We start from the raw sequence: 229,478 nt of genomic DNA, 5'->3' as shown, positions 1-229,478 counted from the left end.
CCGGGCCTTCTTGTGCTGTAGGGGTTGGGGACAACGTGCGGTGTGGAGGCTGCAGTGAATCACAAGATCTCACGGCTTCCTCCACAGAGTGGTTTTGTGGCGCTACCTTGTAGTCCACAGAGTTTTCCACAGGTGTGGGAAAACATGTTATCCACAGGCCTTCACTGCACTGTGGATAACCCCGGTTAACGAAATAAGTCCGTATGACCTGCGGGAATAACAGGAGTCTCTACGTCCGGTTGAGGGTTATCCACATCGGCGGTGCGGTTGTGGATAGCGCATTCTCTATTGATACCGCGATTCAGCCGGGGGTGTCTAACAGGACAACCGGCACGTTTTCTCTCCCGGCGGTCGCGGCCAACAGGGGGGGGCGGCAGCCGCGCAGCATGTGCGGCTAAATAGCGTGTCACCTGCGCGTAATTACCTGTGTGTTATTTCGGGGACACCCGTGTGTCGATTTGTTCCCCGCCCGGAAAATCGCGTACTCTAGCAGAGTCTGTCGCAACGAGACGTTGCGTAAAGTGCGCGCATTCCACACACGCGCCGGCTTTCTCGGAGAACGCTTTTTCGAGGTGTAGCGCTGGCGCCGCCGAGCGAATGTCCACCTTTGGTATCCATCCGCGGGCACGCACCAGCTGCGGCCCGGCAACATAATAAGGAGTTTTGAAGTGGCTAAGGGCAAGATGACGTTCCAGCCGAACAACCGCCGTCGCGCCAAGAAGCACGGCTTCCGTACCCGCATGCGCACCCGTGCCGGCCGCGCCATCGTCGCAGCACGCCGCAAGAAGGGTCGCGCAAAGCTGACCGCGTAAAGCCGAAAAGGTAGCGCACGACCGTGCTCCCTGCCCATCACAAGCTGACTTCCCCTGCGGAATTTCACCGCACCATCAAGAAGGGCAGCAAGGCAGGATCCCGCACGGTCGTCGTGCACGTGCTTGACCGCACTGCCACCTGTCCCGACGCACCAGTCGCAACGACTGGGCCGCGTTTCGGGCTGGTGGTGTCCAAAGCCGTCGGGAACGCAGTGGTTCGCCACCGCACCTCCCGGCGGCTTCGGCATGTCTGCATGTCCTTGATGGACTCGCCCGACGTTTTGCCGCGGGGTGCCGACGTGGTGGTCCGGGCGCTCCCGCGCAGCGGATCGGCGACGAGTGAGGAGCTGCGGGCGGACATCGTCAAGGCACTGCGCAAAGCCGCGCGCCGGAAGCGCAATGATTGACTACAACACGGCCGGCGAGCCCATTCCCGCAGCGCGCGGGCTCGCCCGGCCCCTGGTGGCGGCGGTTCGCTTTTACCAGCGCCACCTCTCACCCCTTAAGATGGGGTCGACCTGCCGGTTCGAACCGACCTGCAGCGCATACGCGCTCGAGGCCATCTCGACGCACGGTGCGGTAAAAGGTCTGGGATTAAGTGCCGTGCGCCTTTTCAAATGCGGCCCGTGGCACCCCGGCGGCTATGACCCGGTACGTACAACGACCTAGGAACAACACAACATGGGTTTTATTTACTGGCCGATTTCGGCCGTGATGTGGGCGTGGCACTGGCTGCTTAGCCTCGTCATGAACCCCGATTGGGGCATTACCTGGATCCTGTCCATCGTCCTGTTGACGTGGACGCTGAAGGCCGTGATGGTGAAGCCCACCATCAACCAGATGCGGTCCTCGCGCCGCATGCAGGAGGCCCAGCCGAAGCTGCAAGAGGTGCGCGCGAAGTACGCGAATGACCGCACCAAGCAGGCCGAGGAGATGCAGAAGGTCTATCAGGAGATGGACTTCAAGCCGGCGGCTGGCTGCTTGCCGATGTTGGCGCAGATCCCGATGTTCATTGGCCTGTTCCACGTCCTGCGCTCCTTCGACCGGACCGTGCAGGGCTCCGGCGGGTTCGGCAACACCGCGGGCGACCCGATGACCGTGGAGCAAAACCGCCAGACGGCGAACTACATCTTCTCGCCCGAGCACGTGCAGTCCTACGTGGACGCCCGGCTTTTCGATATCCCGCTCATCGCCAACCTGCGCATGAACTCGCAGATCCTCGACGCGATGCCGGACATCACCCGCGGCAAGGTGGCGATCCTCATCGTGCCGCTCATTGCGATCATTGCCGTGACCACCCACTTCAACGCGCGCATGTCCCTGGCCCGCCAGGAACGCCGGCGCGCTGAGGGCAAGGTCTCCCAGCCGCAGGGCCAGAACGCCGAGATGATGCAGTCCCAGATGAAGATCATGAACAAGGTCATGCTCTGGTTCGCGCCGGCCATGCTGGTGTTCTCCGGCTTCATCTGGCCTGTCGGCCTGCTGTTCTACATGCTGTCCAACACCGTCTGGACCTTCGTGCAGACCCGCTGGGTCCAGCGCAAGATGGACGAGGAAGAAGCAGAAGAAGAGGAGCGCAAGAAGGAAGCCAAGCGCACCTCGGCGCCGAAGCCGGGCGCGCGCAAGCGCGACAACCGCTCCAAGAAGCAGCGCAAGAAGGGCAACAACTAGATGACCTCGCTCGATCCCGCAGAAGTCTTTGGCGACCGCCTGCCTGTGGCGGAGCACTACCACACCTCTCTGGCCGAGGTCGCGTCCGCGCGCGGTTTCATCGGCCCGCGGGAGGTGCCGCGCCTGTGGGATAGGCACATCCTGAACTGTGCGGTCATCGAAAAGCTCATGCCCGAAGGCGCCACGCTTATCGATGTCGGCTCCGGCGCCGGCCTCCCCGGCGTGGCGCTCGCCATCGCCCGCCCAGACCTCACCGTGACCCTGCTGGAGCCGCTTTTGAAGCGCTCCACCTACTTGGGCGAGGTCGTCTCCGAGCTGGGGCTCGACAACGTCACCGTGGTCCGCGGGCGCGCCGAGGAGGGCCACATCAAGCGCCAGGTGGCCGGGGTAGACATCGTTACCTCTCGCGCCGTCGCCCCGCTGGGCAAGCTGGCGCAGTGGTCGCTGCCGCTGGTGAAAAAGGGCGGCGAAATGATCGCCATGAAGGGCGATTCCGTGGACGAGGAGCTCGCCCGCGACAGGGACATCATCGCCCGCGCGGGCGGTGGAAAGGCCGAGGTCACCGAGGTGAAAGGAACCACGGTTATTCGTGTCCCCCGCATAAACTAAAGTGGTGGCCATGACTCAACCACGGCTCATCACCATCGCGAACCAGAAGGGCGGCGTAGGAAAGACCACGAGTGCGGTCAACCTCGCCGCCGGTTTAGCGAATATGGGGAAAAAGGTCCTGCTCATCGACCTCGATCCGCAGGGCAACGCCTCCACCGCCGTGGGCGCCGAGCACAGCTCCGGCACCGTTTCCAGCTACGAAGTCCTTTTGGGAGACCGCACCGCCGAAGAGGCCATGCAGGATTCCTCCGAGCTGGAGAACCTTTACTGCATCCCGGCAACGATTGATCTTGCCGGCTCCGAGATCGAAATGGTCTCCCTCGTGCGCCGCGAGTTCCGGCTTTACGATGCATTGTTTAACGGCTTCTTGGAAGAGCAGGGCTTCGACTACGTCTTTATTGACTGCCCGCCCTCGCTGGGCCTGTTGACCATCAACGCGATGGCGTGCGCCGAGGAAGTCATTATCCCCATCCAGTGCGAGTACTACGCGCTGGAGGGCGTGGGCCAGCTGCTGGGCAACATCTCCATGATCCGCGAGCACCTCAACCACAACCTGCACATCTCGGGCGTGCTGCTCACCATGTACGACGCGCGCACCAAGCTGGCCGAGCAGGTGGCCGACGAGGTGCGCGAGCAGTTCGGCGCCGTGGTGTTGGGCAATGTCATCCCGCGCTCCATCCGCGTCTCAGAAGCGCCCGGGTATGGCAAGACCGTGATTGAGTACGACCCGAGCTCTTCCGGCGCCCGCGCGTACGTCGCCGCGGCCCGCGAGCTTGATGAGCGCGGCGACTACCCGCCGCACGAGACCACCGGCGCCATCGGCGTCAGCCCGGAAATCTACGCGCAACTGGAAGGACAGGACTAGATGGCGGACAAGAAGCAAGGCGGCTTAGGCAAAGGACTCGCGGCGCTCATCCCGTCTGGACCGGACGTCCCGCAGCGCAAGCCGCGCCTGGGCGATAGCGCCGCCGACGTCATCCTGGGCAACGCCACCTCCCGCCGGCCCGAGCCCAAGTCCGGCGAGGGTCAGGGCAAGGGCGCAGAGTCGGCCTCGGGCTCCCGCGAGCGTGGCGATGGCGGCGGCAAGAAGCTCAAGGGCGCGCCGACCATCAACGCGGGCACGTCGAAGAAGAAGCAGCCGAAGCCGGCGGCTATCGGCGCGACCTACCGCGAGGTGCCCATCGGCGAGATCTCGCCGAACCCGCAGCAGCCGCGCACCGTCTTCGACGAGGACGATCTGGCGGAGCTCATCCACTCCATCAAGGAGTTTGGGCTCCTGCAGCCGATCGTGGTGCGCCCGGAGGCCGGCGGCGGCTTCGAGCTCATCATGGGCGAGCGCCGCTGGCGCGCCGCCGCGAAGGCCGGGTTGGCCACCATTCCGGCCATCGTCCGCGACACTGCGGACGACACGATGCTGCGCGACGCGCTGTTGGAGAACATCCATCGCGTGCAGCTCAACCCGCTGGAAGAGGCGAACGCCTACCAGCAGTTGCTCGAGGAATTCGGCGTGACCCAGAACGAGCTCGCCGATCGCCTGGGCCGCTCGCGCCCCCAGGTGACCAACACGCTGCGCCTGTTGCGCCTGCCGGTGTCGGTGCAGCGCCGCGTAGCCGCCGGCGTGCTGTCCAACGGGCACGCCCGCGCTCTGCTCAGCTTGGACGGTGACGAGGAGGCGATGGATCACATCGCGCAGCGCGTCATCGCTGAGGGCTTGTCCGTGCGCGCTACCGAGGAAGCCGTGACGCTATACAAGCGCGAGGGCAAGAAGGATGCCGCCCCGCAGCGCCAGAAGGCTCCGCAGCCGCAGTACTTCACCGATACCGCGGAGAAACTCTCGGACCGTTTCGACACCAAGGTCACGGTCACGATGGGCAAAAAGAAGGGCAAGATGGTCGTCGAGTTCGGCGATCAGGACGACCTCGAGCGCATCATGGGCCTCATCGGCGGTGACGGCGAGCAGTAGTCCCACGAAAGAACGAAGGCTCCCAGGAAAGTGAATTCCTGGGAGCCTTTCGGTGTCTTAAGAGCCGCGCGCTACATTCCCTCTGCCGCGAGCAGCTCGGAGAACTTGTACGTTCCGGTCGGGGCGGTGTCCTCGTCCATGAGGTACAGGCGCTTGACGGCCACCACGATGGCTTCGGCGATGATGTCGCGCTTGTCCGGGTCGGTGAGCACGCTGACGTCATGGGCGTTGGTGAGGTAGCCCAACACCACCTGCGCGACCGGCATGCGGGTCAGGCGCAGGATGTGCCAGCTCCGCCCGTGGTTGCGGCAGTCCTGCAGGTCGGTACGGGCGACAATCTCGCGCTGGATGAACCCGGAGAGCGTCTCGCCGATGAGCGAGGAGTTGTTGTGCTCCGTGCCGAAGTAGAACGTGGCCACGCCGTTGGCTTTGTCGTTCTGGTACTCGTCGCAGGCCAATGAGATAACCAGGTCGGCGTCGAAGGCGTTGGCTAGGTCGGCGCGGTCCTGCGGCGACGGGTTGTCGCGGTTCGGCCGGGAGAAGATGGTCTCCATGCCGGCGGCGATCATGCGGCCCTCGAGGCGCTCGGCCAGATCCCACAGGATCTCGCCCTCGGTGATGTCGCCGTAGGGCCCGCGGACGGTGCGCCCCATGTCGTCGCCGCCGAGCGACGGGTCGATGACGATGCGCTTGCCGGAGAGCTTCGGCCCGGCGTTGCGCACGCGCTCGCGCTCGCGGATGTCGTGGGCGGAACCGCCGGTGATCCGGCGGCCCAGGAGGCTGAGCGCCCGGATGGTCTTCGGGCCGCAGGTGCCGTCTTCGGCGAGCCCGTAGTTGAACTGGTACTCGCGCAGCGACGTGTAAGTGCCCTGGCCGAAGTGACCGTCGATGCGGTGCGGGTAGAAGCCGAGCTCCTGCAGCTGGCGCTGGAGCTGCGCGACGTCGTCGCCTACCAGCTCGTTGTTCGGCTGGAACTGCAGCACGCGTGAGCCCAGCCGGTAGGAGGCGTGGCGGAGCTCGCGCAAGGTGGCATCGTCAATCGTGCCAGCGGGAATAACGCCGCGGGACTGCTGGAAGGCTTTGAGCGCGTTCGCCAGTTCGGGATCGAAGTAGCGGTCTTCTTCCGAGAATTTCTGTTCTTTCCACTCGGAGAGTTCACCGGTAAAGCCCGGCAACCGGCCGAGGCGCGCGAGCGCCGCGCGGGCTTCTGCCACGCGCGCGCTGCGATCGCCTACCCGTAGAACGCGTTCCACAGCTATCGCTTCCCTACTTATGTCTGTCTACCTACCACGCACTTTTTACAGGTGCTTGTTCACCAGCGCGATGATGTCGTCCTTGGAGCGCAGGCCGACGAACTCGTCGACCTTCTCACCATCTTTGAAGATCATGACCGCCGGAATGGACATGATCTGGAACATGGCGCCGAGGTTACGCTCCTCATCGACGTTGACCTTGGCCACCTTCACGGCATCGCCAAGCTCGGCGGCCACGTCATCGAGGATGGGGCCGAGCTTCTTGCACGGACCGCACCATTCTGCCCAGAAGTCGACGACCACGGGGGTCGATGCCTCGACGACCTCGGACTTGAACGTGTCAGCGGTGACTTTCACTGGAGTGCTCATGGTCAAAGATCCTAACTGCGAGCTGCCAAATAGTCTTGTGCGTCGAGGGCTGCGCGGCAGCCGGAGCCGGCCGCGGTGATCGCCTGCTGGTAGTGGCTGTCCACTAGGTCGCCGCACGCGAAGACGCCCTCTAGGTTAGTGCGGGTGGACGGCTCGTCGACCACGATGTAGCCCTTCTCGTCGGTCGTGACCTGGCCGTTCAAGAACCCGGAGCGCGGGTCGTGGCCGATGGCGACGAACATCGCGGTGACATCCAGCGTGGAGGTCTCGCCGGTCTGGGTGTCCTCCAGGACCAGGCCGGAGACCTTGCCGTCTTCCTCCTCGACGCGCTGGACCGTCTTGTTGAGCTGCCAGTTGATCTTCTCGTTCGACTGCGCGCGGTCCAGCATGATGGCGGAGGCGCGGAAGTTCTCGGAGCGGTGCACGATGGTGACCGACTCGGCGAACTTGGTGAGGAAGGTGGCATCCTCCATCGCGGAGTCGCCGCCGCCGATGACGGCGAGGTGCTGGTCTTTAAAGAAGAACCCGTCGCAGGTCGCGCACGTGGACACGCCGCGGCCGATGAGCTCCTGCTCGCCCGGGACGCCCAAGTGGCGCGGTGCCGCGCCGGTGGCCAGGATGACCGCGCGGGCCTCGTAGACGTCCTCGCCCACGTGAATCTTTTTCACGTCGCCGTCGAGCTCGACCGAGTCAACGACTTCCATGCGCAGGTCCGCGCCGAAGCGGCTGGCCTGCGAGCGCATTTCTTCCATGAGCTCCGGGCCCATGATGCCCTTCTGGAAACCGGGGTAGTTTTCCACCTCGGTGGTGTTCATTAGCTCGCCGCCGTATTCAAAACCCTCGAAGACGATGGGGTTCAGCTCCGCACGGGCGGCGTAGAGGGCGGCAGTATAACCGGCAGGTCCAGAACCAACGATGGCGACATCGTGGATGGTCAATTCAGTACTCCCTACTTAGCTATGCGCGTGTAACGCCATGATTCTACCCATCGAAGGGTCCACTTCCGTTAACGCAATCGCCGCGCCGCGTCTTCCCGCGCGAGTTGTTATCTCCCCGTAACCGCACTCGCTGGCTCCGCCTCCATGGCGCCGCCCATTTCCTCCCGCAGCGTCGCCCGCGCCCGCGCGCGCCGCGACTTAATCGTCCCCTCGGCCACCCCGGCGTGCCGCGCGACCTCCGCCACCGGGTAGCCCACAATATCCGTCATATAAATAGCGAACCGTTGGTCTTCCCGCAGCTTCAACATGGCGTTGGTCACCGCAATGCGCTTGTCGATGCCCCGGAAAGGATCACTCGCGCAGTAAACGTTGCGGTCGGCCTCCACGACCTCTGCGTCTAGCGATGCGTGCTCCCGGTTGGCGCGGTGGTTCAAAAAGTCGTACCCGGAGTTCATCACCAGCCGGTGCAACCACGTCGATAGCGCCGACTCCCGCCGGTAGCGGTGCAGGTTGCAGCTGGCGCGGAAGAACGCTTCCTGCACCACGTCTTGCGCATCGGTGTCGTTGTTGGTGTAGCGCCGCGCGACAAAGGTCAGCCGCGCGCGGTGGCGCTCCACGATGGTCGAAAACGCCTTTGCATCCCCCGCGATGAAGCGGTCGACCAGTTCGTTATCCGCCAGCTCCGCGCCATCAGGCGCACTGCTTCCAGCCATGCTGGTCCTTTCCCCCGAAAGTTACACATATAGTCTCCCCGCGATTACGATGCCTTAGACCCGTGCTCGCGCGGCCTCGCCACACCACTCCCCCAAGCGTGTGTGAGAGGCCTGCCCTATCTATAAGACCCCATGCGCGCCGGTTTCGCGACTTGAGGGTCGATCAACAGAAAGTTTCGTGTGCGAGATTTCCTGTCGTGTGTGGAATCTGAGTTGGAAAGGGGCTATCCGGGAGGTGCTGCGCGGGTGCGCAGCGAACTCAAGGAGTGGTTCCTATCCAGCGGATCTGATTGCGAGTCGCGTCCGCCTAATGGCGGTTAACTATTCGCATCCCGTACCCGCAGCGCACGCTTCGCGGTGTTCTGGCACTCGAGCAGCACGCGGCGCAGGGCGCCTGGCAACTCACCCTCGGGCTGCTCGCTCGCGAGTAGCCCCTCCGTGCGCGAGACGGCCTCCTCGGTTTCCGGATAGAGCCCGCGGATAAGCCGGTTGGCCATCTCGATGGGATGCTCGTCCCAGATCTTTGGCACGCGGTCGAAGAATTCGCCGGTGAATGTCTCGCGGACCTCCGCGGCACGCGGGGCGTTGAAGGCGGCGAGGAGAGAGTCCATCTCGGCGTTGGACCAGCGGCCTGGTTCCACAGCGAGGTCGAAAGCCGCGCGCTTAGCGGCCGGCGTGGGGAAGCTGTGGCGCGCGCCCAGCAGCTCCGCCTGGCCGGTCAGGGTGTCGTCGCGCGTGCCCTCCGCGGCGAGTTCCTCTTCCTCCACCGCGCCGTGAGCAGCGAGCCCCCGCAACACAGACCAGCGGATATCCGGGTCAAGGCGCAGGCCCTCTACCCCGCCGCCCAGGATCGCGCGCAGGTGCTCCGCACCCGCCGGTGCGGCCGCGAGCGCGCGGATGGCAGAGCGCGCCACGGTCAGCTGCGCGTCGCTGCCCGGCTCCTGGGCGTGCAGCAGATCCCACAAGCGCTCCGCCAGCCCCGCCAGCACCTCGTCCTGCGCGCCCTTGGGCAGGTAGTGCCGCGCGGCAAACACCGCGTTGCCCAGCGCCTGCGCCATCACCGTCGGGTTGGTTTCCCGCGGGCCATGGGTGAGCGCCGCCTCGACGTAGTCGCGCACGGGAAGCTCCCCGTCGCGGGTCATGTCCCACAGGGCGGTCCAGATGACGGCGCGCGAGAGCTCATTGCTCAGCTCGCTGAGCCGTTCCAGTACTGTGCGCAGGCTGGTGTCATCGAAACGCACCTTCGCGTAGGTGTGGTCGCCATCGTTCAGCAGCACCAACGCCGGCTGCGGCAGGCCCGCAGCCTCCGCGATCACCGTCTCCTCCCCCGGGCGCACGTCCACGTCGAAGGTGCGGGAGGGGGCCAGCTGGGCATCGTAAAGCGTGGCATCGATGCGGTGCGGGCGCTTGATGGACCCCGCGATGCGTAGGTTGTCGATGCGCCCGTCGGTCACCGCGATTTCCGGGCGCAGCGTGTCCGGCCCGGACGTCTTCAGCCACGCGTCGGACCAGGCATCGACGTCGCGGTCGGTGTGGTGGCGCAGGGCGTCGAGCAGATCGTCGAAGGTCGCGGTGGCGAACGCGTGCGCCTGGAAGTAGTCGCGCGCGCCGGCGTAGAAGTTGTCGCGGCCCACGAAGTGCACCAGCTGCTTGAGCACCGCCGCGCCCTTGGCGTAGGTGATGCCGTCGAAGTTTTGGCGGGCGGCGTCCACGTCGGGGATCTCTGCCTTGATGGGGTGCGTCGTAGGCAGCTGGTCCTGCAGGTAGGCCCAGTTTTTGCGCTGCGCGGCGAAGTTGGTCCACGCCTCCGTGTAGGCGGTGGCATGGGCGGAGGAATCCGCGCCCATGAACTCCGCGAAGGACTCCTTGAGCCACAGGTCGTCCCACCAGTGTGGGGTGACCAGGTCGCCGAACCACATGTGCGACATCTCGTGGAGGATGGTGTTCGTGCGCCCCGCGTGCTGCGCGCGAGTGGCCTGCGAGCGGAACAGGTAGTTCTCCGTGAAGGTCACCAGCCCAGGGTTTTCCATCGCGCCGAGGTTGTATTCCGGCACGAAGATGGAGTCGTACTTGCCCCACGGGTACGGGTAGCCGAAGTGCTCGTCGAAGTAGTCGAGGCCCTGCGCGGTGATCTCCAGGATCTCGTCGTCGAGGTAGTCCGCCATGGACGTTCGCGCCAGGGCGGTCAGCTCGATGGTGCGCTCCGGGTCGTTCGGGGCGTGCCAGGTGCGGTGCTTTGCGATGTACGGGCCCGCCGCCACCGCCGTCAGGTACGTCGGCAGCAGCGGGGTGGGTTGGAAGCGCACGGTCTGGGTATCGGCGGCGGAGTCGTGTGCGACGGCTGGCTGCTCCGCCGGCGGCTGGTTCGACAGCACCGTCCACTCCCCCGGTGCGGTGACGGTGAATTCGAAAGGCGCCTTCAGATCGGGCTGGTCGAAGCACGGGAAGATGCGGCGCGCGTCCGACGGCTCCAGGTGGGAATACAGGTAGGTGTTGCCGTCGGCGGTATCGGTAAAGCGGTGCAGGCCTTGGCCGGTGCGCGAGTAGAGAGAGCGGCCTTCGACGCTGACGGTGATGCGTGTGTCCGTGGGGAGGCCAGTCAGGTGCACGCGGGAGCCGTCGAAGTCCACGGGCTGTTCCTCGCCGTCGATGCTGACGGCGGTGACGTCTTCGCCCAAGTAGTCGAGGAAGGTCTCCGCCTCGCGGGTGGTGAGATCCACCTCGGTGCGTGCGATAAACGTCGCGGCGTCGCTCGGCGCGTGAGTGACGTCGAGGTGGACGCGGTACGCGTGCAGCGTGAGCGCGGCGGTGCGGGCGGTTGCTTCCTGGAAAGTCAGAGTGTCGGCCATGCCGAGAACCTTACTTGGCGCAGCCGGCGCCGGAGGCGAGATTCGTGAGCTTCTGCGCGCCCGGGGCGTCGGCCATAAACACCGGCCGGCGTTTCGAACCACCGTTGCGCCTCTTAGGAGAACTCCCCCGCGCGTTTTGTCGCATTTCCGGGGCAGATCCGCAAAAATCCGGGTGAAAATGGTGCATTTCTTGCGCGGGTGGCGGGGACGCGCTATCCCGCTGGAGTGGCTTGTTGAGTGGACATGTCTACAACCGCACGAGTTTGGATCATAAGACGCGAAACCGCGCCTGGTTTGGGCCTTAATTACCAAAAACAGGCGCGGGTGACGCGAACGCGCGGGTGACGCGAACGTGCGGGCGGTGGGCGCGGCGGCGGGGAGCGATTTCGCTCCCCGCGCTACTCGTCCTCGTTGACGCCGACGACCTTGACCTCCGCGAGGTCTGCCTTGCCGGCCTGCGCGTCGGGCAGGCCGCTGAATTCGACGACCACCGCGTCGTAGTAGGTGCCCTTCTTGTCCAGCTTCACATCCGAGCTGGAGCCGGTGAGCTTGCCTTCCGCCAGCTTGTCCTTGGTCTGCGGCTGCGGGTCGTCCGGGTTGAATGCCTCGGAGTGCACGCCGTAGACCTTGTACTCCACGCCGCGGATGCCGGTGCCCTCGAATAGCAGGTTGCGCAGCTGCGCCGGGTGGTTCAGCGCCACCATGATGCCGTCGTCGTTGCGGCTGAGGGTGTGGGAGCTGGCCGCGTTGGCATCGACAAGCTCCGGCGCTTCCTGGTCCCCGGGCAGGACGGACGCGTTCTTCGCGCCCAGCAGGATGGGAGGTGCGGTGGCGATGGTCGGCTGCTGCTCGTTGTGGCCCACCGATTCCGGGTTGATGGGCGACTGATCCGAACCCTGGCTGAGCAGGGAGACCACCCAGGCGGTCAGGCCGGCGACGATGACCACGAAGATGGTCGCCGTCACGCCGATGAGCGCGGCGCCGGAACCGGAGTACCCGCGAGAGCCGAAGCCGGCGGTTGCCTCCGGCTCGTCATCGGACTGCACCTGGTCGGCCTCCACCTTGAGCGCCTGCGGCTCCGCGGCATCCGGATCATCCTCGTCGGCCGGGGTCGGCGCGAAGGCGCTCAGGCGCTCGGCAATGGATTCCAGGGTGACCGCCAGTGACCGCTCGCCGGGATCCTCGGCGTCCGGATCGTCGTCGACGCCGTCGCGCAGCTTGGCGCGGGCGGCCGCCGCGATGCCGGTCGCGTTCGCGGTGGAACCGGACGCATGGTTGTCCGCCTCCGGGTCCGCGCCGGCGCCGGTGGTGGTGGTCTCCTCGGCGTCGTCGGCGATCTCCTCGAGCACCTGCGGTGTCGGGTCGGTGGACTTCACCAGCTGGGTGATGGCGGCCGACAGGCCCTCGCGGTCCTCGTTGGCGCTCGCGCCCGGCAGCACGGCCGGGAACGCGAGGATGGCCACGCCCTCGGTGGAGATGCGGATGCGGTTGCGGTTGTCCAGGCCCATCAGGTGGCCGGCCGCGTGGGCGGCGGCGGTGTCGTGCGCCAGCGGTGCGAGCGCGTGGGCCACGGCCTTCGGGTCGAGGTTGTCGGCCTCGGCGACCGTCTTCAGCGGGGTGCCGTCCACCCAGTCGGAGACGACGAGGCAGCCGGCGCGGTAGGACAGGATCTCCACTCCCGTGGCCACGGAGTCGAGGCCGAGCTCCGAGAGCTTACGGGTGCGGCGCGAGACCTCCGCGGAGCTGCGCGCGGATTGCGCCGGGGTGGCCGCCGCCATCGGCGCCTGGCCCGTGGTGTCCACGAAGGTGAGCGCCACGCGGCGCCCGGTCTCTTGCTCGCGGGCCTCCCAGAAGCGCGCGCCGGTCACAGACCCGTGGTCGCGCAGGAGGCGGAAGCGGCCGTCGGAGACTGGGGCGCCCGGCACGAGGCGCGGGCCACGGACGATGCCGGCGGACATCGGCGGCGGCACCGGCGAGGAGTTGAACGCGTCCTGGCCGAACATCGGCTGGATCTCCGCCATCTCCGGGGCCTCGACCTCGATGGCCTCGCCCGGCTCGCGGATGATCCGGGACATGCCCGGGATGCGGCGCAGCGCCTGCGCCAGGTTCTGCACCTCCGGCAGGCTGGAGCGGCTGAGCACCAGGCCGGTGGCGATGACGAAGACCACGCCCACGATGACGAGGTGGAGGACCATGAGCAGCGGGCCCATCGGGTCCGGCAGGATGAGGTCGAGTAGGAAGTTGAGCGCGCCCGCCACCACGAGGCCGGCCAGGCCGGCGCCGGTGGCCCACAGGGTGGTCTCGGTGACCGCGCTGCCGCCCAGGCTGCCCAGCTTCCGCTTGAGCAGGAACGCGCCGATGACCGCGCCGGCGACGAAGCCGAAGCCGTTCGCCGCGCCCAGGATGATCACGACGTGCGAGGTGCTGCTGGCCACCATCGGCGCGAGCAGCGAGAGCACGACCTTGGTGAAAGTGATGCCGGCGATGATGAAGGTCGGCGTCCACGCCTCCTCACGCGCGTAGAACACGCGCAGGTGCAGCAGCACCAGCGCGTACGGGATGAGCGTGAAGGCGGAAAAACTCAGCGTCAGGCCGAGGATGCCGGCGGACTCGGTGCCGAACTCGCCGAACTGGAACAGCGTGCGCGCGATGGGCACGCCGAAGCCGGTCATGAAGATGACGATCGGGATGAGCGCGATGAACGTCAGCTTGGTCGCCAGCGTCAGGTCGCGCACCACGCCCTTGACGTCGCCGCCGGCGGCGTTGCGCGACAGGCGCGGCATGATGGCCGTCAAAAGCGTCACGCCGATGACGCCGTAGGGCACCTGCAACAGCAGCCACGAGTTCTGGTAAATGGCTATGGCGCCCTTGTCGGCCTGGGAGGCGACGCGGTTCGCAATCGCGTAGCCGGCCTGGGAGATGCCCACGTAGGCGATGATCGCCAGCGCCATCCCGCCGAACTGCTTGAGGCGCGCGTCCAGGCCCCACAGCGGCTTCAAGTTGATGTTCGCGCGGCGCAGGTACGGCGCCATGATGAGGCACTGCACCACCACGCCGAGCGTGGTGCCGGCGCTGACCAAGAGGATGTGCGGGTCGGTTACCGGTGACGGCGACTCCGGGGTCAGCGAGCCCGGCACGAAGTGGTAGAGCAAGAACACCGCGATGGTGATGATGTTGTTGATCACCGGCGCCCAGGCGCCGGGCGCGAAGATGCCCTTCGTGTTGAGCACCGCCTGGAACAGCGCGAATAGGCCGTAGAAGAAGATCTGCGGCAAGAGCAGATACGCCATCGACGTGGCCTGGGTGATGGAGACCTCGCCGTTGCTGTCCAAGAAGATGCGCGTCAGCAGTGGCGCGCCCACCACGGAGACGAGAGTGACCACCGCCAAAAGTGAAAAGGCGAGGGTGAAAAGTCTTCGGATGAACTCCTCGCCGCGGTCGGGGTCCTCGCGCTCGGCGCGCACCAGCACGGGCACGACCAGGGAGGTCAGCACCGCGCCGAGGACGATCTCGGTGACCAGGTTGGGCAGCTGGTTGGCCGCGAGGTAGGCGTCCGAGACACCGAGCGCGAGCGTCGCGGTGACCAAGACCGAACGCACGAAACCGGTGATGCGGGACAGCAGCGTGGCCACCGCCATGGAGCCGGTGGCGCGCACCACGTCGGAATCGGAATCCGAGTTCCCTTTTCCTTCCGCCTCCTCCTGGGCGGCGTTCGCGCCCTTGAGGTTGGACTTGTCCTCAACCGGTTCTTGTTCCACCGGTTCGGGAATGTCCCGCGGCTCCGGGACCGGGGCCGGGGGCGTGGAGGCGACGAAACGCCCGCGCGTTCCTGACTGCGGAGATGTCATACAACAACTATCTATGTCGACCAAACTTTTTTCTGCGACCGACCCGGAAAAGGAGGGCCAGAAGAACGATAAGCGCGGCCACAAGGCCCACGCCGTACACACTTACGATACCGGCGCGGGTCCGCACGGTAATATCGATAGGTTCCGAAATGGCGTCCAACTCCGGCGTGGCGAGCCATAACGACAACCGCGTGCGATCCATTTCACTGGGCAGGTCCGCCGTCATCGTCACCGTGATCGATCCGCGTGCCGGGATATAGACCTGGTCCGGGGTGTGGAGGCTGGCGCCGTCGGCGGCATCGTAAAGCATGCGGGCATCGACAGGCAGCGGCAGCCCGTTTTCGGTCACGATGAGCAGCGGCGACGAGTCCGACACGCGGGTGTAGACGTTGCCCGGCGGGATGAGCGCGACGGACGCGCGCAGCTCGCGTAGCACCCCGGCGTGCTCGTCCATCCGGCGGCGGAACTTGTCCACCGCGCGCACGTGGGAGCGGAAACTTGACCGCTCGGTCACCGACAGCGCCTGCAACAGGCCGCGGCGCAGCGGCAGCGTGTAGCCGTAGCGCGACAGCGCGATGTTCGGATCGTCGACCAGGATGTGCATCAGGTCGTCGGTGTAGCCGGCCTGTTGGCCCACCTGCTGCACGTCCGCCGCGCTGAAGGCCGCCGGGTCGATGAACGGGCTGCCGGCCGGCACCCCCTCCTCGTCGTTGGCGGTGCCGTCCTCGAGGCGGGCCTCGGCCAGCGGCTTCGGGTGCGCGCCGGTATTCAGCGCCTGTTCCGCGGCGGTCAAGGTTTCCTCCGCCGTGACGGGGTCCAGGAGGTTCGCCAGCTTGGCGATGACCGCAGGCCCCTCCTTCTCCGCGTCCGGGTCGTCGGCTGTGTCCGCTGGGGCGGGATGCGTTTCCGTCGCCGCGAGCGAGAGCGCCGCCGCGGAGGTCAGCGCACGGGAGTATTCGGAATTGTCCGCATAGTCGGAGCGCAGTTCCGGGTTGGAGTACCCCGGCGTCTGCGGCTCCGGGCCCGCTTGGGCTAAGAGGGATCCGAGGGAGGCATCGAACGTCGCCGCCTTGCCGTGCCACGTGCTGTTGTTGGCCACCAGCACCGGGTGCGGCATCGGCTCGGAGACATACCCCGGGCCTGGCACGAGCAGATCCGTCGCCACCGGCCGGCCAGTCACCCGCTCGATGGTCTCTGGACCGCGGTCGAGCGCCTCGTGGGTGAGGAAGTCGTTTCCTGCCTGCGCTACGGCCGACGGATCCGCGTTGGCCCACGGCATGGACACGGTGCAGTCCACGCGGCGGAGCTTGTCCAGCCAGGCGCGGGCGTCCGCCGCGCCGGTTCCCTCGTGGCCGCGCTCCTTATTGGTATTGCTGAACCACGAGTCGCGCAGGCGTTGCGGTTTGGCCACGTCCTTCGGGCGCGTCGTGGAGACCCGGTAGCCGTCCGCCATGCGATCGACGGTGTCCACCAGCGCCGGGTCGAGCGCGACGCAGCCCGCGCCGTGCAGATCGTGGGAGAGGTAGCTGTCCAGCAGCTGGTCCAGCCGGCCGCCCGCTGCGAGCTCGTGCGCCAAGTTGTCGCTGGCCAGCATAAGCGGCTGCTCACCGGTCTCCCCCGGCAGGATGTCCAGCTTCGCCGTCAGCGGGTAGACCACCGTCAGATCCGGGTACTCCTCCCCCGCCGCATTCGGGTTCTGCCCCCCCGCCCGGCCCGCGGAACCCGCGGGGATGTCGAGTAGCGTTCGCTCCGTCGCGAGCGTCGTCGCATTGTCCGCCCCGGCCTCGGAGCCTTCCGGCGACGCCGATCCCGTCAGCGTGAATTGGAGGGGGAAGACGGCCGGGTGCACCGCGGCGTGGTCACCGGAGTCCTCGGAGGCGGCGTTCGCGGCAGCCTCGTGCTGCGCGGCCACGGCCTCCCCCAGCCCGAGCCCGCTGCCCGCTGGGACGGTCATGGTGACCTCGGTGCTGCTGCCGGCGGCGACATCCCCCACGGACGTGTGCCCGCCGTAGTAGCCGTAGTCCCCGCCCGCGAGGTGCATGCGGGCGGTGGCAGGGTTGTCTACCCTCTCGCCGCGCCACGCGTTGATATCCACGCCGGTGATGGTCGAATCCGTGGTGTTTTCAATGCGCAGGCTCGCCGTCAGCTCGCCGGTCTCCTCGTCGAGCTCGAGCGACTGCAGTTGGAGCCGCGGCTGCGTGCTGGCGGCGATGCTGTCGCCCGCCGGATCCCACAGTTCGCGGCGTGCCGGATCCATCCCGCCGGCTCCGCTGCCGGCCCCACTGCCAGCCTCGGTGCCTTCCGCCTGCGCGACCGTCTCGGCGGCGTCAGCCGTAGCACCATCGGCCTCGGTGGCCCCAGCCTCAGCAATGTTTCCCGTGAAACATTGCGCGCCCATCCCGGCACCCGTAAACCCGACGAGCCCCACCAGGCTCGTCGCCGCTGCCGCGGCGGCGGCAGTATGCAGAGCGGCGGCCGGCCGCTTCCGGCGACGCCCGCCGCCGACACCGTTGCGATGCAGATTCGTGCTCACCGCGGCGTGGTCCTTCCCGCGGCGGCCTCCTTTACCGCCAGCTCAGGGAGGATGTCGTGCGCGGTGCGCGCGAGCTTGCGCTCGTCGGCGTAGGCCAGGTGCTCGATGAGCGTAGACACCGGGATCCAGGACACCTCGGTGACCTCGGGGTCTTCGTCGTTGAGCACGCCATCGACAAAGCGCAGTAAGTGGTGGTGGACGGTCTTGTGGATGCGGACGCCGTCGGACACGAACCAGTAGTCAATGGTGCCCAGTTCGGCGAAGACCTGGCCGTGCACGCCGGTCTCCTCCCACACCTCGCGCTCGGCGGTGGCGGACTTGTCCTCGCCGTCTTCTACGTGTCCCTTGGGCATCGACCACAGCAGGCGGCCGCGTCGATCGAGGCGCCCGATGAGGGCGACGTAGATCTGCGACATGTCCACATCGTCTGGGCCCGGGTTGGGCACCGCCGCGACGGCCTCCGCGAGCCCGGAGACCACGAGGCCGCCTGCCGATGTCTCGTCCCGCGTCGGCATGTGGTGATCATTGCTGCTGTGGCGCGGGCGGGTCGGACGAGTATTCCGGGCGTCCTTCGGCGTGCGGGAGTTCCGGGGATTGCTGCGGTTGGGGCGGGCTGATCCATGGCCCGTGTTCCGGCCGCTGCTGCGCCGGCTATCGCCACGCCTGCTCTCGCTGCGCCTGCTCTCGCCCCGGCGGGCATCGCCACGCTTGCCGGCCCGGCCGGCCCCGTTGCCTGAACCACGCTTGCGGCGCCGACGCCAAGACCCCTGGTGGGGATCGGTGCGCTTGTCTCCGGTGTCGTTGCCGTTGCCGGCGCTCGGGTGCGCCTTATCGCCGGACTTTTCGTGGTTAGTCATCTTAAGTAATCGTAGTAGACTCTTCCGCGTGAATTTTGGAGACACTCAGCTCATCGGAGCGCTAGCACGCGCTGACGCCACGATCTCATCGCTCAGTCGCCTCCTTTCCGGCCTCGTGAAACGCTTCGCCGACCGCGGCTACAGCCTCTATCTCGTGGGCGGGCCCGTCCGCGACGCGTTGCTCGGCCGCCTGGGCAACGATCTCGACTTCACCACGGACGCCCGCCCCGACGTCGTCCATGCGATTTTGGACGAGTGGGCCGAGACCGTCTGGGACACCGGCATCGAGTACGGCACCGTGTCCGCGGCCTACCGCGGCAACCAGATCGAGATCACGACGTTCCGCGCGGACTCCTACGACGGCGACTCCCGCAACCCCGAGGTGGTCTACGGCGACAGTCTCAAAGGCGATCTCGTGCGCCGCGACTTTAAGGTCAATGCCATGGCCGTGGAGCTCCTACCCGACGGCACGACCACCTTCCACGATCCGATGGAGGGCCTGAAGGATCTGCAGGCGAAGATCATCGATACGCCGGACTCGCCGGAGATCTCCTTCCACGACGATCCGCTGCGCATGCTCCGCGCCGCCCGCTTCGTCTCCCAGCTGGGCTTCGGGGTCTCCGAGCGCGTGCGCTTGGCGATGTCCGACATGGCCGCCGAGATCGACCGCATCACCGTCGAACGCATTCAGGTGGAGCTGGACAAGCTCATCTGCGGCGACGCCCCGTGGGACGGCATCGATCTCCTGTGTGAGACCGGCATCGCCCAGCGCGTCATCCCGGAGGTGCCCGCCTTGTCGATGGCGCCGGACGAGCACGCCCAGCACAAGGACGTCTACGCGCACTCGCTGCAGGTGCTGCGCCAGGCGATGGACCAAGAGGAGGACGGCCCAGACCTGGTGTTGCGCTGGGCGGCGCTGTTGCACGACATCGGCAAGCCGGACACGCGCGATACCACCGGCGGCAAGGTGTCCTTCCACCAGCACGAGGTGGTCGGCGCGAAGCTCGCGCGCAAGCGCATGCGCAAGCTGAAGTACCCGAAGGCGGTCATCCAAGACGTCGGCCAGCTGGTGTACCTGCACATGCGTTTCCACGGCTTCGGCGAGAACCAGTGGACTGACTCGGCGGTGCGGCGCTACGTCACCGACGCCGGGGAGCTCCTTCCCCGCCTGCACAAGCTGGTGCGCGCGGATTGCACGACGCGCAACGCGCGCAAGGCACGCCGCCTGCAGCGCACCTACGACCAACTCGAGGAGCGCATCGCGGAGATCCAGGAGAAGGAGGACCTCGCGCGCGTGCGCCCGGATCTGGACGGCAACGAGATCATGCAGATCCTCGATCTCAAGCCCGGGCCCGAGGTGGGCCAGGCGTGGAAGTACCTCAAGGATCTGCGCCTCGAGCACGGCCCTCTCGAGCGCGAGGAGGCCATTGCGAAGCTGCGCGAGTGGTGGGATTCTAAGAAGTGATGTACGCAGATCGCCTGTTTAACGCCCTGGAGCGCAACGAACCCGCCCCCGGCATGCTGCTGGTGGCCGCACCCGGGATGCTCTCCCCCGAGTTCGCGCGCTCCGTCATCCTGCTCGTGGAGTGCTCCGACGCGCTGACTCTTGGCGTCGACCTGACGAAGCGCTCCGAGGTCGCCGTGTTCAACGTCCTGCCGGACTGGATGCCCGTGGTGGCTAAGCCGCAGGCGCTCTACATCGGTGGCCCGCTTAACCAGCAGGCGGTCATCGGCGTGGGGCGCACACAGCAGGGAGTGGACATCGACAAGCATCCGCACCTCAACCGCCTGGCGCCGCGCATGGCGCATGTGGATATGCATGCCGATCCGGAGGACATGCGTGCGGTTATCGATGGCATGCGTTTCTTCGCCGGGTACGCCGAGTGGGCCCCGGGGCAGCTGGATGAGGAAATTGAGCGCGGGGATTGGTTCATCGCGCCGGCCCTCCCCCAGGACGTCATCACCCCGGGCGCGGTGGATCTCTGGGGCAACGTGATGCGGCGGCAGGAGTCCCCTCTGCCGATGTTTTCCACCTTCCCCGCCGACGTTGCAAATAATTAGCGGCCAGCCTCCCCTTTACCGCGACTAGACCGTATGGTCTGGTTATGCGTAGTGAGGACACGACCCGCAGTAGCGACATCCGGCGCGGACTCCGCGACACCTCCGCCGCCGCCCTGGGGCTTATCCCCTTGGGTCTCGCCTTCGGCCTGTTGGTCGCGCAGGCCGGGTTTGCGTGGTGGTGGGCGCCCAGGCCCCGTTTCGGCGGCGGTCACAGGGTTCATGTTGAACTTCCGCCACGCCCGATCCGGCGGCGCTGAGCGGTACGCGTCTGCTGACCATCCAGGTCTTCGCCCAGGCGCTTTGGGTGGGCAGCGGGATCGCGGGCGCCCTGGTGGGTCTCGCGGTCCCGCCGCACGTGCAGGGCATGGACTTTGCACTGACCGCCCTCTTCGTCGTGCTTACTTACGATGCGTCCTGCGCCGGCCCCGACTGGTCCCTCCTCGCTGCGGCGGGGGTCTGCTTGGCCGCCGCTCTCTTGTTTCCGGACCAGCTCCTCATGGTTGCGCTCACCGTGTATTTCGTCTTCGTGCTTGCGCGGCACTTTTCGCCGCAGCTGGATAGCGCGTTGCGGCGGGACAAGGGCCCACGGTCGCAGGCTGCGCGTGCCGATGTTTCACGTGAAACCACGTCCGTGGCGTCAGCTGGAATCGACGGGAAGTAGCGCGCGCTGTTTCAGTACGAACTTTTGGCTAGCGGCGACCCCGGGCAGTACGGCCTTCCCGAAGGCACCAGCTTGTCGATGGTCGCCGCCGTCCTCATCCCCGTCGGCATCGTGCCCCTGCTTTTGCGCCAGCTGCCGTTCTCGCTCATGCGGTTTACGCGCAGCAACGAGCTGGTGGAGAACCTCGCCCGCATGATGCCGGTCGGCGTCATGGCCGTACTGGTCACCTACGCGGTCTGGGGGCAGGGTCGGGCCGGGCTGTTCGGCGGTCTCGGGGCGGTTCTAGCCGCGGTTGCGTTCACCGTGGTACTGCACGCATGGCGGCGCAGTTCCGGCCTATCTATCTTCGGCGGGACGGCCTTCTACATGCTGCTGGTGAACGTGATCCTCTAAAGGCTGGGGAACTTCGCCTGCGCTTCGGCCCACAGGGCCTCGAAGTCGCCCTCGCTGACGTATTCTGCTTCGATGTTCTCGAAGTTGTCGTAGCTATCCGGGTGCGGCACCCGGCGGTTCGGCTTGTCGATGTTCCCCTCTACCGCGTTCTCGCTCGCCGCCCCGGCGATGGCGTGATCAGGGGTGAGGGCGATGAGCCGATCCATACGGCATGTGGACGCGTCGATCTCGCTCAGCTGGGCGACGTGGATGGCGGTGCCGGCGCCGGGGATGGTGAGCGTGGTCCGCACGTAGAGCCTGTTTGTCATGGGGGCAATGCTACCGCGCGGGATTAGTGGCCCGCGTCCGCCCCGGTTGCAGAGCAGGTCGCATACCGCGAGGCCAGTGCCGAGCACATCATCAGCTGGACCTGGTGGTAAATCATCAGCGGCAGGATGATGAGACCCAGCGTTCCACCAGTGCCGAAGATGACGGACGCCATGGGCACACCGGTTGCCAACGACTTTTTCGAACCGCAGAACTGCGTGGCGATGACGTCCCCGCGGGAGAACCCGAGGTTCGTGGAAATCATCCGCGTCAACCACAGCATGACGGCGACGAGGGTGATGGCGAAGACGACGAGGAAGGCGAGCTCCCCTACCCCGATCTCGGACCAGATGCCCGCGGCCACGCCGGAGGAGAACGCCGAGTAGACCACCATGGTGATGGAACCGCGGTCGACGATCTTGGTGCCCTTGTTCGCCGCGAAGTCCTTCACCCACCGTCGGGTGAGCTGCCCCAACGCGAACGGCAGGAGCAGGAGCAGGGCGATCTCGCCAATAACCGAGGCGTCAATGTGGATGCCGCCATCCGCCGTTTCTTCACCTCCCATACACACGGCGATGAGTAACGGGGTGAGTACGACCCCGACCAAGTTCGACATCGACGCCGCCACGATGGCACCCGCGACGTTGCCCTTGGCGATGGACGTGAACGTCACCGACGAGTTCACCGTCGAGGGCACCAGGGTGAGGAACAAGATGCCGAGATACAGCTCGTGCGGGATGAGCGTGCTTACCGGGCGGAGCAGCAATCCGATGAACGGATAAGCGACAAAGGTGAACGCCGCGATGGTGAGGTGGAGTCGCCAGTTTTTCAACCCGGCGAGCGCCTCGTGCGGTGACAGCCGGGCGCCGTAGAGGTAGAAAAGAAGCGCGATGGCAAGGTTGGTGAGAACTTTGAAGACGCGCGCGAACTCCCCCTGAGCCGGCGCTATAATCGCGACCACCACCGCCGCAATGATGAGCAGTATGAGCGGGTCTATTTTCTTGAGGAATGCGGGCATGCCGCAGAGTCTAGTAAGGTAGCAACCCACGGCGCTGGGATGAATGATCCCGCCGGCCGCGGGACTTTAGACGCCGAGCTTCAGACGCGGCGCGGTCGTGCGGAAGATCCGCGAGCTCAATCGCGTTCCGTCTCGGAGAGCCCAAGCAGAGCGGATCCATAAAGGCAGCGCTCCACGGTAGCGGCAACGCACCACGGGAGTGTAAATAGTTGACTGTCCCCATGAGTGGCAGCATCAATAGTTCTGCGTCTGCCAATAGTTCTGTAGCTTCAGATGGCCCCGGGGATTCCCTGGTTCGCTCCTCTCCCCCACGCAACTCGCTCCCGCCCTCTACTCATTCCGGAGCTTTTGTATTCGTTTCGGAGCGCCGGCGCGACAGTGGTTTAGGAACGGTGGTAATGGGTGACGCCCACAGAAGCGGTAAATTCCACGTGTCCGTTTTGCGTTAGATCCCCACCGATCACAATCGAAATTTCCCACCCTCACCCTCGTGGTTATTTAGTCACTGTGACGGTGAAATAACGTCCCACCGATACACTCGACACGGGAAGGCGCCTATCGCTGATCGGCGCTCCGGGCAGCGTTGCGGAGAGCATCGAGATCCACGCTCCGGGAGTCGGAATCCGTGGAGCAGCATCCGCCTGCCCCACCGTCGCCGCAATCGCATCCGCCGTCGGAGTTATCGCCGGACGCTTCGGCGTGGAGGTACGCCGCGCGGGCACCCAGGATGCCACCGATCGAGAGCGTGGCGATGGCAATGAGTACGGCGGCGACCGGGATGAGCCACATCCACCCGTGCGCGGACAGGGCGGTGATCCCGCCGAAGACGAGCGCTACCCCGCCGAGCATCCAGACTGGGCCGGCGACCGCGTGGGTGGCGTCCCACGCCTCACGGGATCGGCGCGCTTCGGTCACGCGCACGCCGAAGATGCTGTTGCCGGGCAGCTTCTTCGTGGCAGCCATGCCACCAACGATGAGGAAGAGCGCGGCGAAAATGAGCAGGACGATCCCGATAACGAACATGCGTCTGAGTGTATCGCGTGTGGCGCGTGGGGCGAACTCGTCCTCATACGCCGGATACCTGTGCCTTTCATGTAAAGTCTCTCCAAAGGTCTACCCAGTATGAATTTCGGCGCGGCCCCTCGTATCGGCCACGCCACTGAGGCGTTTTCCCGAGACCTTTGCGCCGCTGAATGGACTGAGCACCATGAAACTGAATAAGCTCGGTGGCTCGCTTTTGTTCCGGATTGCCGTAGCGATCGTGCTCGGCGTCCTTACGAGTTTTGTTGCCCCTGTGTGGCTTGGCCGAATATTCGCCACGTTTAACGGCCTGTTCGGTAACTTCTTGAACTTCTTCATCCCGGTGCTGATCTTCGCACTGGTGGCGCCGGCTATCGCCGGGCTTGGCCGGGGCGCCGGGAAGTGGCTCGGCATCACTGTCGGCATCGCGTGGGGCTCGACGATCATCGCGGGACTTTTGGCTTATGCGGTGGCCCACTTCTCCTACCCCGGCCTGCTTGGCGATCAAGTGCTTAACACCAACGTCGCCGACATCGATGAAGGCGCCCTCGATCCGTATTTCACGGTTGATATGGCGCCGCCTTTCGAGGTCATGACCGCGCTCTTGCTGTCGTTCTGCTTGGGCGTGGCAATGACCCAGGTAAAGTCCGACAATCTCTACCAGGTGACCAAGGAGCTGGAGGGCGTGGTCACCAAGGTGATTTGGGGCTTCATCATCCCGCTGCTGCCGATTTACATTTTCGGCATGTTCCTCGACCTGGGCATGAACGGCAACCTGACGGGGGTTCTCGTCGCGTTCGCCAAGGTTCTCCTCCTGGCCGTGGTCATGACGATTCTGTACCTGATCCTGCAGTACGTGGTGGCGGGCGCGGTCGCCGGCCGTAACCCGTTTACGTCGTTGAAGACGATGATGCCGGCGTACTTCACAGCGCTAGGCACCTCGTCGTCCGCCGCCGCCATCCCGGTGACGCTCGAGTCGGCGAAGAAGAACGGCATCTCGGGCCCCGTCGCCGGGTTCGTCGTCCCGCTCTGTTCGGTGATTCACCTGTCCGGTTCGATGATCAAGCTGACGCTCTACGCGTTCGCCATCATTCACCTCACGGGCATGGACGTGTCCTTCGGGAAAGCGATGGGCTTCATGTTCATGCTCACCATCATGATGATCGCCGCACCGGGCGTGCCGGGCGGCGCGGTCATGGTGGCTGCGGGTCTGCTGTCGGACATGATGGGCTTCGACGATTCGATGGTCGCACTCATGATCGCCGCCTACATCGCCATCGACTCCGTCGGTACCGCGGCGAACGTGACGGGGGATGGGGCCATTGCCCTTGTGGTCAATCGGTTTAATCGCGGCGATGCTTGATTGACGTCGTACGTCCTTTAGTAGGGTATGTACTGGTATTCCAAGGGTGTGAGAGAGGTTCAGAAAAGCCCGGAGTCGGAACAGTCCGACCCCGGGCTTTCATCTAGTCGAGGTTTCACGTGAAACCTCGAGCCTTATCCGAAGATAAAATAACTTCGCTTCACTGCAAGTTCTTCGTCAGCTGAGAGCGGTGTCCCCTTGGTTTCGCGGAGGAGTAGTGTACACGCGAAACCTATGAGGCAAGCAACGACGAGATATACGGTTACGGCCAGAGTCGTGCCGGTCTTATTGACTAGGAACGCCGCAATCATAGGAGCAAAAGCTCCGCCCAAAAGCGATCCGATCGCGTAGGTGATTGATACGCCTGACGTCCGGATAGAGGCGGGGAATAGTTCAGCGTACATCGCAGATTGCTGGCCGTAAGTAAGGCCGAGGCCTAGTGTCAGGAAGATTAGCGCACCATACAGGGCCCCAATCCGTCCGGTGTTAACCAATGGGAAAAGGGTCGCTGCACCGATGCCCTGGGTTACGAATCCAAGGAGGTAGGTTCCCCGTCGACCAAGGCGGTCGGATAGCCACCCGGAAAAAACCGTGAAGACCATCCAGGTGGCGGCAGATGCCGCGACAGCGTTCAGAACGTCACCCTTTCTGAGCGCTAATCCGGTTGGATCGGTGGCGTAATTTTGGATGTAACCGCCCGCAGTCATGTAACCGACGGTGCCGTTTGCCGCGAATATCAGGGCTGCAACAAGGACGAGGGGTGCAAATCTACGGAAAAGAACCGCGACAGGGTTCGTCGATTCTGACTCCGAGCGATCGGCCAGCTCGGAAAACACCGGCGACTCCTCGACTCCCATCCGAACCCAGTAGCCAATGGCGACGAGAACGGCAGAGAGCAGGAATGGCACACGCCACCCCCAGTTGTAGAATGCGTCACCTGGGGCCAGGGTGTTCATGATCGAGAGCACGCCAGAGGAAAGTAAAAGGCCAGTAGGAACGCCGACTTGGGGAGCGGCACCAAAGAGACCTCGCTTATTCCGCGGAGCATGCTCCACCGCCATAAGGACTGCGGAACCCCACTCTCCACCCGCTGAAATGCCTTGAATGATACGGAGGAAAATCAAGAGAATCGGAGCCACGATTCCCATGGTTTCGTACGTCGGAAGCAGGCCGATGAGCGTGGTCGCGCCGCCCATTGAAAAGAGGGTGACCATGAGGACAATTCGCCGACCGTATTTATCGCCGAAATACCCGGCGAGAATGGCACCCAACGGACGGAAGAGAAAGGACAGGCCAACCGTCAGAAACGAGATGACGGTAGCGAGGCTGCCTTCAAGGGGGCCGAACATTGAATGGTTGAAGACGAGGCCTGCGACGGCGGCATACAGAAAGTAGTCATACCATTCGATGGCGGTTCCAATAGTTGTAGCGGCTACGACCCGTTGCCGCTCGGCCATTGAAATTCCTGCCGAAGATGTGGAGGCTGTCAAGAGCATAACTTTCTGGGTGGAAGATGGACAACGACGAAAGCGAGTCTAGACAACCACGTTGCACAAAGGGGACGGGGCGCGACTGGGGAAGCGAAGCTTGCCTCTCCGAGCGAAATCTTGACTAAATCAATCTCGCTAAAGTCTCACCCACTCGTTTGCCGGAGTGGATGCAGCCGCCGAGGAACGTGCCTTCGAGAGCGTTCTTTCCGTGCATCCCGCCGCCGCCGAAACCGGACGCCTCGCCACAGGCGTACAGTCCCTGGATCGGCCGGCCGTCCGCCGAAAGGCACGCGCCGTCGAGGTTCGTCTCCAGCCCACCCAGCGTCTTGCGGGTGAGCACCTTGAGCCGCACAGCGATGAGCGGACCCTTCGCGGGATCCAAGATCCGGTGCGGCGGTGCGACGCGGACGATCTTGTCGCCGAGGAACTTTCGCGCATTGTGGATGTAGTTGACCTGGGCGTCCTTGCTAAACGGATTGTCCAGCTGCGAGTCGCGGTCTTCGATAACGCGTCGCAGGGCCTCTTCGTCGACCTCCGGGGCGGAATCATCGGTGAGTTGGTTCATGCCATCGACAAGCGCGTGCAGTGAGTCCGCAACGACCCAGTCCACGCCGTGATCCATGAAGGCCTGTACGGCCACGTGCGTGCCCGGGCCGAGCTTGCCGGCCAGCTTCTTGAACGACTTGTCGGTGAGATCCGGGTTCTGTTCGGATCCAGAGAAGATGAACTCCTTGTCGGCGATGGCCTGGTTGAGCACGAACCACGAGTACCCGTGCCCGGTCCGGCCGATGTGGCTGAGCGCCGCAAGGTTATCGGAGCCGGGAAAGAGGTTCGTTGGCAGTCGCTTGCCTTCCGCGTCGAGCCAGAGGCTGGACGGGCCAGGAATAATCCGGATGCCGTGGTCGGGCCAAATGGGATCCCAGTTGGTCATGCCCTCCGGGTAGTGCCACATCCGGTCGGTATTGACGGTGTTGGCGCCCGCTTTCTTGGCGATGTCTATCCCGCGGCCATCCACGTGCGCCGGCACGCCCGCGACCAGATCGTCCGGGCACTCGCCCCAGCGTTCGTCCGGCCACATCTCGCGGACCTTTTCCAAGTTGCCGCCAATGCCGCCGGTGGCGATGACGACTGCCTTGCCCTCCACGGAAAAGTGGTCGACCACGTCGCGGTTCGAAGCGGCGCCGCGCGGGGCATCGTCAGGCGCGAGCACCGAGCCCGTCACGCCCGTTACCTTCCCGTCGCGGACGATGATGTCGTCGACGCGGTGACGGAAGGCGAAACGGACGCGGTCGTGAGCGGCGGCCTCTAAAAGCGGCTCGCGGAACACGCGCACGACCTCCGGGCCGGTGCCCCACGTGAGGTGGAAACGCGGGACGGAGTTGCCGTGCCCGGAGGCGTCGCCGCTCCCCCGCTCCGCCCAGCCGATCGTGGGCAAGACGTTGAGTCCGAGCGACTTCAAATAGTCGCGCTTTTCCTGCGCGGCAAAACGCACGTATTCCCGGCCCCACTTCCGCGGCCAGTGGTCGTATTCTGCGTCGTCGTAGTCGGCGGAGTTCTCCCAATCGCGCCACGCCAGCTCTTCAGAGTCGGATACCTGCATCCACTTCTGCTCCGGCGAGTCCACGTAGAACAACCCGCCCAGGGACCAGAAAGCCTGTCCGCCTAAATTCTGCTGACTCTCCTGCTCCAAGTAGAGAACGTGGTGCCCGCCCTTGAGCGCTTCGTACCCTGCCACCAGACCCGCGAGCCCGGTTCCCACAATGATGACTGATTTCATGACAGAAAGTATATGGTCCGAAAGGGGTCGGTAGTCTGTGGGTCGTCTGGGTTCCCGCATTCAAGGAGTTGTCATGTTCGCGCCTGCCCGCTTTCGTGCCGTCCGTTCTCTAGCCGCCGCAACGATCGCGGCAACGCTCCTCGGCCCCGTTTCGGCCACCGCCGGGGCTGTGCCTTCATCGCTGTCATCGCTGCCGGCCTTGTCTTCGGATCTTCTCGGCCAGCAGCTTCAGACGAGCGAGCAGGATCATCGCGCCGAGTATCTCGGCCGGTTCGACTTCGGCGCGCAGAACACCGACCCCTCCATCGGCGGTCTCAGCGGCATCGACCAGTCCGGTGACGGGTACATCGCCATCTCCGACGATAAAAACGAGCACGGACCGATCCGCGCCTACCGTTTCCAGGCAGATGACGAACGCGAATTCGAGGCGACGGAAACCGTCCCCCTCACCCAGTCCGATGGTGAGGATTACACGGAATACATCGATGCCGAAGAGATTCGCAAATTGCCTAACGGGAACCTTCTGTGGACCACCGAGGGCAAGGCGAAGGACGGGGATGCCGTTCCTCCGCAGCTGATTGAATCCACCGCCGACGGCCACGAGGTGCGGCGTATCGATGTTCCCAGCTACCACCAGCCGGACGGCCACGAGCACACCGGTGTGTACGACAACAACGGGCCGGAGGCGATGACTCTCCTCCCCGGTGGGCAGTATGCGCTCACCGTCAACGAAAACGCCCTGGCGCAGGACGGTTCGAAAAACAGCGACACTGAGCCGTCGTTGAATCGGGTGACCATCTACGACCTCGAAAAAGGTCAGCCCGCGGCCGAGTACGTGCTTCCCGTAGAAGCGCAACGCGGGGTGACATCGGCGCTTACCGACGAGGACGGCAATCTGTACATCCTCCAGCGCGGCTACCTCAAAGACATCGGTGAGAACCGGGCTGAGATCTACAAGGTCGATCTGTCGGGGGCGGACGACGTCTTGGGCAAGGAGTCGCTCGACGGCACCGAGGCGACCGCGCAGAAGGACTTGGTCTTCGACTTCGCTACCGTCGAGCCGCACCCAGACAACGTCGAAGGCATGGCGTGGGGCCCGCATAACGAAGATGGGAGCCGCACCCTCTTCGTCGTAAGCGACGACAACTTCAACGACAGTCAGTCGACGCTCTTCCACACCCTGAAACTGAATTAACCATTCGCCAGCAAGCGCGAAATCAAAGTTTCACGTGAAACTATCGCGGTCGGCCGGCCGGGGCGCTAGTTCGAACGTACTTGCAGGAACCAGCGCCAACCGGCCCAATATTGTCTCCGCACGCTGACTTCGAGGGTGACATCGCCAAGCTGCAGGCGCTGGCCGATGAGCAGGTCGGCAACGTTAACCCCGGTCGTGGTGAGGTTCTCACCAAAGTAGCCGTTGCGCAGGCTGCGCCCCAGTTCACGCTCCCAGTAATCCAGCTCCTCGCGGGCGTACATGTATACGGCCTTATCCGCGCCGCCGTGGTGCTGTGAGTCCCCGATGATGTCGCCGGCGACTCCGGAACCGTCGCCGTAGCTCGGTCCCGGGGCGGCGACGTCGATGAAGGGTGCCGGCTGCTTGTCGATGCCCGTGACGTCGTACCTTCCGCTCGGGTCCGCGTGCTGTACCGCGACGTTCGTGCTCAAGACTTTCATGGTGAGTCAGTATTACAGGCCCCGGTGGCTAGGTTTCACGTGAAACCTCCGTGGTGCGCCTCGCTAGTCGTCTTCCGTGTCGGCCGTTGCGTCGTAGCCGTAGTTGTTCTCGATGTCGAGCACGACGTCGAGGCCCGTGTTGTCCATCATGCGGAACGGGGCGGTCTCGGTGTGGAAGGTCGCCTTGAACAGCTCGTCGACTTCCTGCCCTGGTCATTGAGCGTAGTCATGCCGCCAGGCTACTGATCGCGTCTAGGGTGGCGGGCAGCGAAAGGAGCGAAAAATATGGAACTACTCGCACTGTTGCACATGGAAGAAAAGATCATCGCGGTCGATGAGGACAGCGGTGAGACCCGCACCATCGTCGAGGAGACTGGCGGCGGGCCGGACGGCATCGCGGTGCACGGCGGTTACATCTACTACTCCACGATGGGTACTGCGCAGCCCGCCGAGGGCGAACCGGACGGGGTGTATACCTCCCCCGACGGCGGCGTCCACCGCGTTCCGTTCAACGGTACGGAGGCCACCGGCCCGGTCGAGCATTTGCTTGCGGTTGACGATGCCCACTTCACCACCGGCAAGCAGCTCGTCTTCGCCGACGGTGCGTTGTACGTCGCCGACCGCGAGGGGCACAAGGTCGTCCGGATTAATCACCCAGACGGCGATCTGGACGACGTCGAGGTGGACACGCTCGTGGCCACCGATCCGGACGGCGGCCCGGAGACCACCCCAGTGGGCGTGTGCGTGCACGACGGCACGCTCTACTGGACGCAGAAGGGCCCGCGCAAGGGCGGCAAGGGCCGCATCTTCGCGGTCAAGCTGGACAAGCTCGACCCGGCCAACCCCACCGACTGGCTGCCGGCGATAGACAACCTGCCGGAGCCGATCGATCTCGCCGTCGTGGGTGAGCACCTCTACTGGACCGACCGCGGCGCGGAGCCGGACGGCAATTCGCTCAATCGCGCGCCGCTGGACAACCTGAAGGCCGTGGAGATCATCCACCGCGGTTTCAAGGAAGCCATCGGGCTTGTCGAGGACGAAGGCGCCATCTTCGTCTCCGATTTGAACGGCGAGATCCGCGTCGTCTTCCCCGAGACCGGCGAGTACGAGACCATCGTCAGCCTGGGCACGCCGGTGACGGGGCTGGCGATCATTTAGTTATAAGAGGCCATCGGCAAGCCGGTTCCGCGCGACGTTAGCGCCAGCGGCATGAACGAGGAGGACTCGTCGCACTTCGAGGTGGAAGGCCTCTAGCCTCCACTACCCTGGCGGGCATGTCGAAGACCACGCGCTCGTTTTGCAACGATCCACACGACTTCCTCGCTGAGGCCGCCGGCGGCACCGTCGCTGCCCATCCGGACGCGCAGTGGGATGCGTCCGGATTTATCCACCAGGAATCCCCCGTGGTGACGGATGCCGGTGTGCCCGCCGTGGCGGTCATCTCCGGCGGCGGGTCCGGGCATGAACCAATGCACAGCGGCTTCGTTGGCCGCGGTATGCTCGCCGCCGCGTGCCCGGGCCACCTATTCACTTCCCCGAACGCGGTGCAGATCTCCGAGGCGACAGCGTGGGCGGATCAGGGCCGCGGCGTGTTGCACGTGGTGAAGAACTACACGGGCGACGTCATGAACTTCACGGTCGCGCGCCGGATGAACCCACACATCGAGACCGATGCTGTGGTGGTTCAAGAAGACATCGCCACCGATACTGCTAGCGAGACGGGGCCGGGCCGGCGCGGCACGGTGGCGACGATTCTGGTGGAAAAGGTCGCGGGCGCCGCGGCTGCGCGCGGCGATGATCTGCCGCAGGTCAAAAACATCGCCCAATGGGTCGCCAACAACTCCCGCAGCATGGCGGTGGCCGTGGAACCGGGCCACCTCCCCACCACCGGCCGGGACACCTTCGACTTAGCCGACGGCGAGATGGAAGTCGGCGTGGGTATCCACGGTGAGCGCGGCGTTGCCCGTGAGCAGACCAAGCCGGCGCGGGACATGGTCGCCGGCATGCTTCCCGGCATCGTGCAGGGACTTTCCCTTGGCGCGGGCGATGAGGTGATCTGCCTGGTCAACGGCCTGGGCGGTACGACGCTGCTGGAGACCCACCTGGTCTTCGGCGAGGTCCTCCAGTGGCTCGCGGACCGCGGTATTACCGTGCGGCGCAGCCTGACCGGCCCGTTTGTCACGGCGGTGAACATGCATGGCGTGTCCGTCACCCTGACCAAGGCCACCGACGAGGTCACCGCGCTTCTCGATGCCCCGACCAACGAACCCGCTTGGCCCCGCGTGCTGGGCACGAAGTCGGCGTTCCAGCCGGCGACGATGGAGTTCGCAGACAAGCTTCCGCAGGCAGGCGAGCCCAACGAGTGGCTCAGTGGCTTCGTTGAGCGCGTTCAGGCGGGTGTCGATGCCCTCACGGAGCTCGACCGCATTGCCGGCGACGGCGACTTTGGGCACAACTTGGACGCCGCTTTCGGCGACATCGAGCTGCCCCTGCGCGGGACCGACTGCGACGTTCTAGAGGGACTAGCCCACCGCTGTCTCGTGCTCTCGGGCGGCACGTCCGGCGCGGTGTTTGGCACGCTGTTTAGCCAGCTGCACCAGGCGGTCAAGGATTCGGCCGGCGGCTCCGACGACGGCTCTAGCGGACGGTTGACCAGGGCAAGCCTGGCGGCTGGGTTAGAGAGCGCCAATGACGCGATCTTCGAATTGGGTGGCGCCACGTATGGCGATAAGACGATGGTCGATGCCCTCTTCCCGGCGATGCGGGCCGTGGCGGAGCTCGATGCAGAAGCGTCTGTCGCGGAGGCGCTGGAGGTGGCGCGGGTAGCCGCGATCGACGGCGTGCGCGAGACCCGCGCGCAGGCCGCGAAGAAGGGCCGGGCGTCCTACCTCGGCGAATCCACCAAGGACGTGCCCGACCCGGGTGCCATCGTGGTGTGCTGGCTGTTCGGCGACACCACGGACGTCAGCAACTTTTAGTGCAGGTCCCAGGACGCCACCGGGTCGCCGGCGTCGTTGTGGAGGACGACGGCGTTGTTGGCGGCATCGTCAAGCTCGGTGTCGCCTCCGGGGACGTGGAACTGGGCGCGGACGGTCTCGCCGGCCTTGATGGTGTGCGGCTCGGTGAGATCGCCGGTGCGCTGGCCGGAGTCGGCATCGCGAAGCACGGCGGAATCGGAGACGCCGGCGTCTTTGCCCTCGGTCACGGAGGTGATGTGGAGGGCGTCCTTGGTGAGGGTGAACTCGCCCTTCTCGACGGAGATGGTGACGCTGACGGTGACATCGCCGGACTCGTCCTCGGCCGGGATGACGTCGGAAGACTTCGCCTCGGCGGAAAGCCCCTCCCCTGCCAGCGGCTGGGTCTCACCGGCGCGCGGGAGGTGGAAGAAGCCGGTGTCAGTGCCGGACGGCTGCACCACGGCGTCGTCGTGGGCGGTGGCGTCGGTGTTCGGCGTGGCGGCGGCTGCGTCGGTGGCGGCGAAGGCGAGGGCCGGGGTGGCGGCCGCGGCGACGAGCGCGGTGGTGGCTACCAAGTTGCGGATACCGGTCATTGATATGTCACCTTTCAGTGCTGTAGACGAAAGTTATTGACTCGAGCGTTATGAAAATAACTAATCGGTAACGTGAGCGCAATGAGGATCGCGGCGGGTTGCGGAGATTGGTTGCGGTGAAACGGCATAAGCGAGTGGTGTCTGGGGTGGCTACTACACTGTGGAGCCATGACGAATCCGAGTGACTCCACAGCGCACCGTTACACCCCGGAGCTGGCGAATCAGCTAGAGGACAAGTGGCAGAACTACTGGGCGGACCACGGCACGTTTAACGCGCCGAACCCGGTCGGCGAGCTGGCCGCGGACGGCTCGCTGCCGGACGACAAGCTGTTCGTCCAGGACATGTTCCCCTACCCCTCCGGCGCAGGCCTGCACGTGGGGCACCCGCTCGGTTATATCGCCACGGACGTCTACGCCCGCTACAACCGAATGCTGGGCAAGAACGTCCTGCATACCCTGGGTTATGACGCGTTCGGCCTGCCGGCGGAGCAGTACGCCATCCAGACCGGTACGCACCCGCGCACGACCACGATGAAAAACATCGCCAACATGCGCCGCCAGCTTGGCCAGCTGGGCTTAGGCCACGATTCGCGCCGCTCCGTGGCTACCACGGACCGCGACTTTTACAAGTGGACCCAGTGGATCTTTTTGCAGATCTACAACTCCTGGTTCGACGAGGAGCAGCAGAAGGCCCGGCCGATCAGCGAGCTTTATCGTGAGTTCGAGGCCAACAAGCGCAAGACCAAGGACGGGCGTTTTTACAACGACCTGACCGAGGAGGAGAAGGCCGCGGCGGTCGACGAATACCGGCTGGTCTACCTGTCCGATTCCACCGTCAACTGGTGCCCGGGCCTGGGCACCGTGCTGGCCAACGAGGAGGTCACCGCGGAGGGCAAGTCCGAGCGCGGTAACTTCCCGGTGTTCCGCAAGAACCTAAAGCAGTGGATGATGCGCATTACCGCGTACTCGGATCGCCTGCTGGAGGATCTGGATCTGCTCGACTGGCCCGACGAGGTCAAGTCCATGCAGCGCAATTGGATCGGCCGCTCCCGTGGCGCGGAGGTCGACTTCCGCTCCGAGGGACGCGACATCACCGTGTTCACCACTCGCCCGGACACCCTTTTCGGTGCGTCGTATGTCGTGCTCGCCCCCGAGCACGAGCTTGTCGATGCCCTCCTCTCCCCCGTCCCTTACGAATCGGACGTCGACCCGCGGTGGACCTACGGCGAGGACGATCCGAAGGAGGCCGTCGAGTCCTACCGCGAGGACATCGCCGCGAAATCCGACTTGGAGCGCCAGGAGAACAAGGAAAAGACCGGCGTCTTTTTGGGCACTTATGCCACCAACCCGGTCACCGGCGAGAAGGTGCCGATCTTCACCGCCGACTACGTGCTTTCCGGCTACGGCACGGGCGCGGTCATGGCGGTCCCGGCGCACGACACCCGTGACTACGAGTTCGCCCAGGTCTTGGGCCTGCCCATTCGCGAGGTCGTCTCTGGCGGCAACATCGATAAGGAGGCCTACACCGGCGACGGGAAGCTGGTGAACTCCTCGAACAACCACGGCCTGAACCTCAACGGCAAGGGCAAGAACGAGGCGATTGAGCAGACCATCGCCTGGCTTGAGGAGACCGGTGCCGGCCGCGAGAAGGTGCAGTACAAGCTGCGCGACTGGTTGTTCGCCCGCCAGCGCTACTGGGGCGAGCCGTTCCCCATCGTCTACGACGCCGACGGCCACCCGCACGCGCTGCCGGAGTCGATGCTGCCCATCGAGCTGCCCGAGGTGGAGGACTACCAGCCGGTGTCCTTCGACCCGAACGACGCGGATTCCGAGCCGCAGCCACCGCTGGCGAAGGTGCGCGACTGGGTCGAGGTCGAGCTGGACCTGGGCGATGGTCCCAAGACCTACTACCGCGACACCAACGTCATGCCGCAGTGGGCGGGCTCGTCCTGGTACCAGATGCGCTACATCGACCCGACCAACGATGAGGCGTTCTGCGATATCGAGAACGAGCGCTACTGGACCGGCCCGCGCGGCGAGAACGACCCGGGCGGCGTTGACCTCTACGTCGGCGGCGTGGAGCACGCCGTGTTGCACCTGCTCTACTCGCGCTTTTGGCACAAGGTGCTCTTTGATTTGGGGCATGTGAGCTCCAAGGAGCCGTACCGTCGTCTGTACAACCAGGGCTACATCCAGGCCTACGCCTACACCGACTCGCGTGGCGTGTACGTCCCGGCCGCGGAGGTCGAGGAGAAGGACGGCAAGTTCTTCTACAACGGCGAGGAGGTCAACCGCGAGTACGGCAAGATGGGCAAGTCGCTCAAGAACGCCGTCGCCCCGGATGACATCTGCCGCGACTTCGGCGCGGATACCCTGCGCGTCTACGAGATGTCCATGGGCCCGCTGGATACCTCGCGCCCGTGGGCGACCAAGGACGTGGTGGGCTCCCAACGCTTCCTGCAGCGCCTGTGGCGCCTGGTTGTCGACGAGCAGACCGGGGAGCTCGCAGTTGCCGATGCCGATTTGGGCGACGACGACAACAAGGCCCTGCACCGCACCATCGCCGGCGTGCGCGACGACTACGAGCACCTGCGCGACAACACCGTGGTGGCCAAGCTCATCGAGTACGTCAACTACCTGACTAAGACGTTCTCCGGGTCGTCGGTGCCGCGCGCGGCGGTCGAGCCGCTGGTCATCATGGTCGCGCCGATTGCCCCGCACATCGCGGAAGAGCTGTGGTCGCGCCTCGGCCATGAGGGCACCATCACGTTCGTGGACTTCCCCACCTTCGAGGACAAGTGGCTCGTCGACGACGAGATCGAACTGCCGGTCCAGGTCAACGGCAAGGTCAAGGCGCGCGTGAACGTGCCGGCTGATGCCGACCAGGACGGCGTCTTCGACGTCGTGCTCGCCGATGAGAAGGTCGCCTCGCTCACCGACGGCAAGAACGTGGTGAAGAAGATCTACGTCCCCGGCCGGATGGTCAACCTCGTGGTCAAGTAGGGGCGGAAATTCCCACGACAGGGTTCTTAGCTCCTTGAGGCGCGGGAGAGAGGCGGTTTGCAGACCGCTCCTGCACGCTTAGCCGAGGAGTGCCAGCGGCACCACCGCCACCCCGTCGGGCCGGCGGTAAGCAAAAGGCCCGGCGGTAATGACGATCTTGTCAACGAGACGCTCCCCGAGCTTCTCCCCGAGCCAGTGCAGGTGCCGCACATCTCGGTCGTTGGGCGTTGGCTTCACTTTCACCTCGAAGGCGAGGACGGCGCCGTCGTAACGCTCCAGGATGAGGTCAATTTCCTGCCGTCCCTGTTGCGTGCGCAGGTGGGACGTCTGCGCCTCTTCTGCCTGGCCCGCGGTGCGGACGGTCAGCGTTGCGAGCGACTCGAAGAGCTGGCCAAACAGCTCCCAACTGCCGGGCGCTTGGGACACCAGCTTTTGCGGGGTCGCGTTGAGCAACGCGGCGGCGATTCCTGGGTCGAACACTTGGTGCTTGGGCGCGGTAGTTAGACGCTTGAATGGCGACTGGTTCGGGAACCACGCGGGAACCGGGTCCAGAAGCCAGAGCTGCGACAAGACGTCCCGGTACCCCAATGCGGCGTCTTTGGAGATTTTCTCGCTCTCGCCGGGAGTGGCCGCATCGAGGAGTTTCGAATATTGCGTCGTGGTCGACGACGCAGCCGCGTAGGCGGCCCACCACCGCCGGAGAGCGTCTGGTTTGCGGACCAACAGGCCCTGCTCGGGGACGTCGCGATCAATAACTCGCCGGATATAGGACGAGATCTGCTCGCGTCGCAGACGATCGCTGCGGTTAAACACCCCCGGTAAGCCCGTTGAGCAGATGGCCTCGGCGTAGTCCTCCACACGCCACTCGGTCTGACCGGAAACGTCGGCGGTCCCACCGAAAAGCGCTCCGATAGGGACCGCGGGGTGGGCACCCAGCCGTTCGGCCACGGAAAGTGGCCGCATTTTCAGCGACAGAATACGACCCGCTCCCGAGTGGGTATCCGTACCCGCGATGGGTGTGGCGCTGCCGGTGAGGAAATACTTGGTGGGAACATCGGCGTCGACATTGCGTCGTACTGCGTCCCACACGTGGGGCAGGTGCTGCCACTCATCGAGGCAGACTGCGTTCTTGCCCACGAGAAGTGAATCCATATCCGCATCGAGAAGAGCGCGTTCGTTGGGGCGGTCCAGCCGGAAAGTCTGTTCGACGCGCCGCATTGCTGTCTCCGATTTTCCGACGCCTTTGGCTCCTTCAACCGCGATTGCGGGCGCTTCGTTGAGCTGATCTAGCTCCGTGTCAATGTACCGTTCGAGGTAGTTTTCAGCGGCCGATTCGTTACCCATCATAAACTGCAGTGTAGCAACGAAAACGTCGTTTCCCACACCTTCTAACCGTCTTCTTACACACTCACTAACCGTCGTTTCCCGCACGTCTTAACCGTCTTCTCACACAGTGCGAGCGGCTGACTGTTGAGGACCTGGGCAACTGGGTTAGCGGCGATGAGCCGATGACTGAGGCTCAGAAGTCTTACCTGGACTCCCTGGCCAAGGAGGCCGGCGAAGAGCTTCCCGCCGACCTCACCAAGGCGCAGGCCTCTGAGCACATCGATCGCCTGCAGGGCAAGAAGAACTAAAAAGCTCGCGCGGCGGCGAGGCTGCTTTCGATGGCGCCGTGGATGGAGCCGGTTGCGCGGTAGTCGCCGGCGAGCAGGATGTGGTCGCCTACCCGGGCGGGTTCGGTCTTGTGCGAGGGCGCGGGCTGTGCCGGCAGGGCGTGCTCGATGTCGTCGCGGGCGAGGAGATCCCACTTCGCGGTATCGGCGCCCGACAGGTATGCCGCGTGGCGGCGGGCCTCGTCGTCTGAGACCGTCTCGCCCGGTTTGATGAGCGCCGACGCCGAGACCAGCGGGGTCCCGTCCGGCGAATACGACGGCACCGAGTTGGTCACGATGGTGGAGTTCACCAACGGCCCGCGCTTCGTGCCGTCCACCGCGATGAATGGCTCCGAGCTTGGCGCTTCATCCGCGCGGAACCACCACGTGGTTAGCCCGCGGGTTCCGTAGGGAAGGTTCTCGGGGGCATCGTCAAGCGAGGCGATCAACGATCTGGCAACCTCCGGGCCGACCGCAACAATGACCTCGCGGGCGTCGATAGAATCGCCGCCGGCGGTTCGTACGGTGGCGCCAGAATTGGTCTCTTCAATTTTTTCAACTGGGGTTTCCAGCGAAATCCGCGCGCCGACCTTCTTGGCCTTCGCCGCAAGCTGCTCCGGGAGGGCCTGGACCCCGCGGGCGGGAAGGCCCGGTTTGCCGTAGACGAAGAGTGCGGCGAGGAACTGTACGACCTGGTTTGAGGTCTCGAGCTCGTCCTCCGCGACCACGCCGGGCAGGAACGTCTCGAGGACCTCACGGCGCAGCGGGCCATCGATGCCGAGTTCATCCCAGGCCTTGCCCACCGCCTTGTCGCCCGGCTTACCCAGCACCTTCGTCGGGCCGAGCAGCGCTGGGGTGAGCCAGCGCGCGATGTTGATTAGCTCCTTCGGCTGCAGCAGCCCGCTGGTTAGGCCCCGCGGTGCCTGTAGCGGCTGGAAGAAGGGGTGGGCGAGGAGCTTCAGACCATCCTCGCGCCGGACCTTCACACCGGAGCCGAAAGAGTGGATGTCCAGGGCGTCGAGATCCGCCACCTCGCACAGCGCCGGGTACGCGGGGTTGAGCAGCTGGAAACCGCGGTCGAGGATGAATCCGTCAACCGTGCGGGAGCGCTGGCGGCCGCCCACGGAGTCCTCGCGCTCCAAAACAACGACCTCGCGGCCGCGGTCCGCCAAGGTCTTCGCAGCGGTGAGCCCGGCCAGGCCCGCGCCGATGACAACGACGTCTGTGTTCGCCATGTCGGGTGCTCCTTCCGCGTGGCGGTTCTTTCGTCGCACACGCTGTTGGTTCTGTGCGCGCGATGGTACCGTGTTGCGCACCTCGCCGTTGATCGCTAAAAGCCGGCGGGCAATATCCGCGGATTCGAGGCCAGAAATGAGTAAAGAACGCAGCGCGTATCTATACCGGTTCATTCCTGCTGTGTGGACCGCGTTCCTTATCTTCCCCTCTTCTGCAGCGGAGAAGCTCGGCGGCTGGCGGGCGCTCTATGCGGACCAGGCGTGGTACGTATGGGTGACCATTGGCTGTGGTCTGCTTGCTGCTGCGTTTTCGCTGGCGGTGGCTGGGAAAACGGCAGCGCCGCGCGCACATCTGGCCCGCACTGTTTTTATCTTCGCGGCGGCGGTGCTTATCGCTTTAGCCCTCGTGTCCAACGTCGGCCGCGTGCTACTCGTCGTCCTTGCACTCGCGTGGTTTTTCTCCCTGGGCCGCGCGAACCGGTAGCTGAGGACGGGTCAGCGCGCGTTTCAGGCCATTTTCACCCGAAAACCTCGCCGTTCGGGCCGAAAATTCCTGTTTTCTAGCACGGGCCCTAGCGTTGGGCGGTTAGTCGGCGTCGATCTCGACCACGGCGCGGCCGTGCCACGTGCCGGCGAGCAATTGCTTGCCGATGCCCGGCGCATCGTCCATCCCCACCGTCTGCGTGAAGGTCCTCAGCTTCTCCACGTCGAGGGTTTCGGCCAAAAGCTCCCATGCGGCATCGCGCAGGTGCGCCGGGGCGTCAACGGAGTTCACGCCGGCGAGGTGGACGCCGCGCAGGATGAACGGGAGGACGGAGGCGGGTAGGTCGTTGCCGGCGGCCATGCCGCAGGCGGTGACCACGCCGCCCCAGCGCACCTGCGCGATCGCGTTGGCCAGGATGGTGGAGCCGACCGTGTCCACTACCCCGCCGAAACGGGTCTTTTGCAGCGGCTTTCCGGCCTCGGAAAGCTCGGCTCGGTCGATGACCTCGCTCGCGTCCAGGTCGCGGAGGTAGTCGCCCATCTCGTCGGCGCGCCCGGTGGCGGCGACGGTCTCGTAGCCACGGGCGGACAGCAGCTGCAGGGCGATGGAGCCGACGCCGCCGGTGGGGCCGGTGACGAGGATCGGACCATCGGCAGGCGTGTCCATTGCCTTCTGGGTGCGCTCCAAAGCGTCGACGCTGAGCGCCGCGGTGTAGCCGGCGGTGCCGATGGCGGCGGCGGTCCAGGCATCGAAACGCGCGGGCACGCGGGTGACCTGGGAGGCATCGATACGCATCCGCGGGGTAAACCCGCCGTGGCGGCGCTCGCCGATGCCGTGACCGTTGACCGTGACCAGGGTGCCTTCCTCCAGCGAGGGGGACTCGAGGACGGTGCCCACGGCATCGATGCCGGGCACGAGCGGCAGGGTGCGCACCACGCCCCTGTTGCCGTCGAGGGCCATGGCGTCCTTGTAGTTCATGGACGAGTGGCTCACTGCGATGAGCGTGTCGCCCGCGCCGGCGTGCTCGTCGGGGGTCTCCACGGTCTCGAGGCCGGATTCAGTTACCAGCAGCGTGTTAGTCATACGTGTGAGTGTAGGACGCGCCGGAGGCTGACGGCAGGGGTTTAGGTGCACCGAAAGTAACAGTGAAACTTTTAAAGTGTGAAAGTTTCACGCAAACTTTAAGAGTTATGCAGCTTCGCGCGCTGCAGCGCCATGTCCCAGTAGCCGGCGGCGACGGTGAGGAAGACGGGGCCATCGACAATCGCGCCGGGTGTAGGTTCCAATTCCGGCGGGAAGACCAAGGTGATGAGCCCGGCGGGCGTTGCGACCGTGGAGACGGCGAAACTCTGCCCGGTCAGGGCGTTGCGGCGCGTGTCCACCTCGCGGAGCTCGGCCGTCAGGAGGCCGTACGGTCCCACTGCGGCGGCGTCGCCCTCGGAGTAATAGGTCTCCAGCGACGGGGAGAACAAAAACGCCGGCTCGTCGAGCGTGGAGTCGCTGTCCGCCCGCCAGGTATCCGCGTCCGGGTAGAGCTGGGCTTGCGTGACGATGCCCACCAGTTGCCCCGCTGCCCGCAGTCGCTCATTGGGAAGCGCGAAAGCCTCGTCGCTGGCCGCTGCGACCTGGTTGAATACCGGCCCGTTGGGGTCGACGGCGCGGCGCAGTTCCACCGCGGTGACGTGCGGGCTGACCCGGAACACGGAGCTTTCCACCGTGGTATCGGCGGCAAAGCCGGGGCAGGCGAGGAACTGATTGCCGGTGCGAAACAGCGTGACGCGCGGGCCGGACGGATCTTGGTAGACGTGCGCGGCGTCGAAGCCGGCGGCGGGAAACGCCTGCATGCCTGTCTCGCCGAGTACGGCCTTGCGGAGAGCCTCGTCGTCGGGGAAATCGAAACCTAAGGTGGCCAATTCGCGGGAAACCATGTGGTCAGCTTAACCGCGCGTCCAGTTGCGGGACGTACGTTGCAGGGAATGACATCTGCAGCAGCAAAGCCGTCCCGCTGGAGCGCCTTCCCGATTCTGCTCTTGGTGGGGCTTGCCACCTTGGGCAAACCGTGGCTGGACATCCCCGGTTTTCTCTCCGGGGCGGCGCACCGTCAGCGCAGCCTGGACCTGCAGCTTTTCGATGCCTTCCAGTACCCCACCGTGTGGTACCTGCCGTGGCTCAACACCGTGGGCAACGTCGCGTTGTTCCTTCCCCTAGGCGCGCTCATCGCGGCGCGATACCGGCGGCCGGTGCGGGCCGTGGGGATAGCGACGGTGGTCAGCGCCGCAGTGAGTCTTGTCATCGAGACGGCGCAGTTCGTGTTCGCCATCGGCTACACGGACGTCGATGACCTGCTGGCGAACACGGTGGGCGGCATGCTCGGTGCGGTGCTGCTGGTGGCGCTCCCCCGCCGGTTTGCGCGCCGTGGCCTGTGGGTGGCCGGCGCCGGTGCGGCGGTGGCGAGCGCGGCCGTCATCGCGGTGATGGCCGCCGAGCACCTTTAACTTTTAGGCCGTCGCCGGCTGCGTCGCGCCAGCCGTGGACTCGTGGCGGCCTTGGCCGCGGTCCTTCAGTGCGGCGAGCCCGTAGAGAACCAACCCGAAGATGAGCCAGCCGACAAGCGTCCACCAGTGGCTGGCGGTGGAGGCCTCCGGGAAGTAGTTCACGCTGCGGATGAGCCAGGCGCCCGCGCCGTTCGGGATGTGCTGACCCAGCGCGCCGGACCAGCCCGGCAGGAACTGCGGCGGGAAGGCCGGGGCGGCCAGCGGCGTGCCGATGAGCATGACCAGCACCACGCCGAGCGCGAAACCGGGCGCGCCCAAAAGTGACTTCAATCCGGAAATAGTCGTGGTCAGGGCGGCGAACACCATGGTGAATACGCCCCAGGTGGCCCAGAAGTGGCCATCGACAAGGCCCAGCACTGGGTCGATGACGGTGGTGGCAAGAAGGCCGGCCAGCGGGCAGTAGATGGCCAGGGACAACAGGCGGAATGCCTTGCGGTGCTGGATGAACGAGTTCATCGCGGCGCCGATCATCGAGCCGATGGCCAGCGGGGCGACGACCATGGTCATGGCCATGCCGTTCGGGTCCGAGTCACTTAGCGGGACCACGTCGGCGACGGGGACCTCGACGTCCGGGACTTTGTCGGCAGGCACGCCCTTCGCCTCGGCGGCGGCATGCGCCTTCTGGTTGGCCGCCTGCTGCACGCCGTCGGCCACGCCGGTCATGATGCCGTGGGTGGCGGAGCTGGCGGCCGAGGCGGTCATGACCTCAGGTTTTTCGCCCAAGACGATGGCGCCGTAGGCGTCGCGGGACTTGATGGCCTGCTCGGCATCGTCACGCGAGTCCATCTCGTGGAACTCGAACAGTCCCGGCTTCTTCTCGTTGAGTTGGTCTTCCATCTGGTGGACTGCCTGGTCCTCGCCCACGACGGCGATGTCGACGTCGCGCGGTTCCATTTTGGCGTACGGCCAGAGGAAGGACATGACAAAAAGCGCCACGATAAAGGGCGCACCCAGGCCGATGGCCAGGGCTTTCTTCCAGCTGCTCATGCGATGCTCCTGACTGTGTAGGGCCCAGCGCGGGGCCGCGGTCATTTCAACGGACGTTGACATTAGACCGTTGCGCGTGCTTGAGTCAACAGGTGTTGATAAAAATTCTGTATCGCCTCGCAGGCTGGTTAGAGTGAGGGTTATGGCAGATCGGGAGATGACGCGAGCGCAGCGGACGCGGCAGCTGATTTTCGATGCTGCGTGTGAGCGGTTCGCGGAAGTGGGCTACGAGGCCACGACGATTCGCAGCGTGGCCAAGACGGCCGGGGTGGACCCGGCCCTGGTCATCCGGTACTTCGGGAGCAAGCAGGGGCTTTTCGATGAAGTCGCCGCCGGCATCGACATCGTCGGCAGCGCTCTATTTCGGGCGGGCGATGCGCGCGAGCTGGTGCGCACCTACCTAGAGATGTGGCAAGACGATCAGCACGGCCCGCGCCTGCGGGCGCTCGTCCGCGCGGGGCTCGGGTCGGCCCACGCGTCGGACCGGCTGCGGCAGTTCATCTTCGCCAAGTTCGAAGGGTTCGAGGCACTGCCCCACTTCTCTAAGGATCGCTTCCCGTTCGCCGGTGCCGCGCTTTTGGGTATTGCCTCCGGTTACTTCCTGGTGGGCAGTGCCCTGCTGGAGAAGTACACGATCGACGAGGTGGTCGACATCGTCGCGCCGGGCATTGAGAAAATTCTCGACATGGACTAGTAAATGAAAACGGTTTTCAGTAAGGTGTCTGGGGTACCACCCGTACCCCAATCCGAAAGGACCTGACATGAAAAACCGTATCGCCGGCGTACTCGTCGCCGCAGGCATCACCGCCTTCGGCGCCGCGACCGCAAGCGCCGCCGTGGACTACCCCGACACCACCGAGCTCACCAAAGGTGAGCCTGTGACCGTCTCCCAGACTGGGGACAACCCGGCCGGCACCGAATACCAGCTGTTCGACTGGTCCTTCCAGAAGTGGGCGGCCGAGCAGGGCTGGACCGTCACCATCAACCCGGAGACCGGCGATGTCACCATCACCGCCGGCGATGGCGCCCAGACTGGGGACCGGCACATCGTGCGCGTCAAGGCCATCGAGCCGAACGGCCAGGTCAACACCGCCGAGGTCTACACGGTGGTCAAGTAGTCCCGAATTTCTTGGGCCGTGCGCTTGGCAAAGGGCGCGACTCCCGTGATGGTCGCCGAACCCGGACCGGTCCACGTGCCGTACCCCACGAGGTAGAGGCGTGGGGTATCGCGCACGTGACGGAACGGCCCGAGCGTGGGCCGAAACCCGGTGCACCAGATGAGGTGGTCGGTCTGCACCTCATCGAGGGAGTCAAACATTGGCGTGCTCTCCAAAAGGCCCGCGTCGCGGGCCTTTTTCACTGCCGGCACCACGACGATGTCGCCGAGTTCGCTTTCCGAGCCCGGGTCCTCCTCCCCGCGCAGCATGGCGTTCAGGCGTTCCCGGTTGCGCCGGAAGAGGACCCGGCCATCCACGTCGTCGGGCATCCACCGCGGCGCGCCGCGGGTGTACCAGGTGACGTCGCCCACGGCATCGTCAAGCAGCAAATCCGCGGCGATCTGGGCGCCGGAGTTGGCTCCCCCGACCACGGACACGCTCGCGCCATGGAACGGCGACGAGCCCGGATACGTCTTCGTGTGCCACTGCCGGCCGGGAAACGACCCCGGGTACGCCGGGATGAACGGCGTCGACCACGTCCCCGTCGCGCCGACTACCGCCCGCGCGGTGTAGCCGCCGACCGAATACAGCCCGGTATCCTCCGCATAGTCCACCCGATCCACGCGCACCCCGTGACGCACGGGCAGGTCGTAGTGCCTTTCGTACTGCGTGAGGTAGTCGATGACGTGGCTGGCGGGTGGGAAGCCGTCGACGCGGGGCATCGGCAAGCCTGGCAGGTTGGACGCCGACGCAGGCGAAAACAGCGTCAGCGTGTCCCACGCGTGGCGCCAGCTGCCGCCGGGGGCCTCGGCGTCGTCGAGGATGACAAAGTCCACGCCGAATTTCTTCAGGTAATACCCCGTGGCCAGGCCCGCCTGTCCCCCACCGACAACAACGCAGTCGAGAGCTGTCACACCAGCTTCCTTTCCCGCGCCACGTTCACCGCCGCCGTCCGGTTGTCCACGCCCAGCTTCTGATAGATGTGAATCAAATGCGTTTTCACGGTCGCCTCCGAGATGAAAAGCCCCTGCGCCAGCTGCTTATTGCTCGCGCCGGTGGCCAGGGCCTTCAAGATCTCAATCTCCCGCCCAGACAGCGCCTCGCGCGGGCGGACAACCCGCTCGGCCAGCTGCGCCGCGACGTCGGGCGCGAGGGTGCGCTTGCCGCTCGCCGTGGCCACGATGGCCGCGTGGAGGTCGTCTTCCGGCGCGTCTTTGAGCAGGTAGCCCAAAGCGCCGGCCTCCACCGCGGCGACGATGTCGGCCTCCGTGTCGTACGTGGTGAGGATGAGCACCGGCGGGCCGCCACGCTCCACCACGCGCCGGGTGGCCGCGATGCCGTCCACCTGGGGCATCTGGATGTCGCAAACCACGACGTCGACCTCGGCGGGCATATCGTCGACCGCCGCGCCCGTGGAGCCTTCGGCCACGACCTCTAAGTCTGGGAAACTATCGACGATGGCGCGCAGCCCCGCCCGGACCACTGGGTGGTCATCCAGCAACATCACGCGAATCAAGCGTCCTCCTTCCCAGCGGCACCCGGGCGCTCAGGGCCGTGCCTGAGCCCGGGCCGGGTGACAGTTCTAGACTCCCGCCCAGCGTAGCGACGCGCTTGCGCAGCCCCGTCAACCCGTAGCCGGCAGGGTTATCGCCCACTCCCCTGCCGTCGTCCACGACGTCGACTGCCACCTCGTCTGAGAACGCCTCGACCGTGACCACGGTGCGCCGGGCGGCGGCGTGTTTGACCACGTTGTTCAAGCCCTCTTGCACGACCCGCACGACCGCGTCGTGCACGTCCGTGGGAACGCGCAGACCGTCGGCGACGCGCAGCTCGAACTGGGTGTGCTCCCCCAGCGCGCGGCCGCGGCGGCGAAACGCCTCCACGATGCGGCCCAGTTCGTCCGCCAGTCCGGCGCGGCGGTCGTTGAGGTCGCGCACAAAGCGCCGCGCCTCCTGCAGATTCTCCTGCGCGACGTCGTGAATCGTGTCCAGCTGCTCGGACACGCGCTCCCTATCGTCCAGCGAATTCTTCGCCGCCCGGGACACCAACACGAGCGAGCTAAAACCCTGCGCGAGGGTGTCATGAATCTCCCGCGCGAGCCGCTCCCGCTCCTCGAGGCGCCCCGCCTGGTGCTCCGCGGCGACGAGCTGTTCCTGCGTGGCCCGCAAGCGCTTGGCGATGTCCCGGTACCGCCGCGCCTCCCCGTGCAGCGCCGAATACGCCGCCGCGACCCCGACCGCGAACAGCGTGCCCACCGCCGGACCGACCACCGAGGCGGTCGTCATCTCCCCGGGGAGCAACACCGCCAGTCCCCACAATGAGATAGGGCCGACAAACCGCGTCTGCCGCGGAGACAGGTAAAAGTGCAAAAACACCAGCGGGAACTCGAGCCATACGAAGTCGGGCGATAGGCTCGCCAGCCCGATCCACAACCCCGTGATAGCTCCTAGCCACACAGCCGCCCACCGCCGCGAGGTCGGCCGGTCCGCGAGCACCTGGCGGCGCTCCACCACCGTCCCGGCGAGGTACACGGCGCCCAAGACGGCGGCCAAGACTAAGGTCAGGGCGACGGGGGCATCGTCAAGCGCACGCACCGTGCCGAAGACCAGCAGGAACGCGAACATGACGTGGAGGCCCACGCGCACGCCGGCGAGGATGCGGGGCAAAGTGTCGGAGGTATCCACCCGCTTCAACCTACAAGCGGACCGGTGGAGGCGGCATCAACCAGTCGGTTGATTGGGAAATAAGCCAGCGACCCGATTATTTACCTGGCCTGCTCGAACAGGATTAGAGACATGTTTCTAAGCCTGAGAGATATCGCCTACGCCCGCGGCCGGTTCGCGCTCATGACCGGCGTCGTCGGGCTCATCACGTTGTTGCTCGTCATGCTGTCCGGCCTGACTGGTGGTCTGGGCAAGCAAAACACCTCCGGTCTGGAGGCGCTCAGCCCGGACCGGTACATCTTCACCTCCGAAAAACCGTCGTTTACGGAATCTGCCGTGACTGCCGATGACCTCCAGTCCTGGAACGACGTCGACGTCACTCCCCTGGGCGTGGGTCAGACGCGCCTGGAGGGAGACACGGCCACGAGTGTCGGCGTCTTCGGACTGCCGGCCCAGACCGCTATCCCCGACTCCGACGCGACGGTCCCAGACCAAGGTCTGGTCGTGTCTCAGGCGGTGGCCGACGACGCGGGTGCCGATGTCGGCTCCACCGTCGAACTCGGCGGCACCCAGCAAAAGGTCGTCGGCGTAGTCCCAGACTTGGAGTACTCGCACTCCCCACTCGTCTGGGCGTCGACCGCCACCTGGCAGGCCGCGACCCACGCACCCGACGGGACGGTGGGCACCGTCATGCTGGCCAACGGCGACGCGGACTGGGACGCGCTGGCGGACCAACGCGGCGACGTTGCCGCCACCACCTCCAAGGCCTTCGATGGGCTGGAGGCCTACAAGTCTGAGCAAGGCTCGCTGCTGACCATGCAGGGGTTCCTTTACGCCATCTCCGCGCTGGTCACCGTCGCCTTTTTGACGGTGTGGACCATCCAGCGCACCCGGGACTTGTCTATTTTGCGCGCGCTCGGGGCATCGGGAAGCTACCTGCGCCGCGATGCGCTGGGCCAGGCCGCCATCGTGGTCGGCGTCGGGGCGCTCGGGGGCGCGCTCGCCGGCTGGGGTCTGGGCGCGCTGGCCGCCGGCACCGTGCCTTTCGACCTGTCCGTTGTCACCGTCGTGGCGCCCGCTGTGGGCATCTGGGCCCTCGGCATGGCCGGCGCCTGGCTGGCCACCCGCCACGTCGCACAGACCGATCCGCTTCTCGCATTGGGAGGAAACGCTTAACATGACCGCTTTACTGCTTGACGATGTCTCCGTCGTCTTCCCCGACGGCACCACCACCGTTACCGCTCTAGACCACGCGCGCCTGACCGCCCAGCCGGGTGAGATGACCGCCATTGTCGGCGCCTCCGGCTCCGGTAAATCCACTCTCCTGTCCGTGGCAGCGGGGCTTATCGTCCCCAGCTCCGGAACCGTCGAGGTCGGCGGGATCGAGCTGGGCAGCGACGAAGCAACCCGGTCGCGGGTGCGGCGGGAAAACATCGGCATTGTCTTCCAACAGCCGAACCTCATCGCCTCACTGAAGGTCAGGGAGCAGCTGCTGCTCATGGATCACATCCGCGGCCGGCGGATGCGAAAGGACCGCGCTGATGAATTGCTTGGATTGGTAGGTCTGGACGGGTTCGGTGACCGCCGTATGAACCAGCTGTCCGGTGGTCAGCGGCAGCGCGTCAACATTGCCCGGGCGTTGATGAACGACCCGCGCTTGCTGCTTGCCGATGAACCCACCTCCGCCCTCGACAGCGAGCTGTCCCGGGAGATCGTCGAGCTTTTGCAGCGCCTGACCCGCGATCTGGACGTGGCCACCGTTATGGTCACTCACGACCGCGAACAGGCAGACGCCGCCGACCAGGTCGTGGAAGTCGCGGACGGACAAACACGCCTGGCGGTACCGGCGTAGAAGCCGATACCGCTGCCTGTTAAGACTGCTGCGCCCACACTCTTCCTGATTTTTGGGTGTGGATCCCATCGTTGTATTGCGGTGGGCCACCATCCGGTGGGTGCCAGCATGGGTGGCCGTCGGGGTCTTTTCCTATCCGGCCGTTTCTGGGCGGGCTGTTGGGGTTGTCGTCGTTCCTGGCGTTGTGCGGCCCGCACAGTGCCACGAGGTTGTTGAGGTTGGTTTTCCCGCCGTTTTTCCAGGCGGTGATGTGGTGGGCTTTGGCGTAGATGGCTTTTCTGCGGCAGCCGGGCCAAGCACATTCGCCTTGGTCGATAGCCAGCATCATCCGCTGCTTGGTGTTGGCGAAGCGTTCGAGGCGGTGGAGGTTGACTGGTTGGGCGTTGTGGTCGTAGATCATCGCCCACCCGAACCGGCCGAGCTGGCTATTTAGGTAGGACTGGGTGTCGATGATCGTGCCGTCGGTGGCGACGAGTTCGCCGTTGCCGTTGCCGACTAGGTCTTCGGCTTTGACCAGAAACGTCGGCTCCGGGGTCTTTTCTTCGCCGCGGCTTGTGTGTGCGGTGCCTTTCAGTAGTGTCCAGATGGCGTTGCCCATGGCGATGTCTTCTGGCACGGTACCGCGTTTGGCGGTCATGCGGCGGATCTTCTTTTCTAGTAGTGCCATTTCGGCGGCCGGTAGTTTCAGTAGGGCGGTTCGTCTGCCGGTGGCGTCGATGTCGCGGCCGATGATGAGGCTGCGTGCGGGTGTGGTTCCGGTTTTGCGGTTGAGTTCGCGCACGCGGTTGCGGGCGTATTCGCGCAGCTGGTCGATGGTCAGTTCGTGGCGTTGGGCGAGTTCTAGCCATAGTTGCCAGCGGGTGATGTTGGCGTCGCGGTGGAGTTGGCGGGCGGCTTTGTGGATCACCTGCAAACGCGTAATCGGAAACTCGGCGGCGTGCTCCAACACCTGGGCGCGTACTTTCGGTTCGGAGCACGGGCCGAACAGACTGCGGCCTATCGCGGTGTAGGACCGGGTGGTGGCAGCATCAAGACCCGCGGAGGCGGAAAGGCCGTGGCGGTAGGCCAGTTCGGCGACGGCTATTCCGAGCCGTGCCAGGCGGGACAGTAGGTCTGCTGCGTCATTCACGCCTGTGAAGCTAAGGCCCGCCCCAGCCGGTGGCAAGCCCACGCACCTCAGGCCTGTGGATAACCCCGCCACACGAGGAGAATTCCACAGAAACCGCCCTTTTCCCGCGCCACAACGCCGGACAAGTAGCGCCACACCACAAAACGCGGTATAGCGCCCCAGACTAGCGCCGCAGACGCCCCACCAGACCGCCGACGATAAGAACGGCCACGATGATGATGATCCACCGAACGATCATCGGCAGGTCGAAGTGAGTCTGCAGGTAGCCAGACAAGAAGTAAGACACGGCCAGGGTCGCCACGATGGAGATGATGGACCAGAGAAGATTGCTGCCGCCGCCGGACGGCTGGTTATCAGGAGTGCTCATGCCGCCGCAGTGTACCGATTATTCTCCCTGACAGTCTGGGCACCAGAACAGATTCCGCCCCTCCACCACGGCAGACGCAATGGGCGTGCCGCACACGTAGCAGGGGTCGCCGGCGCGGCGGTAGACGTAGACTTCCCCGCCGTGGTCGTCCTTGCGCGGCGGCCGGTCCATGGCCTCGGGGGAATGCTCGTCGCGCACCGTATCGATCCGCCCGCGGGAAACGCCGATGCGCATAAGCTCCACCAGGTCGTCCCAGACCGCGCGCAACTCGCCCAGACTGCAGTCTCGCCCCGCCCGAAACGGACTAATGCCCTGCCGAAACAGCGTCTCCGCCCGGTAAATATTTCCCACCCCGGCATAAAGCTGCTGGTCCATCAGCAGCGAGCCAATGGTCCGCCGCGAACGCCTTACGCGGGCGAAGACTGCGTCCGGGGAGGCATCGTCACGCAGCGGGTCCTCCCCGGCCTTCTCACAGACCCGTGCGTAGTCATCGTCAGTGATAAGCCGGCACCACTGCGGCCCGCGCAGATTGGCCGCCTGCTCCCTATTGGCCACCCGCAGGCGAATCTGCCCGCGGAAATTGTCTAGGTCCTCGAACGTGAAGTGCCCGATGAGCCCCAGGTGGATGTGGATGATGTGCCCGTTGGAAAAGTGCAGGAACAAATGCTTGCCGATGGCATCTGCTTGCTCCAGCACGGTGGCATCGACAAGCGCGGCTTCCGGAAACCTTCCCTGCGGGCTGGTCACACTGAGCGGCTGGCCGCGGAATTCGGCGTTGAATCGGTGCGCAAGACGGTGGAGAACGTGACCTTCAGGCATGTATTGAGACGGTATACCGGCGTGTAAACTCAACGGGCGTACATTATGGCGCACGCGTGTGGGGAAGGTTTGATGACGCGGAAAATCGGCTTTGACCGGGAAAAATACATCGAACTCCAATCCGAGCACATCAATGCCCGGCGCCGCGAGATGGGCGGCAAGCTCTACCTGGAAATGGGTGGCAAGCTCTTCGACGACATGCACGCCTCCCGCGTGCTGCCCGGGTTTACCCCCGACAACAAGATCGCGATGCTCGAGCGCATTCGCGACGACGTGGAAATCCTCGTCTGCATCAACGCGAAGGACGTGCAGCGCCAGAAGACGCGCGCGGACCTGGGGCTGCTGTACGAGGATGAGGTGCTGCGGCTTGTCGATGTCTTCCGGGACCGCGGCTTCTTAGTCAAAAACGTCGTGATGACCCAGCTGGAAGACGGCGACGAGCTGGCTGAGGTCTTCATTGAGCGCCTGGAGCGGCTGGGGATCACGGTCGCCCGGCACCGGATCATCCCCGGCTACCCGACGAACATCGACCGGATCGTCTCTGAGGAAGGTCTGGGGCAAAACGACTTCGTGGAGACCGAGCGCGACTTGGTCGTGGTCACGGCCCCGGGGCCGGGGTCAGGCAAGCTGGCGACCGCGCTGTCGCAGATTTACCACGAGCACCAGCGCGGCAATAACGCGAGCTACGCCAAGTTCGAGACGTTCCCCATCTGGAACCTGCCGCTGGAGCACCCGGTCAACCTCGCCTACGAGGCGGCGACGGTGGATCTCAACGATTCCAACGTCATCGACCACTTCCACCTGTCCGCGCACGGCGAGTCTGCGGTGAATTACAACCGCGACGTCGAGGCGTTCCCGCTGCTGCGCTCCCTGCTCGAGCGCGTGACGGGCGGGGTGCCGTATGCCTCCCCGACCGACATGGGCGTGAACATGGTGGGCTACTGCATTGTCGATGACGCCGTGTGCCGCCAGGCCGCCGGCCAGGAGATCGTGCGCCGCTACTTCAAGGCGTTGGTGGAAGAAGCGCGCCACGGGTGGGACAGCACCCAGTCGGACCGTGCCGCCGTGGTGATGACCAAGGCGGGCATTACTGTCGATGATCGCGCCGTCGTCGCCCCCGCCCGCGCCAAGGCCGAGGCGACCGGCGAGCCCGGCTGCGCCATTCAGCTGCACGACGGGACGATCATCACCGGCCGCACCTCGCCGCTTCTGGGCTGCTCGGCGGCGATGCTGCTCAATGCCCTCAAGCACCTCGCCGGCATTGACGATGACCGCCACCTCCTCTCCCCCGAATCCATCGAGCCGATCCAGACGCTGAAAACCCGGCACCTAGGGTCGCAGAACCCGCGCCTGCACACCGACGAGGTGCTCATTGCCCTGTCGGTGTCTGCGGCGAAGGACGACAACGCGCGGCGCGCGCTCCACGTTATCCGGGAGCTGGAAGGCTGCGACGCGCACACCACGACGATTCTGGGATCGGTGGATGAGGGCATCTTCCGCAACCTGGGCGTGCTGGTCACCTCGGACCCGGTCTTTGCGCGCAAGCGCCGACTGTTCCAGAAACGCTAAGCGGTAGGGTCACAACGCATGAGCGTCGGCAAGATTCTCCTGTACTACTGCTTCACCCCGCTCTCCGATCCCACGGCCATCAAGCTGTGGCAGCGTGACCTGTGCGAGTCACTGGGCCTCACCGGTCGCATCCTGGTGTCCAAGCACGGCATCAACGGCACCGTGGGCGGCGACATCGACGCGTGTAAGCGGTACGTGAAAAAGACGCGCGAGTACCCGGCCTTTAAAAAGATGGAGTTCAAGTGGTCGGAGGGCAGCGCGGACGACTTCCCGCGCCTGTCGGTGAAAGACCGCGAAGAGATCGTGGCCTTCGGCGCCCCAGACGAGCTGGAGGTTGACCAAGACGGCGTGGTCGGCGGCGGCACCCACCTCAAACCGGAACAGGTCAACGAGTTGGTCGCCGAGCGTGGCGATGACGTCGTCTTCTTCGACGGGCGCAACGCCATGGAGGCGGAGATTGGCAAGTTCAAAAACGCCGTGGTGCCCGACGTAAAGACCACCCACGACTTCATCGCGGAGTTGGAGTCCGGCAAGTACGACTGGATGAAGGATCGCCCGGTGGTCTCGTACTGCACGGGAGGCATCCGCTGCGAGGTGTTGTCCGCGCTGATGAAAAACCGCGGGTTCAACGAGGTCTACCAGATTGACGGCGGGATTGTCCGCTACGGCGAAAAATACGGCAACGACGGCCTGTGGGAAGGCTCGCTCTACGTCTTTGACAAGCGCATGCACACCGAATTCGGCATGGGCGTAGAAGACCCCGGGTTTATCCAGCTCGGCCACTGCGTGCACTGCGGCACGCCGACGAATACCTTCCGCAACTGCATCAACGAAGACACCTGCCGGCAACAGGTGCTGATTTGCGATGACTGCGCCCAGCACATAGAAACCTCCCACTGCGGGAGGGAGGGCTGCGCCGCGAGCCTGACCTAACGGGCGGTCGCCTCGCGGACGAACTCGGCGATGCGGCTGGCCGGCGCGGGGGCGTCGCCGTAGGGGGTCTGGGCGGCCCGCTTAGCCGCGACCGCGTGAACGGAGACTGCCTCGACCCTAGTCTGGGCGGCCTCAGAGCCCGGCAGCGCGAGCCGCGCGCCCGCAATCCCAGACAACACGTCGCCCGAGCCCGGCGTCGCCGCCCAGGAGTGACCGGCATCGACGACGAAAGCTTCGCGCGAGACTATGATGGTGGACCGGCCCTTGCGCAGGATGGTGGCGCCGAGTTCCCGCGCCAGCTCCATCGTCTCCGTCAACCGGTCTGCGTGCGGAACACCCACCGCCTCCTGCAGCCGAGCGAACTCGCCGTCGTGCGGGGTCAGCACGGTCTCTTTCTCACGGTCGCGGAGAAGTCGGCGCAGGTCGGGGGACTGGGCGAGGAGGGTGAGCCCGTCGGCATCGACAAGCACCGGCACGTCCTGGCGCAGGATCCACTCCAGCTCGGCGGTGTCCTCCGTGCCCGCGCCGGGGCCGAAGACCCAGGCTTGGACGCGGCCGGCGTCCTCCAACTTTTCGGTGACGACGACTTCCGGGTGGCGGCGCACGACCTCGAGCGCCTGCGGGCCGACGTAGCGCACCATGGCCGGGGTGGCGTTGACCGCGCCCGCCACGGACAAAAGCGCCGCGCCGGGGTACTGACCGCTGCCTGCCCGGATGCCCACGACGCCGCCGGAGTACTTGTCGTCGGTGGGCGAGGGCTCCACCGACCGCGCGCTGACTTTCGGGAGGGTCACAATGCCCTCGGGGAGCTCGAGGTCGGCGGGGAGCACGGCCCGGTTAGCCAGGACGGACGGTGGACCGTCGTCGGCCCGGACCGGGAGTCCCTCAACAAGGCGGGCGCCAAGCTCTGAGATGTCCGCCAGCAGCTGCAGCCCACACTCCGGCGCGAGCGCGTGGGCGCGGCGCCAGCCGCCGAAGGTGAGGGTGGCGTCGGCAGTCACGTGCAGCTCGCCGGCCTCGCCGGTATCTGCCGCGACGCCGGACGGGACATCGACACTCAGCACACGGGCCTGACTCCGCTGCGTGTAGCCGACCACGGCGCGCAGGTTGTCCCGCAGCCCCGCCGAACCGCCGATGCCCGTGATGCCGTCGATGATGAGGTCAGGTTCCGGAAGGTCGTCGGGGAGCGTGCCTCCCGCGTTGGTGAAAGCGGCCAGCGCCCGGTCGTGGGCCTTACCGGCGGTGAGGTGGGCGGCCACGCGTATGCCCGCCAAAGCCAGCTCGGCGCCGGCATAGAGGGCGTCGCCGCCGTTGCCTCCCGGGCCCGCGAGAATGAGAACTTCGCGGGGGTCATACAGGCTGCGGGCGACCTCCGCCACGGCGTGCGCAGCCTTTTGCATGAGCTCGTCGGGCCGTTCGGTGCCTTCAATGAGAGGGGCCTCGGCGGCGCGGATCTGGTCGACGGTATAGGTAAGGGCATACATGCCGCCCCACCGTAGACCGTTACGCGGTGGCCAGTTGCTGCAGGATGGCCAGGCCCCAGGTCATGGCCACCGGCACCAGCAGCCAAAACACGCCCATCCACGGCCGCCAGCGCAGGTAGCCGTTGATCTTTTTCACCATGATGACCCCGCAGCCAATAAGCCCACCGAACGGGACGAGTGCGGCGACGACGGCCCAGACGTAGAGTTGCGTCTTCGTGCACAGCCAGGTGGCCTCGCCGGCCTCACACAGCGGCCCGTCCAGAGCGCGGGTGATGCACAAGGTTCCCAGCCCGACGACGAGGGAGCCGACCAGTACGGTTACCAGGTAGATCCAGGCTTGGCGTGACGATGCCCGGTTGGCCGCCGCCACCTTCACCGGGTCGGGGGAGTCGGCGAGCTCTTCCACCGTCTGCGGCTCGGGGCGCCGCCGGTTGGCAAAGTCGGCGTCGGCGGTCAAATCGTTTTCCGGGTGCTGGTTCATGCCTTCCTATTCTCCCCGGGCCGCACGAGCACCGGAACCCCCATGTGGGGAATGAGCTCGGTGGCGGTGGAGCCGATGAACACGCGCGCGAACGGCCCGAGCGGGTTGGAGCCTAAGACCATGAGGTCGCCCTTCTTCCACTTCAGCGAGTCAACCGCGCCGCCCCAGCCCGAGCCGGAGCCGATGGCGGTGGACACGGTGAGGTCGGGGAAGTTTTCCACGACGTTGTCGCGCGCGCAGTCGAGGAGCGCCAGGGAGTGCTCGCGCCACTGGTGGGCGAACTCGGCGGAGACGTCCACCTTGCTGTTCATCGGGGTGTCCATGAAACCGGACGGGGAGAAGGCGACGATGCGGAGGGGCACGCCCCAGGCATCGGCAAGCGCGGCGGCGGAACCCAAGGCGGGGTCCTCGTTGGAGCCGTGGTTGTCTGTGAAGGCAAAGTTCACGCGGGTCACACCGTGCTTGGACAGCTTCGGCTTGCGCGGGGTCAGCCCCAGCGGCACGGGGGAGTAGTGGAGCAGGGCATCGGCAGTCGAGCCCGCCAGAAAACGGCCCTTCGGGGCGGCCTGGTTGGGGCCGAGCAGGATGACGTCGGCGCCGAAGTCGGAGGCGGCGTCGGTCAGTAGGTGCGGCTTGGAGGGGCCGTCGATGAGGACGGAGTAGTCGTCGTCCCAGTAGTCTTCGGGAATTTCCGCCTCCGTGAGCGCCTTGGCCACGGTCTTGCGGCAGCGGTCGGCCTCCTTGGTGAACCACTTGCCGTACTTCCCGCCCAGCTTGTGCAGTGACGCCGCCGGCCACGGTTCGACGAAGGTACTCAAAACCCGCACGGTGATGCGTGCGGTGCGGCCTAGCCAGGCCGCGAAGTCAATGGCGTCCGCGCGTGTCGATGAAGGGTTCCACGCAATGAGGACGCGAATCGCCCGTTCGGAATCGAGGAGGGGAGTAGGGCGATGATGGGGGTGAGAGGCAGGGATAGACATTTTCTATTCATTATCGCCGGTGTCGGGGCAGGGAACCAAACCCGGAACCGTTCTCTGGCTCGTAGATCTCCGCCAGCTTGTTGATGATGTGCTCGACCTGGGTGGCCGCCTCCAGACCCTCCGGGCCGAGCCACCGCATGATCTCCGCTAGCGCGCGGGCGCGTTCGTGGGAGACGGCGTGCAGCTCCTTTTCGCCCTCCTCCGTCAAGGCGACGAGGACGCCGCGGCGGTCCTTGGTGTCGCGGGTGCGCTGGACAAGGCCACGCTGCTCCAATTGGTAGAGAGCGTTTGAGGCGGTGGGCATACGGATAAGCTCCGCGGCGGCGATGGTGCTGATGCGCGACGGACCGTGCTCTCGCAGCTGGTTCATGATGGACACCTGCGAGGTAGTCAGAGCGGATTCTTCGGACAGGCGCTGGAACAAGACGGTGAGCTTGTTGAAGGCCGGCTGCAGCTTTTCGGCGACGGCCAGCGCGTCCTCGAGGGGGACAGGGGTCTGCTGGCTAGAGTCTTGCGACATTGGGGGTGCCGGCTCCTTCCGGGAAATAGTTTGTTGAATGAAGAAAATAGTAGCGGAGCGAGTGGCGGGGGTGGTCAATTCTTCCCCCGCCGGCCTAGGATCGCCGCGTGTGACAGGCTACAAAGACTTTGCCTACAAGCACGTCGTTTCTCACGAGTGGGAGCGTGCCCAGCACGTCCGTGAGCTGCGGGATGGGCTGGCACGCCGCGAGGAGCTGTGCGATGCCGACTTCCTGCTGCGGGCCGCCGCGCGCCACCACGGCGTGGACAGTCAGCGGCAGTGCCCAGTCTGCGAGGAGACCCTGCGGCTAACGCGTTGGGTCTACGGCGAGCAGCTCGGACGCCGGGCCGGCAGCGCGCGCAGTACGGCGGAGATCTCCGAGTTCCTCGACGAGGTACCGGAATTTACCGTCCATCTCGTTGAGGTGTGCCCGCACTGTCGGTGGAACCACCTTTTGACCACGGCGACGGCCTATCGGCCGACGGGGTGAGGGGCGTGTCGTTTCCAGCGCGCCCGCAACCCAAGTAGGCTGCGACTATTGAGAAAAACTTCCTAGCAAGATTGAAGTAAAGGCGTTTTATCGGTGACCGAGAACAATAAGAAAGACGCTGCCGCTGCGGTTCCCACCCGCCGCGAAAAGGACAAGGACGGCGGGAAGAAGCGGCGTTGGCCGTGGATCGTCGGCCTCGTGCTGCTGGCGCTCATCGCGATCCCGCTCATCATGTTCGGCATCGCGTACGCGCGCTACGACGTGCCCGAACCGGAAGAGGTGGCCAGCAAGCAGATTTCCACCATCTACGCATCCGACGGTGAGACCCAGCTGGCGCGCATCGTGCCGCCGGAGGGCAACCGCTCGCACGTGGATCTGGACAAAATCCCCGACGAGGTGGAAGACGCCACGCTCGCCGCGGAGGACCGCGAGTTCTGGACCAACTCCGGCTTTTCCTTCACGGGCTTCGCACGCGCGGCCATCGGTCAGCTGACCGGCAATGACACCGCCGGCGGCGGCTCGACGATTACCCAGCAGTACGTGAAAAACACCCTGGTGGGCAACGCACACACGTACTCCCGCAAGATGCGTGAGCTGGTCTACTCGGTGAAGATGACCAACGAGTGGTCCAAGGAAGAGATCCTCAACGCCTACCTCAACACCGTCTACTACGGGCGCAACGCCTATGGCATCCAGGCGGCGGCGAAGGCCTACTTTGACAAGCCGGCCGAGGAGCTCACCCCGGAGGAAGGCGCGATGCTCGCCGGCATGATTCAGGCGCCGAGCGCCCTGGACCCGGAAAACGACCGGCAGGCCTCCGAGGACCGCTGGAATTACGTCCTCGACGGCCTGGTTGAGATGGGCGATCTCACGCCGGAGCAGCGCGCCGGGATGAAGTTCCCGGACACCCAGAACCCGGAGGACTACTCGCCGTACGTCGAAGCGACCGGCGCGAACGGCCACATCAAGGCCCACGTGATGGAGGAGCTGGAGCGCATCGGCCTCACTGAGGAGGATGTGACCACCCGCGGGTTGAACATCAAGACCACCATCGACATGAACGTCCAGCAGGCGTCTATCGATGCCGTGGATCAGAACCTCGCCCCGCTGCAGGAGGACGCGCGCTCGGCAGCGGTGACCATTGACCCGAAGACGGGCGCGGTCCGCGGCTACTTCGGTGGCCACGACCCGTCCGGCTGGGACTACGCCAACGCGCCGCTGCAGACCGGCTCCACGTTCAAGATCATGGCGCTGGCGGCCGCGCTGCAGCAGGGCATCGGCCTGGACACTCAGTACTCCTCGGCGCCGTACCAGCTGCCGGGCTCGCAGATCGTGGAGAACGCCGACGGCAACACGTGCGGCACCTGCTCGATTGCGGAGGCGACGAAGAAGTCGCTCAACACGTCCTTCCTGCGTCTGCAGGACGACCTGCGCAACAAGATGCAGGACACCGCGGACATGGCCCACGCCCTCGGCGTGGCGGAGACGGTGCCGGGCATCGAGCACACGCTGACCGAGAACGGCAAGCCGCCGTACGAGGGCATCGTGCTGGGCCAGTACCAGTCGCGTCCGATGGACATGGCCACCGCGATGGCCACCCTGGCCGACCGCGGCTCCTGGCACGAGACCCACTTCGTGGAGAAGGTCGAGGCCGCGAACGGCGACGTACTTTACGAGAACCCGAACGACGCCGAGCGCCGCGTGTCCTCCCAGGTGGCCGACAATGTCATCCAGGCCATGAAGCCGGTCGCCGCCTACTCCAATGGCGCGCTGGCTGGTGGGCGCGAGTCCGCCTCGAAGACCGGTACCTCTCAGATGGGCGACACGGGTCAGAACAAGGACGCGTGGATGGTCGGCGCGACGCCGCAGCTGGCCACCGCGGTGTGGGTCGGCACGGCCGACGGCGCCGGCCCGATCTTCAGCGCCTCGGGCGGCAACATGTACGGCTCCCGCGAGCCCACCCAGATCTGGAAGCAGATCCTGGACACCTCCCTGGCGGACGCGGACTTCGAGTCCTTCCCTGACGCGTACCCGGTCCGCTACGGCACCGTGGGCACCGGCTCTGGTCTGGGCACCGGCCCGATCGCCCCGGCGCCGGAGCAGGAGACCACCGAGGAGGACCCGGAGGATCAGACCGGCACCGGCAACCAGGCGCCGGAGCAGCCGGGTCGTCCGGAAGATAGCGAAGGCGGGGCGAACAAGCCGCCGGAGCAGAAGCCGGAGGACCAGCAGCAGCAACCGCCGCAGCCGAAGCCGGACCGTCAGCCGCAGGGTGGCGGCGGCCAGCAAAACGGCGGTCAACAAAACGGCGGCGGTGGCGGCCAGCACGGCGGCGGTGGCGGCCAGCAAGGCGGCGGCCAGCCCGACATCGACGACGCGATTGGCGATGCCCGGGAGGCCATCGAGGACCTCCTGCCGTAAGATCTGCCGGGTGATTTCACCACAGTGCACAGACCGCGTACCGCTAGGCAATGAGCCGGCGGCACGCGGTCTTGTTCGTTTTCTCGGCGGCGAGCGCGGCCGGCACGTGCGCACGGACCGCTCGCTGCTGGCCCGCCCGCTGCCGTTTGTCGTGTGCGTGGCCTACATCTTTGTGGCCCTGGGGTACTTGTCCAAGGCGGCGTGCCTGACCGGGACGCGGAAAGACGGCGGCTCGGTAGCGCTCAACTGGGACGGCAACCGCCAGTACGCCGCGGCGTGCTACTCCGACATCGTGCCGCTGTACTCGGGCCGCGGCATGGACACCGGCGGGTTCCCGTACGCGTACTCCTGGACGGATGGCGGCGCGACGCGCTACATGGAGTACCCGGTCTTGTCCGGCCTGTTCCAGGGGTTGATGGGGTTCATATCCCGGGCGACGTACGGCTTGGTCGAGTGGGCGACCGTGCCCGCGGCCGGGTGGTACTTCGCGGTCACGGCCCTGTGTATGTCCGTCATGTGGGTGGGCACCATCGTGCTGGCTTGCCGGCTTGCCGGCGCGCGGGTGTGGGACATCCTGCTGGTCGCCGCGAGCCCCCTGGTCATCGTCCACGCGTTTACTAACTGGGACATCCCCGCGATTTTCCTCGCCGTGGCGGGCTTGTACGCGGCGGCGCGGCATCGCAACGCATGGGCGGGCGTTCTTTTCGGACTGGGCGCGGCCTTCAAGCTGTGGCCGGTGTTCCTCCTCGGCGCCTTCTTCGTGCTCGCGGTGCGGGCCCGCGCCACCCGGTCGTTCATGACGATGCTGCTCGGCGCTGTTGGCGCGTGGCTCGTGGTCAACGTGCCCATCGCGCGGGCTTACCCGGAGGCGTGGGGAGAGTTCTTCCGCTTAAACAGCGAACGCTCCTGGGAGTGGACCACCATTTACGCCGTGCTGGATCGCACGTTCGGTCTCCACCCGCCCATCACGGCGGTCAACGCGTTTTCCTTCGGCGCTTTCCTGGCCTGCTGTGCCGGTATCTTCGCGCTCGGCGTGACCGCGCGTCGTGTGCCGCGCGTGGCGGAGCTGGTCTTGCTTATCCTCGTGGCGTTCTTGCTGTTCAACAAGGTGTGGTCGCCGCAGTACTCGCTGTGGCTGGTGGTCCCGGCCGTGCTGGCCCTGCCGCGGTGGCGGTTGTTGCTGTGCTGGATGCTTGCCGATGCCCTCGTCTGGCCCATCCTCATGTGGCACATGCTGGGTGCGGAAAACAAGGGCCTACCGCAGGAGTTTCTGGACATTGCGGTGCTGGTGCGTGACGGTTTCCTCGTCGCGATTGCGGTGTTAGTCCTCCGGCAGATGCTGAGCCGTAGCCAGGATAAGGTGTACGCAGCGCATCATGGTCGCGACGTAATGGCGGGAGATTTCGCACAATGGTCATCACACTCATTGGGATCGCATCCATCGCCTGCGTCCTCGCCGCGTACTACTCCTTCCAGCGCGGGCGCGATCGACGCGTCCCCGCGGCCTTAGCGGTCGCCGCCTTCGTCTTCCTCACGGTCATCCCGGTCATCGGCGCTGTGTTTTTCGCCGCACGCGGGTAGCAGACGATTTCTTTTGTCCTGTCACCTGCGCTAGTCTGATCAGGTTGCTTGACGCAACGAACCCTCCTGCCACATCCGCAAAGGTGATGTGGCCGAAACGTAAATCTAGACCATAGGAGGTGATGAGGTCCGTGCGTCGCTACGAAGTAATGATCATTCTGGATCCTTCTCAGGATGAGCGCACTGTTGCCCCGTCCCTGGATAAGTTCCTCGAGGGCGTCCGCAATGACGGCGGCAAGGTGGAAGAAGTCGATGTGTGGGGCAAGCGCCGTCTGGCTTACCCGATCGACAAGAAGGAAGAGGGCATTTACGTCGTCGTCAACCTGGAGTGCGAGTCTGACTCGGTCCAGGAGCTCGACCGCCGCCTGAACCTGAACGACAACGTTCTCCGCACCAAGGTTCTGCGCACCGACGCTAAATAACGGATACTGGGTTCATCTACCCAACCACTAGGTCACGCATCCACCTGAAGCGAAGGAGTCCACGAACATGGCACAGGGCGATACTCCCATCACCGTCACCGGCAACCTCGTTGCCGATCCCGAACTGCGGTTCACCCCCTCTGGGGCGCCCGTAGCTAACTTCCGCGTGGCGTCTACGCCGCGCCGCTTCGACGCTCAGTCGCAGCAGTGGGTCGACGGTGAAGCGATGTTCTTGACCTGCAACGTCTGGCGCAACGCCGCCGAAAACGTTGCGGAATCGCTCCAGAAGGGTATGCGGATCATCGTCAATGGCCGGCTTAAGCAGCGTTCTTTCCAGACCCGGGAGGGTGAAAACCGCACCGTCTTCGAAATCGACGTCGACGAGGTGGGCCCGTCGCTGAAGTACGCCACCGCCAAGGTGAGCCGGAACCCGCGTGAGGGCGGTTCCGGTTCCAACTTCTCCGGTGGCGGCAACGGCAACGCTGGCCAGAGCAACCAGGGTGGGTTTGGTAACTCCAACTCTGGTAACCAGGGTGGCTTCGGAAACGGCGGCGGGAATCAGCAGTCCGCTCCTTCCGACGATCCGTGGAACTCTGCGCCGCCGGCCGGTGGCTTCAGTGATGCAGATGATGAACCTCCGTTCTAAGCAGCGCGTCGTTTGTTAGACACCGATAAACAAACTCACGAAAGGCAGGGATCATGAAGCTGATCCTCACCGCTGCCGTTGAGAACCTCGGCGCTCCTGGCGAGATCGTTGAGGTCAAGGACGGCTACGCACGTAACTACCTGCTTCCCCGCGACATGGCCATCGTTGCTACCCGCGGTGCTGAAAAGCAGATCGAAGGCATCCGCCGTGCCCAGGAGGCTCGCGAGATCCGCGGCCTCGAGCACGCGAAGGAAATCCGCAACCAGCTCGAGCAGCTGAACAACGTCACCGTTCCGGTCCGCACCGCGGAATCCGGCAAGCTCTTCGGTTCCGTCACCGCGGCGGACATCGTCGATGCTGTGCGTAAGGCTGGCGGCCCGAACCTGGACAAGCGCATCGTGAATGTGCCGAAGGGTCTGGTCAAGAAGACTGGTAACTACCAAGTTCAGCTGGACCTCCACAAGGATGTCATCGGCAAGGTGAACTTCTCGGTCGTAGCTGAGTAACTCACTCACTACGGCGGTCACTAACTAGACCACACGACAACAGCAACACTTTTAGGCTCCAGTGTCTCCCATGTGAGGTGGGAAGGCTGGGGCCTTTAGTGCGTTTTGGGCACCGAGTGTGGATAACTGTCAGATCCTGTGGATAAACCGCGGCCGGGCGGGGGTAGAAGGCCGGCGGAAAGGTTGATCGATTCCCCGCAGGTGACGCGGGTTCTCGCAAGTTGTGCACACTTTGGAAACGCCGCCTGAGCTGGGGATTCTAAACGCGCAGGTCACAGGTGTCTAGCTTAATCCACATAGTTGTCCACAGACTGTGGCGGCCCGCATTCTCCCAACCTGCAGGTTTGCCCATAGTTGTGGATAACTGTGTGTAAAGTAGCCGAATTATCCACCGGGGGTGGGGTTCCGTGGCGGGATTTGGTGCCCGCGGCAACCGGTGCGGTATAGGGAAAAAGAGCGATGTGTCGTAGGTCAGTGGTGTAATGACTGCAGCGCTGCGATGAACGAGGGAGAAAGCGGTAATGACATCGGGTATGGACGCCAGCTTTGACGATGATTACGTGTTGCCGGAACGGCCGGACGACACCCAACCGCCGGAGGAGGACTACGTCCCGCGGGGGAAGTCGAACTCGGCGCCGCGCCGGTTTAGTGAGTACCGGCAGCCGCCGGCGGATAGGGAAGCCGAGCAGGGCGTGCTTGGCGCCATGCTGATCTCGCCGAACACCGTGGTCGAGGTCATCGAAGAGCTCGACGCCGACGACTTCTACTACCCGGCGCACGCCCTCATCTTCCAGGCGATGCTGGATTTGTACTCCGCCGGCAAGGAGATCGACCCGGTCATCGTCTCGGGGCGGCTGGACCGCTACAACCAGCTGGAGCGCGCCGGCGGTGGCCCGTACCTGCACACCCTGTATGCGACCGTGCCCACGGCGGCGAACGCGCGGTACTACGCGGAAATCGTGGCGGAGAAATCGGTGCTGCGCCGGCTTGTCGATGCCGGAACGCGCGTCGTCCAGCTCGGCTACGACGGCGCGGAGGACGCCGAGATCGAAAACGTCCTGGATCGCGCCCAGCAAGAAGTCTTCGCGGTCGCGCAGAAGCAGCAGACCGAGGACTACCACGCGCTCGGCGATCTGCTGTCGGACACCATCGATGAGCTCACCGCCCTCCAGCAGGAAGAGGGCATTGAGTCCGGCGTGCCCACCGGCTTTATCGACCTAGACCGCCTTACCAATGGCCTGCACGCGGGCCAGATGATCATCATCGCGGCCCGTCCGGGCGTGGGTAAGTCGACCCTGGCCATGGACATGATGCGCTCCTGCTCGCTGGAGCACGGCAAGACCTCGGTCATCTTCTCGCTCGAGATGTCCGCCTCGGAGATCGTCACCCGTCTGCTCGCGGCGGAGGCCGAGGTAAAACTCGCGGACATGCGCGGCGGTCGTGTATCCAGCGAGGACTGGGCGAAGCTCACGGACACGCTCAACAAGGTCCAGGACGCGCCGCTTTATATTGACGACTCGCCCAACCTGACGCTGATGGAAATCCGGGCCAAGGCCCGGCGCCTGAAGCAGCAGCACGGGCTCGACCTCATCGTGCTCGACTACCTGCAGCTGATGTCGTCGGGCAAGAAGGTTGAGTCCCGTCAGCAGGAGGTCTCGGAGTTCTCGCGCTCACTGAAGCTTCTGGCCAAGGAGCTCGAGGTGCCGCTCATCGCCATCTCGCAGCTCAACCGTGGCCCGGAGGCCCGTAATGACAAGAAGCCGCAGCTGGCGGATCTGCGTGAGTCGGGCTCCCTGGAGCAGGACGCCGACATGGTCATGCTGCTCTACCGCCCGGATTCGCAGGACCGCGACAACGAGCGCGCCGGCGAGGCGGACATCATCCTGGCCAAGCACCGCGGCGGCCCGATCGACACGGTGCAGGTGGCCCACCAGCTGCACTACTCCAAGTTCGTCAACATGGCGCACGGCTAGTGACCACCCTGGAGGACGGCCACTAGCGCGGGGCTAGGAAGCGTTGGGCTGGAACGAGCGCAGCCGCAGCGAGTTGGTGACCACGAAAACGGAACTTAGCGCCATCGCCAAGCCGGCGAACAGCGGGTTGAGCAGACCGCACGCGGCGACCGGGATGAGCAACGCGTTGTAGGCAAACGCCCACCACAGGTTGCCCCTGATGATCTTCAGCGTCCGCCGCGACAGGCGCACCGCATCGGCGGCTTGGTGCAGGTCGTTGCCCATGAGCGTGATGTCGGCGGCGGCGATGGCGACGTCGGCGCCGGAACTCATCGCCACACCTAAATCGGCCTGCGCGAGCGCCGGGGCGTCGTTGACCCCGTCGCCCACCATCGCCACCGTGCGCCCGGCCGCCTGCAGCTTTTCGATGACCGCCGCCTTATCCCCGGGCCGCACTCCGGCGGTCACGCGGTCGATGCCCACGGCATCGGCCACCGCCCGCGCCGCGCGTTCGTTGTCCCCGGTGAGAAGGTGCGGCTCCAGCCCCAGCCCGCGCAGACTCTCGACGGCCTTGAGCGACGACGCTTTGACGCGGTCCCGAACGTCGATGACCCCGCGCGCCGCTCCGTCCACGGCGACCACGACGGCCGTACCGCCGGCCGCCTCGGCGGCGTCGTAAGCGGCGCGCAGCTCGGCCGGGAGCGCCTCTCCGGCGGGCGGGCGCCCCACCCGCACTACTTGACCGTCTACCTGGCCGCTAATCCCCACGCCCGGCTCGGCGGTGACGTCGGTGGCGGGGGTGACGGCGCCGCCAGTGGCATCGATAATCGCCCGCGCAATCGGGTGCTCGGAACCCGCCTCGACCGCGGCCGCGAGCCGGAGACACTCGGCGCTTGTCACAGCGTGGACGGACATCGCCCCCTCGGTGATGGTGCCGGTCTTGTCCAAAACAACCGTGTCCACGGTCCGAGTCGATTCCAGCACGTCTGCGCCACTGATGAGCAGCCCGAGCTGCGCGCCCCGGCCGGTGCCGACCAGGATGGCGGTCGGGGTGGCTAACCCCATCGCGCACGGGCACGCGATGATGAGTACCGCCACCGCCGCGATGAAAGCGGTGCCCACGCTGTGGCCGGCAATGAGATGGGCGAAAAGAGTCACCGCGGCGATAGCCACGACGGCGGGCACGAAGATCTGGGCCACGCGGTCCACCAGGCGTTGGACGGGGGCCTGTTTCGACTGGGCATCGGCAACCAGCTGCGCCATCTGCGCCAGGGTCGTCTCCGCGCCCACCCGGGTCGCCCGCACCTCGAGTCGGCCCGTGGTGTTCATGGTCGCGCCGGTCACGGCCGCTCCTTCGCTTACCTCCACGGGCACGGCCTCGCCGCTGATGAGGGACTCGTCGACCGCGGAATGCCCGGCGGTCACGACGCCGTCCGTGGCAATCTTCTCGCCCGGGCGCACCACGAAAACGTCGCCACGCCGCAGCTCGCTGGCAGGAATCCGCTCCTCCGTACCGTTGCGGAGCACCGACGCTTGTTGTGGCCGCATGGACACCAATTCGCGCAGCGCGGCCGAGGACTGGCCCTTCGCGCGGTTCTCGCACCAGCGCCCCACCAAGATGAAGGTGATGACCATGCCGACGGCTTCGAAGTAAATGTGGGGCGTGCCGTGCGCAGTGTGCCCCAGCGCGGACAGGGACATGACCATGTGCGCGCCGGGATCGCCGGCCGGGGTGAAAAAGAGCGCGCCCAGCGACCAGAAGTAGGCCGCGGTCGTGCCCAGCGTGACCAGGGTGTCCATGGTGAACGAGCCGTGTTTAAGATTCGTCCACGTCGCGCGGTGGAAGGGCGCGCCGCCGAACACGTACACCAGGGTGGTCAGAAGCGCGCAGGCCCACTGCCAATGGGTGAACTGCAGCGCCGGGACCATGGACAGGATCATCACCGGCACGGACAACGCCGCCGACCAGCCGACGCGGCGCAGCAGGTCGCGGGATTCCTCCGCGCGGGCGGTATCCAGCGCGCCCCAGGCATCGGGCGTCTCGGTCTCCGCGCCGGGCTGCGTGGCCTGGTCCTGGAAATCGAACGCGTCGTACCCGGCGTTGCGCACCACCTCGATGAGGCGCGGGACGTCCACGGCGTGTGGGTCGTAGTCCACGGCGGCGGATTCGGTGGCGAAGTTGACCGCCGCTTCAACGCCGTCGAGCTTGTTCAGCTTGCGCTGGACGCGCGACGAACACGACGTGCACGTCATGCCGGTCACGCCGAGGTCGACGTGTGCGGTGGTAGCGGTATCGGCCACGGGTTAGCCCTCCAGGGTGTAGCCCGCCTCGTGGATAGCGTCGGCGACCTGCTCGTCGGTGAATCCGGAGCCCTCCACGGCGACATCGCCAGTCGTGTGATCGGCGTGAACGTGTTCCACGCCGGGGATTTCCAGGACTTCTTCGGTGACGGACATCTCGCAGTGCTCGCAGGTCATTCCTCCCACGATGTAGTGCTCTACGGCCATGGTGTGACTCCTTGTAGTCGGGGTTTTACTGGGAACTTTATACCCCCAGGGGGTATCTCACAAGAGGCCTCCCCGCGAGGGAATAGGGCGTTGTTGGGTACCGTTGTAAGCGATCGAGTACATGAACGCTGACTCAAGAGGAGTTTTACCCACAATGGCAACGATCGACGTCACGGAAGACACCTTCGAAGAGACTGTTTCGGGCGAGGGCATCGTGCTTGTCGATGCCTGGGCGGACTGGTGCGGCCCCTGCAAGCGTTTTGCCCCGGTATTTGAAAAGGAATCCGAGGAGCACTCGGACGTGACCTTCGCCAAGCTGGACACCGAGGCCAACCAGGGGCTGGCAGCTGCGCTGCAGATCCAGTCCATTCCGACGCTCATGGTTTTCCGCGACTCCATCATGGTCTTCCGCGAGGCGGGCGCCCTCCCGCCGGCCGCACTGGACGACCTCATCAAGCAGGTCAAGGACCTCGACATGAACGAGGTGCGCCGCCAGGTCGAGGAGCAGAACGCGCAGGCCGACGCCGAGGCCGCCAAGGGCGATCAGGCCTAAACCACATCCACTAGGAGTTAGATCATGGCTAACCCGTTTTCCAAGGGCTGGAAGCACTTGATGGCTTCCCTCGACCACAAGATCGATGAGAACGCGGACCCGAAGGTCCAGATCGAGCAGGCGGTCGAGGCGGCAAAGAAGCAGCACCAGGCCATCTCGCAGCAGGCTGCCGAGGTGATTGGTAATAAGAAGCAGCTGGAAATGCAGCTCAACCGCCTGCTGGGCAAGCAGGAGGAGTACCAGTCCCAGGCGCGCCAGGCCGTCCAGCTGGCTGACAAGGCCACCGCCGAGGGCGACAGCCAGAAGGCGAGCGAGTACAACCAGGCCGCCGAGGTCGTGGCGTCGCAGCTGGTCTCGGTTGAAGAGGAAATCGAGTCCATCAAGGGCCAGTACCGCGCGGCGGAGCAGGCTGCCGAGCAGGCGCAGCAGCAGCAAAAGCAGTCTGAGGCGCGCCTGAAGGAGCAGCTCAATGAGGTGAACAAGCTGCGCGCCCAGGCCGATCAGGCAGCGATGCAGGAAAAGAGCGCCGAGGCCATGGACTCGATGCGCCAGTTCAACACCGATGACAGCGTGCCCACCCTGGACTCGGTGCGCGAAAAGATCGAGAAGCGCTACTCCACGGCGCTCGGCGCGCAGGAGTTGTCGCAGGCGGGCGGCGCTGATCGCATGCAGGAGATCACCTCGGCGGGCCGCGACATGAAGGCGTCCGCGCGCCTCGACGAGATTCGTTCCTCCATGGGCTCCACCGGTTCCGGGGAGAACCAGCTGGAATCGGGGGCATCGGCAAGCGCAGGCTCCGCAGACGGCGCGGCCAACAAGGCGCTTACCGAAGGTGCGGGGTCGGATTCTGCGGCCGGCGGGAACGCGGCCACCGGCGACGCGGAGACCGACGACACCGACCGCGCGTAACGGCCGGCCTTTACCCAGGCTCGGCCCCGAAAAGGCCGGCGCGGCCCCTAGCCGCCGCGGCGGATATTAATGAGCACGCCGCGGATTCCGGAGTGGAACCCGTCGCGCAGGTTGACGCGCTGCGACTCGCTGAGCGTGTATTCGTGCAGCGTCTCGCACGCGAACTGCAGCAGCGGGCGGTCGACCTCCGGGGGAAGCCCGCCGCCCGATAGAAGGTGCGCCTGGTCGCGCTGCTCCGCGGTGGCGGCGTTATCGAACCACCAGGACGCGTACTGCTGCCCGACGTCGAAGGGGGTCTGGAATCCGGCGGAGGCCCACACCTCCTCGGGCAGCGGGACGTAGCGGGATCGCAGCTTGCGGCGCGGCGCCATCATCGACGGCTTCGGCCGGCCCGCCGGGCGCCCCTTCGACGGCATGGAGCTTGGGGTGGTCGGGGACTGCGACGGCGCGGGCTTGGCCGGCTCGTCGGACCCATTCCCGGGGCTTTCCGCTTTCTTGTCTTCGCTCGCGTCCTTGTTCTGCGCAGGCTCGGCCCCTGACTCGGAGTCGGTTCCGCCGTCATTCGTCGGGCCGCAGTGTTTCGCCACGTCGGCTGGGGTGGGCGCGGAGGTGCGCGCCCCATCCCGGGACAGCGAGTTCTCCACGGTCGACGACTGCGCCGGATCCGCGCTGACCTCGGCGGCCTCCGCGCTGTTCGCGCCGGCCTTGGCGGAATCGTGCGCGTGGTCACCTTCGGGCGTCGTGTTGGAGTACGGCTCGGTGGCCCCGGACGCCTCGGCGCGCTCGGCGTGGTCGCCGGCGTTCTGTCCGGCGTCCTGGCCGGTGTCGCCCGGCTCGCTGGTGTCGGCATCGTCACGCTCGTCCTCGCCGCGTGGTTCGCGGATGGTGGGCGGCAGCGGCCCTTCGAGGATCTGCAGTTTCATGGCGTCGGCGAAGTCCTCGCGCGGGTCGAGGATCGTCGTCGTGTCGCAGGCGTGACGCAGGGCGGAGGACATGGAGTCCCACCCGAACCCGTACAGATGCACGCGGATGCCGTTGTTGGCAGCTTCCTCGACGCCGGGAATCATGTCGGCATCGCCGGAGACCAGTACGAAGTCGGTGACCTGCTGGTTGAGGCCGGCGATGACCATGTCCGCCACGAGGCGTGTGTCCACACCCTTTTGCGCGCGGCGTTCGCCCCACTCGATGAGCTGCCCGGTCCGCAGCTGTACGCCATTGCACGTGCGCAGCGCACGCTGGTAGCGGTGCGGGCCGGTGTCCGGAATGCCGTCGTACCAGTTCTGGCGATGGACAGGATGGCCGAGCTGATTCTCAATCATCGACCCGAGGGTGGCCACCACCTCTGGGAGATCGATTTCCAGTTGCGCGCGAGCGCCGATTTCTAGCGAGTTGTAAAAGCTTGCAAGCAGGTAAGACGTGTCGACAAAGACAGTTGTGCGTTCAAGCATGGCTCCTAAGTTCCGTTTCTTATTGTGCTAACTAAAATCTACTTCTCCCAGTGTGCATGATTGCGCTCCAAACGTCGATCACCTTCGGCGAAAGAGCAGGTAAAAGCCAGTAAAATGCCGGGCGGCCCGGGATCTGGTAAACCGGTGGCCGTTCGAGGTTAGTTACTCGACTAACTAACCTGCAGCTACGACTCCGCGAGTGACTATGGATGCAACGGTTCAGCCCCTTTTCCAGCAGATAGCCAAGCTGCTGGAGGATTCCATCGTGGACGGCATCCTCAAGGAGGGTGACCGAGTCCCATCCACGAACCAGCTCGCCGCGTTTCATGAGATCAATCCTGCGACTGCCCGGAAGGGGCTAGCCGTGCTTGTCGATGCCCACGTGATCACCAAACAACGCGGCATCGGCATGTTCGTCGCCCCGGGGGCGGGTGAGATCATCCGCGAGCGCCGGCGTGGCGAGTTTGCCGGCGAGTATCTCGCCCCGCTTGTCGATGAAGCGGTACGCATCGATTACACCCGCGACGAGTTGCATGACCTCGTGGACCGGGTTGCCGAGAGCCGAGGGCTCTACCGCTAGCTAGAGCTCATTGATGTTGAAGGTCGCTGCTGGGGCTCTCTTTGCGGAACACAGGCCGCCTGCCCGCCCTGCCGTCTCGCAGTCCCGCCCGGTAAGCCGCGTCGGCGCGAGGTCGCTAACCGGTGCCATCTCAAGGGCTTTAAGCACGTTAAAAAGAGCGCAGAAAAAGCGCGCCTGACCAGGCGATTTGTGAAGTGCAAAAACGGTGTGTAACTTATTCCAAGTCAGCGCGAACGACGCACTGAGTCAGACTCCACAGAGTCTAACAAAAGGTGCGGTTTCGGGAGCGACTGGCAGACAAAATTTAATCCTCATCGCGGGACAGGCAATCGCTTGTCTGAGCCGCATGAGTGGTTGTGATGTGTGAGAACTCAATAGTGTGCCAATGTTTGTTTTGGCCAGCCCCTGGTTTTTCCTCGTTGATTGTGGGGGTTGGTTTGTTTGGTAATTTTTTTGCTGGGTGTCAGGCTCTTTTGGGCTTTGATGTCTCACAATTTTTTGTGGAGAGTTTGATCCTGGCTCAGGACGAACGCTGGCGGCGTGCTTAACACATGCAAGTCGAACGGAAAGGCTCCAGCTTGCTGGAGTACTCGAGTGGCGAACGGGTGAGTAACACGTGGGTGATCTGCCCTGCACTTCGGGATAAGCCTGGGAAACTGGGTCTAATACCGGATAGGACCGCACTTTGGTGTGTGTGGTGGAAAGGTTTTTTCTGGTGTGGGATGAGCTCGCGGCCTATCAGTTTGTTGGTGGGGTAATGGCCTACCAAGACGGCGACGGGTAGCCGGCCTGAGAGGGTGGACGGTCACATTGGGACTGAGATACGGCCCAGACTCCTACGGGAGGCAGCAGTGGGGAATATTGCACAATGGGGGAAACCCTGATGCAGCGACGCCGCGTGGGGGATGAAGGCCTTCGGGTTGTAAACTCCTTTCGCTAGGGACGAAGCTTTTTGTGACGGTACCTGGAGAAGAAGCACCGGCTAACTACGTGCCAGCAGCCGCGGTAATACGTAGGGTGCGAGCGTTGTCCGGAATTACTGGGCGTAAAGGGCTCGTAGGTGGTGTGTCGCGTCGTCTGTGAAATTCCGGGGCTTAACTCCGGGCGTGCAGGCGATACGGGCATGCTTGAGTGCTGTAGGGGTAGCTGGAATGCCTGGTGTAGCGGTGAAATGCGCAGATATCAGGCAGAACGCCGATGGCGAAGGCAGGTTACTGGGCAGTTACTGACGCTGAGGAGCGAAAGCATGGGTAGCGAACAGGATTAGATACCCTGGTAGTCCATGCCGTAAACGGTGGGCGCTAGGTGTGAGGCCCTTCCACGGGTTTCGTGCCGTAGCTAACGTGTTAAGCGCCCCGCCTGGGGAGTACGGCCGCAAGGCTAAAACTCAAAGGAATTGACGGGGGCCCGCACAAGCGGCGGAGCATGTGGATTAATTCGATGCAACGCGAAGAACCTTACCTGGGCTTGACATGCACCAGACAGGCGTAGAGATACGTTTTCCCTTTGTGGTTGGTGTACAGGTGGTGCATGGTTGTCGTCAGCTCGTGTCGTGAGATGTTGGGTTAAGTCCCGCAACGAGCGCAACCCTTGTCTTATGTTGCCAGCATTTGGTTGGGGACTCATGAGAGACTGCCGGGGTTAACTCGGAGGAAGGTGGGGATGACGTCAAATCATCATGCCCCTTATGTCCAGGGCTTCACACATGCTACAATGGTCGGTACAACGCGTGGCGATACTGTGAGGTGGAGCTAATCGCTTGAAAGCCGGTCGTAGTTCGGATTGGGGTCTGCAACTCGACCCCATGAAGTCGGAGTCGCTAGTAATCGCAGATCAGCAATGCTGCGGTGAATACGTTCCCGGGCCTTGTACACACCGCCCGTCACGTCATGAAAGTTGGTAACACCCGAAGCCGGTGGCCCAAACTTGTTAGGGAGCCGTCGAAGGTGGGATCGGCGATTGGGACGAAGTCGTAACAAGGTAGCCGTACCGGAAGGTGCGGCTGGATCACCTCCTTTCTAAGGAGCTTTATTTTTGTGGTCTGCAGTTGCAGGCTGTGTTGGTGGTTTGTGGATCCGGTTGTGGTTCCGCCACCTTTTGTGGACGCCTGCATCACGCCGTGAATGAGTGTGTGGTTGTGGGTGCGTGGCCAGCCTGGTCAGGCCAATGGGCTGTGGTTGGTAATGAGGACACGGTTAATTTTTTTCTTTTGGCAAATGTTGGTGCATTGTTGGGTGTCTGGGGCATCATGTCCCTTTATTGTGTGCCCATTCTGGTGGTGCCGCCACGTTGTTTGTGTGTGGTGGTTGCTTCTGGGGTGGGGTGGTGTGTGAGAACTGTATAGTGGACGCGAGCATCTGAATACGTGCAACATGCTGCATGTGACTGGTCATACGTGTGTGTGGCTGGTTGTGTGTGGGTGTGTTGTTTGTGTGTGTGATGTGATTATTTTTTGTGTGTTGTTGGGTCATCTTGGTGTGTTGTCGTTGAGGCGCATGGTGGATGCCTTGGCATGCTGAGCCGATGAAGGACGTGCTAGGCCGCGATAGGCCTCGGGGAGTTGTCAAAGGAGCGTTGATCCGAGGGTGTCCGAATGGGGAAACCTACTGCCTGTTATTGGGTGGTACCAGCTCGTGAATGTATAGCGGGTGTGGGGGTTACGCGGGGAAGTGAAACATCTCAGTACCCGTAGGAGAAGGAAATAATATTTTATGATTCTGCTAGTAGCGGCGAGCGAACGTGGATGTGGCTAAACCGTGTGTGTGTGATACGTGGCAGTGGTTGCGCATGCGGTGTTGTTGGGATTGATGTGTCTGGGTCTGCCAGCCTGGAGCATGGCTGCGACAGTTAGGTGAACTGGCCTGGGATGGTCGACCGGAGCAGGTGAGAGTCCTGTAGCTGAAGGCTGTGTGTGGTTGTGTTGTGTCTTTTCCCGAGTAGCAACGGGCTCGTGGAATCTGTTGTGAATCTGCCGGGACCACCCGGTAAGCCGAAATACTCAGTGTGACCGATAGTGGATAGTACCGTGAGGGAATGGTGAAAAGTACCCCGGGAGGGGAGTGAAATAGTTCCTGAAACTGTGTGCTGACAATCCGTCAGAGCACCTTTGTGTGTGTGATGGCGTGCCTTTTGAAGAATGAGCCTGCGAGTTTGCGGCATGTCGCGAGGTTAACCCGTGTGTGGGGTAGCCGTAGGGAAACCGAATCCTAATGGGGTGTTTTTAGTGGTGTGTCCAAGACCCGAAGCGGGGTGATCTACCCATGGCCAGTGTGAAGCAATTGTAAGAGGTTGTGGAGGCGCGAACCCACGTAGGTTGAAAACTGCGGGGATGAGTTGTGGGTAGGGGTGAAAGGCTAATCAAACTCCGTGATAGCTGGTTCTCCCCGAAATGCATTTAGGTGCAGCGTCGCACGTTAGGCCTTGTGGAGGTAGAGCTACTGGTTGGTTGAGCGGGACTATCATCTTAGCAACATCAGCCAAACTCCGAATGCCATAAGTGTTGGTGCGGCAGTGAGTCTGTGGGGGATAAGCTCCATGGTCGCGAGGGATACAGCCCAGATCGCCGGTTAAGGCCCCTAAGGGTGTGCTAAGTGGGAAAGGATGTGGGATCGCGAAGACAGCCAGGAGGTTGGCTTAGAAGCAGCCATCCTTGAAAGAGTGCGTAATAGCTCACTGGTCGAGTGGTTCTGCGCCGATAATGTAGTGGGGCTCAAGCACACCGCCGAAGCCGCGGCAAGCAACTTTTTGTTGTTTGGGTAGGGGAGCGTCGTGCATGTGGTGAAGCCATACTGTAAGGAGTGGTGGAATGTGTGCGAGTGAGAATGCAGGCATGAGTAACGAATTGTAAGGTGAGAATCCTTACCGCCGGATGACTAAGGGTTCCTGGGTCAAGTTCGTCTTCCCAGGGTGAGTCGGGACCTAAGGCGAGGCCGACAGGCGTAGTCGATGGATAACCAGTTGATATTCTGGTACCCGTAAACACGCGCCCCTGGTAAAGCAGTGATACTAACCACCAAACACATACTGACTTTCGCTGCACCTTTCGGGGTGTGGTTGTTGGTGTGTGTGCGGTGGGGCCTTATCTGTGGTCCACGTGATGGGGTGACGCATCAGGGCAGCCACGCCGCTTAGTGGATTGTTGGTGTAAGCGCATCGAGCGTGCAGGCTAGGCAAATCCGGTCTGTGTTATGCGTGAGGCGTGATGCATAGACCCTTTTTTGGGTTGAATGTGGTGTGCTTGTGGTGTCGAGAAAAGCCTCTAGCGATGTGTGTTTATGGCCCGTACCCGAAACCGACACAGGTAGTCAGGTTGAGCATACTAAGGCGTTCGGGTGAACTGTGGTTAAGGAATTCGGCAAAATGCCCCCGTAACTTCGGGAGATGGGGGGCCCACCTGGTGGTGGGTCGCAGAGAATAGAGGGGTCCGACTGTTTATCAAAAACACAGGTCTATGCGAAGACGGTAAGTTGATGTATATGGACTGACGCCTGCCCGGTGCTGGAAGGTTACGAGGACCTGTTAGACCCTTGTGGGTCGAAGCGGAGAATTTAAGCCCCAGTAAACGGCGGTGGTAACTATAACCATCCTAAGGTAGCGAAATTCCTTGTCGGGTAAGTTCCGACCTGCACGAATGGCGTAACGAGACCTCTGCTGTCTCAACCACAGGCCCGGTGAAATTGCATTACGAGTGAAGATGCTCGTTACGCGCGGCAGGACGAAAAGACCCCGGGACCTTCACTATAGCTTGGTATTGCCAGTCGGTTCGGTTTGTGTAGGATAGGTGGGAGACTATGAAGCTATCACGCTAGTGGTGGTGGAGTCGTTGGTGAAATACCACTCTGGCCGGATTGGCTGTCTAACCTTGGCCCATGATCTGGGTTGGGGACAGTGCCTGGTGGGTAGTTTAACTGGGGCGGTTGCCTCCTAAATGGTAACGGAGGCGCCCAAAGGTTCCCTCAGCCTGGTTGGCAATCAGGTGTTGAGTGTAAGTGCACAAGGGAGCTTGACTGTGAGACAGACATGTCGAGCAGGGACGAAAGTCGGGACTAGTGATCCGGCACCTACTTGTGGATGTGGTGTCGCTCATCGGATAAAAGGTACCCCGGGGATAACAGGCTGATCTTCCCCAAGAGTTCATATCGACGGGATGGTTTGGCACCTCGATGTCGGCTCGTCGCATCCTGGGGCTGGAGTAGGTCCCAAGGGTTGGGCTGTTCGCCCATTAAAGCGGCACGCGAGCTGGGTTCAGAACGTCGTGAGACAGTTCGGTCTCTATCCGCCGCGCGCGTGGAAACTTGAAGAAATCTGTCCCTAGTACGAGAGGACCGGGACGGACGTACCTCTAGTGTGCCAGTTATCCCGCCAGGGGTATGGCTGGTTGGCTACGTACGGGAAGGATAACCGCTGAAAGCATCTAAGCGGGAAGCCTGTTCTAAGATGAGGTTTCATACTTGAGGCGCCCTATAGACTATGGGGTTGATAGGCCAGATCTGGACGCGTGGTAACACGTGAAGGTGACTGGTACTAATCCGCCGAACAAACACAACCAAAACAAAAAAGACCCACACAACACAGTCGGGTCACAATCACACCATTTTGGTTTCGCGTCCACTATGCAGTATCTGACACACCACCCAAAGGTGTGCACACAAACAAAATAATGACATGGACAAGCCCTTATAGGTTTGTCGGTGGTGATAGTGGCAGGGCAACGCCCGGTACCCATTCCGAACCCGGAAGCTAAGCCTGCCCACGCTGATGGTACTGCACCCGCCAGGGTGTGGGAGAGTAAGTAACCGCCGACACTATTTTTCACACAACTCAATACAACCCCAAAAAGAAAAGGGAGAGGTACAAACACCACACCAAGGGTGTTTGTGCCCCTCCCTTCTTTTTACGTTTTACACACCCACCTTTCACCCACCGCAGGTGGGCTTCCCTTCCTGCCGTCAGTGTTCGCCCCCTCGGGGTGCGGTGGCCCTTTTCACGGACGTAAGCTCGCTGGCTTTGCCTGCCGTGGCGCACGAAACGAGATCGCGAGCCACCGATACCGGCGCCACAGACAGCCTTGCGATCACACAACGTGCACTACCCGCCTGATTCTGGATCGTAAGGGCCCACACCGCCCACCAAATAAGGCCTTTCGATCCAAATACAGGCACCGAGGTTTGTAGGAAGCAGGCGAGGGTGCAAATACTCTGTCAACAGCGCCCAGGTTACGGTCTACGCCTGCCGCAGCGCACAAAACGAGATCACAAGCCACCCATACAAGCGCCACACACGACCTTACGATCACAAAACGTGCACCCCACACCGCCGCGGACACGACGTACCCCGCCACAACCGTGGGCCTTCGGGGGAATATCGATATAAGCAGCTGCTTTATAGACGGTCGGACCCCTGCGCAGCGCCTGATTCTGGATCGTAAGAACCCAATCCACACACGAAACAGGTGCTTACGATCCAAAAACAGGCACAACGGGGCTTGTAGGAAGCGGGCGACACGCAGCCATCAGCGGCGGGAACTGACTCAACTAGCCAGTCGCCCTCTCCGACCGGCCGCGGTACGCGAGGAGTAGCCAAAGCGAGAAGGGCGGGAGGCTAGCAGACGGCCACACACGCCTAGATGCCGCAGCTACGCCGCCTAACGGCCGCTATCCGATAAGCTTTTTGCCCAAACGCCATTCGCCGCGCAGCTGAACGCGCGCCGGCGCGAATCTACCTGCCTTCAAGGAGGCTTCCAATGAGCGTTCTCGGTTATTGCATCATCCCCTTCATCGCGCTTTTCGTCATCACGCTCCTCATTAACTCGCGCGAAAGCCTCGCCCGCGAACGCGGCTGGGTCGGCCCGGTGCTCGTTGGGTTGGTCGGCATCGGCCTGTCCTACGCCCTTTCGTTCGCGGTCGGCGGCGACGACCTCGCAGCGCTGAGCCCCATCATCGTGCCCGCCATCATCGCCGGCGTTATCGGCGAGGTGATGGCACCGAAGTACTGGACGGGAAGCTTTGTGCTGGCGACATCGGCAAGCGTGGCGTCGCTCGCCATCTGCGCCCTACTTGCCATGACCGGCGAGCAGCCCGACGGTGCCTTCGCGACCGTCAACCCGTCCGACCTGCTCATCCTCGGCGTCATCCCGATGTTCGCCGCCGCCCTTATCAGCGGCATCTTCCGTGCCTACCGCAACCGGAGCTACACCACCGCGGACTAAACAACACCGCCGCTGCGGAACTCCCGGTCGGCGCCGGTCAGCGGGTCCCGAAAGCGAAGGCGCACGGCCTTTAACCGCAGCGGCACCCCGAAATCCTCCGCGCCGCGCACAACGTCGGGGTAGAGCGGATCCCCCAGAATCGGCACCCCGGCCTGCCACATGTGCAACCGCAGTTGATGCGTCTTACCCGTCAGCGGCTGCAGGGTATACAAGCCCAACGGGCCGTCCCCGCCGTGCACGGCCCGCAGCTTATCCGTTTCACTACGCCCCAACGCGCGCACCCCGACGACATCGGTAAACGCATTCGGCTCCCCGGTTTCAATCCGCCCCTGCAGCTCGCCCGGCGTCTTGGACATCCGCGACGCCCACCGCGTAGGCGCCGCCACATTGCGCAGACCAGCCACCGCCTCGTAGGTCTTTTCCACCTCCCGTCGGGCGAACAACGTCTGATACGCCCCGCGAATCGCGCGCCGCTTCGTAAACAGCAAAAGCCCCGCGGTCATCCGGTCGAGCCGGTGCGCCGGCGATAGCTCATCAATACCCGTCGCACGCCGCAGCCGCACCGTCGCCGTTTCCGTAATATGCTGCGCCCGGGGCATCGTGGCCATAAACGGCGGTTTGTCCGCCACCAGAATGTCGTCGTCCTCGTAGACCACCGGCACCTCGAAAGGCACGCGCCGCTCCGGCGCCGGCATGCGATAAAACCACACGTCCTGTCCCGCACGCACCGGCGAATCGGGGCGCAGCACCGTCTGGTCCCGCAGAACCACCTCCCCAGCCGTGAACCGGGCCACCAGGGCGGCCTCACCGTCGTCTGGGTGACGGTGCCGTTGCTTGCCGATGACCTCCCGCAAGAAGTCCCCAGCGCGCATCACCGGGGCATCGTCAGGCACCCGCACGCGAGTGGGGTTCAACCCATCTTTCACAGGGAGGGGTACGAATCCTTTACGGTGGTGTAATCTCTTGGCCATGAACTTTGACGCTCTCCTTGCCCCGGTTATCGATTTCTTCTCGACCGGCATCGGCCAAGTCATCCGCAACATCGCAGAATTCCTCTACGGAATCTTCTCCCCGTCCAACGCAGAGGCGGCCCACCCCATCGAGATCCCGAAATAAGGCTCTGTATTTCTGCTGGCAGGCGGATATAATAGAGGTACCAAGGTAGCTCGTGCGAAAGGACGGAACTGATGGCTAAAGAAGATATCATCGTCGTTGCGGTCGACGGTTCAGACGCATCCAACCAGGCGGTTCGTTGGGCGGCGAACGCTGCTGCCAAGCGGGGCACCGCGCTGCGACTCGCGTCCAGCTACACGATGCCGCAGTTCCTCTACGCCGAGGGCATGGTTCCGCCGCAGGAGCTTTTCGATGAGCTCCAGACCGAGACCTCCGAAAAGATCGACGCCGCGCGCAAGATTGCGCTCGAGGTCGCGCCGGACATCAAGATCGGGCACACCATTGCTGAAGGCTCGCCCATCGACATGCTGCTGGAAATGTCGAACGACGTGACCACGATTGTCATGGGGTCCCGCGGCATGGGCGGGCTGACCGGCATGGTCATGGGCTCGGTGTCCGCGTCCGTCGTGTCCCACGCGAACTGCTCCGTCGTGGTGGTGCGCGAGGACACCGCGGTGACCGAGGAGACCAAGTACGGGCCGGTTGTTATCGGCGTCGACGGTTCTGAGGTTTCGCACAAGGCGACGGAGGCGGCGTTCGCGGAGGCGTCCGCGCGTGGTGCTGACCTCATCGCCGTGCACACCTGGATGGACATGCAGCTGCAGTCTTCGCTGGCGGGGCTGTCCGCCGCGCAGGCCGATTGGCCGGAGGTGGAGCGCGAGCAGAAGGACTTGCTCGATGAGAACCTCGCGGAGCTGGAAAAGCAGTACCCGGACGTGCAGGTGAAGAAGGTCATCACCCGTGACCGTCCGGTGCGTGCGCTTTCCGATGCCGCGGCGGGCGCCCAGCTGCTCGTCGTCGGTTCCCACGGTCGCGGCGGCTTCAAGGGCATGCTTTTGGGTTCGACGTCGCGTGCTTTGTTGCAGTCCGCGCCGTGCCCGCTGATGGTCGTCCGCCCGGTCGACTAGAAGCGCTGGCGCGCTAGCCCTCAGCTGGTCTTTATGGCCCGCTGAGGGCCTTTTTCGTGTATATCAAGGAGGTTTCGAAAAAGTCGAGATCTTATAACGAACCTATACGGGTGTGGCAGGTGTGGTGAAGTTCTGGCACGATGGGCGGCGCACGTTAACAGGGCGTAAACGCCCCAAAAATCCCTAAGGAGTTTTTGACATGGATATCATCACTCTGGCAGCTGACAACGGCGCGTCCTTCTCCAACCTTGGTTGGATCGGTTGGATCATTATCGGCGGTATCGCTGGTTGGATCGCTGAGAAGATCATGAAGACCGACGAGAGCCTGCTTATGAACATCATCACCGGCATCATCGGCGGTGTCGTCGGTGGCTGGATCCTGCAGGCAATCCTGGGCACCACCGGTGCTGGCTGGTTCGTTACCCTGCTGACCGCAGTTGTCGGTGCTTGCATCCTTATCTGGATCGTTAACGCCATCAAGCGCTCCGCTGCAGGCGGCCCGCGCGCGTAAGTTAGCGGTCGCCGCTTAGGCGCTTGGCCTAAGCGTGGCGTTCGTGCCCGTGAGCTGGTGCTCGCGGGCATTTTCGCGTTTTGGGGGTGCTCCTCCGGTTGGGTGCTTCTGGCGAGTTGCTGGCCGCTGATCCTTTCGGCCGAGGCTTCTTGGCGCGGTAACCCGCGTTATGCGCCGCGGCATTCGTTTACTATGCTTGCGCAGCCGGTGAATGTAATTCGCGTACATACCGGTTTGTCTATATTGTGTATAACCGACACCGTCGAGTTGGCCGTGGAAAGGACCAGACCTGTGCCCGCAAAGAAATCGCGTCGCAACCGTCCGAGCCCGCGTACCCGCCTGCTCAAGTCGGCGACGAACCTCTTTACCACGGAGGGCATCCGGGTCATCGGCATCGACCGCATTCTTCGCGAGGCCGATGTGGCCAAGGCGTCGTTGTACTCCCTGTTTGGCTCGAAGGACGCGCTCGTCATCGCCTACATCGAGCAGCTGGACGAGCAGTACCGCGCGGAGTGGGAAGAGCGCGTGGCGGATCTCAAGGAGCCGCAGGATAAGATTCTCGCCTTCTTCGATAAGGCAATGGAGGATGAGCCGCAAAAGGACTTCCGCGGTGACCACTTCCTCAACGCGGCAGGTGAGTACCCGCGTCCGGAGACCGAGTCGGAGCGCGGCATCGTCGCGGCGTGTATTAAGCACCGGGAGTGGGTCCATTCCACGCTGACGGCGCTGCTGAATGGCAAGAATGGGTACCCGTCCGGTCACCAGGCCTCGCAGTTGCTCGTGTTCCTTGATGGCGGGCTTGCCGGCGCGCGCATCGAGAAGTCGATCGAGCCCATCTCCACTGCCCGCGAGCTCGCGCAGCAGATGCTGTCGGCCCCGCCGGCGGACTACTCGATTTAGCCTTCACCCGCGCGCAGCCGCAGCCTTCTTGAATTAACCCATGCCGAATTGCCCGCTCCGCGATTCCGCGGTCGGGTAATGCGCGGCCGGATTTGCCCTGCCGCCCGGCAGTGGCGTTCCACGCTTAAGGCCCGACGCCCAAGCCCGGCGCCGAAAACCCCCTTTTAAACTCCGCGCGAGAATTCCTCGTTTTCAATTCAGGCTGCTCACCCGGGCGGTCCTACAACCCCTCCCGATCGTTTTCTTCTTACGGGCACCATTCTGTCTGCCTTCTTTCTGTTGCGGGGGCCCGTTCGGCGGTGTACGCAGTCTGGCTGTTTATGCCGGCTGGCTACTTATGCAGTCTGGCTGCTTCTGCGGGCTGGTTGTTTATCCAGGCTGGTTGTTGGTGCAGGCTGGCTGTTTATGTGGGCTGGTTGGTTATGAGGGTTGGTAGGTGGTGGCCCAGGGTGGGATGCGGCGGATTTTGCCGTTGACGCGCTCCAGTCGGCCGCGGCGGGGTTTTGATGGGTCGTCGTCGTTGACGCCGTTGTGGTACGGGCAGGCCACTGTCAGGTTCTTCGGGTTGGTATTTCCGCCGTGTGTCCACGCTTTGAGGTGGTGGATTTGGGCGGTGTCTGCGGGGTGGTGGCATCCGTCCCAGGGGCAGGTGGGGTTTTCAGCCATTGCCATGAGGCGTTGCTTGTAGTTGGCGAAGCGGCTGAGTCGGTAGAGGTTGATCGGCCCTTCGACTGGGTGGACGAGGGTGACAAGGCCGATGTCAGCAAGCATCCGGGTAACCAACTCGGCGCCGGTGATGGTCGCCCCGTTGGTCATTTTCAGCAGCACGTCGTCACCGTCGTCGTTGAGGATGTCGGTCAGTTGGTCGAGGGTGATGATCACGTTGGTGCGCAACCCAGAAACGACTTGGGTGGCTTTGGTGACCGCGCCGCAGTCGTGGCAGGTGACGTGTTGGGTCGCTACCTCCGGAGCAGCGTAGTCGTCGGTGGTGTGGGAGCTATCCGCTGCTGTGTTGGTGGGGTTGTCAGTGGGGTGTGTGGTGGTGTGTTCGTGGTGGCGGATAAGGCCGAGGAGGTCTTCTGGGCGGGTGATGTGTTGGGCCATTTCGGCGATTTGGTCGCTGGTGGCGTGGAGTTTCAGTGTCCAGGTGTCGCCGTCTTTGCGGCGGATGATGTCCAGGCCTGGTTCTGGTGGCCTGGGTGGGTCTTTCAGGCGTCGGGAGTAGGCCCTGGCGGCGGTGCATACAGCGCTGGTGGCGCCGTGGTGTCCGGCGGCGTGGTGGCGTAGTTTCCACTTGTCGCGGGCGTGTTTGAGTTGGTTGGTGAGCTTTTCTACCGCCAGCAGGGTGACAAGGCTGTGGTGGTTGTCAGCGATAGCTTGCAAAGTTTGTTCCCGCAGGCGGGTATAGGCAGTCTGGCCGAAGTAGGTCTCTGCAAGCTTGGTTAAATCCCGGGCGGTGGTATCCGGCACACCGAGGGCTATCAGCTCGTCGCGGGTGTGGCCGCGGCAGGCGGTGAGGAGGCTGAGGCCGTCGGCAAGCAACCCGGCGAACGCCTTGAGAACAGACGCGGGGTCAGTGGAGTGTGCGGAGCCCGCAGCGGAGGCGTGGCCGGAAGCTGGCCCGGAAGCAGAGGCGGTGACCGGAGAGGACGTCGGGTTCGTGAGAGTCATGAGCCTGAACCTAAAGCGCCCGGCAACCCACGTCTAGAGGTAGGGAAGGCGCCTGTGGATAACTAGGCCCCGTAAGACCGAGGCTGGGCCGAAAAGTCGGAAAATTGGGAGTTATCCACAGGATTGGCTGGCAAAAGATGCGGCGCAAGGCCGCATGCTGTACGCTTCGCGCGCCGCCTCGAGGGAATCAGTTCTTGCCAAACGGGCGCGTCAAGGGCGGCTAGTCGTCGCGCAAGTGATGGCGACCGGTCTGCTCGCTGGAATTCGCGCTGGGGTCCGCAGAGTTGAATTGGGGGGGATCGGTTGGAGTGGTGTCGGCCGCATCGGCGTTGGCTGCGGCGGGGCTGGACGGGGCGGGATCGGTTGGAGCGGTGTCGGCCGCATCGGGGCCGGTTGCGGTGGGATCGGTTGGAATGGAATCGGCTGAAGCGGTGTCGGTCGATTCTGGCGCGGGGGTGGAGCCGGTGGCGGAGCCAGACTCAGCGGCTGCCTTCTGGGCGCGCTTTTCGGCCATGAGCTCCTTGCGCGCCTCGCCCTGCAGCTTTGCCTGGGTGCGCTTACGGTCACGCTCGGCGTCTTTCTCCGCCTTGCTCGGCTTCGCCTGCCGCTTGTTTTCCTTAAACGCGGCGCGGGAGCGGCGGCGGAGGTCGTGCACGGCATCGGTAAGCGGGTAGCGCTTGCGCAGAATGAACTCGAAAACAATCGTCTGCAACAGCGTGAACAAGTTACTGCAGAACCAATACAGGATGACCGCCACCGGCACCGGGCCGGTCATGGCGGCGCTCCACAACATGAACGGGATAAGCGCCGTCATGACAATCATGAAGTAGAACATTCGGCGCGTGACGCCCTGGTCGTACTGCAGGGTCGAGTACGTGCGCGCCTGCGAGATGATCATGTTGAGCACCGTGCACACGAGCGCGGCGATGAGGAGGGGGGTGATGAAAGAGCGCACGTCATCGCCAGTCACGCCCAGGTAGTTGGCGGTGTCGGCGGGCATCGATACGTACGCGGGAAGCGGGATGTTGGACAACTCGGTGGCGCGGAACGCCTCGACGTCGTGATGGTTAAGCAGGCCGATGTGATCCTTCGCCTGCGGCTGCGCCATCCCGAGAATCACGCGGTAAAGGCCCAAAAACGCCGGAATCATGATGAGTGACGGAAGGCAGCCCACGAGCGGGTTGTAGTTGTACTTCTTCGTCAGCGCCTGCTCTTCTTTGAGCAGTTCCTTCATCTCGGCCACACTGGACGCCTGCTTCTTCCGCTCGTCGAGCTCCAGTTTTTCCGGACGCATCAACGCGGCGCGGCGCCCGGCGAGGACGGACATCCAGTTCAGCGGGGCAATCAGACCGCGCACGGTCAGCACCAGCAGCACGAGGGAAATAAGCCAGGCGGCATTCTCCGGCACGACGCTGTGCACCAGCGAATGCCACAGCTTAAGGATGCCCGAAACCGGGTACATGAACAGTGCTAGCACGAGTTCTTCCTCCGACATCGAAAAAGGGGCACTATTACACTACAGCGCCCGCGAAGTAGGCTGTGAAACCATGTCCACCAGCATCGATAATGCCGCCAAGAACTGGACCCTCGAAGCGGAGGTCCTGCGCAACGGGGTGCACGTTCTCACCACGGTCCTGCTGGTGGTGTGCATCGCCTCCTCGCTGGAAATGCCGCTGACTCAGGCCGCGCTCAACCTGGGCCTGCTGAGCTCTTTCGCCGTCATCTACCTCGTCGGCTCGCGCTACCTGGAACACGCGCCCAAGGTGGCCACGTGGGGCTGGATCACTCTGTTGACCATCGTGTGGGTAGGCGATCTGTTCGTCTCGCGTGCGGCGGTCTACCTCATCTTCACGCTTTTCTTCGTCTACCTGCGCGTCCTCGAGTTTGGCGTCGGCGTCGTGGCGGTGTTGCTGGCGACGGGGGTGGCCATCGGCAAGCAGATCCCCGACGGGCTCACCTTCGGCGGCGTCATGGGCCCGGCGGTGTCCGCGCTGGTGACCATCGCCATCACCTACGCCTTGGGTGCCATGGCGAAAATCAGTGCCGACCGCGAGGACCTTATCCAAGAGCTGGTGGAGACCCGCTCGCAGCTGGCGGAATCCGAACACACCGCGGGCGTCAACGCCGAGCGCCAGCGCATCGCGCACGAAATCCACGACACCATCGCCCAAGGCTTGTCGTCCATCCAGATGCTGCTCCACGCGGCGGACCGCGATCTCAACGCCGGGGACACTGCGCGCGGACGGGAACGCATCGAGCTGGCCCGCCGAACCGCGGCGGACAACCTGCTCGAAGCGCGGGCGATGATCGCCGCCCTCCAGCCGGCGGGACTCGCCACCACCTCGCTCGCCAGCGCGCTCGAGCGCATGGCCGACGGTTTCGCGGGCGCGGGTGAGATGACCATCGACGTCGACGTGGAGGGGACGCAGCAGCAGCTGCCCATGTGCATTGAGGCGACTTTGCTGCGGGTGGCGCAGGGGGCGGTGGGCAACATTGTCAAACACAGCGGGGCGTCGAAGGCCCGGGTCACCCTGACCTACAACCCAGACGAAGTGCGTGTCGATGTCGTGGATAACGGCCGCGGTTTCATTCCGGATACGCAGCCCAACGAACCGGGGCACGTTGGGCTCGCGGCGATGCGGCGGCGCGCGGCCGAGGTCGGCGGGGAGCTGACCATCGAATCCACCCCGGGGGACGGGACGGCCGTGTCGGTCTGCCTACCTTTAGTTGGGGACGTCGACTAAACTTTCGGACTAACCTTCCGAGACATCGAGATGAAGGATGGGAGAGCGCGAGTGATTAGGGTCCTTTTGGCCGACGATCACGAAATCGTCCGTCTTGGCTTGCGGGCGGTCCTCGAAGAGGCCGAGGACATCGAAGTGGTAGGCGAAGTCGCCACCGCGGAGGCGGCCGTGTCCGCCGCGCAGGCCGGTGGCATCGACGTCATCCTGATGGACCTGCGCTTCGGCGCGGGCATCGAGGGCACTCGGGTGATGAACGGCGCGCAGGCCACCGCCGAGCTGCGGCGGACGATGGACCACCCGCCGAAGATTCTCGTGGTGACGAACTACGACACCGACGCCGACATCCTCGGCGCGGTGGAGGCGGGCGCCGTGGGCTACATGCTGAAAGACGCCCCGCCGGAAGAGCTCACCGCCGCCGTTCGGTCGACCGCGCAGGGCGATTCGGCGCTCTCACCGGGGGTGGCGGACCGGCTGATGACCAGGGTCCGCACTCCGCGCTCGTCACTGACCCCGCGCGAGCTCGAGGTGCTCAGCCTCGTGGCGGAGGGCTCGTCGAACCGGCAGATCGGCCACGACCTTATGCTGTCCGAGGCGACGGTGAAGTCGCACCTCGTGCACATTTACGACAAGCTCGGGGCGCGTTCGCGCACGTCGGCTGTCGCCGCGGCGCGGGAGCAGGGCGTGCTTTAGCGCAGGCCGTGGGCGTCCTTGTACTGCTGGATGATCTCGGACGGGATCTTGCCGCGGCGGGCCACCTCGATGCCGCGCTGCTGTGCCCAGTCACGGACCTCGCGCGGATTGACGCGGTTGGCGTTGTTGTTCTTCTTTGACGTCTCCGGCGCGCGGCGGGCTGCCTCGATGAAGGGGGCCAGCGCCTCGTGGAACTTCTCGGCGTTCTCCTTGGAAACATCGAGAATGTAGTTCTTGTTTCCGACTCCGAAGCGGATGATTTCCACTTCGTCCTCAGAAAGCTGGGTGTTATCCAGATCGTCGTAGTATTGCGTTACTTCGCGGCGTGCCATAAGAGAGCTCCTTACACATTGGGGACTTTATGTTCAGCGTTCTTTCCGGTCGCTGAAACTCATTGTGCCAAATGTGTGGAGTTTAAACCAGTTTATTCCGTGGCAATTAGGTGGGAATTAATCTGGGAAAGGGAAGCATTGCCTAACAAGCCGAGGGGCGGGGTGGACGCGGAACACGCAGCTTAAATACGCGAAACGGCCGCGTGCAGGAACACACGCGGCCGTGACGGGGGAAAGCTACTGGTGGGACGTAATGCGGCGCTGAATTTCCTCAGTCACGCCGTCGATATCGCCTTGGATGGACGCGTGCGCGCGGCGGCGCTGCTGAGCGGTCATGTATTCCGCATTATCGATGGCCGCGTCCAGCTCATCGAGACGCGATTCCGCATCCTTCTGGAAACCCGCCGGCAGCGCGCTGGCCGCCAAGTTCTTCCGGATGCCGTTGGTCCGCGCCTTCAGGGACGCACCGTGGCCGCTAAAAGCCGACAGCTCATCGCTGGTCAGGCCCATGCTGTGGGCGCGCCGGTCCTCGCCGCGCTGGCGCAGGGCGACCAGGCCGCGGTAGATAAGCGGCAGCGCCAGCGGCGCGATGGCACGTGCGGTGCCCGCGTAGCGCTTCACGGTGCCGGAATTCACCCGCCCCTCGCGCAGCTTCTGCAGCTCCAGCTTCGCCTGCTTGTGCTCGTGCTTGCGGCGGCGCTTTAGGTCCTTTTCCTCGGACTTAACCAGCTGGCGCTCCGCCTTGGTCAGCAGCTTCTCGCGGCGCGCGGTGGCCTTATCGGCGTGCTTGACCTCCGCGCGGGCGCGGGCCTGTGCGGCCTTAATCTGGGCACGCGCGGCAGATCGAGATTTGCGGAAACGCTTCAGGATGTTCATCGAGATAGGTCCCTAACTAGTCGGTTATCCAAGTGCTTATCCACGCTGCGTTCAACATTACCTTGTCTGCTGCGTTAAGCTCACGCGGTGTGAATGACAAGGTGCGAGCGTCTGATCTCGTCGGCTGCCGCTACCGGCTCCGGCAAAAGCGAGCGCATCCGGACATCCCGCCCACCGCGCACTCGCTCGAACGCGCCGCCCGCCAGGACGTCGGCCGCGCCGCCGCGTGGGAGAAGTTTCCGCACAAGTCCGACTCCCGCCGCGTGCCCTTCCGCCGAGTCGACCTCGGCGAGCTGCCCGCCGCGGACCCGTGGGAGCGGGAACTGGCTACCCTCGAGGCGATCGCCGCCGGGGACACGCACATCGTGGGCGCCTGCCTGAGTTCTGCGGAAGGTGCCGAGCACCCCTGGCGCGTGGAGATCGACCTGCTGCTGCGCACCCCGGAGGGCACGTATATCCCCGTCATCGTGTCCAACCACCGCGTCGCCCGCCCGCACCCGGAGGCCACCACACCGGGCGTCCCCACGCACCGCCTCGGGCTCTCGCAGCCGCTCGAGCTGAACTACAAGCCGCGCCATCACACCGTCGACGGCTACCGGCTGGGCCTGGCCGCCCGCGCGCTGGAGGCGCTGGGCGTCGACTCGGGCCGCGGCGCGGCCATCGGCCAGGACCGTGGGACAGCGTTTTTCACCGACACCGCCCGCTACCAGCCCGCGCTCCAGCGCGCCCTCGACGCGCCGCTGCCCACTGCCCCGCGGCGGGTCAAGGAGTGCGACACCTGCCGTTTCTGGCCGCTGTGCGAGAAAGAGCTGCGCGCCGCGGACGACTTGAGCCTCTACCTCCCCGGCGACCGCGGCGATAAGTTGCGGGACGAGGGCATCGACACGGTGCAAGCGCTTATCGATGCCCACCTGTCACCCCACTCCGAACTCGCCGCCGCCTGGCGCGCCGGGGTGCCGCTGCTCAAGCGGCCGGGCGCGGCGGTGCGCGTCCCACGCGCCGACGTAGAGGTGGACATCGACATGGAGGCGTACCTGGACGAAGGCGCGTATTTGTGGGGCGCGCTGGACGACGCCGGGCGCTACCACCCCTTCGTCACCTGGGAACCGCTGGGCGGCAAGGCGGAGGCCGCCAACTTCGCCGAGTTCTGGGACTGGCTCATGGCCACGCGCGCGCAGGCGCATGCAGCCGGCCAGACGTTCGCCGCCTACTGCTTTGCCGCCGGCGGGGAAAACCACTGGATGCGACAGTCATCCGCGCGCTTCGAGCACCTCGGCCCGGGCCAGCCGAGCCGTACCGCGGTGGAGGAGTTCATCGCCTCCGACGAGTGGGTCGACGTCTTCCGCTACGTGCGGCGCGAGTTCGCCGGGCCGCGCGGGATCGGGCTCAAGGTGGTCGCGCCCGAGGCCGGGTTCACCTGGGCGCAGGGCGACTTCGACGGTGAGGAATCGGTGCGCGCACGCCGGATCGCGGTGCGCGGCGACGACGCGATGCGGCGGGCGCTTTTGCAGTACAACGCCGACGACGCCCGGGCGACCCGGGCGATCCGCGAGTGGATGGACCGCGGCGCGCCGGGGATTAGAACGCTCGGAACACCAGAGCCATAAGCGCGAGGGTGCCCACGCCGACGCCCACCTGCCACCACGGCGTCTGGGTCTGGGCCGCCGGCCCGGTGGTCTTGCGCATCAGCACGGGTTTCTGCGCTTTCACAGCCCGGGCCTGCAGGATGGGGTAGACCGCCAGCGGCGCGATGCATACGACCGCCGCGGCGACCGCGAACCACGACGTCGTGGCGGTCATCCACAGCACCAGCCCGCCATTGAGCAGCGTGGAGCGCAGCAGGCCGAGCCGCCAATTTTCGTACAGCCCCGCGCGCACCGCGCCGGGCCCGCCGCCCATCGTGGTGGGCAGAAGATAACTCATCACGCCAATGAGCAGCTGGGCGGCGAAACCGATGACCAGCGGTAGGGTGGGCAGCTGGGCAGCCTCCCCGACGAGCGCGAGCTGCACCGCGAAGTAGACCACGGTGAGCGAAAGCCACGCCACCGCCGCGAGCACCGAGACGGACGAGAAGTTCACCCGGTCGCGCGGGTCGCGCAGGACGTCGCCAACGTGGCCGACCCACTGCTGCGCGCTCCACAGCCAGCCCGCCGCATAGACGGCCAGGCCCGCGGCCGAAAGGGCGTACCACCCGCTCAGCGCACCTACCGCGGCGACGACCACGCCGACGCCCAGAAGCGCCAGGGTGGCGTGCATGCGGTGGAAAGAACCCCGGGTGCGCCAAATTCCCGGGAACAAAACGGTGAGGCTCGCGGCCGCCGCCAGCCCCACAAAGCCCGCGACGTTGGCCGCAATGTGGGCGAACAGTAAGCGGGTGTAGAGGGGGTCGCGGGGGAGCATCGCCAAGCACCCGCCCAAAAACGCCCCCACGGGCAGGCACGCCGCGGAACCGACGTAGCCCAACACGATGACGCGAAAGCGTTTTGCTGCTGCAACCGTGCGCCAGTGCTGCCACAGCGACACCCCGTGCCAGGCCACCATGGCCGCCACGATGAGCGCGCCGAGTTGGGTAAGCGGCGCAAACCCCAGCAACTGCCCGCATACCGTCACCACGATGCCGCCGTTGAGAATATAAATCCGCCGCAACTGGACCGGCCGGGCGGAATCCGGCGCTCGCGTCTGGGTGAATTTCTCCGCCAAATGCTGCGACCACAGCACCACGCTGTTGGTCACCACGCCGAGGGTGAACAGGTGGACCAGTACCCACCGCGAGTTGGGGATGAAGACGTGGAGCAGGCCCGCGACGAGGAAGACCAGCATCCACACGCTGACCGGCTTGCTGGCGCGGCGGTGCCACACCCGCGGGGAGAATTCGCGCAGCTTATTCACGCCTACTCAGTTTAATAAGGCGGGGCATATAAAAAGACCGGCCTCCCCTTAAAAAGGGAAAGCCGGTCGAACCGTGGGGAGCGAGTCATCCTCGCCGCGGCTTTTTAGTGAGCGGAAGCCTTGGCGAAGCGCTCTGCAACGTCGTCCCAGTTCACGACGTTCCAGAAGGCCTTGACGTAGTCGCCCTTCACGTTCTTGTACTGCAGGTAGTAAGCGTGCTCCCACATATCGAGCATGAGGACCGGGGTCAGGTCGATGGAGGTGTTACCGGCCTGGTCGGTGAGCTGCTCGATAATGAGGCGGCCCGCGATGTGGTCCCAGCCGAGGACGGCCCAGCCGGAGCCCTGCAGGGAGGTGGCAACGCCCGCGAAGTGAGCCTGGAACTTCTCGAAGGAACCGAAGTCGCGCTCGATGGCCTCGGCGAGCTCGCCGGTCGGCTGGCCGCCACCGTTCGGGGACATGTTCTTCCAGAAGATGGAGTGGTTGGTGTGGCCACCCAGGTTGAAGGACAGGTTCTTCGACAGTGCGCGCAGCTTGTCCGGGTTAGCCTCGCCGTTGCGCTCCTCCTCGAGAGCCTCGAGAGCCGCGTTCGCACCCTTCACGTAGGTGTTGTGGTGCTTGTCGTGGTGCAGCTCCATGATCTCCGCGGAGATGTGCGGCTCCAGAGCGTCGTATGAGTACGGCAGGTCAGGAAGTTCGTATACAGCCATGTCTATCTATCCTTTCGTTGAGGTACGCCGCCCATAGTAAACACGTCTGGCAATTCCGCAACGGGGACGTTGGAAAAATTCGTTGCCACGTCGACTGTCCTCGTCGTATTCTTCCCGTATCGACTAGACAGCTTTGTTCAAAGGAGGATCATGGGTTTCCTTTTCGGCACCGCCCCCGCGCTGGTTTCGGCCGACGACGCGCTGCCGGGCCGGGCGACACCGGTCATCGATCCCCGCCCGCACGCGGTGCTGGGCACCCCCATCACCGGGCCGTGGAAGGACGGGCAGAAGTCCCTCATCGTGGGTATCGGCTGCTTCTGGGGCGTGGAAAAGATGTACTGGAACACCGCGGGCGTCGAGGCCACCTCGGCGGGCTATGCCGGCGGGGTTACGCCCAACCCGACGTACTACGAAGTGTGCTCGGGAAAGACCAACCACGCCGAGGTGGTCGAGGTGGTCTACGACCCGCAGCGCGTGGGCCTGCGCGAGCTCGTGGTCAAGGCGCTGGAGGCGCACGACCCGACCCAGGGCTACCGCCAGGGCAACGACGTGGGCACCCAGTACCGCTCCGCGTTCTATCCGCGGACGGGGGAGGATAAGGAGGTCATCGACAAGCTGGTGGCTGCCTACGCTGACCGGCTTGGCGATGCCGGCTTTGGCAAGACCACCACCGAAGTCAAGCTCTTATCGGATACCGATGCGGGCGAGTACTACCTCGCCGAGGACGAGCACCAGCAGTACCTGTACAAGAACCCGTTCGGGTACTGCCCGCACCACTCGACCGGGGTGAAGTGCGGATAGGCTAAATCTTCCGCCCGCCGCGGCGGCTCCACGGCACGGCGAGCCCTTCTGCAGGGCAGATGGACCGCGTCATCGCGTGCGCGAGCTCCGGGGACATGTCGCGCACCGCCTGCGAGCCCAAGACCTCCGCCCAGTAGGTGAACATCTCGGTGAAGTAATTGTGCCCGTGGCCGCCGGGCACGTCCTGGGTGTTGATTTGGTCGAGGCCGATCTGCCAGAAGCTGATGAACGGCACCCAGTACAGGCTGGTCAGCGTGTCGTTGTGGAGCGCTTTTGGCGTGGGCTCGTGGACCCAGTCGGGGCGGCGATACAAAAGGTGCGAATCCCACCACACGATCGCGTCCGACGGGTGCTGTGCGATGACCACGCGCGGGCGCTCCCACTTATGCGCGAAGTCGCGGCCGAACGCGTCGTGGCGGACGTGATCGGGGTGGGAGGCGAAACGTAGGTGGCGGCCGCCATCGACAATAGGCACGCGCTCCAGGGACCCCGGATCGCGGCGCAGCCTTTTGGTAAACGTGGACATGCGCGGCGGCCCAGAAAGCACCGCGCCGTCACAGGCGGCTAGCAGATCGTCGACGTCGTCGAAGTTGTCCAGGATGGCGTACGCCCCCAAGGACTCGCCGGCGAGGTAGAGCTGCGGGCGTTCATCGGCAGGCATGGCATCGAGGCGCTCCCGCACCGCGCGGATGAGCTCCGCGGCCGCCTCGACGGGCGACTGCGGGTCCACCACGTACGCAAACACCGACTGCAGGTAGGAATACTGCAGCGTCACCGTGGCGCAGTCGCCGCCGGTGAGAAACTCGTAGCTGGCCACGCTGTACTCGTTGAGCCAGCCCGTCCCGGACGGCATCTGAATGACCACGGCGCGCCGGGAGAAGGCGTCGGTGCGGTCCATTTCCGCCAGCACCTGCTCGGCGGCCTCACGGTAGGTCTCGTAGGCCAAGAAACCCGCGTAGAGACGGATGGGCTCGCGGGCCTCATCCAGCCCCATGACCTTCTTGATCTCCGCCGCCCGCGGCCCGCGCGAGAGGTAGTCGCGGCCCTTCGCGCCCACCGTGTCCCAGTCCTCGTGAGAGTCTGGGCTGCCGGAACGCTCCGGCTCGTGTGGCTGCGGCGAGCCGGGCACGAACGCGCGGTTGAGCTTTTCCGCCTTCGCCGAGGTGGTGTGGATGATGCGGCGCAGCAGGACCTTATCGGAAAGCAGCACGCCTGTCCCAGCGATGGCGGCAGACGCCAGCGGCCAGGCCAAAAGCGGCGGCATCCAGCGACGCAAGCGCTCGGAGAGTTGATCCACGCTCGCCTGCAGGCCCTCGCCCACGAGCAGCAGCACGCCGTAGCCGACCACGCCCAGGCCGGTTGCGGCGACGGCCTGGCGCGGGCCACGGTCGTGACTTTTGCCCACCAGCTCGGCCTGGGTGCGCTGATTCGAAATGGAGCGCACCGTCGCCGCGACCGTGATCGCGCCCAGCACGAAGTGCGCGCGGCGCCGGTTCCGGGCGGTCAAGTGGCCGGGCAGCTGCCGGTCCACGTTCGCGGCGACCTCCCGGGTCAAAAACGCCGCCGTGCTCCCGACCAGGTGGCCGAAACCCTGGCCGATGGCCACGTTCGCGGCCGTCACCCACCACGGGCGGGGCAAAAGCGACGGGGAGACCGCCGCCCACGTGGCCACCTCCGCGCCCAAAAGGCCGGCCGACATATTGCGCGGGAGGCGGCGCCGCCCGGTCATCCGGACGACCGGGGTGACATCGCTCAGCACCTCCAGCCCGAATTTCGCTGCGTGAAGGGCGCCGGAAGCCGCCCGCAGTGCCGCGCGCCGGGGTAAATGAGCCATAGGCCACATCTTTGCAGAACGAGCCGTTGCACGCAGGCCCCCGCAGGCGCACAATAAGCACACGGTTGGTACACCGCACGCAGAGGAAAGGGGCGCCCGTCGCCGTGGACATCATCGCGCACCGCGGATACTCGGGGAAGTATCCGGAAAACTCAGCGCTGGCTTTTGAAAAGGCCCTCGCGCTCCCCATCGAAGGCGTCGAGTGCGACGTGCGGCTCACCCGCGACGGGAAGGTCGTGGTCAACCACGATGCGCGCATCGACCGCACCTCGAACGCGTCGGGCAAGCTGTCCCGGATGGACTGGGACGAGGTCCGCCAGGCCGACATCGGCGGCGGGCAGCGCATGCTGCTTCTCGATGAACTCCTTGAGATGGTCCGCGGCACCGGCAAGCACCTCTACATTGAGCTCAAACACCTCCTTTTCCACGACGGCGGCGTCCTAGAAGAGCAGGTCAAACTCCGCCTGCGCTACGCCGGAATGCTCGATGACCCGCACATCCACGTCATCTCCTTCCACCACACCGCCATCCGCAAGATGGAGCGCATCGCGCCGCAGATCGACCGCTACTACCTGCGCCGCGACTGGGAGCGGATGGTCAACAAGGCCGACGTGATGTTTTCCAACCCGACGGGCCTGGGCATGTCAGTGCTGCGGGCGAAGCTGCAGACCTCCGCCATCGGCTCGCGCAACCGGCCGACCTACCTGTGGACCGTCGACGACGAAGACGACGTGAAGTGGGCGTTCGTCAACGGCGTGGACGTGCTGGCCACGAACCAGCCGGAGGTCGCCCTGCGTGCGGTGAACTTTTAAGCACCGGGCGCCGCTACATTAGTGGGCATGGCTAAAAAGAACTGGAAGAAAAAGCAAGACCTGCCCAAGGGCATGAGCCGCCGCCAGGCCAAGCTCGCCGCCCGCGCCGCCGAGCGTGCCGCGCTGGAAAAGGACGCCCGCCCCTACCAGGGGGTCGCCGCCGAAGCCCAGCTCGTGGCCCTGCAGGAATTTGTGCCGTCCGCGGTGGCGAAGCTGCCGACCAAGGGGATTGACCGCGACGTCTACGTCGCCACCGTCCTGCCGGGCGCGTCCGCGGCGTTCATCCGCGATAACGGCGACGCGTTTGTGGGCCTGCAGGTCCAGCAGCACACCCACAACCCGGGCCGCGACTTGGCGTACGCGCTCAACTGGGTGAAGGACCACCAGCCGGGCGACACGTTGGAGTCCACCGCGGCCGACGGCTCCCAGCCGGAGCTTTCCGAGCTTGTCGATGCCGACCAGCCCCTCGACATCACCGTCCACCAGGACTTCGGTTGGTGGACCCCGGAAGGCGGTGCCGCCGACCCGCAGGTCGCGCAGGCCATCCAGGCCGCGAACAACACCGTGATGGAAACCCGCCCGGCCGGGGGCGAGGATCTGACCGGCGCGGCCTTCTGGTCCGAGGGCCACGGCGACAAGGCCTACATCCGCTGGGTGCGCCCGGCCGATGACGAGAACGCCTTCCTCAACGCCATCGCGCGCCTGGCCGCCCGCGGGGACATGAACGTCGGCGAGGACACCAAATTCGCCGGCGTCTTCCGCACTCACGGGCTCATCGCCCCAGTCTTCGACCTGCGCCCGGACGTCGCCCACGATTCCTATGCCGCCGAGCTCGCGCGTGTCGATGCCGCGCTTGCCGATGAGCTCACCAACGACGCGCAGCTCAACGCCGACGAGCGCAAACAGCTGCAGAACCTGAAGTCCCGCCAGGTCACGCTGCGGTAGCGGGATAAGCCCGCTACCGCAGCGGGAGGTCGGACAAGCCCGCCACCGCAACGGGAGGTGGAACGAGCCCGCTACCGCAGCGGTTACTTCATCGAATCGAACAGCTGCTGGGACGCCTCGTCGTCCCACAGCACGACACTGCCAACCTCGGTGTCCATGAACCCGCCGAGCGGGACCGTCTTGGTCTCCACGCCGCCGGCCATCGCCAAGGCCACGTGCGCCAGGTGCCAGACGTGATCGCCCTTGTTGACCGTGAAGTAACCGGTCGTCTTATCCACCAGGGAAATCATCCGCACCGGGTTGAGGATGGTCGCCGGCGAGGTGATCTTGTGCAGCAGCGCGGAGAAGAAATCGCGCTGACGCTGCACGCGGTCCAAGTCACCCTGGGCCGTCGCGCGGGTGCGCACGTAGCCCAGCGAGGTCGGGCCGTCGAAGTTTTGGCACCCCGGCTGCAGGGAGATGCCCGCAAGTGGATCGTCAATCGGCTCCTCGGGGCACATGTCCACGCCGCCGACCGAGTCGACCAAATTGGCCAGACCGCCCATGCCGATCTCGGCGTAGTGGTCCATGTGCAGGCCGGTGGATCCCTCGATCGTCTCGGCGAGGAGCTCTGGCCCGCCGTAGGTGAATGCGGCGTTGATCTTGTCCTCGCCGAAGCCGGGCACGTTGACGTAGCTATCGCGCGGGATGGACACCAGCTGCGCCTTCCCGGAACGCGGGATGTGCAGCACCATGATGGTGTCGGTGCGGCCGACGCCGACATCGCCGCCGGTACCCAGGCGCTCGATGTCTTCATCAGAGAGCCCCTCACGGGAATCGCTACCCACCAAAAGCCAGTTCGTGCCCGCGCCGGACTCGCCGCCCGGCGGTAGCGCTTCCGTGCGGGTCAGGCGCGAATCGGCCCACAGGCCGAGCACCAGCGTGCAGACCAGCACGATAGCCACGAGCCAGCCGAAGCAGCCGAAGATCCGCTTGAGCGGGTTCACCGGCTTGCGGCGGCTATGCGCCTTGCGCTGGCGTGCGGGATCCGGGTTGGCCTCCTCCCAGTAGCTGCGCGCCAGGCGAGGTTGCTGCGATGGCTGAGCCTGCGGCTGCACCTGCTGTGGCTGGGATTGCCGCGGCTGGGATTGCTGCAGTGGGGTGAACTCCTGCCGCGGGCGACGAGTAGAAGTGTCGCGCGGTGGGGTGTCACGCGGTGGAGTGTCACGGGGCGGCAGCGCCCGCGTCTCGTTGGACTGCGGCGCGGCCGCCGGGCGGGCCGACGATACCGGCCGCGACTGGCCCAGGCGACGCGCCTGCCGCGAGCGCCCTTCCGCGGGGCGGGGGCGCTGCTGGCGATCACGGGCGGGCTCACGCATCGGCTCACGCTTTGGGCGCGCCACCCGGCGCTCGGCGCCCTGGCCTGCGCGCGGGGGTTGCACGCGAGAGGCGTCGGGGCGCCGCCCCGCGTCCGCGCGACGACCGGAGGGCCGGCGGCGGACCGGCCGCCCATACCTGTCACGCAGGGGTTTTCCGTCGGCGCCAAGGACAAAGCCGCCGTCGTCGCCCGCCCTGCGGACTTCGCGGCGGGGGTCGCGTCCGGAATAAGTCATGCGCTACAGCCTACAGTCCCCGGGGTGTTAGAAAACGAGGGCGTAGCCAAGGAACGCCACGGCATCGATGACAAAGTGCGCCGCCACAAGCGGCCAGATCCGCCCGGTGCGGTGGTAGAAGTAGCCGAAGATAAGGCCCATCGCCACGTTGCCGAACCCGGCCGACACGCCCTGGTACAAGTGGTAACTCCCGCGCAACACTGCGCTGGCACACAGCGCCCCCACGGGCGATACCCCGAGTTGCTGCAGGCGCGTCAGCAAGTAGCGCACCACCACGAGCTCTTCCGCCCACGCCGTCACCGCGGCGGCGACCAGCAGAACCGGGACCTGCCAGAAGGCATCGTCGAACTGCGCGGGCACGACCTCCTTCGACCACCCGAAGTGCACCGCGGCGACATACAGCGCCAAGCCCGGAAGCCCAATGAGCGCGGCCAGGCCCACGCCCCACAGCCCGTCGCCGCGCCGCCAGCGCGGCACCCGCCCCAACAGGTAGAGCGCCAGTGCCCCGTACGCCACCAGCGTCGCGCTGGATACCAGCTGTAGCGCGATGTCCAGCAGCGGGTTATCGGCCGCCTGCTGGTGCAGGGTGACCGACTGCTCACTCAGACGCGCCGGGGCCATCAGCGCTCGGATGAGCTCCAGCACTGACCGCAGGCCCCGCGCCCCGAACGTCAGGGTGATAACGATGGCGACCTCTACCGCGAGCCGCTTCTTTTCTGCCGCCGCGGTCACCGGTGCACCACCTGGGCGAGGCCTAGCAGCTGGGCATCGGCAAGCGAAATGCCCGCCAGCTGCACGCCGACCGGTTCCGTGCGGCCGCGCACCGGCCACGGAATGCACGCCGCCGGTAGCCGGCCGACGTTGCACAGCGAACCCCACGGCGTCCACTCGGTTTGCTGAGCAAACGAGGTCGGTGGATCCGGGCGCGTGAACGTGCCTTTCGGCGGCGGATCGAAAGCGAGCATGGGCGTGACGATGGCGTCGACTCCCCACGCCGCCGCCAGCCGCGCCGGGAGCGTGTCGGCGTGCGTGTGGGCGGCCGCGAGCTCCGCCGCGCTGATCCCGCGGCCCATATCGCGGATGAAGTCGCTGTACGCAGAGCCGTCGTCGATATCTTTTAGACGCGAAGAAAATAGGGCGGTAAAGGCGGCGAAGGTGTCCGCGGCCTGCGGGTACGGCGCCACGTCCACGACGGTGTAGCCGGCGCGGCCGAGCGCGGCGGCCACCTCCCGGGCAGCAGTGACCATGTGGTCGGCCACCCGCACTGGGGCAAACAGCGGATCTGTCACCAGCCCGATCCGCGCCCGCGGCCGGGTGGGGGAGAGGTCGTGGAGGAAGGCGGAGTCCGCGAGCGACCGGGTGATAAACCCCTCGACGGACAGGTCGGCGCCCGCCGGCTTGAACGCCACGACCCCGCAGGCCGCGGCCGGCACGCGGAGCGAACCGCCGCCGTCGGAGCCGTGCGCCGCCCGCACCAGACCGCGCGCGACCTGCACCGCTGCCCCGCCCGAGGAACCGCCCGGCGTGCACCCCGGCCACAGCGGGTTATCCGGGTGCGGCAGCCCCACCGGTTCCGTGTCCACCCGCAGACCCAGCTCCGGGGCGGCGGACTTGCCGATGAACCGCGCACCCTCCGCCTCCAGCGCGGCGATGAACTCGTCGCTGCGATCCGGGGTGTACGTGCGGTGCACCGAGCCCATCGAGGTGGGCATGCCGGCGACGTCGTGAAGATCCTTGGCGGACAGCACCCAGCCAGACAGGCGGCCCGTGGGGTTCTGGCTCGGCGTCGGCTCGGAAAGTAGATAGGTAAAGGCGTGCTCTTCGGGCGCACGCGTGGCGATGTCAAGCAGCAACGTCGACCTCCACTTAGCCCCAGCCGAGGCGGTGCAGCTGTTCTTCGGGCATGCCAAAGTAGTGGCCGAGCTCGTGGAACAAGGTGACCTCGACTTCTGCCGCGAGCTGCTCTTCGCTGTCGCACCAGTCCTCCAGTGCGCCGCGGTAGATCGTGATGGCGTCCGGCAGGTAACCGGTGTGGTCGAACGTGCGGCGGGTCAGCGAGACGCCCTCGTAGAGGCCGAGGAGCCCCGGGTCGTCCGGGTGGTAGTCCTCGACCAACACGACCACGTTGCGCATCCGGCGGGCGAACTCGTCCGGGATTTTGTCCAGGGCGTCGTTCACCATCTCCTCAAAGCGCTCTTCGCTAACTTTGTACATCCGGTTGGCCTGCGCCCTGCTGACCTGCGTTCTGCTGGTTCGTGCCCTGCTGGTCGGCGTTCTGCTGCTGCGTGTTTTGTCCAGCGGCGGGGGACTGGTTGGCCTCGTTCGGCTTCGGGTCCTCGCCGTCGATGGTGACGTGATCCTTTGCGCTGCCGTTGAGCTCCGCGAAACCGTCACCGCCGGTGCGCGCGTGCATGAGCGAGCAGTTCACTGAGTGGGTGCCGCCATTCCACGAGGTTTCTGCCACCGTGCCCCAGTAGGGCTGCAGCGTGGTCTGCGCGAGCTGATCCTTGCCGCCGGCGAAGTTCTCGGCCTCTTCGGTACACCGCTCGGCCAAGAACTTGTCTTGGTCCTCGATGCTCGGGTAGTCGTCGCCGAACTTCTCGGTCAGGTCGATGACGGCGGTGGTCTCCAGCTGGTGCGGCTGGTCACACGGGACATCGTGAAGCACCTGCTTGTCGTCGATGGCGCGGCAGGTCCCCGGCTGGGCGATGTTCGCCTGGTCCTGGGTGGCCACCTTGCCCTTGGTGGGCAGCGGGGTGCCGTCCTCACCGGTGGTCTGCAGGCCGCACAGCATGGTGCGATCACCTTTCTCCCACGCGTCCGCGGGCGGGAGGATGGGGGCGACGGAGAAACGGCCGTTCGGGTCGTAGCGGCCGTTGAGGTAGTTCGTCGTCGCGCCCTTGCACAGCTCCTCGCGCAGCTGCGCCTGGCGCTCAACGTCCGGGCGCGGGGCATCGGGGCCGAACTCCGCGGTGGGGTAGGTGGCTAAATCGGTGCGGGAGGAGACCTCGAAGCGGTGTTCGTCGTCGCAGGATGCCTGCTGGAAATTGGAGACCTTGCCGTCCTTGGTGTCCCACATCAGGCACGAGCCGGTGTCGGCCGTGGTGAAAGACTCGGGCGGGGCGGCGTGCGTGGCGGATGTGGACTGCTGCGTCCCCTCCGCTTCATTTTCCGGCTCGTCCGCGCTGAAGTGCTCGTAAGATCCGGTAAAAACCGCCGCGGCAAGAGCCCCGACGAGCATGGACCGGACACCGGTCGCCGACCGCCACGTGTTCTTGTCACCCATAGGACAGACAATACTACCGAGAACCGGATGCGCTCGGGCAGTGCCGGGGTAAGATTGACCGCGTGATTGATCTGAAGCTACTCCGAGAAAACCCTGACGTTGTCCGCGCCTCACAGGTCAACCGTGGCGAAGATCCCGCCCTGGTCGATGCCCTGTTGGAAGCCGACGAGAAGCGCCGCTCTGCCGTCCAGACTGCCGATGAACTGCGCAGCGAGCAGAAGGCGTTTGGTAAGAAGATCGGCCAGGCTTCCCCGGAGGAGCGCCCGCAGCTGCTCGAGGGCTCCAACGAGCTCAAGGCCAAGGTCAAGGAGGCCGAGGCCGCGCAGCGCGAGGCCGAGGAACGCGTCGGCGAGCTGCAGTTCAAGATCTCCAACGTCGTGGAGGGTGCCCCGGCCGGCGGCGAGGACGACTTCGTCGAGCTGGAGTACCACGGCGAGAAGACTGAGTTCGACTTCGAGCCGAAGGACCACCTGGACCTGGGTGAATCGCTGGGGCTTATCGATGTCAAGCGTGGCACCAAGGTCGGCGGCGCCCGCTTCTACTACCTCACCGGCGACGGCGCCTTCCTGCAGCTGGGCATGATGATGCTGGCGGCGCAGAAGGCCCGCGAGGCTGGGTTCCAGCTGATGGTCCCGCCGGTGCTGGTCCGCCCGGAGATCATGGCGGGCACCGGCTTTTTGGGCGAGCACTCCGATGAGATCTACTACCTCGAGCGCGATGACCAGTACCTGGTCGGCACCTCCGAGGTGGCGCTGGCCGGCTACCACAAGGACGAGATCATCGACCTGGCTGACGGCCCGCTGCGCTACGCCGGCTGGTCCTCCTGTTTCCGCCGCGAGGCCGGTTCCTACGGCAAGGACACCCGCGGCATTCTGCGCGTGCACCAGTTCGACAAGCTGGAGATGTTCGTCTTCTGCCGCCCCGAGGAGGCGGAGGAGCAGCACCAGGCGCTTTTGGACATAGAACGTTCCATGCTGTCCGCCATCGAGGTGCCCTACCGCGTCATCGACATCGCCGGCGGCGACCTGGGCCAGTCCGCGGCCCGCAAGTTCGACACGGAGGCGTGGATCCCCACGCAGAACACCTACCGTGAGCTCACCTCCACCTCGAACTGCACCACCTTCCAGGCGCGCCGTCTGTCCACCCGCTACCGCGACGAGAACGGCAAGACCCAGATCGCCGCGACCCTGAACGGCACCCTGGCTACCACCCGCTGGCTCGTCGCCATCCTGGAAAACCACCAGCGCGCCGACGGCAGCGTCGTCGTGCCGGAGGCCCTGCGCCCGTTCGTGGGCAAGGACGTCCTGGAGCCGCGCTAGCCCATGGCCGACTGGGACATTCGCGACGGGATCTTTCGGGTCCCGAAAGATCTCGCGCGCGTGCCGCGCCACCCCGAGACGGCAGAGAAGCTCTTCCAGGGCGTAAACGCGGCCATCAAGCGCGTGCTGCGCCTGCAGGGCATCACCATCACCGTCGAAGGCGCCGAGCACATCCCGGCCACCGGCGGCGCGTTGGTGGCCATGAACCACACCGGCTACTACGACTTCGCATTCATGCAGGTCCCGCCCCACATCCGGGGCAAGCGGTTGGTGCGTTTCATGGCCAAGCGCGAGGTCTTCGACATCCCCGTCGTCGGGCGGGTCATGCGAATGATGGACCACGTCAGCGTGGACCGTTCCGCCGGTGCCGCCTCCGTGGGCGAGGCCGTGCGCGAGCTGGAGCGCGGGCGCATCGTGGGCATCTTCCCCGAGGCGACCATTTCCCGCTCGTTTGAGCTGAAGAGTTTCAAAAACGGCGCGGTGCGCATCGCCCGCCAGGCCGGGGTGCCGCTGGTGCCGATGGTCTGCTGGGGTTCCCAACGCATCTGGACCAAGGGCGGCGACAAGCACCTCGGTCGGATCAAGACTCCAGTGTGGATTCGCGTGGGCGAGCCGCTGGAGCTTACCGGTGAGGTGGACCGAGACATCGCCACGCTGCGGGAGACGATGCAGGCCATGATTGACGATGTCCGCGCCGCCTACGCACGCGAGTACGGCCCGTTTGAAAAGCACGCGGACTGGCTGCCCGCGGCCCTGGGCGGCGCGGCGCCGACGCTGGCGGAGGCCGACGCCATGGACGCCGCCGACAAGGCGGAAAAGCAGCGGGCGAAGCAGCAACAGACAAAGAAAAAGTAGGTGGAACCAGCTATGGCCGACGCGCCACGGTTCATCTTCAGCGACATCGACGGCACGTTCATCGATCCGGACGCGCGCGTTACACCCCGCACCCAAGAGGTGGTGGCCCGTGCGCTGCGCTCCGGGGCGCACTTCGCGCTGGCGACGGGGCGGCCGCACCGCTGGCTCGCCCCCGTGCTCGAGCAGCTGTCCGTGCGCCCGCTGTGCGTGACCGCCAACGGAGCGATCCTCTACGACTCGGAGTCTGACCACGTCGTCGCCTCCCACCAGCTGCAGCCGGAGACCATGGCGCGGATCGTGGGCAACGTCATGGAAGTCATGGCCCGCTACGGCGGGGTGTCGCTCGCCGCGGAGCGCGCCGGCGTTTCGTCCGGCGCCGATGCCCTCGAGACCCTGTTCGCCGTGGATCCGACCTACTCCCCGGACCCGGTGGCCAACGGTTTCGGCGTCGCGGATCCGACGGACCTGGTCGCGGCGCCGGCGGTCAAACTCCTGCTGCGCAACCCTGGGTTTTCCTCGGCGGAGCTCTACGAACTCATCGCCCCGCACGTGGATCCGGAGGATGCCCACGTCACCTACTCCATGGACGATGGCCTCTTGGAGCTCGCCGCCCCCGGGGTGACCAAGGCCGCCGGCGTGGCCGAGCTCGCCCGCCGCTTCGGCGTCGCACAGGAGGACACCATCGCGTTCGGTGACATGCCCAACGACATCGAGATGCTGCGCTGGGCCGGCACTGGGGTGGCGATGGGCAATGCGGCGGACATCGTCAAGCGCAGCGCCGACCGGGTTACCGCAACGAACCGGCAGGACGGGCTGGCCCAGGTGTTGGAGGAGTGGTTCTAGCGGCCGCGCGAGCGTGACCGCGGGGCGCAGACCCCGCGGCTGCGTGAAAACGGGATTTTTCGCCCCGAAAACTCGAAAATCCGGCCGAAAATGGCCAGGAACGCGCGATTTCGTCGGCGCGTGGCGCCGCGGCGGAGCGGGTGTGCGAGACTCGTGGGGTGACTTATATCGCCGCCATCGACCAGGGCACCACATCCACGCGGTGCGTCATTGTCGACGAGTCCGGGACCACAAAAGCCTCCGCTCAGATCGAGCATAAGCAGCGCCTGCCGCGCCAGGGCTGGGTCGAGCACAACCCGATGGAGATCTGGCACAACACCCGCCGGGCCGCCTCGGCGGCGATGGTGGACCTAGACGCCGACCCGGGCGACATCAAAGCGCTGGGGATCACCAACCAGCGCGAGACCGCCGTGGTGTGGGACAAAGAGACCGGGCGGCCGATCTACAACGCGATCGTTTGGCAGGACACCCGCACCTCCGGTGTGCACGAGCCGGCGAACAGGTGGCAGGACAAGACCGGGCTGTTGGCCAACTCCTACCCGGCCGGGCCGAAGATCGCGTGGATTCTCGACCACGTCGACGGCGCCCGCGAGCGGGCAGAGCGCGGCGAACTGCTCGCCGGGACCATCGACACCTGGCTGCTGTGGAACCTCACCGGCGGCGCGCGGGGCGATGACGGCCGCCCCGCCCTGCACCTGACCGACGTCACGAACGCCTCGCGCACCCTGCTCATGGACCTCGACACTCTGGACTGGGACGACGAGCTGTGCGAGAAGGTCGGCGTGCCGCGGAAAATCCTGCCGGAGATCCGCCCGTCCATCGGCGACTTCGGCCGGGTGCGCTCCCGCGGCACGCTCGCGCGCGTGCCTATCGTCGGGGTGCTGGGCGACCAGCAGGCAGCGCTCTTCGGCCAGGCCGGCTTTCACGAGGGCGCGGCGAAAAACACCTACGGCACCGGCCTTTTCATGCTGGTCAACACAGGCAAAGAGAAGAAGGGTTCGCAGCACGGGCTGCTCATCACGATCGCCTATCAGCGCGCCGGGGAAGAGCCCGTCTTCGCGCTGGAGGGATCCGTCGCGGTGGGTGGCTCGCTCATCCAGTGGCTGCGCGACCAGATGGGCATCATCCCCAGTGCCGCGGCGAGCGAGGACGTAGCCGCCGACGACAACGGCGGGGTCTACATCGTGCCGGCCTTCTCGGGGCTTTTCGCCCCGCGGTGGCGGCCGGATGCACGCGGGGTCATCGTCGGGCTCACCCGTTTCGCCGATCGCAGCCACATCACCCGCGCCGCTTTGGAGGCGACGTGCTTCCAGACCCGCGAGGTGGTCGAGGCCATCGAAAGCGACGCGGACACCCAGATCACCTCGCTGCGGGTCGACGGCGGCATGGTGGAAAACAACCTGCTGATGCAGCTGCAGGCGGACATCCTGGGCGTGGAGGTGTTGCGCCCGCAGGACATTGAGACCACCGTGCTGGGCGCGGCGTTCGCGGCCGGCCTCGGCAGCGGGGTGTGGGAGTCCATGGACGATCTCGCAGCGCTTGTCGATGTCGACCGCACCTGGAGCCCCGACATGTCCGCCGCCGAGCGCAACCGGTTATACGCGGAGTGGAATCGCGCCGTGGAGCGCTCCTTCGATTGGGCCGGTGCAGAGCACGAAAATGCGGAGCACGAGGGCGCTACCAGCCAGCGAAGTAACGCTCCAGACGGATCGGATGGCGCAGAATCTCCCCGTCGACGTAAAGCCCTGGGCCGGAGGAAGTGGCTGCGCCGCTGGTTTTCCTAACCTCCCCGACCACGCGGCCGGTGGCATCCCGCAGGGGCCCGGGCGCGAGATCGTCCCAGGCAAGTGGCTCGCTGGGGGCGAAGGCCTCGGTGAGGACGACCTGCCACCGCGCGCCGTCGCGGTGATCGGGGTGCACCCGCGGGTCAGCGGAGAAGAGATCGGCGGATTCACCGGCATCCGCGATGACGTGGAGGTTGCCGGACCCGGCATTTAACCACGAGATGATGAGCGCCTCCCGCACGCCGGAATGGAAGAGTCCGGGGGTTTCTTCTACCCCGCGGAGGTCTGTCTCCTCCGGGAGACAGACCTCCACGTCTGCGGTGCGGAAGATAACCCCGTCCGGGCGGGCCGAGGGGTGCGCGACGCGGTGGGCGAGAGCGACCGACTCGGCGTTCTTTTCCGCGACGTCGATGCCGGTGCGCTCTTCCCAATCGGGCTCGCGATGATCGGCGATGGCGCCCGGGGCGTGGACCAGCCGGGCGCCGTGCAGCTGAGCACGGTAGGCGAATTCCCAGTCCTCGCCGCCGTAGCCGACCATGGAGGCATCGAAAAGCACCTGCTCAAAAAGCTCCCGCGAGCAGGTCAGCACCGCGGAGATGACGAAGCGGTAGGCGGAGTCGTCCGCGGCGGTGAGGTTGTCGGTGCGGCGGTAGGCGTCCGCGAGCCACTGCGCCTGCGCGCCGTCGTGGTAGCGGGCACCAACGACGAGGGCGTGCGCGTCCGCCAGCACCGGGGCGATGGCGTGGCGCACGTACTCCGGCCGGGGGACGGTATCGCCGTCGAGGAAGCAGAAGATGTCCCCGTCTGCGTGGGCGGCGCCCAGGTTGCGCGCGGCGGCGGCACGGAAGCCCTGGTCCTCCTGTGCGACGACGGTCAGCGGCAGCCGCGTGGTGGGGGAGGGCAGGGTCGCAGAGCCGTCGTCGGCGACCACGACCTCGAGGTGCCCCGGGTAATCCTGCGCCTCCAGGCCGGCGATGACCTCCGCCAGCTGTGCGGGCGCGTTGTAGTGCGGGATGATCGCCGAAACCCGCGGCCACAGCCCCTTTTCCCAGGCGCGGCGCCAGGCGGCGGCGACGTCGGACCAGGCCCAGCGCGGCGCGGGCTGTGGGGTGGAAAACTCGGGGTCGGCGGCCGCGCGGCGGAGCGCCTGCGGCCACTCGTCGTCGCCCACCAAGGTGATAAGGCCGGGGAACTCGCGGTCCATTTCGCGCGCGTAGGCCGAGTCCGCGACGAGTACTCGGCGCCCGGCGGCTAGCCAGCGCATCAGTGAGCCCGATGCGGAGAAATGGTGGTGCGCGCACACCGGCACCGCGACTTGGGCCATGCGGCGCCACATGTCCGAGTCACTCAAAAACCCGGTGAGCTCAAACTCGATACCGCGGCGGGCGGCTTCCTCTTGCAGCTCGTCGGCCATGTACTCGTGCCCGGCCGAGCACTTGCCTAGCGCAACGACGGTGCCCGCGCCGCGCTCCAGCGACTCGATGACTCGCTGGTGGCCCTTGCCGGGGTAGACGAACCCGATGAGCCCGAAGGTGTTCGGCGCGGGGGAGAGGCCGGCCGTCACATCCGGCGCCGGGTGGGGCAACGGCAGCCGGATGACCCGGACGTCGATGTTCTCCGAGTCAGTGTCGTCGGCCGCGAAGAACGCCGCCTCGTGCTCGGAGTTGACCACGGCAACGTGGGCGCGCCGGGCGAGCCGGCGGTAGGCGCCGGCGCGGCGGGCGAAACGGTCGGCGCCCTCCTCCGGCTGGGGGATGTCGTGGAAGGAGACGGACAGCGGCCGCTCACCCGCCAGCCGCAGCACGGTGTCGACCGCCTCGTTGGGGCTGGAGCCGAAGAGGTGGTCGGTGAACGTGACGTGCAGCGCGGTGGCGGCGGCGAGCGTCGACCCCGATCCCGACCCCGGTGCCGCGTCGAGCTCGGCCACGGACTCGGCGGTGACGCAGGGGGCGCTGGCGCCGAGGGCATCGTAAAGCGCGCGGGCGTATTCGGTGACCCCGTGTTCGGCGGGTCCGACGATGACGTGGGTGAGCTCCATCTACTCCACCCCCAGCACGCGGAGGCGGTCGGCGTGGCGCTGGAGCCCGGCGGGGACCACGTCCGGGTACTCGCGGTAGAACTCCAGCTGGGCGGCGGCGATGTCCCGGTCAATCGGCGCGCCGTCGCGCAGCCACTCGGCGGTGGGCTCCAGCCGCCCGGCCTGATCCAGCGCGTCCGCCACCCCGAGCGCCTCCGCGGCGGGGCGGTAGACCGGCGAGTCCAGACCGCGCAACAGCTCCCGGTCCGGCAGCGCCACCTGGCCCAGCCCGCACTCATCGGCAACCAACTGGCCCAAGTGCCGCAGCGAGTCGTTGTCCGGGTGGTTGATGGTGTGCCACCGTGGCGCGGACTCCAAGTACGGCGAAAAACGCACCGCCCCGTGCGCGTTTTCACGCCGGGCCATCTGCTCGACGGACATCGCCGCAAGCTGGCGCAACGTCGCGGCCGACGGCTCCGGCACCTCCTTGCCGGCGGCCCGGGCCAACACCCGCAAGTCGTGGTACGGCACCACCGGCGGGTTGAGCGACGGATCGAACGGCGGGCGGATGATGGCGTCGAAGGGGTGCAGCCCGTCGAAGCGAAGGACGGGGACGATAACCCGCTGGGCGTCCTCCCGTACGAGCTCCCAGGTTTTCTCCCCGCCTATTGGCAGGCCGCGGTAGCCGGCGTGGATGGGCTGAGTGATCACGATGTCCGCGGCGCCCAGCGCACGGGCCGCGTACGGCATGTCTTCGCCCGTCCACTCGTGGACCGGCGGGATGCGCAGCGATTCCACCCCGGTCGCAGACAACACGATGCGCAGGCTCTCGGCCTGACAGTTGCCGATGACGACGACCACTGGGGCATCGGCAAGCGGGCGGTGGCCGGGGAAGTAGAAGTCGGCGTAGTGCCGGTGCCGGCCGCTCGCCGCGGCGAATTCGGACGGGGGTAGATTCTGCGCGCTGTTCACCTGGCCATATTAACGAAAACGGCGGGGTGCGACCCGGGGGCCTACAATCGGGGCCCGCCCCGCCCCCGCTATCCCTGGACTAGGAGGAACGCCCGTGCCCATCCGCGTCGTCGAAGTCCCCGCCGCGCACCCGTACACGCGGGCGGTCACCGACGCGGGGTGGACGGACGTGCGCGTCCTCGCAGACCCCGTGGAGGATCCGGCCAAGTGGTGGCCGCACCCGGCGGTCGAGGCGGACTGGTGGGCCGCGCAGGCAGACCCGGCCGAGGTCTGCCACATCCACTTCGGCTTCGAGCACCGCACCCCGCAGCAGATGCGCGAACTGACAGAAACGTTAAATGAGCTGAGGGTAAAGCTCGTGGTGACCGTCCACGATCTGGACAACCCACACCTGGAGGACCAAACAGACCACCACGCGCGGCTGCAGATCCTGCTCGACCACGCCGCGGCGACCATCACCCTCACTGACGCCGCCGCGCGGCGCATCGCCCGCGACTTCGGCGCCCGGGCCGTGGTCCTGCCGCACCCGCCCATCGTCCCGCCCGCCCAGTGGCAGGCGTCCACGGGCGCCGGGGCCTGCGTGTTTATCAAGTCCATCCGCTCCAACACGGTGCAGGACCCGGACTTCTACCGCGGAATGAAGGTCTACGCCCACGCCGATGTGGCGGACCACCCGCTGGTCCAGGCCCTCGACGATGTCACCCTGCATGCCCCGCTTGACGATGCCGCCCTCTACCGCACCCTGTCCCAGCACCGCGCGTGCGTCCTGCCGTATACCCGCGGGACCCATTCCGGCTGGCTGGAGATGTGTCGCGACTTGGGCCTCAACGTCGTGGTCCCAGACTGCGGCTGCTACGCCGACCAGGCCGACCAGGCCGGGGTCGTGTTCGAGTACCCGACGGGGAAGAACCCGGCCGCGGCGGTAGAGCGCGCGCTCGCCGCCCCGACTCAGGCGCGCGTCGAGTCATGGACGCGGGTGACCGATGAGGTCCGCGCGGCGCACCACCGCATCTACCGCGAGGTGGTTGCCTAAGTGAAGATCGCTGTCATCGCACCCTCGCGTTTCCCCATTGCCGAGCCCTATGCCGGCGGGCTTGAGGCTTTCTGTGCCATGCTCACCCGCGGCCTGCGCCGCCGCGGCCACCACGTGGATCTCTACGCCACCCGCGGATCGGCCGGGCACGTGCGCGAGTGGGAGTTTCCCGGCGTGGACTGGACCGGCTACGAGGACCAGGAGACCGACCACACGTACCCGCCGGGCCAGCGGGAGCTCGAGGACGCCGCGTTCGCCCGGCTGCGCGAGCACCTTCTGGACTGCGATTACGACGTGGTGCACAACAACAGCCTGCACCCTGGCCTGTTTCCCACGGCGGCCGATCCGCGGCGCTTGCCGATGCTCACCACCTTCCACTGCCCCGGCTTCGTGGAGGTGCAGTCCGCGCTCGACGCGGGGCCGTACACGGCCGTCTCCGACATCACGGCGCGGTCGTGGGATCTGCCCACGCCGGCGCGGATCATCCCCAACGGCGTGGACACCGAGCGCTTCCGCCCCGGCCCGGGCGGAAAGGGTGCTATCTGGTTCGGCCGGCTGACCCGGGATAAGGCCCCGCACTTAGGCATCGACGCCGCCCGGCGGGTCGGGCTGCCTCTCACGCTTATTGGGCGGGTGGGCGACGCCGCCTACTACCGCGCGGAGATCGCGCCGCGCTTGGGCGGCGACATCACCCACCGTGAGCACGTGCCGCAGGAAGAGTTGGCGGAAGAGATAGGACAACACGACGTCGCGCTGGTCACTCCGGTGTGGGAGGAGCCGTTCGGCATGGTGACCATTGAGGCGATGGCCTGCGGCACCCCGGTGGCGGCGACCCCGCGGGGCGCGCTGCCGGGGCTGGTGGGCCCCGCGCCGAGCGCCGTCGCGGCGGACTGCACGCCGGAGGCGCTGGCAGCGGCGGTGCGCGAAGCGCTCTCCTTCCCGCGCGCCGAGGTCGCGGACTATGCCCGCGCACACCACAGCATCGACGCGATGCTCGCCGCCTACGAAGAGGAATACCGGAAGGTGGCGAGCCGCTAATGCGCATCGGTTTCTACACCCATCACCACGGCAGCGGGCACCTGCGCCGCGCGCTGACCATTGCTGAAGAGCTCGCCAGCCGCGGGCACGCCACGTCCATCGCCTCCTCCCGCGCAAGTGCCGGAGTGGACGTCGCACTCCCGTTGGACAACGAGCCGGGGCCGGGGGATACCGGTTTCCCGGATCCGGACGCGCACAGCGCCTTCCACTGGGCGCCCGCCCACAACCCGGGGCTGAGCGCCCGCATGGCGCGGCTGGCGCAGTGGGTGACGGAGTTTCGCCCCGACGTCGTCCACGTCGATGTCTCCGTCGAGGTCGCCGTGTTTCTGCGCCTGCTCGGCGTGCCGGTCACGGTGCAGGCGATGCCGGGCGTGCGTGACGATGCCCCGCACCAGCTCGCCTACCGCCTCGCCGCCGGCATCATCGCCGCGTGGCCTGACTGGGTCCCGCTCAACGCGGGCCTTGCGCCCCACGCCGATCGCGTTCACCGCGTCGGCGGCATCTCGCGGTTTCCGTCCACAGGGCGGGAAACGAATGCGGCCTTCCGCGAGGCGGGCACGCGGCACATTGTCGTGCTGCGCGGCGCCGGTGGCCACGCGCACGGCGATCAGTTTTGGGAAGAGACAGCCGCGCAGGTGCCCGACACCGCCTGGCGGATTTTGGGCGGTAAGGACACCGTCGCCGATCCGTCGCCGCTTTTGCGCGCGGCGGACCTGGTCATCTCCGCGGCGGGCCAGAACTCGGTGGCGGACATCGCCGCGTGTGGCGCGCCGGCCATCGTCACGGCGGAGGAGCGCCCCTTCGGCGAGCAGGAGGCCACCGCGCGGGTGCTCCGGGAGGCGGGGCTGACAGCCCCCGCCCCCGCACACGACGCCGGCTGGCCGGAGGCCGTCGCCCGCGCGCTGGCCCGGCCCAAAGACCGGGCGGACTGGGAGAAATGGCAGACCCGTGGCGCGGCCAGCCGCGCCGCCGACGCACTGGAAAGGGCAGGCACGTAATGGGGAAGACGGCACGGCACACAACCATCGTCACGCTGGGCGATGCCGGACGCACCGAGCACCTGGTCAACCAGCAGGAGTTCGTGCAGCGTTACTGCCCAGGCGTGCGCCACATCCTAGTCGCGCTCGCGGATCACGCCGAGCTGTCCCGCGCCCTGCCGGACGTGGAGGTTGTGGCCGGCGACGCCGCACACGCGCGTTCGCTGGCCGCGGCCCGCAACCAGGCCGGCGACCTGGCGGCCCGTGACGCCGATACAGACGATGCCATCATCTTCCTCGACGCCGATTGCCTGCCCGGCCCGGGGATGGCCGACGCCTACCGCGCGGCGCTGGATCGTTTCCCAGACGCCGTCGTCTCCGGACCGGTGACGTACCTGGAAAAGGGTGGGGTGTGCGCGGACATCGCCAAGCGCCGCAACCCCCACCCGCTGCGGCCGGATCCGGAGAAAACCCATCTGGCCACGGACGATGAGTACAAATTTTTCTGGTCTTTGTCGTTCGCGGTGCGTGTCGAAACCTGGCGGCGCATCCGCTCGCTGCTAGGGGGCTTCGATCAGGGGTATACAGGGTACGGAGGCGAGGACACCGACTTCGCGTTCGGGTTGCGCAGCCACTCCGTGGCGTTTGCGTGGGCCGCGCGTGCCGATGCCTACCACCAGTGGCACCCGGTGTCCTCCCCGCCGGTGGAGCATCTCCGCGACATCGCCGCCAACGCCACCCGGTTCCACTCCCGCTGGGGAGTGTGGCCGATGGACGGTTGGCTCAAAGAATTTGCCCGACGGGGTCTCATCCGCTGGCATGACGACAGGATTGAGGTGACAGATGATTAAGCACTGCGTGGCGGTCATCCCCGCGCACAACGAGGAGCAGTCGATCACGACGTGCGCCGCGGCGGTTATCGATGCCGCTTGCGCGACGCACGTGCCCGTCGACATCGTGGTCGCCCTCGACGCGTGCACCGACGCGACCGCCGACGTCATCCGTCGCTTTGGGCCGCGCGTGCGCGGCGTAGAGATGGACTACCGCAACGTTGGCTACACCCGCCGCGCCGGGGTAGCGGCGGCGCTGGCCGGGGTGCCGGCGCATGTCGATGCGTCCGAGACCTGGATCTTGAGTACCGACGCCGATTCGATCGTGCCGCCGGACTGGATCACGCGGCAGCTGGATCTGGCCGCGCGCGGCGCGGACGCGGTGGTGGGAACCGTCGAGCCGAACTGGCAGGACGCGGTCCGGCCGGCGGAGATTCACCGGCTCTACGAGCGGCGCTACAACGCCGTGGCCGGCCACGAGCATGTCCACGGTGCGAACTTGGGCGTGCGGGCCAGCGCGTACCTCGCGGCGGGCGGCTTTGACACGCTCGCGTGTTCGGAGGACGTCGCGCTGGTGGAGGCGCTGCGTGCCACCGGTTTCTGCGTACAGGCCGTCGCGGACATCCCGGTGCTCACCTCGACCCGCGTCTCGCACCGCGCCCCGGGCGGGTTTTCTACCTACCTGACCAAGCTGGAGGCGCTCACGGGCGAGGTCGCCGGTGTGACGCCAGCGGCCCCGGACGTCGCCGGGGCCGCGCACTAGCAGGCGCTAGTTGGTGAAGACGTCGACCTGCTTCGTCTTCGCGTTGTAGTTGATGTAGCCGCCCTGGAAGTCGACGCGGATGTCCTTGCCCACGCTGTACTGGTCGGTGATGGGCAGGCCCAGGGATGCGGCGTTCTCGCCGTCGGCCCAGGCCTTCGCAATCTCGCCAACCAGCGCGTGCGCGCCGGTGTCTTCGGAGGACATGACCACGCCGTTGTCGAAGAGCTGGTAGGCGATCTTCTGATTATCGGCGGTGATCATGTCCGGGCCGCCCTGGGCGACGCCGAGCAGCGGGCCGAAGGCGTTGAGGATGTCACCCCACTGGCTCTGCAGCTCCTGGTCGCCGGTGACGCGCAGGACCTTGCCGATGACATCGGCAATCTGCGTCGCCGTCATCCCGCCGGCAATCTCCTGGTCCTTCTCCGGTGCCTGCAGCACCCCGGCGGCGAGCGCCAGCGTGCCCACGGCGGAGGCCAGCTTTAAGAAGGCCTCCTTCTGCTTCGGGGTGAACTGGGAGCTTAAACCGTTGGCATTCAGCGACTTGCTGATGTTGCTGCTCGGCCCACCCGACTGCTGGGACGCGTTCGACTGCTCGTCCACACTCGGCGCAGGCTTCGGCTGCGGCGCCGGATTGTTCGAATGCGACGGAGTGGTGGATGGAGTGGTCGACGGGTTAGTCGACGGAGAGGTGCTTGGGCGGGCAGAGGTGCCGCCGGAACGGACCTGGTCGTACTTCTGCTTGGTCAGCTTCCGGATGGTCGGCCACTGCGCGACGGTGTAGTCGCTCGGGCAGGTGGTGTAGTGGAAGTCGCGGTGGCCCTGGAACGCCGGGACCGTGGCGACGCTGCCCGCCGGGTATTTCGAGCCGTTGAAGCCCTGGGACGTAAGCGAGACCTGGCCGGTCGGATCGAAGCCGGAGATCGCCGCCTTCCAGCCGGCGATGTTGGCCACGGACTGCAGCTGCTCCTGGGTCGGCTGGGCGGTCTGGTAGTTGCCCATCATCGAAATGCCCCAGGTGTTCTGGTTGAAGCCGCCGACGTGGGCGCCCTGGACGGCCTTGTCCAGCCCGCCGTAGCGGCCCTCGTAGATGGTGCCGTACTTATCTACCAGCGCGTTGTATCCGATGTCGCACCAGCCCAGGTTCTGCGCGTGGTACGCGTAGATTCCGCGCACGACGGCAGCCGCCTCCGCCTTGGAGTAGTTGTTGCTACCCGCGGTGTGGTGCAGGGTCAGCGCCTTGACGCCGTCGTCGTAGTCCGGATCCATGCAGCGGATGCCTTCGTCGGCGCCCCAGCCGGCGCGGCTGACTACGGGCGGCATGCCATCGGCAACCGTCTCCGCGGCCGGCTCGATGCCGGACTGGGTCTTGCCGTCGATGAACACGGCCTCGAGATCGGAGGCGCTGATCGAATCGGAGTCAGCGCCGGTGTCGCCGTCCTTCGCCGTGTCTTGGATGTCGGCCACCGGCTTGATGTCGCCGTAGTTGGACGGCAGGGGACCCGCGCCTTGGTTGTCCCCATCGTCCTTCTTGTCCGCCTTGGGTTCCTCCGATTTTTGCGCGGAATCGCCCTGCTCAGCGGGTTCTGGCTGCGCATCCTTATCCGACTCGGCAGACTCCGGCGCGGACTTCGGCTGCGTCTCGCCGCCCTGCTCGGCGACCTCTTCTTCGGACGGGGTGCCCAGATCCACGTTGCCCACGGAGACCTGAACGTCGTGGGTCTCGCCCACCCAGATCGGATCGGTGCCGTTGGTGCCGTCCGTGGTGACGTCAGTCGGCTCGGCGCTGAACCACTCGCTCCACGTGCCGTCTTCCTGCTTCGCGCGCACGAAGACCGCGACGTCCTTGTGGCCCTGCCAGGTCACGCCGAAGGTGCTGAATGGCTCGTCCTGGTGGAACTGCTTGACGGCGCGGGGGCCGTCGCCGGCGCCCTGGGAGGCGATGGCCGGGTCATCGACGACGACGGTTTCACCGTCGCCGAAGCTGGCGGTGTTCGTCGTCGCCTGGATGGGGCCACCCTCCGACTGGGTGCGCAGGATGTGGTTGCCGCCGAAGGTTGCAGCCGCGACGAGAGCCACGGAGGTCAAAACAGCCGTGGCTGGGGTTGCGATTTTTGACTGTCGCGAAACGAGTCTACGTCGTAAATGCACTGGTCAAAGCTCCTAAATCGAACGGGGTGAGCAACTCCCCGGGATGGGCAGCCGAGTTACCACAGTAGATAGTAGTTAATTGCTGGTGAAAATGATAGCGCTGTGGTGCGTGTGATTGAAGGTACGGGGGAGTTGTGGGCGTGTTATCGGCGTTCTCAATGTGTGCCTAGACCGCGCACGGCGCGTTAGTCCGTGTGCGGGGCGGCGGTGCAATAGGGTTGGCCCCATGACTACAGCTGCTGGTAATTCCTATGACCTCATCGTCGTCGGCACCGGGTTCTTCGGCCTCACCATCGCGGAGCGCGCCGCTCGCGAGTTGGACAAGAAAGTCCTCATGATTGAGCGCCGTTCCCACCTGGGTGGCAATGCGTATTCCGAAATCGAGCCGGAGACCGGTATCGAGGTGCACAAGTACGGCGCGCACCTGTTCCACACCTCGAACAAGCGCGTGTGGGATTACGTCAACCGCTTTACTGACTTCACCGATTACCAGCACCGCGTCTTCGCCATGCACGACGGCACGGCCTATCAGTTCCCGATGGGGCTGGGGCTTATCAACCAGTTCTTCGGTAAGTACTACTCGCCGGATGAGGCGAAGGAGCTCATCGAAAAGCAGCGCGAAGGCAAGGACCCGGCCGAGGCGGAAAACCTCGAGGAGAAGGGCATCGCGCTCATCGGCAAGCCTTTGTACGAGGCCTTTGTCAAGCACTACACCGCCAAGCAGTGGCAGACCGATCCGAAGGACCTGCCGGCGTCCATCATCTCCCGCCTGCCGGTGCGCTACACCTTTAACAACCGCTACTTCAACGACACCTACGAGGGCCTGCCGGTCGACGGCTACGCCGCGTGGCTGGAAAACATGGCTGCCGATGACCGCATCGAGGTACGCCTGGACACCGACTGGTTCGACGTACGCGACGAGCTGCGTGCGCAAAGCCCCGACGCGCCGGTGGTCTACACCGGCCCGCTGGACCGCTACTTCGACTTCGCCGAGGGCGACCTGGGCTGGCGCACCCTCGACTTCGACCTCGAGGTCAAGGACACCGGTGACTTCCAGGGCACCCCGGTGATGAACTACAACGACCCGGACGTGGACTACACCCGCATCCACGAGTTCCGCCACTTCCACCCGGAGCGCGACTACCAGACGGACAAGACCGTCATTATGAAGGAGTACTCGCGCTTCGCGGAGAAGGGCGACGAACCGTACTACCCGATCAACACCCCGGAGGACCGCGACCGCCTCAAGGCCTACCGCGAGCGCGCCGCGAAGGAGGCCCGTGAGAACAAGGTATTGTTCGGCGGCCGCCTGGGTACCTACCAGTACCTAGACATGCACATGGCCATCGGCGCTGCTCTGTCCATGTTCGACAACAAGATCGCGCCATATTTCACCGAGGGTAAGGCCATCGAGCAGGAGCGCGGCCACTAATTCGCCCGCGCCGAGTGGTGCGTTCGGCGCTGCACTGACGTTTCGTCGATAACGCCGTCTGCTACGTGCCGGAATGAGTGTTGCCCGACCAGCTGGATTATGAACGGGTATCCGCCAGTGGCAGACGCTGCGGCGTCGAGCGCCCTCTTTACTATTTCTTACTATCTTTATGATCTTTACTATTTCGAGTGAGCGCATGCCGTGCCCTCGTCATACGGGGAGGGGCTAGCAAAACGGTTTTCGGGACACCGGTTTCGGGGATAACGGGTTCCGGTCGGGGGTGCACACCGGAAGGTTACGGATAAGTTAACTCGACGTTTCGCTACGCGCGCCTGAAAGTTAACTAAAGATGTCCGTCCGGTTATGTGTCGGTCGTGGCGCGACGGGGGAGATGGGCGTACACTCAGGGTTGGCTACATTAATTTTACCGCGGAAAACACGCTATACGGCCAGGTAAACGCCTGTTTGTGACATGTGAGACACCCGCAGAAAATTGATTGGTCTGACTCAACGGTTTGACGTAACCCAGTGTCCGTGTAAAGTTAACTACAGGTTAACAACGAGTTGGGGTGAGCGTCCCCGTTTCTCGACGCTCGCTACAGACGGCGAGCGCGCGGGAGTCGTAGCGCGATAGTCGCGCTCCCTCAATCTCGTTCCTCTTCACCGATGAGAGAAAGTAGGTAGGTGAATCGCAATGAAGAGCAATGATCGTCGATTCGACACCATCCGTGAGGATCTGCACCGTGGCTACGGCCACCGTTTCACGGCCGAGCAGATTGACCACAAGCTGGACGAGGTTATCGAGCGCCACTCCACCCGTGCAGTCCTGGACGAGTTCGTCCCCGTGCTCGTCGAGCGCGACGTCACCGAGTTCTTCGGTGAGCACCGTCTCCACGTCCGCTTCGCTGCGGGCGACGACCCTGCGCTGGCCAAGGCCGCAGTTGCCCTGACCAAGCAGTACGCGGGTGATGCCCTCGTGGTTGACTCCGCGGTGGAGCCGGCCGAAGACCTGGGTGACTCCCACGTCGCGCACGTCCTGCAGGAGCGCGGTCTGTACTCCGCCTCCCGTCACCTGGACAATGTCCGCACCGTGGCCATGCCGGACTTCATAGTCTTCTTGGGCGCCGACGTCCCGCGCGACGAGGCCGGTAAGGACGTGAAGATCTGGGACATTTCCCGCGCCAACACCGTGGAGGAGACCCGCGAGCTCCTCGACGACCTCGAGGCCCGCGTACTCTACATGCTGAACAAGCTCGGCATCGAGCCGGTGGAAGCCCACGAGCCGGTCTCCGCGTAAAGTACGCGAAAGCCAATTGAAAAGCTCCGGGCCTAGGACCGGTTAATTTCTAGGAACAGCTAGTGATAATGCGCCGGCGTGCTTGGAAACCGCGCCAGCGCACACATAAAAGGCGCCGTGTGCACCACCCCATTCAACTTGCTGGGTGGCTGCATGCGGCGCTTTTCGATGTTGGGCGAAGCTACATGGCCTCGCCGGTGGCCATCCTGTCGCACACCTTCCACTGACCATCTTCCTTCTTCATGTCCAGGCGCTCGAGCGGCAGTTTGATCTTGCCGGTGTCTTCGCTGTCCTTTTCAAAGTCCAGCTGCATATCCGGAATTACCTCCAGGGACTTCTCGGTGCGCGCCCGGGCGTTGCCGAGGGTCGAATCCACCTCATCCCAGTCGATGCGTGCCGGGTCCAGCTCGCCCGCGTCAGTCGCGCGGGTTTCATCAACCATGTCCGAGCACACCGAATCGTTGATGAGGGTATTGATTCCCGCCATCGCGCTGGTCATCTTTTCGCCCGTGGCGTCATCGTCGGCCTTGTGCATATCCAGCGCATCGAGCATGTCACGGGTGAGCTCGTTCGATGCGATGAGGAACCGGCGGCCCTCTTCCACCGCCTGCTTTTCGTCCGGGGACTTTTCGTCGGCGTCCGTAGATTCCGGGGCCGCCGAGGCACCGGCATCAGCGTCGTCTCCCGCTGGCTGCGAGCACGCCGCGACACCGAGAAGCGCCCCGGTGCACAGGGAGGTGGCTGTCATGCGGGCGAGGCGGGGCAGGTGCATAAAGCGCGAGGAGTCCTTTCTTAGTAAGGGAAATCATGGGGTATACAGCAGGCCTTAGGGTAGGGCATGAGCCGGCCCACGGCAGGCTGGGACTAGAAGCTCGACGAACCACCCGCGCCCGCAAACCCGCCGGCGGAGTAACCGGTGGTCACGCCGCTGCTGCTGTTGCTGCTGGAGGCGGCGGCGACATCGGACGAATGCCAGTTGTTGACCACGGAGAACGGCACGTAGTAAATGCCCATGCCCGGGTGCCACGACGACGAACCCAGGGTCGGGGCGGTGTGATCGCCGCGTTCGACCGTTTTGTCCGAGTACATCGATTCCCGCACCGCCTCGATGACGGCGTGGTAGTCGGTGAGGATGCCGGTGTAGGTGTCCATGAAGTCGGGGGAGGTGAGGCTGTCGGTGCCGTCACCGTGGCCATCGCGAAGCGCGAGCACCCGCTTGTCGATGTCCACCAGGCGCTCCTCCTCCCGCGGCTGTGCCTCGGCCCGCGCGTCGGCGATGTCGCGGTGCAGGTCAGTCAGCGCCCGGCGGCGCGCGGTGGCATCGCCGTGCTCCAAGCTGGCGAGTTCTTCCACGTTGGCCTCCGCGTTGACGGCCTCTTCGACGGCGGCGCGGGCATCGGCAAGCGCGCTAGCGTGGGCGCGAAACTCCTTGTCAGTGGACGATCGGTCCAGCTCACCGGTCTTGTCCAGCGCGGACTGCGCTTTCAGAAACGCGGCCTTGATGTCGTCCCACTGGCGGCGGAACTCGTCATCGGCCAGCGGCGAGGACAAAGAATGCGCGCGGACGTCAATGGCGTCGAGGCGGGTGGCGATGTCGCCGTGGTGCGCCAGGATGTAGTCGTAGTCCTCGCGCGCCTGCGCCGCCTTCTTTTTGCGGCGGGAACGCAGCCCGATTCCGCAGGCAATACCGCCGCCGGCGAGGACTCCTCCGGTGGCAAGAATCCCGGGCCATTCCGAGGACTCACTGCGCACCTCTGTGTCCGCTGCGCCCTGGGCGCCGCGAAGAAGCCCCAGCGCCCAATTTTTCTCCCGCAAGGGATCGCGCATCTCATCCGTGATGCCGGCCAGTCGGGCATCGTCTTGCAAGTCCAGGTCCGCCGCCACGTCATCGCCGGCGTAGACACCCATCTTCTTTGGGTCGAGTCCCACGGCGACGATGACCGTGCCGGGCGCGAATTTCTTCTGATCGGCATCCAAAAGATCCCGCCGCTCGTCTTCGCCGAAGTAGCGGACCGTGTCATTGAGGTTCTCATCGTTGTCCGCGAACGTCAGGTAGACGACCCGCTGCACCGAATCCGGGAAGTCGATGCCCGTGGTGCGCTCGTCCAGCATCTTCTTATCCGAGTCGGAGAGAATGTGGGCGCCGTCGACGACTTCCACGTCGGAGGTGTGTGCGTCGATGTTCTCGCTGGCGCCGGCCGCTGTATCAAGAGGCGCGGTTGCGTGTGCATATGTGGTCAGGCCAGGCGCGGTCACGACCAGCGTCGCGGTGAGCAGCGAAATAGCAGTGAGGGACAACGGTAATAAGCGGGATGCCGGACGATTCATACGGTGAAGTTAACACGCGCACCGGACATTGCGGGGTGGAGCGTCTTGTCCAAGCATTCAGGTGGCTTCCAGGCACTTGCCGCGTGTATAGCGCGGACATGTCGGGCCGCGGCATTACTGTTAGGTAACGAATGTCTTGGCCAAGCGTCGTCTCCCACACACGAGTAATGGAGTAAAACACCATCGTGACTAATGAGAACCAGATTGCGTATGAACCGCTGCAGCGCATCCTGCTGCCGCGGCGGGGCGAGCCGAACAACGTTCGGTTGCTCTACCTCATCGAATCCGAGCACAACCGCGAGCGCCTGAAGTGGCACGACCGCGCCACGCTGGCCATCCCGGCGGGCGAGGAAGTCTCATTCGAGACCTACTTCAACGCGTTCCCCGCCTCCTACTGGCGGCGCTGGTCCCAGCTGCGGACCGTGGTGCTCAGCCTGGATGTCACCGGGCAGGCGAACGTCTCGCTCTACCGCTCCAAGCAGGACGGGCAGCGCGTGGCGGTGGCCAACCACCTGGTGGAAGACGGCCACCACGAGTTCGAGCTGGAGCTGAAGAACTTCGAGGACGGCGGCTGGCTGTGGTTCGACGTCACCGCGGAGACCGACACCGTGCTGGCCGATGCCGCGTGGTGCTCTCCGCAGGCCCCGGCCGAGCAGGAGCTTCCCGATGGCACGACTGTGCCCGCCGCGGACAAGCGCGTGGCGGTGGGCATCCCGACGTTTAACCGGCCGACCGACGCGGTGGCGGCGCTTAAGGCGCTGGCCGAGGACCCGGTGGTCGACGGCATCATCGACTTCGTGCTCATGCCCGACCAGGGTGACAAGCACCCGGCGGACGAGGACGGTTACGCCGCGGCCACCGCGCACTTTGGCGAGCGCTACCGCGAATACCGCCAGGGCAACCTCGGCGGCTCCGGCGGCTACTCCCGCATCATGCTCGAGGCGGTAGAAAACACCGACTCGCCGTTCATCCTGTTCATGGACGATGACATCGCCATCGAGCCGGATTCCATCCTGCGCGCGGTCCAGGCGGCGCGCTACGCGGCCCGCCCGATCATCGTCGGCGGCCAGATGCTCAACCTGCAGGAGCGCTCACAGCTGCGCACCACCGGCGAGCGCGTGGATCGTGCGACGTTCATGTGGGGCCCGGCGCCGCACGCGGTCTACGACCACGACTTCGCCGACTACCCGATGTCCAAGATCGGCACCCCGGAAACGCACCGCGACCCGCGCAAGTACGATTCCCGCGCCATCCACCGCCGTGTGGATGTGGAGTACAACGGCTGGTGGATGTGCCTGTTCCCGCGCGTGGTGGCCGAGAAGGTCGGCCAGCCGCTGCCGCTGTTCATCAAGTGGGACGACACGGAGTACTCGCTGCGCGCGCAGGAATTCGGCTTCCCCACCGTCACCTGGCCGGGCGCGGCCATCTGGCACATGGCGTGGGCAGACAAGGACGACGCGATCGACTGGCAGGCCTACTTCCACCTGCGAAATAGGCTCATCGTCGCCGCGATGTACCACGACGGCGAAGCCCGCGGGCTCACCCGAAACATCTTCAAGTCCACCCTGAAGCACGCAGCGTGCATGGAGTACTCGACCATCGCGATCCAGATCGAGGCGATGCGCGACTTCCTGCGGGGCCCGGACCGCCTCTTCGACATCCTGGAAACCTCCCTGCCGCGTATCAACGGCGTGCGCAAGGAGTACTCCGATGCTCAGGTCATCGAGTCCGCCGACCAACTGCCCAACCCGTCCGGCGCGCCGGGCGTGCCCACCCGGGACATCGGCGGGCGCCTGGCCAAGCTGAAGAAGATCCCGTGGGCACTCAAAGGCCTCAAGCACCTGGTGTCCAAGGAGGACCGCGCCCACCACGAGGTGCCGCAGCTCAACCTGACCCCGGACGAGGCGCGCTGGTTTTCACTGTCGCGCGTGGACTCCGCCACGGTCACCACCGCCGGCGGCACGGGCGTGATGTTCCGCAAGCGCGACCGCGACCTGGCCAAGGACTTGGTCCAGGAAAGCCGCGAGCTGTTGAAGACCATCGAGAGCAACTTTGACGAGCTGCGCCGCGTTTACCGCGACGCCCGTCCGGAACTGACCGATCGCCGCGTGTGGAGGGATTTCTTTGACAACGAGCGCTAGCTCCATGGACCGGTTGAACCACGCCGAATCCCGCATTCTGGAGTCCATTCAGTCCGTTGCCTTCGACGCGCCGGGGGTCGTGCCTACCGCACGCGGCTTGAGCCACTTCGGTGAGCACGCACTGGGGTGGATGGGGCTTGCGGCGGCGGGGGCGGTCATCGACAAGCGCCGGCGCCGCGGCTGGGTGACCACGGGCGCGGCGGCCTTTACCGCGCACGCCGCCTCGGTGGTGTTAAAGCGCATCGTGCGACGCCGCCGCCCCGACTTCCCGCACGTCAAGGTGGGCGTGGGCACCCCGTCGCGGCTGTCTTTCCCCTCCTCGCATGCCACCTCGACCACGGCCTTTTTGGTCTCCGCGGCCCGCGTGACGGGGCAGCCGGCTTTGCTTTCCGGTATCCCCGTGATGATGCTGTCGCGTATGGTGCTCGGGGTGCATTACCCGTCCGATACCGCTCTCGGTGCTGCCCTAGGTGCGGCCACCGCGGAGGCCGCTTACCGCCTGGAAAGGAAGATCGCATGACGGAAGCCAAGGACCACGCCGCCCGCGAGACGGGCTATACCGACGAGGTCAGCCGCCCCGGCGAGGCTGCTGCCACGGGCCAGCGGGAGACCGAGCGCAGCGTCTTCCAGTCGGAGCCGCACACCGAGGGCATCGACAACAACCGCAAGCGGAAGCCGCCGAAGAACTTGCTGGACGGCATGGTGAAGGCCCTGCGCCCGAAGCAGTGGGTCAAAAACGTGCTCGTGTTGGCGGCGCCTGCCGCCGCGGGTGCCGATCAGCTCTTCCACGGGCGAGTGCTTGCCGATGTCGCCTTGGCCTTCGTCGTTTTCTGCCTCGGCGCGTCCTCTATCTACCTCATCAACGACGCCCGCGACGTGGAGGCCGACCGCCAGCACCCGACTAAGCGCTTCCGCCCCATCGCGGCGGGCGTTCTGCCGGTCTCGCTGGCGTATGTCATGTCGGTGGTGCTCATCGTCGCCGCGATCGGGCTGTCCTTCTTGGCCACCGACGGCGCCCAGCTGGCGCTCGTCATCGCGGTCTACATCGCGCTGCAGTTGGGCTACTGCTTCGGCTGGAAGCACATGCCGGTGATCGATATTGCCCTGGTGTCTTCCGGCTTCATGCTGCGCACCATGGCCGGCGGCGTGGCCGCGGGCATCGAGCTGTCCCAGTGGTTCCTCTTGGTCGCGGCCTTCGGCTCGCTGTTCATGGCCTCCGGCAAGCGCTACTCAGAAATCCTTTTGGTGGAGCGCACCGGCGCGAAGATCCGCAAGTCCCTGGAGGGGTACACGCCGACCTACCTGCGTTTCGTGTGGACTCTCGCGGCGACCGCGGTGGTTATCGCGTACTCCCTGTGGGGCTTTGAGCTGGCCACGGACGCGCCCAACAACGGCGGTGTGTGGTACCAGGTCTCGATGGTGCCGTTCACCATCGCCATCTTGCGTTACGCCGCCGACGTGGACCGCGGCGAGGGCGGTGCGCCCGAGGACATCGCGCTGTCCGACCGCGTGCTCCAGGTCCTCGCGCTGTTGTGGCTGCTATGCGTGGCGATGGCGGTCTACATCGTTCCGGCGTTGTAGTACCCCAGAGGGGCAGGGTAGGATGTGCCCTCATGACTGACCTCGATTCCGGCAGGAAGAACCGCGTTGCTTTCGGCAGCGCGGTCGTATCTGCAGTGGTAATCGGGGTCTTTTCTCTATGGGGCGGGTGGGCCCGCCGCTGGATTTCCGATGACGGGCTCATCGTCCTGCGCACCGTGCGCAACCTGGCCGCGGGCAACGGCCCGGTGTTCAACGTGGGCGAGCGCGTGGAGGCCAACACCTCGGTGCTGTGGCAGTATCTAATCTTCGTCGTTCACGCCGTCACCGGCGCGGAGCTCGAGGGCATCGCCACCGTGCTGGCGCTGGTGCTGTCGGTGGCCGCGTTAGTGATCGGCGTGTGGGCGACCGCGGAGATCTACCGCCGCGACGAGCTGAAGTGGTGCGTCTTCCCGGCCGGTGCCCTGGTGTACCTGGCGCTGCCGCCGGCCCGCGACTTCTTTACCTCCGGGCTGGAGTGGGGCCTTTCCATCTTCTACCTCGCGGTGCTGTGGTGGGTGCTGGTGCGCTGGGCGCGCGGGGCCGCCGCGCCCACGCTGTGGCTCGCGTTTACCGCCGGCCTGTCCTGGCTGGTGCGCCCGGAGCTCGCGCTCTACGGCGGGGTCATCGGCATCGTCTTGCTGGTGGCCCACCGCCAGTGGTCGCAGCGCGGCCTCATCCTCGCCGCGGCCTTGCCGGTCCCGGCGGGCTACCAGCTGTTCCGCATGGGATTTTATGGCCTGCTCACCCCGCACACCGCCGTGGCGAAGTCGGCGGCGGACTCCGAGTGGGGCAAGGGCATGGACTACTTGGGCGATTTCGTCGGGCCGTACTGGCTGTGGCTGCCGCTCATTCTCTTCGCGGGGCTCGGTGCGGTCGCGGTCTACTCGCACCGCCACCGCGCGGTGACGTTGCGCTCCGTGCCGGTCGCGGCGGCGATCTTCGTCGGCTGCGCGCTGCTGCACGTGCTCTACGTCCTGCGCGTCGGCGGCGATTTCATGCACGGGCGCATGCTGTTGTTGCCGCTGTTCGCGCTGCTTTTGCCGGTCTTTGTCATCCCGGTCCGCGGGCTGTGGACTGGGCTGGTGGCGCTCGTGGCCGCCGCGTGGGCGCTGACCATCGTGCTGCGCGGGCACCCGGTGGATACTGCGGATTACGAAAAGGACTTCAACGTCGTCGACGAGCGCGAGTTCTGGACGTACGCCACTCGTCGCCCGTCCGGCGACCCGCCGAAGCGCGCCGCCGACTTTTTGCGCAGCCGCCACATGCGGGGATTCCCGCCCGCCGCGCGGGATCTGGCCGACGGCGACGCGTTCGCCTCGCAGTACCTCGAAGACGGCGAAAACGATCTAATCAGCTGGATGACCTTCCCGCGCGAGACGGGCCGCACTGACCCGCCCACCCTGTACTTCCTCAACCTCGGGATGACGGGCATGAACACCTCGCTGGATGTCAGGGTGCTCGACAACATGGGCCTTGCCACCCCGCTGGCGGCGCGTCAGCCGCGCACCGAGAACGGGCGCGTGGGCCACGACAAGTACCTCGCCGCGCAGTGGCAGCTCGCGGACTCTGCCGTGGATCTCACCGAGGTGCCGGACTGGCTGGACCCGGAGGGCGCCGTACAGGCGCGGCGGGCGTTGCAGGATCCGGACGTGAAGGAGCTATTCGCCTCGTACCGCGATCCGCTCACCTGGGACCGGTTTTGGGACAACGTGGCGTTTTCGCTGGGTAAAGGCCGCACCTTGGAGCTGCCGTCGGACCCGGATGACTACTCCGGGGTGCGGTAGCGCACCGCTTCCGGTGGGACTTTATAGCCGCTGTGGTTTAAGGTAGTGGCTACGATCGTTACGTTCGCGTAATAATCCTATTCCCACCAGTTAACATCCCGGGCGGAGCCTGCGATACGGATGTAGAGCCCCTGAAGAAAAACTCAAGGAGAGACCTGACGTGATGTCTTCGACTTTGCTGCGCAGTCGCCAGCGCATTCTCGCGCTGGTTACTGCTCTCGTTATCGCGGCCACGATGGTGTCGTTCGCCGGCACCGGCAAGGCACAGGCCGCCAACCGCGACTGGCTGCGCCCGGACGCCACCGGCACCTGTGAGTGGGACGGCGTGGGCTTCTGGGTCCAGCGCTGCGACGTGTGGTCGCCGTCGATGGGCCGCAACATTCCGGTGCAGATCCAGCCGGCGAAAAACGGCGGCAACGCGGGCCTCTACCTGCTCGACGGTCTGCGCGCGACCGACCAGACCAACGCGTGGTTGAACGACGTCAACGCGGCCGAGACCTACGTCAACGACAACATCACCCTGGCTATGCCGGTCGGTGGCGCTAGCTCTTTCTACGCGGACTGGGAAGGCCCGGCGACTTATGACTTTGTCAACCCGGTCAACTACCAGTGGGAGACCTTCCTGACGCAGGAGCTCAAGGGCTACCTGGCCGATAACTTCGGCGTTGCGCCGGACAACAACGCCATCGCCGGCCTGTCCATGGGCGGCACCGCCGCCATCACCCTGGCCGGCAAGCACCGCGACCAGTTCCGCCAGGTCCTGTCCTACTCGGGCTTTTTGACCACCTCCATTCCGGGCGCGCAGACCTTCATGCGCTTGGCGATGTTGGACGCCGGTAACTTCAACATCAACGCGATGTACGGCTCCATGTTCAACCCGCGCCGCTTTGAAAACGACCCGTTCAACCAGGTGCAGAACCTGCAGGGCGCGGACGTTTACGTCTCCGCTGCCAGCGGCATCCCGGGTCCGCAGGACGACCGTTACCTGCCGGAGCACAAGGCAGCCGGCGCGGCCCTCGAGGCGGCGTCCAACCTGACCACCCGCGCGTGGGAGGCCAAGGCCCGCGCCGCCGGCCTCAACCCGGGTGTGGACTACCCGGCCCTCGGCCTGCACAACTGGGAGGAGTTCGGCGCGCAGCTGGATAAGACCCGCCCGCGCGTGTTGGACGTCATGAACGCCTGGTAGGGCTCGTCGGGTCTCTCCTTACTTCTACCTTCGCTTAAAACCTGTTCAGCTCCTCTCCCCGCCTTAGGGGAAAGGAGCTTTACTGGTTTTATGCCCTTCACAGTTGCGCCACAGCCGCGGCGTGTCGGATTTCTGAAAGTCTCAAGTTGAACTTAAACTTGACCGCACAGACGACAGTAGAGCCGCCGTGACAGGCACGCCGCTCCGGAGGAGGGGAACCTTCGGATCGTGCAGCCGGCCCGCGGGGCGAGAAGACCCCTAGATCTTGCAAGGATGTTTATTCATGCGTTCTTCCGCGTTTAGCACCCGCCTGCGTTCCCCACGCGCCGTGGTGGTTCCGACTGCCCTCGCGCTCGGTATCGCGCTGGCTCCCATCGCCGGCCCGCACACCGCCCTGCCGCAGGCGAAGGCGGATCCGTCCCCGGCTGACCTGAGTTCCAACTTCAACCCGGGCATCTCGGACTACATCGCGCCGTCCGCGCCGCCGCAGCGCACCCCGACCAAGACCGAGCACCCGGACGTGCCGGGCTTGCCGGATGGAGTGGACATCGACCGCGTGGAGTATTTGAGCCCGCGCCACCTCATGGTCTACATCAAGTCGCAGGCTATGCCGGACAAGCTGCAGAAGGTGCAGGTGCTGCTCGCCCGCGATTACTACGAGAACCCGGACAAGACCTTCCCGGAAGTCTGGGCCCTCGACGGCCTGCGCGCGCGTGACGATGAGTCCGGCTGGACCATCGAGACCAACATCGAGTCCTTCTACGCGGACAAGAACGTCAACGTGGTCATGCCGGTCGGCGGCGAGTCTTCCTTCTACTCCGACTGGAAGGAAGAAGACAACGGCCAGCACTACATGTGGGAGACCTTCCTGACCAAGGAACTCATCCCGATCATGCAGAAGCAGTTCCGCTCCAACGACAAGCGCGCGGTGGTGGGCATTTCCATGGGCGGCACCGCCGCGGTCAACCTGGCGGAGCGCAACCCGCACCTGTTCGACTTCGTCGGCTCCTTCTCCGGCTACCTGGACACCACCACCACGGGCATGCCGGAAGCCATTACCGCCGCGCAGATCGATGCCGGCAACTTCGACTCGCAGAAGATGTGGGGCCCGCTCTACTCCCAGGACTGGATCGACCACGATCCGAAGCTGGGCACGGAGAACCTCAAGGACATGACCGTCTACGTCTCGTCCGGATCCGGCCGCGACGACTTCGGACAGAAGGACAGCGTGGCCAAGGGCCCGGCGAACCTGGCTGGCATCGGCCTCGAGGTCATCTCGCGCATGTCCACCCAGACCTTCGAGCGCTACTCCCGCAACGAGGGCGTTAAGACGGTGGCGAAGTACCGCCCGTCCGGCGTCCACAGCTGGGAGTACTGGCAGTTCGAGATGACCCAGGCGTTCCCGTACATCGCGGACTCCTTCGGCCTGTCCAAGGAGGACCGCGGCGCGGATTGCCACGCCATCGGCGCCATCGCGGAGGCCACCAAGGGCGGCAGCATCGGCTCGTGCGTGAACAACGAGTACGACATCGCGGACGGCAAGCAGCAGAACTTCCGCGCCGGCACCGCCTACTGGTCGCCGCACTCTGGCGCGCACGCGCTCTACGGCGCCATCGATGCGAAGTACGCGCAGATCGGCGGCCCGGATTCCTGGCTGGGCTTCCCCAAGTCCACCGAGAACAAGACGCCGGATGGCGATGGCCGCTTCGTCGACTTCGAGAACGGCTCGATCTACTGGACCGCCAAGACCGGCGCGTTCGCCGTGCCCAACGACATCAAGGACGAGTGGGGCAAGGAGAAGTGGGAGGCCGGCAAGTACGGCTACCCAGTGGCCGAGCCGGTCGGCGAAGGCGACGGGCTCTACCAGGAGTTCCAGGGCGGAGTCATCACCCGCAACCCGGACAAGTCCCACCAGCAGGTCTTCGGCCTCATTGGCCAGAAGTACCGCAAGGAAGGCGGCGCCAAGTCGGCGCTCGGCTTCCCCACCAGCAGTGAGCAGACCCTGAAGGACGGCTGGGTGCAGCACTTCGAGCACGGTCACATCTACGCCCGCAAGAACGGCGAGACGCACGTCGTCCTCGACGGCGGCATCTTCGACGCGTGGGGTAAGAAGAACTTCGAAAACGGCGTGTATGGTTGGCCTACCGAAGACACGAAGGAGATCCCTGCCGGCGGCCGCGAGCAGAAGTTCGAGCACGGCACCATCCGTGAGGTCAACGGCAAGGTTCAGGAATCGAAGAGTTAGGACACCCCACACACCATGCGTAGCCCAGCTAAGCCCACCTCCGCCCTGCGCCGTGTAGCCCGCCGTGGCGCGGCCATCGCGTGCGTGGCGGCTACGTGGGGGATCGTGGCGTGCGGGTCGGCCACCGTGGATGGCAACTCCGGCGGTAAGGACGGCAACAACGCGACGGGTACCGAACAATCCGTCGCCCCGCTGGACCGCGGGCAATCGTCCTCCGAAAGCCCTAACTCCGAAGACCCTAGTTCCGAAAGCTCCAGCGCCGAACCGTCGTCCAAGTCCAAGGGCGGAAACGCGGCTGAGGCGGGTGCCGGGGCCGGGGCGGGCGCTGGCGAGGACCGCGGTGCGCGCGAGGTCGACGACATCCCGGAGCCGGAGGACAACACCTCCCCGGAGGACAAGAAGTATCTGGACTTCCTTAACGACAAGAAGGTCGATACGAAGGACGCCGAGGGGCAGATCACCAGCGCCGCGATGACCGTGTGCAGCGAGGACACGGTGACCCTGCCCGCGGTGGCGGGGCAGCTCATCGCCCAGGAACGCACCGACATGGAGCACGGCGAGTTGGTGCGTTTGATGACTGATGAGGCAAAAGAAATCTACTGTTAGCCAAACAGGTTTCTGTTAGGAACCAGACAGTAAGGTGCGCTAAAACAACATCACTATGAAAAAGTTTCTCACGGCGCTGGCCGCCATCCTCGTCATCCTGGTCATCGGCGGCGGGGCGGTCCATTTCTTCCAGACCCGCAACGCGGCCGATGTCGTCCCCGGCACGGGAGACAACGAGGCCGGGCCCAACCCGGGCGATAACCCGGCGGTCAACCAGCCGGACGATTGCCCGCGAGTCGAGGTGCTTTCGGCGCCGGGCACGTGGGAGTCGAAGGCGGACGACGATCCGCTCAACCCGACTGCGAACCCGAAGTCGTTCATGCTGTCCATCACCAAGCCGCTGCAGGCGGAGTACCCGGCCGACGACGTGAAGGTGTGGACGCTGCCGTACACCGCGCAGTTTAAGAACATCAACTCCCGCGAGGAGATGTCCTACGACGAATCGCGCGACGAGGGCACGTCCAAGCTGGAGGGCGAGCTGCGCCAGATGCACGAGCGCTGCCCGGGCACCAAGTTCATCCTCACCGGTTTCTCCCAAGGCGCGGTGCTCACCGGTGACGTGGCGGATCGCATCGGCACGGGCAACGGCCCGGTGCCGGCGGACTCCGTGGCGGGTGTTGCCGTCATCGCCGACGGCCGCCGTGAAAACGGCGTGGGCATCAACCCGGGCAACGAGCTGGGCGGCATCGGCGCCGAGATCGCCCTGCAGCCGGTGTCCAACCTGGTGCAGCCGATCGTTCCGGGTGCGACCATGCGCGGCAAGCGCCCCGGCGGATTCGGCGAGCTGGCCGACCGCACCTTCGAAATCTGCGCACCGGATGATTCGGTCTGTGATGCGCCGCTCGACGTGTCCAACGGGCTCGACCGCGCCCGCGGGCTCATCGAGGCCAACGGCGTGCACGCCCTGTACGCCACCAACGACAACGTCATCCCCGGAACGACCGCGAACCAGTGGGTCGTCGATTGGGCGCGGGACACCATCAACGGGATCTAGTTCGGCCAGGGGCGTAACACGCGGCCGGCGATCTCTGATAGTTTCAGTAGCAAAATAAACCCCACGCCCACAATCGTTTACCCACACACACTGCAAAAAGGGGAGAAAAGGTATGGATTTGAACGCTGCGCTCGGCCGGTTCGTCAACGATCAGGGAGAGATCGTGGTGGATGACCGGCTGACCCTCGCCGGCCTTGCCGAGCTGCTCTTCCAGCGCAGCGTCGCCGCCGACCCGAAAGCGGCCCAGCGCACCGCTATTCGCTTCTGGGATTACTCGGCCGCCGGGGAGCGCCGCGACGTCACCCGCGGCGAGATCAATACGCGGATTAAGGCCGTGGCCGCGCGCCTGCAGCAGGTCGGCGCCGTGGGGGACCGAGTGGCCATCCTCGCCGGCAATAGCCCGGAGTACCTTTACGGTTTCCTCGGCGCGCTGTACGCGGGCATGGTGCCCATCCCGCTCTACGATCCGCGCGAGCCGGGGCATGCCGATCACCTCCGGTCGGTCTTTGCTGACGCCCAGCCGCGCATCGTGGTGACCAACCGCGCGTCCGCCGCTGCGGTGCGCAGCCACTTTGCCGCGCTGCCGGGGCGCGAGCGCCCGCGCGTCATCGCGGTCGACGCCCTGCCCGACGCCGTCGCCGCGACCTACCAGCCGCCACAACCTCCCGAGGGCGCGTCCACCGCCCCCGTGGATCTCCCCGCGTTCCTGCAGTACACCTCCGGGTCCACCCGCGCGCCCGCCGGCGTCATCCTGACCAACCGGTCGATCATGGTCAACGTGCTGCAGATCTTCTTGAGCGCGCACTTTTCCGGCACCCCGCGCCTGATTTCCTGGCTGCCGCTGCACCACGACATGGGTATCATCCTGGCCGTCTTCATGGTCATCCTCGGCTACGAGCTGGAGATCATGTCCCCGCGCGATTTCGTGCAGCAGCCGTCGCGTTGGATGCAGCAGATGGGCACCAAGCCGGAGGACAGCACCGCGGAGGTCACTTTCTCCGTCGCGCCGAACTTCGCGCTCGAGCTGGCGGTCCGCTACGGACAGACCGACGACATCGATCTCTCCGACGTCGAGGGAATCATCCTAGGCTCCGAGCCCATCACGGAAACCGCCCTGGAGAAGTTTGCCGCCGCCTTCGGCCCGCGCGGTCTGGACCGCAAGGCGCTGCGCCCGTCCTACGGCCTGGCGGAGGCCTCCCTTTTGGTCACCACTCCGCAGACGGATAAGCGGCCCATCGTCACGCACTTCGACCGCGCCGCCCTCGAGCGCGGCGAGGCTAAGCCGACCCAGCCGTCGGCGGATTCCGTCGCGTTTACCTCCAACGGTGAGATTGTTCGCGGCCAGTACGGCACGATTGTGGATCCGGATTCCCGTGCGGAGCTGGGCGAGGACCGCATCGGTGAGCTGGTCGTGTGCGGCGACAACATGGCGGCCGGCTACCTGAACCGCCCGGAGGAAACCGCCGCGACCTTCCGCGCCGCGGTCAGCGATCGCCTCACCACAGGCTCCCGCATCGACGCCGCGCCTGTCGATGCCCACTGGATGTCCACCGGTGACCTCGCCGCGATCATCGACGGGCAGGTCTACATCACCGGCCGGCTCAAGGACCTCATCGTCATCGCGGGCCGCAATCACTACCCGCAGGACATTGAGGGGACGGTCGCGGAGGCATCGGCACGCGTACGCACCGACTCCATCGCCGCCTTCGCCGTCGAGGGCGACGACACCGAGTCCCTGGTCATCCTCGCTGAGCGTGCCGATGGCACCGCCGCGGACGACGCCGCCGACGCCGAGGCCACCGCCGCCATCCGGCAGGCGGTCGCCTCCCACCATGGCGTGACGCCGGCGGACATCGCGTGGTTCGCCGCCGGGGAGATCGCCCGCACCTCGTCGGGCAAGATCGCGCGCCGCGTGGCCAAGAGGAACTACCTCGCGGCCAAGTAGCGTGCCCGCGTTAACGCGCGCGTAGGGTAGAGACGATTTACCTGATGAAAATTATTTCCTAGTTGTATAAAGGCATTCCTTCTATGACCGTGGACCAACTGCGCGAGTGGCTGCGCGCTTGGGTGGGTAACACCGCCGGCCTGGACGCTTCGGAGATCTCGGACGAGGCCCCGTTGGAAAGCTTCGGGCTCTCTTCCCGTGACGCCGTGGTGTTGTCCGGCGAGCTGGAAAACCTCCTGGGCACCCGTCTGGATGCGACGGTGGCGTACGAGTACCCGACCATCGCCAAGCTGGCGGAACACCTCGCCGGGGCGGGCGCGCAGGAACCCCAGCGCGACCGCCGCGACTACCAGCCGCGGCGGACCGATACCCACGAGGACATCGCGGTCGTCGGTTTCGCCGGCCGGTTCCCGGGCGCGGATTCGGCCAGCGCATTCTGGGACATGCTCGTGGCAGGCGAGACCGCCACGGGCGAGCCGCCGGAGGGCCGCTGGAGCGAGTACGCCGGCGACCCGGTCATGACGCAGAAGATGGCCGAACAGAACCTCGCGGGGGGCTACCTCGACGACATCGCCGGCTTCGACGCCGAGTTTTTCGGCCTGTCCCCGCTCGAGGCGCAGAACATGGACCCGCAGCAGCGCATCGTGCTGGAACTGGCCTGGCAGGCGCTGGAGGATGCCCACCTGCCGGCCAACGAGCTGCGCGGCACGTCCACGGGCGTGTACCTCGGCTCGTCCAACAACGATTACGGCATGCTCATTAGCGCCGATCCGGCCGCCGCGCACCCGTATGCCCTGACCGGCACGTCGTCGGCCGTGGTGGCCAACCGCGTGTCCTACGCCTTCGACTTCCGCGGCCCGTCGGTGCAGGTAGATACCGCATGCTCCTCGTCGCTCGTGGCGGTCCACCAGGCTGTGCGCGGCCTGCGCAGCGGCGAGGCGGACGTGGCGCTGGCCGGCGGCGTGAACATCATGGCGTCGCCGTTTGTCTCTACCGCCTTCGGCGAACTCGGCGTCATCAGCCCGACCGGGGCCATCCACGCGTTCTCGGACGACGCGGACGGCTTCGTGCGTGCCGATGCCGCCGGCCTCGTCGTGCTCAAGCGCCTTTCCGACGCGGTGGCCGACGGCGACGACATCCGCGCCGTGATCAAGGGCACGGCCATCAACTCCGACGGCCACTCCAACGGCCTGACCGCCCCGAACCCGGAGGCACAGGTCGACGTGCTGCGCCGCGCGTACGCGGACGCCGGCATCGACCCGCGCGAGGTGGACTACGTCGAGGCCCATGGCACCGGCACCATCCTGGGCGATCCCATCGAGGTCTCCGCCCTGGGCGAGGTGCTCGGCGCGGGCCGCGCCGCGGAGAACCCGACCCTGCTCGGCTCCGCCAAGTCCAACATTGGCCACTCTGAGTCCGCCGCCGGCGCGGTCGCGCTCATCAAGGTGCTTGAGGCGATCGCGCACGACACCCTGCCGCCGTCGGTGAACTTCGCCGCGCCCAACCGCTACATCGACTTCGACGCCGAGCACCTCGAGGTCATCGAGGATCCGCGCGAGTGGCCCGAGTACTCCGGCCGCAAGGTCGCGGGCATCTCCGGCTTCGGCTTCGGCGGCACCAACGCGCACATCGTGGTGACGGACTACCGTGCGGACGATACGGCAACGGACCCCGAGCTCGCCGTGGGCGATGGCGCCCCCGTGGCGCTGCCCGTCTCCGGCCTGCTGCCGTCGCGCCGGCGCAAGGCGGCGGAGGACCTGGCGGATTTCATCGACAAGCAGGAGCTTGACGATGTCCAGCTGGTCGACCTCGCCCGCTCGCTTGCCCGCCGCAACCACGGCCGCACCCGCGCGGTGGTGACCGCGACGAACGCCGCCGACGCCGTCAAGCGCCTGCGCCAGGTGGCCGAGGGTAAGACCTCCGTCGGCATCGCCGCAGCCGATGCGCCGTCGACTGCCGGCCCCGTCTTCGTGTACTCCGGCTTCGGCTCGCAGCACCGCAAGATGGCCAAGGACCTGGTGGAGGTCTCGCCGTTTTTCGCCCGTCGTCTGGAAGAGCTGGACGAGACGGTCAAGTTCGAGGCCGGCTGGTCTGTCCTCGACATCGTCCACGACGATTCCCAGACCTACGACACCGAGACCGCCCAGGTGGCGATTACCGCCATCCAAATCGCGCTCACCGATCTGCTCGCCCACTTCGGCGTGCGCCCGGCCGCGGTTCAGGGCATGTCCATGGGTGAAATCGCCGCCGCCTACGCTGCTGGTGGTATCGGCGCTGAGGATGCGCTGGTCATTGCCACGCACCGCGCCCGCCTCATGGGCGAGGGCGAGACCATGCTGCCCGAGGAGCAGCAGGGCGCGATGGCCGTCGTCGAACTCGCCGCGGCCGAGGTGGAAGCACTCGACGGCGATATCGAGCCGGCCGTCTACACCGCGCCGGGCATGACCACTGTGGGCGGCCCGCGCCAGCAGGTGCTGGACCTGGTTGAGCGCCTCGAGGGCGAGGGCAAGTTTGCCCGCGCGCTCAACGTCAAGGGCGCCGGCCACACCAGCGCGGTCGACCCGCTGCAGGGCGAGCTGGCCGCCGAGATTGCGGGCATCACCCCGCGGCCGCTGCACACGCGCCTGTACAGCACGGTGGAGCAGGCCCGCATCTTCGAGCCGGGCGAGACCGTCCACGACACCGACTACTGGCTGCGCATGACCCGCGGCTCGGTGTACTTCCAGGACGCGACCGAGCAGGCGTTTGCACATGGCCACACCACCCTGGTGGAGATCGCTCCGAACCCGGTGGCGCTCATGGGCATGATGAGCACCGCCTTCGCGGTGGGCAAGGCCGACGCGCAGCTGCTCTACGCGTTAAAGCGCAAGGTGGATCCCACCGAGTCGCTCATGGATCTGCTGGCCAAGCTCTACGTTGCCGGCCAGCCGGTGGACTTCTCCCGCGTCTTCGGCCGCGGGAACATGCTGTCCGCCCCGGGCGTGACGTTCAACCGCCAGCGCCTGTGGACTGAGGCCCGCCCGGCCTCCGGTCACACCGGCCTGCCGGGCGCGAAGGTCACTCTGCCGAACGGCACGCACGCCTTTTCCACCACGGCGGACCAGGCGCCGTCCGCGCACGCGCTGCTCGAGTCGGCGGCTGCGGCCATCGACAGTGCGGCGCAGGTGGCGGTGGCCAAGGAGCACGCGCCCCTGCCGAAGCAGGGCGAGGTCACCACGACCGTCACCACCTCGCTGGGCGGGCTGCACCTGACGGTGTACTCGGTGGCCGAGGACATGCGCGTTATCGCCGAGGGCTTCGCCCCGGCCGCGCAGGGACAACCTGACGTGGCACCCGCCGCCCCGCTGACCACCGCGAGCGAGCTGAAACCCGTAGCCAACTCCGAGTCGGAGCCCGATTCCGCGGACACCTTCCGCTGGGATCCGGAAAAGGAGTCGGTGGAGGAGCGCCTGGCGATGATCGTCTCCGAGTCCATGGGCTACGACGTCTCCGACCTCCCGCGCGAGCTGCCGCTTATCGATCTCGGCCTGGATTCCCTCATGGGCATGCGGATCAAGAACCGCGTGGAAAACGACTTCCAGATCCCGCCGCTGGACGTGCAGGCGTTGCGCGACGCGTCGCTTGCCGATGTCATCACGATGGTCCAGCACGCCGTGGAGGCGAAGGAGACCGGCGAGCCCGAACCGGGTCTGACTCACACCGCCGGGGTGACCGAAAACGGCACCGCGCCGAACCTGGAGGAGCCGGACGCGGAGCTAAACACCGTAGAGTCGACCGATAGTCCGCAGGGCGTCGGCGTCGCCCCGCGCGACGCCTCCGAGCGCATGGTCTTTGGCACGTGGGCGACGTTCACCGGCGCCGCGGCGGCTGGTGTGACGAGCGCGCTGCCGGAAATTAGCGACGAGGTCGCCGCGCAGATCGCGGAGCGCCTGACCGAACGCGCCGGCATCGAGGTCACCGCGGCGCAGGTGCGCGAGGCGCGCACCCTCGAGCCGCTGGCCAACCTCGTGCGCGAAGGGCTGGAGACCGCCGTGGAGGGCAACATCCGCGTGCTCCGGGAGGCGGACGGCCCCGCCGTCTTCATGTTCCACCCGGCCGGCGGTACGAGCGTGGTCTACCAGCCGCTGGCCCGCCGCCTGCCCAAGGACGTGGCGGTCTACGGCGTGGAGCGCCTCGAAGGCTCCCTGGAAGAGCGCGCCGCGGCGTACGTCGACGACATCAAGGACTACGCCCGCGGCCGCAAGGTCGTCCTCGGCGGCTGGTCCTTCGGCGGCGCGCTGGCTTACGAGGTCGCCCGCCTGCTGCAGGACACCGAAGCCGAGGTGGCGTTCATCGCGTTGCTCGACACCACGCAGCCCTCCGAGCCTGCGCCGGACACCATGGAGGAGACGAAGGCGCGCTGGGAGCGCTACGCCGCGTTCGCCGAAAAGACGTACGGCCTTGACTTCCCAGTGCCCTACGAGCTTTTGGAAACGGCCGGCGAAGAAGCGCTCATCGAGATGCTGCAGAACTTCCTGGCCACCACGGACGCCTCCGAGCACGGCCTGTCCGCGGGCATCCTGGAGCACCAGCGCGCCTCGTTTGTGGATAACCACATCCTGGGCCAGCTGGACTTCGAACGCTGGCGGGGCATGGACATCCCCGTGCTGCTGTTCCGCTCGGAGCGGATGCACGACGGCGCGCTTGAGCTGGAGCCGCGCTACGCGCACATTGATCCCGATGGTGGTTGGTCCGCTATCGTGGACGATCTCAAGATCGTGCAGGTCCCCGGCGATCACCTGGCCGTGCCGGATGAGCCGGCGATTGGCATCGTGGGCAAGTGGGTAAACGAGTGGATCGAGGAGAAGATTCGTGGCAACAACGGCGGACAAGCTAGCTGATCTCCGGGCCCGCTTGGACAAGGCCCGGGATCCGGGCAGCGAACGCGCGCGCAAGAAGCGTGACGATGCCGGCCGCTCCACCCCGCGCCAGCGCATCGATGCGCTGCTCGACGAGGGCTCTTTCGTGGAGACTGGCGCGCTGGGCAAAACCCCGGGCGATCCGGATGCCATTTACTCCGACGGCGTGGTGACCGGCTACGGCCGCATCAACGGCCGCCCGGTGTGCATCTACGCGCACGACAAGACCGTCTACGGCGGCTCGGTGGGCGTGACCTTCGGCAAGAAGGTCACCGGCGTGATGGACATGGCCATCAAGATCGGCTGCCCGGTGATCGGCATCCAGGACTCGGGCGGCGCCCGCATCCAAGACGCGGTGACGTCGCTGGCGATGTATTCCGAGATCGCCCGCCGCCAGATGCCGCTGTCGGGGCGCAGCCCGCAGATCTCCATCATGATGGGCAAGTCCGCCGGCGGCGCCGTGTACGCGCCGGTGACCACGGACTTCGTCATCGCGGTCGACGAAGAGGCCGAGATGTACGTCACCGGCCCGAACGTGATCAAGGAGGTCACGGGCGAGGAGGTTACCTCCGCGGAGCTGGGCAGCGCGCGCCAGCAGGAGCTCAACGGCAACGTCTCCGCCGTCGTGGCCAGCGAGGACGACGCCTTCGATGTCGTCCGCGATCTCCTCGACCATCTGCCGCTGACCTGTTTCGACCCCGCCCCGCTTGCCGATGCCCCCTCCGACGCCGACGTCGCCGACGACGCCGACCTCGACGAGTTCATGCCGGACGACACGAACGCCGGCTACGACATGCTGGACCTGCTGACCCAGTTGGGCGATGACGACGAGCTCATCGAGCTGCAGGAAAACTTTGCGCCCAACATGATCACCGCATTCGGGCGTATCGATGGCAAGGCCGTGGGGTTCGTGGCCAACAACCCACTGCACCTAGCCGGCTGCATCGACGCCGACGCCGCGGATAAGGGCGCGCGGTTCATCCGCATCTGCGACGCCTACAACATCCCGCTCATCTTCGTGGTGGACACCCCGGGTTACCTCCCCGGCGTGGAGCAGGAGAAGGTGGGCCTTATTCACCGTGGCGCGAAGTTCGCGTTTTCCGTGGTGGAGGCGACCGTGCCGAAGATCTCGCTCATCGTGCGCAAGGCTTACGGCGGCGCCTACGCGGTCATGGGGTCGAAGAACCTGTCGGGCGACATCAACTTGGCGTGGCCGTCGGCGCAGATCGCCGTCATGGGCTCGGCCGCTGCCGCGGTGATGATCGCCGGCCGGCAGCTGGACGCCGCGCCCACCCCGGAGGCCCGCGAGATGCAGAAGAAGATGTTCATGGACTTCTACGACGAGACCATGACCTCGCCGTACGTTGCGGCCGAGCGCGGGTACCTCGACGCGATGATCCGCCCGGGCGAGTCCCGCCTCGCCCTCCGCCAGGCGCTGCGCCAGCTGGAGGGGAAGAACACCTCGGATCTGCCGAAGAAGCACCCCATCGCTCCGATGTAACTTCCGTGTAACATTCAGGCGGGGTTCCGGCGATAAGCAGGTGGAACCTCGACCTAACTGAAGCACAAGGAGAATATCGTGAGCACCGTCATTGACCTCTTCGGCGACATCGCTAACTACATCTACGTCCTGATCCAGCAGCTCCAGCAGGGCATCGGCCCGCAGCTGCCGACCTTCTAAAACCTAGCGACGGCGCACTAGCGCCGCGATGGCGCGCCACCCGAACAGGAAGAGCGCCGACATCACCGTCGCGACGATGAGGAAGCTCCAGTGCGGGAACTTCGAGTTCACTACCGCCCAGATGAGCATGCCGCCGAGGATGGTGGTCACCCAGATCGTCGCGCCTTCCTTCCAGCGGTTGCGGATCCCGGTCCCCAGCACGATGCCCCAGCCGACAAGGGCCGCCAACGCCCACGGCCAAAACGTGTGGAGGACCGCTGGGAGGGTCACCCCGCCGTGCGCCATGCGAGCAGCAACGGAAAACAGCAGCAGCGCCACGAGGTCTACAAGCGGGGTCAGGGGAGAACGCGTGTCAGTCATACGGAACCAGTGTCCTTTCGTTTGAGGTTGAGAGTGGAGAAGGTCATCCCCTTCCGGGCGTAGTGCCAGAAGTAGACCACCCAGCCGTTGAGCGTCATGAGCGCGAACGAGATGAGCCGGTACACAAACGCGGCGCTAGTCGCGTCCACCGCGGTCATGCCGCAGGCCACGAGCGTGGCGATGATCGCCGCCTCCACCGTGCCCAAGCCCGCCGGCGTGACCTGGGCGGAGCCGGCCAGCTTGGCGGTGATGAACGCGAGCGCCACGCCGGCGAGCGTGGTGTGATCGTCGCTGGCGCTTAGCCACGGGATCTCGCCAGTCACCGCCCACACACATGCCCACAGCGCCGCCATGTCGGCCACACGGTGGAGGAGCGAATACGCTGCCGCGGAAATGAAAGCCGGCCGGCTCAAGTGCACCTCGCGGAGGTTGCGCACGTGCGCGATGAGCCCGTCGCGCTTATCCCCCAGCCACTTCTGGCGCGCCACGACGCGCTCGATGGTGCGCGGGTGGCTGGTCACCCAGAACACCGCCCAGGCCACACTGAGCGTGACCGTCAGCGAAAGCAGCAAGGACCACATGGACATGTCCGCGTTGAGGAAGAGCACCGCGGCCAGTCCAATGAGCACCATCCACATCGTGGATAGTGCCGACGACAGAACTAAAAACCAGCCGCACAGCACCGTCGGCGCGCCCCATTGGCGCTGCACGTGGAACGTCAGCACCGCGGAAAACGCCGGCCCGGCCGGAAGAGTCGTGGACAACGCGTTCGACGCCAGCGTGATGGCGGTCGTTTCCTTCGGTGAGACCCGCACGTCGCCAGCGCCGAGCAACAACCGCATCACTTCGGCCATCGCCGCCAACGAGGTCAGCGAGGCGAGGATCACCACGCCCACCGGCAGCGGGCTGGTGTGGCGCAGCCGCCGGAACCCCTCGGTCAAAAAGTCCAGCTCGTCGCGGAAGACGAAACCCAAAACGACGAGGATGGCCAGCGTCATTTCCCACTGGAACCAGCGATTGTGCAGGATCTTTCGCATGGCTAATGCTCGTCCTTGAGGCGGTGCATGAGGTCGTTGAAGGGGACCAGGGAAGCATCTTCCGTGCTCGACCGGCCGCTGCGGCTGGAACCGGGCTCCACGACGCCCGCCTCGTCTGCCGCATAGGTTTCCTGCGCGCGCCCACTGAGCGCCTCCGAGGCCCGCTGCACGAACCGCGGCGCCCACCAGTTATCGGCACGCAGCAGGTGCATCACGGCGGGGACGAGCAGCATGCGCACGACGGTGGCATCGATAAGCAGGGCGAAGATCATGCCGAAGGCGATGTACTTCATCATCACGATGTCGGAGAAGCCGAACGCGCCGGCGACCACGATCATGATGAGCGCCGCGGCGGTGATAATCCCGCCGGTGTGCGCGGTGCCCGCGGCGATGGCCTCGTCGGTGTCCGCGCCCTGCTTGCGGGCCTCCACCATGCGCGAGACCAAGAAGACCTCGTAGTCGGTGGACAGGCCGTAGATGATGGCCACGATGAGCACGAGGATCGGGCTCATCAGCGGGCCCGGCGTGAAGTTCAATAGGCCGGCGCCCACGCCGCCGACGAACATCGCGGTGAGGATGCCCAGGGTGGTGCCCAGCGAGAGCATCGTCATCACGATCGCCTTTGCCGGCAGCACAACGGACCCGAACACGAGCGCCATGAGCAGGAACGTCGCCACGATGATGTAGGCGAACATCCACGGCAGGCGGTGGAAGAGCGCGTCGAGGGATTCGACCTCCATTGCGGGCGTCCCGCCCACGTAGAGGTTCACGCCCTCCGGCGCCTCGATGTCCTCGAGCTCGTGGACGATGCGCGCGTAGTCGGCGCGGTCCTGAATGCCCGCCGAGAGCACCGTCGTGCCGTTTTCGGTGGGCGTTGCCGGCCGCATGGGTTCGGTCAGGCCCTCGATGTCGCGGACGTCCAAGTAGACATCGGCAAGCTGCTGATTGTCCGCGCCCTCCACGAGGAGCTTGACCGGCTCGGTGCGGAAGGCCGGGAACGTCTCGTTGAACTCGTCCTGGGCCTGCCGCGTCTCGTGGTTGGGCGGGAGGTAGCCCTCGTTGATGCCGCCGAAGGAGACGCTCACCAGTGGAATGGTCAGCGCAATCAGTAAGCCGCACACGCCAAAAGTGATGAGTTTGGCGTGCCGCATCGCCCGCGCCGGGATCTTGAACCACCAGGTCTCCTCGAGCCGGCGGCCCTTCCGCGAGGTGCGGCGCAGCGACCACTTATCGATGCCCCGGCCCAGCAGCCCGAACAGCGACGGCAGCACCGTCACCGACAGCAGCGCGGCCAAACCGACCGCGGAGATGGATCCGTAGGCGACGGATTTCAAAAACGCCTGCGGGAACAGGAATAGCCCGGAGAGGGCGACGGCGACCATGCCGGCGGAAAACACCACGGTCTGCCCGGCCGTGGCGGTCGTGGTGGCCACGGCGTCCTCGGTGGATTTGCCCTTGTCCAGCTCCTCGCGGAAACGCGAGACCATGAACAAGCCGTAGTCGATGGCCAGCCCCAGGCCGAGCAGAGTGACTACCGCCTGCGCGAACACGTTGACCTGCAGGAAACCGGCAAGCACGGAGAGGATACCCAGCGAGCCGAGGATGGACAGCCCGCCGACGATAAGCGGCATGAACGCGGCGACCACGGATCCGAAAACGATGAGCAGGAGCAGCCCCACCAGAGGCAGGGCGGCCTTCTCCGCGCGCGAGATGTCGTTGGCCATGCCCTCGTCGAGCGCGTCGGCCACGGCGGTGGCGCCGGCGATCTGGACCGGTACGTCGGCGGACTTCAGGTCGTCTTCCACCGCGCGGAAGTCTTTGAGCGTTTGCTCCCCGTCGCCCTTCAGTCCGATGGCGGCGAACGCGGTGGAATGGTCCTTGTTCACCATGTTCGGGTTCCGGGTGTCGAAGTAGCTGGTGACGTGGTCGATCTCGTCCGGGTGCTCACTCTTGAGCTGCGCCAGGTACTGCTTCGCAGCGTCGAAGTGCTCGTCCGGGTCGCTGAACAAGACGATGACGTCGCCGTTGTTGTCGCGGCCGAACGTGTCTTCCTCGATCCGCGCCGCGCTTGTCGATGCCGCGTGTGGGTCATCCCAGCCCTCCTGGCTCATGCGGTCTTCGAGCTGCGTGCCGAAGACGCCGAAGAGCGCCAGGATGGCGAGCACGATCACGATCGGGATGACCCGCCGGTGCCGATAGGAAAAGCGTCCCCACTTAAAGAACATGGCCGTCGCCTCCTTTGACTAGTCGTCGACGAGCGCGGAAATCGAACGGAACGGCTGCAACCACGCGCCCTCATCGGGCAGGTCGTCGAGGCTCACGCGCGGCAGCGGCTCGCGGAACGTGCCGGGAATGTCCTCCAGGTCGACGAAGTCGATGTGGTCTGCGCCGACGGCCCAGGAGGCGTGCTCATGGAAGCCGAGGACGGTGACGGGGATGCCGTCGTCGACCAGTTCGTCGATGAGGTCGTGGAAGTTCTGCCCGTCGGCGGACGCGATGGCCACGCCGGCGAGATCCTCGCGGCGCAGGTTGATGTGGTCGATCATGTCCGGATCGACGTCGGAGTCGTCGCTCAACTTCGGCTTGGCAAACACCGCGAAGCCGACGTTGCGGATCGCTTCCACCCAGGGGCGGATGACGTCTGCGCCGCCTGGGGCGACGTTGGTGAACACGGTCGCTTCCGGCTCGGCGCCGAACGAGCGCGCCTCGTAGACCAGCCAGCGGCCGATGGCATCGAAACGCGGGCGGTACACGGCGGTCGGGCGGCCGCCCAGGATCGCGCCGAGCCCCATGTCCATGTTCGGGGCGTCCCAGATGAGCAGGTAGGTGCCGGCCATTTAGATCTTCTCCCACAGGTACTCGGTGATGGTGTGTTCTTTGTCCAGGCCCTTGCCCTCGAACTTGGTGATGACCTGGCGGTCCGTCAGCTGCGGGCACTCCGGCCACGGCCAGGGGTGGAAACGCAGGGAAGGCTCGGCATCGACAAGCTCAGTGATCCACTCGGCGTAGTCGGCGTGGTCGGTGGCCACGTGCAGGACCCCGCCCTTCTTCAGGCGGCTGGCAAACAGGTTGAGCGTGCCGGACTGGATGATGCGGCGTTTGTGGTGGCGCGCCTTGGGCCAGGGGTCGGGGAAAAACACGCGGATGCCGTCGAGCGACTCGGGCGGGAACATGCGGTAGATGACCTCGACGCCGTCGCCGCGGATCATGCGGATGTTGTCGATGTCCTCGCGCACCACCTGGCCGAGCAGCTTGGCCAGCCCCGGCTTGTACAACTCCACGGCGATGATGTTCGTGTCCGCCTCGAGCGGAGCCATCGCGGCGGTGGAGGTGCCGGTGCCCGATCCGATCTCCACGATGGTGGGGTGGCCGGAGCGGCCGAACCACGTGTCGATGTCCACGGGGGCATCGGCAAGCTGCATGCCCAGGCGCGGCCAATGCTCGTTGAACAAGGCCTCCTGGTTGTCGGTGAGGGTGCCGCGGCGGAAGGTCACGTTGCCCAGCCGCGGGTAGTCGAGCTCGTTGCCGAAGACCTCGCGGAAGTCGGTCTGGGGCGGGCGGCCGCCGGAATTATGGGAACTATCAGCGCTATTCATCCCGCACTATTGTTCCCTGTACGCCGTGGAGAGGCAATTAGCCGCGCCCATACCCCTGTTTGGGGGAGACATATACCTCTTTAGTGCGAAATATGGCTGGTGCGCATGTGGTTTTCCGCCCCGGCGGGTGCCTCGCATGGCCAAAGCGGGAGGAAAATACTATGAAACGGCCCCCGAGGCGATACTCTAGGGGTGCAATCGCCTGCCAGTGCGGGCACTGAGGGCAGTGGTGTGTCATCGCTGCCCGTGTTTCTTTTAGCGGACCGGCTCTTGACTAGGAGATTTATAATGACCACCCCGATTAAGGGTCTCGTTGGCGAACTGCCGACTGACAACGACAAGCTGATTTCGTGGATCAACGAAGCGGTCGACCTACTCGAACCCGACCAGGTGGTTTTCGTCGACGGCTCCCAGGAGGAAGCGGATCGCCTCGCCGCTGAACTGGTGGAAAAGGGCACCCTCATCAAGCTCAACGAGGAAAAGCGCCCGAACTCCTTCCTCGCGCGTTCCAACCCGGCCGACGTCGCCCGCGTGGAGTCGCGCACCTTTATTTGCTCGGAGAACGAAGAGGACGCCGGCCCGACCAACAACTGGGCGCCGCCGCAGGCCATGCGCGAGGAGATGACCGATGCGTTCCGCGGCGCGATGCACGGGCGCACCATGTTCGTCGTGCCGTTCTGCATGGGCCCGATTAATGATCCGGAGCCGAAGCTCGGCGTGCAGCTCACCGACTCGGCGTACGTCGTGCTGTCCATGCGCATCATGACCCGCATGGGCGCGCAGGCGCTGGAGAAGATCGGCACCAACGGCGACTTCGTCCACGCCATCCATTCCGTCGGCGCTCCGCTTGCCGATGGCGAGCAGGACGTCGCCTGGCCCTGCAACGACACGAAGTACATCACGCACTTCCCGGACACCAAGGAGATCTGGTCCTACGGCTCCGGTTACGGCGGAAACGCCATCCTGGCCAAGAAGTGCTACGCGCTGCGCATCGCCTCGGTCATGGCCCAGGAGGAGGGCTGGATGGCTGAGCACATGCTCATCCTCAAGCTGACCTCCCCGGAGGGCAAGACCTACCACGTCACCGGCGCCTTCCCGTCCGCGTGCGGCAAGACCAACCTCGCGATGATCACCCCGACGCTCGAGGGCTGGACCGCCGAGGTCGTCGGCGACGACATCGCCTGGCTGCACCTGCGTGAAGACGGCCTCTACGCCGTCAACCCGGAGAACGGCTTCTTCGGCGTCGCGCCGGGCACGAACTACGCGTCCAACCCGAATGCCATGAAGTCCATGGAGCCGGGCAATACCCTGTTCACCAACGTCGCGCTGACTGACGATGGCGACGTCTGGTGGGAGGGCATGGACGGCGAGAAGCCGGACCACCTCATCGATTGGCAGGGTGAGGACTGGACCCCGGATTCCTCCACAAAGGCGGCGCATCCGAATTCGCGCTACTGCGTGCCGATCTCGCAGTGCCCGTCCGCCGCGCCGGAGTTCGATGACTGGAAGGGCGTGAAGATTGACGCCATCCTGTTCGGCGGGCGCCGCCCGTCCACCGTGCCGCTGGTGACCCAGGCCTTCGACTGGAACCACGGCACCCTCATCGGCGCCCTGCTCGCCTCCGGACAGACCGCCGCTTCGGCCGAGGCCAAGGTCGGCGCCCTGCGCCACGACCCGATGGCCATGCTCCCGTTCATGGGCTACAACGCCGGCGATTACCTGCAGCACTGGATCGACATGGGCGAAAAGGGCGGCGACCGCATGCCGTCCATCTTCCTGGTCAACTGGTTCCGCAAGGACGATGACGGCAAGATGCTGTGGCCGGGCTTCGGTGAGAACTCCCGTGTGCTCAAGTGGATCACCGAGCGCATCGAGGGCAAGGTCGACGCCGAGAAAACCGTCGTGGGCAACACCGCTCGCGCCGAGGACATGGATCTGTCCGGCCTCGACATCGACATTGAGGACGTTCGCCAGGCCCTGCACGTTGAGCCGTCCGAGTGGGCAGCCGACATGGAGGACAACGCCGAGTACCTCGCGTTCCTTGGCTCCCGCGTGCCGCAGGAGGTCCACGACCAGTTCAACGCGCTGAAGTCGCGCGTCGAGGAAGCGGATAAGTAGCTTCTCACTCTTTGGGCTTTAAGGCCCCAGCTGCGCACATGGTGTGTGTGGCTGGGGTCTTTTCGTGTTTTGCGGATTGCGTGACGGCGGTGTGTAACGAAACGAATACGTGTTCGAGGTGGGGGTTGACTTCGGTTTCCGGCCCGCTATGGTGGGTGGTGTGTAGAACACGTTAGCGAATACTTTTCGGGGGAGGGGCCCAATGGGTCCGTATTACACGGTGTCCACACCAGGAAACGACATAGCCACAACCGCGACACAACTACGCCAGTTCGAATACCAACTGCACTGTGAGTGTTTGCCGGATCCAGACGATGATTTCGATCTGGCCTGCACCCGCCTGGCCGGGTTGACGGGAAAATCACCAACCCGGGTGGCCAATATCTTCATGGCACTGTTCCGCCTGGATGAGCTACCCGGCCTGCGGGAGGTGCATGAGCGGTTGTTCCACCTGGATTTCTCCCGCCTGATCGTTATCGACCAGGTGTTGTGCAAACTCGGCACTCCAGATGAGGAAGCACTAGCGCGTATCGATGCCGCCCTAGTCAAGTATTTGACCCCCACCCGGGCGGGCCAAGTACTGCCGTCGGTGCGCAACTTACGCCGCAAACTCAACGCCTTAGTCGCTGCCGAAGACCCAGAACTTGCCGACGCGGTAAGCACAGAGGCAGAAAAGGAAGCTGAGAAACGTCGGAAGCGTAAAGGCCGGTATGACTGGTCGAGTCTTCCCGGCGGGGTGGGGTGTATCAGTGTTGAATACGACACGGAGACTGCCGCCCAGATCAATGGGGTGATCCGCCGGGTTGCCGACGAGTACGGGGTCAGCGCTTCGGAAGCGTTCGCGATGTTGGTGCTGACTGATATCAACCGGGATGTGGATGTGACACTGAATGTGTTTCAGGCGGCGGATCTTGCGCATGCGCCGGTGTTTGTCGAAGGTACTGGCTGGACCGACGCCGAAACAGGTGCCGAGCTTGCCGGGAAAGCATCCCGGCGTAAAGACATGAATGCGGCCGCCTGGATGGAAAGCACAAACTACTCCACCCCGGACAGGTTGAAGGCGTATCTCAATGGCAGGGATGGTACCTGCCGGTATCCGGGGTGTTGCCTGCCGGCGTATCGGTGTCAGAAGGATCATTGTGTGGATTTTGCGGACGGTGGGCCGACGGCAGCGTGGAATCTGGTGAATCTGTGCCAGCATCACCACAACATCAAAACCGACAAACGCGCCCGCTACATCCTCGACCCAGCCACAGGGGATGTGGTGTGGCTATTTACCGACGGCACCTGGCAGACCACCACCGCCGCTGGCCCGCTAGCACCAGAGACCTGCAACTGGCTGCAAACCGTCGACCAAGCCATTGCCACCCGCCGGGCCAACGCCCGCGAACGCGCCCTCAACACCAACCCAGAACCCGACACCCCCGACACCGAACCAACTAACTCCAACACCCACCCCGACACCGAACCCGACCGCGACTATGAAGAGGAGCCGCCGTTCTAACCACCCATCACGAGCCGATGTACTTATAAAGTCCACGGTCCACAAGGGACGACGGCGAACCAGTCTGCGGTGGCGGAATCGCTGGGGCCGGCAGCATTTTGAGGCATTCGGGCGGGTCGACTGGGTACTGATAGGAAGGCTCGGTCTTCCCAGCACGGGTCGCTGAAGTCACCAGCAGAGTTCAGCGAGCGCGCATTGCCGCGCTCGGGTTTGGCATTGAGCGCAGACCCCGCGGCTTCTGAAGGGGCCTGGCCAGGCGGGACAAGCACCGAATCCAGAATATGGATGTAGTGGTTATCGCAGGCCGGCGTAGAAATTTGCAAGATGCCGTGGTCGGTACGAGCCGGATTCCCCGGGGTCAGCCGCCTATGTCGGCGGGACATCACCGGACATTTGGACCTTCTGGGCGCCTTCATCCCAGGTGAAGGTAGCGAAGGCTTCCCCAGACGATGCGGGTCCCGATTCACCGGGCAGCGGGTACTTGTAGGTGGCGCTGATGGTGTCGTCGGACACAGTGGAGATGTTGCTGGTCTTGTACCCCTTCGCTGTGGCAGTACCGAGGTAGTCGCCGTGGTGGAACAGCATGATGTGAACCGGGGACGAACCGGTTGCGCCCTCGACAGGCACGACAATGTAGCTCAACGCGGCGCAGGGGTCGTACTCACCGGTGCCCGCGTATTCGAGGGACGGGACCACGCCCGGGACGCCGAAGTCCAATCCCGGTGCCCAGCGGCTGACTGCCTCGCTTGCCGATGCCCCGCAGGTTTCAGCGTCCTTTTTCGTGTCTTCGTCCTTTGTCGAGCTGCACTTGGTGACGTTCTCGCGGATGGCGTCAGGCATTCCGTCGGCATCCAGCTTGGCGGGGTCGAAGCAGTCGTATCCAGACTGCGGGGCCTTACCGTCCCATGGGTACCTCGCCCAAGAGTTGCTATCCCAACGAAGCACTACCGTGTCGTCGGTCTGGGGAACGCCGGCATAGAGCCACTCGCCGTCGCACTCCATGACGCTGGTGTACCGCTCCCAGCCGTCTTTGGCTAAGAAGTCGGCAGAGCAGCGATCGGAGGCGGCTTCGTCTTCTTTGCTGTTTTTGTCTTTTTTGTTCTCGTCGGTTTTCGGCTTCTCCGATTCCGACTTCTCTGCGGTCGACGTGACTGCGGCCGACTTGGCGTCGTTGTCTTTGTCGTCGCTTCCCATCAAGGTGTAGGCGAGCCAGCCAAGACCGGCAAGGAGGATGAGGCCGAGGATCACCGCGATGATGATCGGCCAGGGCGACTTGCCAGACGGCTGGGGCGCGGGTTCCTGGGGTTCGTACTGCTGTTGTGAGTACTGCTGTTGTGAGTACTGCGCGTTTGCCCACTGGGGATCGGGCGAGTGAGGGGAATAGTTGTTCATAGCGCAGACATTATCCGAATGGCGGCATAGTCGCTGGCAATGACCTTGTTATTTTCTGGGCTTAGGTTGTTTTTTCAGCACGACCACGAGGTTGGACACGGCGAACTCGCGAACGCCCGGCACCTTCACCAGCCACCATGCCCAGCTGGGGTGGTAGCGCGGGAAGGCGGCTGTGAGGTGCGCGTTCTTCTGTCGGCGGGCCCAGCGGAGGCCGGCGGTGCAGGAGACATCGAAAAGCGACTGCCCGAACACGTTCTTCGGCGGATGCCCGTGGCGGCGTGAGTAGCGGTCCCTGGCGAATTCGCCGCCCACATAGTGCTGCCACAGGCCGGTCTCGTGGCCGCCGAACGGCCCGAGCCACACGGTGTAACTGAGGATGACGAGACCACCCGGCCGCGTCACCCGAAGCATTTCGTCACCCATGGCCTCCCAGTTGGGGATGTGCTCGGCCACGTTGGAGGAATACGTGATGTTGAAGGTGGCGTCGGCGAAGGGGAGACGGGTGCCATCGCCACGCACGGCGCGCGCAAGCTGGATGCCGGCCGCCGACATCTCGCCGGCGTCGGGCTCGACACCGAAGTAGTCGGCACCGCGGCGGGCGAACGCGTCGGCGAAATAGCCCGGGCCGCCGCCGACGTCGAGGACGCGGGAGCCGGGGAGGGTGACGTCGAGGTCGGTGGCAAGCGCGTTGACCAACCCCGCAGTGTCCTCGGCCAGTCCGCCGTAGAAAACATCCGGCCGGGTCTGCTCAAAGCGGAAGGAACGCAGCAGCTTCCAGGAGCGGCGGAGGGTGGCGAACGTCCGGGTAGAGTCCATGCCACGCTAGGCTAATACCTCGCGATGAAAATTCTCCTATTGTGCTGGCGCGATTCCACGCACCCGCAGGGCGGCGGCTCCGAGCGCTACCTTGAGCGGGTTGGCGAGTACCTCGCCGCCCAAGGCCACGAGGTGGTCTTCCGCACCGCGAAGCACATGAACGCCGCCCGCTGCGACGTCCGCGAAGGCGTGGCGTATTCCCGCGGCGGCGGGAAGTACGGCGTGTACCCGCGCGCGTGGCTCGCCATCCTTGCAGGGAGGTTGGGGCTAGGTTCCCTGCGCGGCATCGACGCGGTGGTGGACACCCAAAACGGCATCCCCTTCTTCGCCCGCCTCATCGCCGGGCGGCCGACGGTGCTACTAACGCATCACTGCCACCGGGAGCAGTGGCCGGTGGCGGGGCCGGTCATCGGCAGGCTTGGCTGGTTCCTAGAGTCGCAGGTCGCGCCCCGTGTGTACCGCGGCGCGCCGTACGTGACGGTGTCGGAAGCTTCGCGGGAGGACCTGCACGGGCTGGGCATTCGGGGTGTCGAGATCATCGAAAATGGCCTCGATCCCGTCCCGGACCACGTCCCGCGCCTGGACCGGGAGGCAGACGTTCACCTGCTGACCCTGTCGCGCCTGGTGCCGCACAAGCAGATCGAGCACGCCATGGACACCGTCGCGCGGCTGCCCGAGGCTGTCCTCGACGTCGTGGGCACCGGCTGGTGGGAAAGCCAGCTGCGCGAGTACGCGACCCGCCGCGGGGTGGCCGACCGGGTGGCCTTCCACGGCCAGGTCAGCGAGGTGTACAAGCACGCCCTGCTGGCGCGTGCCGATGCCCACTTGATGCCCTCGCGCAAAGAAGGCTGGGGCCTTGCCGTCATGGAGGCCGCCCAGCACGGTGTGCCCACCGTCGGGTATTCCTTCGGCCTGCGCGACTCGGTCATCGACGGCGAAACCGGGCTATTGGCAGATAACGAGCCCGGGTTCCACGCCGCGGTGCAGGAGCTTATCTGTGACCCCGCCCGCCGCCGCGCCCTCGGTTCCGCGGCGCGCGATCTCGCGTCCCACTACTCGTGGCAGAAGACCGGCCGGCGCTTCGAAGAGCTGCTGCGCGAGCTACAAGACCCGCGGGGATAAGCAGCCACCCGGCGGTGAGTGCCCAGGGCACCGGCGTCGGCGGGGCATCGGTCTGCGCGACGACCTGATCGTTTTCCACCACCGCGCCGATGCCGAGATCCTCTAACGCTTTCAGGTCTCCGCGCCCCCAGGCGGCGTGGGCGGCTAACCACCGCGGGGCCGGGTCGTCGACGCGCTCGCCATCGACGACGAGCTCGCCCGACTCCACCGCGCCCACCGCCTTGGAGTAGGGATCGACGGAGACGGTGTCATCGATACGCACGAGCGGGCCGCGGTCCGCGAAGTAGACGTCTTTCCCGGCCAGCTCTCGGACTAGCGCCTCGTTGATGACTGGCTTTTTGCTGGGGGTAAGCGCCTGCAGCGCCCAGGGCGCGTCGGGGACGAGCAGGGCGGCGGTGACGAGACCGGCCCAGGCGGTCTGTCCCCGCAGCGTGCCGAGCGCCGCCACGTACAACGGGATGGCCAGCGCCACCAGCTTGTGGCTATCGCGGATAAGGCCCGCGCCGGGGACCGCGCGGAGGAGTTGCGCGATGAGCTCCGGGGCGAGCCACGCGACGAGGGGGACGACCACACCGATCGCCGCAAGCGCGCCCAGCGCCGCGAGGGTGCGTCGCGGCAGGCGCGTCGTGCCCGCGACGACGAGCGGTGCCAACAGGAAGCCGAAAAGTGCGAAGCCGGCCGCCCGCGAGGCAGGGACCGCCGCCGCGTTCCAGATACCGCCCAAGCCGGCGAGCGTGCCGAGCGTGCCCGTGAACGCCTCCGCCCGCGGCGCGAACGCGGTGGCCGACGCCGCGGCGTGCATGCTTGCGCCCGGGTGGAGCAGGCCGGGAACGAGCCACGGCAGGCAGAGCAGCGTGCCGATGCCGAAAGTAGCCACTCGCCTTCCCCTGACTGTGAGCGTGCCCGTGGCCAGGGCGAAAAGCCCACCGGTCGGGGTAATCGCCGCACCGCACATGCAGAGCCAGGCGGTGCGATGCTTGTCCGCCACCGCAATGGCCGGCAGCAGCCACGCCGCCACCGCCAGCGACCACTGGCCTTGCAGGAGCCGCTCGACCACGAAGGGGTTGATGACGGCGAGGACCATCGCCGCGCAGGTGCCCACGGGCGTGTGGCCGAACCGGTAGCCCGCCCACGCGGCGGCGCTGGCGGCGCCAACAATCAGGGCTCGGGCAAGAACGCCTCCGAGGCCCACCAGTCCCGCGATGGCCAGCAGCCCATCTTGCGGCGAATTGCGGGCCGGCAAGTCCCCGCCGCCGAAGTTCGCCGCGGTCCAGCCCGGCGCGTCCAGGATCACCATGTCGCGCCAGACGAACTCGCCGGGTAAAAAGAACGGCCACGTCACCGCGGCGACGAGCAGGGCGCCTAAAAGGAGGTAGCGCTTTCTCATCTATCAGACCGGCGGTAGTACACCCAGGCCGCGCTGGCCAGCAGCACGACGGCCGCAGTTTTGCCCAGCCAGCCGATGACCGCCAGGGTCTTCACAAAGTTCACCGTCCTCGCCACTCGGTCCAGCGCCGCGGTGCGTGAGTCCTCCGACCAGGTCAGGTGGGCGGAAAAGACGGGGCGGTTGGAGCGGGCATCGGCAAGCGCGGCGTCGTCGAAGCCCGCCACCTGCTGCCGATCGGTGGCCAGGACCACGTCGATGTCCTCATCCATGTTCACGATGAGGCCCGTGGTCGGCTCGACCCAGAAGGTGCGGGCGACCGTGTAATACGGCTCGAGGGCCACCGTCGTATCGGCGGGGTAGTCGTAGCGTTCGCGCTCGGTCGCGGAGTAGAAATCCTTCGCCGGGCCGGAGACGTGCAGGGGCTTATTCAGCGTCTCGTTGAGCGGGTGCGCCTCGATGGTCTGGCGGAACATGTAGGTGGGCACCCCGTTGAGGCGCTCGGTGCCGGTGAAGTCCGCCGGCTCCGAGGTCTGCGCCACCGAGTCGTAGTACGGGTAGCTGCGCTGCTCGGTCTCCGAGGGGAAGAAATACTGCATGCCCTCGCGCTCGAAGGCCGCGTGCTCGGTGGTGCCCCACGGGGTGCGCAGCGTCTCCGAGGACGTGGGGCCCGCCTGCGGGTAGACCGACTCGCGGTTGAGGTTCGTCTCGGATTCCAGGCTGGCGAACTCGCGGTGGTCCAGCTCCGTGCGCGTTTCCGACTGCACCTTGGCGACGGAATCGACGTCCGTTTTCGCCGTGCGCGTGTGCCGGGTGCTCTCGAAGTGCTGCTTGGCGATGTTCTCCCGCCACGGCCGCCCATCTTTGTCCTCCGCAACGGTCACGTCGGTCGGGTCGGTGGCGACCGTGAAGTCTTCCTTCGTGGACAGCGGCCGGGCGCGGTTTTCAAAGATCGGCGGGACGAGTGCGCCGAGCAGTCCCACGATGGCGGCGGCGATAATGAGCCACCGGACGGTGCGGTCGGAGGGAAGAAAACGAGCCATTTACAGTAGTATGTCCAGTCACGCGCGAGCTTGCAGGAGTTGCAGGAGGGGGAAGGATATGGCAGACACCTTACCGCAGCACCTCCCCGCCCTCGACGGCCTGCGGGCGTTAGCCGCGATGGGTGTCGTGGTCACCCACGTGTCCTTCCAGACCCGCACCGGCTGGTCGTTTGCCGAGCGCTTCGACTACTTCGTCGCCGTCTTCTTCGCGTTGAGTGCCTTTGTGCTGTGGCGCCGGCGCGGGTGGCACACTGCCGGTGGCTACTATTTGAGTCGCGCCGGGCGCATCCTGCCTGCGTACTGGGTGTGCGTGGTGGCGGTGATTTTGCTGTTTCCCGATGCCCGCTCCATGACCTGGACGCAGGTCCTAGCGAATCTCACGTCCACGCAGGTGTTTGTTGTCGATGGCCTGGCGCCGGGGCTGACCCACCTGTGGTCGCTGTGCGCGGAGATCGCCTTCTATATCTGTTTGCCGCTTCTGGTCCTTGTGCTGGGCAGGTTTCGGTTTTGGCCGCGGGTGGTGCTCATCGCGGGTGCGGGGCTTGTGTCGCTCGGGTGGGCGTGGCTGCCTTTTGTGCGGGCGTTTGAGGAGGACTCGTCTGGCGTCAACAGCCAGATCTGGCCGCCCGCCTACTTCCTGTGGTTCGCGGTGGGCATGCTCGCCGCCGAGTTCGAAGGCCGCGTGCCGCGCCTGCGCTCCCTCTTTCACCACCGCTGGCTGTGGCTGGTGCTCGCCGCGTTCTTCATGTGGCTGGGCAGTCGCGAGTGGTTTGGGCCGCAGGGGCTTATTCACCCGTCGGCGGGTGAGTTCGCCCGGCGCGTGGCCGTCGGCGGGGCTTTCGCGTTCTGCGTGGTGGTGCCGTACGCGCTGGCGCCCCAGGCGCGCTTTTTGGAATCGCCCGTGATGCAGGCGCTCGGCCGCTGGTCGTACGGCATTTTTCTCTGGCACGTCGCGGTGCTGGGGTTGTGCTTCCCGCTGCTGGACATCCCAGTCTTTTCGGGCAACCACGTCGACTTCTTCGTCATTCTGCTGGCGACTTTGACTCTGACCATCCCGCTCGCTGCCGCGAGCTACGTGCTTGTCGAGGAACCCGCGCGCCGCGCCGTCCGCCGCCTCCGCCGTCCCGCCTCCGTCTAACTTCCTCCGCGTGGAATCACCCATTGCCTGTTTCTGGTAATTAGGCACCCCGTCATGCGAGGTTTTGAACCCTTACGATCCAAAAATGGGCGACACGCGACCGCTATCCCCCAATCGTTCTAACCGGCCGAGGCACGGTTAAGAAAACGGAGTGAACCACTCGTCAGACTGCTTAAACATGGGGTGCCATTTCCACACACCCTGGTGGCCGCGAACGTTTTCATCGATCGTCGCTTTGCTGGGTTTACAGCCGCGTGCAACTGAGCGGATCTGATCCGTGATGTGCTCGGGCACGTTTTTCACGCACATCGCCGGGTACCTAAAGACGAGGTACCCGCGGGCCGTAGCGTCATTACTCTTCCACCGGTCACGAGCGAAGGTGTGGTGGTTTTCCGCTCTTCCTTGGTGGACTTCAAAACCATCTACTTCGATCGCGATTCGGTGTTTGGGGAGGACAATGTCCCAAAAGTAGTCTCCGATCTTGACATTGCTGTGCACGGCAAATCCCTCACCGCGCAGCCGCTTCACCAGTGCTCGTTCGGGTGCACTATCGGCGCCTATCGCTGCGGCGGAGATGAAATTTTGAGCCTTCGCACTAAGACGCCGCCCAGCGCACGATCTTTCCAACTTCTCTTGTCCATTTCTGCCTGAAAACCACCAGTCAAGAAAGCGAATGGCTAGAGAGTCGGTCTCACAATGGGTGAGCAGATCTGGGATGGGCGGGTAGTGCGCGCCGTTTAGGTGCCAGTGTGAAGATGAAGAGATTCGATGAGCAGAGACATATTTTGTGCCGGTTAATTGGCGTGGCAGTGGCACCGCGACATGGACAGGCAGAGTGATCGGCGACCCAAATATGACCTGCACAGCCGTATCACCGGTGAGGAGAAGATTCGGGCGGTGTGCTTTGAGGGATAGCCGAACGGTATCCCCATTAGGTTCTCCCCAGCAGTACACTCCGCCGCAGAGCTTTGTCATTCGGCCGTCACGAACGCGTCGACGAATCTGGTCAGCGGACAGTCCCCCGTTGTAAACCCCCACGGCGGCTAAGAATATCTTGGTCTTGAATCTACTGCAGGGCACGCACTTAGACGCGTGCCTGTTTTGGGATCCTAAGGGCCTGTGCGGTCCGCAGATCCACGCCTTACGATCCAAATTCAGGCAGTGTCCGGTGTTAGCGATGGCCGCGCGGGGGAAGTGGGGCGACGGCGACAACCAGCGCCGCCCCGCACAGCGCCGCGATGGCCCACGAGTCGCCCGCGTAGCCCGCCGACGGCCACGGCGCCCGCGCCAGCATGGCACCGGCGATGCCGCACAGCACCGGCGAGAGTACGACCGGCGTCACCCAGCGCCGGGCGATGAGCCCGCCTACGCCCGCAATTGCTGCGACGGGCGAGGCCAGCGCCAAAAGAACCAACGCGCAGGCGGTGAAACCACGAGACGGCCAGACACGCCGTCGATCCGCAGAGCCCCAGCGCCCCAGGACCGCGCACGCGAGCGTGACGATGCCCGCCAGCACCCCACCGCCGAAAAGCCAGCCGCGGTACGCGCCGTCGGCGGTGAACGACATGGTGAACTCACCGCCCTGACCTGCAGGGACGACGAACGCCTGGGTCGCGGCGTCGATGGCCCGCGGCTCCAACCTCTCGCCGTCTAAAAAGCCCTCCAGCCCCGGGTTGAACGCCCGGCCGGTGGTGAGAAGTCGGTCGGTGTCGGCCGGTTCGACGCTGCCGTCACTGTCCACGTATCCAGGCTCCGGCAACCATCCCTCCTCGGTCAGAGTCACCCACTCGGCAGAGCCGTCCACGCGGTGGGCGCCGGGGGAGAGGTCGATGACGTCGCCATCGGCAAGCGGGGCGCCATCCAGCGACACCTCCCCGGCCGTGCGCGCGACCACCCGCATCTCTCGGGGCGCGGTGAACTCGCGCACCAGGTTGCCGGTATCGACGAAAAGGCGCTGGAAGGCGAACTGCTTGACCCCCGGGGAGGTGTCGGGCACCGTCACCACCCGCTCGATGGGGTGGCCCACCACGCCGACCTCGGCGAGCCCGACGCGCTTGTCGCCGTCCAGCTCCACGCGCACCGCGTCGGTATCCCCGCCGGGCACGGAGACCGTCTTCTCCTCGCCTTCGGCCAGCTCGACGTCGACGGAGGCATCGCGGGAGCGGACGGTGACGGTGGCATCGGCAGTCGCGCGCACCGTGAGTTTCGGCGCGGTGAAGTCCCCACGCAGTTCCAGCCACGGGTGCTTGTCGCCGGGCGCCGGCTCCCACGCGGTGTCTGGGTCGCCGTCCGTTGCCGCGGTCACGGAGTGGGCCGGGTCGGCACCGGCGAAGGAGTCAACGTCCGCCGCGCTTGACGATGCCCCAACGGACCCACCGCGTTCCTCCACCGCGGTGCGCGGCCCGGCGGACGGGTAGTCGCGCAGCCGGTTGTGCACGCGCGTCTTTTCCGTGGGTGCGACCGGCGCGGAGACTGGGCCGTGGAGCGTGCCGTAGTTGCGGTCGACGAGCATGGGCGTGTCCGTGACGATGTCCGCGTCACGGTCCACCAGCTCCCGCGGCTGGGCGCCGTCCAGCGCGTCTAGGAGGGCGAGCGACTCCCCGCCGCCGGCGACGCGCACGGGGTCGGCGGGGCCGATGGTGATGGAGGGGGAATCGTCAAGCAGCACCACGTCGATCTCGCCAAAGTGGTGGACGGTGCCGGGCAGATCCGCGGCGTCGATGTCGTCGGCGGCCGCGACGTGGTCGTCGAGGTCGTGGCGCAGGAGGACCGCGCCGATGCCCAGGCGCCGCAACGCGCGCGCCCCGGCCTTCGGGTCGTGCTCCAAGACGGCGGTCACCCCGTCCATACCGCGGATCGCCTCCGGCGGGATGAGGGGAATGGAGTCGCGGACGGCCCAGGGGACATCGAGAAGCGCCTGGGCGGGCTCGTCGCGGGTCCAGCCCCACTCCTGGCGCGCGAAGGAGGCGGGCGGGTAGATGAGCGTGCGGGTGCCGGCGGCGTTGTCGTTGACGAAGTCAGCCGCCTCCTGCCAGTAGCCCGGCACTTTCTCGTACGTGCCGCGGGGGAGTAGTTGTCCGTTGAACGCCGGGGCGGCGGACAGTGCGACGACGATGGCGAGGATCATGCCCGCGGCCTGGCGGGGGCGCGGGCGTAGCCAGTCGCGCGGGAGCCCTAAGCGGCTGCCCAGCGTGACCATGCCGATGACCAGCGGCAGACGCACCAGCGGATCGAATTTGTGCACGTTGCGGAACGGCGCCAGCGGGCCGTCAAGCGCGGCGAGGTACCAGCCGGCGTGGAGGCTGAGAATGACGACGCCCACCACCAGCATCGCCGACCAGACCTCGGGCACGCGCCGCGTGGCGATGCCCGCCAGCCCCGCCGCCGCGACCGCCATCGTCAGCAGCACGAACACCGGCTCGGTGGCCAGCGCGGTGCCGGCGACGCGCTCGGTTTCCACGAAGGGCGTCCAGCTCGTGGTCCCGCGCAGCACCTCCGCGAGGTTGAGCCAGCGGGTGGTGACGAAAGAGGACTCGATAAATTCCGTAAACGGCGGCGCGTAGCGGCCCAGCAGCACCAGCGGGCCGAGCCACCACAGGCTCACCGCCGCGCAGCCGATAAACCAGATGGCCAGGCATTTCAGCCCCTGCCAGACCGGCCGCCGCCACACCAGCACCAGCGCGGCCGGCACGCACGCGGCGAGCGTGGCGGTGGCGTTGACCGCGCCCATCAGCGCGACGGGCACGACGGCGGCGGCGAGGTTGCGCCAAGTGATCCGGGCCCCGGAACCCAGCAAAGGAACTATGACCCACGGCGCCAGCATGACCGGCCAGGTCTCTGAGGAGATGGCGGTGAGGGTGGTCAGCGCGCGGGGGCTGAGCGCGTAGGCGATGCCGCCGAGCGCGAGCCACGCCCCGCTCGCCGGGGTGACGCGACGCAGGAGGGCGACCATGCCGAAGTAGCCGACAGAGAGCACCAGTGTCCACCACAGGCGTTGCGCCACCCAGTCGGGCAGAAAATTAGTGAGGAGGAAGAACGGGCCCTGGGGGAAGAGGTAGCCGTAGGCCTGATTCTGCAGCTGGCCGAGGGTGAAGGTGTCGGTGTAGGCGTGCAGCGCGCCGGCCAGAAAGCCGGCCGGGTCGGCGGTGAGATCGTGTTTGGTGTCCGCGGCGACCTCGCCCCACGGCGCCGAAAACGGCAGCCAGACGGTGAGGACGACTGCGAGCCAGCCGACCAGGGTGGCCTTTAGGCGCATGCGCGTGGGGAGAAGTTAGCCGCGGCTGCCGTATTCCGGGCCGCCGAGGACGGCGTTGTCGGCGGGGACGGCGCCATCGGCAGGCGCGGCGTCGGAGCCGGAGAACTGCGCGATTCCGACCACCGTGATGATGCCTAAGGTGATGCCCACGACGGCGCTGCCCACGGCGGGACCGAGGGTGCGCTTGTTTAAGGAATCGCTTTGGACAGCCATGGCGGTGATGCTAGCAGCACCACCGCGGGGAGCGGTTATGCAACACCTATTCGTCTTCCGGCGGAACGATGAACACGGGCCGGCCGGCGTGGCGCACGAGGTGCTCGGCAGTGGAGGTATTCCACAGCGAGCGCATCCCGCCGATGGCGCGGGTGCCGGTGACGATGACGTCGACGTCCAGCTCCTCGGCCGCATCCACGATGGCCTCCGGGATGGTGGTGGCGGATTCCACCAGGTGGGCGCGGGCGGAAAGCCCCAGCGACTCGGCGTGCTGGACGCCGGCGTTGCACACGCGCTGGGCCTCCTCGTAGGCCGGATCGGCGGCGGGATCCTCCGAGCCGCCCACCGGCTGCACGCCGACGCGGGTGACAGAACGCGCCGCCTGGCGCGCGGACGGCTCCCAGGCGGTGAGGAGTTCCACGATGCCGGCGCGCAGGTAGCGCGCGGCGTACTCGATCGCGTGGCTGGCCTGGTCGGTGCCGTCGAAAGCGAGCAGAATCTTCGGGCCTTCGCTCATGGCCCACCACTGTAGCGGGGAAAGGAGATAGGGCACACTAGACACCATGTCTTTTACACCTCGGCAGATTCCGCGTCGTCTTACCGCCGCCGTGGTAGCGGTCGGCCTCGCCGCCAGCGCAACCGGGGCAGGCTGCGCGCACTCGGACGCTCCGCTTGACGATGCCCCATCGACCACCGAGGCACCCACCGACGCTCCCGAGCAAAACCCCCGCGAGCAGATCGCGGCCAAGCTCATGCCGGGCGTGGTCAGCTACGAGGATGCGCGCGCCAAGCTGGAAGCAGGCGTGGGCGGCATCTTCCTCACCAGCTGGGCAGATCCGGGGCTTCTCACCGAGCCGGGCCGCGATATCAACGCGCTGCGCGCCGAGTTCGACCGGCCCTTCGAGGTGGCCATCGACTTCGAGGGCGGCCGCGTGCAGCGCTTCGACGACATCCTGGGCTCGTACCCGTCCGCGCGGGACATGGCAGCCGGCGGCCCGGAGGGTGCGCAGGCCCAGGGCGCGCAGATCGGCGCGACCCTGCGCGATCACGGCATCAACGTCGACTTCGCACCGGTGCTCGACGTGGACGGTGGCGACCTCGAGGTGGTCGGCGATCGCTCGTTTTCCTCCGACCCGCAGCAGGCCGGCGAGCTCGGCGCCGCGTTCGCCCGCGGGCTGCAGTCCTCCGGCGTACGCCCAGTGTTCAAGCACTTCCCGGGCCACGGCCGCGCCTCGGGGGACACGCACCAGGGCGACGCGGTCACCCCGCCGCTCGACGACATGCAAGGCCACGACCTGGTGCCGTACACGCGGGCGCTGCCGGAATCCCAGAGCGACGATCCCGCCACGGCGCCGGGCGTGATGGTCGGGCACATGGTCGTGCCGGGCCTCGGCGACGGCGAGACCCCGTCGAGCCTCAACCCGGACGCCTACGGCCTTTTGCGCGATCAGTTCGGGTTCGGCGGGACGGTCTACACCGACGATCTCACCGGCATGCAGGCGATCACGGACCGCTTCGCGCCTGCCGATGCCGCCACCGCCGGCCTTGCCGCCGGCGCCGACGTGGTGCTGTGGTCGGCGGAGGCCGATATCAACGAGGTCCTCGATACAGCAGAGCAGGCCGCCCGCGACGGCAGGATTCAGGTTTAACGTGAAACACTAAGCGCCCAGCGACTAGTGCTAACCGTGGTGGAACGGATACTGTCTTTGCTGTGAATAACCAACGAATCGGCCACTCCGCGCACGCTGACCACGCTGACGGCGGGCAAAAGTCCCGTGGCGCGCGGGGCTGGGCTATCACCCTCGGCATTCTGGTGGGCCTTTTCGTCATCGCGGGCGTCGCGTACGCCATCGACGTGGTCTCCAACCAGGGCAAGGTGCCGCGGTCCGTCTCCGTCGGCGGCGTGGACATTTCCAACATGGAGCGCCACGCCGCGGTGCAGAAGCTCAAAAAAGAGCTCGGCGGGGTGGAGGACAACCCAGTCACGGTCAAGGCCGGCGACCAGCACGCCGAGTTCATCCCCGCGGAGGCGGGGCTCAGCATGGACTACCAGGCCGCGGTCGATTCCATCGATGACGCCTCGCTCAACCCCATCGCGCGCGTCTACAGCTTCTTCCGGCCGATGGAGGAACGGTCCATCGACACGCAGGTGGACGAGGACGCACTCGGCCCGCAGCTGGAACGCCTCCACGACGAGCTGACGGTGGAGCCGAAGAACGCCACCCTCGAGCTGGACGGTGCGGAGATCAAGAAGACCCCGGAGGTCATCGGGCAGAGCATTGACGATGCCGAGCTGAACACCAAGGTCCGCGAGGACTGGCTCGACCCAGACGGCGTCGAGGTAGCGGCCGAGGAGCAGAAGCCGGCCATCGGCAACAAAGCGGTGGACGAGCTTGCCGATGGCGACCTCAAACGCGCCCTCGACGGCCCACTGAAGCTCAAGGGCCGCGACGACGTGACGGCGGAGATTTCCCCGGAGCACATCGCGGACATCGTCAGTATCCGCGAGGACCCGGAGAAGCACTCGCTGGCCCTCGACGTCGACGCCGAGGCCGCGCAGGGCATCTTCGCGGAGACCCTCTCGTCGACGGAGAAGCCGAAGCGCAACGCGGACATTGACTTTTCCGGCGGGAAGAAGCGCGTCATCCCGCACTCCGACGGCGTGTCCCTGGACTGGGAGAATACCATGGACGGCTTCCCGGACCGCGTGACCGGATCGAAGGGCCGCGAATGGGACGCCGCGTACACGGACGATCCGGCGACCTTCACCACGGAAGACGCCGAGCGCGCCAGCTTCGACGACACCCTGGGTGAGTTCACCACCAGCGGATTTTCCAAGGACTCGGGCCGCAACATCCAGTTGGTGGCCGACAAGGTGAATGGCGCCATCGTCGCGCCGGGCGATACGTTCTCCCTCAACGGCTACACCGGCCCCCGCGGGGAGGCCCAGGGCTACGTGAAGTCGGGCATCATCATCGACGGCCACGCCGGTGAGGCCGTCGGTGGCGGCATCTCGCAGTTCGCCACGACCCTCTACAACGCGGAGTACTTTGCGGGCATGGGCGATGTGGCGCACACGCCGCACAGCTACTACATCAACCGCTACCCGGCCGGCCGGGAGGCCACCGTCTACGAGGGCGCCATCGACCTAGCGTTCAAGAACACCTCGAAGTACCCGGTGCGTATTGAGACCAGCTACACCGACAACGACATCACGGTGCGCCTGAAGGGTGTGAAGACTGTGGACGTCGAGTCGGTGAACAACGGCCGCTGGGCGCAGACCCAACCCACCGAGATGAAGGTACCGGGCGACGAGTGCAGCCCGTCCAACGGCAACCCGGGCTTTACCACCTCGGACACCCGCATCATCCGCGACCTGAAGGGCAACGAGCTCGACCGGCAGACCACCACGACGGTGTATGACCCACAGCCGATTGTGAAGTGTTCCTAAGGGGTGACGGCTACGCAGCGAAGTTCGTGCTCATCACGTGCGGCGGCGAATTCGTCGGCGGTCAGCTCGGCTACGCGGAGAACATCATCACGGTTGCGGAGCCCATCGATTAGCAGGCGTGCGGTGCACAGTTGGGGCACGCTGTTTAGAAATACGAAGAGCGCCCGCTGAAAGCAGCAGTAGCTTTCGGCGGGCGCCCTTTTGTCAACGATGTCGCGACACAGGACAAATGGAGCCGACGACGGTGTCTGAAGTCATGACATAGTTTACAAATCTGTTCTGGGGAAACGTCACTGACAGTTGACAGGTGTGTCGGGACATCCTTTACATCCCCAGCCGGGGCGAAGGCACGATGACAGTTGACAGGTGTGTCGCGTCATCGTTGACAGCATGAATAGTCCGAACCGCAATCTCGCGATCATCAAAGCTGTCCGTGAGCAACACCAACCAGTCGCCCGAGTCGCTACGCGTTTCAACGTGTCCCGCCAGTGGGTCTACGCCTTACTCCGCCGCTACGACACTGGCGGCCCACAAGCGGTAAAGCCGAAGTCGAAAGCACCGCACTCCAACCCACGCGCAGTATCCAAAAAGCTCAAGAAAACCATCATCAACATGCGCAAACAACTCGACCACTCCGGGCTGGATTCCGGGGCAGAAACCATCCAGTTCCACCTGGAACAACAAGGTATGTATGCCCCATCTACCTCGACGATCGTGCGCATCCTCCGCGACCACGGCCTCGTGCAGCCAGAACCAAAAAAGCGGCCGAGAACCTCATTTATCCGCTTCGAAGCATCCCGCCCCAATGAATGCTGGCAAGCAGACATCACACACGCATATCTCACCGGCGGAAGACGCGTCGAAATCCTCGACTTCATCGACGACCACTCCCGACTGCTGCTGTCCATTACAGCCAGCCGGTCCTTTTCTGGGCCTGCCGTCGCCGACGAACTATCACACCTCATCAGCGACTTCGGCCCACCACAATCCACCCTCACCGACAACGGGCTGGTGTTTACCGCCCGCAACGCCGGGGCAAAAGGCGGCCGTAACGCCTTCGAAAAACTCATCCGCAACCACCGGATCCAACAGAAAAACGGCAGGCCAGGACACCCACAAACCCAAGGAAAAATCGAACGATTCCACCAAACACTCAAACGGTGGCTATCGCGCCAACCCACCGTCAACACCATCGACGAACTACAACAACAACTCGACCGATTCGCCGCCTACTACAACACCAACCGCCCACACCGAGCCCTCGGCAGACGCACCCCATACGAGGTCTACAACGCATCCACGAAAGCCAGCCCCGACGACAACCCCACCGAAGAATGGCGCACACGCAACGACAAAGTCGACAAAGCCGGCCGCTGCACCATCCGCTACGCAGGCAGGCTTTACCACCTAGGAATGGGCCGAAAATACACCGGCCACCACGTCCTGATGATCATCAAAGACCGCCACATCACCACATCACTCAAAGACACCGGCGCCATCATCACCGAGCACTACATCGACACCAGCCGCAACTACCAAGCCCCAATCTGGAAACACGGCGAACCCCCACTCAACTAACGGGTTAAGGGTCAAAAAGTGTGTCCGGAATCGCGGATTTTCACGGATTGACCTGTAGGTTTCCGGAAAGTATATGCTCCGGAAGCATATATCTAGCCCCCGACGGGAAATCCTCGGTGTGGCAGCCGTGATGTGCTATGCGCGGCGTGGTGTGGTGTCGCAATGTCGAAGAACCAACCACGCTGCCACTGCGGCGGTGAAATGAAACGCAACGGCACCACCAGCAAAGGCACCACCAGATGGCGCTGCAAACAATGCGGCGCCTCCAGCGTCAAACGTCGAAACGACATCACCAACGCGGCAGTGTTCACCCAGTTCATCGAGCATTGCACCACCGCAATATCACTCGACGACCTAGCCAAACGAAACGGTGTTAGCCGCGCCACCATGAAGCGGCGCTTCAAGTGGTGCTGGCTCGTTGATGTGCCTGACCCCACCGCCGGCCACCACAAGCGGATCTACGACCAGGTATTTCTCGATGGCACCTACACCGCCGGTGGCTGCCTGATCGTCGCGGCGACCATCGACCACGTGATCGCCTGGCACTGGTGCAAACACGAAACCACCCGCGACTACCAACTGCTGCTTGAACGCATCGAAGCCCCACTCATCGCCGTCATCGACGGCGGCCAAGGCGCATACAGCGCAATCAAAAAGTGCTGGCCGACTACGAAAATTCAACGCTGCCTCGTCCACGCCCAACGCGTGGTCCGCCGCTACACCACCACCAACCCACGCACCGATGCCGGGCGCACCATCTACCGACTTGCGCTGAAACTGACCCGGATCACCACACTGGATGAAGCCGCCGCGTGGGGTGTGCAACTGCACGAGTTTTCAACGATCTACCGGGAATGGATGAACGAGAAAACCATGATCAAAGACCCCAAAACAGGTGCATGGACCCGCGTGTGGACCCACCACAACGTGCGCAAGGCCTACAACAGCCTCAACCATCTTTGGCGGTCCGAGATGCTGTTTGTCTACCTCAACCCGCCAGCAGGAGTCCTTGCGCCCGAGCGGATCAAATCCACCACCAACAGCTTAGAAGGCGGCATCAACGCCCAGCTCAAACTGCTCGCCAGAACCCACCGCGGCAGATCAGGCGAACGACAACGCCGCATGCTGGATTGGTGGCTCTACTTAAAAACGGAACTGCCTGACGATCCAGTACGAATCGCCAGGCAGTCCGACTGGGGCCAGGGCCAACTCGCCAAAGTATCCACCCTGACCCAAACCGAGAACCAAGCCGACCACGAAACAGGACGCCCAGCCCTCTACGACAACGCTATCGACACCGACTACACCCACTCAATCGGCATTCAAAAAGGCCAAATCTAACCCCCGCGACACGCCGAGCCAGACACACATTTTGACCCTTAACCCCAAAAGGCGCCCACCGAGAACAAAAACTCGGCGGACGCCCATCTGTCAACGATGTCGCGACAGTTTTGTCAACTATGACGCGACACAGGACATGGAGCCGACGACGGGAATCGAACCCGCGCCAGCAGCTTGGGAAGCTGCGGTTCTACCATTAAACTACGTCGGCACTTGCGCTTTCGCGCTTTCCGTAGCTTAGCACTCGGCGGGGCGGATTGGAAAAAATCGGGGGCCGACGGCACGCGGTGTCGGTGAGGTACGGCAGGTAGGATAAGCTCCGTGCTTCTTTCCGATCGTGACATCCGTGCCGCCGTAGACTCCGGAGACTTAAGTATCGAGCCGTTCCAGGCCGACCTCGTCCAGCCGTCCAGCGTGGACGTGTGCCTGGACAAGTATTTCCGGGTCTTTAACAACTCGCGGTACACGCACATCGATCCGAAACAGGAGATGGCCGAGCTTACCAGCCTGAAAGAGGTTGAGGACGGCGACGGGTTCGTCCTCCACCCGGGTGAATTCGTGCTCGCGTCCACCGCGGAGCGCTTCAGCCTGCCACCACACCTCGCGGGCCGGTTGGAAGGTAAGTCGTCCCTCGGCCGGTTGGGGCTGCTGACCCATTCCACCGCGGGTTTCATTGACCCCGGTTTCAGCGGCCACATCACGCTCGAGCTGTCGAACATGGCGAACCTGCCGATTACCCTGTGGCCGGGCATGAAGGTCGGCCAGCTGTGCCTGTTCCAGCTGAGCTCCCCGGCGGAGGCGCCGTACGGCACCGGATCGCTGGGGTCGAAGTACCAGGGTCAGCGCGGGCCGACCCCGTCGAAGTCCTACCTCAACTTCCGCTAAGCGCTTCCCGGCAGCCGCCGTGTACGCGACCGTCAACTGCCTGTCGCGCAAAAGTCACTACGCGTTTACCTTGGCTGGGTAGGCTAGCGCCTTATGAAAATGACTGTGATTGGCACCGGGTACCTCGGTGCGACGCACGCGGCATGCATGGCGGAACTGGGCCACGACGTGCTGGGCGTAGACGTGGATGAGGCCAAGATTGCATCGTTAAGCGCCGGCAAGGTCCCCTTCTTCGAGCCGGGCCTGCCGGAGGTCCTCGAGCGCAACATCGACTCCGGCCGCCTCGCGTTTACCACCGACTACGCGCAGGCAGCCGAGTTCGCCCACGTCCACTTCCTCGGCGTGGGCACCCCGCAGCAGCACGGTTCCTACGCGGCGGATCTCACCTACGTGCGCGCGGTCATCGAGTCGCTTGTGCCGCACCTTTCGGGCCATCACGTCATCCTGGGCAAGTCGACCGTCCCGGTTGGCACCGCGGCGGACCTGCAGGAACTGGCCGACTCCCTCGCCCCGGAGGGAGCCTCGGTAGAGATCGCCTGGAACCCCGAGTTTCTGCGCGAGGGCTACGCCGTCAAGGACACCATCACTCCGGACCGCATCGTCCTCGGCGTGCGGGACGGCGAGAGCACCGCGGAGGAGATCGCCCGCGAGATTTACGCGCGCCCGCTGGCCAGTGACACCCCGTTCATCGTCACCAATCTCGCCACCGCGGAGCTGGTGAAGGTGGCGGCCAACTCCTTTTTGGCCACCAAGATTTCTTTCATCAACGCCGTCTCCGAGCTGTGTGAGGTTGCAGGGGGCGACGTGCTTGCGCTTGCCGATGCCATCGGCCACGACGAGCGCATCGGCCGCAAGTTCTTAGGCGCCGGTCTGGGCTTCGGCGGTGGTTGCCTGCCCAAGGACATCCGCGCATTCATGGCGCGTGCGGGAGAGCTCGGCGCCGACCAGGCGCTGACGTTCCTCCGCGAGGTCGACGCCATCAACATGCGCCGCCGCGACCGCGTGGTCGCGCTGGCGAAAGAGATGCTTGGCGGGATGCTCCTGGGACACCGCGTGACGGTGCTGGGCTGCGCCTTCAAGCCCAACTCCGACGATGTGCGCGACTCGCCGGCGCTCGCGGTGGCGGGCCAGCTCTCCCTCGCTGGTGCAGCAGTCACCGTCTACGACCCGCAGGGCATGGACAACGCCAAGAAGGTCTTCCCGACGCTGGACTACGCGGCGGATCTCGATGCCGCGCTCAACGGCAGTGAACTCGTCATCCTGGCCACCGAGTGGAAGCAGTTCAAGGAGCTCGACCCCCAGGAGGCGGGCAAGCGCGTCGCCGCGAAGAACTTCATCGATGGCCGCAACGTCTTGGACGTCGATGAGTGGCGCGCCGCCGGCTGGAACCTGCAGGCGCTCGGCCGAGCGGTGTAACCAAAGCCAGTAAAGTTGACTTTCCCCAGCCATGGATAGAGAAAAGATCATTGATTCGCTGGGGAGGGCCCGTTTTCAACCCTATTTGGATGCAGTAGGCGGGAATAGAAAAGCGGCTCTCCACGCCGTTGAACTCATTAACAGCGAGGAAGCGCAAAGACGCACTTGCCCTTGCAAAGAAGGCTGCAAAACAACGTGGATCAGGTCACCCTCGGTACGGTTTGTCGATAACGCATGATGACGTACTTTCCCACACGAACCGCTTGAGGCTTTGGGAAGAAGCATTGAGCAAGGCGTTCCCTCACGCCTTTTGAACATCGACGTGAAGGACATAATTAAGGACATAATTGCCGATGCATTCGCGTTGGTAGGAACGATTGATCCGCAACTCCAAGAGTGGTTGAGCGGCACTAGTTCGGTTGGAGCAGTTTTACGGGACCGGCCGCGCATAAGAAAATGAGCCTGCTGGCGTGTTCTATCCAGCAGACCCATTCTCGCTCATGGTAAGGGACCTTGTCCTACCTTCTGCGGCTACGATTTATGCTTTATTTGTTACCTTGCCAAAGATCTTCTCGTGAGCGTGTCGGCACGGTCCACGCCGCGATGAGCGTGGTGAGCGGTACTGCCAGGGCGAGAGCCAGCGCGCCGACGCCGGAGCGCAAAAGCTCCGTGGCCATGAGGTCGCTGCCCAACAGGGAGCCGGCGTGCTGGTGCGATGCCTGCATCATCATCAGCAGGGGGAGCATCGCGCCGGCGTAGGTGAGCACGATGGTGTAGACCACCGAGGAAATGTGGTCACGGCCCACCTTCATCGCGGACGCAAACAGCTGTAATGGCCCGGCATCTGGGTTGGACTGAGACAGCTCGGTGACGGTGGAGGCTTGGCCGATGGTGACATCGTTTAGCCCGCCCAGCGTGCCCACGATGAAGCCACACAGCAGCACCCCGACGATGGATACACCGGGCATGTACAGCGCGAGGTGGAGGTTGTCCTCCGAGCTCATGCCTTGCAGGTGGGTGGAGCCAATAGCCACGCGCGCGAGAACCGCTGCCACCGCGAGCGCGACCATATTGCCGCCCAGCGCGGAGGCCGACTTCCAGTTCAACCCGTGCACAATCGGCACGCTGAGCAGGATGATGGCGCTGCAGGCCGTGAGCGCGAGTGCCACTGGGTGGCTGCCCGCAGCGAGCCCGGGGAGCAGGAAGAAAAATACGACGCCCAAAGACAGCGCAAGGGCGATGAGGGAGCGCAAGCCGTGCCAGGCGGCGAAGGCGACGATGGCCGCCGCCACGATGACGCCCCAGAGGAGAAGGGACGTGCCGCGCTGGTAGTCCGCGAACGCGTAGGATGCGGTGCCGGCCTCGTCGTGGACGACGGACAGCACGATCTTGTCGCCCTCGTTGAGCTGCGGCTCGCCGGGCACGCCGTAGTGCGTGAGCGTGGTGGTCTCACCTTCTGCGTCGCCGGAGGTGATGGCGACGGTGGCTGTGCGGCACTCGTGGGGCTCTTCCGGCTGTGGTGATTCCGGCTGCGGTGACGCGGGCTGGGCCTGGCACTGCTCCACCGCGGTGACCTCGCCGTTGACGCGGGGCTGGTTGAGCGAATACGTCTGGGCGAACTCGTCGGAGGTGGCGTCCTCCGTGGAGGCGTGCGGCCAGAGGGCGACCAGCCCGATGGCGGTGACGACCGCGACAAACGCCAGGGCGATGAGGAGAGTCAGACGCGGCTGGGTCATCCCGCCGTCCGGCACCGCATCGTGCGAGTGCGCGTGGGAGTGCGTGGCCGGGCGCGCGGCGGGTTTCGTGGCATGGTGTCGTCCCATACGCACTATTGTGAACTATTTTCAATAGTAGTGCGAATGAGGTGCGGCCGACTCGTTAGAGGTGCGCGGACACCTGGTCGGCGATGAAGGACGAACCAGCGCGGGACGGGTGAACCGTCATGTGGTAGTTCGGCGTCGTGGTATCCACGCCGCCGGCAACCCAGCGCTGCGCATCCGGCGCGCAGCTGTTGTGCGCCTGCGAGCCGGACTTGATGTCCACGAAAGTGCCGCCGATGCGGTTGGCCGCCTCCTGCTGGTTGGCGCGGTTGCGGTTTTCCAAGTCCTGGATGATCGGCACGGGGAAGCCAATCGGCGCGTTCGGGATGACGTTGAGCCAGCAGAAGTTGTTCGGGAACGCCGGATCCGTCGCGGCGAGCATGCCCACCATGAGGACCTGCGCGTTCGGGGCCACGGACTTGATCTTCGCGTTCGCCGCGTCGATGTTGGCCAGGTAGTTCGCCCGGACCTTCTCCGGCTGGAGGGCGTTGACGCCACCATCAGCGCTCAATCCGTTGAAGTCGATGGCGCCCACGGCTACCGCCACGGTCGCGGTGCCTTCGTGGAGATCGCCGGCGGCAATTGCCTGATCGATGCGCCCCAGAAGGGACCCCGAGGACATCGCGTTGCAGGACCAATCGGCAACGTCCCGGCCGGTCTTCTGCGCGAGCTGGCGCGGCCAGTTATCCGGCGCCTGCAAGCAGCCGCCCTTGCTCGGGTAGTCGTGGTCCATCAGCTCCGTGCTGAGCCCGCCGCGGAGCTTCAGCGTGTTTTGGATCTGGTCCGGGTTGGCCGTGTACGAATCGCCGAGCGTGACGATGTTGCCCGCAGGCGCTGCGGAGGCGGGGACCGGGGTGGTGCCCGCGCTTACCGCGAAGGCGGCAGCGGCGATGGCTCCTGCGAGGTGGCGCAGGCGGGTGTGGCGGAAAAGACGGCGCATGAGCGATATAACTTTCTAGAACGGCGTTAAGTTATCCTATTCTTTCTAGGGCAAAAGAACGGAAAACGCCAATAATCGCAACGTGCCCACTACTTCGTCGCCTACATCCCGCGGTAGCGGTTGACCGCCCCGAGCAGCTCCTGCTTGCGCGGCAGGGCCAGCCGGCCGGGGTGCCCGCGGTGCCCGGAGACGGCATCGAGGCCGCCGTCGGCGATGCGGGCGAGGAAATCATCGGCAAGCGCGGCCAGCGGCGCGGAATCGCTGCGGGTGCGCAGGAAGTTCATAAACGCCGCGATGGTCCGCGTCTGCGACGGATCGACCAGCTGGGTCAGCGCCTGGATGTCCAGGGTCTGCTTACCCACGCGGATGATGCCCAGGCCCTTCGCCTGCGGCGGTTTCGGCCCGCGCTTGCCCTTGCCTTTGCCCAGGTTGATGGCGTCTGCCGGCAGGGTGCGCGGCGTGGGCATCGGGAACGCAGGTTGCTTGTCGATGTCCTCCGCCAGCGCCTTTGCCCGCTCCGTGACGTTGTAGGGGTGGTACTCCGCGAGCTGGATGACCGTGTCCGCGACGTCGATAAACGCGCCGGAGCCGCCGGCGACGAGGACGGTGCTCACGCCGGCATCGGCAAGCGCACGCACCCGATCGACCAGCGGCGTGATGGGTTCCTTGTCGGTGGGCACGAGCCGGCGCATGCGGGCGTCGCGGATCATGAAGTTGGTCGCGGAGGTGTCCTCGTCGATGAGCAGGGTGGACGCGTCCGCCTCCAGCGCCTCGATGAGGCCCGCGGACTGCGAGGTGGACCCGGATGCGTTCGGCGTGGAGAAGTCGTGGGTGTCGGTGCCCTGCGGCAGGTTGTTGATGAACTGCGAGATATCCACGCCCGTGACCGCGCGGCCGTCCTCGGCGCGCAGGGACGCGGCATCGGAAACGGTGATGGCGAACTCGCGGCCGTCGCCCGCGACGTGGTTGTACACGCCGCGCTCCAACGCCTTGAGCAGCGTCGACTTGCCGTGGTAGCCGCCGCCGACGATGAGCGTCACACCCTGCGGCACGCCCATGCCGGTGACCGTGCGGCCCGACGGCAGGGTGAAGTCCTCGCGCAGCGAGTCTGGCGACTGGAATGGCACAGCGCCCGCGGCGGGCAGCTCCGAGTCGCCGGAGCGGCGCGGCAAAATCGCGCCGTCGGCGAGGAAGCCGACCAGCCCGCGCTCGGGCAGCTGCGCGCGCAGGGCCTCCTGGTCGCGGTAGAGCTCCACCGCGTCGCGCAGGTCCGCGTCGTCGAAGTCGAGCGCCTCGTCGATGGCCGCCGGCAGGTCGTCGCACAACAGGCGGCGGGCGGCACGCCCCAGGATGCGGCGGCCGCGGGCGGGTAGCTGCGCCTCCATGCGCAGCGCCAGCTCGTCGCCCTGGAACACGACGGTGGCGCGCTGGAGGACCTGCTGGCCCGGGGCATCGATAAACAAGCCCTGGCCCAGCGCGCGGTGCAGCCGGCGAGTGAGGAAGTCCGCGGCCGCGACCCCCTCCCACTCTTCCGGCACCGGGTTATCGGTGATGACCTGGATGAGCGACGGCGGCGCAAACGGATCGGACTGCACCTTGTCCACGATGAGGCGGTAATCGCCCAACTGGTGGGAGCCGTGCAGCTTCTTGTATCCGCCGTAACCGGAGCCGTCCAGATTGCCCAGAAGAGAAGGAAGGGACATTGATTCTCCTTTCGCGGTTGAAAGCGTCTACTGCCGGTAGCTGGCCAGGAAGTTACCCAGCCGCTCTATGGCGTTTTCCAGCTGGGACGCCCACGGCAGAGTGACCACGCGGAAGTGGTCCGGGGTGGGGAAGTTGAACCCGGTTCCCTGGACCATGAGGATCTTCTCCTTGCGCAGGATGTCCAGCATCAGCTGGGTGTCATCGTGGATCTCGTAGACGTTCGGATCCAAACGCGGGAAGCAGTACAACGCGCCGCGCGGCTTGACCACGTCCACGCCCGGGATCTCGCTCAGGCGCTGGTAGGCGATGTCGCGCTGGCGGCGCAGGCGCCCGCCTTCCGCGGTGAGCTCGTAGATGGACTGGTTGCCGCCGAGTGCGACCTGGATGGCGTGCTGGGCCGGCACGTTGGGGCACAGGCGCGTGCCGGCGAGCAGTTCAATGCCCTCCAAGAAGCCTTCCGCGTGGTGCTTCGGGCCGGTGATGACCATCCAGCCGGAGCGGTAGCCGGCGACGCGGTAGGCCTTGGACAGGCCATTGAAGGTGATGGTGAGCAGATCCGGCGCGAGGGAGGCCAGCGAGATGTGTTTCGCGTCGTCGTAGAGGATGCGGTCGTAGATTTCATCGGCAAGCAGCAGCAGGTCGTGCTCGCGGGCAATGTCCACGATGGCTTGCAGCGTTTCCCGGGAGTAGACCGCGCCGGTCGGGTTGTTCGGGTTGATAACGACGATGGCCTTGGTCTTGTCCGTTACCTTGGACTTGATGTCCTCGATGGACGGGTTCCACTCGTCTTCCTCGTCGCAGATGTAGTGCACCGGGGTGCCGCCCGCGAGCGAGGTCGCCGCCGTCCACAGCGGGTAGTCGGGGGAGGGGATGAGGATCTCGTCGCCGTCGTTGAGCAGGGCTTGCGTCACCATGGAGATGAGCTCGGAGACGCCGTTGCCCAGGTAGACATCGTCGATGTCGAAGCGCGGGAAGTCCTCGAGCTCGTAGCGCGTGACGATGGCCCGCCGCGCCGAAACAATGCCCTTCGACGTGGAGTAGCCCTGGGAGTGCGGCAGCGCGGAGATCATGTCGCGCATGATGACGTCCGGCGCGTCGAAGCCGAAAGCAGCGGGGTTGCCGGTGTTGAGTTTCAGAATGTTGTGGCCGTCTTGCTCCATCCGCTCCGCTTCGGCGGAGAGCTCACCGCGGATGTCGTAGGCGACGTTTTTGAGCTTGTCGGATTGGTCGAACTGACGGCGCTTGGAAGAAGTCATGGCACACAATTGTGCCACTACGAATTATCACCGCTCCACCCATCGAGCTTCCGGCGGGCAAATTTGAGGGCATCGCCGGTCAAGTCGCTGGCCTGTTGGCGGCGCTCGGCCCACTGGCGCGACTCGATCGCGCGGCGTTCGGCGCGCTCACGCGCCTGGCTGGCCTCCAGTTCGCGCAGGCGCTCGCGCTCCAGTTGTTTTGGCGACGGCGTGTTCCACGACTCCGGGCCCACCTTCATCACGTAGAGGAGAATCCAAATAGCCGGGATGAGGAACGTGAGGACGGCGCTGCCCGCGAGCCCGGCGATAGTGGTGCCGGACCCCACCGCGTCGAGGCCCGCGACAAAGGAGATGGGCGCGCCGACAATGCCCGCCAAAGAGACCAAGAGGGCCGTGCCCAGCCGCTGCTTGCGGCCGCTGGCGCGTGCCGCCTCAATCTCGCTGGTGGAGTAGTGCTTTTCCAGCGCCCCGCCGTGCGCAGTATGGGGCGCGTCAGGGCCTGGGATGTCTGCGAACAGCGGTGTGAGGTCGCTGCGGGTGCGCGCGTCCGCGACCGCCTGGCAGCGCTCGTCGAACTCGCCCATGTCGATGCGGCCTTCGCCCATCGCATGGCCCAGTGCCGCGATGGCGTCACTGCGGTCCTGGTCGGACAGGCGCAGCGCATCGTCGTACGGGCGGGAGTCCGATTGGTAGGTGTTCACGCCTAGGGATTTTATCTTCTGGGGTGGACACGGGGAAAGCACACGCAAAGTGGTGGACATTACTCTAGGACGGCATGAGCGATGCGTCCGGAAATGATGGTGGCACCGGGGAAGAGCAGCAAGGTCTGCCGCCGGGCCGGAAACCGAGTGGCATGCGTTTTGAATCCTTCGTGGACCGCCAAATCCGCCTGGCCGCAGAGCGCGGGGATTTTGACAACCTCCCTGGCGCCGGGAAACCGCTGCGTGACGAAACCCCGCGGGATCATGGATGGTGGATCAAGGACTACGTGGCCCGCGAGGGGCTATCCGGTGAGTCCCTGTTGCCGCCGGCACTTAAACTGCGCCGTGAGCTAGAAAAGCTGCCTGCCCGCGCGGCGCGCTGCGATACGGAAGAACAGGCGCGGGAGCTCGCCCGGGCGCATAACCGCCAGGTCGCCGAGTATTACCGCAGTGGCCCCGGCAGTGGTCCGAACATTCCGGTGCGCGCGGCCGACGCGGATGAGCTAGCGAAGGCGTGGCGCGCGGCTCACTAGGCGGAGTAGTCGATACCGCGCTCGTTCAAGATGTCGCGCAGGGCCGTGGGGAAGTCGGTGATCACGCCGTCCACGCCGGTGTCGATGAGCCGGTTCATGTCATCCGGTTCGTTGGCCGTCCACGGCATAACCGGCAGGTTGTGCTCGTGGGCACCGTTAACCATCTCGGCGTCCACCAGGGAGTACTCGGGGGAGAGCATGTCCGCGTCGAGTTTTTCCGCCGCCTTGGCGATGTCGCCGTCCACGTCGTCGTAGTCCACCTTCCCGGTCCACGGAGAACCGGACGTCCAGGTGTCGGCGCTCCACAGCATGACGGTATCCAGCTTCGGCTCCGCCTTCTTCACCAGCGGGAGGGAGCTCCAGTCGAAGGATTGGATGGTGGTTCGCTCGACCAGATCGCGTTCCTGTAGCTCCGGGACGATGGTGTCGACGAATTCCTGCGGGGTGGCGGACTTCGCGGGGTCGTCGGCTTCGATTTTGGTCTCGATGTTGAAGCGCACGTCGTGGTCTTTCGCCATGTCGAGAACCTCACCAAGCTGGAGCAAGCGGTTGTCTTCGGTGTGCTGGGCGTCAGGGAAGTCGGCTAGTGCCTTGTTGCAGTTGAGCGTCTGCAGTTGTTCGAAGGTGAGGTCGTGGACGGCCTTGCCCACATACGGGAACTGCGGGTCGTCCTTGGCCACCGGCTCGGTGTCCGCGCACTTTTCCGCCTTAATGTCCGGGTCGTGCCAGACCACCGGCACACCGTCCTTGGACAGCACGATGTCGAATTCCAGGGTCGTGACTCCCATATCGAGTGCGTGCTGGAAAGCCTCGCGGGACTCTTCGGTGTTCTCGCCGCGGCCGCCGCGGTGTGCCTGCAGGTCGAATGTTTCGGTCATGCGGTCCGCGGTGGCCTCCGTCGAGGCGGCGCCTGCTCCCGCGCCAGCGCCCGCAGCTTCCGCGGCGTGGTCATCGCTCGGCTCGTCGTCGCGGTCGTGGCGACCCTTCGTGCCGTGCCACTCCTCGTCGGCGCGTTGCGCACCGTCGCGCATGTCCTTCTCACCGCGGCCAGCGATGGCCGACTCGACATTGTCCGGAATGCCCGCGTCGGTCACGCTCGTCGGCCCAGGGTTAGCGGAGCATCCAGCGAGAATGAGCGCGGCCGGCACGGTGGCCGCGAAGTAGCGGGCGATGCGAGAAGAACGAGTAGTAGAGCGCACGGTGTGCAGACCTTTCGAGTTGAGTGCGTTGCCCCACGGTCGAGGCCTACCGGCGATGGTATCTGTGCGCGCTCAATCGTGCGGGGCCTTATTAATCACTCTTCGGCGGCTGCGGCGCGTCCCCACCCGAGCGCGGCGCCGATTTCGGCGGGGTCGGGATTCCAGACGACTTAGCACTGCCCGGTGTTTGCGGCGGTTTTGGAGCCGCCGGAGTTGCTCGGTCAGTTGGGGTCTTTGGTGGCTGAGGAACCCCCGGTGCCTTGGGCGCCTGAGGCTTCGAAGCTCGCCCATCCTGCGGTGCCTTAGGCGCGGCAGGCGGAGTCGGCACGGTTGAGCCCTTCTTTGCATCGGGTGCTGCAGGCGCGCTCGGAACAGCGGGATCGCTTGGCGCCGCCGGAGCACTTGGTGGCTTAGGCGCTCCAGGTGCTGACGGAGCGGTTGGGGCAGCCGGCGCCGACGGTGCCTTAGGTGCGGAAGGCGCTTTGGGTGCTGCAGGTGGTGCTGCGGGAGTGCTCGGTGTGCTCGGGGGCTTTGGCGCCCCAGGGGCGGTCGGTGCTGCTGGGGCAGATGGCGCCTCGGGTGCAGCGGGCTTGGGCGCAGCAGGAGCGCTCGGAGCCTGCGGAACAGAGGCCTTTGGAGTCGAGGGGGCCGCCGGGGCGGATGGTGCCGAGGGCGCACTCGGCGCCTTGGGCGCGCCGGACACTTTTGGAGCGCCCGGTGCTGCCGGCGCGCTGGGAGCCTTTGGGGCACTGGGGGCGGCAGGAGCCTGAGCCGACGGTGCCTTAGGCGCGTTGGGGGCCGAGGGAGCGCTCGGTGCGCTTGGACTGCTTGGCACGCTTGGCGCTTTCGGTGCCTGGGAGCCCTCCGAAGTGCCAGGGGGTTTCGGAGCGCCAGGTGCGGGCGGTGTGGCCGGAGCCTTGGGAGCGCCTGGAGCCTTGGGAGCGCTCGGCGCTGCTGGGGCGCTGGGGGCACTAGGCGCCTTGGGCGCCGACGGAGCCGACGGAGCGGTTGGGGTCGACGGAGCCGCAGGGGCTTGCGGAGTGGATGGCGCAGCAGCACCAGGTGCCTTGGGTGCCGATGGAGCCTTAGGTGCCGCGGTGGTTGCCTTCGCAGCTGGTGCCTTGGGAGCCGGCGTCTTATCGGCATCGGCCTCGCCCGCTGCTGCGTCAGAGGGCGAGCCCGTGCTCACCGTCGAAATGCGCTTCGGGGTGCCCAAGAACGCCTTCGCGCGCGGGGCGGGCAGCTCGCCGTCGGGGGCGATGGAGTTGCGGAGCATGACTGCTACGTCGTTGACCTGGGCGGGCTTTTCCGTCTTCTCTGCCTGGTCTTTGCCGGCCAGCGCCTTCACGCCGCCGGTGAGCATGACATTGCAGTATGGGCAGCCGGTAGCGATCTCTTCCGCGCCGGTCTCCAGCGCCTGCTCGGTGCGAAACTCGTTGATGCGGCGGCCGAGCTTTTCTTCTATGAACATCCGCGCGCCGCCCGCGCCACAGCAAAATGCCTCTTCGCGCGTCTTGTCCATCTCTTTAAGCTGCACGCCGGTCGCCTCCAGCAGCTCCCGCGGCGGGTCGTAGACGCGGTTGTGCCGGCCCAAGAAGCACGGGTCGTGGTAGGTGATCGGCTTGCGGTTGTGCTCGGTGCGGGGGACCGGTCGGAGCAACTTTTCGCGTACCAGGCGGTTGAGTAGCTGGGTGTGGTGGAAGACGTCGAAATGCCCGTCAAAGTCCGGGTACTCGTTGCGTAGCGTGTTAAAGCAGTGCGGGCACGTGGTGATGATCTTCCGCTGCCCCTTGGGCACGCCGGTGAAGGTTTCGTTGAGGGTCTCCACGTTTTGCTGCGCCATCATCTGGAACAAAAATTCGTTGCCGGCGCGGCGGGCCGGATCGCCCGTACAGGTCTCCCCGGTGGCGAGCACGCCGAACTTCACGCCGGCGGTGTGCAGCAGATCCACGGTCGCGCGGGTCGTCGCGCGCCCCGCGTCGTCGTAGGCGCCGGCGCAGCCGACCCACAGCAGGTACTCGAGATCGGAGAAATCCGTGTCATCTTCGCCGATGATGGGCACCTCGATGCCATCGGCACGCGCCTCGTCGATCCAGGTGCGGCGCTCGCTGGAGTTGCGGCCCCACGGGTTGCCCTTGGTCTCAATGTTTTTAAACAGGCCGGTCAGCTCCGAGGGGAACTCGGAGTCCGCGAGCACGCGGAAGCGGCGCAGGTCCGCAACGTGGTCGATGTGCTCGATGTCCACCGGGCACTGGTCCACACACGCGCCGCAGTTGGTGCACGACCACAAAACGTCATCTGAGATGACGTCCGTCATGCTCCGCGCCATGGACAACACGTCGACCCCGGCATGCGAGTCATCGGCACGCAAGGCGTCCGCGTCGGTGGCTGCGACCGCGCCCTTTTTGATGTCCAGCATGAGCTTTTTCGGGCTCAGCGGTTTCTGCGTGTTCCATGCCGGGCAGAGATCCTGGCAGCGGCCGCACTCCGTGCACACCGACGAATCCAGCAGCATCTTCCACGACGCGTCTTTCAGCTGGCCGACTCCCAAGGTGTCGTCGTCTTCGACGTTGCCCAGGTCAACCTTCTTTGCGCCCGAGGTCATCGGGTTGAGCGCGCCAAGTGCCTTCTTCCCGTCCGCGTTGCGCTGGAAGAAAATGTTGAACGGCGCGGCAAAGCGGTGCCAGGCGACACCCCAGCCCAGGTGGCGGCCCACCAAGACCAGAAAGACCATGCCGGTCAGCAGCTTCACCAGCGCGAAGATGGAAACCAGCACCGGGGAGGCGGGCAGCAGCGTGGCGATGCCCGCAGAGACCGGATCCGTCCACCGCGCGTGCCCGAAGGTGGCGATCTTCGCCGCCTTGACCAGCAGCATGCCGAGGCCTTCGACGAAGACGATGGCCTCAATCGCATACGCGGAGCGCTGGTTGGAGTTATAAAACCGGCTCGAGCGCTTTTTGGGGCGGGACAGCTGCCGCACCGCGATGAGGTAGCCGATGCCGACGACGGTGCCCACCGCGAGGATCTCCTCCGCCAGGTGGTAGACCCACGTGTCAGATACCCACGGCCAGCCGCCGGCCGGGTTGAACGTTTGAATGTAGGCCTCGAACCACACGACGGATCCGAAAAGGAAGCCCACCATCACCAGCCAGTGCGCGATGTTGACCAGTGGGCGCCCGCGGAAATGGGTGTGCCCGAAGGTCTCTTCTACCACCCGCCACAGGCGGCGGCCCGGCTGGTTGGTGCGCGAACCTTTCGGTAGCGGCTGGCCTTGGCGCACGAAATTCACCAAGCGCCACGCCCCGCGGGCGAACATCGCCCAGGCCAGAAGCGACAGCACGAACCCGATGACGCCTAAGGCGATGGTGGTAGCGGTCATGCCCGAAGCCCACACCTTTCACACACTTTTGACTTGCCTTCAACAAACTCCAGTGCTTTTCACCTTAAACCAGGGCTCGGACACGGCCTAGACGCTGGCATCGTCAAGCACGGCATATACCGTAACCAATAGACCGCTCGGTCTCTAATCCGGGCGAAACCAGGGGAGAATTTAATCCCCGCTCGTAGACTGATTGGTCTGTTAATGTAGTCTGAGCTGTCCGCCATGGGCGAATGAATATCCCTAGGTCGCTGCGGCACACCCGCCGGTTACCTAGAGTGAGATGAGTTCAACGAAGGAGAGTGTGACCATGACCCACAGCGTGGATCTGCTGGGAGGCGGCAAAGACGTCCGCGATCCCAGCATCAGCCCCGAGGGCACGCGCGACACCCGGCCGCTGGAGGAAGAGACCGCGCGGCGCAATAAAGAGCTCGTGGAAAAGTGGGCCGACGAGCTTTACGATGCCCCCGCGGCCGACATCATGCAGTGGGCCGCCGAGAACGCCCCGGGCCGCCTCGCTGTGACGATGTCGATGGAAAACACCGTGCTGGCCGAACTGGCCCAGCAGGCGGGCATCGACGGTGACCTCATCTTCTTAGATACCGGCTACCACTTCCCGGAAACGCTCGAGACCGCCGACAAGGTGGAACAGCGCTACCCGGATCTGACCTTAAAGCGGGTGCGGCCGCTGCTGAGCGTCGAGGAACAGGACGCGCTATACGGGCCGCGCCTGTACGCCCGCGACGTGGCCGCGCACAACCGCATGCGCAAGGTGGAGCCGCTCAACATGGCGATGGATGACTACGCCGGCTGGATAACCGGCCTGCGTCGCGCCGACTCCGAGCACCGCGCCCAGGCGCCGGCGCTCTCCCTCGACCGCACCGGGCGGCTGAAGATCTCGCCCATCATCACGTGGGACTTGGACGACACCGAGCGCTTCATCACTGACCACGACTTGGTCATCCACCCCCTCACCCGGCAGGGCTACCGCTCCATCGGTGACGCCCCGCTGACCTTCCCCGTCGGCGACGACGAGGACGCGCGGGCAGGACGAGTATTCGCAGACGGAAAAGCAGAATGCGGGTTGCACGACTAATGACTTCACTTTCCCCACACCTTCATGACCTAGAGGCCGAATCCATCCACATCCTGCGCGAGGTCGCCGGGCAGTTCGACAAGGTCGGGCTGCTGTTTTCCGGTGGCAAGGACTCCGTGGTGGTCTTCGAACTGGCCCGCCGCGCCTTCGCCCCGGCGACCGTCCCCTTCGAACTCCTCCACGTGGACACCGGGCACAACTTCCCGGAGGTCATCGAGTTCCGCGACCAGCTCGTGGAAAAGACCGGCGCCCGCCTGCACGTGGCCAAGGTCCAGGACTGGATCGACCGCGGCGACCTCCAGGAGCGCCCCGACGGCACCCGCAACCCGCTGCAGTCCGTCCCGCTGGTGGAGACCATCAACGAGCGCGGCTATGACGCGGTGCTCGGCGGCGCCCGCCGCGACGAGGAACGCGCCCGTGCCAAGGAGCGCATCTTCTCCGTGCGCGACTCCTTCGGCGGCTGGGATCCGCGCCGCCAGCGCCCCGAGCTGTGGGACCTCTACAACGGTGGCAAGATGGCCGGCGAAAACATCCGCGTGTTCCCCATCTCCAACTGGACCGAGACCGACATCTGGGAATACATCGGCGCCCGCGACCTCGAGCTGCCGCCTATCTACTACTCCCATGAGCGCGAGCTGTTCAACCGCAACGGCATGTGGCTCGCGCCGGGCGAGTGGGGCGGCCCGCAGGACGGCGAGGAGCTGCAGACCAAGACCGTGCGCTACCGCACCGTCGGCGACATGAGCTGCACCGGCGCCGTGGAATCTACCGCCGCCACCCCCGCGGAGGTGCTGAAGGAAATCTCCGCATCCACCCTGTCCGAACGCGGCGCCACGCGTGCCGATGACAAGCTGTCCGAGTCCGCCATGGAGGACCGCAAGAAGGAGGGCTACTTCTAATGTTTGAAACCCGGGAAACCCTGCGCCTGTGCACGGCCGGTTCCGTCGACGACGGCAAGTCCACCTTCGTCGGCCGCCTCCTCCACGACACCAAGTCGGTGCTGGTGGATCAGCTCGAGTCCGTCGAGCGCTCCTCCGCCGACCGCGGCTTCGACGGCATGGATTTTTCCCTGCTTGTCGATGGCCTGCGTGCCGAGCGCGAGCAGGGCATCACCATCGACGTGGCCTACCGCTACTTCGCCACCGACAAGCGGTCCTTCATCCTGGCCGATACCCCCGGCCACGTGCAGTACACCCGCAACACCGTGACCGGCATGTCCACCTCCCAGCTGGTCGTGCTGCTTCTCGATGCCCGCCACGGCATCGTCGAGCAGACCTACCGCCACTTGAACGCCGCCGCACTGTTGGGCGTGCGCCACGTGGTCCTCGCGGTGAACAAGGTCGACCTGGTGGACTACGACGAGCAGGTCTTCCGCGACATTGAGAAGAAGATCGCGGAGATCACCGACCGGCTCGGCATCACGGATACGACCGTCATCCCGATCTCCGCGCTGCGCGGCGACAACGTCGCAGAGAAGTCGGAGAACATGCCGTGGTACGACGGCCCGACGGTCCTGGGCGTGCTCGAGTTCACCCCGGTGACTGGCGGCCGCGCCGAGGATCTCGACTTCCGCTTCCCCGTCCAGCACGTCATCCGCGAGCATTCCACCGACTACCGCGGCTACGCCGGCCGCATCAAGGCGGGCACCATCGCCGTCGGCGACGAGGTCTCTGCCCCGGGCGGGCGGACCACTACCGTGACCGGCATCGACGTGCCGGGTGACGAAGCCGCGCGTCCCGCCTCCGCCGAGCGCGCCACCACCGGCGACTCGGTGACGCTGCTGCTTGCCGATGACATCGATCTCGCCCGCGGCGACCTCATCACCGGCGCGGATCGCCCGGAGGCCGTCCGCGAGTTTTCCGCCACGCTCGTTGGCCTGACCGACAAGGACGTGCGCGCCGGCCAGATGTACAAGCTGCGCTACGGGTCCGCGTTGGTCAAGGCGCGCGTGTCCGCCATTGAGCGCACCCTTGACCCGGCCGGCGAGGCCCCAACCGAGCATCCGGATGCGGTGGAAATGAACGACGTCTCGCACGTCACGATCCAGACCGCCACCGAGCTGCCGGTCGAGGATTACGCCGCCCGCGGCGCGGTGGGCAGCTTCCTGCTCATCGACCAGTCGAGCGGCAACACCCTGGCCGCCGGTTTCGTCGGCCACCGGCTCCAGTAGGCGCGGCTACAGTCGTAGACCATGGAATGCATCGCTGACCAGCCCCTGTTCGTCGCCGCCGTGGACGGGGAGGCCGAGCGCCTTCCCGACGGCGTGCCGCTCCTTCTCACCGGCATCGGCACCATCACCGCCACGATGCGGCTGACCGCCGAGCTCACCGCCGCCCGCGAGCGCGGCTGCCTGCCCTCGCGCGTAATCAACGTCGGCACCGCCGGTGCCGTGCGCGACGGGATGGCGGGCGTCTACGAGATCGACCGCGTCTTCCAGCACGATTTCTACCTGGACAACATCAGCGGCATCGACAAGCACCTGCTTCCGCGCGTGATCCAGATGCAGACCACGGGCGTGCTCCCCACCGCCGGGCTAGCCACCGGCGACATGTTCGTCAGTGATACCGCCACCCGCGAACGCCTCGCGCGCGACGCCGCCCTGGTGGACATGGAAGGCTACGCGCTTGCCGCGGTGTGCGGCGAGATGGGCGTGCCCGTCACCCTGCTCAAGCAGGTCAGCGACAACGCGAACGAGGATTCACACGGCAACTGGGCGCCGCAGCTCAAGCGCGCGGCCGTGCAGCTGCGCGAGGCCATCGACACGGTCCTCGCGCAGTAGGGCGAGAGCCTTAATAGCCCACGCCTTCCAGCTCCTCGTAGAGCTGGTGCACCTTGTTGCGCGGCGAAGACTCATCGTGGATGTCGCCGGCGGTCTGAATCTCGATGTCGGCCGGGCCAATCTCACCGGAGCGCAGCGACATCATCTCGGCGTGGTAGCGCAGCACCACCGCGATGGTGGCGGCAACCGGGACGGCGAGGAACGCGCCAACGATGCCCGCCAGCGCGGAGCCCACGGTCACGGACAGCAGAATGATGGCTGCGTGCAGGCCCATCGCCTTGGACTGCAGCATCGGCGAGAGCACGTTGCCCTCCAGCTGCTGGACCAGGATGATGAGCAGCAGCGCGAGCAGCGCGTTGGTCAGGCCGTTGGTCACCAGCGCGATGATGACGGCCAGGGCGCCGGCGGAGACGGCACCGATAATCGGGATGAAGCCGGCGAAGAAGGTCACCACGGCGATGACGAGGGCCAGCGGCACCTGCAGGGCCCACAGGCCGAGGCCGATGAACACCGCGTCGACGAAGGACACGATGGCCTGGGCCTGGATGAAGCCCGACAGGGACTTCCAGATGCGGTTGAACAGCTCGGTGCCGTGCCAGCCGATGGCGCTGCCGGTGTACTTGCGCATCCACGGCAGGAAGCGGTCGCCGTCCTTCAGGAAGAAGAAGGTGACCACGAGCATGACAAACAGCGCGGTGAAGAACGACGTGGCGAAGGAAACACCAGTCATTACGCCGGACGCGATCCGCGAGGACTGGCCCTTCAAGAAATCGAGGCCATCGTTAATCACCTGCTGCAGCTGGGAGGTGTCCACCTCGAACGGGAGGTCCTCCATCATGGACGGCAGCTGGCGGATGCCGTCTTCCGCCTGCTGGAGCAGGTCAGAGCCCTGGCTGCGCACCACCGGCGCCATGGCGGAAAACAGGCCCGCCGCGATGAGGAAGGCGCCCAGGATGGTCGTCAGCGCGGCCAGCGCGCGCGGGAATTTGTAGCGGCGCAGGAACGCGGCGACGGGGTAGAGCACCGAGGCGACCAGGAGCGCCAGGATGACCGGCAGTAGGCCTACCCAGATGAACTTGAGCAGGTAGAGCGCCAAGGCGATGCCGGCGACCAGCAAAATGAAGACGCCGGACCACTTGGCGCCGTCCTTGAAGTCGTTTGCGATGACGCGCGTCTTGCGGTCATTCGCGGTGGGCTCGCCGCGGGCGGCCTCGCGGCCGACGCCGGCGTCGTCGTGGGAGACGAGGCGCTTGCCCACGTCACTGTCGCGCGACTTCTCGGCCGCCTCATCCTCTTTCAGCCTTTGGGACAGAGGCACCGACTTCTGATCCGGTGCCTCCTGCGATCGGTTTTGTGTAGTCATCCCTGCCCACTATGCCACAACGTGGGCAGGGACTTTCCTTTACTTCCGGCGCTCGATCCGGCCGGTCTCGCGGATGATGCCGAAGCGGTGCATCGTGACGGAGACCGCCTGCTCGAGCAGGAACGGCAGCATCTCGCGGCGGCCGTCCGCCATGACCGGGTGGTCCAGCACAACGGAGTTGGACTTCACGGCTGCCTTGCGCAGCTGCGGGGCGACATCGCCAAGCGTACGCACGCGGGTGGACGGGGTCTGGGCGATCTCGCGGGCGAAATCCTCGTCCGAGATGTCGCGCACCTCGATGCCCATGCCCTCCAGCTCGTGTGCTTCCTGGGACGCGGCGCTGAAGTGGATGTCCACGCCGGCGCGCAGGGCTGCGAGGATCTGGCGCATCACGTCGCGCAGGTGGTAGTTCTTACCCACGCGCACGCGCAGGCCGCCGAGGAACGGCGTGTAGCGGAAGATGTTCGCCTCCGAGACCAGGCCGGTGCGGTCGTGCATGCGGCCGAACTCGTCCTGCCAGGCCAGCTGGTCCAGTTCCGCGGCGCGCCACAGCCACTCGATGTCCTCTTCGGACATGGAGGAGTGCGCGCGGTCGGTGATCTGACGCAGGTGCTTGGCGATGTAGGCGTTGATGTCCACGTCCTGTGGCTCCAACCGGCCATCCGCCCAGGTGCCCATCTGCGCGACGTAGTTCGGGCCGCCCGCCTTCGCGCCCGGGCCCATGACCGACTTCTTCCAGCCGCCGAACGGCTGACGCTGGACGATGGCGCCGGTAATGCCGCGGTTGACATACGCGTTGCCCACCTCGACGCGCTCCATCCAGTAAGCGATCTCGTCGTCGTCCAGGGAGTGGATGCCGCCGGTCAGACCGAAGCCGGTGGAGTTCTGCCACTTGATGGCCTCGTCCAGGTCCTTCGCGTGCATGATGCCCAGCACCGGACCGAAGCACTCGTTGAGGTGGTACCAGGAGCCCGGCTGCACGTCGTCGCGTACGCCCGGGGTCCACAGCAGGCCTTCATCGTCAAGCTGCTCCGGCTCCAGCAGCCACTTCTCACCCGGCTCGAGCTGGGTCAGGCCGCGCTTGAGCTTGTCACTCGGCGGCTCGCACAGGCCGTTCATGGTGGTCTCGATGTCCTTGCCGTAGCCGACCTTGAGGGTGCGCACGGCATCGAGAAGCTGGTTGCGCAGACGCTCGGACTCGCCGGCGCTGCCGACGAAGATGACGAGCGAGGACGCGGAACATTTCTGGCCGGAGTGGCCGAACGCGGACTGGTAGAGGTCATTGATGGCCAGATCCGGGTCGGCGGACGGGGTGATGATGAGCGAGTTCTTGCCCGAGGTCTCCGCCATGAGGTTCATCTCCGGATCCCAGGAGCGGAAAAGCTTGCCCGTATCGGACGCGCCGGTGAGGATGACCGCGTCGACCTCGTCGTGGGAGATGAGCGCCTTACCGGCGTCGCCCTCGTCGGTGTAGACCAGCTGGACCAGATCGCGGTCCAGGCCGAGCTCGTCGAGGGCCTCGTGGATGAACTTGACCACGAACTCCGCACAGTGGACGACCTGCGGGGCCGGCTTGATGATGACGGCGGAACCCGCCGCCAGCGCGGCCATCATGCCGCCGGTCGGGATGGCGATGGGGAAGTTCCACGGCGGGACCACCACGGTGACCTGGTTCGGGGTGAACTCCGAGCGGGACTTGTCGATCTGGCGGGCGCAGTAGCCGTAGTACGCGCAGAAGTCGATGGCCTCGGAGACCTCCGGGTCGGTCTGGGTGACCGTCTTGTTGGCCTCCCAGGCGGCGACGGAGATGAGGTCATTGCGGTGATCGGCCAGCTTGTCGCCGATCTTTTCCAGCACGTCCGCGCGCTCCGCGCCGGTCTTAGCGGACCAGTCGCGGGACAGCTCCTTGGCCTTGGCCACCGCGGCGTCGATGGTGGAGACGTCCGAGACCTCTTCGACGGTGGACTCGCCCGGGTTGTTGGCCAGCGCCTCGAGCGCCCACTCGCGGTTGGGCTGCAGCGCCGGGTCGGTGTCCGGCTCGTTGTTGAAGCGGCCGGTCTGCTCCGCCTGGCGGCCGGAACCGATCTCTTCCTTGCGGTTCTGGTCGCGGCGCGCGCCGGCGAAAGTGTCCCAGCGGGTGTCCACGGCGTTGCGGAAGAACGCCTCCTGATCCTCCAGCGGGGTGCGGCCATTGTTGCCCTCTTCTTCCGGGGCGAACAGGGCGTACAGGAAGTTCTGGGAGGCGGAGTTCTCCTCAAGGCGGCGCACCAGGTAGCTCACGGCGACGTCGAAGTCCTCCATGTGGACCACCGGGGTGTAGAGGATCTGGCGGCCGGAGAAGAAGTCGCGCACCGCGGCCTGCTGGGCCGGGGACATGCCCTGCAGCATCTCGGAGTCGAGCATGTCCAGCACGCCGCGCTTGACGCCCAGGTGGTAGGCGAAGGCGGCGGTGTAGAGGTTGTGGGTGGCCACGCCGATGCGCAGGCAGCCCGCGAACTCCTCGCGGACCACGTAGTCGAGCAGGCGGTAGTAGTTGGCGTCGACCTCCGCCTTGGTGACGTATGGGGCGACCGGCCAGTTGTGGACCTCGCCCTGGACGTGCTCCATGGAGAGGTTCGCGCCCTTGACCAGGCGGATCTTGATCGGGGCGCCGCCGTCGGCCACGCGCTCCTTGGCAAACTGTGCAAGGTCCTGGATGGCCTCGAAGGTATCCGGCAGGTAGGCCTGCAGCACGATGCCGGTCTCCAGGTTCTTGAAGTCCGGCTCGCTGATGAGCTCCTTGAACAGGCGGATGGTCAGGTGGAGGTCGTGGTATTCCTCCATGTCCATGTTGATGAACACGTTCGGGCTGCGCTTGACGGCCTCTTCGTACAGCGGGCGCAGGCGATCCTTCAGTCGGTCGACGGAACCGTCGATGTCCCACTGGTTAAGCTGCGCAACGACTGACGATGCCTTCACGGACACGTACGTCACGCGCGGATTGCGGATGAGGTTGAGGATGTTCTTGCTGCGGCGCTGCGCCTCTTCCTCACCGAGGACCATCTCGCCGAGGAGGTTCAGGTTGAGCTGCTCGCCCGATTCCTTGGCCTTGTCCAGCGTGGTGTTGAGCGCGTCGGACTCGGCGTCGAGGACGAGGTGGCCGACCATCTGGCGCATGCGCATGCGGGCGAGCGGCATGACCAGATTCGGCAGGATGGGGCCGAAGAAGGCGCCCGCGCCGATCATCAGCGCGTTGACGCGGCCGAGGAAGGCCGGGTCGAACTCCTGGTTAATGGTGTTGAGGGCGTCGGCCGCGGTCTTGTCGTCCTCCGGGCGCATGACGCGATCCACGAAGTCCATCGTGAACTTGATGCCCTGATCCGAGCGCAGCAGGTCAGCGAGCTGCTCGGTGGCCTGATCGTCTTCGTCTTCCGTCGCGGACAGCCAGGTGCGGGCGAGCTGGACTGCGTCATCGACAACCGCGTCTGCCTGGTCGGAATCAGCCAGCGGGGTGTACGGATCGTTCGTCATGTCGAACCTCTGCTTTCGTGCGTAGGTGGTCAAAGGGGATTCGGGGAGGGAAAGGGATTGCGATGGAGTGCGAGGTCAACGCTCAACGTCAACGCACGACGGGTGGCCGATCGCTAGAAAACGCCAAAAGGGGATCCGTCCTTTCATGTCATGAACCGGGTCATGTCTGGGCTCTTCCTCCATGTACTCGCGTTTCCCCATCCGCTTTGCTGAGCTTTCGGAAACGCGTGGAGGGAAGAAACCCCGGGGCATGCCTTAAGCCGCATCATCCCTGGTGGACCGCTCGTTGTGAGGGGCACGCACCCGCGAGCGGGCACCGGTGTGACGCGGCTCAAGTCACATTTCACTTGTTATGTATATCGTAAAATTTCCAGTCAGTATAGGGGTGTAGGCCGAGTATTCGCAGCGGGAACGGCAAATTTTTCCGGCTGATTTTTCGGCTGTGTTCTTGGCGGGGGTGGCTCGCTTTGTTCAGCGGCGCGTGCAACTCGTTGACCCACAGTGGCGGTGTTTGGCGCTCAAATTGGCTCTTTCTGGGTCAACGAGTTGCAGGGGGCACTTCGGCAGGATGCCATCACCAGCGCAAACAAAAAAGTTGAGCGAACCGGGAACAAGTTTTGAAAATGTCGCGTTGTATGGGTTGAGTGACGCGCACTCAAGAACGCGGCACACGCGAGAAATCTTTTGTTACAGTGTCTTCCGTGACCGCGTGAAGTTGAGTCGCAAACAGTCAACCTCACTCGGTAGAAGTTACAACGAACTCAACGTAGAAGGAGCTCACACACTATGGGTCGCGCAGTAGGTATTGACCTCGGTACTACCAACTCTGTCGTCTCCGTCCTCGAGGGCGGCGAGGCACAGGTCATCGCGAACTCGGAGGGTGCACGCACTACCCCGTCCGTCGTCGCGTTCTCCAAGAACGGCGAGGTTCTCGTCGGCCAGGCCGCGAAGAACCAGGCCGTCTCCAACGTCGACCGCACCATCCGCTCCGTCAAGCGCCACATGGGCACTGACTGGACGGTCGAGATCGACGACAAGAAGTACACCCCGCAGGAGATCTCCGCACGTACGCTGCAGAAGCTGAAGCGCGACGCGGAGGCATACCTCGGCGAGGACGTCACCGACGCCGTCATTACCGTCCCGGCTTACTTCGAGGACGCCCAGCGTCAGGCCACCAAGGAGGCCGGCCAGATCGCAGGCCTGAACGTCCTGCGTATCGTCAACGAGCCGACCGCCGCAGCCCTGGCATACGGCCTGGAAAAGGGCGAGGAAGAGCAGACCATCCTGGTCTTCGACCTGGGTGGCGGCACCTTCGACGTCTCCCTGCTGGAGATCGGCGACGGCGTCGTCGAGGTCAACGCCACGGCCGGCGACAACGAGCTGGGTGGCGATGACTGGGATAACCGCATCGTCGAGTGGCTCGTGGACAAGTTCAAGAGCCAGCACGGCATCGACCTGACCAAGGACAAGATGGCTATGCCGCGCCTGCAGGAGGCAGCGGAGAAGGCCAAGATCGAGCTGTCCTCGGCGCAGCAGGCCAACATCAACCTGCCGTACATCACGGTCGACTCCGACAAGAACCCGCTGTTCATGGACGAGACCCTGTCCCGCACCGAGTTCCAGAAGATCACCTCCGACCTGCTGGACCGCACCAAGAAGCCGTTCAACCAGGTGCTCAAGGATGCGGAGCTGTCCGTCTCCGACATCGACCACGTGGTCTTGGTCGGCGGTTCCACCCGTATGCCAGCTGTCTCCGACCTGGTCGAGGAGCTGACCGGTAAGAAGCCGAACAAGGGCGTCAACCCGGACGAGGTCGTCGCCGTCGGTGCTGCCCTGCAGGCCGGCGTGCTGCGTGGCGATGTCAAGGACGTGCTGCTTCTCGATGTCACCCCGCTGTCCCTCGGTATCGAGACCAAGGGCGGTGTGATGACCAAGCTCATCGAGCGCAACACCACCATCCCGACCAAGAAGACCGAGACCTTCACCACGGCGGAAGACAACCAGCCGTCGGTCCAGATCCAGGTCTTCCAGGGTGAGCGCGAGATGGCGTCCGCCAACAAGCTGCTCGGCTCCTTCGAGCTCGGCGGCATCGCTCCGGCGCCGCGTGGCGTCCCGCAGATCGAGGTCACCTTCGACATCGACGCCAACGGCATCGTCTCCGTGTCCGCTAAGGACAAGGGCACCGGCAAGGAAAACACCATCAAGATCCAGGAAGGCTCCGGCCTCTCCCAGGAAGAGATCGACCGCATGGTGAAGGACGCCGAGGCCCACGAGGAAGAGGACAAGAAGCGTCGCGAGGAGCAGGAGACCCGCAACAGCGCGGAGAACACCTCCTACCAGACCCGCAAGTTCCTCGACGAGAACGAGGACAAGGTCTCCGAGGACACCAAGACCAAGGTGACCGAGGCTGCTGACGCCGTCGACGAGGCCCTCAAGGGCGACGACATCGACGCCATTAAGTCCGCCGTGGAGAAGCTGTCCACCGAGGCGCAGGAGATGGGCAAGCAGATCTACGAGGCGCAGGCTCAGGAGCAGGGCGGCGAGAACGCTGGTGCTGGCCAGGCCGGCTCCGAGTCCGAGGACCCGAACGTTGTGGACGCCGAGGTTGTCGACGACGAAGAGAACAAGGACGGAGACAAGTAAATGACTCAGTCCAACGGAATGCCGGGAATGTCGGACAATCCCGGCGCCCCTGAAAACACGGACGATGAGGTCACCTCGGCAGACCGTGCTGAGTTCGCCGAGGCGGAAGCTGAGGCAGAAGCCGATGCCGATCCGGATGCCGACGCCGAACCTGGTGTAGCGGCTGCGGATCCGGAGGCAGAGGCCAAGCTTGCCGATGCCGTGGACACCGAGCAGGATGCAGCTGCTGCTGCCGAGGACGCTACCGCGGATCAGGCAGTAGAGGACGGGGCAGCAGTCGGTAGCTCCGCTTCCGACTTGGAGGCTCAGCTGGCCGAGCGCACCGAGGATCTCCAGCGCCTGAACGCCGAGTACACCAACTACCGGCGTCGCACGGAGCGGGACCGCCAGACGGTCATCGACAATGCCAAGGGCCAGGTACTCTCGCAGTTCCTGCCGGTTCTCGATGACCTGGAGCTAGCCCGCAAGCACGGCGACTTGGACGATGGTCCGCTCAAGGCCATCTCGGACAAGTTGCAGGGCGTTCTCGACAGCCAGAACCTCACCCCGTTCGGCGAGGAAGGCGAGGAGTTCGACCCGGAGGTCCACGAGGCCGTGCAGGATCTGTCGTCCGGCGACGACAAGGTGGTTGGCACCGTTCTGCGACGCGGCTACCGCGTGGGCAAAAAGCTGGTGCGCAACGCGCTGGTCATCATCGATGACCCGCAAGACAGCGAGTAAATCACCACTTTGGCGCCGAGAGTTTGCACCCCTCGGCGCCATTTTTCAATCACGAAAGGAGGAGATGCCCAGTGAGCGCTAAACCCGAATGGGCAGACAAAGACTATTACGCGGATCTGGGGGTCTCCTCGTCCGCGGATGCCGGCGAGATCAAGCGCGCGTACCGCAAGCTCGCCCGCGAAAACCACCCCGATACCCACCCTGACGATCCGCAAGCGGCGGACCGCTTCAAGAAGGTCGCTGAGGCCTACGACGTCCTCTCCAACGAGGAATCTCGCAAGGAATACGACCAACTTAAGGCCATGCTCCGCAGCGGCGGAGGCTTCGGCCGGAGAGGAGGCGCCGGGTTTCCCGGCGGGTTTCGCTCGACGGACGAGTTCGACCTCTCGGACCTCTTCGGAGCCCAGTCAACGGGCGCAGAAGGCGGCAACGGTGGCTTTGGGGATATTTTCGGTAGCTTCTTCGATCGCGGCAGTGGCGCTACGCGTTCGGCGCGACCGTCGCGGGGGGCAGATGTAGAAACCGACATCACCCTCGACTTCCGCGAAGCTGCCAAGGGCACCACCATCCCGGTGGAGCTGTCCGGCAACGCCCCGTGCACCACCTGTCACGGGTCGGGCTCGAAAACCGGGAAGACGCAGACGTGCGGGAAGTGCCACGGCACCGGCTACGTCTCGGAAAACCGCGGCGCGTTCGGCTTTTCCACCCCGTGCAGCGAGTGCGACGGGACCGGGCACACCGTCCCGGATCCGTGCGCGACTTGCAACGGCTCGGGAACCGTGCACCGCAAGCGGTCGATCACCGTGCGCATCCCGGCGGGCGTCATCGATGGCCAGAAGGTCCGTCTCGCTGGCCAGGGCGAAGCGGGCCCGCACGGCACCCCGGCGGGCGACCTGTTTGTGAAGGTCTCGGTGAAGTCCGACGACGTCTTCGACCGCAAGGGCGACGACCTGCTGGTCACCGTCCCGGTGTCCTTCGCCGAGCTGGCGTTGGGCGACACCATCGCAGTGCCGACCCTGGACTCGCCCGTCCGGCTCAAAATCCCGGCGGGCACCCCGGACGGGCGGACGCTGCGGGTGCGCAACCGGGGCATCCCCAAGCGCGGCGGCAAGGCCGGTGACCTGCTGGTGACGGTGCAGGTGTCCGTGCCGCGGGATCTCGATGCCGCGGCGGCCAGCGCCCTGCGCCAGTATTCGCAGGCCGAGAAGGACGCGGGCTTTGACCCGCGCGCCGACTGGGCCGGAAACACAGCACGCTAAAGGCGGCGATAGCCATGAGTAACGAAGAGGTCTACGTCATCTCCGTGGCCGCGGAGATGTCCGGGATGCACGCGCAGACCCTGCGCACCTATGACCGGCTTGGTCTGGTTACCCCGGCACGCACCCGCGGCGGCGGGCGGCGGTACTCGGAGCGCGACATCGAAACGCTCCGCCGCATCCAGTCGCTCTCGCAGGATGACGGGGTCAACCTCGCCGGCATTAAGTCCATCATCGAGCTGACCGCCGAGCGTGACCAGCTCGTCCAAGAACGCGATGAGCTGGCGGCAGAAAACGCCCGGCTGCGCAGCGAACTGGCCAGCCAGTCGCGGCGGCGCAGCTCCGGCGGCGAGCTCGTGCACGTCCCGCGTTCGTCGTCTGTGGTCATGTGGAAGCCGCGCCGCGGGCGGGGTAGGGGAGCGAGCTAGTCACTGCCCGCCCCGGGGCTCCCTCGCCGCACTTGGGCGAAGCCATCCAGGAAGCGCTCGTCGCGGAAGTAGCTGCCGTGATCGCCTAGGTTGTTGGACGGCCAGGGCCGCGCTCCGAACATCGGCGACGCCGGATCTCGGCCGTGTACGCCGGCGGCAGGCCCGGTAGTCAGGGTGATCGGGTCGCCCTGCGCGGTCGCCGCGAATACCCGCGGCTCCACGCCCTCGCGCGCCTGCAGGTGGAACTCGCTGACATGCCGGGCGCCGGTGCCGGGGCTGCCGAGCAGCACGAGGTCATCGGCACGCAGGCCCTCCTGGGCGGCCCGGGAGGCGACCACCGTCCCGTACGAGTGCCCCACCACCGTCAGCTGCGCCGTGGGGTAACGCTCAGCCAGCCCGCGCTGGAAGCGCGCCAAGTCGCGCCCACCGGCCCGGGCTGGCTCTTTTTGTATCCCGCGCGCCACACTGTCTGGGGCGCGGTAGCCCAGCCACACCACCCCGGCGGTCCCCGGGCCCATCGCCCGCGCCACCGTCCGGGTGGAATCAACCTGCCCCTGCCAGCTGCCCGGATCGGAGGAGTGCACCCCAGCGACGAATGTGGTGATGGCCTCCGCCGACTCGATGTCGCCCACCGCGGCGACCACCCCGCCGCCCGGGGTCTCTAACACCCGCACATCCGGGTTGTCCGCCGCCAGGCGGGCCACCGCCGGCGGAGCAGAGAGCAACTCGAGTTCGTGGATGGCATCCACGGAAAAGTCGCCGCGATCCGCAAACGGCACCGCGGCTGGTACGTACTCCGGCGTGCACACGGCCTCGAGCCCGCGGGCGCAGGCGAAATCCATCGCCACTCCCAGCCCATCGATGGCTGCGAGCAGGCCATCCAACTCGCCGCGGAAGAGTCCGGCGTCCTGTGCGAAATCGGCGAGCGCGACCAACGCCTCGCGCACCTTCTCCAGCCGCCGCTGCGCGGTGGCGAAGGCTTCTAGCAGGTCGGCGGTGTGATCCAGCGCTGTCGCCGGGGCGCCGAACCAGCGGGACAGCTCCTCCAGCCTCCGCAGCGCCGCGACAGGCCCCGCGCCGGCGAAGTCGGTGTCCTGCACCTCGGACCACGCGCCCTGTAAACGCAGCGCGTACTCGGTCATCCTCGCGGACTCGCGCCGGGAATCGGCCGCCGCCGCGAACAACGTCTCGGACGCGCGCACCTTACAACCCTCCCCGGTAGGCCGTCGCCGCGGCGTCGTCGACGCGGTCGGTGGCGTCGAGGAAGCGGGAGACATCGGCAAGCTGGGAGTCTATCGCCTCGTCCCGGGAGGCCACCTGGCGGCCCACGTGGGCGGTGACCTTCCCCAAGGCGGCGGCCGTGTGCGGGCATTGAGTAATCGGCAACGCGCTGCCCGGCGGGGCGAAGGCGTGGTGCTGGCGCAAAAGATAATCGGCGAAGAAGTGGCGGGCGGAATCAGAAATCTGCAGGTAGTTCATGGCTATTAAGCCTTGACCACCGCGCCCGCGAGCGCACCTTAACGCGCGCCAGCCTGTGGATAACTGCGGCAAACGCTTCTATTCTGGGGCGCTATGAAGGTCGCAGCTGTGCAATTTATCGCTACCGGTAGAGTTTCCGACAACATTGAGCTAGCATGCGCGCGCATCCGCGAGGCCGCGGGCAACAGCGCTCAGCTCATCGTCTTGCCGGAGGCGTCCTCCCAGGCCTTTGAGACCGGCCGCCTCGACGAGCAAGCCGAGGGCCTCGACGGGAAGTTCGCCACCGCGCTTCACGATGTCGCCTCCGAACTCGGCGTCGTAGTCGTCGCGGGCATGTTCCGCCCGGCCGACCAGGTAGAACGCGACGGCAAGACGCTCAACCGCGTGTACAACTCCTCGCTTATTACCGGCCGCGACGTGCACAAGTTCTACGACAAGGTCCACACCTACGACGCGTTCAACTTCCGCGAGTCCGACACCGTGAAGCCCGGCGAAAAGCAGGTGCTTTTCGATGTCGCCGGCGTCACCGTCGGCGTAGCCAACTGCTTCGACATTCGGTTCCCCGCCTTCTTCCAGCAGATGGCGAAAGATGGCGCGGAGCTTATCGTCGTGCCCACCAGCTGGCACGACGGGCCGGGCAAGACCGATCAGTGGCGGCTTTTGAACACCGCCCGCGCCATCGACACGACGTGCTACATCCTGGGCGCCGATCAGGCCAAGCCCGGCGGGGAAGCAGAGGCTGGCAACGATTCGGGCCCCACCGGCGTAGGCCATTCCGTCCTCGTAGACCCGCATGGAGTGCGCACCGCCGAGGCGGGCTACGACGAGGAAATCCTTTACGGCGAGGTGGATCCGGAAGAGGTGCGCAAGGCGCGGAAGGCGCTGCCCATCCTCGATCAGGTGTAGGGCACAGCAATAACCCCGGGGATGCCCGTGACCCGAGTAAGAGGGGCGGGCCCGGTGCGTTCCGTGGTGACAAGGATAAGCCGGCCAAGGACGGCTTCAAGCTGCACCTCGCGGAGGACATTTACCCCAACCAGCCGAATGTCCGGTATCGGGCCATCTTCTTCAATCCGATGGTGTTCGATGGTTCCGAGTGGTCTGTTGAGCAGGTCGGTCCGTTTGTGGTGGCGGTGCGTAACTAGTACGGCGGTTCCTCTTCGTAGTCGGGTTCGGCGTTCGTGTCGGTGTCGGGGGTGTCGGGTTCTGGGTTGGTGTTGAGGGCGCGTTCGCGGGCGTTGGCCCGGCGGGTGGCAATGGCTTGGTCGACGGTTTGCAGCCAGTTGCAGGTCTCTGGTGCTAGCGGGCCAGTGGCGGTGGTGGTCTGCCAGGTGCCGTCGGTAAATAGCCACACCACATCCCCTGTGGCTGGGTCGAGGATGTAGCGGGCGCGTTTGTCGGTTTTGATGTTGTGGTGATGCTGGCACAGATTCACCAGATTCCACGCCGCCGTCGGCCCACCGTCCGCAAAATCCACACAATGATCCTTCTGACACCGATACGCCGACAGGCAACACCCCGGATACCGGCAGGTACCGTCCCTGCCGTTGAGATACGCCTTCAACCTGTCCGGCGTGACGTAGTTTGTGCTTTCCATCCAGGCGGCGGCATTCATGTCCCGACGCCGGGATGCTTTCCCGGCAAGCTCGACACCTGTTTCGGCGTCGGTCCAGCCAGTACCTTCGACAAACACCGGCGCATGTAAAAGATCAGCCGCCTGAAAGACATTCAGTGTCACATCCACATCCCGGTTGATATCAGTCAGCACCAACATCGCGAACGCTTCCGAAGCGCTGACCCCGTACTCGTCGGCAACCCGGCGGATCACCCCATTGATCTGGGCGGCAGTCTCCGTGTCGTATTCAACACTGATACACCCCACCCCGCCGGGAAGACTCGACCAGTCATACCGGCCTTTACGCTTCCGACGTTTCTCAGCGGCCTGTTCTGCCTCTGTGCTTACTGCGTCGGCAAGTTCTGGATCTTCGGCAGCGACTAAGGCGTTGAGTTTGCGACGTAAGTTGCGCACCGACGGCAACACTTGGCCCGCCCGGGTTGGGGTGAGGTACTTGACTAGGGCGGCATCGATACGCGCTAGTGCTTCCTCATCTGGAGTGCCGAGTTTGCACAACACCTGGTCGATGACAATCAGTCGGGAGAAATCCAGGTGGAACAACCGCTCGTGCACCTCCCGTAGGCCGGGTAGCTCATCCAGGCGGAACAGTGCCATGAAGATATTGGCCACCCGGGTTGGTGACTTTCCCGTTAACCCGGCCAGGCGGGTGCAGGCCAGATCGAAATCATCGTCTGGATCCGGCAAACACTCACAGTGCAGCTGGTATTCGAACTGGCGTAGTTGTGTCGCGGTTGTGGCTATGTCGTTTCCTGGTGTGGACACCGTGTAATACGGACCCATTGGGCCCCTCCCCCGAAAAGTATTCGCTAACGTGTTCTACACACCACCCACCATAACGGTTCCAGAACCGAAGTCAACCCCCACCTCGAACACGTATTCGTTTCGTTACAAACCAGCACAGACAACCGTTTCAGAAGCGGCTGCGCCCAGCGTCGTCCTTAATCCGCTGGTTTAAACCTCCGGCCAGCGACCGCCCCGACTCCACGGGTGGGCTTCGATGCTGGCGGGGGAGATCTGGGCATCGAGAAGCCGGGCACGGGCCGCCGCCACGTGGTGTTCGGGGCCCACGAGCACGAAGTTGGAGCCCAGTAGTTCGCCGGCCAGGGCGCTGGAGGCGAGGCAGCTGGTGGGGTAGAAGATCACTGGGGCGCCCGGCTGCGGGCTGAGCAGCACCTCGTCCTTCGTCTCCTCCACGTAGTGGTGGATGCGGATCCACGGCGCGACCGCGGCGAGGTTGCGCTGGAAGTGCGTGTCGTAGTGTGCGCCAGGGCTTTTGGCGAGGTGGTAGACAGACACAGAAAAATGAGGGTCGTCGCCCGTACCGCTCTGCTTGGCCTGCATGACCGCGTCCAGCAGGGAGATGAGGTAGGGCTTGACGGCCGCCCAGCCGGTGCCGAAACACAAAAAGACCAACCGGACGGCGGGAAAGCGCACGAACTCACCGCGCGGGGCGCCCATGATCCACCTGTCGCCGGGGCGGGAGTGGCTCATCATGCGGGAGACGAACCCGGCCTCGTCCAGGTGGAAGGTCAGTTGCCCCGTCGGATCGCTGGGGGCCGCGGGCGTGAGCAACCGCCACTCGCCCGGGGTGTGCGGGGTGGTCACCGGGATCGACTGGCCGGGCTGGTAGCCGATGGGAAGTGAGGCGGTCAGGTGCACCACGGCGGTCTGTCGGTTGGGGCGGGCCACGTCCACGACCTCCGCGGAGTGCGCCGGCGGGGTGCCCGCGAGATCGGCGTTACGGGCGGCCTCCGCCATGGTCGCGCACACTTGGCGGACGGTGCGCTCGGCGGTGAGCAGCAGCCCGGGATCCAGATCGAACGACCGGAGCCCCACAACGAGCGCGGCAGCGAAGTCGTCGTAGGCGCTCGCCGGAAAGCCGTGGCGGCGATGATCGCGGCCCAAGTTGCTCAGTCGCTCCGCCACCTCGTGCGGCAGGCTGCCGTAGCTCATCGCGCGCTCGAAAACCCACGCGAGCGCCGCCGCGAGATCCACGTGCGCCGCGTTCGCCGCCAGCGGAAACAGCGGGCGCGCTTGCAACTCGCGGACGAAGAAGTCGCGGTGGACGGCGTCGCGGAACTCCGCGCTGTGCGTGCGGAGGAAGGCGCCCAGATCGTGCAGATCGCGCGGGGTATCACCAAAGCGGGGAGCGGGACTGGACATGGGTTCCAATGTAGGGCATCGGCACGCATAGCCCGCACACGGCACGACACCCTCGTTGACCGGCCGAAGGTACGCGCACGGTGGCCCATTTGTGCGTTAGCACACCCCTTAGGGGGTAGGGTTTCCCACGAGACTCTCAATTTTTCCGTACCCAACTATGAGTGTGGCGAAAGGTGATTGATGGAAGATTTCTCGGTCTTCGACTTGTTGATGGACATCGGCTGGATCTCGTTGCTGATGGTGATCGGCAACGTCCTGCGCTACCAGGTGAAGTTCATCTTCCAGGACTTGCTGCTGCCCGCGCCCGTGACCGCCGGCCTGCTCGGCTTGCTGCTGGGACCGAACGTTCTCGGCCTCATTCCGTTTTCCGCTTCCCTGGGTGACTACACCACGGTGCTCATCGCCATCGTGTTCGCGTCGATGGCCTACTCGATGCAGCTCGGCGGGTCCGTCCGCCGCGGCGCCCGCAACATGTGGGCGTATTCCACGACGATGTTCACCTCGCAGTGGGGGCTTTTCACCCTGCTCGGCATCTTCCTGTTCATGCCCCTGTTCAACACCCCGAACTGGTTCGGCATGATGCTGCCGGTCGGTTTCACCGGCGGCTTCGGAACCGCCGCGGCCGTGGGTAGCTCGCTGGAAGAAATCGGCGGCGACGGGGCGTCCTCCATCGGCTTCACCTCGGCGACGGTCGGTACGCTTGCCGCCATCGTCGGCGGTGTCATCGCGGGCAACTGGGGCATTCGCCGGAAGAAGGTCTCGCACGTGCCGAAGGAACTGCCGGAGGATCTGCGGCGCGGTTACATCCGCAACGTTGAGGAACGCCCGTCTGTGGGCAAGGCGACGACCAATCCCTCTTCAATTGAGCCGCTCACCCTGCACTTCGGGTTCATCCTTGTGACCGTCGGTGCGGCCTACCTCATCAACAAGGCCATTAGCTCAGCCTTCCCCGAAATCTCCGTCCCGCTGTTCGCCCTGTCACTTGCCCTGGGGCTAGTGCTGCGCGCGCTCATGCACGTCATCGGCGCGGAGGACTACTTGGACAAAGACACTGTCTCGTCCGTGTCGGGGGCGGCAACCGACTACCTCATCGCCTTCGGCGTGGCGGCCATTGTGCCCGCGGCGGTCGCCTCCTACTGGCAGGCACTGCTCGTCCTCTTCGTTCTGGGTACCATTTTCTGCACCTTCTTCCTGCTGTGGTTCCCGGCGGAGTTCTTCGGGGCCCGCTGGATCGAGCGCGGCATCTTCGGCTGGGGCTGGGCCACCGCGACCGTGGCCACCGGCATCGCCATCTTGAAGATCGTCGACCCGAAGCTGGAGTCTGGCACCCTCAACGAGTACGGCATGGCCTATGTCGGCTTCGGCCCCTTCGAAATCGGCATGACCGTCGTCGCGCCGCTGGCTGTGACCTACGGATTTACCGCCGGCCTGGGCTGGATCTCCCTCGCCATCGCGGTTGGCGTGTACCTCTTGGCCAAGTTCGGCGGGTGGCTGCCGGCGCGCGGCAAGATCTTCTCGCCGGGCATTAGCGATGTCGCCGGGAACACGTACCAGCCAAAGACGGGCTAACCGCTTAAGGCGTATTCCGTTCACAACGAGCATCCATCATGGGCATACCGCTGGGTAGGCTGTGGGAGATGATTGAATTCGACAACGTCTCCGTCACCTACCCCGGTCAGCGCGGGAGTGTGGGGACTGCCGCCGTCGCGGGTTTCTCGCACACCATGCCCGCCGGGAAAATCACCGTCCTTTTGGGGCCGTCCGGCTGCGGCAAAACGACCCTTCTGCGCCTTGTCAACCGCATGGTTGAGCCGGACAAAGGGAGGGTGCTTATCCGTGGCACCGATACCGCCACCCTCGACCCCGTAGCGTTGCGGCGGAGCATCGGCTACGTGATGCAAAACGCCGGTCTTATGCCGCACCGCATCGTGCTGGACAACGTCGCCGCGGTCGCGCAGCTGGCCGGCGCGGGCAAGTCGGACGCACGCGAGACCGCAGCCCGCTGGCTCGAGACCGTCCACCTGGATAGCAGCCTGTTCCACCGCTACCCGGCGGAGCTCTCCGGCGGTCAGGTCCAGCGCGTGGGCGTCGCCCGGGGCCTCGTTGCGGATCCGAACATCATCCTCCTCGACGAGCCGTTCGGCGCCGTCGATCCCATCGTGCGCCGCGACCTGCAGGACGAGGTGCTCCGCCTCCAGCAGGAGCTGGGTAAAACGGTGGTCCTCGTGACCCATGACGTGGATGAGGCGTTCGCGCTTGGCGATGAGATCCTCGTGCTCTCCCGCGGCGCGCGCATCCTGCAGTCGGGGACCGCGGAAGACATCGTCGCGCGCCCGGCATCGGACGAGGTGGCGGGCCTGGTGGGCGGCCGCCGCCTGCGCGTGCGAGACGGCGGCGACATCGTCGTGGATGAGCGCGGCCGCGTCGTCGGCGCCCTGCAGAGTGAGGTCGCCGAGTGAACTGGCAGTGGATAGCCACCAACTGGCCGAAGATCGCAGACTTAGCACTCACCCACGTGCAGATCGCCTTGCCGCCCATCGCCGTCGCCTTCCTGGTGGCGTTGCCGGTGGGGTGGGTGGCGCATCGCCACGCACGCGTGCGTGATGTCCTCGTCGGCGCCGCCAGCCTGTTGTACGTGGTGCCGTCGCTCGCGCTGTTCGTCGCGCTGCCGCTGGTGCTGGGGACCTCGGTGCTCTCGCCGGTCAACGTCGTGGTGGCGCTCAGTCTGTACGGCATCGCACTGCAGGTGCGCTCGACTGCCGATGCCTTCGACACCGTTCCCACCTCCACGCGGGAGGCGGCCACCGCCGTGGGCTATACCGCGCGGCACCGTTTCTGGGCGGTCGACCTCCCACTGGCCGCGCCGATGATTCTGTCGGGGCTGCGGGTGGTGGCGGCATCGACAATCTCGCTGACCTCCGTCGGCGCACTCATCGGCGTGCGATCCCTGGGCACGCTTTTTACCGAAGGCTTCCAGCGCAGCTTCCCCACTGAAATCGTCACCGGGCTGGTGGCCACCTTGCTCATGGCCCTTTTCGTGGACCTGGTTTTGCGTGCAGCCGGGTACGTGGCCCTGCCGTGGACGAGGAGGCGCGCATGAACTTCGTCGTGGACGCGATCCGATTCATTTTCGATCCCGGCAACGAGGTGCTGGGAAAGCTGCTGGCGCATATGGGATACACCGCGCTCGCGGTGGGAATTGCCGCTGTCATCGCGCTGCCGCTCGGGGTGTGGCTGGGGCATACCGCCCGCCGCGGCGGGGTGGTCGCGGTGCTCGGCGCCCTGCGCGCGCTGCCCTCGCTCGGTCTTTTGACCTGGCTGACCCTGGCCATGTCCCTCGGTGTGCGCCTGCCCATCGTGCCGGCGACCATCGTGCTGGCGCTTCTTGCCATCCCGCCGATGCTTGCCGCGACCGTGTCCGGCATTCAGTCCGTTCCACGTGAGGTGGTCGACGGAGCCCGAGCGGTGGGGTATTCGCCGCGGCAGGTCGCCCGGTTCGTGGAGCTGCCCCTCGCTGCCCCGGCCATCGTCGGCGGCGTGCGTTCCGCGGTGGTGCAGGTGGTAGCGACCGTGACCGTCGTGGCCTACATCGGCCTGTCCGGCCTCGGCCGCTTTCTTATCGATGGCCTCGCCGTCCGCGACTACCCGCAGATGCTGGCGGGCGCGCTGGTCATCGCCACGCTCGCGTTGGTCCTCGACGTCGCGCTCGCCGCGGTGCAAAAGGCCGTTCGTCCGAAAGGAAGTTTCTAGATGTCTCGCCTCAAGCCCGTCTGCGCCGTCGTGGCCGCGGTGACGCTGTCCGGCTGCGCCAACGCCGACCCCACCGCCGCGCCGGGCGCGTTCGATCCGGACACCATCGTCGTGGGTACGGCGAACTTCCCCGAATCGGAGATCATTGGCCAGCTGTGGGCGCGGGTGCTTCGCGATGCCGGCTTTAACGTCGAAATGAGCTCCCAGATCGGCGCGCGCGAGGTGTACCTCGGGGCGCTGCAGGCCGGGGAGGTCGACGTCGTGCCGGAGTACACCGGCAACCTGGCGCAGTACTTCGACGCCGACGTGCCGGACCAGCCCTCGAGCGACGATGTCTACCGCTCATTGGAGGCCGCGCTTCCAGACGACTTGGCCGCGGGGGCGGCATCGCCGGCGGAGTCGAAGGATGCGTTCCGGATTACTCGCAAGGTGGCGGAGGACAAGGGTGTGACGTCACTGGCAGACCTGCAGAAGCTAGGCGATGTCACCATGGCCGGCAACCCGGAAATCACCGAGCGTCCCTTGGGCCCGGAGGGGTTGGCGCAGGCCTACGGGCTGGGGTCGGTGGACCTGAAGCCGATTTCCGATGGCGGCGGCCCGCTAACCATCTCTTCCCTGGTGGAGGGCGAGGTCGACATCGCCGATGTGTACACCACCTCCCCGGTCTTCGACCGCTCCGGTTCCGAGGCGGATCTAGTCACCCTCGACGACCCGAAGAACCTCATCATCTCCCAGAACCTCACGCCGATTTACCGCGCCGGCTCCCTGCCGGACGGGGCGGTGGAGGCGCTCGATCGCTTCAACGCGGAGCTGACTACCGACGACTTGAAGGAGATGAACGTCCGGAATGTCGGCGCCGAGAAGGCGGAGCCGGAGGTCATCGCGGCGGATTTCCTCGCCCGCCGGCGGTAGCTGCCGCTGCTCCGGCAGTCCACCGAATAGTCAGCTGCGCGAGATATGGGGAATTTTCGGCCCAAAACCCGCCGGATCCGGCCGAAAATGGAGCAAATCTCGCGCTGGGGTGGAGGCAAAAGGAGAAAACAAGCGAATCCGCAAAGTTGAGCGCCGTAGACTCAAAAAATTTCGCGTTTAGTGGAATGGACTCAACCCTGGCGGCGTTGTACGGGGTGAAGCTTCTACAGTGGGCCCGGACGAACAGAAAACGCACGGAACCAAACCCCATAACCGAGACGCGAACTTAGAGGAGAACACTTACATGGCATTCAACCCGACCACGAAGACGCAGCAAGCGCTGCAGGACGCCCTGCAGACTGCGTCGTCGAACGGTAACCCGGACATCCGCCCGGCGCACCTGCTCGCGGCGATTTTGGACCAGCAGGACGGCATCGCCGCCCCGGTGCTCAAGGCCACGGGCGTCGATCCGCAGCAGGTGCTGAAGGAGACCCGCGACCTGGTCGCTTCTTACCCGAAGGCCGAGGGCGCCAACATGGCCAACCCCAACTTCAACCGGGATGGCCTTAACGTGCTTACCCAGGCGCAGGAGCTCGCCGGCGAGCTTGGTGATGAATACGTGTCCACCGAGGTCCTCCTCGCCGCCATTTCTAACTCGAAGACGGATGCGGCGGACATCCTGAAGTCACGCGGTGCGACCTACGACGCCATCAAGGGCGCCTTCCCGTCCGTCCGCGGCGCAGCCAAGGTCACCAGCGAGAACCCGGAAGATCAGTTCCAGGCGCTGGAGAAGTACTCCACCGATCTCACCGCCCGGGCGCGCGAGGGCAAGATCGACCCCGTTATCGGTCGCGACCAGGAGATTCGTCGCGTCGTGCAGGTCCTTAGCCGCCGCACAAAGAACAATCCGGTCCTTATCGGCGAGCCGGGCGTGGGTAAGACCTCCATCGTTGAGGGTCTCGCCCGCCGCATCATCGCCGGTGACGTCCCGGAGTCGCTGAAGGGCAAGAAGCTCATCTCACTCGATCTCGGCGCGATGCTCGCCGGCGCGAAGTACCGCGGCGAATTCGAGGAGCGCCTCAAGGCGGTGCTCGATGAGATTAAGGCCTCCGACGGTCAGATCGTCACCTTCATCGACGAGCTGCACACCCTGGTCGGCGCCGGCTCCACCGGCGACGGCTCCATGGACGCCGGCAACATGATCAAGCCGATGCTCGCGCGCGGCGAGCTGCGCCTGGTCGGTGCGACGACCTTGGATGAGTACCGGGAGAACATCGAAAAGGATGCGGCTCTCGAGCGCCGTTTCCAGCAGGTCTACGTGGACGAGCCGACGGTGGAGGACACCATCGGCATCCTGCGCGGCCTGAAAGAGCGCTACGAGGTGCACCACGGCGTGCGCATCCAGGATTCGGCGTTGGTGTCGGCGGCGGAGCTGTCGCACCGCTACATCACCAACCGCTTCCTGCCGGACAAGGCCATTGACCTGGTCGATGAGGCGGGCTCGCGCCTGCGCATGGAGATCGATTCCTCGCCGCAGGAGATCGACGAGCTCGAGCGCATCGTCCGCCGCATGGAGATCGAGGAGCTGGCGCTGAAGAAGGAGTCCGACGCCGCCAGCAAGGAACGTTTGACCAAGCTGCAGCAGGAGCTTGCCGATGAACGCGAAAAACTCGGCGAGCTCAAAGCCCGCTGGGTCAACGAGAAGAAGGCCATCGATGACGTCCAGGGCGTGAAGGAGGAACTGGAGCGCCTGCGCAACGAGGCGGAAATCGCCGAGCGCGACGGCGACTATGAGAAGGCCTCCGAGCTGCGCTACGGCCGCATCCCGGATCTGGAGGGCCAGCTGAAGGACGCGGAGGCCAAGGCCGCGGATCACGCTGGCCAGGAGACGATGCTCACCGAGGAGGTCTCGCCGGACACCATCGCGGACGTGGTCTCCGCGTGGACTGGCATCCCGGCGGGCAAGATGCTCGAGGGCGAGACCCAGAAGCTGCTCAACATGGAAAGCGTCCTGGGCCGCCGCGTTGTGGGCCAGAAGGAGGCGGCCACCGCGGTCTCCGATGCGGTGCGTCGCTCGCGCGCGGGCGTGGCCGATCCGAACCGGCCGACCGGTTCCTTCCTCTTCCTGGGTCCGACCGGCGTGGGCAAGACCGAGCTGGCCAAGGCGCTGGCGGACTTCCTGTTCGACGACGAGCAGGCGATGGTCCGCATCGACATGTCCGAGTACGGCGAGAAGTACTCCGTCTCCCGCCTGGTCGGTGCCCCTCCGGGATACGTCGGCCACGAGGCCGGCGGCCAGCTCACCGAGGCCGTGCGGCGCCGCCCGTACACGCTCGTGCTTTTCGATGAGGTCGAGAAGGCTCACCCGGACGTCTTCGACGTTCTGCTGCAGGTTCTCGATGAGGGCCGGCTGACCGATGGCCAGGGCCGCACGGTCGATTTCCGCAACACCGTCATCATCCTGACGTCCAACCTGGGCGCCGGCGGTACCAAGGAAGAAACCATGGAGGCGGTCAAGAAGGCCTTCAAGCCGGAGTTCATTAACCGGCTTGACGATGTCGTCATGTTCGAGCCGCTGTCCTCCGAGCTGCTGCGCGGCATCGTGGACATCCAGCTCGGCAGCCTGTCCGACCGCCTGGCCGCCCGTCGTCTGATTCTCAATGTCGACGACGCGGCCAAGGACTGGCTGGCGGAGCGCGGCTACGACCGGGACTACGGCGCCCGCCCGTTGCGCCGCCTCATTCAGCAGGCCATCGGCGACAAGCTGGCCAAGCAGCTCTTGGCCGGTGACATTTACGACGGTGACACCGTTACGGTCACCGTTGACGCCGACGGCGAGGGGCTGGCGCTCAACGGCGGGGAAGATGACGATTCGCCCGCCAGCGAGTAGCGCAGCGGCGCTATAAACTGAGATGCCATGAGCATCTTGGTTTCTCCGGCAGAACTGCACGACGCCATTCACCGTGGTGACAAGGTCACCGTCCTGGCCACCCACTGGGGTGCCGGGGAGAATGACGGCCAAAATCAGTTCCGCTCCCTGCACATCCCGACGGCCCAGTTCTGCGACGCCGCCGGGGCGCTCGCAGGGCTGCCGGGGTCCAAGAACGGGCGCAACCCGCTGCCCGATCCGGACAAGCTGCAGTCCTGGTTCCACACCTGGGGCATGCGCGAGGGACGCCGCGTCGTCGTCTATGACGAAGGACGCGGCCTTTTCGCGGGCCGCACGTGGTGGATGTTGCGCTGGGCGGGCATCGACAATGTCGCGATGCTCGACGGCGGCATGGCCAACTGGCGCCGCCAGGGCCTTCCCACCCTGACCGGCCCGGGCAACATTTCGGTTGAGTCGGATGCCACCGTGTCCCCGAATCCGGACATGGTGGCCACCTTGGATGAGGTCAAGGAGTTCGATGGGCCGCTCATCGATACGCGCGAGCCCAACCGCTTCGCGGGCCGCCGTGAGAACCTCGACCTGAAGGCCGGGCACGTGCCGGGCGCGGTGAACGTGGCCGAGCGTCACCTGCACAACGCCGACCGCACGTGGAAGTCCAAGGAGGAGATCCGCGAGGTCTTCGCCAACGCCGGGATTGATGAGTCCAACGTGAAGGGCGCGATTGTCTACTCCGGCTCCGGCAACCACTCGGCGCTGGCGCTGGCGGTGATGGAGTGGGCCGGTCTGCCCGGTGCGCGCCACTTCGTCGGCGGCTGGTCCCAGTGGTGCGGCGACCCGAAGAACCCCGTCGAGCGCGGCGATCGCCTCACGCTGGACTAACTCGGGGAGCGTGTCTGGGGTGTGCTCTAGACTATTGCGGTAATGGCTACCGTACTGATTCTTCTCGCTGTTCTCTTCGCCGTCGCCGGGGGCCTTTTGTGGTACTTCGCCAACGTGCAAGACCAGCGCCGCAACCCCCAACAGGCGGGGGAGAGCACCGCCGACCCCGCGGGCACTGCTGCCGACGCGCCGGGCGACTCGCGCGAGGAAGAATTCAGCGATCCGTTTGCAGACGAGCTCACCGAGGACATCCCGGTCGCGCCTGAACCGGAGTCCCCTGAGCCCGAATACGAGACGGTGGATTCAGAACCGGCGGATGCGGAGCCGGAAGATGTTGAGCCAGCGGATGAGTCGGTTGCGGACGCGAACGAGCTGGAATCCGAAGCGGAGTATGAGGCTGAACCGGCGTCTGATGTCGAGTCGGCGCCGAAACTGAAATCCCACTTCACGTTCGGTATCCGCCGCGAGCGCAAGGCGTGGGCGGAGCGCCATGGCTGGGACTTCCGCAAGACCGACAGCTACTTGGTCGACGAGTGGTCCCGCGGTGCAGCGGCCACGGGGGCTGCTCCGCGCGACATCGCAGTGGGGGAGGCCTACGGGCACGAGACCTTGCTCATGGACATCGGCGGGGTCAACGTCATGGCCATGCGCACCGGCGCGCTCGCCGCGGTAGTGGTAGATATGCGCCGCCGCGGCATCGCGCACGCGGACGCCGCTCCGCAGTCCGAGGACCTTTTTGAGGTGGCCACGATCGGTGATTTCGACGTGCTGGCCACAGACACGGGTGCGACGGAGCGCATGCTCGACGAGCGGGTCGACACCGCGCTTTCTGCCATGCCGGACGGCGTGGTCGCGGCGTGGATGGAAAACGATTGGGTGCTGGCCCAAACCCGCAAGGACGCCCGCCAGGACGTGTGGGACGCGATGCTGGTTCCGCTGGCCTTGCTTGCCGATGCCGCCCGCGTCCTCCCACCCCGCGAACCGCTGCCGCTGCGCGTGGCGGACAACGACCCCAGCCGTGACATCCCCGAGCCCGAGCCGGCCGGGGCGCAGCTCAGCGTGGTGGGCGACGGGCCGGTCGATGAGTTCGCCCACCCGCCAGCGCAGCGCCCGGACACCCCGCTGACACTCCCATCGCGCAAGCGCGGGGAGGCGCTCGGCGCAGTGGAAAAGCGCCCGCTCGGTGTCGACGAGGTGGGTGCCATTGCCGACGGGGAGGAGACCCCGTCGCCGCACCTGCCGCGCAGCCTGGAGGTCGACCCGCAGCTCGCTGCCGAGCGCGCCCGCCTGGACCGCCAGTTAGGCCGCGCGCCGAAGAACAGCTAACGGACAACCTCGCTCGCGCGCTAGCATGAGGCCTGACATTTACACATGCCGTCAATCCGAAAAACGTGAAGGAGCACGGGAAATGGCCGAGAACCAGGAGCGCGTGAGCGACGAGCGCGCCAATGACGTGCGCGTCAGCCAGGACAAGAAGGAGCGCCTCGCTGAGCTGGTCAAGGAGCTCGCCGTCGTGCACGGCAAGGTGACGCTGTCCTCCGGCAAGGAGGCGGATTACTACGTCGATCTCCGCCGGGCGACGCTGCACCATGAGGCGTCTCGGCTCATCGGCACGCTCTTGCGCGAGCTCACCGCCGACTGGGACTACGCTGCCGCAGGCGGCCTGACCCTGGGCGCGGACCCGGTGGGCACCGCCATCATGCACGCCGAGGGCCGCGACATCGATTCCTTTGTGGTTCGCAAGGAGCAGAAGAAGCACGGCATGCAGCGCCGCATCGAGGGCCCGGACGTGGAAGGCAAAAAGGTACTCGTCGTGGAGGACACCACGACTACTGGTAACTCGCCGCTCACCGCGGTCAGCGCGCTGCGCGAAGCCGGCGCCGAGGTCGTGGGCGTGGCCACCGTGGTAGACCGCGCGACCGGATCGGCAGACGCCATCGCGGCCGAGGGCCTGGAGTACCGCTCTATCCTGGGGCTTTCTGACCTTGGGCTCGACTAACGGGAACCCCGGCGACCAAGAGACCGCGCCGCAGAAAGGCCCCACCGAGTGGAACGAGGGCCGGCACGGCGTCGGCCCGTGGGCAGAGGAGCACCCGGGCGAGCCGTTGCCGGACGACGCGAACTACGACCCGGAACTTTTGGCCGAGGGCGACCGCCGCAACGTGGTGGACGCCTACCGGTACTGGTCGCGGCCGGCGATTGTGCGGGACATCGATAAGCGCCGGCACCCGCTGCACATCGCCATCGAGAACTTCGAAAACGACGCCAACATCGGCACGGTGGTGCGCACGGCGAATGCGTTCGCGGTGGATACGGTGCACATCGTCGGGCGCCGGCGGTGGAACCGGCGCGGCGCGATGGTCACCGACCGCTACCAGCACCTAGAACACCACACGGACGTGGCCGCGCTGGTGGAGTGGGCGAAAGCGCGCGAGCTGCCCATCGTGGCCATCGACAACACCCCCGGGTGTGTGCCGCTGGAGACGGCCGAGCTGCCCGAGCGGTGCCTGCTGCTCTTCGGGCAGGAAGGCCCCGGCGTGACCCAGGATGCGCAGGACGCGGCGGTGATGACCTGCTCTATCGCGCAGTTCGGATCGACGCGTTCCATCAATGCGGGGGTGGCCGCGGGCATCGCCATGCACGCCTGGATAAGGCAGCACGCCGATCTTTCCACGGCGTGGTAGCGGTTGCGTTTACGATGGAGCGGACAACCGTGAGGGAGGCAGGAGCAGGCCACAGTGGATGAGAAATGGGCACACCGCGCGGAGCTCGCGGAAACGGCGATCAGTGAACGGCACTCGTCGCGGGTGTGGGGGCTTCCCCGCACCAACCTGGCCGTAGTCAGCTGGCCGCCGACCACGAAGGAAAAAGTCTTTTTCCACTGGCACTACTGGTGGCAGGCGCACTACCTCGACTGCCTGGTGGACGCCACGCTGCGCAACAGCACTCGCCTGCGCCGCCGGCGCATCACGGACACCCTCCGCGGCATCCGCATGCGCAACCTGCGGCACGTGACCACCAACAAGTACTACGACGACAAGGCGTGGCTGACGCTGTCGCTGCAGCGCGTGGCCAAGCTGGAGAAGATGTCCCGCCCGCGGAACCTCACGGTCCTGCAGGACAACATCTGCAAAGCCAGCGAGGAATTCGACGGCATCTTGCCGTGGCGTGAGGGGGAGAACTTCTTCAACGTGCCCTCCAACGGGCCGGCGGCGATCCTCATGGCGCGGATGGGCAAGGTGGACGAGGCCGCCCACATCGTCGACTGGATTTACGACCACCTCATCAACGATGACGGCCTGGTCATGGACGGCGTGCGCATGCGCATGGACGGCCCGGAAATCGTGCGCGCCATCCACCCGTACTGCCAGGGCGTGGTCTTAGGCGCCTGCCTGGAGCTCACCCTCGCGCGGCGCAAGGAGGCCGGCTTCGACGAGTGGGACCGCATCGACTCGGTGCAGGCCGCTGAGCGTGCCGATGCCACCATGCGCTACCTCACCCGCCTGCGCGGGCTAGTCCAGGCCGTGGCGACGCACCTGGCCACGCCGGGCGGGGTCATCGATGCCGATACTGGCGATGGCGACGGCGGCATGTTCAAGGGCATCCTCGTGCGCTACCTCGCGGACATCGCGGTGCGCCTGCCGGGCGATTCGCCGGCGAACCGGGCGACGAAGAAGCTCGCGGCGCGGCTGGTGCTCAATTCCGCGAACTCGGTGTGGGAGCACCGCCTCGAGGTCGACGGCCTGCCCATCTTTGCCACGGACTGGACTGCCGATGCCCGCCTGCCGCACAACTTCGGCATGGGCGCGTCCACCCTGGGCGAGCGCATGGGCGTTATCCGCATCGCCGAGCGCGACCTGTCGGTGCAACTGTCCGGGTGGACGCTCATGGAAGCGGCCGCGCGGGTGAGCCTGCACCAGAAGAAGCAGAAACTGAAAAAGCAGGGGTAGGAAAAGAACCTGCCGAGCATCACACCGTGTTTGTCAGCGCTGCGTAATTCACATAGGCATACTGGGGTACGGCACTTTACCCGGAAACCTGACGAAGGATGGATTCATGCCTATTGCAACGCCAGAGGTCTACAACCAGATGCTGGATACCGCGAAGAAGGACGGCTTCGCGTTCCCGGCTATCAACTGCACCTCGTCGGAGACCATCAACGCGGCCATCAAGGGCTTCGCGGAGGCCGAGTCCGATGGCATCATCCAGTTCTCCACGGGCGGCGCGCAGTTCGGCTCCGGCCTGGGCGTGAAGAACAAGGTTGCCGGCGCCCGCGCGCTGGCCGCCTTCGCGCATGAGGTGGCGCAGCACTACGACGTGAACATCGCGCTGCACACCGACCACTGCCAGAAGGAAGTTCTGGACGACTTCGTCCGCCCGCTCATTGCCCTGTCCCAGGAGCGCGTGGATAACGGCAAGCTCCCGCTGTTCCAGTCCCACATGTGGGACGGCTCGGCCATCCCGATCGACGAGAACCTCGAGATCGCCCAGGAGCTTTTGGAAAAGGCCCGCAAGGCCAACATCATCCTCGAGGTCGAAATCGGCGTCGTCGGCGGCGAGGAGGACGGCGTCCAGGCCAAGGCCGGCGCGAACCTCTACACCACCCCGGAGGACTTTGAAAAGACCATCGACGCTTTGGGCACCGGCGAAAAGGGTCGCTACCTGCTGGCCGCGACCTTCGGCAACGTCCACGGCGTGTACAAGCCGGGCAACGTGAAGCTGCGCCCGGAGGTCCTGGGCGAGGGCCAGGAAGTCGCGCGCAAGAAGCTCGGCCTGGGCGCCGACGAGAAGGCCTTCGACTTCGTCTTCCACGGCGGCTCCGGCTCCGAGAAGGAAAAGATCGAGGAGGCGCTGCGCCACGGCGTGATCAAGATGAACGTGGACACCGACACCCAGTACGCGTTCACCAACCCGGTCGCCCGCCACATGTTCGCCAACTACGATGGCGTGTTCAAGATCGACGGCGAGGTGGGCAACAAGAAGGTCTACGACCCGCGCTCCTACCTCAAGAAGGCCGAGCAGTCCATGTCCGAGCGCGTCATCGAGGCGTGCGAGGACCTGCACTCCGTGGGCAAGACCACCTCGAAGTAGCCACCCGGGTGTGCGGGCAGATACCCTCTAGGATTTAGAAGCCCTTACTCAAGAAGGCCTCATCGGTACAACTGGTGGGGCCTTCGCGCATGAAGACCTTATTTAGTCCCAGCTAATAGGAGATTTGCCAGTGTCTGATAAGCCGTCGAAGTACCTCAAGGCCGCCCTGGGTGGCACCGCCGCCGCGCTCGGTGGCCTGGCCGCGTACGACCTCACGCAGACCAAGTACGCCGTGCTGCGCAACTACCCCGTGCTGGGGCACATGCGCTACCTGCTGTCAGACATCGGCCCGGAGCTGCGCCAGTACTTCATCGAGCGGAACTGGGACGGCCGCCCGTTCAGCCGCGACCAGCGCGACGGCATCTACGCCCGCGCCCGCGGCGAAGTCGCGGACGGTGCTTTCGGCACCGTGCAGGACGTGCACGAGGAGGGCCACGAATACCTCGTGCACTCCATCACCCCGGTCGACGAGCCGGGCGAGCCGCCGCGCGTGGAGATCGGCGGCAAGGACTGCACCCAGCCGTACTCGATGTCGCTGATGAACATCTCCGCGATGAGCTTCGGCTCGCTATCGAAGAACGCGGTGCGCTCCATGAACAAGGGCGCGGAGATGGGCAACTTCGCGCAGGACACCGGCGAGGGCGGCGTCTCGCCGTACCACACTGAGAGCAACGGCGATCTCATCTGGGAGCTGGGCACCGGCTACTTCGCCGCGCGCACCGAGGACGGCGACTTCGATCCGGTCCAGTTCAAGGAGAAGTCCGCGATGGACCAGATCAAGATGACCGAGCTGAAGCTCAGCCAGGGCGCCAAGCCCGGGCTGGGCGGCGTGCTGCCGGCCAGCAAGATCACCAAGGAAATCTCCGAGATTCGCGGCGTGCCCATGAGCAAGGACTGCATCAGCCCGGCCGGGCACCGCGTCTTTTCCACCCCGGTGGAGCTCATCGAGTTCATCGCCAAGATGCGCGAGCTCTCCGGTGGCAAGCCGGCCGGCTTCAAGCTGTGCGTGGGCAACCGCCGCGAGGTGCTGTCCATCTGCAAGGCGATCCGGGAAGTGGGGACCGCGCCGGACTTCATCGTCGTCGACGGCTCCGAGGGCGGCACGGGCGCCGCGCCCATCGACTACGAGGACCGCGTGGGCATGACTCTCACCCACGGCCTGATGACCGTGCACAACGCGCTCGTGGGCACCGGCCTGCGCGACGAGATCAAGGTCGGTGCGTCCGGCAAGGTTGTCGGTGGGGCGGACATCGTCACGCGGCTCATCCAGGGCGCCGATTTCACCAACAGTGCCCGCGGCATGATGATGGCCACCGGCTGCATCATGGCCCAGCAGTGCAACACCGGCCACTGCCCGTCCGGCGTGGCCACCCAGGACCCGCGCCGCAACCGCTCCGTGGTGGTCGAGGACAAGTCCAAGAAGGTGTACAACTACCACAAGATCGGCGTTGAGCAGGCCACCCGCGTCATGGCCTCGCTCGGGGTGTCCGACCCGAAGGACCTCAACCCGACCATGCTGCGGCGCAACGTTTCGCCGACCGAGTCGAAGAACTACGCCGAAATCTACGAGTGGCTCCAGCCGGGGCAGCTGCTTGACGATGCCCCGGAGTCCTGGCGCGCCGACTGGGAAGCCGCGTCCGCCGACAAGTTCTAAGCGGCCGGCTTCTTCTCTACTATCTCCTGTATGAGTAGTAGAACGACTTCACCTTCGCAGAGGGGGCTTTCGACCCGCGAGCGGCTGCAAGTCATCGACCGCTCGCTCATCGCCCGCGCGCAGCGGGTGCGCCACCGCTTGGTGTATATCCTGCAGGCGACCATCGCCGCCGGTATCGCGTTCTGGGTCGCGCACCGGGTGGTGGGGCACCCGCAGCCGTTCTTCGCGCCGATTTCCGCGGTCATCATCATGGGCCTTTCGGGCGGCAACCGGCTCTCCCGCGCGCTGGAGATGTCCATCGGCGTCACGTTTAGCGTGGCGGTGGGCGATACTCTGGTGCAGCTCATCGGTACCGGGCCCATTCAGATGACCATCATCATCGGCCTGGCGCTCATCATCGGGTCGTTTCTGTCTAAGTCGCCGCTCATCATCAATCAGATCGTCATCGGCTCGATCCTCATCGCCACGATCCTCCCGCCCGGCTCGGAGGTGGGCGGCGGCGCGCGTGCCATCGACGCGCTGCTAGGTTCCGGCATCGGCATCTTGACGATGGCCATCATCCCCGCCTCGCCGCTGCGCGAGGGGCGCAACGAGATTTCCAACGTGCTGTCTATCGTCTCCAGTGGGCTGTCGGATACGAAGAAGGCGTTGGAGGAGCGCGACGGCGAACTCATCGCCGCTGCCCGCGATGCGGTCAACGCAGTGGACAACCCGCTCAACCGGCTGATGACCGCGGCGAAGTCCGGCCGCGAGACCACCGACGTCTCGCCCCTGATGTGGGGCTCGCGCCGCCAGGTACGCTCGCTGGAGCGCACCTTGGAACCCGTCGACCACCTGGTGCGCGGCTCGCGCGTGCTGTCGCGCCGGGCGCTGGTGCTCATCGAGGACGACGATGACATCACCGACGAGATGCTCGACCAAATCGACGAGCTGGCCGAAATCACGCTCGACCTAGCTCAGGTGTACAAGCGCAAGACGCCGATTTCCGAGGCGAAAGAGATACCCGCGGCGGTCCAGCGCCTGCGCTACCTCGGTGCTCGCGCCGGGATGGACGCGCTGGGCGATGCGCCCGTGCTATGCGACTACGCGATCCTGTCGCAGATCCGCGCCATCATCGTGGACCTGCTCATGATTTGCGGCATGTCCCGCGAGTCCGCGTCCGCCATGCTCATCCCGACTTCGAAGACCCCGGCGTTCCCGCCGGAGGTGTGGTCGGACGTGTGGCCAACCGGCGACGCCCCCGACTCCGACGCTGGCCCCGACTCCGACGCTGACGCCTCTCCCGCCTCGGCCGACTCATCCGCTGACTCCGAATCTTCGCGGTAACCTCGCCTGCCCTGCCCCGCAGCTGCCTTATGTGACCCCGCGTGCAACTCGTTGACCCACTGAGACGGAATTTGGACACCAAATCCGGCCTCAGTGGGACAGTTAGTTGCATCCGCAGAGGCCTAGCGCGACCGCGATGCAAACTCGGTGCACCTTAGGGCCAACTTTGGTGCCCGAAAACCTGCCTAGGGTGCACCGAATTTGCACGGCGCGATTGTCGGCCCAGTCCCGGCCGATCTGGCCAGGGCGAGCGGCGGTCGAGCCGGGCAGGTGGAGAGTGGCGCGCAGGGGAGCGGGCGGGTTAGGGCCGTACGGCCTGCAGGTCGCGGAGGTGCCGGTAGAAGACGACGCGCTTGACCGGCCGTTTCGCCTCCACGCCATCGATGGTCACCTTGAGGTTCGGGCCGCCAGCCTGCACCGCGCGGCCGGTGGCCAGGGTGTCGGGGTCGACGCGCCCGGCCTCGAGGGGTTGGCGGAAGCGGGAGAACAACCCGACCCCGAACCCGCGCCTACCGCGCTCGGGGGCGGCGGAGCTCGTCAGCGCGACGGCGGCGACGCCGGGGGCGTCGAGCATCGGCACGAGGCGCGCGCCGAAGACGCCCGCGCGGGACTTGTTCCCGGTGCCGGAGTGGCGCACGAGCGTGTGGCTGTCCACGATGATTTCGCCGGTGATGTCCGTGTCGTCCCACTCGGTGATGGTGGCCGCGCCGGCTACCGCCGTGCCCTTGTCGCTGCGGATAAGCGGCACCGGCCGCACCGACCCCTCGAGCGCTACCGGCAGCGCGTTGTCCAAGTCGATGCCCCAGCTGCGGGCGGCGGGGGAGGTGGTATCGGCAGGCAAGTAGGCGACTTCGGCCCAGAGGACATCGGCACGCATGAGGCGGGTGAGGACGGCGGAGAGGGCGGCATCGTCACCCGCGACGATGATGCGCAGCGGCTCCGGCACCGGCTGCGGAGCCGGGCCCGGGGCGCCGAGGTGGCTGACGTCCGGCTGCTTGGCGATGTCCGCCAGCGACGGCGTGGGATCGTCCGGGAGGATGTCACGTGCGGCATCGATAAGCGGCTGCAGCTCCTGCCGGGTCGGTACCGCGGACGCCTCCACCACCGTGACCGCGGCGGGCAGAGCGGGCAGCGGGTGGGTGCCACAGCGCACGAAGATAATTCGCATGCTGCTGATGCTACATCGCACCGCGCGGGGCCCGAGCGGGTAGAGTAAGGTCGTATTTGCACTCTATGAGCTGTGGGAAGTGACTAAGCCAGCATGGCAGCGATCGTTATTGTCGGCGCCCAGTGGGGCGACGAGGGCAAGGGCAAGGCCACCGATATTCTGGGCGGCCGCGTCGACTACGTGGTCAAGCCCAACGGCGGTAACAATGCCGGCCACACTGTGGTCGTCGGCGGCGAGAAGTACGAGCTGAAGCTTTTGCCCGCCGGCATCCTCTCCGAGAACGCCACCCCGGTGCTGGGTAACGGCGTGGTGATCAACTTGGAGGCGCTGTTTAACGAGGTTGACGGACTGACCGCCCGCGGCGCGAATGCGGAGCGCCTGCGCATCTCCGCCAACGCCCACCTCGTCGCGCCGTACCACCAGACGCTCGACCGGGTGCAGGAGCGCTTCTTGGGCAAGCGGGCGATTGGCACCACCGGGCGCGGAATCGGCCCGACGTACTCCGACAAGGTCGCGCGCGTGGGCCTGCGCGTGCAGGACGTCTTCGACGAATCGATCCTGCGGCAGAAGATCGAGTCGGCGCTGGACGTGAAGAACCAGATGCTGGTCAAGATGTACAACCGCAAGGCCATCGACCCGGAGCAGGTCGTGGAGCACTTCCTGAGCTACCGCGACCGCCTGGAGCCGATGGTTATCGATGCCGAGCTCGAGCTCAACCGCGCCCTGGACGCGGGCAAGCACGTCCTCATGGAGGGCGGGCAGGCGACGATGCTCGACGTGGACCACGGCACCTACCCGTTCGTGACCTCGTCCAACCCGACCACCGGCGGCGCCTGCACCGGCTCCGGCATCGGGCCGACGCGGATTACGGCGGCGTTGGGCATCATCAAGGCGTACACCACCCGCGTGGGCGCCGGCCCGTTCCCCACGGAGCTGCACGACAAGTGGGGCGAGTACCTTCAGACTACCGGCGGGGAGATCGGCGTGAACACTGGCCGCAAGCGCCGCTGCGGTTGGTACGACGCGGTCATCGCCCGGTACGCCACCCGCGTCAACGGTTTTACCGACTACTTCCTGACCAAGCTGGACGTGCTCACCGGCATCGGCGAGATCCCCATCTGCGTGGCCTACGACGTTGACGGCACGCGCTACGACGAGATGCCGCTCACCCAGTCCGAGTTCCACCACGCCGAGCCCATCTACGAGACGATGCCCGCGTGGGACGAGGACATCACCGAGTGCCGCTCGTTCGAGGACCTGCCGCAAAAGGCACAGGACTACGTCGAGCGGTTGGAGGAGCTGTCTGGGTGCCGCATCTCCTACATCGGCGTCGGCCCAGGTCGCGACCAGACCATCGTGCGGCACGACGTACTCGACGCGTAAGTGACACACGTCATATTGACCCTCGTGGCGCCCGTGGTTACCTTGAAAAACAGGTAATCACACATGTTCCTTTGATTCTTTTGAAAGGTGCTTCTCATGAACCTGTCTTCCGACCTCATCGATCAGGCAAACGACTGGGTCGAGGCCCTCAACATCGACGGTATGGCGAAACTGTCCTCCACCTTCGCCAACGTCCTCTCCTCGGCCGCCAAGCTGGTTGAGGCGCTGTCCAAGTTCTCCAACTAAGACAGAGCTCTTCAAAGGGCCCAGACCGCGCGTGCGGTGTGGGCCCTTTTTTCATGTGCTGCCCTGCTTCACGATGCCGGTGAGGCGAGCGTGCAACTCGATGACCCACAGTGGCGGGGTTTGGCGCCCACAACTGCTCTCAGTGGGACGGTTGCTTGCACTCGCCGATCGCAACCCCGGCGGGGGTAGCGAATGGGGGTGGCGGAGATCCAAAAAATCCCACACAAAGTAAACATCGTTGACGTATCACAGTCTCATATGGGGGAGGGGCGTCGCGATGTCCGCCGATTGGGGTGGGGTATGTCTCTTCAATCGACGGTCGTACAGGCGATATGTCGCGATTGTGACGGGTGGCACCGGGTGTCATGAGGTACTCCCGAGACGGGGTTCGCAACTTAGCTTACCCAACCCTCAGTTAACCTAGTTCACTTCTTGTTAACCTTTCTGGCCGGATGAATTTCGCAAAAGGTGTTGCCCGCTTCGGTGAGCCATTGCTAGCTTTCTGGTCATCCCCTTCTGAGGGGGTTTGTTTCTCCAGAATCAACTCGAAAGGAAGAATTCCCATGGCTGACACCTCCAAGGCAACCGATTCCCAGTCCACCGACCTGGACCTGGACTCCCTGTCCTCCAACCTCGACACCGATTCCCTGGGCGACCTGTCCTCCGACCTTGACTTCGATAAGATCGGCGACCTGTCCTCCAACTTCGGTGACATCCTCGAGCCGATCGCCAAGATCGTCTCCGCTCTCGCGTAAGATTCTTTCCGAGCTCCTAGGGACTCGCCAGAGTAGGGAATAGAACCTCTTTCCGGTTCTCGCAAAAGCCCGGGCTATTTGCTCGGGCTTTTCGTGTGTGCGGCTGGATTTATGTTCCTGACAAAAGCTAAATCTTCAACAAAAGTCCTGCGTTATAAAACAGGAATTGCCAGTCTTCTGTGATGTGCCGCGGCGCCGGCGAAGCCTGTAGGTGGTGGCGCGGGGCAAAACCACAGTGACCGCGCACCGAGGGCGGTTCGCTTGGCAAAGAGGTGGCAACACTATGGGATAATCGTGCAACGGTTTCAGACCGCTCTACGGTTGGCACGGAGGAACGACTTTTCTGATGGAGTACAAGAATCACATCGGCACGCCGCTGACGCCGAACGCGACCCGCGTGCTGCTGCTCGGCGGCGGGGAGCTCGGCCGCGGGCTGGCGCTCGCCTTCCAGAAGCTGGGCCTCGAGGTCCACGCCGTCGACCGCTACGAGAGCGCTCCGGCGTGCCAGGTCGCGCACTTCCACTACGTGGCCGATATCCGCGACGCCGCGGCCGTCTACGAGCTGTGCCAGCAGAACCGCCCGGACTTCGTCGTGCCCGAGGTGGAGACCGTCGCGGTGGACGCGCTGGAGCGCATCGAGGAAAACACCGACATCGCGGTGGTGCCGTCCGCGAAGGCGTGCCGCCTCACCCAGGACCGCGAGACCATCCGTGACTTGGCGTGCAACGAGCTGGGCCTTCCCACCACCGCTTTCCGCTTCGCCAACTCCGCGGACGAGCTGCGGCAGGCGGTGGACGAGCTGGGGCTTCCGTGCATCGTCAAGCCGGATGTGGCCACCTCGGGCAAAGGCCACATGCTGGTCCAGGATGCCGAGGACATCGCGGAGGCGTGGGAGCGCGTGCACCGCGTGGGCACGGAGGACCAGCAGGTCATCGCCGAACGTGTCGTCGACTTTGACTACGAGGTCACGCTGCTCGCGGTGCGCTCCATCGACCCGGCGACGGGGAACCTGGCCACGTGGTTCCCGCAGCCCATCGGCCACCGCCACGAGAGCGGCAATCTGGTGGAGTCCTGGCAGCCGATGGAGATGACCGAGGGCGCGCTGGAAAACGCGCGGTCGGTCGCTGCGCGCATCTCCAACGCGCTGGGCGGGCGCGGCGTCTACGGCGTCGAGCTGTTCGTCGCCGGCGACGACGTCTACTTCTCCTCAGTGAGCCCGCGCCCGTCGGACACGGCGATGCTCACCGAGCACACCCAGCGCTACTCCGAGTTCGACCTGCACGCCCGCGCGATGCTGGGCTATCCCATCGACGTGACCATGACCAGCCCGGGCGCGTCCGTGGTGCTCACCGCGGAGCAAGAGCTTGCCGATGTCTCCTATGCCGGCGTCGGCCACGCCATGTCGCTGTCGGAGACGGACGTCCGCCTCTTCGGCAAGCCGGATGCCTACCCGGGGCGCCGCATGGGGCTGGTGATGTCCACCGCCGAGTCGGTCAACGAGGCTCGCGACCGGGCGGCGCTGGCCGCGCGGAAGATCACGATCGACAAGATTCCGACCCCGGAAGAAGATGCCGAGTCCGGCGCCCGTGAATTCCACATTGAAAAGATCGACGGCGATGTGGTCACCGTCGATCGTGAAGGCGAGGCGTAAGCCTCCCGGCTTCCGCCTCGCGGGGATTTATTCGCCTGCCTGCGGGCCGGCGTGCTTGACCATCTCGTCCCACTCGACAATCTTGATGCGCTCGCGGCCGACCTCTTCGCCGGCGGCGCGCTCCGCGGCGTCGAGGCGGCCCCAGCCCTCCCAGGTGGTCACGGAGATACCGCGGTCCTCGAGCAGCTTGACGATGGCCTCCGGGTCGCGCTGCGCGGCCTCGTCCAGCTCGCCGGCCTTCCAGTCGGCGAGGAGCATCGTCGTGGTGTCCTTCGCGTCCGACTTGGTGTTGCCGATGAGCCCGACCGGGCCACGCTTGATCCAGCCGGTGGTGTAGAGGCCGGGGAGTTTGGCGCCGTCGACATCGGCAAGCACGTGCCCGCCGTCGTTCGGGATGACGGAACGCTTGGAATCGAACGGGACGCCGTCCACGTCCTGCGGGCGGTAGCCCACGGCGCGGTACACGGCGCCGACCGGCCACTCGGTGTACTCGCCGGTGCCGGTCACGTTGCCGGTGCCGTCGAGCTCGGTGCGCTCGGTCTTGATGGCGGTGACGTGGTCGTCCTCGCCCAGGATCTCCACCGGCTGCTGGAAGAAGTGGATGAAGATCTTGTGCGGCGCGTCCTGCGGCTCGCGCATGGCGTAGGACTCAAGGGTCTGGCAAACCAGGTCGGTGGACTTGGCCTCGCGGCGGGCGCTTTCACTCGCCTCGTCGTAGTCGATGTCCTCCGGGTCGACGACGACCTCGATGGTCGGGGATTCGTCGAGCTCCTTGAGCTCCTTCGGGGTGTACTTAGCCTGCGCCGGGCCGCGACGGCCGAAGACGTGGACCTCCTTGGCCCGGTTCTTCTTCAGCGCCTCGTAGACGTTGTTCGGGATCTCGGTGACCAGTAGCTCATCGGCAGTCTTGGCCAAGATGCGGGAGACGTCGAGGGAGACGTTGCCCACGCCGACGACCGCGACGGACTCGGCGGACAGATCCCAGTCGCGCTCGAAGTTCGGGTTGCCGTCGTAAAAGCCGACGAACTCGCCGGCGCCGTAGTTGCCCTTGAGGTCCTCGCCCGGCACGCCGAGGGCGCGGTCGGCGGTGGCGCCGGTGGCGAAGATAATCGCGTCGTAATAGTCGCGCAGTTCCTCCACGGTGATGTCCCGGCCGACCTCGATGTTGCCCAGGAAGCGGATGCCGTCCTTGTTCATCACGTTGTGCAGCGACCGCACGATCCCCTTAATGCGGGGGTGATCCGGGGCCACGCCGTAGCGGATGAGCCCAAACGGGGTCGGCATCTTCTCCAGGATGTCGACTTCGACGTCGACGTCGGACTTCAACAACAGGTCAGAGGCATAGATTCCGGCCGGGCCGGAGCCTACAACTGCCACGCGCAAAGGGGTGCTCATGCTGTAATTCCTTAGGAGACGACTATTTCTTAACAGGCGCCAATTGTACTGGCCTTTCGGCGGAGTCCTAAAGTTCGTGTGATTTAACCAAACCACGTTGGTGGAATGACCCTATTGGGTAGAATAGCTACGGCTGTTTATAGCGAGTGGCCAGCGGTTTACAGGAGAATGGTCGCAGGCCACATTGACCAAGAAATCGGACGCGCTAGCCGCGCAAGAAAGGTCGAAATGTCTGATTCGCGTTCTGCTGTTCTAAGTCCCGTCGCCCAAGGCTTCGCCGACGTTGACCTCACCGGTCTGGCCAGCCAGCTCGGCGTGACCCCGCGCCGCCTGAGCGACTTGCCTGCCGATGTCGCCGGCATCATCAACGCCGACCTCGAGGCCGAGGGGCCGGTGCTTCTGGAGGGCTCCGGGGACAACCACTTCGATGCCGAGGTCGCCGCGGCCCTGGGCATCCCGCTCGTGCTCGTCGCCGCCGAGGAAGGCCGCGCCACCGAGCTGGTTGAGCGCCACGCCCACGAGCTGGGCGCGACCGTCGCGGGCGTGGTCAGCGCGGACGAGTTGAGCACCTCCGAGAAGATCGCCGACGTCATCGAGGGCGCCGGCGCCACCCAGGTGGTCACCGCCCCTGTCTTTGAGAAGCAGCTGGTGGACCAGGCCAAGAAGACAAATGCGCACATCGTCCTGCCGGAGGGTGAGGACGACCGCATCGTGGAGGCCTCCGGCCGCCTGCTCGAGCGCGGCGTGGCCCGCCTGACCATCCTGGGCAAGCCGGAGGAGATAAAGGCGCGCGCGGAAAAGCTCGGCGTGGACATCTCCGCCGCCGACCTCATCGACCACGAGACATCCGAGCTGGCCGAGGAATTCGCCGCCGACTTCGCGGAGTTGCGCAAGAAGAAGGGCATCACCCTCGAGCAGGCCCGCGAGACCATGCGGGACATCTCCTACTTCGCCACCATGATGGTGCACAAGGGGCTTGCCGATGGCATGGTGTCCGGCGCCGCGCACACCACCGCGCACACCATTAAGCCGTCTTTCCAGATCATCAAGACCTCGCCGGACGCCTCGGTGGTTTCCTCCATCTTCCTCATGGTCATGCGCGGGCGCGTGTGGGCCTTCGGCGACTGCGCGGTCAACCCGAACCCGACCGCGGAGCAGCTCGGCGAGATTGCGGTGGTCTCCGCGAAGACCGCGTCCCAGTTCGGCCTCGACCCGCGCGTGGCGATGTTGTCCTACTCCACCGGCACCTCCGGCTCCGGCCCGGATGTTGACCGCGCCGTGGAGGCCGTGAAGTTCGCCCGCGAGAAGAACGCCGACCTCAAGGTCGACGGCCCGCTGCAGTTCGACGCCGCGTGTGACGCCGGCGTGGCCCAGAAGAAGGCGCCGGATTCCCCGGTCGCCGGCCAGGCCAACGTCTTCATCTTCCCCGACTTGGAGGCCGGCAACGCGGGCTACAAGATCGCCCAGCGCACCGGCGGCGCGCTCGCCATCGGCCCGATCCTGCAGGGCCTGAACAAGCCGGTCAACGATCTGTCCCGCGGCGCCACCGTCGACGACATCGTCAACACCGTCGCCATCACCGCTATTCAGGCAGGGGAGGCCTAACCCACCATGGCTTACGTACTCGTTCTCAACTCCGGTTCGTCTTCCATCAAATTCCAGCTGGTCAACCCAGAAAACTCGGCGACGGATGATCCGCTGGTCTCCGGCCTGGTCGAGCAGATCGGCGAGCCGGGCGGCGCCATCAACGTCAAGGTCAACGGCGAAAAGACCCGCGAGGAACTGGAGATCCCGGACCACACCTTTGGTCTCAAGCGCTCGCTGGAGATCATGAGTGAACGCGGCGTCGGCCCGACCGACGTGGAGCTCGTCGCGGTGGGTCACCGTGTCGTCCACGGCGGCCGCCTGTTCTCCGAGCCGCAGCTGCTCAACGACCAGATCATCTCCATGATCGAGGACCTCATCCCGCTCGCACCGCTGCACAACCCGGCGAACCTGGATGGCATCCGCGTCGCCCAGCAGATCCTGCCGGACATCCCGCACGTGGCCGTCTTCGATACCGCCTTCTTCAACGGCATGCCGCCGGCGGCCGCGCTGTACGCCATCAACAACGAGGTGGCCTCCAAGTACGACGTGCGCCGTTACGGCTTCCACGGCACCTCCCACGAGTTCGTCTCGCAGCAGGTGCCGAAGCTGCTGGACAAGGACCCGATGGAGGTCAACCAGATCACGTTGCACCTGGGCAACGGCGCGTCGGCCGCGGCGATCCGCGGCGGCCACCCGATCGACACCTCGATGGGGCTGACCCCGCTGGCCGGCCTGGCCATGGGCACCCGCTCCGGTGACATCGACCCGGGCATCATCTTCCACCTGGTGCGCCAGGCGGGCATGAGCATCGACGAGATCGACAAGCTGCTCAACCGCCAGTCCGGTGTGAAGGGCATCTCCGGCGTCAATGACTTCCGGCAGCTGCGCCAGATGATCGAGGAGGAAGACGCCGACGCCTGGCTGGCGTACAACATCTACATCCACCAGCTGCGGCGCTTCATCGGCTCCTACATGATTGCGCTGGGGCGTGTCGATGCCATCACCTACACCGCCGGCGTGGGCGAAAACGACTCCGAGGTCCGCCAGGACGCGCTGTACAACCTGGACATGTACGGCATCAAGATCGACGACGAGCGCAACGAGTCGCCCAACCGCGACCCGCGCGAAATCTCCGCCGCCGATTCCGACATCAAGGTCTTCGTGGTGCCCACCAACGAGGAGCTGGCGATTGCCCAGAAGGCCGCGCACATCGCCGACGAAGCGCGCGAGGCAGGGCTGTTCTAGCCGCTAGAAAGTGGTGATCGGGCGGACCGAGTTCGCCAGATCCACCAGGTCGTAGCGGTGCCGGCTAAAGGGCGCCTGGCGGGCCAGCGCCCGCAGGGTGTCCGATAGTCCGTACCGCAAGCCGCGCTGGGTAAACGGGTGCTCGAAGAGGTCGTTCGGGCTCGCCCCGGCGCTCAGCTGCGCATCGCGCAGGAAGTTCAGGCCCGCGGAGATGACCGCGACGCGGATCTGTAAAAGCCGCGGCTCGTTGGTGGGGATTTCCTCCAGCCGGCGCGCGGCGCGGCGGATGCGTGATTCGGTCAGCGTGCCGGAGACCAGCTGCAGGACGGTGGTCAGCCGCGCCATGCGCTGGTGGCGCGACGCGTTGGGCACCCGGTCCAGGGTGGCCACGGCGAGCTCTACTTGGTGTTCGGTGCGCAGCGCACGCGCCAGCCCGAACGCGGAGGACACCGTCGTCGCGTTCGTCGCCCACACCGACCCGTAGAGGCGCATGACGTTAAACCGCAGCAGCATCGGGTCGGCGGTAATGAGATCCCACATGCTCTCGCCCAGGCGGTCCATGTCCTCGTCGGTGAGATCCGCCAGCGAGCCGTCCAGCCCGGACGCGGCGCGGGCCACGCGATCGGTCAGCAGCGCGGACTCCGAGTAGCCCAGCTGCTGCAAAAGCAGTTCGTTGACGGCCGCGATGGCCAGCTTGGGAGCCGGCTCGCCCGGCAGGATGTCCAGCACGTGCGCGAAGTGCTCCTGCGCCGCGGCGTACTTGTCCAAAAGCAGCTCGGTCACGCCCGAGTACCACTGGAAACGCCAGTCGGTGCCTAGCTTGGCGCGCAGTGAGTCGAGCCAGTCGCGGGCCTGGTCGGTAAAGCCCAGGTCCAACAGTGCGCGCACCACGCCGAGCGGGATTTCGGCCGACTCGGTGTACTCGTCGGTGCGCATCGCCTGGTGGAGCGTTTCCAGCGCCTCCTGCGGCTCGGTGTAGGACGCGCCCTTGAGCAGCGGAGCGCCGATGTCCGAGCGGTCCACCAGGGGAGCGGGCAGCGCGGAGACCACCTCGGGCGCGGTGATGCGGACGGTGCGCTCGATGCCATCGATAAGCTGGTCGGTGCGAAACACCAGGTGCTTGGTGCCAAACGTGGTGCGCTGCGGCGAAAACAGCGAGTGCTGGAACGGGTGCTGCACCCCGTCACGCAGGGCGATGACCTCCCGGAGCACGCCGTAGAGCTGCGTGCGCATCTCGCCCAAGTCTTTAAACCGCTTGTCCGGATCCGGGTGCGTGGCCCGCCGCAGCAGGCGGTAAAAACTCATGTACTTCCGCAGCGCCGGCACCTCGCTGGGGCTGGGCAGCCCCGGCAACAGCACGCCGTCCTCGCTGGGCATGTGCAACGTCAGGGCGGCGAGCGTGCGGCCGACGGTGTAGATGTCGCTGGCCACCGACGGGCCCTGCGTAGCCACCTCGGGCGCCTGGAACCCCTTGGTGCCGTAGATATAACCGTAGGCGCCCACGCCGGTGACCGCGCCGAGGTCGATGAGCTTCACCTGGTCCTCGGTGACGATGATGTTGTCCGGTTTCAGGTCGTTGTAGACCACCCCGCGCGCGTGGAGGTAGCTCAGCGCGGGCAGCACCTCGAGGATGTAGGCGATCGCGATGTCGATGGGCAGCAGGTGCACGGCCTGCGCGTCGCGCCGCCCCCGCAGCGACGGCCCGCCAACGTACTCCATGACCATGAAACCGCCGGGGGCGCGGGGGTCATCGATGAAGTTGAAGATCTTGACGATGCCGGGGTGCGTAATGTCGGCCAGAAACTCCCGCTCGGCCTTCGCCGCGGCCGTTTCCTCCGCCGACTTTTGGGCCTGCATACCTTTGAGCACCACCACGCGCCCGGAGACGAAATGGTCGTTGGCCAGGTAAATCCAGCCCATGCCGCCGTGGGCGATAACGCCTAAGATTTCGTACTGCCCGGCAACCATGTCCCCGGGGGAGAGCTGCGGTGGCGGGGTAGTGGGTTTGCCCAAGCGCTTCTTCCCGGCCTTCTTCTCCGGGTCGATGAGCGCGTCCGACGGGTCGGTCGGGGTGATAAACGGCAGGTCCACCATCCCGTCGGCCACCGGGCGGGTGGTGCGCCGGGTGCGGCGCCGCTCGCGGAAGGTGCTCAGCGCCTCGCGCCGGGAACGCTCCGACGAGCCCTCCACGTGCGCCCGCTGATCTGCCTTGCCCGCGTTCTTGTCCCGCAGCTGGCCCAGGTCCTTGATCAGAGCCGCGATGTTGTCCGGGTCTTCCTCCGGGAAATCGTCGTCCTCGTCGTCCGCGAACGGGTCGAACGGCACCGCGGAGGTGGCCGCGGAGTCGTCTTCATCATCCGCGAAGGGATCGAAGGCCACCGCCTCGGTCGCCTGCTCCACCCCGGAGTCGTGAGAGTCCGGGGAGTCATGCGTGTCAGCCACGGTCTGCCTCCTTGATCACTGCATCGCGGGTGCGCTGCGAGTCGCGTGCCAGCGCCGGCTCCTTATCCGCCGGATAGTACTGCGGGGCGGGCAGCGGCTGATAGTCCAGGTACGGGCCGAACCACTTGTCGTGGAGGTGGTGCAAGGTGTCATCGTCACGCACGCGCTCGATGGTTGAGTTCACCTGCCGAATAAGGCCCCGGGTGTCGTGGGCCCGCGTGGGCTTCGGGATGACAGCGCCGTAGTAACTGGTGTTGAGCGCCTCGCCCACGATGTGGGTGTACGGGTCCTGGGCCACCATGCCGGACAAGATTGTGTCGTCCGTGATGACGGCATCGGCCTGGCCTTCCTGGATGGCCATGAGGCAGTCGCTCCAGGAGCGGGTGATAAGGATATTGGCCATCGGGGTGTCTTTACGCGCCTGGTCCACCGGAGTGGAATCGCGCGAGGCACACACCGTCCTTCCGGCGGTCTCCCGCGCGGCGGTAATCGGCGAATCCACGTTGGTAAGCAGCCGGATATCCGCACGCAGGTAGGGGATGGAAAAGGCCATGTCCTCCTGCCGCTCAGGGGTGATAGAGGTGTTGCGCAGCAGCAGATCCACCTGGCCGCTGTCGATCGCGTCCTCCGGCCCGGAGGTGTTGAGGAACTTGAAATCCACCTTGTCCGGGTCGCCGAAGATGTCGCGGGCGATTTCGCGCGCCAGGTCAATCTCAAACCCGCGCAGCTCACCCGTGGCGCCCTCCCGGAACGACAGCAGGTTCAGCGAGGGGTCCACCCCGACGATGAGGCGCCCGCGCTTGACGATGTCCGGCACCCGCCCTTCCGGAGTGTTCCGGTCGGCCTCGTTTTCTGTCCCAGCGTCGTTTTTCGTCCCAGCGTCGTTTTCGACGCTGGGACGCCAGGAAGGTTCCGCACCGTCGACGTCGGGGACGTGGCCCTCCTGGGTGCCGGCGGCCTCGAGTTCGGCGCCGGCGGGCAGCTCACTGTGGTTGCGGCGCAGGTCATTGATGCGGTCGGTCGCCTCCGGGGCGGCCTTGTGCGGCAGCGGGGACGCGCAGCCGGCAAGGGTGGCCGTAAGCGTGGCCGCGGTAACGACGGCCGCGAGGGGCCGGAAACGAGTAGGCATCACAGGTACTCCTGCAGTCGCGGGCGGATGCCCAGCCAGATGGAGAAAATGGCGAGCACGGTGAGGATGAAGACAGCGCTAGCCACCATCGTCATGGCGGACAGGCCCTCCTGGATGTAGGCCCGCATGGAGGCCCGCGATTGTTTAATGAGGCTGTCGAGCGAGCTGTCCACGCCGCGGAACGCGCTTGCCGATGTCGCCTGTTCCCCCGGCTGCGGAGTCGCTGCGGTGGCCTGGCGCACGGCCTCGTCATAGTCGCCGTCGCTTAAGGCGGTGGTGAACCGCTCGTGGGAGGACTGCCAGCCGGAAAGATCGCGCCGGGCTTTGTCCACCAGGTTGGCGGAGTCGGCCTCTTCGGCGGCGGTGTCGCCGCCGATGGCCTTGGAGGTGTCGAATTCGTCGAGGGCGGCCGCGATGTCGTCGCTGGTGTTGTGGAAGGAATCGGAGAGATCCTCCAGCGAGTAGCGCTGGACCAGCGAGAGCGTTTCGGCGGAGTAGGCGCGCTGGGCCTCAATGCGCGAGGAGGTGA

Annotated in this window: 187 protein-coding genes, 1 tRNA gene, 3 rRNA genes and 5 pseudogenes (1 of these 196 cut by a window edge); 113 read left to right on the top strand and 83 right to left on the bottom strand. The window is 65.5% G+C overall.

Going from position 1 to position 229,478, the window contains the following annotated elements; translation table 11 throughout:
* Positions 1–668: 668 nt before the first annotated feature.
* The 7 genes from rpmH to CMASS_RS10255 are packed head-to-tail and all read left to right on the top strand — an operon-like array spanning position 669 to position 5,055.
* Positions 669–812 (top strand): 50S ribosomal protein L34, encoded by a 144-nt coding sequence (rpmH, locus tag CMASS_RS10285; protein WP_022863364.1) that lies wholly within the window; start codon positions 669–671, stop codon positions 810–812.
* A gap of 23 nt (positions 813–835) precedes the next feature.
* Positions 836–1,219, top strand: a complete 384-nt coding sequence (gene rnpA / locus CMASS_RS10280; RefSeq protein WP_022863363.1) for a ribonuclease P protein component — start codon at positions 836–838, stop codon at positions 1,217–1,219.
* Complete coding sequence (yidD, locus tag CMASS_RS10275) at positions 1,212–1,481, top strand: membrane protein insertion efficiency factor YidD (RefSeq protein WP_084684433.1); 270 nt, start codon at positions 1,212–1,214, stop codon at positions 1,479–1,481. The genes rnpA and yidD overlap by 8 nt, the downstream gene beginning before the upstream one ends.
* A 12-nt stretch (positions 1,482–1,493) precedes the next feature.
* Entirely contained in the window at positions 1,494–2,483 is a 990-nt protein-coding gene (gene yidC / locus CMASS_RS10270; RefSeq protein ID WP_022863362.1) for a membrane protein insertase YidC, read from the top strand.
* Positions 2,484–3,092, top strand: coding sequence for a 16S rRNA (guanine(527)-N(7))-methyltransferase RsmG (gene rsmG / locus CMASS_RS10265; RefSeq protein WP_022863361.1), 609 nt, complete (start codon positions 2,484–2,486; stop codon positions 3,090–3,092).
* Between the two features lie 10 nt (positions 3,093–3,102).
* A complete protein-coding gene (locus CMASS_RS10260) occupies positions 3,103–3,957 on the top strand; it encodes a ParA family protein (RefSeq protein ID WP_027018741.1) in 855 nt (284 codons plus the stop codon).
* Positions 3,958–5,055, top strand: a complete 1,098-nt coding sequence (locus CMASS_RS10255; protein ID WP_022863359.1) for a ParB/RepB/Spo0J family partition protein — start codon at positions 3,958–3,960, stop codon at positions 5,053–5,055.
* A gap of 71 nt (positions 5,056–5,126) precedes the next feature.
* On the opposite strand, the gene CMASS_RS10250 is transcribed toward CMASS_RS10255, so the two are convergent.
* The 8 genes from CMASS_RS10250 to CMASS_RS10215 form a co-directional block, all read right to left on the bottom strand.
* Complete coding sequence (locus tag CMASS_RS10250; protein ID WP_027018740.1) at positions 5,127–6,308, bottom strand: N-acetylmuramoyl-L-alanine amidase; 1,182 nt, start codon at positions 6,306–6,308, stop codon at positions 5,127–5,129.
* Between the two features lie 45 nt (positions 6,309–6,353).
* Positions 6,354–6,677, bottom strand: a complete 324-nt coding sequence (gene trxA, locus CMASS_RS10245) for a thioredoxin (protein WP_022863357.1) — start codon at positions 6,675–6,677, stop codon at positions 6,354–6,356.
* Between the two features lie 11 nt (positions 6,678–6,688).
* On the bottom strand, positions 6,689–7,615 hold the full coding sequence (gene trxB / locus CMASS_RS10240) for a thioredoxin-disulfide reductase (RefSeq protein WP_022863356.1): 927 nt from the start codon (positions 7,613–7,615) through the stop codon (positions 6,689–6,691).
* A 107-nt stretch (positions 7,616–7,722) separates the two neighbouring features.
* On the bottom strand, positions 7,723–8,328 hold the full coding sequence (locus tag CMASS_RS10235) for a sigma-70 family RNA polymerase sigma factor (protein ID WP_022863355.1): 606 nt from the start codon (positions 8,326–8,328) through the stop codon (positions 7,723–7,725).
* Positions 8,329–8,645: 317 nt separating this feature from the next.
* On the bottom strand, positions 8,646–11,177 hold the full coding sequence (gene pepN / locus CMASS_RS10230) for an aminopeptidase N (protein WP_022863354.1): 2,532 nt from the start codon (positions 11,175–11,177) through the stop codon (positions 8,646–8,648).
* 398 nt (positions 11,178–11,575) lie between these two features.
* Positions 11,576–15,025: a murein biosynthesis integral membrane protein MurJ gene (gene murJ / locus CMASS_RS10225; RefSeq protein ID WP_022863353.1), complete on the bottom strand. Its 3,450-nt coding sequence runs from the start codon at positions 15,023–15,025 to the stop codon at positions 11,576–11,578.
* A 7-nt stretch (positions 15,026–15,032) separates the two neighbouring features.
* The gene (locus CMASS_RS10220; protein WP_022863352.1) at positions 15,033–17,558 is read right to left on the bottom strand and encodes a hypothetical protein; all 2,526 of its coding nucleotides are present in this window, start codon (positions 17,556–17,558) and stop codon (positions 15,033–15,035) included.
* Positions 17,555–18,415, bottom strand: coding sequence for an NUDIX hydrolase (locus CMASS_RS10215; RefSeq protein WP_084684432.1), 861 nt, complete (start codon positions 18,413–18,415; stop codon positions 17,555–17,557). Before CMASS_RS10215 ends, CMASS_RS10220 begins: the two co-directional genes overlap by 4 nt.
* Positions 18,416–18,443: 28 nt before the next feature.
* Between CMASS_RS10215 and CMASS_RS10210 the strand changes: the two genes are divergently transcribed.
* The 4 genes and pseudogenes from CMASS_RS10210 to CMASS_RS10195 all read left to right on the top strand — a co-directional run bounded on the left by CMASS_RS10210 (position 18,444) and on the right by CMASS_RS10195 (position 21,530).
* The gene (locus CMASS_RS10210) at positions 18,444–19,880 is read left to right on the top strand and encodes a CCA tRNA nucleotidyltransferase (RefSeq protein ID WP_022863350.1); all 1,437 of its coding nucleotides are present in this window, start codon (positions 18,444–18,446) and stop codon (positions 19,878–19,880) included.
* The gene (locus tag CMASS_RS10205) at positions 19,880–20,476 is read left to right on the top strand and encodes a YqgE/AlgH family protein (RefSeq protein WP_022863349.1); all 597 of its coding nucleotides are present in this window, start codon (positions 19,880–19,882) and stop codon (positions 20,474–20,476) included. Before CMASS_RS10210 ends, CMASS_RS10205 begins: the two co-directional genes overlap by 1 nt.
* A 44-nt stretch (positions 20,477–20,520) precedes the next feature.
* Positions 20,521–21,137, top strand: a pseudogene (locus CMASS_RS10200) (branched-chain amino acid ABC transporter permease).
* Between the two features lie 24 nt (positions 21,138–21,161).
* Positions 21,162–21,530 carry a branched-chain amino acid transporter permease gene (locus CMASS_RS10195; RefSeq protein ID WP_022863348.1) on the top strand — a complete coding sequence of 123 codons (369 nt, stop codon included), beginning with the start codon at positions 21,162–21,164 and terminating at the stop codon, positions 21,528–21,530.
* Here the strand turns inward: CMASS_RS10195 and CMASS_RS10190 are convergent.
* From CMASS_RS10190 to CMASS_RS10180, 3 genes are all read right to left on the bottom strand, one after another.
* Positions 21,527–21,838, bottom strand: coding sequence for a hypothetical protein (locus tag CMASS_RS10190; protein WP_022863347.1), 312 nt, complete (start codon positions 21,836–21,838; stop codon positions 21,527–21,529). The genes CMASS_RS10195 and CMASS_RS10190 overlap by 4 nt on opposite strands.
* Before the next feature lie 23 nt (positions 21,839–21,861).
* On the bottom strand, positions 21,862–22,854 hold the full coding sequence (locus CMASS_RS10185) for a bile acid:sodium symporter family protein (protein ID WP_022863346.1): 993 nt from the start codon (positions 22,852–22,854) through the stop codon (positions 21,862–21,864).
* A 555-nt stretch (positions 22,855–23,409) separates the two neighbouring features.
* Positions 23,410–23,877 carry an SdpI family protein gene (locus CMASS_RS10180; RefSeq protein WP_022863345.1) on the bottom strand — a complete coding sequence of 156 codons (468 nt, stop codon included), beginning with the start codon at positions 23,875–23,877 and terminating at the stop codon, positions 23,410–23,412.
* A 184-nt stretch (positions 23,878–24,061) separates the two neighbouring features.
* Between CMASS_RS10180 and CMASS_RS10175 the strand changes: the two genes are divergently transcribed.
* On the top strand, positions 24,062–25,237 hold the full coding sequence (locus CMASS_RS10175; protein ID WP_022863344.1) for a dicarboxylate/amino acid:cation symporter: 1,176 nt from the start codon (positions 24,062–24,064) through the stop codon (positions 25,235–25,237).
* Between the two features lie 134 nt (positions 25,238–25,371).
* Here CMASS_RS10175 and CMASS_RS10170 read toward each other — a convergent pair whose 3' ends face one another.
* Positions 25,372–26,694 carry an MFS transporter gene (locus tag CMASS_RS10170; RefSeq protein WP_337955842.1) on the bottom strand — a complete coding sequence of 441 codons (1,323 nt, stop codon included), beginning with the start codon at positions 26,692–26,694 and terminating at the stop codon, positions 25,372–25,374.
* A gap of 154 nt (positions 26,695–26,848) precedes the next feature.
* Positions 26,849–28,504 carry an FAD-binding dehydrogenase gene (locus tag CMASS_RS10165; protein WP_022863342.1) on the bottom strand — a complete coding sequence of 552 codons (1,656 nt, stop codon included), beginning with the start codon at positions 28,502–28,504 and terminating at the stop codon, positions 26,849–26,851.
* 73 nt (positions 28,505–28,577) lie between these two features.
* Here CMASS_RS10165 and CMASS_RS10160 point away from each other — a divergent pair, with 73 nt between their 5' ends.
* On the top strand, positions 28,578–29,699 hold the full coding sequence (locus CMASS_RS10160; RefSeq protein WP_022863341.1) for an esterase-like activity of phytase family protein: 1,122 nt from the start codon (positions 28,578–28,580) through the stop codon (positions 29,697–29,699).
* Between the two features lie 95 nt (positions 29,700–29,794).
* Here the strand turns inward: CMASS_RS10160 and CMASS_RS10155 are convergent.
* Positions 29,795–30,178 (bottom strand): annotated as a pseudogene (locus CMASS_RS10155) (MOSC domain-containing protein); the annotation flags it as partial.
* 285 nt (positions 30,179–30,463) lie between these two features.
* Here CMASS_RS10155 and CMASS_RS10150 point away from each other — a divergent pair.
* The gene (locus CMASS_RS10150) at positions 30,464–31,336 is read left to right on the top strand and encodes an NHL repeat-containing protein (protein ID WP_022863339.1); all 873 of its coding nucleotides are present in this window, start codon (positions 30,464–30,466) and stop codon (positions 31,334–31,336) included.
* A gap of 116 nt (positions 31,337–31,452) precedes the next feature.
* Positions 31,453–33,156: a dihydroxyacetone kinase family protein gene (locus CMASS_RS10145; RefSeq protein ID WP_022863338.1), complete on the top strand. Its 1,704-nt coding sequence runs from the start codon at positions 31,453–31,455 to the stop codon at positions 33,154–33,156.
* Here the strand turns inward: CMASS_RS10145 and CMASS_RS10140 are convergent.
* On the bottom strand, positions 33,153–33,728 hold the full coding sequence (locus tag CMASS_RS10140) for a hypothetical protein (protein ID WP_022863337.1): 576 nt from the start codon (positions 33,726–33,728) through the stop codon (positions 33,153–33,155). The two genes, CMASS_RS10145 and CMASS_RS10140, sit on opposite strands and share 4 nt — an antisense overlap.
* A 168-nt stretch (positions 33,729–33,896) precedes the next feature.
* Here CMASS_RS10140 and leuS point away from each other — a divergent pair, with 168 nt between their 5' ends.
* Positions 33,897–36,731, top strand: coding sequence for a leucine--tRNA ligase (leuS, locus tag CMASS_RS10135; RefSeq protein ID WP_022863336.1), 2,835 nt, complete (start codon positions 33,897–33,899; stop codon positions 36,729–36,731).
* Between the two features lie 78 nt (positions 36,732–36,809).
* On the opposite strand, the gene CMASS_RS10130 is transcribed toward leuS, so the two are convergent.
* Positions 36,810–38,078: an ATP-binding protein gene (locus CMASS_RS10130; RefSeq protein ID WP_027018735.1), complete on the bottom strand. Its 1,269-nt coding sequence runs from the start codon at positions 38,076–38,078 to the stop codon at positions 36,810–36,812.
* Between the two features lie 116 nt (positions 38,079–38,194).
* Here CMASS_RS10130 and CMASS_RS10125 point away from each other — a divergent pair, with 116 nt between their 5' ends.
* Positions 38,195–38,365: a DUF3072 domain-containing protein gene (locus tag CMASS_RS10125; protein ID WP_156831812.1), complete on the top strand. Its 171-nt coding sequence runs from the start codon at positions 38,195–38,197 to the stop codon at positions 38,363–38,365.
* On the opposite strand, the gene CMASS_RS10120 is transcribed toward CMASS_RS10125, so the two are convergent.
* Entirely contained in the window at positions 38,362–39,618 is a 1,257-nt protein-coding gene (locus CMASS_RS10120) for an NAD(P)/FAD-dependent oxidoreductase (protein WP_022863333.1), read from the bottom strand. The two genes, CMASS_RS10125 and CMASS_RS10120, sit on opposite strands and share 4 nt — an antisense overlap.
* A gap of 136 nt (positions 39,619–39,754) precedes the next feature.
* On the opposite strand from CMASS_RS10120, the gene CMASS_RS10115 reads away from it, so the two are divergent.
* Positions 39,755–40,102: a hypothetical protein gene (locus tag CMASS_RS10115; protein WP_156831811.1), complete on the top strand. Its 348-nt coding sequence runs from the start codon at positions 39,755–39,757 to the stop codon at positions 40,100–40,102.
* A 102-nt stretch (positions 40,103–40,204) separates the two neighbouring features.
* On the opposite strand, the gene CMASS_RS10110 is transcribed toward CMASS_RS10115, so the two are convergent.
* On the bottom strand, positions 40,205–41,185 hold the full coding sequence (locus CMASS_RS10110; protein ID WP_022863331.1) for an MDR family oxidoreductase: 981 nt from the start codon (positions 41,183–41,185) through the stop codon (positions 40,205–40,207).
* A gap of 98 nt (positions 41,186–41,283) precedes the next feature.
* The gene (locus CMASS_RS10105; protein WP_022863330.1) at positions 41,284–42,030 is read right to left on the bottom strand and encodes a hypothetical protein; all 747 of its coding nucleotides are present in this window, start codon (positions 42,028–42,030) and stop codon (positions 41,284–41,286) included.
* Between the two features lie 48 nt (positions 42,031–42,078).
* Between CMASS_RS10105 and CMASS_RS10100 the strand changes: the two genes are divergently transcribed.
* On the top strand, positions 42,079–42,597 hold the full coding sequence (locus tag CMASS_RS10100) for a VanZ family protein (protein ID WP_022863329.1): 519 nt from the start codon (positions 42,079–42,081) through the stop codon (positions 42,595–42,597).
* A 3-nt stretch (positions 42,598–42,600) separates the two neighbouring features.
* On the opposite strand, the gene CMASS_RS10095 is transcribed toward CMASS_RS10100, so the two are convergent.
* Positions 42,601–43,644: an ABC transporter permease gene (locus CMASS_RS10095; protein ID WP_022863328.1), complete on the bottom strand. Its 1,044-nt coding sequence runs from the start codon at positions 43,642–43,644 to the stop codon at positions 42,601–42,603.
* Between the two features lie 142 nt (positions 43,645–43,786).
* Between CMASS_RS10095 and CMASS_RS10090 the strand changes: the two genes are divergently transcribed.
* Positions 43,787–44,338: a TetR/AcrR family transcriptional regulator gene (locus CMASS_RS10090; protein ID WP_084684430.1), complete on the top strand. Its 552-nt coding sequence runs from the start codon at positions 43,787–43,789 to the stop codon at positions 44,336–44,338.
* Between the two features lie 67 nt (positions 44,339–44,405).
* Positions 44,406–44,762: a YPDG domain-containing protein gene (locus CMASS_RS10085; protein ID WP_022863326.1), complete on the top strand. Its 357-nt coding sequence runs from the start codon at positions 44,406–44,408 to the stop codon at positions 44,760–44,762.
* On the opposite strand, the gene CMASS_RS10080 is transcribed toward CMASS_RS10085, so the two are convergent.
* Genes CMASS_RS10080 through CMASS_RS10070 form a run of 3 tightly spaced genes read right to left on the bottom strand, consistent with a single transcriptional unit; the run spans position 44,744 to position 47,485 of the window.
* Positions 44,744–45,715, bottom strand: coding sequence for an NAD(P)-binding domain-containing protein (locus CMASS_RS10080; RefSeq protein WP_022863325.1), 972 nt, complete (start codon positions 45,713–45,715; stop codon positions 44,744–44,746). The genes CMASS_RS10085 and CMASS_RS10080 overlap by 19 nt on opposite strands.
* Positions 45,712–46,317 (bottom strand): response regulator, encoded by a 606-nt coding sequence (locus tag CMASS_RS10075; RefSeq protein WP_022863324.1) that lies wholly within the window; start codon positions 46,315–46,317, stop codon positions 45,712–45,714. Before CMASS_RS10075 ends, CMASS_RS10080 begins: the two co-directional genes overlap by 4 nt.
* Positions 46,292–47,485, bottom strand: coding sequence for a sensor histidine kinase (locus CMASS_RS10070; RefSeq protein ID WP_022863323.1), 1,194 nt, complete (start codon positions 47,483–47,485; stop codon positions 46,292–46,294). The genes CMASS_RS10075 and CMASS_RS10070 overlap by 26 nt, the downstream gene beginning before the upstream one ends.
* Positions 47,486–47,596: 111 nt before the next feature.
* Here CMASS_RS10070 and CMASS_RS10065 point away from each other — a divergent pair, with 111 nt between their 5' ends.
* Both CMASS_RS10065 and CMASS_RS10060 read left to right on the top strand, forming a co-directional pair.
* Positions 47,597–48,640 carry an ABC transporter permease gene (locus CMASS_RS10065; protein WP_022863322.1) on the top strand — a complete coding sequence of 348 codons (1,044 nt, stop codon included), beginning with the start codon at positions 47,597–47,599 and terminating at the stop codon, positions 48,638–48,640.
* A 1-nt stretch (position 48,641) separates the two neighbouring features.
* Complete coding sequence (locus CMASS_RS10060) at positions 48,642–49,316, top strand: ABC transporter ATP-binding protein (RefSeq protein WP_022863321.1); 675 nt, start codon at positions 48,642–48,644, stop codon at positions 49,314–49,316.
* Between the two features lie 19 nt (positions 49,317–49,335).
* Here the strand turns inward: CMASS_RS10060 and CMASS_RS10055 are convergent, their stop codons facing one another.
* From CMASS_RS10055 to CMASS_RS10045, 3 genes are all read right to left on the bottom strand, one after another.
* Complete coding sequence (locus tag CMASS_RS10055; protein WP_022863320.1) at positions 49,336–50,445, bottom strand: HNH endonuclease signature motif containing protein; 1,110 nt, start codon at positions 50,443–50,445, stop codon at positions 49,336–49,338.
* A gap of 163 nt (positions 50,446–50,608) precedes the next feature.
* A complete protein-coding gene (locus CMASS_RS10050; RefSeq protein WP_022863319.1) occupies positions 50,609–50,812 on the bottom strand; it encodes a hypothetical protein in 204 nt (67 codons plus the stop codon).
* Between the two features lie 18 nt (positions 50,813–50,830).
* A complete protein-coding gene (locus CMASS_RS10045) occupies positions 50,831–51,631 on the bottom strand; it encodes an Fpg/Nei family DNA glycosylase (RefSeq protein ID WP_022863318.1) in 801 nt (266 codons plus the stop codon).
* Positions 51,632–51,703: 72 nt separating this feature from the next.
* On the opposite strand from CMASS_RS10045, the gene CMASS_RS10040 reads away from it, so the two are divergent.
* Positions 51,704–53,200, top strand: coding sequence for a DUF1846 domain-containing protein (locus CMASS_RS10040; protein ID WP_022863317.1), 1,497 nt, complete (start codon positions 51,704–51,706; stop codon positions 53,198–53,200).
* 18 nt (positions 53,201–53,218) lie between these two features.
* Complete coding sequence (gene trhO / locus CMASS_RS10035; protein WP_022863316.1) at positions 53,219–54,133, top strand: oxygen-dependent tRNA uridine(34) hydroxylase TrhO; 915 nt, start codon at positions 53,219–53,221, stop codon at positions 54,131–54,133.
* On the opposite strand, the gene CMASS_RS10030 is transcribed toward trhO, so the two are convergent.
* The 4 genes from CMASS_RS10030 to CMASS_RS10015 are packed head-to-tail and all read right to left on the bottom strand — an operon-like array spanning position 54,130 to position 57,598.
* Positions 54,130–55,617, bottom strand: a complete 1,488-nt coding sequence (locus CMASS_RS10030; RefSeq protein ID WP_022863315.1) for a bifunctional ADP-dependent NAD(P)H-hydrate dehydratase/NAD(P)H-hydrate epimerase — start codon at positions 55,615–55,617, stop codon at positions 54,130–54,132. The genes trhO and CMASS_RS10030 overlap by 4 nt on opposite strands.
* A 19-nt stretch (positions 55,618–55,636) precedes the next feature.
* Positions 55,637–56,098: a hypothetical protein gene (locus tag CMASS_RS10025; RefSeq protein ID WP_022863314.1), complete on the bottom strand. Its 462-nt coding sequence runs from the start codon at positions 56,096–56,098 to the stop codon at positions 55,637–55,639.
* Positions 56,095–57,078, bottom strand: coding sequence for a universal stress protein (locus tag CMASS_RS10020; protein WP_022863313.1), 984 nt, complete (start codon positions 57,076–57,078; stop codon positions 56,095–56,097). The genes CMASS_RS10025 and CMASS_RS10020 overlap by 4 nt, the downstream gene beginning before the upstream one ends.
* Before the next feature lie 10 nt (positions 57,079–57,088).
* Positions 57,089–57,598, bottom strand: coding sequence for a MarR family winged helix-turn-helix transcriptional regulator (locus CMASS_RS10015; protein WP_022863312.1), 510 nt, complete (start codon positions 57,596–57,598; stop codon positions 57,089–57,091).
* A 109-nt stretch (positions 57,599–57,707) separates the two neighbouring features.
* Here CMASS_RS10015 and CMASS_RS10010 point away from each other — a divergent pair, with 109 nt between their 5' ends.
* The 7 genes from CMASS_RS10010 to dnaB all read left to right on the top strand — a co-directional run bounded on the left by CMASS_RS10010 (position 57,708) and on the right by dnaB (position 65,637).
* Positions 57,708–58,088 carry a DUF5318 family protein gene (locus CMASS_RS10010; RefSeq protein ID WP_022863311.1) on the top strand — a complete coding sequence of 127 codons (381 nt, stop codon included), beginning with the start codon at positions 57,708–57,710 and terminating at the stop codon, positions 58,086–58,088.
* A gap of 93 nt (positions 58,089–58,181) precedes the next feature.
* On the top strand, positions 58,182–60,509 hold the full coding sequence (locus CMASS_RS10005; protein WP_022863310.1) for a transglycosylase domain-containing protein: 2,328 nt from the start codon (positions 58,182–58,184) through the stop codon (positions 60,507–60,509).
* Positions 60,475–62,019 carry a glycosyltransferase family 87 protein gene (locus CMASS_RS10000; protein WP_084684429.1) on the top strand — a complete coding sequence of 515 codons (1,545 nt, stop codon included), beginning with the start codon at positions 60,475–60,477 and terminating at the stop codon, positions 62,017–62,019. The genes CMASS_RS10005 and CMASS_RS10000 overlap by 35 nt, the downstream gene beginning before the upstream one ends.
* Before the next feature lie 202 nt (positions 62,020–62,221).
* Positions 62,222–62,512: a 30S ribosomal protein S6 gene (rpsF, locus tag CMASS_RS09995; protein WP_022863308.1), complete on the top strand. Its 291-nt coding sequence runs from the start codon at positions 62,222–62,224 to the stop codon at positions 62,510–62,512.
* 67 nt (positions 62,513–62,579) lie between these two features.
* The gene (locus tag CMASS_RS09990; protein ID WP_022863307.1) at positions 62,580–63,158 is read left to right on the top strand and encodes a single-stranded DNA-binding protein; all 579 of its coding nucleotides are present in this window, start codon (positions 62,580–62,582) and stop codon (positions 63,156–63,158) included.
* A gap of 53 nt (positions 63,159–63,211) precedes the next feature.
* On the top strand, positions 63,212–63,664 hold the full coding sequence (rplI, locus tag CMASS_RS09985) for a 50S ribosomal protein L9 (protein ID WP_022863306.1): 453 nt from the start codon (positions 63,212–63,214) through the stop codon (positions 63,662–63,664).
* A 521-nt stretch (positions 63,665–64,185) separates the two neighbouring features.
* A complete protein-coding gene (gene dnaB / locus CMASS_RS09980; protein ID WP_027018733.1) occupies positions 64,186–65,637 on the top strand; it encodes a replicative DNA helicase in 1,452 nt (483 codons plus the stop codon).
* A gap of 33 nt (positions 65,638–65,670) precedes the next feature.
* Here dnaB and CMASS_RS09975 read toward each other — a convergent pair whose 3' ends face one another.
* Positions 65,671–67,869: a heavy metal translocating P-type ATPase gene (locus tag CMASS_RS09975; RefSeq protein ID WP_033399633.1), complete on the bottom strand. Its 2,199-nt coding sequence runs from the start codon at positions 67,867–67,869 to the stop codon at positions 65,671–65,673.
* Between the two features lie 51 nt (positions 67,870–67,920).
* Positions 67,921–68,124: a heavy-metal-associated domain-containing protein gene (locus CMASS_RS09970; RefSeq protein ID WP_022863303.1), complete on the bottom strand. Its 204-nt coding sequence runs from the start codon at positions 68,122–68,124 to the stop codon at positions 67,921–67,923.
* A 121-nt stretch (positions 68,125–68,245) separates the two neighbouring features.
* On the opposite strand from CMASS_RS09970, the gene trxA (CMASS_RS09965) reads away from it, so the two are divergent.
* Together trxA (CMASS_RS09965) and CMASS_RS09960 are read left to right on the top strand one after the other, a co-directional pair.
* Positions 68,246–68,677, top strand: coding sequence for a thioredoxin (trxA, locus tag CMASS_RS09965; protein WP_337955840.1), 432 nt, complete (start codon positions 68,246–68,248; stop codon positions 68,675–68,677).
* Positions 68,678–68,701: 24 nt separating this feature from the next.
* Complete coding sequence (locus CMASS_RS09960) at positions 68,702–69,586, top strand: PspA/IM30 family protein (protein WP_022863301.1); 885 nt, start codon at positions 68,702–68,704, stop codon at positions 69,584–69,586.
* Between the two features lie 47 nt (positions 69,587–69,633).
* On the opposite strand, the gene CMASS_RS09955 is transcribed toward CMASS_RS09960, so the two are convergent.
* The gene (locus CMASS_RS09955; protein WP_022863300.1) at positions 69,634–71,034 is read right to left on the bottom strand and encodes an NYN domain-containing protein; all 1,401 of its coding nucleotides are present in this window, start codon (positions 71,032–71,034) and stop codon (positions 69,634–69,636) included.
* 205 nt (positions 71,035–71,239) lie between these two features.
* On the opposite strand from CMASS_RS09955, the gene CMASS_RS09950 reads away from it, so the two are divergent.
* The 5 genes from CMASS_RS09950 (at position 71,240) to CMASS_RS09930 (ending at position 78,821) form a co-directional block, all read left to right on the top strand.
* Positions 71,240–71,614, top strand: a complete 375-nt coding sequence (locus CMASS_RS09950; protein ID WP_022863299.1) for a GntR family transcriptional regulator — start codon at positions 71,240–71,242, stop codon at positions 71,612–71,614.
* 497 nt (positions 71,615–72,111) lie between these two features.
* Positions 72,112–73,632 (top strand): 16S ribosomal RNA (locus tag CMASS_RS09945).
* 456 nt (positions 73,633–74,088) lie between these two features.
* Positions 74,089–77,162 (top strand): 23S ribosomal RNA (locus tag CMASS_RS09940).
* Positions 77,163–77,300: 138 nt separating this feature from the next.
* Positions 77,301–77,418, top strand: a 5S ribosomal RNA gene (gene rrf / locus CMASS_RS09935).
* The 16S, 23S and 5S rRNA genes sit together here, the layout of an rRNA operon.
* A gap of 938 nt (positions 77,419–78,356) precedes the next feature.
* Positions 78,357–78,821 (top strand): hypothetical protein, encoded by a 465-nt coding sequence (locus tag CMASS_RS09930; RefSeq protein ID WP_022863470.1) that lies wholly within the window; start codon positions 78,357–78,359, stop codon positions 78,819–78,821.
* Here CMASS_RS09930 and CMASS_RS09925 read toward each other — a convergent pair.
* Positions 78,818–79,855, bottom strand: coding sequence for a pseudouridine synthase (locus CMASS_RS09925; RefSeq protein WP_084684440.1), 1,038 nt, complete (start codon positions 79,853–79,855; stop codon positions 78,818–78,820). The genes CMASS_RS09930 and CMASS_RS09925 overlap by 4 nt on opposite strands.
* Here CMASS_RS09925 and CMASS_RS09920 point away from each other — a divergent pair.
* From CMASS_RS09920 to CMASS_RS09905, 4 genes are all read left to right on the top strand, one after another.
* Complete coding sequence (locus tag CMASS_RS09920; RefSeq protein WP_022863472.1) at positions 79,791–79,937, top strand: hypothetical protein; 147 nt, start codon at positions 79,791–79,793, stop codon at positions 79,935–79,937. The two genes, CMASS_RS09925 and CMASS_RS09920, sit on opposite strands and share 65 nt — an antisense overlap.
* A 71-nt stretch (positions 79,938–80,008) precedes the next feature.
* Positions 80,009–80,902 (top strand): universal stress protein, encoded by an 894-nt coding sequence (locus CMASS_RS09915; RefSeq protein WP_022863473.1) that lies wholly within the window; start codon positions 80,009–80,011, stop codon positions 80,900–80,902.
* Between the two features lie 199 nt (positions 80,903–81,101).
* Positions 81,102–81,413 carry a GlsB/YeaQ/YmgE family stress response membrane protein gene (locus CMASS_RS09910; RefSeq protein WP_022863474.1) on the top strand — a complete coding sequence of 104 codons (312 nt, stop codon included), beginning with the start codon at positions 81,102–81,104 and terminating at the stop codon, positions 81,411–81,413.
* A gap of 291 nt (positions 81,414–81,704) precedes the next feature.
* On the top strand, positions 81,705–82,313 hold the full coding sequence (locus CMASS_RS09905) for a TetR/AcrR family transcriptional regulator (RefSeq protein ID WP_022863475.1): 609 nt from the start codon (positions 81,705–81,707) through the stop codon (positions 82,311–82,313).
* A gap of 420 nt (positions 82,314–82,733) precedes the next feature.
* On the opposite strand, the gene CMASS_RS09900 is transcribed toward CMASS_RS09905, so the two are convergent.
* Both CMASS_RS09900 and yidC (CMASS_RS09895) read right to left on the bottom strand, forming a co-directional pair.
* Positions 82,734–83,984: an HNH endonuclease signature motif containing protein gene (locus tag CMASS_RS09900; protein WP_022863476.1), complete on the bottom strand. Its 1,251-nt coding sequence runs from the start codon at positions 83,982–83,984 to the stop codon at positions 82,734–82,736.
* 220 nt (positions 83,985–84,204) lie between these two features.
* Positions 84,205–85,479: a membrane protein insertase YidC gene (gene yidC, locus CMASS_RS09895; RefSeq protein WP_022863477.1), complete on the bottom strand. Its 1,275-nt coding sequence runs from the start codon at positions 85,477–85,479 to the stop codon at positions 84,205–84,207.
* A 52-nt stretch (positions 85,480–85,531) separates the two neighbouring features.
* Here yidC (CMASS_RS09895) and CMASS_RS09890 point away from each other — a divergent pair, with 52 nt between their 5' ends.
* Positions 85,532–86,728, top strand: coding sequence for a sensor histidine kinase (locus tag CMASS_RS09890; RefSeq protein ID WP_022863478.1), 1,197 nt, complete (start codon positions 85,532–85,534; stop codon positions 86,726–86,728).
* Between the two features lie 51 nt (positions 86,729–86,779).
* The gene (locus CMASS_RS09885; RefSeq protein WP_022863479.1) at positions 86,780–87,418 is read left to right on the top strand and encodes a response regulator; all 639 of its coding nucleotides are present in this window, start codon (positions 86,780–86,782) and stop codon (positions 87,416–87,418) included.
* On the opposite strand, the gene CMASS_RS09880 is transcribed toward CMASS_RS09885, so the two are convergent.
* Entirely contained in the window at positions 87,415–87,750 is a 336-nt protein-coding gene (locus CMASS_RS09880) for a histone-like nucleoid-structuring protein Lsr2 (RefSeq protein WP_022863480.1), read from the bottom strand. The genes CMASS_RS09885 and CMASS_RS09880 overlap by 4 nt on opposite strands.
* A gap of 237 nt (positions 87,751–87,987) precedes the next feature.
* Positions 87,988–88,626, bottom strand: a complete 639-nt coding sequence (locus CMASS_RS09875) for a DUF6474 family protein (protein ID WP_022863481.1) — start codon at positions 88,624–88,626, stop codon at positions 87,988–87,990.
* Between the two features lie 89 nt (positions 88,627–88,715).
* On the opposite strand from CMASS_RS09875, the gene CMASS_RS09870 reads away from it, so the two are divergent.
* Positions 88,716–90,233 carry a TM0106 family RecB-like putative nuclease gene (locus CMASS_RS09870; RefSeq protein ID WP_027018764.1) on the top strand — a complete coding sequence of 506 codons (1,518 nt, stop codon included), beginning with the start codon at positions 88,716–88,718 and terminating at the stop codon, positions 90,231–90,233.
* Here the strand turns inward: CMASS_RS09870 and CMASS_RS09865 are convergent.
* Together CMASS_RS09865 and CMASS_RS09860 are read right to left on the bottom strand one after the other, a co-directional pair.
* Positions 90,205–91,515 carry a hypothetical protein gene (locus CMASS_RS09865; protein WP_022863483.1) on the bottom strand — a complete coding sequence of 437 codons (1,311 nt, stop codon included), beginning with the start codon at positions 91,513–91,515 and terminating at the stop codon, positions 90,205–90,207. The two genes, CMASS_RS09870 and CMASS_RS09865, sit on opposite strands and share 29 nt — an antisense overlap.
* A 104-nt stretch (positions 91,516–91,619) precedes the next feature.
* The gene (locus tag CMASS_RS09860; RefSeq protein WP_022863484.1) at positions 91,620–92,225 is read right to left on the bottom strand and encodes a superoxide dismutase; all 606 of its coding nucleotides are present in this window, start codon (positions 92,223–92,225) and stop codon (positions 91,620–91,622) included.
* 150 nt (positions 92,226–92,375) lie between these two features.
* Between CMASS_RS09860 and msrA the strand changes: the two genes are divergently transcribed.
* Entirely contained in the window at positions 92,376–93,026 is a 651-nt protein-coding gene (gene msrA / locus CMASS_RS09855) for a peptide-methionine (S)-S-oxide reductase MsrA (protein ID WP_022863485.1), read from the top strand.
* Position 93,027: 1 nt separating this feature from the next.
* Here msrA and CMASS_RS09850 read toward each other — a convergent pair whose 3' ends face one another.
* Positions 93,028–94,860 (bottom strand): alpha/beta-hydrolase family protein, encoded by a 1,833-nt coding sequence (locus CMASS_RS09850; protein ID WP_022863486.1) that lies wholly within the window; start codon positions 94,858–94,860, stop codon positions 93,028–93,030.
* Between the two features lie 104 nt (positions 94,861–94,964).
* Between CMASS_RS09850 and CMASS_RS09845 the strand changes: the two genes are divergently transcribed.
* Together CMASS_RS09845 and CMASS_RS09840 are read left to right on the top strand one after the other, a co-directional pair.
* Positions 94,965–95,672: a glycerophosphodiester phosphodiesterase family protein gene (locus tag CMASS_RS09845; protein ID WP_022863487.1), complete on the top strand. Its 708-nt coding sequence runs from the start codon at positions 94,965–94,967 to the stop codon at positions 95,670–95,672.
* Positions 95,673–95,699: 27 nt separating this feature from the next.
* A complete protein-coding gene (locus tag CMASS_RS09840) occupies positions 95,700–96,617 on the top strand; it encodes a DUF5926 family protein (protein WP_022863488.1) in 918 nt (305 codons plus the stop codon).
* An 83-nt stretch (positions 96,618–96,700) separates the two neighbouring features.
* On the opposite strand, the gene CMASS_RS09835 is transcribed toward CMASS_RS09840, so the two are convergent.
* Genes CMASS_RS09835 through CMASS_RS09815 form a run of 5 tightly spaced genes read right to left on the bottom strand, consistent with a single transcriptional unit; the run spans position 96,701 to position 101,495 of the window.
* A complete protein-coding gene (locus CMASS_RS09835; RefSeq protein ID WP_084684438.1) occupies positions 96,701–98,209 on the bottom strand; it encodes an LCP family protein in 1,509 nt (502 codons plus the stop codon).
* 27 nt (positions 98,210–98,236) lie between these two features.
* Complete coding sequence (locus CMASS_RS09830; protein WP_022863490.1) at positions 98,237–98,941, bottom strand: CPBP family intramembrane glutamic endopeptidase; 705 nt, start codon at positions 98,939–98,941, stop codon at positions 98,237–98,239.
* Positions 98,938–100,062: an amidase gene (locus CMASS_RS09825; RefSeq protein ID WP_022863491.1), complete on the bottom strand. Its 1,125-nt coding sequence runs from the start codon at positions 100,060–100,062 to the stop codon at positions 98,938–98,940. The genes CMASS_RS09830 and CMASS_RS09825 overlap by 4 nt, the downstream gene beginning before the upstream one ends.
* Before the next feature lie 13 nt (positions 100,063–100,075).
* The gene (locus CMASS_RS09820) at positions 100,076–100,423 is read right to left on the bottom strand and encodes a metallopeptidase family protein (RefSeq protein ID WP_022863492.1); all 348 of its coding nucleotides are present in this window, start codon (positions 100,421–100,423) and stop codon (positions 100,076–100,078) included.
* Positions 100,410–101,495 carry a septum formation family protein gene (locus tag CMASS_RS09815; protein ID WP_022863493.1) on the bottom strand — a complete coding sequence of 362 codons (1,086 nt, stop codon included), beginning with the start codon at positions 101,493–101,495 and terminating at the stop codon, positions 100,410–100,412. Before CMASS_RS09815 ends, CMASS_RS09820 begins: the two co-directional genes overlap by 14 nt.
* A 62-nt stretch (positions 101,496–101,557) precedes the next feature.
* Between CMASS_RS09815 and serS the strand changes: the two genes are divergently transcribed.
* The 4 genes from serS to glpK all read left to right on the top strand — a co-directional run bounded on the left by serS (position 101,558) and on the right by glpK (position 106,296).
* Positions 101,558–102,814, top strand: coding sequence for a serine--tRNA ligase (gene serS, locus CMASS_RS09810; protein ID WP_022863494.1), 1,257 nt, complete (start codon positions 101,558–101,560; stop codon positions 102,812–102,814).
* 3 nt (positions 102,815–102,817) lie between these two features.
* Positions 102,818–103,669, top strand: coding sequence for a lysophospholipid acyltransferase family protein (locus tag CMASS_RS09805; RefSeq protein WP_022863495.1), 852 nt, complete (start codon positions 102,818–102,820; stop codon positions 103,667–103,669).
* Between the two features lie 12 nt (positions 103,670–103,681).
* Positions 103,682–104,512, top strand: a complete 831-nt coding sequence (locus CMASS_RS09800) for an HAD family hydrolase (protein WP_022863496.1) — start codon at positions 103,682–103,684, stop codon at positions 104,510–104,512.
* A gap of 158 nt (positions 104,513–104,670) precedes the next feature.
* Complete coding sequence (gene glpK, locus CMASS_RS09795; protein WP_022863497.1) at positions 104,671–106,296, top strand: glycerol kinase GlpK; 1,626 nt, start codon at positions 104,671–104,673, stop codon at positions 106,294–106,296.
* On the opposite strand, the gene CMASS_RS09790 is transcribed toward glpK, so the two are convergent.
* Both CMASS_RS09790 and CMASS_RS09785 read right to left on the bottom strand, forming a co-directional pair.
* The gene (locus CMASS_RS09790) at positions 106,190–108,334 is read right to left on the bottom strand and encodes a glycosyltransferase (protein ID WP_022863498.1); all 2,145 of its coding nucleotides are present in this window, start codon (positions 108,332–108,334) and stop codon (positions 106,190–106,192) included. The two genes, glpK and CMASS_RS09790, sit on opposite strands and share 107 nt — an antisense overlap.
* Positions 108,335–109,285 carry a WcbI family polysaccharide biosynthesis putative acetyltransferase gene (locus CMASS_RS09785; protein ID WP_022863499.1) on the bottom strand — a complete coding sequence of 317 codons (951 nt, stop codon included), beginning with the start codon at positions 109,283–109,285 and terminating at the stop codon, positions 108,335–108,337.
* 94 nt (positions 109,286–109,379) lie between these two features.
* Here CMASS_RS09785 and CMASS_RS09780 point away from each other — a divergent pair, with 94 nt between their 5' ends.
* The 5 genes from CMASS_RS09780 to CMASS_RS09760 are packed head-to-tail and all read left to right on the top strand — an operon-like array spanning position 109,380 to position 113,926.
* Positions 109,380–110,318 (top strand): glycosyl transferase family 2, encoded by a 939-nt coding sequence (locus CMASS_RS09780; RefSeq protein ID WP_022863500.1) that lies wholly within the window; start codon positions 109,380–109,382, stop codon positions 110,316–110,318.
* The gene (locus CMASS_RS09775; RefSeq protein WP_022863501.1) at positions 110,319–111,356 is read left to right on the top strand and encodes a glycosyltransferase; all 1,038 of its coding nucleotides are present in this window, start codon (positions 110,319–110,321) and stop codon (positions 111,354–111,356) included.
* The gene (locus CMASS_RS09770; protein WP_022863502.1) at positions 111,356–112,354 is read left to right on the top strand and encodes a glycosyltransferase; all 999 of its coding nucleotides are present in this window, start codon (positions 111,356–111,358) and stop codon (positions 112,352–112,354) included. Before CMASS_RS09775 ends, CMASS_RS09770 begins: the two co-directional genes overlap by 1 nt.
* The gene (locus CMASS_RS09765) at positions 112,354–113,184 is read left to right on the top strand and encodes a galactosyltransferase-related protein (protein ID WP_022863503.1); all 831 of its coding nucleotides are present in this window, start codon (positions 112,354–112,356) and stop codon (positions 113,182–113,184) included. The genes CMASS_RS09770 and CMASS_RS09765 overlap by 1 nt, the downstream gene beginning before the upstream one ends.
* Positions 113,177–113,926, top strand: a complete 750-nt coding sequence (locus CMASS_RS09760; RefSeq protein ID WP_022863504.1) for a glycosyltransferase family 2 protein — start codon at positions 113,177–113,179, stop codon at positions 113,924–113,926. Before CMASS_RS09765 ends, CMASS_RS09760 begins: the two co-directional genes overlap by 8 nt.
* 6 nt (positions 113,927–113,932) lie before the next feature.
* Here the strand turns inward: CMASS_RS09760 and CMASS_RS09755 are convergent, their stop codons facing one another.
* Positions 113,933–116,002 (bottom strand): N-acetylmuramoyl-L-alanine amidase, encoded by a 2,070-nt coding sequence (locus CMASS_RS09755; protein WP_240482810.1) that lies wholly within the window; start codon positions 116,000–116,002, stop codon positions 113,933–113,935.
* Positions 116,003–116,300: 298 nt separating this feature from the next.
* On the opposite strand from CMASS_RS09755, the gene glf reads away from it, so the two are divergent.
* Together glf and CMASS_RS09745 are read left to right on the top strand one after the other, a co-directional pair.
* Positions 116,301–117,506: a UDP-galactopyranose mutase gene (gene glf / locus CMASS_RS09750; protein WP_022863506.1), complete on the top strand. Its 1,206-nt coding sequence runs from the start codon at positions 116,301–116,303 to the stop codon at positions 117,504–117,506.
* A 694-nt stretch (positions 117,507–118,200) separates the two neighbouring features.
* A complete protein-coding gene (locus CMASS_RS09745; protein WP_022863507.1) occupies positions 118,201–118,803 on the top strand; it encodes a three-helix bundle dimerization domain-containing protein in 603 nt (200 codons plus the stop codon).
* A 181-nt stretch (positions 118,804–118,984) separates the two neighbouring features.
* Here the strand turns inward: CMASS_RS09745 and CMASS_RS09740 are convergent, their stop codons facing one another.
* Both CMASS_RS09740 and CMASS_RS09735 read right to left on the bottom strand, forming a co-directional pair.
* Entirely contained in the window at positions 118,985–119,575 is a 591-nt protein-coding gene (locus CMASS_RS09740) for a hypothetical protein (RefSeq protein ID WP_022863508.1), read from the bottom strand.
* Positions 119,576–119,667: 92 nt separating this feature from the next.
* The gene (locus CMASS_RS09735; RefSeq protein ID WP_027018771.1) at positions 119,668–121,131 is read right to left on the bottom strand and encodes a DUF5129 domain-containing protein; all 1,464 of its coding nucleotides are present in this window, start codon (positions 121,129–121,131) and stop codon (positions 119,668–119,670) included.
* Between the two features lie 185 nt (positions 121,132–121,316).
* Between CMASS_RS09735 and CMASS_RS09730 the strand changes: the two genes are divergently transcribed.
* The 11 genes from CMASS_RS09730 (at position 121,317) to CMASS_RS09680 (ending at position 140,012) form a co-directional block, all read left to right on the top strand.
* The gene (locus tag CMASS_RS09730; RefSeq protein ID WP_022863510.1) at positions 121,317–123,272 is read left to right on the top strand and encodes a glycosyltransferase; all 1,956 of its coding nucleotides are present in this window, start codon (positions 121,317–121,319) and stop codon (positions 123,270–123,272) included.
* Positions 123,273–123,276: 4 nt separating this feature from the next.
* Entirely contained in the window at positions 123,277–123,792 is a 516-nt protein-coding gene (locus CMASS_RS09725; protein WP_022863511.1) for a phosphatase PAP2 family protein, read from the top strand.
* The gene (locus CMASS_RS09720) at positions 123,789–124,853 is read left to right on the top strand and encodes a decaprenyl-phosphate phosphoribosyltransferase (protein ID WP_022863512.1); all 1,065 of its coding nucleotides are present in this window, start codon (positions 123,789–123,791) and stop codon (positions 124,851–124,853) included. Before CMASS_RS09725 ends, CMASS_RS09720 begins: the two co-directional genes overlap by 4 nt.
* Before the next feature lie 32 nt (positions 124,854–124,885).
* On the top strand, positions 124,886–126,637 hold the full coding sequence (locus tag CMASS_RS09715; protein ID WP_022863513.1) for an arabinofuranosyltransferase AftB family protein: 1,752 nt from the start codon (positions 124,886–124,888) through the stop codon (positions 126,635–126,637).
* A gap of 235 nt (positions 126,638–126,872) precedes the next feature.
* Positions 126,873–127,823, top strand: coding sequence for an alpha/beta hydrolase (locus CMASS_RS09710; RefSeq protein ID WP_420536143.1), 951 nt, complete (start codon positions 126,873–126,875; stop codon positions 127,821–127,823).
* Between the two features lie 283 nt (positions 127,824–128,106).
* Positions 128,107–130,068, top strand: coding sequence for an alpha/beta hydrolase-fold protein (locus CMASS_RS09705; protein ID WP_022863515.1), 1,962 nt, complete (start codon positions 128,107–128,109; stop codon positions 130,066–130,068).
* 15 nt (positions 130,069–130,083) lie between these two features.
* The gene (locus CMASS_RS09700; RefSeq protein ID WP_022863516.1) at positions 130,084–130,674 is read left to right on the top strand and encodes a hypothetical protein; all 591 of its coding nucleotides are present in this window, start codon (positions 130,084–130,086) and stop codon (positions 130,672–130,674) included.
* Positions 130,675–130,729: 55 nt separating this feature from the next.
* Positions 130,730–131,668 (top strand): cutinase family protein, encoded by a 939-nt coding sequence (locus CMASS_RS09695; RefSeq protein ID WP_022863517.1) that lies wholly within the window; start codon positions 130,730–130,732, stop codon positions 131,666–131,668.
* 112 nt (positions 131,669–131,780) lie between these two features.
* Positions 131,781–133,613 (top strand): FadD32-like long-chain-fatty-acid--AMP ligase, encoded by a 1,833-nt coding sequence (locus CMASS_RS09690; protein ID WP_022863518.1) that lies wholly within the window; start codon positions 131,781–131,783, stop codon positions 133,611–133,613.
* A gap of 83 nt (positions 133,614–133,696) precedes the next feature.
* Positions 133,697–138,493 carry a type I polyketide synthase gene (locus tag CMASS_RS09685; RefSeq protein ID WP_022863519.1) on the top strand — a complete coding sequence of 1,599 codons (4,797 nt, stop codon included), beginning with the start codon at positions 133,697–133,699 and terminating at the stop codon, positions 138,491–138,493.
* Positions 138,465–140,012, top strand: coding sequence for an acyl-CoA carboxylase subunit beta (locus CMASS_RS09680; protein WP_022863520.1), 1,548 nt, complete (start codon positions 138,465–138,467; stop codon positions 140,010–140,012). The genes CMASS_RS09685 and CMASS_RS09680 overlap by 29 nt, the downstream gene beginning before the upstream one ends.
* Before the next feature lie 183 nt (positions 140,013–140,195).
* On the opposite strand, the gene CMASS_RS09675 is transcribed toward CMASS_RS09680, so the two are convergent.
* The 5 genes from CMASS_RS09675 to trmB are packed head-to-tail and all read right to left on the bottom strand — an operon-like array spanning position 140,196 to position 145,185.
* Positions 140,196–140,552 carry a DUF3054 domain-containing protein gene (locus tag CMASS_RS09675; RefSeq protein ID WP_022863522.1) on the bottom strand — a complete coding sequence of 119 codons (357 nt, stop codon included), beginning with the start codon at positions 140,550–140,552 and terminating at the stop codon, positions 140,196–140,198.
* Entirely contained in the window at positions 140,549–141,589 is a 1,041-nt protein-coding gene (locus tag CMASS_RS09670; RefSeq protein WP_022863523.1) for a lysylphosphatidylglycerol synthase transmembrane domain-containing protein, read from the bottom strand. The genes CMASS_RS09675 and CMASS_RS09670 overlap by 4 nt, the downstream gene beginning before the upstream one ends.
* A gap of 2 nt (positions 141,590–141,591) precedes the next feature.
* The gene (locus CMASS_RS09665) at positions 141,592–143,814 is read right to left on the bottom strand and encodes an MMPL family transporter (protein ID WP_022863524.1); all 2,223 of its coding nucleotides are present in this window, start codon (positions 143,812–143,814) and stop codon (positions 141,592–141,594) included.
* 18 nt (positions 143,815–143,832) lie between these two features.
* Positions 143,833–144,426 carry an NYN domain-containing protein gene (locus CMASS_RS09660; RefSeq protein WP_022863525.1) on the bottom strand — a complete coding sequence of 198 codons (594 nt, stop codon included), beginning with the start codon at positions 144,424–144,426 and terminating at the stop codon, positions 143,833–143,835.
* Positions 144,427–145,185, bottom strand: coding sequence for a tRNA (guanosine(46)-N7)-methyltransferase TrmB (gene trmB / locus CMASS_RS09655; RefSeq protein ID WP_022863526.1), 759 nt, complete (start codon positions 145,183–145,185; stop codon positions 144,427–144,429).
* Between the two features lie 288 nt (positions 145,186–145,473).
* Between trmB and CMASS_RS09650 the strand changes: the two genes are divergently transcribed.
* Positions 145,474–147,303, top strand: coding sequence for a phosphoenolpyruvate carboxykinase (GTP) (locus CMASS_RS09650; RefSeq protein ID WP_022863527.1), 1,830 nt, complete (start codon positions 145,474–145,476; stop codon positions 147,301–147,303).
* Between the two features lie 298 nt (positions 147,304–147,601).
* On the top strand, positions 147,602–148,807 hold the full coding sequence (locus CMASS_RS09645) for an HNH endonuclease signature motif containing protein (protein WP_273665902.1): 1,206 nt from the start codon (positions 147,602–147,604) through the stop codon (positions 148,805–148,807).
* 366 nt (positions 148,808–149,173) lie between these two features.
* Here CMASS_RS09645 and CMASS_RS09640 read toward each other — a convergent pair whose 3' ends face one another.
* Together CMASS_RS09640 and CMASS_RS09635 are read right to left on the bottom strand one after the other, a co-directional pair.
* Positions 149,174–150,199: an LppP/LprE family lipoprotein gene (locus CMASS_RS09640; protein WP_022863000.1), complete on the bottom strand. Its 1,026-nt coding sequence runs from the start codon at positions 150,197–150,199 to the stop codon at positions 149,174–149,176.
* A gap of 48 nt (positions 150,200–150,247) precedes the next feature.
* Positions 150,248–151,015, bottom strand: coding sequence for a class I SAM-dependent methyltransferase (locus CMASS_RS09635; protein ID WP_022863001.1), 768 nt, complete (start codon positions 151,013–151,015; stop codon positions 150,248–150,250).
* Positions 151,016–151,039: 24 nt separating this feature from the next.
* Between CMASS_RS09635 and CMASS_RS09630 the strand changes: the two genes are divergently transcribed.
* A complete protein-coding gene (locus tag CMASS_RS09630) occupies positions 151,040–152,137 on the top strand; it encodes a glycosyltransferase family 4 protein (protein ID WP_022863002.1) in 1,098 nt (365 codons plus the stop codon).
* 76 nt (positions 152,138–152,213) lie between these two features.
* On the opposite strand, the pseudogene CMASS_RS10350 reads toward CMASS_RS09630, so the two are convergent.
* Together CMASS_RS10350 and CMASS_RS09625 are read right to left on the bottom strand one after the other, a co-directional pair.
* Positions 152,214–153,524 (bottom strand): annotated as a pseudogene (locus CMASS_RS10350) (MmpA family trehalose lipid delivery protein); the annotation flags it as partial.
* Entirely contained in the window at positions 153,521–154,564 is a 1,044-nt protein-coding gene (locus CMASS_RS09625; RefSeq protein ID WP_027018660.1) for a porin PorA family protein, read from the bottom strand. The gene CMASS_RS09625 and the pseudogene CMASS_RS10350, both read right to left, overlap by 4 nt.
* A 58-nt stretch (positions 154,565–154,622) precedes the next feature.
* Between CMASS_RS09625 and CMASS_RS09620 the strand changes: the two genes are divergently transcribed.
* On the top strand, positions 154,623–155,702 hold the full coding sequence (locus tag CMASS_RS09620) for an acyltransferase family protein (RefSeq protein ID WP_022863004.1): 1,080 nt from the start codon (positions 154,623–154,625) through the stop codon (positions 155,700–155,702).
* A gap of 138 nt (positions 155,703–155,840) precedes the next feature.
* Here CMASS_RS09620 and CMASS_RS09615 read toward each other — a convergent pair whose 3' ends face one another.
* The 4 genes from CMASS_RS09615 to CMASS_RS09600 form a co-directional block, all read right to left on the bottom strand.
* A complete protein-coding gene (locus CMASS_RS09615) occupies positions 155,841–156,230 on the bottom strand; it encodes a DUF559 domain-containing protein (protein ID WP_051126844.1) in 390 nt (129 codons plus the stop codon).
* A gap of 643 nt (positions 156,231–156,873) precedes the next feature.
* Positions 156,874–159,957, bottom strand: a complete 3,084-nt coding sequence (locus tag CMASS_RS09610; RefSeq protein ID WP_022863006.1) for an alpha-(1->3)-arabinofuranosyltransferase domain-containing protein — start codon at positions 159,955–159,957, stop codon at positions 156,874–156,876.
* A gap of 15 nt (positions 159,958–159,972) precedes the next feature.
* Positions 159,973–160,170: a DUF2613 domain-containing protein gene (locus CMASS_RS09605; RefSeq protein ID WP_022863007.1), complete on the bottom strand. Its 198-nt coding sequence runs from the start codon at positions 160,168–160,170 to the stop codon at positions 159,973–159,975.
* Positions 160,171–160,216: 46 nt separating this feature from the next.
* A complete protein-coding gene (locus tag CMASS_RS09600; RefSeq protein ID WP_022863008.1) occupies positions 160,217–160,687 on the bottom strand; it encodes a universal stress protein in 471 nt (156 codons plus the stop codon).
* A gap of 46 nt (positions 160,688–160,733) precedes the next feature.
* Between CMASS_RS09600 and CMASS_RS09595 the strand changes: the two genes are divergently transcribed.
* The 5 genes and pseudogenes from CMASS_RS09595 (at position 160,734) to CMASS_RS09575 (ending at position 166,540) form a co-directional block, all read left to right on the top strand.
* On the top strand, positions 160,734–161,819 hold the full coding sequence (locus CMASS_RS09595; RefSeq protein ID WP_084684407.1) for a glycoside hydrolase family 3 N-terminal domain-containing protein: 1,086 nt from the start codon (positions 160,734–160,736) through the stop codon (positions 161,817–161,819).
* A 146-nt stretch (positions 161,820–161,965) separates the two neighbouring features.
* Positions 161,966–163,621: a VanW family protein gene (locus CMASS_RS09590; RefSeq protein ID WP_027018661.1), complete on the top strand. Its 1,656-nt coding sequence runs from the start codon at positions 161,966–161,968 to the stop codon at positions 163,619–163,621.
* A gap of 20 nt (positions 163,622–163,641) precedes the next feature.
* Positions 163,642–163,734: pseudogene (locus CMASS_RS09585) on the top strand (class F sortase); the annotation flags it as partial.
* Between the two features lie 277 nt (positions 163,735–164,011).
* Positions 164,012–165,199: an IS481 family transposase gene (locus tag CMASS_RS09580; RefSeq protein WP_273665901.1), complete on the top strand. Its 1,188-nt coding sequence runs from the start codon at positions 164,012–164,014 to the stop codon at positions 165,197–165,199.
* Positions 165,200–165,361: 162 nt separating this feature from the next.
* A complete protein-coding gene (locus CMASS_RS09575; protein WP_005323424.1) occupies positions 165,362–166,540 on the top strand; it encodes an IS256-like element IS1249 family transposase in 1,179 nt (392 codons plus the stop codon).
* 137 nt (positions 166,541–166,677) lie between these two features.
* On the opposite strand, the gene CMASS_RS09570 is transcribed toward CMASS_RS09575, so the two are convergent.
* Positions 166,678–166,751: transfer RNA gene (locus CMASS_RS09570), tRNA-Gly, on the bottom strand.
* A gap of 110 nt (positions 166,752–166,861) precedes the next feature.
* Between CMASS_RS09570 and dcd the strand changes: the two genes are divergently transcribed.
* Entirely contained in the window at positions 166,862–167,425 is a 564-nt protein-coding gene (gene dcd, locus CMASS_RS09565; RefSeq protein ID WP_022863035.1) for a dCTP deaminase, read from the top strand.
* 93 nt (positions 167,426–167,518) lie between these two features.
* Positions 167,519–168,841, top strand: coding sequence for a UDP-glucose dehydrogenase family protein (locus CMASS_RS09560; protein WP_022863034.1), 1,323 nt, complete (start codon positions 167,519–167,521; stop codon positions 168,839–168,841).
* A 545-nt stretch (positions 168,842–169,386) separates the two neighbouring features.
* On the opposite strand, the gene CMASS_RS09555 is transcribed toward CMASS_RS09560, so the two are convergent.
* From CMASS_RS09555 to CMASS_RS09535, 5 genes are all read right to left on the bottom strand, one after another.
* On the bottom strand, positions 169,387–170,664 hold the full coding sequence (locus CMASS_RS09555; protein ID WP_084684409.1) for a YibE/F family protein: 1,278 nt from the start codon (positions 170,662–170,664) through the stop codon (positions 169,387–169,389).
* Positions 170,665–170,719: 55 nt separating this feature from the next.
* On the bottom strand, positions 170,720–171,601 hold the full coding sequence (locus CMASS_RS09550) for a GDSL-type esterase/lipase family protein (RefSeq protein ID WP_022863032.1): 882 nt from the start codon (positions 171,599–171,601) through the stop codon (positions 170,720–170,722).
* Positions 171,602–171,702: 101 nt separating this feature from the next.
* Positions 171,703–173,304: an ABC-ATPase domain-containing protein gene (locus CMASS_RS09545; protein ID WP_022863031.1), complete on the bottom strand. Its 1,602-nt coding sequence runs from the start codon at positions 173,302–173,304 to the stop codon at positions 171,703–171,705.
* A 27-nt stretch (positions 173,305–173,331) separates the two neighbouring features.
* Positions 173,332–174,561, bottom strand: a complete 1,230-nt coding sequence (locus tag CMASS_RS09540) for a pyridoxal phosphate-dependent aminotransferase (RefSeq protein ID WP_022863030.1) — start codon at positions 174,559–174,561, stop codon at positions 173,332–173,334.
* A 17-nt stretch (positions 174,562–174,578) separates the two neighbouring features.
* On the bottom strand, positions 174,579–175,262 hold the full coding sequence (locus CMASS_RS09535; RefSeq protein ID WP_022863029.1) for a DUF1707 SHOCT-like domain-containing protein: 684 nt from the start codon (positions 175,260–175,262) through the stop codon (positions 174,579–174,581).
* A gap of 74 nt (positions 175,263–175,336) precedes the next feature.
* On the opposite strand from CMASS_RS09535, the gene CMASS_RS09530 reads away from it, so the two are divergent.
* Positions 175,337–175,795, top strand: coding sequence for a DnaJ family domain-containing protein (locus tag CMASS_RS09530; RefSeq protein ID WP_022863028.1), 459 nt, complete (start codon positions 175,337–175,339; stop codon positions 175,793–175,795).
* On the opposite strand, the gene CMASS_RS09525 is transcribed toward CMASS_RS09530, so the two are convergent.
* Positions 175,792–176,994 (bottom strand): glycerophosphodiester phosphodiesterase family protein, encoded by a 1,203-nt coding sequence (locus tag CMASS_RS09525; protein WP_156831792.1) that lies wholly within the window; start codon positions 176,992–176,994, stop codon positions 175,792–175,794. The two genes, CMASS_RS09530 and CMASS_RS09525, sit on opposite strands and share 4 nt — an antisense overlap.
* A gap of 91 nt (positions 176,995–177,085) precedes the next feature.
* Positions 177,086–180,373, bottom strand: coding sequence for a (Fe-S)-binding protein (locus CMASS_RS09520; protein WP_022863026.1), 3,288 nt, complete (start codon positions 180,371–180,373; stop codon positions 177,086–177,088).
* 310 nt (positions 180,374–180,683) lie between these two features.
* Here CMASS_RS09520 and CMASS_RS09515 point away from each other — a divergent pair, with 310 nt between their 5' ends.
* Genes CMASS_RS09515 through CMASS_RS09500 form a run of 4 tightly spaced genes read left to right on the top strand, consistent with a single transcriptional unit; the run spans position 180,684 to position 184,248 of the window.
* Positions 180,684–181,469 (top strand): phosphoadenylyl-sulfate reductase, encoded by a 786-nt coding sequence (locus CMASS_RS09515; RefSeq protein WP_022863025.1) that lies wholly within the window; start codon positions 180,684–180,686, stop codon positions 181,467–181,469.
* On the top strand, positions 181,469–182,368 hold the full coding sequence (gene cysD / locus CMASS_RS09510) for a sulfate adenylyltransferase subunit CysD (RefSeq protein ID WP_022863024.1): 900 nt from the start codon (positions 181,469–181,471) through the stop codon (positions 182,366–182,368). The genes CMASS_RS09515 and cysD overlap by 1 nt, the downstream gene beginning before the upstream one ends.
* Positions 182,368–183,639, top strand: a complete 1,272-nt coding sequence (locus CMASS_RS09505; RefSeq protein WP_022863023.1) for a sulfate adenylyltransferase subunit 1 — start codon at positions 182,368–182,370, stop codon at positions 183,637–183,639. Before cysD ends, CMASS_RS09505 begins: the two co-directional genes overlap by 1 nt.
* A gap of 21 nt (positions 183,640–183,660) precedes the next feature.
* Complete coding sequence (locus CMASS_RS09500) at positions 183,661–184,248, top strand: nucleosidase (protein ID WP_022863022.1); 588 nt, start codon at positions 183,661–183,663, stop codon at positions 184,246–184,248.
* A 10-nt stretch (positions 184,249–184,258) separates the two neighbouring features.
* On the opposite strand, the gene CMASS_RS09495 is transcribed toward CMASS_RS09500, so the two are convergent.
* Complete coding sequence (locus tag CMASS_RS09495) at positions 184,259–185,611, bottom strand: AI-2E family transporter (protein ID WP_022863021.1); 1,353 nt, start codon at positions 185,609–185,611, stop codon at positions 184,259–184,261.
* Positions 185,612–185,650: 39 nt separating this feature from the next.
* Positions 185,651–189,121, bottom strand: coding sequence for a bifunctional proline dehydrogenase/L-glutamate gamma-semialdehyde dehydrogenase (locus CMASS_RS09490; RefSeq protein WP_022863020.1), 3,471 nt, complete (start codon positions 189,119–189,121; stop codon positions 185,651–185,653).
* A 786-nt stretch (positions 189,122–189,907) separates the two neighbouring features.
* Here CMASS_RS09490 and dnaK point away from each other — a divergent pair.
* From dnaK to CMASS_RS09470, 4 genes are all read left to right on the top strand, one after another.
* Complete coding sequence (gene dnaK, locus CMASS_RS09485) at positions 189,908–191,764, top strand: molecular chaperone DnaK (protein ID WP_022863019.1); 1,857 nt, start codon at positions 189,908–189,910, stop codon at positions 191,762–191,764.
* Positions 191,765–192,484, top strand: a complete 720-nt coding sequence (gene grpE, locus CMASS_RS09480) for a nucleotide exchange factor GrpE (protein WP_022863018.1) — start codon at positions 191,765–191,767, stop codon at positions 192,482–192,484.
* Between the two features lie 71 nt (positions 192,485–192,555).
* Entirely contained in the window at positions 192,556–193,743 is a 1,188-nt protein-coding gene (gene dnaJ / locus CMASS_RS09475; RefSeq protein ID WP_022863017.1) for a molecular chaperone DnaJ, read from the top strand.
* A gap of 14 nt (positions 193,744–193,757) precedes the next feature.
* Positions 193,758–194,168 carry a heat shock protein transcriptional repressor HspR gene (locus CMASS_RS09470; protein ID WP_022863016.1) on the top strand — a complete coding sequence of 137 codons (411 nt, stop codon included), beginning with the start codon at positions 193,758–193,760 and terminating at the stop codon, positions 194,166–194,168.
* On the opposite strand, the gene CMASS_RS09465 is transcribed toward CMASS_RS09470, so the two are convergent.
* Together CMASS_RS09465 and CMASS_RS09460 are read right to left on the bottom strand one after the other, a co-directional pair.
* Positions 194,165–195,370, bottom strand: a complete 1,206-nt coding sequence (locus tag CMASS_RS09465) for an alpha/beta hydrolase (RefSeq protein WP_022863015.1) — start codon at positions 195,368–195,370, stop codon at positions 194,165–194,167. The genes CMASS_RS09470 and CMASS_RS09465 overlap by 4 nt on opposite strands.
* Before the next feature lies 1 nt (position 195,371).
* Positions 195,372–195,647: a hypothetical protein gene (locus CMASS_RS09460; protein WP_022863014.1), complete on the bottom strand. Its 276-nt coding sequence runs from the start codon at positions 195,645–195,647 to the stop codon at positions 195,372–195,374.
* Positions 195,648–195,740: 93 nt separating this feature from the next.
* Between CMASS_RS09460 and CMASS_RS09455 the strand changes: the two genes are divergently transcribed.
* Together CMASS_RS09455 and CMASS_RS09450 are read left to right on the top strand one after the other, a co-directional pair.
* Positions 195,741–196,553, top strand: coding sequence for a carbon-nitrogen hydrolase family protein (locus CMASS_RS09455; RefSeq protein ID WP_022863013.1), 813 nt, complete (start codon positions 195,741–195,743; stop codon positions 196,551–196,553).
* A gap of 59 nt (positions 196,554–196,612) precedes the next feature.
* Positions 196,613–196,792, top strand: a pseudogene (locus tag CMASS_RS09450) (arabinofuranosyltransferase); the annotation flags it as partial.
* Here the strand turns inward: CMASS_RS09450 and CMASS_RS09445 are convergent.
* Entirely contained in the window at positions 196,789–197,967 is a 1,179-nt protein-coding gene (locus CMASS_RS09445; RefSeq protein ID WP_273665900.1) for an HNH endonuclease signature motif containing protein, read from the bottom strand. The pseudogene CMASS_RS09450 and the gene CMASS_RS09445 overlap by 4 nt on opposite strands.
* Before the next feature lie 267 nt (positions 197,968–198,234).
* Complete coding sequence (locus CMASS_RS09440) at positions 198,235–199,446, bottom strand: 2-polyprenylphenol hydroxylase and flavodoxin oxidoreductase (RefSeq protein ID WP_022862998.1); 1,212 nt, start codon at positions 199,444–199,446, stop codon at positions 198,235–198,237.
* 180 nt (positions 199,447–199,626) lie between these two features.
* Here CMASS_RS09440 and CMASS_RS09435 point away from each other — a divergent pair, with 180 nt between their 5' ends.
* The 14 genes from CMASS_RS09435 (at position 199,627) to CMASS_RS09370 (ending at position 215,948) form a co-directional block, all read left to right on the top strand.
* On the top strand, positions 199,627–201,015 hold the full coding sequence (locus CMASS_RS09435; protein WP_022862997.1) for a sodium/glutamate symporter: 1,389 nt from the start codon (positions 199,627–199,629) through the stop codon (positions 201,013–201,015).
* A gap of 68 nt (positions 201,016–201,083) precedes the next feature.
* Complete coding sequence (locus tag CMASS_RS09430) at positions 201,084–201,905, top strand: ABC transporter ATP-binding protein (RefSeq protein WP_022862996.1); 822 nt, start codon at positions 201,084–201,086, stop codon at positions 201,903–201,905.
* Positions 201,902–202,546 (top strand): ABC transporter permease, encoded by a 645-nt coding sequence (locus CMASS_RS09425; protein WP_022862995.1) that lies wholly within the window; start codon positions 201,902–201,904, stop codon positions 202,544–202,546. The genes CMASS_RS09430 and CMASS_RS09425 overlap by 4 nt, the downstream gene beginning before the upstream one ends.
* Positions 202,543–203,196: an ABC transporter permease gene (locus CMASS_RS09420; protein WP_022862994.1), complete on the top strand. Its 654-nt coding sequence runs from the start codon at positions 202,543–202,545 to the stop codon at positions 203,194–203,196. Before CMASS_RS09425 ends, CMASS_RS09420 begins: the two co-directional genes overlap by 4 nt.
* Positions 203,197–204,108 carry an ABC transporter substrate-binding protein gene (locus CMASS_RS09415; RefSeq protein WP_022862993.1) on the top strand — a complete coding sequence of 304 codons (912 nt, stop codon included), beginning with the start codon at positions 203,197–203,199 and terminating at the stop codon, positions 204,106–204,108.
* 304 nt (positions 204,109–204,412) lie between these two features.
* Positions 204,413–206,998 (top strand): ATP-dependent chaperone ClpB, encoded by a 2,586-nt coding sequence (clpB, locus tag CMASS_RS09410; RefSeq protein WP_022862992.1) that lies wholly within the window; start codon positions 204,413–204,415, stop codon positions 206,996–206,998.
* A gap of 27 nt (positions 206,999–207,025) precedes the next feature.
* Positions 207,026–207,877, top strand: coding sequence for a sulfurtransferase (locus CMASS_RS09405; protein WP_022862991.1), 852 nt, complete (start codon positions 207,026–207,028; stop codon positions 207,875–207,877).
* 42 nt (positions 207,878–207,919) lie between these two features.
* A complete protein-coding gene (locus CMASS_RS09400) occupies positions 207,920–209,203 on the top strand; it encodes a type III secretion system chaperone family protein (protein WP_022862990.1) in 1,284 nt (427 codons plus the stop codon).
* 82 nt (positions 209,204–209,285) lie between these two features.
* The gene (gene pyrE, locus CMASS_RS09395; protein ID WP_022862989.1) at positions 209,286–209,876 is read left to right on the top strand and encodes an orotate phosphoribosyltransferase; all 591 of its coding nucleotides are present in this window, start codon (positions 209,286–209,288) and stop codon (positions 209,874–209,876) included.
* Positions 209,863–210,561: a TrmH family RNA methyltransferase gene (locus CMASS_RS09390; RefSeq protein WP_022862988.1), complete on the top strand. Its 699-nt coding sequence runs from the start codon at positions 209,863–209,865 to the stop codon at positions 210,559–210,561. The genes pyrE and CMASS_RS09390 overlap by 14 nt, the downstream gene beginning before the upstream one ends.
* A 54-nt stretch (positions 210,562–210,615) precedes the next feature.
* Positions 210,616–211,827 carry a glycoside hydrolase family 76 protein gene (locus CMASS_RS09385; RefSeq protein ID WP_022862987.1) on the top strand — a complete coding sequence of 404 codons (1,212 nt, stop codon included), beginning with the start codon at positions 210,616–210,618 and terminating at the stop codon, positions 211,825–211,827.
* A 106-nt stretch (positions 211,828–211,933) separates the two neighbouring features.
* Positions 211,934–212,968 (top strand): class II fructose-bisphosphate aldolase, encoded by a 1,035-nt coding sequence (gene fbaA, locus CMASS_RS09380; RefSeq protein ID WP_022862986.1) that lies wholly within the window; start codon positions 211,934–211,936, stop codon positions 212,966–212,968.
* Between the two features lie 130 nt (positions 212,969–213,098).
* The gene (locus tag CMASS_RS09375) at positions 213,099–214,622 is read left to right on the top strand and encodes an FMN-binding glutamate synthase family protein (RefSeq protein WP_022862985.1); all 1,524 of its coding nucleotides are present in this window, start codon (positions 213,099–213,101) and stop codon (positions 214,620–214,622) included.
* A 30-nt stretch (positions 214,623–214,652) separates the two neighbouring features.
* The gene (locus tag CMASS_RS09370; protein WP_022862984.1) at positions 214,653–215,948 is read left to right on the top strand and encodes an FUSC family protein; all 1,296 of its coding nucleotides are present in this window, start codon (positions 214,653–214,655) and stop codon (positions 215,946–215,948) included.
* A gap of 301 nt (positions 215,949–216,249) precedes the next feature.
* Here the strand turns inward: CMASS_RS09370 and CMASS_RS09365 are convergent, their stop codons facing one another.
* On the bottom strand, positions 216,250–217,116 hold the full coding sequence (locus tag CMASS_RS09365; protein WP_022862983.1) for a diacylglycerol kinase catalytic domain-containing protein: 867 nt from the start codon (positions 217,114–217,116) through the stop codon (positions 216,250–216,252).
* A 93-nt stretch (positions 217,117–217,209) separates the two neighbouring features.
* Between CMASS_RS09365 and CMASS_RS09360 the strand changes: the two genes are divergently transcribed.
* The 4 genes from CMASS_RS09360 to purT all read left to right on the top strand — a co-directional run bounded on the left by CMASS_RS09360 (position 217,210) and on the right by purT (position 221,151).
* A complete protein-coding gene (locus tag CMASS_RS09360; RefSeq protein WP_022862982.1) occupies positions 217,210–218,499 on the top strand; it encodes an adenylosuccinate synthase in 1,290 nt (429 codons plus the stop codon).
* Positions 218,500–218,595: 96 nt separating this feature from the next.
* Entirely contained in the window at positions 218,596–218,745 is a 150-nt protein-coding gene (locus CMASS_RS09355) for a hypothetical protein (RefSeq protein WP_022862981.1), read from the top strand.
* Positions 218,746–219,308: 563 nt separating this feature from the next.
* Entirely contained in the window at positions 219,309–219,500 is a 192-nt protein-coding gene (locus CMASS_RS09350) for a hypothetical protein (protein ID WP_022862980.1), read from the top strand.
* A gap of 346 nt (positions 219,501–219,846) precedes the next feature.
* Positions 219,847–221,151 (top strand): formate-dependent phosphoribosylglycinamide formyltransferase, encoded by a 1,305-nt coding sequence (purT, locus tag CMASS_RS09345; protein ID WP_022862979.1) that lies wholly within the window; start codon positions 219,847–219,849, stop codon positions 221,149–221,151.
* A gap of 27 nt (positions 221,152–221,178) precedes the next feature.
* Here the strand turns inward: purT and CMASS_RS09340 are convergent, their stop codons facing one another.
* On the bottom strand, positions 221,179–222,546 hold the full coding sequence (locus CMASS_RS09340) for an FAD-dependent oxidoreductase (RefSeq protein ID WP_022862978.1): 1,368 nt from the start codon (positions 222,544–222,546) through the stop codon (positions 221,179–221,181).
* Positions 222,547–222,774: 228 nt separating this feature from the next.
* On the opposite strand from CMASS_RS09340, the gene pta reads away from it, so the two are divergent.
* Positions 222,775–224,151 carry a phosphate acetyltransferase gene (gene pta / locus CMASS_RS09335; protein ID WP_022862977.1) on the top strand — a complete coding sequence of 459 codons (1,377 nt, stop codon included), beginning with the start codon at positions 222,775–222,777 and terminating at the stop codon, positions 224,149–224,151.
* A gap of 6 nt (positions 224,152–224,157) precedes the next feature.
* Positions 224,158–225,378, top strand: a complete 1,221-nt coding sequence (locus tag CMASS_RS09330; RefSeq protein WP_022862976.1) for an acetate kinase — start codon at positions 224,158–224,160, stop codon at positions 225,376–225,378.
* Between the two features lie 3 nt (positions 225,379–225,381).
* Here the strand turns inward: CMASS_RS09330 and CMASS_RS09325 are convergent, their stop codons facing one another.
* The 3 genes in view from CMASS_RS09325 to CMASS_RS09315 are tightly spaced (each overlapping or abutting the next) and all read right to left on the bottom strand, a layout consistent with a single transcriptional unit that may run on beyond the window.
* Entirely contained in the window at positions 225,382–227,820 is a 2,439-nt protein-coding gene (locus CMASS_RS09325) for a serine/threonine-protein kinase (protein WP_022862975.1), read from the bottom strand.
* Positions 227,813–228,949, bottom strand: a complete 1,137-nt coding sequence (locus CMASS_RS09320) for a glutamate ABC transporter substrate-binding protein (RefSeq protein WP_022862974.1) — start codon at positions 228,947–228,949, stop codon at positions 227,813–227,815. The genes CMASS_RS09325 and CMASS_RS09320 overlap by 8 nt, the downstream gene beginning before the upstream one ends.
* A protein-coding gene (locus CMASS_RS09315) for a hypothetical protein (protein ID WP_022862973.1) crosses the window boundary here: on the bottom strand, positions 228,949–229,478 show its 3' portion. Its footprint extends 934 nt past the window's final position; 530 of the gene's 1,464 nt are visible here — the last part of the coding sequence; the start codon falls outside the window, past its right edge; it ends in the stop codon at positions 228,949–228,951. The genes CMASS_RS09320 and CMASS_RS09315 overlap by 1 nt, the downstream gene beginning before the upstream one ends.

The organism is Corynebacterium massiliense DSM 45435, assembly GCF_028609805.1.
GTDB classification, from domain to species: Bacteria; Actinomycetota; Actinomycetes; order Mycobacteriales; family Mycobacteriaceae; genus Corynebacterium; species Corynebacterium massiliense.
Note: the sequence above shows the minus strand (reverse complement) of the source record. Positions and strands in the feature narration are given on the sequence as shown.

Bases quoted from the DNA above. Each gene is read 5' to 3' on its own strand.
- yidD (WP_084684433.1), top strand. From the start codon at position 1,212: ATGATTGACTACAACACGGCCGGCGAGCCCATTCCCGCAGCGCGCGGG.
- yidC (WP_022863362.1), top strand. From the start codon at position 1,494: ATGGGTTTTATTTACTGGCCGATTTCGGCCGTGATGTGGGCGTGGCAC.
- rsmG (WP_022863361.1), top strand. From the start codon at position 2,484: ATGACCTCGCTCGATCCCGCAGAAGTCTTTGGCGACCGCCTGCCTGTG.
- CMASS_RS10260 (WP_027018741.1), top strand. From the start codon at position 3,103: ATGACTCAACCACGGCTCATCACCATCGCGAACCAGAAGGGCGGCGTA.
- CMASS_RS10255 (WP_022863359.1), top strand. From the start codon at position 3,958: ATGGCGGACAAGAAGCAAGGCGGCTTAGGCAAAGGACTCGCGGCGCTC.
- trxA (WP_022863357.1), bottom strand. From the start codon at position 6,677: ATGAGCACTCCAGTGAAAGTCACCGCTGACACGTTCAAGTCCGAGGTC.
- CMASS_RS10235 (WP_022863355.1), bottom strand. From the start codon at position 8,328: ATGGCTGGAAGCAGTGCGCCTGATGGCGCGGAGCTGGCGGATAACGAA.
- pepN (WP_022863354.1), bottom strand. From the start codon at position 11,177: ATGGCCGACACTCTGACTTTCCAGGAAGCAACCGCCCGCACCGCCGCG.
- murJ (WP_022863353.1), bottom strand. From the start codon at position 15,025: ATGACATCTCCGCAGTCAGGAACGCGCGGGCGTTTCGTCGCCTCCACG.
- CMASS_RS10215 (WP_084684432.1), bottom strand. From the start codon at position 18,415: ATGACTAACCACGAAAAGTCCGGCGATAAGGCGCACCCGAGCGCCGGC.
- CMASS_RS10205 (WP_022863349.1), top strand. From the start codon at position 19,880: ATGTACGCAGATCGCCTGTTTAACGCCCTGGAGCGCAACGAACCCGCC.
- CMASS_RS10190 (WP_022863347.1), bottom strand. From the start codon at position 21,838: ATGACAAACAGGCTCTACGTGCGGACCACGCTCACCATCCCCGGCGCC.
- CMASS_RS10185 (WP_022863346.1), bottom strand. From the start codon at position 22,854: ATGCCCGCATTCCTCAAGAAAATAGACCCGCTCATACTGCTCATCATT.
- CMASS_RS10180 (WP_022863345.1), bottom strand. From the start codon at position 23,877: ATGTTCGTTATCGGGATCGTCCTGCTCATTTTCGCCGCGCTCTTCCTC.
- CMASS_RS10175 (WP_022863344.1), top strand. From the start codon at position 24,062: ATGAAACTGAATAAGCTCGGTGGCTCGCTTTTGTTCCGGATTGCCGTA.
- CMASS_RS10170 (WP_337955842.1), bottom strand. From the start codon at position 26,694: ATGGCCGAGCGGCAACGGGTCGTAGCCGCTACAACTATTGGAACCGCC.
- CMASS_RS10165 (WP_022863342.1), bottom strand. From the start codon at position 28,504: ATGAAATCAGTCATCATTGTGGGAACCGGGCTCGCGGGTCTGGTGGCA.
- CMASS_RS10160 (WP_022863341.1), top strand. From the start codon at position 28,578: ATGTTCGCGCCTGCCCGCTTTCGTGCCGTCCGTTCTCTAGCCGCCGCA.
- CMASS_RS10150 (WP_022863339.1), top strand. From the start codon at position 30,464: ATGGAACTACTCGCACTGTTGCACATGGAAGAAAAGATCATCGCGGTC.
- CMASS_RS10145 (WP_022863338.1), top strand. From the start codon at position 31,453: ATGTCGAAGACCACGCGCTCGTTTTGCAACGATCCACACGACTTCCTC.
- CMASS_RS10140 (WP_022863337.1), bottom strand. From the start codon at position 33,728: ATGACCGGTATCCGCAACTTGGTAGCCACCACCGCGCTCGTCGCCGCG.
- leuS (WP_022863336.1), top strand. From the start codon at position 33,897: ATGACGAATCCGAGTGACTCCACAGCGCACCGTTACACCCCGGAGCTG.
- CMASS_RS10130 (WP_027018735.1), bottom strand. From the start codon at position 38,078: ATGATGGGTAACGAATCGGCCGCTGAAAACTACCTCGAACGGTACATT.
- CMASS_RS10120 (WP_022863333.1), bottom strand. From the start codon at position 39,618: ATGGCGAACACAGACGTCGTTGTCATCGGCGCGGGCCTGGCCGGGCTC.
- CMASS_RS10115 (WP_156831811.1), top strand. From the start codon at position 39,755: ATGAGTAAAGAACGCAGCGCGTATCTATACCGGTTCATTCCTGCTGTG.
- CMASS_RS10110 (WP_022863331.1), bottom strand. From the start codon at position 41,185: ATGACTAACACGCTGCTGGTAACTGAATCCGGCCTCGAGACCGTGGAG.
- CMASS_RS10105 (WP_022863330.1), bottom strand. From the start codon at position 42,030: ATGGTTTCCCGCGAATTGGCCACCTTAGGTTTCGATTTCCCCGACGAC.
- CMASS_RS10100 (WP_022863329.1), top strand. From the start codon at position 42,079: ATGACATCTGCAGCAGCAAAGCCGTCCCGCTGGAGCGCCTTCCCGATT.
- CMASS_RS10095 (WP_022863328.1), bottom strand. From the start codon at position 43,644: ATGAGCAGCTGGAAGAAAGCCCTGGCCATCGGCCTGGGTGCGCCCTTT.
- CMASS_RS10090 (WP_084684430.1), top strand. From the start codon at position 43,787: ATGGCAGATCGGGAGATGACGCGAGCGCAGCGGACGCGGCAGCTGATT.
- CMASS_RS10085 (WP_022863326.1), top strand. From the start codon at position 44,406: ATGAAAAACCGTATCGCCGGCGTACTCGTCGCCGCAGGCATCACCGCC.
- CMASS_RS10065 (WP_022863322.1), top strand. From the start codon at position 47,597: ATGTTTCTAAGCCTGAGAGATATCGCCTACGCCCGCGGCCGGTTCGCG.
- CMASS_RS10060 (WP_022863321.1), top strand. From the start codon at position 48,642: ATGACCGCTTTACTGCTTGACGATGTCTCCGTCGTCTTCCCCGACGGC.
- CMASS_RS10050 (WP_022863319.1), bottom strand. From the start codon at position 50,812: ATGAGCACTCCTGATAACCAGCCGTCCGGCGGCGGCAGCAATCTTCTC.
- CMASS_RS10045 (WP_022863318.1), bottom strand. From the start codon at position 51,631: ATGCCTGAAGGTCACGTTCTCCACCGTCTTGCGCACCGATTCAACGCC.
- CMASS_RS10040 (WP_022863317.1), top strand. From the start codon at position 51,704: ATGACGCGGAAAATCGGCTTTGACCGGGAAAAATACATCGAACTCCAA.
- trhO (WP_022863316.1), top strand. From the start codon at position 53,219: ATGAGCGTCGGCAAGATTCTCCTGTACTACTGCTTCACCCCGCTCTCC.
- CMASS_RS10030 (WP_022863315.1), bottom strand. From the start codon at position 55,617: ATGTATGCCCTTACCTATACCGTCGACCAGATCCGCGCCGCCGAGGCC.
- CMASS_RS10025 (WP_022863314.1), bottom strand. From the start codon at position 56,098: ATGAACCAGCACCCGGAAAACGATTTGACCGCCGACGCCGACTTTGCC.
- CMASS_RS10020 (WP_022863313.1), bottom strand. From the start codon at position 57,078: ATGTCTATCCCTGCCTCTCACCCCCATCATCGCCCTACTCCCCTCCTC.
- CMASS_RS10015 (WP_022863312.1), bottom strand. From the start codon at position 57,598: ATGTCGCAAGACTCTAGCCAGCAGACCCCTGTCCCCCTCGAGGACGCG.
- CMASS_RS10000 (WP_084684429.1), top strand. From the start codon at position 60,475: ATGCCCGGGAGGCCATCGAGGACCTCCTGCCGTAAGATCTGCCGGGTG.
- CMASS_RS09990 (WP_022863307.1), top strand. From the start codon at position 62,580: ATGGCACAGGGCGATACTCCCATCACCGTCACCGGCAACCTCGTTGCC.
- rplI (WP_022863306.1), top strand. From the start codon at position 63,212: ATGAAGCTGATCCTCACCGCTGCCGTTGAGAACCTCGGCGCTCCTGGC.
- dnaB (WP_027018733.1), top strand. From the start codon at position 64,186: ATGACATCGGGTATGGACGCCAGCTTTGACGATGATTACGTGTTGCCG.
- CMASS_RS09975 (WP_033399633.1), bottom strand. From the start codon at position 67,869: ATGACGTGCACGTCGTGTTCGTCGCGCGTCCAGCGCAAGCTGAACAAG.
- CMASS_RS09970 (WP_022863303.1), bottom strand. From the start codon at position 68,124: ATGGCCGTAGAGCACTACATCGTGGGAGGAATGACCTGCGAGCACTGC.
- trxA (WP_337955840.1), top strand. From the start codon at position 68,246: ATGAACGCTGACTCAAGAGGAGTTTTACCCACAATGGCAACGATCGAC.
- CMASS_RS09960 (WP_022863301.1), top strand. From the start codon at position 68,702: ATGGCTAACCCGTTTTCCAAGGGCTGGAAGCACTTGATGGCTTCCCTC.
- CMASS_RS09955 (WP_022863300.1), bottom strand. From the start codon at position 71,034: ATGCTTGAACGCACAACTGTCTTTGTCGACACGTCTTACCTGCTTGCA.
- CMASS_RS09950 (WP_022863299.1), top strand. From the start codon at position 71,240: ATGGATGCAACGGTTCAGCCCCTTTTCCAGCAGATAGCCAAGCTGCTG.
- CMASS_RS09930 (WP_022863470.1), top strand. From the start codon at position 78,357: ATGAGCGTTCTCGGTTATTGCATCATCCCCTTCATCGCGCTTTTCGTC.
- CMASS_RS09920 (WP_022863472.1), top strand. From the start codon at position 79,791: ATGAACTTTGACGCTCTCCTTGCCCCGGTTATCGATTTCTTCTCGACC.
- CMASS_RS09925 (WP_084684440.1), bottom strand. From the start codon at position 79,855: ATGACTTGGCCGATGCCGGTCGAGAAGAAATCGATAACCGGGGCAAGG.
- CMASS_RS09915 (WP_022863473.1), top strand. From the start codon at position 80,009: ATGGCTAAAGAAGATATCATCGTCGTTGCGGTCGACGGTTCAGACGCA.
- CMASS_RS09910 (WP_022863474.1), top strand. From the start codon at position 81,102: ATGGATATCATCACTCTGGCAGCTGACAACGGCGCGTCCTTCTCCAAC.
- CMASS_RS09900 (WP_022863476.1), bottom strand. From the start codon at position 83,984: ATGACTCTCACGAACCCGACGTCCTCTCCGGTCACCGCCTCTGCTTCC.
- yidC (WP_022863477.1), bottom strand. From the start codon at position 85,479: ATGTCGGAGGAAGAACTCGTGCTAGCACTGTTCATGTACCCGGTTTCG.
- CMASS_RS09890 (WP_022863478.1), top strand. From the start codon at position 85,532: ATGTCCACCAGCATCGATAATGCCGCCAAGAACTGGACCCTCGAAGCG.
- CMASS_RS09880 (WP_022863480.1), bottom strand. From the start codon at position 87,750: ATGGCACGCCGCGAAGTAACGCAATACTACGACGATCTGGATAACACC.
- CMASS_RS09875 (WP_022863481.1), bottom strand. From the start codon at position 88,626: ATGAACATCCTGAAGCGTTTCCGCAAATCTCGATCTGCCGCGCGTGCC.
- CMASS_RS09860 (WP_022863484.1), bottom strand. From the start codon at position 92,225: ATGGCTGTATACGAACTTCCTGACCTGCCGTACTCATACGACGCTCTG.
- msrA (WP_022863485.1), top strand. From the start codon at position 92,376: ATGGGTTTCCTTTTCGGCACCGCCCCCGCGCTGGTTTCGGCCGACGAC.
- CMASS_RS09850 (WP_022863486.1), bottom strand. From the start codon at position 94,860: ATGGCTCATTTACCCCGGCGCGCGGCACTGCGGGCGGCTTCCGGCGCC.
- CMASS_RS09840 (WP_022863488.1), top strand. From the start codon at position 95,700: ATGGCTAAAAAGAACTGGAAGAAAAAGCAAGACCTGCCCAAGGGCATG.
- CMASS_RS09835 (WP_084684438.1), bottom strand. From the start codon at position 98,209: ATGACTTATTCCGGACGCGACCCCCGCCGCGAAGTCCGCAGGGCGGGC.
- CMASS_RS09820 (WP_022863492.1), bottom strand. From the start codon at position 100,423: ATGTACAAAGTTAGCGAAGAGCGCTTTGAGGAGATGGTGAACGACGCC.
- CMASS_RS09815 (WP_022863493.1), bottom strand. From the start codon at position 101,495: ATGGGTGACAAGAACACGTGGCGGTCGGCGACCGGTGTCCGGTCCATG.
- CMASS_RS09805 (WP_022863495.1), top strand. From the start codon at position 102,818: ATGGCCGACTGGGACATTCGCGACGGGATCTTTCGGGTCCCGAAAGAT.
- CMASS_RS09800 (WP_022863496.1), top strand. From the start codon at position 103,682: ATGGCCGACGCGCCACGGTTCATCTTCAGCGACATCGACGGCACGTTC.
- CMASS_RS09790 (WP_022863498.1), bottom strand. From the start codon at position 108,334: ATGGAGCTCACCCACGTCATCGTCGGACCCGCCGAACACGGGGTCACC.
- CMASS_RS09770 (WP_022863502.1), top strand. From the start codon at position 111,356: ATGCGCATCGGTTTCTACACCCATCACCACGGCAGCGGGCACCTGCGC.
- CMASS_RS09765 (WP_022863503.1), top strand. From the start codon at position 112,354: ATGGGGAAGACGGCACGGCACACAACCATCGTCACGCTGGGCGATGCC.
- CMASS_RS09760 (WP_022863504.1), top strand. From the start codon at position 113,177: ATGATTAAGCACTGCGTGGCGGTCATCCCCGCGCACAACGAGGAGCAG.
- glf (WP_022863506.1), top strand. From the start codon at position 116,301: ATGACTACAGCTGCTGGTAATTCCTATGACCTCATCGTCGTCGGCACC.
- CMASS_RS09745 (WP_022863507.1), top strand. From the start codon at position 118,201: ATGAAGAGCAATGATCGTCGATTCGACACCATCCGTGAGGATCTGCAC.
- CMASS_RS09740 (WP_022863508.1), bottom strand. From the start codon at position 119,575: ATGCACCTGCCCCGCCTCGCCCGCATGACAGCCACCTCCCTGTGCACC.
- CMASS_RS09735 (WP_027018771.1), bottom strand. From the start codon at position 121,131: ATGAATCGTCCGGCATCCCGCTTATTACCGTTGTCCCTCACTGCTATT.
- CMASS_RS09725 (WP_022863511.1), top strand. From the start codon at position 123,277: ATGGACCGGTTGAACCACGCCGAATCCCGCATTCTGGAGTCCATTCAG.
- CMASS_RS09720 (WP_022863512.1), top strand. From the start codon at position 123,789: ATGACGGAAGCCAAGGACCACGCCGCCCGCGAGACGGGCTATACCGAC.
- CMASS_RS09715 (WP_022863513.1), top strand. From the start codon at position 124,886: ATGACTGACCTCGATTCCGGCAGGAAGAACCGCGTTGCTTTCGGCAGC.
- CMASS_RS09710 (WP_420536143.1), top strand. From the start codon at position 126,873: ATGGTGTCGTTCGCCGGCACCGGCAAGGCACAGGCCGCCAACCGCGAC.
- CMASS_RS09705 (WP_022863515.1), top strand. From the start codon at position 128,107: ATGCGTTCTTCCGCGTTTAGCACCCGCCTGCGTTCCCCACGCGCCGTG.
- CMASS_RS09700 (WP_022863516.1), top strand. From the start codon at position 130,084: ATGCGTAGCCCAGCTAAGCCCACCTCCGCCCTGCGCCGTGTAGCCCGC.
- CMASS_RS09695 (WP_022863517.1), top strand. From the start codon at position 130,730: ATGAAAAAGTTTCTCACGGCGCTGGCCGCCATCCTCGTCATCCTGGTC.
- CMASS_RS09690 (WP_022863518.1), top strand. From the start codon at position 131,781: ATGGATTTGAACGCTGCGCTCGGCCGGTTCGTCAACGATCAGGGAGAG.
- CMASS_RS09685 (WP_022863519.1), top strand. From the start codon at position 133,697: ATGACCGTGGACCAACTGCGCGAGTGGCTGCGCGCTTGGGTGGGTAAC.
- CMASS_RS09675 (WP_022863522.1), bottom strand. From the start codon at position 140,552: ATGACTGACACGCGTTCTCCCCTGACCCCGCTTGTAGACCTCGTGGCG.
- CMASS_RS09670 (WP_022863523.1), bottom strand. From the start codon at position 141,589: ATGCGAAAGATCCTGCACAATCGCTGGTTCCAGTGGGAAATGACGCTG.
- CMASS_RS09665 (WP_022863524.1), bottom strand. From the start codon at position 143,814: ATGTTCTTTAAGTGGGGACGCTTTTCCTATCGGCACCGGCGGGTCATC.
- CMASS_RS09660 (WP_022863525.1), bottom strand. From the start codon at position 144,426: ATGGCCGGCACCTACCTGCTCATCTGGGACGCCCCGAACATGGACATG.
- trmB (WP_022863526.1), bottom strand. From the start codon at position 145,185: ATGAATAGCGCTGATAGTTCCCATAATTCCGGCGGCCGCCCGCCCCAG.
- CMASS_RS09650 (WP_022863527.1), top strand. From the start codon at position 145,474: ATGACCACCCCGATTAAGGGTCTCGTTGGCGAACTGCCGACTGACAAC.
- CMASS_RS09640 (WP_022863000.1), bottom strand. From the start codon at position 150,199: ATGAACAACTATTCCCCTCACTCGCCCGATCCCCAGTGGGCAAACGCG.
- CMASS_RS09635 (WP_022863001.1), bottom strand. From the start codon at position 151,015: ATGGACTCTACCCGGACGTTCGCCACCCTCCGCCGCTCCTGGAAGCTG.
- CMASS_RS09630 (WP_022863002.1), top strand. From the start codon at position 151,040: ATGAAAATTCTCCTATTGTGCTGGCGCGATTCCACGCACCCGCAGGGC.
- CMASS_RS09625 (WP_027018660.1), bottom strand. From the start codon at position 154,564: ATGGCTCGTTTTCTTCCCTCCGACCGCACCGTCCGGTGGCTCATTATC.
- CMASS_RS09620 (WP_022863004.1), top strand. From the start codon at position 154,623: ATGGCAGACACCTTACCGCAGCACCTCCCCGCCCTCGACGGCCTGCGG.
- CMASS_RS09610 (WP_022863006.1), bottom strand. From the start codon at position 159,957: ATGCGCCTAAAGGCCACCCTGGTCGGCTGGCTCGCAGTCGTCCTCACC.
- CMASS_RS09605 (WP_022863007.1), bottom strand. From the start codon at position 160,170: ATGGCTGTCCAAAGCGATTCCTTAAACAAGCGCACCCTCGGTCCCGCC.
- CMASS_RS09600 (WP_022863008.1), bottom strand. From the start codon at position 160,687: ATGAGCGAAGGCCCGAAGATTCTGCTCGCTTTCGACGGCACCGACCAG.
- CMASS_RS09595 (WP_084684407.1), top strand. From the start codon at position 160,734: ATGTCTTTTACACCTCGGCAGATTCCGCGTCGTCTTACCGCCGCCGTG.
- CMASS_RS09580 (WP_273665901.1), top strand. From the start codon at position 164,012: ATGAATAGTCCGAACCGCAATCTCGCGATCATCAAAGCTGTCCGTGAG.
- CMASS_RS09575 (WP_005323424.1), top strand. From the start codon at position 165,362: ATGTCGAAGAACCAACCACGCTGCCACTGCGGCGGTGAAATGAAACGC.
- CMASS_RS09560 (WP_022863034.1), top strand. From the start codon at position 167,519: ATGAAAATGACTGTGATTGGCACCGGGTACCTCGGTGCGACGCACGCG.
- CMASS_RS09555 (WP_084684409.1), bottom strand. From the start codon at position 170,664: ATGGGACGACACCATGCCACGAAACCCGCCGCGCGCCCGGCCACGCAC.
- CMASS_RS09550 (WP_022863032.1), bottom strand. From the start codon at position 171,601: ATGCGCCGTCTTTTCCGCCACACCCGCCTGCGCCACCTCGCAGGAGCC.
- CMASS_RS09545 (WP_022863031.1), bottom strand. From the start codon at position 173,304: ATGTCCCTTCCTTCTCTTCTGGGCAATCTGGACGGCTCCGGTTACGGC.
- CMASS_RS09540 (WP_022863030.1), bottom strand. From the start codon at position 174,561: ATGACTTCTTCCAAGCGCCGTCAGTTCGACCAATCCGACAAGCTCAAA.
- CMASS_RS09530 (WP_022863028.1), top strand. From the start codon at position 175,337: ATGAGCGATGCGTCCGGAAATGATGGTGGCACCGGGGAAGAGCAGCAA.
- CMASS_RS09520 (WP_022863026.1), bottom strand. From the start codon at position 180,373: ATGACCGCTACCACCATCGCCTTAGGCGTCATCGGGTTCGTGCTGTCG.
- CMASS_RS09515 (WP_022863025.1), top strand. From the start codon at position 180,684: ATGACCCACAGCGTGGATCTGCTGGGAGGCGGCAAAGACGTCCGCGAT.
- cysD (WP_022863024.1), top strand. From the start codon at position 181,469: ATGACTTCACTTTCCCCACACCTTCATGACCTAGAGGCCGAATCCATC.
- CMASS_RS09505 (WP_022863023.1), top strand. From the start codon at position 182,368: ATGTTTGAAACCCGGGAAACCCTGCGCCTGTGCACGGCCGGTTCCGTC.
- CMASS_RS09500 (WP_022863022.1), top strand. From the start codon at position 183,661: ATGGAATGCATCGCTGACCAGCCCCTGTTCGTCGCCGCCGTGGACGGG.
- CMASS_RS09495 (WP_022863021.1), bottom strand. From the start codon at position 185,611: ATGACTACACAAAACCGATCGCAGGAGGCACCGGATCAGAAGTCGGTG.
- CMASS_RS09490 (WP_022863020.1), bottom strand. From the start codon at position 189,121: ATGACGAACGATCCGTACACCCCGCTGGCTGATTCCGACCAGGCAGAC.
- dnaK (WP_022863019.1), top strand. From the start codon at position 189,908: ATGGGTCGCGCAGTAGGTATTGACCTCGGTACTACCAACTCTGTCGTC.
- grpE (WP_022863018.1), top strand. From the start codon at position 191,765: ATGACTCAGTCCAACGGAATGCCGGGAATGTCGGACAATCCCGGCGCC.
- CMASS_RS09470 (WP_022863016.1), top strand. From the start codon at position 193,758: ATGAGTAACGAAGAGGTCTACGTCATCTCCGTGGCCGCGGAGATGTCC.
- CMASS_RS09460 (WP_022863014.1), bottom strand. From the start codon at position 195,647: ATGAACTACCTGCAGATTTCTGATTCCGCCCGCCACTTCTTCGCCGAT.
- CMASS_RS09455 (WP_022863013.1), top strand. From the start codon at position 195,741: ATGAAGGTCGCAGCTGTGCAATTTATCGCTACCGGTAGAGTTTCCGAC.
- CMASS_RS09440 (WP_022862998.1), bottom strand. From the start codon at position 199,446: ATGTCCAGTCCCGCTCCCCGCTTTGGTGATACCCCGCGCGATCTGCAC.
- CMASS_RS09435 (WP_022862997.1), top strand. From the start codon at position 199,627: ATGGAAGATTTCTCGGTCTTCGACTTGTTGATGGACATCGGCTGGATC.
- CMASS_RS09430 (WP_022862996.1), top strand. From the start codon at position 201,084: ATGATTGAATTCGACAACGTCTCCGTCACCTACCCCGGTCAGCGCGGG.
- CMASS_RS09420 (WP_022862994.1), top strand. From the start codon at position 202,543: ATGAACTTCGTCGTGGACGCGATCCGATTCATTTTCGATCCCGGCAAC.
- CMASS_RS09415 (WP_022862993.1), top strand. From the start codon at position 203,197: ATGTCTCGCCTCAAGCCCGTCTGCGCCGTCGTGGCCGCGGTGACGCTG.
- clpB (WP_022862992.1), top strand. From the start codon at position 204,413: ATGGCATTCAACCCGACCACGAAGACGCAGCAAGCGCTGCAGGACGCC.
- CMASS_RS09405 (WP_022862991.1), top strand. From the start codon at position 207,026: ATGAGCATCTTGGTTTCTCCGGCAGAACTGCACGACGCCATTCACCGT.
- CMASS_RS09400 (WP_022862990.1), top strand. From the start codon at position 207,920: ATGGCTACCGTACTGATTCTTCTCGCTGTTCTCTTCGCCGTCGCCGGG.
- pyrE (WP_022862989.1), top strand. From the start codon at position 209,286: ATGGCCGAGAACCAGGAGCGCGTGAGCGACGAGCGCGCCAATGACGTG.
- fbaA (WP_022862986.1), top strand. From the start codon at position 211,934: ATGCCTATTGCAACGCCAGAGGTCTACAACCAGATGCTGGATACCGCG.
- CMASS_RS09370 (WP_022862984.1), top strand. From the start codon at position 214,653: ATGAGTAGTAGAACGACTTCACCTTCGCAGAGGGGGCTTTCGACCCGC.
- CMASS_RS09365 (WP_022862983.1), bottom strand. From the start codon at position 217,116: ATGCGAATTATCTTCGTGCGCTGTGGCACCCACCCGCTGCCCGCTCTG.
- CMASS_RS09360 (WP_022862982.1), top strand. From the start codon at position 217,210: ATGGCAGCGATCGTTATTGTCGGCGCCCAGTGGGGCGACGAGGGCAAG.
- CMASS_RS09355 (WP_022862981.1), top strand. From the start codon at position 218,596: ATGAACCTGTCTTCCGACCTCATCGATCAGGCAAACGACTGGGTCGAG.
- CMASS_RS09350 (WP_022862980.1), top strand. From the start codon at position 219,309: ATGGCTGACACCTCCAAGGCAACCGATTCCCAGTCCACCGACCTGGAC.
- purT (WP_022862979.1), top strand. From the start codon at position 219,847: ATGGAGTACAAGAATCACATCGGCACGCCGCTGACGCCGAACGCGACC.
- CMASS_RS09340 (WP_022862978.1), bottom strand. From the start codon at position 222,546: ATGAGCACCCCTTTGCGCGTGGCAGTTGTAGGCTCCGGCCCGGCCGGA.
- pta (WP_022862977.1), top strand. From the start codon at position 222,775: ATGTCTGATTCGCGTTCTGCTGTTCTAAGTCCCGTCGCCCAAGGCTTC.
- CMASS_RS09330 (WP_022862976.1), top strand. From the start codon at position 224,158: ATGGCTTACGTACTCGTTCTCAACTCCGGTTCGTCTTCCATCAAATTC.
- CMASS_RS09320 (WP_022862974.1), bottom strand. From the start codon at position 228,949: ATGCCTACTCGTTTCCGGCCCCTCGCGGCCGTCGTTACCGCGGCCACG.